This is a genomic window from Pseudomonas sp. PDM18, assembly GCF_014852585.1.
Taxonomy (GTDB): Bacteria; Pseudomonadota; Gammaproteobacteria; order Pseudomonadales; family Pseudomonadaceae; genus Pseudomonas.
In genome coordinates this window covers 57,178-282,884 of sequence record NZ_JACVBX010000002.1, presented here as the reverse complement: position 1 = coordinate 282,884, position 225,707 = coordinate 57,178, and the positions used below count along the sequence as shown (strand labels likewise).

The 225,707-nt window shown below is 65.1% G+C and carries 211 protein-coding genes, 1 tRNA gene, 6 pseudogenes and 1 riboswitch (2 of these 219 only partly in view); of the genes and pseudogenes, 124 read left to right on the top strand and 94 right to left on the bottom strand.

The features are described from left to right. The 6 genes from IB274_RS06165 to IB274_RS06140 form a co-directional block, all read left to right on the top strand. Nucleotides 1-751: the 3' portion of a helix-turn-helix domain-containing protein gene (locus IB274_RS06165; RefSeq protein WP_225614702.1), read on the top strand. 281 nt of this gene lie to the left of the window's left edge; only the last 751 of its 1,032 coding nucleotides appear in the window; its start codon lies off the left edge, out of view; its stop codon occupies nt 749-751. Between the two features lie 141 nt (nt 752-892). Continuing rightward, the gene (locus IB274_RS06160; protein ID WP_192431140.1) at nt 893-1,240 is read left to right on the top strand and encodes a metalloregulator ArsR/SmtB family transcription factor; all 348 of its coding nucleotides are present in this window, start codon (nt 893-895) and stop codon (nt 1,238-1,240) included. A gap of 20 nt (nt 1,241-1,260) precedes the next feature. Then, nucleotides 1,261-2,544: an arsenic transporter gene (locus IB274_RS06155; protein WP_192431139.1), complete on the top strand. Its 1,284-nt coding sequence runs from the start codon at nt 1,261-1,263 to the stop codon at nt 2,542-2,544. Between the two features lie 27 nt (nt 2,545-2,571). Then, nucleotides 2,572-3,042 carry an arsenate reductase ArsC gene (locus IB274_RS06150; protein ID WP_192431138.1) on the top strand — a complete coding sequence of 157 codons (471 nt, stop codon included), beginning with the start codon at nt 2,572-2,574 and terminating at the stop codon, nt 3,040-3,042. Nucleotides 3,043-3,054: 12 nt separating this feature from the next. Then, a complete protein-coding gene (arsH, locus tag IB274_RS06145) occupies nt 3,055-3,756 on the top strand; it encodes an arsenical resistance protein ArsH (RefSeq protein ID WP_192431137.1) in 702 nt (233 codons plus the stop codon). Nucleotides 3,757-3,763: 7 nt separating this feature from the next. Further along, nucleotides 3,764-4,309, top strand: coding sequence for an arsinothricin resistance N-acetyltransferase ArsN1 family B (locus IB274_RS06140; RefSeq protein ID WP_192431136.1), 546 nt, complete (start codon nt 3,764-3,766; stop codon nt 4,307-4,309). Between the two features lie 180 nt (nt 4,310-4,489). Here the strand turns inward: IB274_RS06140 and IB274_RS29810 are convergent, their stop codons facing one another. Both IB274_RS29810 and IB274_RS06135 read right to left on the bottom strand, forming a co-directional pair. Beyond that, nucleotides 4,490-4,618, bottom strand: a complete 129-nt coding sequence (locus tag IB274_RS29810; RefSeq protein WP_263866332.1) for a hypothetical protein — start codon at nt 4,616-4,618, stop codon at nt 4,490-4,492. Further along, nucleotides 4,615-4,893 (bottom strand): annotated as a pseudogene (locus IB274_RS06135) (terminase); the annotation flags it as partial. The pseudogene IB274_RS06135 and the gene IB274_RS29810, both read right to left, overlap by 4 nt. Here IB274_RS06135 and IB274_RS29920 point away from each other — a divergent pair. The 9 genes and pseudogenes from IB274_RS29920 to IB274_RS06090 all read left to right on the top strand — a co-directional run. Then, nucleotides 4,893-4,955 (top strand): annotated as a pseudogene (locus IB274_RS29920) (hypothetical protein); the annotation flags it as partial. The pseudogenes IB274_RS06135 and IB274_RS29920 overlap by 1 nt on opposite strands. 60 nt (nt 4,956-5,015) lie before the next feature. Continuing rightward, a pseudogene (locus IB274_RS06125) lies at nt 5,016-5,453 on the top strand (phage major tail tube protein); the annotation flags it as partial. A gap of 74 nt (nt 5,454-5,527) precedes the next feature. Then, nucleotides 5,528-5,854 (top strand): phage tail assembly protein, encoded by a 327-nt coding sequence (locus IB274_RS06120; protein WP_192431134.1) that lies wholly within the window; start codon nt 5,528-5,530, stop codon nt 5,852-5,854. A gap of 8 nt (nt 5,855-5,862) precedes the next feature. Beyond that, a complete protein-coding gene (locus IB274_RS06115; protein WP_192431133.1) occupies nt 5,863-5,985 on the top strand; it encodes a GpE family phage tail protein in 123 nt (40 codons plus the stop codon). Further along, complete coding sequence (locus IB274_RS06110; RefSeq protein WP_192431132.1) at nt 5,975-8,560, top strand: phage tail tape measure protein; 2,586 nt, start codon at nt 5,975-5,977, stop codon at nt 8,558-8,560. Before IB274_RS06115 ends, IB274_RS06110 begins: the two co-directional genes overlap by 11 nt. Nucleotides 8,561-8,564: 4 nt before the next feature. Then, nucleotides 8,565-9,008, top strand: coding sequence for a phage tail protein (locus IB274_RS06105; protein WP_192431131.1), 444 nt, complete (start codon nt 8,565-8,567; stop codon nt 9,006-9,008). After that, entirely contained in the window at nt 9,005-10,258 is a 1,254-nt protein-coding gene (locus IB274_RS06100; protein WP_192431130.1) for a phage late control D family protein, read from the top strand. Before IB274_RS06105 ends, IB274_RS06100 begins: the two co-directional genes overlap by 4 nt. 72 nt (nt 10,259-10,330) lie before the next feature. Further along, nucleotides 10,331-11,101 carry a hypothetical protein gene (locus tag IB274_RS06095; RefSeq protein ID WP_192431129.1) on the top strand — a complete coding sequence of 257 codons (771 nt, stop codon included), beginning with the start codon at nt 10,331-10,333 and terminating at the stop codon, nt 11,099-11,101. A gap of 172 nt (nt 11,102-11,273) precedes the next feature. Further along, a complete protein-coding gene (locus IB274_RS06090; RefSeq protein ID WP_192431128.1) occupies nt 11,274-11,825 on the top strand; it encodes a hypothetical protein in 552 nt (183 codons plus the stop codon). Between the two features lie 391 nt (nt 11,826-12,216). On the opposite strand, the gene IB274_RS06085 is transcribed toward IB274_RS06090, so the two are convergent. Genes IB274_RS06085 through IB274_RS06075 form a run of 3 tightly spaced genes read right to left on the bottom strand, consistent with a single transcriptional unit; the run spans nt 12,217 to nt 13,631 of the window. Further along, on the bottom strand, nt 12,217-12,774 hold the full coding sequence (locus IB274_RS06085; RefSeq protein WP_192431127.1) for a PH domain-containing protein: 558 nt from the start codon (nt 12,772-12,774) through the stop codon (nt 12,217-12,219). Between the two features lie 4 nt (nt 12,775-12,778). Continuing rightward, nucleotides 12,779-13,273, bottom strand: a complete 495-nt coding sequence (locus tag IB274_RS06080; RefSeq protein WP_192431126.1) for a hypothetical protein — start codon at nt 13,271-13,273, stop codon at nt 12,779-12,781. A 25-nt stretch (nt 13,274-13,298) separates the two neighbouring features. Further along, complete coding sequence (locus IB274_RS06075) at nt 13,299-13,631, bottom strand: helix-turn-helix domain-containing protein (protein WP_192431125.1); 333 nt, start codon at nt 13,629-13,631, stop codon at nt 13,299-13,301. Nucleotides 13,632-13,715: 84 nt separating this feature from the next. Here IB274_RS06075 and IB274_RS06070 point away from each other — a divergent pair, with 84 nt between their 5' ends. From IB274_RS06070 to IB274_RS06060, 3 genes are all read left to right on the top strand, one after another. Further along, a complete protein-coding gene (locus IB274_RS06070; RefSeq protein WP_192431124.1) occupies nt 13,716-13,928 on the top strand; it encodes a DNA-binding protein in 213 nt (70 codons plus the stop codon). A gap of 29 nt (nt 13,929-13,957) precedes the next feature. After that, complete coding sequence (locus tag IB274_RS06065) at nt 13,958-14,443, top strand: YmfL family putative regulatory protein (protein WP_192431123.1); 486 nt, start codon at nt 13,958-13,960, stop codon at nt 14,441-14,443. A gap of 62 nt (nt 14,444-14,505) precedes the next feature. Next, nucleotides 14,506-14,784 (top strand): ogr/Delta-like zinc finger family protein, encoded by a 279-nt coding sequence (locus tag IB274_RS06060; protein ID WP_192431122.1) that lies wholly within the window; start codon nt 14,506-14,508, stop codon nt 14,782-14,784. 46 nt (nt 14,785-14,830) lie between these two features. On the opposite strand, the pseudogene IB274_RS06055 reads toward IB274_RS06060, so the two are convergent. The 3 genes and pseudogenes from IB274_RS06055 to IB274_RS06045 all read right to left on the bottom strand — a co-directional run. Further along, nucleotides 14,831-15,280, bottom strand: a pseudogene (locus IB274_RS06055) (integrase); the annotation flags it as partial. Nucleotides 15,281-15,323: 43 nt separating this feature from the next. Then, nucleotides 15,324-15,614 (bottom strand): DUF4224 domain-containing protein, encoded by a 291-nt coding sequence (locus IB274_RS06050; protein WP_225614700.1) that lies wholly within the window; start codon nt 15,612-15,614, stop codon nt 15,324-15,326. 59 nt (nt 15,615-15,673) lie between these two features. After that, a complete protein-coding gene (locus IB274_RS06045; RefSeq protein WP_192431490.1) occupies nt 15,674-15,988 on the bottom strand; it encodes a hypothetical protein in 315 nt (104 codons plus the stop codon). On the opposite strand from IB274_RS06045, the pseudogene IB274_RS06040 reads away from it, so the two are divergent. Beyond that, nucleotides 15,951-16,289, top strand: a pseudogene (locus tag IB274_RS06040) (integrase); the annotation flags it as partial. The gene IB274_RS06045 and the pseudogene IB274_RS06040 sit on opposite strands and share 38 nt — an antisense overlap. A 120-nt stretch (nt 16,290-16,409) precedes the next feature. Here IB274_RS06040 and IB274_RS06035 read toward each other — a convergent pair. Beyond that, nucleotides 16,410-16,497, bottom strand: a tRNA-Ser gene (locus IB274_RS06035). Between the two features lie 134 nt (nt 16,498-16,631). On the opposite strand from IB274_RS06035, the gene IB274_RS06030 reads away from it, so the two are divergent. From IB274_RS06030 to IB274_RS06000, 7 genes are all read left to right on the top strand, one after another. After that, nucleotides 16,632-17,297, top strand: coding sequence for a Bax inhibitor-1/YccA family protein (locus IB274_RS06030; RefSeq protein WP_192431121.1), 666 nt, complete (start codon nt 16,632-16,634; stop codon nt 17,295-17,297). Between the two features lie 131 nt (nt 17,298-17,428). Then, nucleotides 17,429-17,821 (top strand): sulfurtransferase complex subunit TusD, encoded by a 393-nt coding sequence (gene tusD, locus IB274_RS06025; RefSeq protein WP_192431120.1) that lies wholly within the window; start codon nt 17,429-17,431, stop codon nt 17,819-17,821. Then, nucleotides 17,821-18,180: a sulfurtransferase complex subunit TusC gene (gene tusC, locus IB274_RS06020; protein ID WP_192431119.1), complete on the top strand. Its 360-nt coding sequence runs from the start codon at nt 17,821-17,823 to the stop codon at nt 18,178-18,180. The genes tusD and tusC overlap by 1 nt, the downstream gene beginning before the upstream one ends. After that, nucleotides 18,180-18,482 carry a sulfurtransferase complex subunit TusB gene (gene tusB / locus IB274_RS06015; protein WP_192431118.1) on the top strand — a complete coding sequence of 101 codons (303 nt, stop codon included), beginning with the start codon at nt 18,180-18,182 and terminating at the stop codon, nt 18,480-18,482. Before tusC ends, tusB begins: the two co-directional genes overlap by 1 nt. Next, on the top strand, nt 18,479-18,814 hold the full coding sequence (locus IB274_RS06010) for a TusE/DsrC/DsvC family sulfur relay protein (protein WP_192431117.1): 336 nt from the start codon (nt 18,479-18,481) through the stop codon (nt 18,812-18,814). Before tusB ends, IB274_RS06010 begins: the two co-directional genes overlap by 4 nt. Further along, nucleotides 18,811-19,809, top strand: coding sequence for a glycosyl transferase family protein (locus tag IB274_RS06005; RefSeq protein WP_192431116.1), 999 nt, complete (start codon nt 18,811-18,813; stop codon nt 19,807-19,809). The genes IB274_RS06010 and IB274_RS06005 overlap by 4 nt, the downstream gene beginning before the upstream one ends. Before the next feature lie 88 nt (nt 19,810-19,897). Beyond that, nucleotides 19,898-20,899 carry a glutathione S-transferase family protein gene (locus IB274_RS06000; RefSeq protein WP_192431115.1) on the top strand — a complete coding sequence of 334 codons (1,002 nt, stop codon included), beginning with the start codon at nt 19,898-19,900 and terminating at the stop codon, nt 20,897-20,899. A 76-nt stretch (nt 20,900-20,975) separates the two neighbouring features. On the opposite strand, the gene IB274_RS05995 is transcribed toward IB274_RS06000, so the two are convergent. From IB274_RS05995 to ftsK, 6 genes are read right to left on the bottom strand one after another with little or no spacing between them, the layout of a single operon-like run. Further along, nucleotides 20,976-21,323 (bottom strand): lysozyme inhibitor LprI family protein, encoded by a 348-nt coding sequence (locus IB274_RS05995; protein WP_192431114.1) that lies wholly within the window; start codon nt 21,321-21,323, stop codon nt 20,976-20,978. Beyond that, nucleotides 21,320-22,705: a siroheme synthase CysG gene (gene cysG, locus IB274_RS05990; protein ID WP_192431113.1), complete on the bottom strand. Its 1,386-nt coding sequence runs from the start codon at nt 22,703-22,705 to the stop codon at nt 21,320-21,322. Before cysG ends, IB274_RS05995 begins: the two co-directional genes overlap by 4 nt. 1 nt (nt 22,706) lies before the next feature. Beyond that, entirely contained in the window at nt 22,707-23,987 is a 1,281-nt protein-coding gene (serS, locus tag IB274_RS05985; protein WP_081520469.1) for a serine--tRNA ligase, read from the bottom strand. A gap of 46 nt (nt 23,988-24,033) precedes the next feature. Next, nucleotides 24,034-25,359, bottom strand: coding sequence for a replication-associated recombination protein A (locus IB274_RS05980; RefSeq protein WP_192431112.1), 1,326 nt, complete (start codon nt 25,357-25,359; stop codon nt 24,034-24,036). 38 nt (nt 25,360-25,397) lie between these two features. Continuing rightward, nucleotides 25,398-26,021: an outer membrane lipoprotein chaperone LolA gene (gene lolA, locus IB274_RS05975; RefSeq protein WP_192431111.1), complete on the bottom strand. Its 624-nt coding sequence runs from the start codon at nt 26,019-26,021 to the stop codon at nt 25,398-25,400. Nucleotides 26,022-26,040: 19 nt separating this feature from the next. Continuing rightward, nucleotides 26,041-28,452, bottom strand: a complete 2,412-nt coding sequence (ftsK, locus tag IB274_RS05970; RefSeq protein ID WP_192431110.1) for a DNA translocase FtsK — start codon at nt 28,450-28,452, stop codon at nt 26,041-26,043. Between the two features lie 221 nt (nt 28,453-28,673). Here ftsK and trxB point away from each other — a divergent pair, with 221 nt between their 5' ends. The 4 genes from trxB to infA all read left to right on the top strand — a co-directional run bounded on the left by trxB (nt 28,674) and on the right by infA (nt 31,428). Continuing rightward, entirely contained in the window at nt 28,674-29,624 is a 951-nt protein-coding gene (gene trxB / locus IB274_RS05965) for a thioredoxin-disulfide reductase (RefSeq protein ID WP_081520473.1), read from the top strand. Nucleotides 29,625-29,660: 36 nt separating this feature from the next. Continuing rightward, nucleotides 29,661-30,365: a leucyl/phenylalanyl-tRNA--protein transferase gene (aat, locus tag IB274_RS05960; RefSeq protein ID WP_192431109.1), complete on the top strand. Its 705-nt coding sequence runs from the start codon at nt 29,661-29,663 to the stop codon at nt 30,363-30,365. 31 nt (nt 30,366-30,396) lie between these two features. Continuing rightward, nucleotides 30,397-31,104 carry an arginyltransferase gene (locus IB274_RS05955; RefSeq protein WP_192431108.1) on the top strand — a complete coding sequence of 236 codons (708 nt, stop codon included), beginning with the start codon at nt 30,397-30,399 and terminating at the stop codon, nt 31,102-31,104. Nucleotides 31,105-31,209: 105 nt separating this feature from the next. Continuing rightward, nucleotides 31,210-31,428, top strand: a complete 219-nt coding sequence (gene infA, locus IB274_RS05950; protein ID WP_002553999.1) for a translation initiation factor IF-1 — start codon at nt 31,210-31,212, stop codon at nt 31,426-31,428. Between the two features lie 85 nt (nt 31,429-31,513). On the opposite strand, the gene clpA is transcribed toward infA, so the two are convergent. Both clpA and clpS read right to left on the bottom strand, forming a co-directional pair. After that, entirely contained in the window at nt 31,514-33,787 is a 2,274-nt protein-coding gene (gene clpA / locus IB274_RS05945) for an ATP-dependent Clp protease ATP-binding subunit ClpA (RefSeq protein WP_192431107.1), read from the bottom strand. 28 nt (nt 33,788-33,815) lie between these two features. Beyond that, nucleotides 33,816-34,178, bottom strand: a complete 363-nt coding sequence (gene clpS, locus IB274_RS05940; protein ID WP_026078807.1) for an ATP-dependent Clp protease adapter ClpS — start codon at nt 34,176-34,178, stop codon at nt 33,816-33,818. A 229-nt stretch (nt 34,179-34,407) separates the two neighbouring features. Here clpS and cspD point away from each other — a divergent pair, with 229 nt between their 5' ends. After that, on the top strand, nt 34,408-34,683 hold the full coding sequence (gene cspD, locus IB274_RS05935; RefSeq protein WP_192431106.1) for a cold shock domain-containing protein CspD: 276 nt from the start codon (nt 34,408-34,410) through the stop codon (nt 34,681-34,683). A gap of 73 nt (nt 34,684-34,756) precedes the next feature. On the opposite strand, the gene icd is transcribed toward cspD, so the two are convergent. Then, nucleotides 34,757-36,010 (bottom strand): NADP-dependent isocitrate dehydrogenase, encoded by a 1,254-nt coding sequence (icd, locus tag IB274_RS05930; protein WP_192431105.1) that lies wholly within the window; start codon nt 36,008-36,010, stop codon nt 34,757-34,759. 357 nt (nt 36,011-36,367) lie between these two features. Between icd and IB274_RS05925 the strand changes: the two genes are divergently transcribed. The 24 genes from IB274_RS05925 to nuoN all read left to right on the top strand — a co-directional run bounded on the left by IB274_RS05925 (nt 36,368) and on the right by nuoN (nt 63,658). Continuing rightward, nucleotides 36,368-38,590 (top strand): NADP-dependent isocitrate dehydrogenase, encoded by a 2,223-nt coding sequence (locus tag IB274_RS05925; RefSeq protein ID WP_192431104.1) that lies wholly within the window; start codon nt 36,368-36,370, stop codon nt 38,588-38,590. Nucleotides 38,591-38,694: 104 nt separating this feature from the next. Continuing rightward, a complete protein-coding gene (locus IB274_RS05920) occupies nt 38,695-39,138 on the top strand; it encodes an NUDIX hydrolase (protein WP_192431103.1) in 444 nt (147 codons plus the stop codon). An 83-nt stretch (nt 39,139-39,221) separates the two neighbouring features. Then, nucleotides 39,222-40,349, top strand: coding sequence for a tRNA 2-thiouridine(34) synthase MnmA (gene mnmA / locus IB274_RS05915; RefSeq protein ID WP_192431102.1), 1,128 nt, complete (start codon nt 39,222-39,224; stop codon nt 40,347-40,349). Next, nucleotides 40,346-40,966 carry a high frequency lysogenization protein HflD gene (hflD, locus tag IB274_RS05910; RefSeq protein WP_192431101.1) on the top strand — a complete coding sequence of 207 codons (621 nt, stop codon included), beginning with the start codon at nt 40,346-40,348 and terminating at the stop codon, nt 40,964-40,966. Before mnmA ends, hflD begins: the two co-directional genes overlap by 4 nt. A gap of 95 nt (nt 40,967-41,061) precedes the next feature. Further along, the gene (gene purB / locus IB274_RS05905) at nt 41,062-42,432 is read left to right on the top strand and encodes an adenylosuccinate lyase (RefSeq protein ID WP_192431100.1); all 1,371 of its coding nucleotides are present in this window, start codon (nt 41,062-41,064) and stop codon (nt 42,430-42,432) included. A gap of 60 nt (nt 42,433-42,492) precedes the next feature. Then, nucleotides 42,493-43,668 carry a cupin domain-containing protein gene (locus IB274_RS05900; RefSeq protein ID WP_192431099.1) on the top strand — a complete coding sequence of 392 codons (1,176 nt, stop codon included), beginning with the start codon at nt 42,493-42,495 and terminating at the stop codon, nt 43,666-43,668. Beyond that, on the top strand, nt 43,661-44,089 hold the full coding sequence (locus IB274_RS05895) for a GNAT family N-acetyltransferase (RefSeq protein WP_017517103.1): 429 nt from the start codon (nt 43,661-43,663) through the stop codon (nt 44,087-44,089). Before IB274_RS05900 ends, IB274_RS05895 begins: the two co-directional genes overlap by 8 nt. A gap of 21 nt (nt 44,090-44,110) precedes the next feature. Further along, nucleotides 44,111-44,737, top strand: coding sequence for a histone acetyltransferase HPA2 (locus IB274_RS05890; protein WP_192431098.1), 627 nt, complete (start codon nt 44,111-44,113; stop codon nt 44,735-44,737). A gap of 20 nt (nt 44,738-44,757) precedes the next feature. Next, nucleotides 44,758-45,549: a secretin N-terminal domain-containing protein gene (locus IB274_RS05885; RefSeq protein WP_192431474.1), complete on the top strand. Its 792-nt coding sequence runs from the start codon at nt 44,758-44,760 to the stop codon at nt 45,547-45,549. 511 nt (nt 45,550-46,060) lie between these two features. Continuing rightward, nucleotides 46,061-47,656 (top strand): isocitrate lyase, encoded by a 1,596-nt coding sequence (locus IB274_RS05880; protein WP_192431097.1) that lies wholly within the window; start codon nt 46,061-46,063, stop codon nt 47,654-47,656. Between the two features lie 188 nt (nt 47,657-47,844). Next, entirely contained in the window at nt 47,845-48,345 is a 501-nt protein-coding gene (locus IB274_RS05875; RefSeq protein WP_192431096.1) for a DUF4442 domain-containing protein, read from the top strand. Between the two features lie 440 nt (nt 48,346-48,785). Further along, complete coding sequence (locus tag IB274_RS05870) at nt 48,786-49,199, top strand: NADH-quinone oxidoreductase subunit A (protein ID WP_017517108.1); 414 nt, start codon at nt 48,786-48,788, stop codon at nt 49,197-49,199. Nucleotides 49,200-49,209: 10 nt separating this feature from the next. Further along, entirely contained in the window at nt 49,210-49,887 is a 678-nt protein-coding gene (locus IB274_RS05865; protein WP_045214755.1) for a NuoB/complex I 20 kDa subunit family protein, read from the top strand. Between the two features lie 59 nt (nt 49,888-49,946). Continuing rightward, on the top strand, nt 49,947-51,728 hold the full coding sequence (gene nuoC / locus IB274_RS05860) for an NADH-quinone oxidoreductase subunit C/D (RefSeq protein WP_081520488.1): 1,782 nt from the start codon (nt 49,947-49,949) through the stop codon (nt 51,726-51,728). After that, on the top strand, nt 51,725-52,225 hold the full coding sequence (nuoE, locus tag IB274_RS05855) for an NADH-quinone oxidoreductase subunit NuoE (RefSeq protein WP_169887231.1): 501 nt from the start codon (nt 51,725-51,727) through the stop codon (nt 52,223-52,225). The genes nuoC and nuoE overlap by 4 nt, the downstream gene beginning before the upstream one ends. Further along, on the top strand, nt 52,222-53,571 hold the full coding sequence (nuoF, locus tag IB274_RS05850; RefSeq protein WP_192431095.1) for an NADH-quinone oxidoreductase subunit NuoF: 1,350 nt from the start codon (nt 52,222-52,224) through the stop codon (nt 53,569-53,571). The genes nuoE and nuoF overlap by 4 nt, the downstream gene beginning before the upstream one ends. Before the next feature lie 128 nt (nt 53,572-53,699). Next, nucleotides 53,700-56,414 (top strand): NADH-quinone oxidoreductase subunit NuoG, encoded by a 2,715-nt coding sequence (gene nuoG / locus IB274_RS05845; protein WP_192431094.1) that lies wholly within the window; start codon nt 53,700-53,702, stop codon nt 56,412-56,414. Then, complete coding sequence (nuoH, locus tag IB274_RS05840; RefSeq protein WP_192431093.1) at nt 56,411-57,400, top strand: NADH-quinone oxidoreductase subunit NuoH; 990 nt, start codon at nt 56,411-56,413, stop codon at nt 57,398-57,400. Before nuoG ends, nuoH begins: the two co-directional genes overlap by 4 nt. 11 nt (nt 57,401-57,411) lie before the next feature. Continuing rightward, nucleotides 57,412-57,960, top strand: coding sequence for an NADH-quinone oxidoreductase subunit NuoI (nuoI, locus tag IB274_RS05835; protein ID WP_015477483.1), 549 nt, complete (start codon nt 57,412-57,414; stop codon nt 57,958-57,960). An 11-nt stretch (nt 57,961-57,971) separates the two neighbouring features. After that, nucleotides 57,972-58,472 carry an NADH-quinone oxidoreductase subunit J gene (gene nuoJ / locus IB274_RS05830; RefSeq protein ID WP_192431092.1) on the top strand — a complete coding sequence of 167 codons (501 nt, stop codon included), beginning with the start codon at nt 57,972-57,974 and terminating at the stop codon, nt 58,470-58,472. A 4-nt stretch (nt 58,473-58,476) separates the two neighbouring features. Then, a complete protein-coding gene (nuoK, locus tag IB274_RS05825; RefSeq protein ID WP_017517116.1) occupies nt 58,477-58,785 on the top strand; it encodes an NADH-quinone oxidoreductase subunit NuoK in 309 nt (102 codons plus the stop codon). Further along, a complete protein-coding gene (nuoL, locus tag IB274_RS05820) occupies nt 58,782-60,629 on the top strand; it encodes an NADH-quinone oxidoreductase subunit L (protein ID WP_192431091.1) in 1,848 nt (615 codons plus the stop codon). The genes nuoK and nuoL overlap by 4 nt, the downstream gene beginning before the upstream one ends. A 28-nt stretch (nt 60,630-60,657) precedes the next feature. Further along, a complete protein-coding gene (gene nuoM / locus IB274_RS05815; protein WP_081520494.1) occupies nt 60,658-62,187 on the top strand; it encodes an NADH-quinone oxidoreductase subunit M in 1,530 nt (509 codons plus the stop codon). A gap of 7 nt (nt 62,188-62,194) precedes the next feature. Further along, nucleotides 62,195-63,658 carry an NADH-quinone oxidoreductase subunit NuoN gene (gene nuoN / locus IB274_RS05810; RefSeq protein WP_192431090.1) on the top strand — a complete coding sequence of 488 codons (1,464 nt, stop codon included), beginning with the start codon at nt 62,195-62,197 and terminating at the stop codon, nt 63,656-63,658. A 161-nt stretch (nt 63,659-63,819) separates the two neighbouring features. On the opposite strand, the gene IB274_RS05805 is transcribed toward nuoN, so the two are convergent. Together IB274_RS05805 and IB274_RS05800 are read right to left on the bottom strand one after the other, a co-directional pair. Next, nucleotides 63,820-64,887: an AI-2E family transporter gene (locus IB274_RS05805; protein ID WP_192431089.1), complete on the bottom strand. Its 1,068-nt coding sequence runs from the start codon at nt 64,885-64,887 to the stop codon at nt 63,820-63,822. Nucleotides 64,888-64,980: 93 nt separating this feature from the next. Then, complete coding sequence (locus IB274_RS05800; protein WP_192431088.1) at nt 64,981-66,300, bottom strand: Na+/H+ antiporter family protein; 1,320 nt, start codon at nt 66,298-66,300, stop codon at nt 64,981-64,983. A gap of 293 nt (nt 66,301-66,593) precedes the next feature. Between IB274_RS05800 and IB274_RS30075 the strand changes: the two are divergent. Further along, nucleotides 66,594-67,880, top strand: a pseudogene (locus IB274_RS30075) (HAMP domain-containing protein); the annotation flags it as partial. A gap of 102 nt (nt 67,881-67,982) precedes the next feature. Next, nucleotides 67,983-68,738: a methyl-accepting chemotaxis protein gene (locus IB274_RS30070; RefSeq protein ID WP_412548412.1), complete on the top strand. Its 756-nt coding sequence runs from the start codon at nt 67,983-67,985 to the stop codon at nt 68,736-68,738. 281 nt (nt 68,739-69,019) lie between these two features. Here IB274_RS30070 and IB274_RS05790 read toward each other — a convergent pair whose 3' ends face one another. From IB274_RS05790 to IB274_RS05775, 4 genes are read right to left on the bottom strand one after another with little or no spacing between them, the layout of a single operon-like run. Beyond that, nucleotides 69,020-70,339, bottom strand: coding sequence for a sensor histidine kinase (locus IB274_RS05790; RefSeq protein WP_192431086.1), 1,320 nt, complete (start codon nt 70,337-70,339; stop codon nt 69,020-69,022). Then, the gene (locus tag IB274_RS05785; RefSeq protein ID WP_192431085.1) at nt 70,336-71,010 is read right to left on the bottom strand and encodes a response regulator transcription factor; all 675 of its coding nucleotides are present in this window, start codon (nt 71,008-71,010) and stop codon (nt 70,336-70,338) included. Before IB274_RS05785 ends, IB274_RS05790 begins: the two co-directional genes overlap by 4 nt. Further along, a complete protein-coding gene (locus IB274_RS05780; RefSeq protein WP_081520499.1) occupies nt 71,010-71,324 on the bottom strand; it encodes a PepSY domain-containing protein in 315 nt (104 codons plus the stop codon). Before IB274_RS05780 ends, IB274_RS05785 begins: the two co-directional genes overlap by 1 nt. Further along, complete coding sequence (locus IB274_RS05775) at nt 71,324-71,632, bottom strand: PepSY domain-containing protein (RefSeq protein WP_192431084.1); 309 nt, start codon at nt 71,630-71,632, stop codon at nt 71,324-71,326. Before IB274_RS05775 ends, IB274_RS05780 begins: the two co-directional genes overlap by 1 nt. Nucleotides 71,633-71,779: 147 nt before the next feature. Between IB274_RS05775 and IB274_RS05770 the strand changes: the two genes are divergently transcribed. Both IB274_RS05770 and IB274_RS05765 read left to right on the top strand, forming a co-directional pair. Beyond that, complete coding sequence (locus tag IB274_RS05770) at nt 71,780-72,862, top strand: patatin-like phospholipase family protein (RefSeq protein ID WP_192431083.1); 1,083 nt, start codon at nt 71,780-71,782, stop codon at nt 72,860-72,862. A 33-nt stretch (nt 72,863-72,895) separates the two neighbouring features. Continuing rightward, nucleotides 72,896-73,267, top strand: coding sequence for a DUF5329 domain-containing protein (locus IB274_RS05765; RefSeq protein ID WP_192431082.1), 372 nt, complete (start codon nt 72,896-72,898; stop codon nt 73,265-73,267). 145 nt (nt 73,268-73,412) lie between these two features. Here IB274_RS05765 and IB274_RS05760 read toward each other — a convergent pair whose 3' ends face one another. Genes IB274_RS05760 through hmpA form a run of 3 tightly spaced genes read right to left on the bottom strand, consistent with a single transcriptional unit; the run spans nt 73,413 to nt 76,079 of the window. After that, entirely contained in the window at nt 73,413-74,603 is a 1,191-nt protein-coding gene (locus IB274_RS05760; protein WP_192431081.1) for an NnrS family protein, read from the bottom strand. Beyond that, nucleotides 74,590-74,847, bottom strand: a complete 258-nt coding sequence (locus tag IB274_RS05755; protein WP_138214299.1) for a transmembrane sensor/regulator PpyR — start codon at nt 74,845-74,847, stop codon at nt 74,590-74,592. Before IB274_RS05755 ends, IB274_RS05760 begins: the two co-directional genes overlap by 14 nt. Nucleotides 74,848-74,897: 50 nt before the next feature. Then, a complete protein-coding gene (gene hmpA / locus IB274_RS05750; protein WP_192431080.1) occupies nt 74,898-76,079 on the bottom strand; it encodes an NO-inducible flavohemoprotein in 1,182 nt (393 codons plus the stop codon). 169 nt (nt 76,080-76,248) lie between these two features. Between hmpA and norR the strand changes: the two genes are divergently transcribed. Both norR and queD read left to right on the top strand, forming a co-directional pair. Then, entirely contained in the window at nt 76,249-77,808 is a 1,560-nt protein-coding gene (norR, locus tag IB274_RS05745) for a nitric oxide reductase transcriptional regulator NorR (protein WP_192431079.1), read from the top strand. A 106-nt stretch (nt 77,809-77,914) separates the two neighbouring features. After that, entirely contained in the window at nt 77,915-78,271 is a 357-nt protein-coding gene (gene queD, locus IB274_RS05740; protein ID WP_017516521.1) for a 6-carboxytetrahydropterin synthase QueD, read from the top strand. A 58-nt stretch (nt 78,272-78,329) separates the two neighbouring features. Here the strand turns inward: queD and IB274_RS05735 are convergent, their stop codons facing one another. Then, entirely contained in the window at nt 78,330-80,690 is a 2,361-nt protein-coding gene (locus IB274_RS05735) for a DNA polymerase II (RefSeq protein WP_192431078.1), read from the bottom strand. A gap of 151 nt (nt 80,691-80,841) precedes the next feature. On the opposite strand from IB274_RS05735, the gene IB274_RS05730 reads away from it, so the two are divergent. Both IB274_RS05730 and IB274_RS05725 read left to right on the top strand, forming a co-directional pair. Then, a complete protein-coding gene (locus IB274_RS05730) occupies nt 80,842-81,993 on the top strand; it encodes a murein transglycosylase A (protein WP_192431077.1) in 1,152 nt (383 codons plus the stop codon). Nucleotides 81,994-82,134: 141 nt separating this feature from the next. Beyond that, nucleotides 82,135-82,371: a hypothetical protein gene (locus tag IB274_RS05725; protein ID WP_192431076.1), complete on the top strand. Its 237-nt coding sequence runs from the start codon at nt 82,135-82,137 to the stop codon at nt 82,369-82,371. Nucleotides 82,372-82,376: 5 nt separating this feature from the next. Here IB274_RS05725 and IB274_RS05720 read toward each other — a convergent pair whose 3' ends face one another. Next, nucleotides 82,377-83,333, bottom strand: coding sequence for an AraC family transcriptional regulator (locus IB274_RS05720; protein WP_192431075.1), 957 nt, complete (start codon nt 83,331-83,333; stop codon nt 82,377-82,379). 190 nt (nt 83,334-83,523) lie between these two features. On the opposite strand from IB274_RS05720, the gene IB274_RS05715 reads away from it, so the two are divergent. The 15 genes from IB274_RS05715 (at nt 83,524) to IB274_RS05645 (ending at nt 97,244) form a co-directional block, all read left to right on the top strand. Further along, nucleotides 83,524-84,435 (top strand): bile acid:sodium symporter family protein, encoded by a 912-nt coding sequence (locus IB274_RS05715; RefSeq protein WP_192431074.1) that lies wholly within the window; start codon nt 83,524-83,526, stop codon nt 84,433-84,435. Next, nucleotides 84,432-85,175: a sulfite exporter TauE/SafE family protein gene (locus IB274_RS05710; protein WP_081520512.1), complete on the top strand. Its 744-nt coding sequence runs from the start codon at nt 84,432-84,434 to the stop codon at nt 85,173-85,175. The genes IB274_RS05715 and IB274_RS05710 overlap by 4 nt, the downstream gene beginning before the upstream one ends. Further along, nucleotides 85,172-86,965 carry an N-acyl-D-amino-acid deacylase family protein gene (locus tag IB274_RS05705; RefSeq protein ID WP_192431073.1) on the top strand — a complete coding sequence of 598 codons (1,794 nt, stop codon included), beginning with the start codon at nt 85,172-85,174 and terminating at the stop codon, nt 86,963-86,965. Before IB274_RS05710 ends, IB274_RS05705 begins: the two co-directional genes overlap by 4 nt. A 159-nt stretch (nt 86,966-87,124) precedes the next feature. Beyond that, nucleotides 87,125-87,265 carry a hypothetical protein gene (locus tag IB274_RS05700; protein WP_192223627.1) on the top strand — a complete coding sequence of 47 codons (141 nt, stop codon included), beginning with the start codon at nt 87,125-87,127 and terminating at the stop codon, nt 87,263-87,265. 123 nt (nt 87,266-87,388) lie between these two features. Next, nucleotides 87,389-88,558, top strand: coding sequence for an MFS transporter (locus IB274_RS05695; RefSeq protein ID WP_192431072.1), 1,170 nt, complete (start codon nt 87,389-87,391; stop codon nt 88,556-88,558). Nucleotides 88,559-88,781: 223 nt separating this feature from the next. Beyond that, nucleotides 88,782-88,886: riboswitch (guanidine-I (ykkC/yxkD leader) on the top strand. Between the two features lie 44 nt (nt 88,887-88,930). Further along, the gene (locus tag IB274_RS05690; RefSeq protein WP_225614699.1) at nt 88,931-89,938 is read left to right on the top strand and encodes an ABC transporter substrate-binding protein; all 1,008 of its coding nucleotides are present in this window, start codon (nt 88,931-88,933) and stop codon (nt 89,936-89,938) included. A 54-nt stretch (nt 89,939-89,992) separates the two neighbouring features. After that, nucleotides 89,993-91,015 (top strand): fatty acid desaturase family protein, encoded by a 1,023-nt coding sequence (locus tag IB274_RS05685; protein ID WP_192431071.1) that lies wholly within the window; start codon nt 89,993-89,995, stop codon nt 91,013-91,015. A gap of 2 nt (nt 91,016-91,017) precedes the next feature. Beyond that, a complete protein-coding gene (locus IB274_RS05680; protein ID WP_192431070.1) occupies nt 91,018-91,791 on the top strand; it encodes an SDR family NAD(P)-dependent oxidoreductase in 774 nt (257 codons plus the stop codon). Beyond that, on the top strand, nt 91,791-92,540 hold the full coding sequence (locus IB274_RS05675) for an SDR family NAD(P)-dependent oxidoreductase (RefSeq protein ID WP_192431069.1): 750 nt from the start codon (nt 91,791-91,793) through the stop codon (nt 92,538-92,540). The genes IB274_RS05680 and IB274_RS05675 overlap by 1 nt, the downstream gene beginning before the upstream one ends. Continuing rightward, nucleotides 92,540-93,415 carry a DMT family transporter gene (locus IB274_RS05670; RefSeq protein WP_192431068.1) on the top strand — a complete coding sequence of 292 codons (876 nt, stop codon included), beginning with the start codon at nt 92,540-92,542 and terminating at the stop codon, nt 93,413-93,415. The genes IB274_RS05675 and IB274_RS05670 overlap by 1 nt, the downstream gene beginning before the upstream one ends. Further along, on the top strand, nt 93,412-94,176 hold the full coding sequence (locus IB274_RS05665; RefSeq protein ID WP_192431067.1) for a creatininase: 765 nt from the start codon (nt 93,412-93,414) through the stop codon (nt 94,174-94,176). Before IB274_RS05670 ends, IB274_RS05665 begins: the two co-directional genes overlap by 4 nt. Beyond that, on the top strand, nt 94,173-94,811 hold the full coding sequence (locus IB274_RS05660; RefSeq protein ID WP_318652852.1) for an isochorismatase family cysteine hydrolase: 639 nt from the start codon (nt 94,173-94,175) through the stop codon (nt 94,809-94,811). The genes IB274_RS05665 and IB274_RS05660 overlap by 4 nt, the downstream gene beginning before the upstream one ends. Next, the gene (locus IB274_RS05655; protein ID WP_192431066.1) at nt 94,799-95,566 is read left to right on the top strand and encodes a hypothetical protein; all 768 of its coding nucleotides are present in this window, start codon (nt 94,799-94,801) and stop codon (nt 95,564-95,566) included. Before IB274_RS05660 ends, IB274_RS05655 begins: the two co-directional genes overlap by 13 nt. Continuing rightward, nucleotides 95,563-96,393, top strand: a complete 831-nt coding sequence (locus IB274_RS05650) for an ABC transporter permease (protein ID WP_192431065.1) — start codon at nt 95,563-95,565, stop codon at nt 96,391-96,393. The genes IB274_RS05655 and IB274_RS05650 overlap by 4 nt, the downstream gene beginning before the upstream one ends. Nucleotides 96,394-96,398: 5 nt before the next feature. Next, complete coding sequence (locus IB274_RS05645) at nt 96,399-97,244, top strand: ABC transporter ATP-binding protein (RefSeq protein WP_192431064.1); 846 nt, start codon at nt 96,399-96,401, stop codon at nt 97,242-97,244. A 198-nt stretch (nt 97,245-97,442) separates the two neighbouring features. On the opposite strand, the gene putA is transcribed toward IB274_RS05645, so the two are convergent. From putA to IB274_RS05620, 5 genes are all read right to left on the bottom strand, one after another. Then, entirely contained in the window at nt 97,443-101,381 is a 3,939-nt protein-coding gene (gene putA, locus IB274_RS05640; protein ID WP_192431063.1) for a trifunctional transcriptional regulator/proline dehydrogenase/L-glutamate gamma-semialdehyde dehydrogenase, read from the bottom strand. A 286-nt stretch (nt 101,382-101,667) separates the two neighbouring features. Continuing rightward, on the bottom strand, nt 101,668-102,831 hold the full coding sequence (locus tag IB274_RS05635; protein ID WP_192431062.1) for a hybrid sensor histidine kinase/response regulator: 1,164 nt from the start codon (nt 102,829-102,831) through the stop codon (nt 101,668-101,670). Continuing rightward, entirely contained in the window at nt 102,821-103,408 is a 588-nt protein-coding gene (locus IB274_RS05630; RefSeq protein WP_192431061.1) for a chemotaxis protein CheB, read from the bottom strand. Before IB274_RS05630 ends, IB274_RS05635 begins: the two co-directional genes overlap by 11 nt. Beyond that, nucleotides 103,405-104,223, bottom strand: a complete 819-nt coding sequence (locus IB274_RS05625; protein ID WP_054910236.1) for a CheR family methyltransferase — start codon at nt 104,221-104,223, stop codon at nt 103,405-103,407. Before IB274_RS05625 ends, IB274_RS05630 begins: the two co-directional genes overlap by 4 nt. A gap of 1 nt (nt 104,224) precedes the next feature. Then, nucleotides 104,225-107,701, bottom strand: a complete 3,477-nt coding sequence (locus IB274_RS05620; protein ID WP_192431060.1) for a response regulator — start codon at nt 107,699-107,701, stop codon at nt 104,225-104,227. Between the two features lie 290 nt (nt 107,702-107,991). Here IB274_RS05620 and IB274_RS05615 point away from each other — a divergent pair, with 290 nt between their 5' ends. Continuing rightward, nucleotides 107,992-110,517: an ATP-binding protein gene (locus IB274_RS05615; RefSeq protein WP_192431059.1), complete on the top strand. Its 2,526-nt coding sequence runs from the start codon at nt 107,992-107,994 to the stop codon at nt 110,515-110,517. A gap of 10 nt (nt 110,518-110,527) precedes the next feature. Here IB274_RS05615 and IB274_RS05610 read toward each other — a convergent pair whose 3' ends face one another. From IB274_RS05610 to pqqA, 8 genes are all read right to left on the bottom strand, one after another. Beyond that, nucleotides 110,528-112,222 (bottom strand): NahK/ErcS family hybrid sensor histidine kinase/response regulator, encoded by a 1,695-nt coding sequence (locus tag IB274_RS05610; protein WP_192431058.1) that lies wholly within the window; start codon nt 112,220-112,222, stop codon nt 110,528-110,530. Beyond that, the gene (gene ercA, locus IB274_RS05605; RefSeq protein ID WP_192431057.1) at nt 112,206-113,369 is read right to left on the bottom strand and encodes an alcohol dehydrogenase-like regulatory protein ErcA; all 1,164 of its coding nucleotides are present in this window, start codon (nt 113,367-113,369) and stop codon (nt 112,206-112,208) included. The genes IB274_RS05610 and ercA overlap by 17 nt, the downstream gene beginning before the upstream one ends. Nucleotides 113,370-113,491: 122 nt before the next feature. Then, on the bottom strand, nt 113,492-115,285 hold the full coding sequence (locus IB274_RS05600; protein ID WP_192431056.1) for an alpha/beta hydrolase family protein: 1,794 nt from the start codon (nt 115,283-115,285) through the stop codon (nt 113,492-113,494). A gap of 2 nt (nt 115,286-115,287) precedes the next feature. Next, entirely contained in the window at nt 115,288-116,436 is a 1,149-nt protein-coding gene (pqqE, locus tag IB274_RS05595; protein WP_192431055.1) for a pyrroloquinoline quinone biosynthesis protein PqqE, read from the bottom strand. Beyond that, nucleotides 116,408-116,686 carry a pyrroloquinoline quinone biosynthesis peptide chaperone PqqD gene (gene pqqD, locus IB274_RS05590; RefSeq protein ID WP_192431054.1) on the bottom strand — a complete coding sequence of 93 codons (279 nt, stop codon included), beginning with the start codon at nt 116,684-116,686 and terminating at the stop codon, nt 116,408-116,410. Before pqqD ends, pqqE begins: the two co-directional genes overlap by 29 nt. After that, nucleotides 116,686-117,435, bottom strand: a complete 750-nt coding sequence (pqqC, locus tag IB274_RS05585; protein WP_192431053.1) for a pyrroloquinoline-quinone synthase PqqC — start codon at nt 117,433-117,435, stop codon at nt 116,686-116,688. The genes pqqD and pqqC overlap by 1 nt, the downstream gene beginning before the upstream one ends. Before the next feature lie 25 nt (nt 117,436-117,460). Then, complete coding sequence (pqqB, locus tag IB274_RS05580) at nt 117,461-118,375, bottom strand: pyrroloquinoline quinone biosynthesis protein PqqB (protein WP_192431052.1); 915 nt, start codon at nt 118,373-118,375, stop codon at nt 117,461-117,463. A gap of 47 nt (nt 118,376-118,422) precedes the next feature. After that, nucleotides 118,423-118,494 (bottom strand): pyrroloquinoline quinone precursor peptide PqqA, encoded by a 72-nt coding sequence (gene pqqA / locus IB274_RS05575; RefSeq protein WP_003106462.1) that lies wholly within the window; start codon nt 118,492-118,494, stop codon nt 118,423-118,425. 380 nt (nt 118,495-118,874) lie between these two features. On the opposite strand from pqqA, the gene IB274_RS05570 reads away from it, so the two are divergent. Further along, a complete protein-coding gene (locus tag IB274_RS05570; RefSeq protein WP_192431051.1) occupies nt 118,875-120,809 on the top strand; it encodes a sigma-54-dependent Fis family transcriptional regulator in 1,935 nt (644 codons plus the stop codon). A 232-nt stretch (nt 120,810-121,041) separates the two neighbouring features. On the opposite strand, the gene aldA is transcribed toward IB274_RS05570, so the two are convergent. The 6 genes from aldA to pedF all read right to left on the bottom strand — a co-directional run bounded on the left by aldA (nt 121,042) and on the right by pedF (nt 127,973). After that, entirely contained in the window at nt 121,042-122,478 is a 1,437-nt protein-coding gene (gene aldA / locus IB274_RS05565; RefSeq protein WP_192431050.1) for an aldehyde dehydrogenase, read from the bottom strand. Nucleotides 122,479-122,500: 22 nt separating this feature from the next. Further along, complete coding sequence (locus IB274_RS05560; RefSeq protein WP_192431049.1) at nt 122,501-124,684, bottom strand: PQQ-dependent dehydrogenase, methanol/ethanol family; 2,184 nt, start codon at nt 124,682-124,684, stop codon at nt 122,501-122,503. 230 nt (nt 124,685-124,914) lie between these two features. Further along, nucleotides 124,915-125,844: a quinoprotein relay system zinc metallohydrolase 1 gene (locus IB274_RS05555; RefSeq protein ID WP_192431048.1), complete on the bottom strand. Its 930-nt coding sequence runs from the start codon at nt 125,842-125,844 to the stop codon at nt 124,915-124,917. Nucleotides 125,845-125,870: 26 nt separating this feature from the next. Then, the gene (locus tag IB274_RS05550) at nt 125,871-126,623 is read right to left on the bottom strand and encodes a quinoprotein dehydrogenase-associated SoxYZ-like carrier (protein ID WP_412548410.1); all 753 of its coding nucleotides are present in this window, start codon (nt 126,621-126,623) and stop codon (nt 125,871-125,873) included. A 7-nt stretch (nt 126,624-126,630) separates the two neighbouring features. Next, on the bottom strand, nt 126,631-127,530 hold the full coding sequence (locus tag IB274_RS05545; protein WP_192431046.1) for a transporter substrate-binding domain-containing protein: 900 nt from the start codon (nt 127,528-127,530) through the stop codon (nt 126,631-126,633). A gap of 5 nt (nt 127,531-127,535) precedes the next feature. Continuing rightward, the gene (pedF, locus tag IB274_RS05540) at nt 127,536-127,973 is read right to left on the bottom strand and encodes a cytochrome c-550 PedF (protein ID WP_192431045.1); all 438 of its coding nucleotides are present in this window, start codon (nt 127,971-127,973) and stop codon (nt 127,536-127,538) included. A gap of 307 nt (nt 127,974-128,280) precedes the next feature. Between pedF and exaA the strand changes: the two genes are divergently transcribed. From exaA to IB274_RS05525, 3 genes are all read left to right on the top strand, one after another. Next, the gene (gene exaA / locus IB274_RS05535; RefSeq protein WP_192431044.1) at nt 128,281-130,152 is read left to right on the top strand and encodes a quinoprotein ethanol dehydrogenase; all 1,872 of its coding nucleotides are present in this window, start codon (nt 128,281-128,283) and stop codon (nt 130,150-130,152) included. A gap of 57 nt (nt 130,153-130,209) precedes the next feature. Continuing rightward, a complete protein-coding gene (locus IB274_RS05530; RefSeq protein ID WP_192431043.1) occupies nt 130,210-130,872 on the top strand; it encodes a pentapeptide repeat-containing protein in 663 nt (220 codons plus the stop codon). 131 nt (nt 130,873-131,003) lie between these two features. After that, nucleotides 131,004-131,438, top strand: a complete 435-nt coding sequence (locus IB274_RS05525) for a carboxymuconolactone decarboxylase family protein (protein ID WP_192431042.1) — start codon at nt 131,004-131,006, stop codon at nt 131,436-131,438. A gap of 276 nt (nt 131,439-131,714) precedes the next feature. On the opposite strand, the gene codA is transcribed toward IB274_RS05525, so the two are convergent. From codA to codB, 3 genes are read right to left on the bottom strand one after another with little or no spacing between them, the layout of a single operon-like run. Next, entirely contained in the window at nt 131,715-132,956 is a 1,242-nt protein-coding gene (codA, locus tag IB274_RS05520) for a cytosine deaminase (protein WP_192431041.1), read from the bottom strand. Between the two features lie 22 nt (nt 132,957-132,978). Then, nucleotides 132,979-134,199, bottom strand: coding sequence for a PucR family transcriptional regulator (locus tag IB274_RS05515; RefSeq protein WP_192431040.1), 1,221 nt, complete (start codon nt 134,197-134,199; stop codon nt 132,979-132,981). Then, entirely contained in the window at nt 134,196-135,455 is a 1,260-nt protein-coding gene (codB, locus tag IB274_RS05510) for a cytosine permease (protein ID WP_192431039.1), read from the bottom strand. Before codB ends, IB274_RS05515 begins: the two co-directional genes overlap by 4 nt. Before the next feature lie 461 nt (nt 135,456-135,916). Between codB and IB274_RS05505 the strand changes: the two genes are divergently transcribed. Genes IB274_RS05505 through IB274_RS05485 form a run of 5 tightly spaced genes read left to right on the top strand, consistent with a single transcriptional unit; the run spans nt 135,917 to nt 139,345 of the window. Beyond that, nucleotides 135,917-137,062, top strand: coding sequence for an amine dehydrogenase large subunit (locus tag IB274_RS05505; RefSeq protein WP_192431038.1), 1,146 nt, complete (start codon nt 135,917-135,919; stop codon nt 137,060-137,062). Nucleotides 137,063-137,084: 22 nt separating this feature from the next. Further along, nucleotides 137,085-137,624: a MauE/DoxX family redox-associated membrane protein gene (locus IB274_RS05500; protein ID WP_192431037.1), complete on the top strand. Its 540-nt coding sequence runs from the start codon at nt 137,085-137,087 to the stop codon at nt 137,622-137,624. Between the two features lie 4 nt (nt 137,625-137,628). Further along, entirely contained in the window at nt 137,629-138,261 is a 633-nt protein-coding gene (mauD, locus tag IB274_RS05495) for a methylamine dehydrogenase accessory protein MauD (protein WP_192296068.1), read from the top strand. Nucleotides 138,262-138,278: 17 nt separating this feature from the next. Further along, entirely contained in the window at nt 138,279-138,800 is a 522-nt protein-coding gene (locus tag IB274_RS05490; RefSeq protein WP_017518360.1) for a methylamine dehydrogenase light chain, read from the top strand. A gap of 17 nt (nt 138,801-138,817) precedes the next feature. Continuing rightward, nucleotides 138,818-139,345 carry a c-type cytochrome gene (locus IB274_RS05485; RefSeq protein ID WP_192431036.1) on the top strand — a complete coding sequence of 176 codons (528 nt, stop codon included), beginning with the start codon at nt 138,818-138,820 and terminating at the stop codon, nt 139,343-139,345. Nucleotides 139,346-139,651: 306 nt separating this feature from the next. Here IB274_RS05485 and IB274_RS05480 read toward each other — a convergent pair whose 3' ends face one another. Continuing rightward, entirely contained in the window at nt 139,652-140,695 is a 1,044-nt protein-coding gene (locus IB274_RS05480; RefSeq protein ID WP_192431035.1) for a LacI family DNA-binding transcriptional regulator, read from the bottom strand. A 217-nt stretch (nt 140,696-140,912) separates the two neighbouring features. Here IB274_RS05480 and IB274_RS05475 point away from each other — a divergent pair, with 217 nt between their 5' ends. The 7 genes from IB274_RS05475 (at nt 140,913) to IB274_RS05445 (ending at nt 148,833) form a co-directional block, all read left to right on the top strand. Then, on the top strand, nt 140,913-141,434 hold the full coding sequence (locus IB274_RS05475) for a gluconokinase (RefSeq protein WP_192431034.1): 522 nt from the start codon (nt 140,913-140,915) through the stop codon (nt 141,432-141,434). 93 nt (nt 141,435-141,527) lie between these two features. After that, nucleotides 141,528-142,880, top strand: a complete 1,353-nt coding sequence (locus IB274_RS05470) for a GntP family permease (RefSeq protein ID WP_192431033.1) — start codon at nt 141,528-141,530, stop codon at nt 142,878-142,880. A 143-nt stretch (nt 142,881-143,023) separates the two neighbouring features. After that, entirely contained in the window at nt 143,024-143,161 is a 138-nt protein-coding gene (locus IB274_RS05465) for a hypothetical protein (protein WP_192431032.1), read from the top strand. Nucleotides 143,162-143,371: 210 nt separating this feature from the next. Then, nucleotides 143,372-144,997, top strand: coding sequence for an NADP-dependent glyceraldehyde-3-phosphate dehydrogenase (locus IB274_RS05460; protein WP_192431031.1), 1,626 nt, complete (start codon nt 143,372-143,374; stop codon nt 144,995-144,997). Nucleotides 144,998-145,447: 450 nt separating this feature from the next. After that, on the top strand, nt 145,448-146,719 hold the full coding sequence (locus IB274_RS05455) for a RidA family protein (RefSeq protein ID WP_192431030.1): 1,272 nt from the start codon (nt 145,448-145,450) through the stop codon (nt 146,717-146,719). Between the two features lie 475 nt (nt 146,720-147,194). Continuing rightward, nucleotides 147,195-148,232, top strand: a complete 1,038-nt coding sequence (locus tag IB274_RS05450) for a sterol desaturase family protein (protein ID WP_192431029.1) — start codon at nt 147,195-147,197, stop codon at nt 148,230-148,232. Between the two features lie 79 nt (nt 148,233-148,311). After that, nucleotides 148,312-148,833, top strand: a complete 522-nt coding sequence (locus IB274_RS05445) for a hypothetical protein (protein WP_192431028.1) — start codon at nt 148,312-148,314, stop codon at nt 148,831-148,833. A 47-nt stretch (nt 148,834-148,880) separates the two neighbouring features. Here IB274_RS05445 and IB274_RS05440 read toward each other — a convergent pair whose 3' ends face one another. Genes IB274_RS05440 through IB274_RS05430 form a run of 3 tightly spaced genes read right to left on the bottom strand, consistent with a single transcriptional unit; the run spans nt 148,881 to nt 150,726 of the window. Continuing rightward, nucleotides 148,881-149,123: a DUF2790 domain-containing protein gene (locus tag IB274_RS05440; RefSeq protein WP_192431027.1), complete on the bottom strand. Its 243-nt coding sequence runs from the start codon at nt 149,121-149,123 to the stop codon at nt 148,881-148,883. Next, a complete protein-coding gene (locus IB274_RS05435; protein WP_192431026.1) occupies nt 149,120-149,680 on the bottom strand; it encodes a cytochrome b in 561 nt (186 codons plus the stop codon). The genes IB274_RS05440 and IB274_RS05435 overlap by 4 nt, the downstream gene beginning before the upstream one ends. After that, nucleotides 149,680-150,726: a catalase family peroxidase gene (locus tag IB274_RS05430; RefSeq protein ID WP_192431025.1), complete on the bottom strand. Its 1,047-nt coding sequence runs from the start codon at nt 150,724-150,726 to the stop codon at nt 149,680-149,682. Before IB274_RS05430 ends, IB274_RS05435 begins: the two co-directional genes overlap by 1 nt. Nucleotides 150,727-150,887: 161 nt before the next feature. Between IB274_RS05430 and IB274_RS05425 the strand changes: the two genes are divergently transcribed. Further along, the gene (locus tag IB274_RS05425; protein ID WP_192431024.1) at nt 150,888-151,397 is read left to right on the top strand and encodes a sigma-70 family RNA polymerase sigma factor; all 510 of its coding nucleotides are present in this window, start codon (nt 150,888-150,890) and stop codon (nt 151,395-151,397) included. Next, nucleotides 151,394-152,152: an anti-sigma factor family protein gene (locus tag IB274_RS05420; protein ID WP_192431023.1), complete on the top strand. Its 759-nt coding sequence runs from the start codon at nt 151,394-151,396 to the stop codon at nt 152,150-152,152. Before IB274_RS05425 ends, IB274_RS05420 begins: the two co-directional genes overlap by 4 nt. Nucleotides 152,153-152,355: 203 nt before the next feature. Here the strand turns inward: IB274_RS05420 and IB274_RS05415 are convergent, their stop codons facing one another. The 3 genes from IB274_RS05415 to IB274_RS05405 form a co-directional block, all read right to left on the bottom strand. Then, nucleotides 152,356-154,194, bottom strand: a complete 1,839-nt coding sequence (locus tag IB274_RS05415) for an amidohydrolase (protein WP_192431022.1) — start codon at nt 154,192-154,194, stop codon at nt 152,356-152,358. Nucleotides 154,195-154,213: 19 nt separating this feature from the next. Further along, a complete protein-coding gene (locus IB274_RS05410) occupies nt 154,214-154,768 on the bottom strand; it encodes an antibiotic biosynthesis monooxygenase (RefSeq protein ID WP_192431021.1) in 555 nt (184 codons plus the stop codon). A 69-nt stretch (nt 154,769-154,837) separates the two neighbouring features. Then, nucleotides 154,838-155,854, bottom strand: a complete 1,017-nt coding sequence (locus tag IB274_RS05405) for an alpha/beta hydrolase (RefSeq protein ID WP_192431020.1) — start codon at nt 155,852-155,854, stop codon at nt 154,838-154,840. A 378-nt stretch (nt 155,855-156,232) separates the two neighbouring features. Here IB274_RS05405 and IB274_RS05400 point away from each other — a divergent pair, with 378 nt between their 5' ends. Beyond that, nucleotides 156,233-158,236, top strand: a complete 2,004-nt coding sequence (locus IB274_RS05400) for a peptidase U32 family protein (RefSeq protein WP_192431019.1) — start codon at nt 156,233-156,235, stop codon at nt 158,234-158,236. A gap of 293 nt (nt 158,237-158,529) precedes the next feature. Next, nucleotides 158,530-158,931, top strand: a complete 402-nt coding sequence (locus IB274_RS05395) for a hypothetical protein (RefSeq protein ID WP_192431018.1) — start codon at nt 158,530-158,532, stop codon at nt 158,929-158,931. Here IB274_RS05395 and IB274_RS05390 read toward each other — a convergent pair whose 3' ends face one another. From IB274_RS05390 to IB274_RS05380, 3 genes are all read right to left on the bottom strand, one after another. Beyond that, a complete protein-coding gene (locus tag IB274_RS05390) occupies nt 158,932-160,263 on the bottom strand; it encodes an OprD family porin (RefSeq protein ID WP_318652851.1) in 1,332 nt (443 codons plus the stop codon). It lies immediately after the preceding gene. After that, a complete protein-coding gene (locus IB274_RS05385) occupies nt 160,260-161,438 on the bottom strand; it encodes a DUF1624 domain-containing protein (protein WP_192431017.1) in 1,179 nt (392 codons plus the stop codon). The genes IB274_RS05390 and IB274_RS05385 overlap by 4 nt, the downstream gene beginning before the upstream one ends. 110 nt (nt 161,439-161,548) lie before the next feature. Continuing rightward, nucleotides 161,549-162,169, bottom strand: coding sequence for an FMN-binding negative transcriptional regulator (locus IB274_RS05380; RefSeq protein WP_192431016.1), 621 nt, complete (start codon nt 162,167-162,169; stop codon nt 161,549-161,551). 214 nt (nt 162,170-162,383) lie between these two features. On the opposite strand from IB274_RS05380, the gene IB274_RS05375 reads away from it, so the two are divergent. From IB274_RS05375 to IB274_RS05365, 3 genes are all read left to right on the top strand, one after another. Further along, complete coding sequence (locus IB274_RS05375) at nt 162,384-163,580, top strand: GGDEF domain-containing protein (protein WP_192431015.1); 1,197 nt, start codon at nt 162,384-162,386, stop codon at nt 163,578-163,580. A gap of 108 nt (nt 163,581-163,688) precedes the next feature. Beyond that, nucleotides 163,689-165,212 carry a diguanylate cyclase gene (locus tag IB274_RS05370; protein ID WP_192431014.1) on the top strand — a complete coding sequence of 508 codons (1,524 nt, stop codon included), beginning with the start codon at nt 163,689-163,691 and terminating at the stop codon, nt 165,210-165,212. Beyond that, nucleotides 165,209-165,967, top strand: coding sequence for an SIR2 family NAD-dependent protein deacylase (locus IB274_RS05365; protein WP_225614697.1), 759 nt, complete (start codon nt 165,209-165,211; stop codon nt 165,965-165,967). The genes IB274_RS05370 and IB274_RS05365 overlap by 4 nt, the downstream gene beginning before the upstream one ends. Before the next feature lie 81 nt (nt 165,968-166,048). Here IB274_RS05365 and IB274_RS05360 read toward each other — a convergent pair whose 3' ends face one another. From IB274_RS05360 to IB274_RS05345, 4 genes are read right to left on the bottom strand one after another with little or no spacing between them, the layout of a single operon-like run. Further along, a complete protein-coding gene (locus IB274_RS05360) occupies nt 166,049-167,152 on the bottom strand; it encodes an agmatine deiminase family protein (protein ID WP_192431013.1) in 1,104 nt (367 codons plus the stop codon). A 10-nt stretch (nt 167,153-167,162) separates the two neighbouring features. Further along, complete coding sequence (locus tag IB274_RS05355; protein ID WP_192431012.1) at nt 167,163-168,260, bottom strand: extracellular solute-binding protein; 1,098 nt, start codon at nt 168,258-168,260, stop codon at nt 167,163-167,165. A gap of 2 nt (nt 168,261-168,262) precedes the next feature. Next, nucleotides 168,263-169,165, bottom strand: coding sequence for an N-carbamoylputrescine amidase (aguB, locus tag IB274_RS05350; protein WP_192431011.1), 903 nt, complete (start codon nt 169,163-169,165; stop codon nt 168,263-168,265). Next, complete coding sequence (locus tag IB274_RS05345) at nt 169,165-170,220, bottom strand: agmatine/peptidylarginine deiminase (RefSeq protein WP_192431010.1); 1,056 nt, start codon at nt 170,218-170,220, stop codon at nt 169,165-169,167. Before IB274_RS05345 ends, aguB begins: the two co-directional genes overlap by 1 nt. A 133-nt stretch (nt 170,221-170,353) precedes the next feature. Between IB274_RS05345 and IB274_RS05340 the strand changes: the two genes are divergently transcribed. Continuing rightward, nucleotides 170,354-171,217, top strand: a complete 864-nt coding sequence (locus tag IB274_RS05340) for a LysR substrate-binding domain-containing protein (RefSeq protein WP_192431009.1) — start codon at nt 170,354-170,356, stop codon at nt 171,215-171,217. A 156-nt stretch (nt 171,218-171,373) separates the two neighbouring features. Here IB274_RS05340 and IB274_RS05335 read toward each other — a convergent pair whose 3' ends face one another. Then, nucleotides 171,374-171,805: a helix-turn-helix domain-containing protein gene (locus IB274_RS05335; protein WP_192431008.1), complete on the bottom strand. Its 432-nt coding sequence runs from the start codon at nt 171,803-171,805 to the stop codon at nt 171,374-171,376. Nucleotides 171,806-171,913: 108 nt separating this feature from the next. Between IB274_RS05335 and IB274_RS05330 the strand changes: the two genes are divergently transcribed. Continuing rightward, nucleotides 171,914-172,504 (top strand): flavodoxin family protein, encoded by a 591-nt coding sequence (locus tag IB274_RS05330; RefSeq protein ID WP_151186946.1) that lies wholly within the window; start codon nt 171,914-171,916, stop codon nt 172,502-172,504. After that, on the top strand, nt 172,501-172,725 hold the full coding sequence (locus tag IB274_RS05325) for a DUF2798 domain-containing protein (protein ID WP_192431007.1): 225 nt from the start codon (nt 172,501-172,503) through the stop codon (nt 172,723-172,725). Before IB274_RS05330 ends, IB274_RS05325 begins: the two co-directional genes overlap by 4 nt. A gap of 179 nt (nt 172,726-172,904) precedes the next feature. Here the strand turns inward: IB274_RS05325 and IB274_RS05320 are convergent, their stop codons facing one another. The 8 genes from IB274_RS05320 to IB274_RS05285 all read right to left on the bottom strand — a co-directional run bounded on the left by IB274_RS05320 (nt 172,905) and on the right by IB274_RS05285 (nt 181,615). After that, nucleotides 172,905-173,306: a hypothetical protein gene (locus tag IB274_RS05320; protein ID WP_081520563.1), complete on the bottom strand. Its 402-nt coding sequence runs from the start codon at nt 173,304-173,306 to the stop codon at nt 172,905-172,907. 291 nt (nt 173,307-173,597) lie between these two features. Continuing rightward, the gene (locus IB274_RS05315) at nt 173,598-174,848 is read right to left on the bottom strand and encodes an OprD family porin (protein ID WP_192431006.1); all 1,251 of its coding nucleotides are present in this window, start codon (nt 174,846-174,848) and stop codon (nt 173,598-173,600) included. Nucleotides 174,849-174,928: 80 nt separating this feature from the next. Beyond that, nucleotides 174,929-175,858 (bottom strand): electron transfer flavoprotein subunit alpha/FixB family protein, encoded by a 930-nt coding sequence (locus IB274_RS05310; RefSeq protein WP_192431005.1) that lies wholly within the window; start codon nt 175,856-175,858, stop codon nt 174,929-174,931. Further along, a complete protein-coding gene (locus IB274_RS05305; RefSeq protein ID WP_192431004.1) occupies nt 175,858-176,607 on the bottom strand; it encodes an electron transfer flavoprotein subunit beta/FixA family protein in 750 nt (249 codons plus the stop codon). Before IB274_RS05305 ends, IB274_RS05310 begins: the two co-directional genes overlap by 1 nt. A gap of 193 nt (nt 176,608-176,800) precedes the next feature. Further along, nucleotides 176,801-178,039 (bottom strand): CaiB/BaiF CoA transferase family protein, encoded by a 1,239-nt coding sequence (locus IB274_RS05300; RefSeq protein WP_151186941.1) that lies wholly within the window; start codon nt 178,037-178,039, stop codon nt 176,801-176,803. A 22-nt stretch (nt 178,040-178,061) separates the two neighbouring features. Continuing rightward, nucleotides 178,062-179,264: a 3-oxoadipyl-CoA thiolase gene (locus IB274_RS05295; protein WP_192431003.1), complete on the bottom strand. Its 1,203-nt coding sequence runs from the start codon at nt 179,262-179,264 to the stop codon at nt 178,062-178,064. 33 nt (nt 179,265-179,297) lie between these two features. Continuing rightward, nucleotides 179,298-180,842 carry a 3-hydroxyacyl-CoA dehydrogenase gene (locus IB274_RS05290; protein WP_192431002.1) on the bottom strand — a complete coding sequence of 515 codons (1,545 nt, stop codon included), beginning with the start codon at nt 180,840-180,842 and terminating at the stop codon, nt 179,298-179,300. Further along, nucleotides 180,839-181,615: an enoyl-CoA hydratase gene (locus IB274_RS05285; RefSeq protein WP_192223303.1), complete on the bottom strand. Its 777-nt coding sequence runs from the start codon at nt 181,613-181,615 to the stop codon at nt 180,839-180,841. Before IB274_RS05285 ends, IB274_RS05290 begins: the two co-directional genes overlap by 4 nt. A 243-nt stretch (nt 181,616-181,858) precedes the next feature. Between IB274_RS05285 and IB274_RS05280 the strand changes: the two genes are divergently transcribed. The 3 genes from IB274_RS05280 (at nt 181,859) to IB274_RS05270 (ending at nt 185,348) form a co-directional block, all read left to right on the top strand. Continuing rightward, nucleotides 181,859-182,725 carry an IclR family transcriptional regulator gene (locus IB274_RS05280; protein ID WP_081520824.1) on the top strand — a complete coding sequence of 289 codons (867 nt, stop codon included), beginning with the start codon at nt 181,859-181,861 and terminating at the stop codon, nt 182,723-182,725. Between the two features lie 59 nt (nt 182,726-182,784). Next, a complete protein-coding gene (locus tag IB274_RS05275) occupies nt 182,785-183,939 on the top strand; it encodes an acyl-CoA dehydrogenase family protein (RefSeq protein ID WP_138216691.1) in 1,155 nt (384 codons plus the stop codon). A gap of 131 nt (nt 183,940-184,070) precedes the next feature. Next, nucleotides 184,071-185,348 carry an MFS transporter gene (locus tag IB274_RS05270; RefSeq protein ID WP_192431001.1) on the top strand — a complete coding sequence of 426 codons (1,278 nt, stop codon included), beginning with the start codon at nt 184,071-184,073 and terminating at the stop codon, nt 185,346-185,348. 144 nt (nt 185,349-185,492) lie between these two features. Here the strand turns inward: IB274_RS05270 and IB274_RS05265 are convergent, their stop codons facing one another. Beyond that, nucleotides 185,493-185,702, bottom strand: coding sequence for a cold-shock protein (locus IB274_RS05265; RefSeq protein WP_017518411.1), 210 nt, complete (start codon nt 185,700-185,702; stop codon nt 185,493-185,495). A gap of 290 nt (nt 185,703-185,992) precedes the next feature. On the opposite strand from IB274_RS05265, the gene IB274_RS05260 reads away from it, so the two are divergent. Beyond that, nucleotides 185,993-186,160 (top strand): hypothetical protein, encoded by a 168-nt coding sequence (locus IB274_RS05260; RefSeq protein ID WP_184596138.1) that lies wholly within the window; start codon nt 185,993-185,995, stop codon nt 186,158-186,160. Nucleotides 186,161-186,207: 47 nt separating this feature from the next. On the opposite strand, the gene otsA is transcribed toward IB274_RS05260, so the two are convergent. From otsA to otsB, 3 genes are read right to left on the bottom strand one after another with little or no spacing between them, the layout of a single operon-like run. Continuing rightward, on the bottom strand, nt 186,208-187,617 hold the full coding sequence (otsA, locus tag IB274_RS05255) for an alpha,alpha-trehalose-phosphate synthase (UDP-forming) (RefSeq protein ID WP_192431000.1): 1,410 nt from the start codon (nt 187,615-187,617) through the stop codon (nt 186,208-186,210). Next, nucleotides 187,599-189,398 carry a glycoside hydrolase family 15 protein gene (locus tag IB274_RS05250; RefSeq protein ID WP_192430999.1) on the bottom strand — a complete coding sequence of 600 codons (1,800 nt, stop codon included), beginning with the start codon at nt 189,396-189,398 and terminating at the stop codon, nt 187,599-187,601. The genes otsA and IB274_RS05250 overlap by 19 nt, the downstream gene beginning before the upstream one ends. Continuing rightward, on the bottom strand, nt 189,395-190,210 hold the full coding sequence (gene otsB / locus IB274_RS05245) for a trehalose-phosphatase (RefSeq protein WP_225614696.1): 816 nt from the start codon (nt 190,208-190,210) through the stop codon (nt 189,395-189,397). The genes IB274_RS05250 and otsB overlap by 4 nt, the downstream gene beginning before the upstream one ends. A gap of 285 nt (nt 190,211-190,495) precedes the next feature. Between otsB and IB274_RS05240 the strand changes: the two genes are divergently transcribed. Together IB274_RS05240 and IB274_RS05235 are read left to right on the top strand one after the other, a co-directional pair. After that, nucleotides 190,496-191,722, top strand: coding sequence for an EAL domain-containing protein (locus IB274_RS05240; RefSeq protein ID WP_192430998.1), 1,227 nt, complete (start codon nt 190,496-190,498; stop codon nt 191,720-191,722). A 388-nt stretch (nt 191,723-192,110) separates the two neighbouring features. Further along, nucleotides 192,111-192,983, top strand: coding sequence for a hypothetical protein (locus tag IB274_RS05235; RefSeq protein WP_192430997.1), 873 nt, complete (start codon nt 192,111-192,113; stop codon nt 192,981-192,983). Here the strand turns inward: IB274_RS05235 and IB274_RS05230 are convergent. Next, the gene (locus tag IB274_RS05230) at nt 192,967-193,920 is read right to left on the bottom strand and encodes a LysR family transcriptional regulator (RefSeq protein WP_192430996.1); all 954 of its coding nucleotides are present in this window, start codon (nt 193,918-193,920) and stop codon (nt 192,967-192,969) included. The two genes, IB274_RS05235 and IB274_RS05230, sit on opposite strands and share 17 nt — an antisense overlap. 105 nt (nt 193,921-194,025) lie before the next feature. Here IB274_RS05230 and IB274_RS05225 point away from each other — a divergent pair, with 105 nt between their 5' ends. Continuing rightward, the gene (locus tag IB274_RS05225; protein ID WP_192430995.1) at nt 194,026-195,027 is read left to right on the top strand and encodes a zinc-dependent alcohol dehydrogenase family protein; all 1,002 of its coding nucleotides are present in this window, start codon (nt 194,026-194,028) and stop codon (nt 195,025-195,027) included. 130 nt (nt 195,028-195,157) lie between these two features. Here the strand turns inward: IB274_RS05225 and IB274_RS05220 are convergent, their stop codons facing one another. Together IB274_RS05220 and IB274_RS05215 are read right to left on the bottom strand one after the other, a co-directional pair. Continuing rightward, nucleotides 195,158-196,201 (bottom strand): NAD(P)-dependent alcohol dehydrogenase, encoded by a 1,044-nt coding sequence (locus tag IB274_RS05220; RefSeq protein WP_192430994.1) that lies wholly within the window; start codon nt 196,199-196,201, stop codon nt 195,158-195,160. 462 nt (nt 196,202-196,663) lie between these two features. Beyond that, nucleotides 196,664-196,903, bottom strand: a complete 240-nt coding sequence (locus IB274_RS05215) for a cytoplasmic protein (RefSeq protein ID WP_192430993.1) — start codon at nt 196,901-196,903, stop codon at nt 196,664-196,666. A gap of 130 nt (nt 196,904-197,033) precedes the next feature. Between IB274_RS05215 and IB274_RS05210 the strand changes: the two genes are divergently transcribed. Then, on the top strand, nt 197,034-197,732 hold the full coding sequence (locus IB274_RS05210; protein ID WP_192430992.1) for an MOSC domain-containing protein: 699 nt from the start codon (nt 197,034-197,036) through the stop codon (nt 197,730-197,732). Between the two features lies 1 nt (nt 197,733). Here IB274_RS05210 and IB274_RS05205 read toward each other — a convergent pair whose 3' ends face one another. Beyond that, entirely contained in the window at nt 197,734-198,684 is a 951-nt protein-coding gene (locus IB274_RS05205) for a DMT family transporter (RefSeq protein WP_192430991.1), read from the bottom strand. 108 nt (nt 198,685-198,792) lie between these two features. Between IB274_RS05205 and IB274_RS05200 the strand changes: the two genes are divergently transcribed. Continuing rightward, nucleotides 198,793-199,737: a LysR substrate-binding domain-containing protein gene (locus IB274_RS05200; RefSeq protein ID WP_225614695.1), complete on the top strand. Its 945-nt coding sequence runs from the start codon at nt 198,793-198,795 to the stop codon at nt 199,735-199,737. Here the strand turns inward: IB274_RS05200 and IB274_RS05195 are convergent. From IB274_RS05195 to IB274_RS05180, 4 genes are all read right to left on the bottom strand, one after another. Continuing rightward, nucleotides 199,708-200,199, bottom strand: coding sequence for an HIT family protein (locus IB274_RS05195; protein WP_192430990.1), 492 nt, complete (start codon nt 200,197-200,199; stop codon nt 199,708-199,710). The two genes, IB274_RS05200 and IB274_RS05195, sit on opposite strands and share 30 nt — an antisense overlap. Nucleotides 200,200-200,248: 49 nt before the next feature. Further along, nucleotides 200,249-200,938 (bottom strand): class I SAM-dependent methyltransferase, encoded by a 690-nt coding sequence (locus IB274_RS05190; RefSeq protein WP_192430989.1) that lies wholly within the window; start codon nt 200,936-200,938, stop codon nt 200,249-200,251. Between the two features lie 16 nt (nt 200,939-200,954). Beyond that, on the bottom strand, nt 200,955-201,341 hold the full coding sequence (locus IB274_RS05185) for a DUF1360 domain-containing protein (RefSeq protein ID WP_151186924.1): 387 nt from the start codon (nt 201,339-201,341) through the stop codon (nt 200,955-200,957). 104 nt (nt 201,342-201,445) lie between these two features. Next, on the bottom strand, nt 201,446-201,877 hold the full coding sequence (locus IB274_RS05180) for an Rrf2 family transcriptional regulator (protein ID WP_192430988.1): 432 nt from the start codon (nt 201,875-201,877) through the stop codon (nt 201,446-201,448). 142 nt (nt 201,878-202,019) lie between these two features. Between IB274_RS05180 and IB274_RS05175 the strand changes: the two genes are divergently transcribed. From IB274_RS05175 to IB274_RS05165, 3 genes are all read left to right on the top strand, one after another. Then, the gene (locus IB274_RS05175; RefSeq protein ID WP_192430987.1) at nt 202,020-202,523 is read left to right on the top strand and encodes a GNAT family N-acetyltransferase; all 504 of its coding nucleotides are present in this window, start codon (nt 202,020-202,022) and stop codon (nt 202,521-202,523) included. Between the two features lie 109 nt (nt 202,524-202,632). Beyond that, nucleotides 202,633-203,076, top strand: coding sequence for a nuclear transport factor 2 family protein (locus tag IB274_RS05170; protein WP_192430986.1), 444 nt, complete (start codon nt 202,633-202,635; stop codon nt 203,074-203,076). A 57-nt stretch (nt 203,077-203,133) separates the two neighbouring features. Continuing rightward, a complete protein-coding gene (locus tag IB274_RS05165) occupies nt 203,134-203,646 on the top strand; it encodes a thioredoxin family protein (protein ID WP_192430985.1) in 513 nt (170 codons plus the stop codon). 293 nt (nt 203,647-203,939) lie between these two features. On the opposite strand, the gene IB274_RS05160 is transcribed toward IB274_RS05165, so the two are convergent. Together IB274_RS05160 and IB274_RS05155 are read right to left on the bottom strand one after the other, a co-directional pair. Beyond that, on the bottom strand, nt 203,940-206,345 hold the full coding sequence (locus IB274_RS05160) for a TonB-dependent siderophore receptor (RefSeq protein ID WP_192430984.1): 2,406 nt from the start codon (nt 206,343-206,345) through the stop codon (nt 203,940-203,942). 181 nt (nt 206,346-206,526) lie between these two features. Continuing rightward, entirely contained in the window at nt 206,527-207,444 is a 918-nt protein-coding gene (locus IB274_RS05155) for a LysR family transcriptional regulator (RefSeq protein ID WP_192430983.1), read from the bottom strand. 132 nt (nt 207,445-207,576) lie between these two features. Here IB274_RS05155 and IB274_RS05150 point away from each other — a divergent pair, with 132 nt between their 5' ends. The 7 genes from IB274_RS05150 (at nt 207,577) to IB274_RS05120 (ending at nt 217,100) form a co-directional block, all read left to right on the top strand. Next, nucleotides 207,577-208,311 carry an SDR family NAD(P)-dependent oxidoreductase gene (locus IB274_RS05150; protein WP_192430982.1) on the top strand — a complete coding sequence of 245 codons (735 nt, stop codon included), beginning with the start codon at nt 207,577-207,579 and terminating at the stop codon, nt 208,309-208,311. Between the two features lie 32 nt (nt 208,312-208,343). Next, complete coding sequence (locus IB274_RS05145) at nt 208,344-208,559, top strand: tautomerase family protein (protein WP_192430981.1); 216 nt, start codon at nt 208,344-208,346, stop codon at nt 208,557-208,559. Between the two features lie 110 nt (nt 208,560-208,669). After that, on the top strand, nt 208,670-209,866 hold the full coding sequence (locus tag IB274_RS05140) for an MFS transporter (protein WP_192430980.1): 1,197 nt from the start codon (nt 208,670-208,672) through the stop codon (nt 209,864-209,866). A 58-nt stretch (nt 209,867-209,924) separates the two neighbouring features. After that, nucleotides 209,925-210,425 (top strand): DUF2938 domain-containing protein, encoded by a 501-nt coding sequence (locus IB274_RS05135; RefSeq protein ID WP_192430979.1) that lies wholly within the window; start codon nt 209,925-209,927, stop codon nt 210,423-210,425. Nucleotides 210,426-210,481: 56 nt separating this feature from the next. Continuing rightward, complete coding sequence (locus IB274_RS05130) at nt 210,482-212,179, top strand: response regulator (RefSeq protein ID WP_192430978.1); 1,698 nt, start codon at nt 210,482-210,484, stop codon at nt 212,177-212,179. Nucleotides 212,180-212,274: 95 nt separating this feature from the next. Further along, on the top strand, nt 212,275-216,825 hold the full coding sequence (locus IB274_RS05125) for an autotransporter outer membrane beta-barrel domain-containing protein (RefSeq protein ID WP_192430977.1): 4,551 nt from the start codon (nt 212,275-212,277) through the stop codon (nt 216,823-216,825). Nucleotides 216,826-216,893: 68 nt separating this feature from the next. Further along, the gene (locus IB274_RS05120; protein WP_192430976.1) at nt 216,894-217,100 is read left to right on the top strand and encodes a hypothetical protein; all 207 of its coding nucleotides are present in this window, start codon (nt 216,894-216,896) and stop codon (nt 217,098-217,100) included. 106 nt (nt 217,101-217,206) lie between these two features. On the opposite strand, the gene IB274_RS05115 is transcribed toward IB274_RS05120, so the two are convergent. The 6 genes from IB274_RS05115 to IB274_RS05090 form a co-directional block, all read right to left on the bottom strand. Continuing rightward, nucleotides 217,207-218,652 carry a SulP family inorganic anion transporter gene (locus IB274_RS05115; RefSeq protein WP_192430975.1) on the bottom strand — a complete coding sequence of 482 codons (1,446 nt, stop codon included), beginning with the start codon at nt 218,650-218,652 and terminating at the stop codon, nt 217,207-217,209. 228 nt (nt 218,653-218,880) lie between these two features. Continuing rightward, nucleotides 218,881-219,834 carry a hypothetical protein gene (locus IB274_RS05110; RefSeq protein WP_192430974.1) on the bottom strand — a complete coding sequence of 318 codons (954 nt, stop codon included), beginning with the start codon at nt 219,832-219,834 and terminating at the stop codon, nt 218,881-218,883. Continuing rightward, nucleotides 219,825-222,527: a toxin VasX gene (locus IB274_RS05105; RefSeq protein WP_192430973.1), complete on the bottom strand. Its 2,703-nt coding sequence runs from the start codon at nt 222,525-222,527 to the stop codon at nt 219,825-219,827. The genes IB274_RS05110 and IB274_RS05105 overlap by 10 nt, the downstream gene beginning before the upstream one ends. A 5-nt stretch (nt 222,528-222,532) precedes the next feature. Next, nucleotides 222,533-223,093: a DUF4123 domain-containing protein gene (locus tag IB274_RS05100; protein ID WP_192430972.1), complete on the bottom strand. Its 561-nt coding sequence runs from the start codon at nt 223,091-223,093 to the stop codon at nt 222,533-222,535. Then, entirely contained in the window at nt 223,090-225,531 is a 2,442-nt protein-coding gene (locus IB274_RS05095) for a type VI secretion system Vgr family protein (protein WP_192430971.1), read from the bottom strand. The genes IB274_RS05100 and IB274_RS05095 overlap by 4 nt, the downstream gene beginning before the upstream one ends. Nucleotides 225,532-225,694: 163 nt before the next feature. Further along, nucleotides 225,695-225,707, bottom strand: the 3' end of a protein-coding gene (locus IB274_RS05090) for a TetR/AcrR family transcriptional regulator (RefSeq protein ID WP_192430970.1). The gene runs 545 nt beyond the window's last position; the window shows 13 of its 558 coding nt (coding positions 546-558); the start codon falls outside the window, past its right edge; it ends in the stop codon at nt 225,695-225,697.

The window sequence follows — 225,707 nt, the reverse complement described above, 5'->3', positions numbered from 1 at the left end:
AGACAAGTACTTCGCCGTGTTGATGCTCGAAGGCAGCGAGTGCCTTGAGCAAGGCGACAGCCGGGCGAAGATCGAGCCCGGCGAGCTTTCGATCTACGACGCCACCCGCCCCCACCACCTCAGTTTCGACAGTGACTGGCGGCAGATCATCGTCAGCGTCCCGCGGGCCAGCCTCAATCAACTGGTGGTGGACATGGAGAGCCGGACGGCTACACGCGTCTCGCTCGACAACCCGACGGGGCGAGTGCTTCGCTCCTTCCTCGAAACGCTGAGCACGCAGATTGGAGAGTTCACACCGCAGGAGATGGCCAGACTGTCGGAGTCGGCCACCCACCTCATCGCCCTGACACTGGGCAACCTGCAGAACCTCGCCCCCGATCACTCTCGCTCACAGATGCTGACGCTCACGCGAGTGAAGATCTTCATCAGCGACAACCTCCGGGACCCCGCACTGAGCGCGCAGCAGATCGCCTGTGCGACCGGCCTCTCCGCTCGTTATATCGGCAAGTTGTTCGAACGCGAGGGAAGCTCCCTGATGCGATACGTCCTGCGTCGTCGCCTGGAACGCTGCGGAGCCGAGCTGCGGAGTCCGCTCTGCTCAACACTGCGCATCTCTGAAGTCGCCTTTCGGTGGGGCTTCAATGACATGTCACATTTCAGTCGGGTTTTCCGCGACTTTTATGGTTGTAGCCCCAAGGAATGGCGCGCAGTACAGCTGCCATCGTTCGCAGCGAATACACTCTCTAGATAGGCCAAAGAAGCGTCGAGCGATGCACCTTTGTTTGCCAAGCTCCGCGAGCTCTGGGTCAGAGGCGGCCGCTCAAGTTCAACTGGGCTTGCGTCTTACATATGGAAATTCGTATATTCGCTTTTCCATATGTAAGGTGACGCCATGATCACTCCACCCGAAGTCTTCAAGAGCCTGGCCGACGAGACCCGCGCTCGCGCCACCCTGCTCATCGCCAGTCTGGGCGAGCTCTGCGTCTGCGAGCTGATGTGCGCGCTGGACGACAGCCAGCCGAAGATCAGCCGCCACCTGGCGCAGTTGCGCAGCAGCGGCCTGCTGCTGGATCGCCGCCAGGGCCAGTGGGTGTATTACCGCCTCAACCCCGAGCTGCCTGGCTGGGTGCACGAGATGCTGCAGGTCACCCTGCTGGCCAACGCGCAATGGTTGGCCGACAACACCCTCCGCCTGCAGAACATGGACGGCCGCCCCGTCCGTGATGCCGCTTGCTGCTGATCCCTTCGAGCGAGTCCTCCATGCTGGTCGCCGTTGCTGTCTTCGTCTTCACCCTCGTTCTGGTCATCTGGCAACCCAAGGGCCTTGGCGTGGGTTGGAGCGCCGCGTTGGGAACGATCATCGCCCTGGCCGCCGGCGCGGTTTCACTGCACGACATCCCGACCGTGTGGGCCATCGTCTGGAACGCCACGGCCACTTTCATCGCCGTCATCATCATCAGCCTGTTGCTGGATGAGGCCGGGTTCTTCGAGTGGGCCGCGTTGCACGTGGCGCGTTGGGCGAATGGCAGCGGCAACCGACTGTTTGCCTTCTGCATACTGCTCGGCGCTGCTGTCTCGGCGCTGTTCGCCAACGATGGCGCGGCGCTGGTTCTCACCCCCATCGTCATGTCGATGCTGCTCGCGCTGCGCTTCTCTCCCGCCACGACCCTGGCCTTCGTCATGGCTGCCGGCTTCATCGCCGATACCGCCAGCCTGCCGCTGGTGGTCTCCAACCTGGTGAACATCGTCTCGGCTGACTACTTCGGCCTGGGCTTCGCCGAGTACGCCTCGGTGATGGTGCCGGTGAACCTTGCGAGTATCGCCGCCACCCTGCTGGTGCTGTTCCTGTTCTACCGTCGCGACATCCCGAGGCAGTACGCGCTCGATGCGCTGAAGGAGCCAAAGGCGGCGATCCACGATCGCGCTACCTTCATCGTCGGCTGGTGGATGTTGCTGGTGCTGCTGGTCGGCCTGTTCGCCCTGGAGCCGCTGGGCATCCCGGTCAGTGCCGTGGCCGCCGTCTGCGCGGCCATCCTGTTTGCCGTCGCCGCTCGCGGGCACCGCATCTCTACCCGTCGCGTACTGCGCGATGCGCCCTGGCAGGTGGTGATCTTCTCCCTCGGCATGTACCTGGTGGTGTACGGCTTGAAGAACGCCGGCCTCACGGACTTTCTCACCCACTTGTTCGACCGTCTCGCCGAACAGGGGTTGTGGAGCGCCGCCATCGGCACCGGCCTGCTCTCGGCGCTGCTTTCGTCGGTGATGAACAACATGCCCAGCGTGCTGGTCGGCGCCCTGTCGATCCAGGGCAGCAGCGCGGAAGGCCTGGTGCGCGAGGCGATGATCTACGCCAACGTCATCGGCTGCGACCTCGGCCCGAAGATCACCCCTATCGGCAGCCTCGCCACGCTGCTCTGGCTGCATGTGCTGGAGCGCAAGGGCATGCGCATCACCTGGGGTTACTACTTCAAGGTCGGCGTCCTGCTGACCCTGCCCGTCCTGCTGATCACCCTTTCGGCCCTGGCGCTGCGCCTGAGCCTCTGAAGTCCGCGTCAAGCGGAGGAGACCTCCATGCGAGTCCTGTTCATGTGCACGGCCAACAGTTGCCGCAGCATCCTCTCCGAAGCGCTATTCAACCACCTGGCGCCGGAAGGCTTCGAGGCGGTCAGCTCCGGCAGTTTCCCCAAGGGCCAGGTGCTGCCGCGCAGCCTCACCACCCTGCAGCAGGCCGGTATCTCCATCGAGGGCCTGAGCAGCAAGGGTAACGACGCCTTCGAAGGCAATCCGCCGGACATCGTCATCACTGTCTGCGACAAGGCCGCCGGCGACGCCTGCCCGGTGTACTTCGGCCCGGCGTTGAAGTCCCACTGGGGGCTGGAAGACCCGTCCGATGTGGTGGGTGATGAACCCGCCATCGACGCTGCCTTCCGTGCCACGCTGGCCCGCATCGAGCTGCGCTGCCGTGCCTTCTTCGCCCTTCCTTTCGCCACCCTCGGTCGCGACGAACTCAAGCGTAAGCTGGATCGCATCGGCGCTCTCTGAGCAGGAGGAAACATGTCCGAGCAACTGCCCAATCTCGACCCTTCTCTATTCGACCTGCCGCCAGCGACAGTCCGCACCAGTGAGCACAAGCCACGCATCTTGCTACTGTACGGATCGACCCGCGAACGCTCCTTCAGCCGCCTGCTGGTGGAGGAAGCCGCGCGCCTGCTGCAGCACTTCGGCGCCGAGACGCGCATTTTCAATCCCTCCGGCCTGCCGCTACCTGACGATGTGCCGGTGGAGCATCACAAGGTGCAGGAGCTACGCGATCTGGTGTTTTGGTCGGAAGGCCAGGTGTGGTGCTCGCCGGAGCGCCACGGAGCGCTTTCGGCCGTGTTCAAGGCGCAGATCGACTGGATTCCCCTGGCGCTCGGCGCCGTGCGCCCCACCCAGGGCAAGACGCTGGCGGTGATGCAGGTCTGCGGCGGCTCGCAGTCGTTCAACGTGGTCAACCAGCTGCGCGTACTCGGCCGCTGGATGCGCATGTTCACCATCCCCAACCAGTCTTCGGTACCCAAGGCCTACCTGGAGTTCGACGACGCCGGCCGGATGAAGCCGTCGGCCTACTACGATCGCGTGGTGGACGTCATGGAGGAACTGGTGAAGTTCACCCTGCTGCTGCGCGACCGCCAGGAGTACCTGGTGGATCGTTATTCCGAGCGCAAGGAAAGCGCCGAGCAGCTTTCCGCCCGCGTGAATCAGCGCTCGATCTGAGGTCGCCATGGCAATCGAAATCAGAGAAGCCCGCCCCGAGGACGCTGCAGCCATCCAGGCGATCTACGCCCCTATCGTGGCCGGCACGGCTATCTCCTTTGAGGAAGTACCGTCGACCGTCGAGGAGATGCGACAGAGCATCGTCACAACCCTGGAGACCTACCCGTACCTTGTCGCGGAGCGCGATGGGCGCCTGGTTGGTTACGCCTATGCCAGCCAGCATCGGGCGCGTGCAGCATACCGCTGGGCGGTGGATGTCACTGTCTATATCGCGGGCGGCGAGCGCCGCTCCGGGGTTGGCCGCAGCCTCTATGCCAAGCTGCTCCCTATCCTCGCCAGGCAGGGATTCAACGCGGCCTACGCCGGCATCGCGCTCCCCAACGCTGGAAGCGTCGGCTTGCACGAGCGGCTGGGCTTCCGGCACATCGGCACTTTCCCTCAGGTCGGTTTCAAGCTGGGCCAGTGGCACGACGTGGGTTACTGGCGCTTGGAGCTAGGTGCGCCGGTTAGCTCGCCTGCAACCCCTCGTCGCTATCCGGAGATAGCCGGCTGAGCGTCAGCTACCGACCTAGGCTGTGTGAAAACGTCGAAGTGCTTACACCAGAACCGAATTTGGGATTAGCCCTCGAAAGTGCGCGCGGCTAAAGCGATTACCGGCCGTTATCCAATGACTGAGTCTCCTGAAGCGGTAGATGGCTGTTTGAGGTGAGGAGCCGCAGGAAAATGACCGACCTCAGGCCCGCAGTGCCGCCATCGCACCGGTGACGCCGAAGATGCTCATCAGCCGTTTGAGGTTGTAGGCCAGCACATGCAAGCTCATTTCCGTGCTTACGTGGTTGCGGCGGTCGCGTCTCTTGCTCATGAGAAAATCTCCATGATGCCGGTATTGGCCGTGGTCTGGCCCTCAAGCGGCTCGTTGTGCAGTGCGTGGAATAGCGCCCATGCCAGGTCGGCGTGGCCGGTGTTGTCGTTGCGGCCGGCGGTGTAGGTGAACTGACGCCCGCCCGGGGTGACGGTCTTGCGGATGGCCATGAGCGACTGGGCGACGTCGGTCCAGCCCGCGTCGAACTCCAGCCGGCCCTTGCTCACCACGTCCCACGCCTTCATCACCAGGCGCGTCTTGACCTCGGGGCTGTATCCAGCATTCCAACTCCTTCCTCAAGAAGATCAACATCATCGAGGTCGACGAGGCCGAAGGCGAAGCCATCCTGCTGGGCGTCAATGGTCCGACCGCCAGCCGCACCAACACCGCGGGCGGCACCCCGCCCAAGCTCGCCCGCAAGATGGAGCAATTCCGCGCCGGCGGCATGGATGGCCCGGTAAAGGTCGACATGGGCCACAGCGATGACGGCCTGCAACTGGAGTGGACCCTTGGCGGCTACGGCCTGATCGCCCTGCGCCAGTTCGGCGCCGTGCGCGCTGATGGCGTGATGCTGCGCTTTGCCGGCTCTGTCCAGGACGACAGCACCGGCAACGTAAGCGCCGTCGAAATCGTCACCCGTGGCCGGCATGAAGAAATCGACTTCGGCGAGGCCACCCCGGGCGAGGACACCGAGCACAAGATCACCACCGCGCTGACCTACTACAAGCTCACCGTGGACGGCGACACCATCACCGAAATCGACCTGCTCAACATGATCTTCATCGTGGACGGCGAGGACCTGCTCGCGGCCCACCGCAAGGCCATCGGCCTCTGACCCCTTCCCAGAAAGCGGCGGTACCGGAGCCCAGCTCGCAGCCCGCCGAACCTATCCAACCAAGGAGCCGCACCATGGAAAGCACCGAAGAAATCACCCAAGCCGCCAACCCCAACGAGGCGGTCGTCACCCTCGACAAGCCGTTCACCCGCGGCACCAACACCATCGACTCCCTGACCCTGCGCAAGCCGGCCAGCGGCGAGCTGCGCGGCGTCTCCCTGCTCGATCTCATGCAGATGGACGTGCAGGCGCTCAGCAAGGTGCTGCCGCGCATCACCAGCCCCAGCCTGACCACCCAGGAGGTCAGCGCGATGGACCCGGCCGACCTGCTCGCCTGCGGCGTCGCGGTATCCGGTTTTTTGCTGCAGAGGTCGGCGAAGGAGGCATCCCTCGCTGCGTAGAGGACGCCATGGCGGATATCGCCCTGGTATTCCACTGGACCCCAGCGGACATGGACCCGCTGGACCTCTCTGAACTGAACGAATGGCGGGAGCGGGCCAGAACGCGCTGGGAGCAAGGCAATGGCCAATAACCTGAAGCTCGAAGTCATCCTTCAGGCCATCGACCGCGCCACGGCCCCCATCCGCGCCGTCACCAACAGCAGCACCGGGCTGGGCCGCGCTCTCAAGGAGTCGCGCGACCAGCTCAAGGCCCTGCAGGCGCAGCAGAAGGACATCAGCAGCCTGCGCACCCAGCGCGAGGCCGTCCGCCAGACCTCCGAGAAGCTCGCCGGCGCCCAGCAGCGCCTACGCGGGCTGCGCGAGGAACTCCAGGGGATGGACGCCCCGTCGGCGCGGTTCCAGAAGTCGTTCGCCGCGGCAGCCGCCCAGGTCGACAAGCTCAAGGCCAAGCATGGCGAGCAGCGCGCAGAATTGCAGCGCCTGGTGGGGCAGATGGGCAAGGCCGGAGTCAGCACCAACAACCTCGGCCAGCGCGAGAACGAGCTGCGTCAGCGCATCGCCCAGGCCAACCAGGCCATCGGCACCCAGGAAGCCAAGCTCAAGCGCCTGGCCGTGCAACAGCGGCGCGCGGCCGCAGCCAAAGAGACCTTCGAGAAGTCCCAGGCACTGGCCGGCAGCATGGCCGCCAATGGCGCCGGCGCAGCGGCTGCCGGCACAGCAATGGGCGCCCCGGTCCTGAGCACTGTCAACAGCTACATCGACTTCGAGGACGCCATGCTTGGCGTGGCCAAGCAGGTGGACGGCGCGCGCGACGACAACGGCAAACTCACCTCGACCTATTACGAGATGGGGAGCGCCATCAAGGCCATGGCCGAGCGAATCCCCATGGCCACCACTGAGATTGCGGCGCTGGTCGAAGGCGGCGCGCGCATGGGCATCCAGGGCAAGGACAACCTGCTCATTTTCGCCGAAACCGCGGCCAATGCCGCGACCGCGTTCGAGCTGCCGGCCGACGAGATCGGCGAGAACCTAGCGCGCATCGCCAACCTGTACAAGCTGCCCATCAAGAACGTGGGCGAGCTGGGCGACGCCATCAACTACCTGGACGACAACGCGCAGTCCAAGGGCAACGACATCATCGACGTGCTCCAGCGCACCGCCGGCATCACTACCTCTGTCGGCATGAGCTTCAAGGACGCGGCCGCACTCGGCTCCACGTTCCTGAGCCTGGGCTCGTCCGCCGAGGTTGCCGCCACCGCGACCAATGCCATGATTCGCGAGCTGGCCATCGCCAATGAGCAGCCGAAGCGCTTTCAGAAAGGTCTGAAGGCCCTCGGTCTTGAGGCTGACGCCATCCAGCAGGGCATGGCAAAGAACTCCACCGCCACCCTGCAGATGGTGCTGGCGACCATCAAGAAACTGCCCAAGGCCGAGCAGCTCAGCGTCACCACCCAGCTCTTCGGCAAGGAGTTCGGCGACGACGCCGCGAAGCTGGCCAACAACCTGGGCGAGTACCGCCGGCAGCTGCAGTTGGCCAACTCCGAAGCCGGCAAGGGCTCCATGCAGCGCGAGGCGGACATCCGCGCCGAAGCCCTGTCCGCACGTCTGCAGATGGCGAAGAACCGCACTTTCAACCTCGCCGCGAGCATGGGCGAGACCTTGCGGCCCACCATCATCAGCCTTGTCGAGAGCTTCAATCGGGTGCTCGGCAAGGTCGCCGCCTGGGTCCAGACCAACCCCGAACTCACCGGCCAGATTCTGCGCATCGTGGCCGGAGTCGCCGCGCTGGCTGCTGGCTTCGGCGCCGTCACCCTGGCCATGGCCAGCTTCCTGGGGCCGTTCGCCATGGTGCGCTACGGCCTGACGCTGTTCGGGCTCAAAGGCGCCGGGCTGATCGGCACGCTATTAAACCTCGGGCGCAATGCGCTGCCCCTGGTGCTGCGCGGCGTGCTGCTGATCGGCCGCGCGCTGATGCTCAACCCCATCGGCCTGGCAGTGATGGCCATCGCTACCGCCGCCTATCTCATCTACACGTACTGGGAGCCCATCAAGGCGTTCTTCCTGGGCCTGTGGGAGGAAGTGAAGGCAGGCTTCAACGGCGGGCTCACCGGGATCGCCAAACTGATCATCGACTTCAGCCCCATCGGTCTGTTCTACCGTGCCTTCGCAGCGGTGATGAGCTACTTCGGCGTCGAGCTGCCGAGCAAGTTCTCCGACTTCGGCAGCATGCTCCTGGACGGCCTGGTGACTGGCATCCGCAACAAGCTGGGCGACGTGAAAACCGCCATCAGCGAGGTGGGTGACAGCACCGTCGGTTGGTTCAAGGAAAAGCTGGGGATCCACTCGCCGTCGCGCGTCTTCGCCGAGCTGGGCGGCTTCACCATGGCCGGCCTGGAGCAGGGCCTGACGGATGGCCAGAAAGGGCCGCTGTCGGCGGTGCTCGATCTGGCCAAGCAACTGACCACCGCCGGCGCGCTGACCATCGGCGCCGCCGGCACGGCGATGGCGCTGGATACCCGGCCGCCACTGGCACCTGCAGGGGCGCCTGCAACCGCAGCGGCGCAGCCGGCGCCAATCATCATCCAGGTGCAGGCCGCGCCCGGCATGAACGAGCAGCAGCTCGCGCGGCTGGTCGCCGCCGAGGTGGCCAGGCTCGACAGCCGCCGCCAGGTCAACGCCCGCAGCCGCATCACCGATCAGGATTGAACCCATGGCATTAATGGCATTCGGCATGTTCGTGTTCGGCCTGGAGACAGCCGCCTATCAGGACTTCCAGCGCCAGACTGAATGGCGCCACGGCAGCACCAGCCGCATCGGCACCAACCCCGCCCGCCAGTACCTCGGCCGCGGCGACGAAACCATCACGCTGCAGGGCGTGCTGCTGCCGGCCCTGGCCGGTACCGTGCTCAGCCTGGACACGCTGCGCACCATGGCCGACACAGGCAAGGCTTACCCGCTGATCGAGGGCACCGGCCGTATTTACGGCGTCTGGGTCATCGAGAGCCTGAGCGAGGGGCGCACCCTCTTTTTCGCTGACGGGGCCGCACGCCGTATCGAGTTCAGCCTATCGCTCAAGCGTATCGACGACGGCCGCGTCGACCTGCTCGGCAGCGCCATCAGCAGTGCCGGGAACATCCTGAGGCAAATCCTGTGAGCCTGCTCGACCTGGCCAACGAATACCTCGGCAGCGCAGCCGCGAGCTTTCGCGAGGCGAACAGCTATCCGCGCCCCATCTGCCGAGTCCTGGTGAACGGCGAGGACATCACCGCCGCGGTGGTGCAACGCCTGGTCAGCATCGACCTCACTGACAACCGCGGCATCGAGGCGGACCAGCTGGAAATCACGCTCAGCGACCATGACGGGCTGCTCGCCATTCCTTCGCGCGGGGCCACGGTGCAGCTGTCGCTGGGCTGGAGCGACACCGGGCTCGTCGAGAAAGGCAGCTACACCGTGGACGAGACCGAGCACAGCGGCGCGCCGGACGTGCTCAGCATCCGCGGGCGAAGCGTTGACCTGCGCGGCGAGCTGAAGAAGAAGCGCGAACGCAGCTGGGACACCACCACCCTGGGCGCCGTGGTGCAGGCCATCGCTTCCGCGCACGGCCTCACCGCCGTCATCAGCGCCGCCCTGGGCGCCGTCGAGCTGCTGCACCTGGACCAGGCCAACGAGTCCGACGCCAACTTGCTCGCCCGTCTGGGCGGCGAGCATGACGCCATCGCCACGGTGAAGGCCGGCCGACTGCTGTTCATGCCCACCGGCAAGAGCACCACCGCCAGCGGCCTGGCCCTGCCGCATGTCGTCCTGACCCGCCAGGATGGCGACCAGCACCGCTACCTGGAAGCCGACCGCGACGCCTATACCGGAGTGAAGGCGTACTACTACGAGGTCAACAGCGCCGAGAAGAAAGAGGCCATTGCCGGGGGCGGCGAGAACATCAAGGAGCTGCGCCACACCTACGCCGACCAGGAGAGCGCCATTCGCGCCGCGCGCGCCGAGTGGAAGCGCCTGCAGCGCGGCACCGCGACTCTGTCTTACACGCTCGCCAAAGGCCGCCCGGAGCTACTCCCGGACCAGACCTATACCCTTGCCGGCATCAAGGCGGAAATCGCTGCCATCGTCTGGCTTGGCGGCAACCTGCGGCACTCGTTCACGCCGGAGAGCTTCACCACCAGTCTCGACCTTGAATCGAAGCTGCCCGATGGCGACGACGTCGCTGAGCTGGCCGAAGAGTCTGCGAACTACACCGGCATCCTCGCCTGGTACCGCGACGAGAAGACCGGCAAACAACACACGATCACCGCTGGCGACCAGACCCGGCCGCGGCGCCTGCACCACCTCTACGCTAGCAAGGCGACAGCGAAGCGCGCTGTGGATCGTGAGTGGAAGCGGCTGCAGGCACGGTAAAGCCTCCTTCGCTGGAGACTGGGCAGGACTGGTGGCACACTGCCGGAAAGAGCCACAGGAAAGGACATCCCCATGCTTCAAGAGGTTCTAGCCGCTTTAAATAGCAGCCAAGCCATATCGGCCATCGCAATCGGTGTCGTCGTGTTTTTGATTAGAGGCCTAGCCATGATTGGCAAGGTATTCGACTTCCATGACAAACACTTCGTTGAAAAGCGTCATCGTCGATTGCAATCTCTCCGAGAGAGCATTAAGGGAGAGGATGCATTTGCTCGATACCTGGACCAAGCCATTAAACTCGAAGCATTTCGAATCGCTTCCGGGGTTCGGGCCAGTACGCTGAAGGCCGAGGCACTTATCACTCTCGTCACTTTAGGATACTGGGACATGGCACAAATTCGCCGCATTGCCCGATACCTACATACCTCCCCAGAGGAAACAGAACCAAAAATAAAATTTGACCTTGGCGACAAAATAAGTGCTTGGTACGGGCTTATCTCAGGCGGAGCCCTTTTTATAATTGGGTTGCTTCTTGCCATCACCCTATGGGTAAAGCCCTCTCCTATCAACTTCCTGGCAGGGTCCGTGATGTTAGCAGTGATGACACTTTCAGGATTAGTGCTTGCCAACGACTTCGCGCGATATCGTTTAGCTCAACGCATCCAACTATATTTAGCCAAACATCCAAATACCTTTTTCTCTTCTGAATCTACAGCCACGGAAATAAATCCAGGAGAAGTAGACTCTACGGATACCAAGAGCCCGCAGCTGAATACGAGCGAGACGTTTTGCAAGGAATTACTACCAGAAGACAATCTCTACCTTGCACATCAACCATCCCGGTAACCAAGCCTTGCTTCGGCGGCAAGCTGATAACTTAACCAGCTCAGCACTAGTAAGCCAATATGGAAACCGACCATGGACGAGCCTCAAACCAATTTTGAACGTGACGAGAAATATAAAGCAGCACTAGCAGATTTAGGGCTGGACGTAAACAGACTGCAAAAGCATATTTACGATGCAAGACTCAATTTCCGCAGTACTGAAGGGACACCTTTTCTGCGAAGAATTACTCGATCAAATAATCATTGCACACTGCCGAGACCCGTTACCTCTCCAAAAGATACAACTTCAGTTCAACGCGAAGCTTAAAATTGCAAGCGCGATATATGGGAATCACTTGCCCGACATAAAACTTCCTGACAATAAAATATGGGACGCCATCGACCGTCTTAATAAGCTAAGAAACGAGTTAGCCCACAAAATTGAAGGGAAAGAGGTAATCAACAAAGCTCGAGAGATGATTATCTCAGCAAACAGGCTTGACAAAGGAAACAAGATTAGCACGAAGGATATCTGCAGCGCAGACGAGGCAATAGTAGAGATAAAACGTGCCATATCCAAAATCATCGGATATCTAGATGCAATGAAAGCAGTATCACTCCTAAACAAACCGGATAGCTCAGAGCGAAGAATATTGATAGCCATGGCATTAAACATCGACCCGAGCCAAGTAGCTCGGGCCCTCTCAGTACTGGTTTTGCCTGAGAAAAAAGAGATCAGCGAATAATCTGTGCGATCACCTCCCCGACTGCGCGAACGCCTCCATAAACCTCTTCAGGTCCTGTTGCTGTTGCTCATTGAGACGGCGCAGCAGGTCCACGAAGAATTGTTCGGCCTGGGTAAGTTTTTCCATCGTAGGTACTCCATTTCCATGTGACGGGCGCCTGGTGCGTTATGCACCGCCCACTGCGCCCGGGAGTCCCCCATTCTCTGCACGTTTCCGCGTGCCACCAGCCTCCCTTAGCAAAAGACGGCGAGTTTCCGAGATCGCCTCCTACGGGCGGCCACTCCCGAAACTACGCACGTTTCTCAAAGCGCAAGCTCTGATTCGTCCTATTTTCAGGCACAAAAAAACCCAGGCTTGCCTGGGCTTTTTGCCTATATGTCGGATCATGCTTTCACACAGTGTCCAGAATCTTCGCCTTCTGCTGGGCAAACTCTTCCGGAGTTAACACACCCTTGTCGCGCAGTGCTGCAAGGCGCTCAAGCTTGCTAATCATGTCGTCTTCGGCTGCCGGCGCAATTACAGCAGCTGGCTGTTTCTTGGCGTGCATAGCGTCCCGTACCTTATTGGTGAAGGCCGTGACCGTTTTCTTCCAGACGTTGCTGATTTTCCGCTCGCTACCACCATCCTGGATCATGATGTCGCCGAACAGGAGGCCGGTCTTGCCGGATACGGCATTGATCTTGTCGAGCTCGATGGCGGCTTGCTTGAGTCCATAAAGCATGCCCTTATCTAGAAAGATCACCCGGCGATCAGTCAGAGTGATCAGCCAAGTATTGCCATCCATCATGCCGGAAGTGAACGCCAACACCTGCTCGCCGGCCGCCAGCACCTCGGGTAGATGTTTCAGCTCTTTCTTGGTGAAGAACTGGTCGTCGCCAATCTCAGCCGCAATGCGGTCGTACTCAGCCTTCAGGGCGTCCGGCGATGCATTCTTGTAGTCGAAAGCCATTTCGTTACTCCTTTTCCTCAATGCAGTGCTCAACCATCTCGTATTCCGTGCCCCACTCCCGCTCACAGGCTTTGCGGGTGGCGCCCGAGTAGTTGCGCTCGATGTTGCCCTTTGCGGCTCTGCGCTCCTTCGCGCAGTGCTCCTGCATATCGTATTCGCTCGGCCATTCACGCGCACAGCGTGCGGAAATTTCATCATTTGGCGCACTGGCGACTACCGCTTGGGAGGCGTTCTGCTCCTTTGTACAGTGCAAAGCCATCTGAAAATCCGGGAGCCACTCGCCTTCACAGCGCTGGCGATTCGGACCACTGAGTTTGGCTAGAGCTTTCATCGCCTGGCGCTGTTCGCTGACGCAAAAGGTGCGCATCTCGACATCGTTCGGCCACTCGTTTTGGCAGTGAACCTGCAGGGCAGACTCGTCGGCCAGTGCGGCCACAGGAGCCAGGGGAAGGAACAACAGAAGGGCGAGGTACAGCAAGCTGGTAGCGGGTGTGCGCACTGAAACAATCCTTGTTCAGGTTGGCTTATTGGGGCGACGACTTCGTGAGCGACAACGCCGAGGTCAGACGACTGACAGCCGCCCGATCCTGATCGGGTAACGACCTGTACTGCTCAAGGACTAGTCCCTCTTCCGGGGTCAGCGAGGATGACGGGAGCGGCGTGCGCGTACCTGTAACGACGTACAGCACATCGACACCCACAGCAGCGACGGCCGCGAGGTAGGCAGCATCAGGGCAGCGCTCGCCCTTTTCGTAGTTGTACTGGGAGTTTTTTGAGGCCCCAGCCAAAGCTGCGAAGTCCGTCTGGATATAGCCCAAACGCTCGCGCTCTTCTTTCAGGCGTTCGCCTATTCCCACAAATGTCTCCATTGCGGATTGACATTCCCACGAACAAGGGAAATACTCCGCCTGTCATCACACGAAATCACACGAACGTGAACTATGCCGAACGCCTACCCCACGGAGCAAGCCTGCGCGGCTGCCCGCAAACGCATCACCAAGCAGGGCCTGACTGTCCGGGAATGGGCCGAGAGGCATGACCTGGACGAGAGCACCGTCTACGCGGTCATCAACAGGCAGAAGAAGTGCCTACGCGGCAAAGCCCACCGGGCCGCCGTTCTGCTCGGCATCAAGGAAGGCACGGTCGAACAGTAGTTCGGTCGACGCAAGGGGAAAACGAGAACATGAAACGCCAGATTCTTGATAGCCGCCGCAAGGCCGTGATGGCCGCAGTAGGAGCCTTCCCAGGCGGCCGCGAGTGCGCAGCGACGCACCTGGGCCTGGAGGCGAAGCGCTTCGACAACCAGCTCTATGAGAACCCGGGCCATCGCCCGCTGACCGACGAGCAAGTCCGCCAGCTGGAGCGCATCAGCGGCACATCCTTCCTCGTCGACTACATCGCCCGCCTCTATGACGGCGTGTTCGTGCTGATGCCCGAAGACGGCCCCCTCGACAACCTCGACCTCTATGCGCGCTCGCTCCCCACCGACGTGGCCGAGGGCGCTGTCGACAAGATCATTGCCAAAGCGCTGGAAGACGGACGCCTGACCGAGGCGGAGATCGCCAAGATCGTCAAAGCCCACCGCATCCACATCGCCGCCAGACACGCAGAGGTCGGCGCCGTTATCACCTCGCACCGGGAAACCCCGGGAGGGAAGGAACAGCAGTAAGCGCACGACGCGCCGTTTCTTGGCTACGGCCAGCGCCGCGATGCGGCTCGGGGAGAGTAAGGATGAGCAGCTACAAACTGGTTTGCCCGCACTGCGCGTCGAGGATGCGCATTCGCACCAGCGATGGAAAACACATCTTCTTGCGGGTGGCCTACCTGCAATGCACCAACGAGGCCTGCGGCTGGGCGGTGCGCGCTGAGTTCGAAATGACTCACGAAATGAGCCCATCCGGCATGCCCAATTCTTCGGTACGCCTGCCGGCGGCGCCCACAGCCCTGCGCCGTGAAGCCATGCGTCGGCAGGGCGACAACCAGCTCGATCTTCTGGAGGCCACCGCATGAACATCGTGCCGTTCAACCAGCAGCAAGCCAACGACTATCGCGCCTTCCTGCGCACGCCCTTTACGGGGTTCTCTGTCGTGGTGATGCCCCATTCGCGGGCGATGTTGTAAATATGGCTGAACAGGGCGAGTTCCCGGTTCGCGCGAACCTTGGCCGACCGTTTGTCGCGGTACTGGGCCAGCACCTGGGAGGTGACGGCTGCAATCGGCGCATCGGTGAATACCTTGCGCAGCTGTGTAAGGGACAGCAGGTTGTCCTTTTGGGTGCGCGGGGCCTTGGTGGGAATGATTTCGCGTTCATATCTATCGAACACTTCCCCCCAGAGTCGGCAGGATTTGGGCGCAGGTTTTGCGTCTAGCCGCGCCCATTCGTGCTTCGCTATGTCAAAGTCAGTGCCAAGCGGGATCTCCATCCGCTTTCCCTGCTCATTGCGCCCGTCGTAGTAATAGCCAATCCAAAGCTTGCCGCTTTTGAGCGTCCGCACGCGGCGAATCATCCGTGGGGGCAAATCCTTGTTGCGCGGTTTTCTCGGCTGCACGTCAATTCACCTTCGAGAGGTCGAGGCTCCAGGCAGACTGGTCCGCCGTCGTCGTTTGAAGCCTTAGTCCTGCAAGCTTGCAACGGGCATAGAGCCGGCCAACAATCGGTTTGCGTGCCGCATTGAGTTCGAATTTCCAACCGCTTTCCATGAGCCACTCAATTTGCTTTCGGGTGGACTTTGCGCCTATCAGTGCCTCTAGTTCAGCGTTGGTTAGAAATTCGGGCAGGGGCTCTATTACACCCCCTGTGATAGCCTGCGCTGCGCTGACCTTGGGTTGACACACTTGCATGGTGCTTCTCCTTGGGGTTGGTCTGGCCCTGGTGGGTTGCCGCCCACCGGGGCCTTCTTTTATGCGGCGACGTAGCCGCCTGGGGTCTTGGTCTTGTGCAGCACGCCAATTTCGGCGGCCTGCTGTAGGAGCTTGGTGGCCTTGCTGCTGCCGATCCGCAGTTCCTTCGCCACTTGCCTTACCGCAACCTTGGCGCCGCTCTCTGTTCCGGCGATGAGCTGCTGCAGCAGAGTCGGCAGGCCTTCATCTGCGGCCGTTTCCGGCCCTGTTACCGAGTGTTCCTCGGTGCGTTCTTCGTGCTGTTTCCGTTTCTCGGTTACTGCTACTCCCACCGCCTTGGGCTTGCTGGTGGAACGCCTCTGCGAGCAACGCAAGGCCCGCGGCATCCTAGGCCCGTACCTGATCACCACCGAAGACGGCCGCCGGCTGACAGGGCGCATGATTCGCCTGCGCTTTGACGAAGCCCGGACACGGGCGGCGGCGAAGGCCTTGGAAGTGCAAGACGAGCAACTCGCAACTGCCGTACGGCAATTCCAGTTCCGTGACATACGTCCCAAGGCGGCATCGGAAATTGCCGACATTCGAGAAGCGTCCGCCTTACTTGGCCACTCGGATAAACGCATTACCGAAACGGTATACCGCCGCGTCGGCGAAGTCGTGAAACCAACTCGCTGACGAAACTGATGCGGAAACGATTGAAAAGATGCGGAAACGATAGGGAGGCAATCAGGGTGGAAGTTACCACCCCCAGAAACGCGAAAGCCCCGCAGTGCGGGGCTTTCAACGTTGTAATAGTGGCGGAAGCGTAGAGATTCGAACTCTAGGACAGTTGCCCGTCGACGGTTTTCAAGACCGTTGCCTTAAACCACTCGGCCACGCTTCCACATGAGCGGGCGGCAATATTACCGGATCGCAACACACTGTCAAACTCTGATGATTCAGCACGCTTTTCCCTCTGTTATGATGAGCACCACTACGGTCATGGATCCGTATCCCGCTTAACAGGAGTGTCTCGACATGCAAGAACGGCAATATCTCGACTCCGCAGCTGTGGAGCAGAAAGAGGTCAGCGGCGTCCTGCGCAATACCTATGGCCTGCTGGCCCTGACCCTGGCCTTCAGCGGCCTGGTGGCCTTCGCCTCGCAGCAGATGCGTCTGCCCTACCCCAGCTTCTTCGTGGTGCTGCTGGGCTTCTACGGCTTGTTCTTCCTCACCATGAAGCTGCGCAACAGCGCCTGGGGCCTGGTCAGCACCTTCGCCCTCACCGGCTTCATGGGCTACACCCTCGGCCCGATCCTGAACATGTACCTCGGCATGGCCAACGGTGCGAGCATCATCTCCTCGGCCTTCTTCATGACCGCCCTGGTGTTCTTCGGCCTGTCCGCCTACGTACTGACCACCCGAAAGGACATGAGCTTCCTGTCCGGCTTCATCACTGCGGGCTTCTTCGTGCTGCTGGGCGCCGTCCTGGTCTCGCTCTTCTTCCAGATCAGCGGCCTGCAACTGGCCATCAGCGCCGGCTTCGTGCTGTTCTCCTCGGCGATGATCCTGTTCCAGACCAGCGCGATCATTCACGGTGGTGAGCGCAACTACATCATGGCCACCATCAGCCTGTACGTGTCGATCTACAACCTGTTCATCAGTCTGTTGCAGATCTTCGGCATCATGGGCAGCGACGACTGATTCTCAAGCCGCCCAGGAAAAAGCCCGTTTCGACGGGCTTTTTTCATTTCCAGCAGGGCAAAAAATATGCGTTGCCGTATCATTCGGCGATACATCGCTGCAGTCAGTCCGAGCATGAAATCAGTCCGAGCATGAAATTCGTCATCGCCCTCTTCTCCCCCCCGCACTCGCCGGCAGCCCGACGCGCCCTGCGCTTCGCCGAGGCTGCATTGGCCGGCGGCCACGAAATCACCCGACTGTTCTTCTATCAGGGCGGCGTGCACAGCGCCTCGGCAAACAACGTCTTCAGCCAGGACGAACTGGACGTCGCCGCCGCCTGGACGCGCTTCGTCGCCGACCACCAGCTGGATGGAGTGGTCTGCATTGCCGCCGCGCTGCGCCGGGGTGTGCTCAATACGGAAGAAGCCAACCGCTACTCCCGCCCCGCGGCGAACCTGCAAGCGCCTTGGGAGCTTTCCGGCCTCGGCCAACTACATGAAGCAGCGCAACTGGCGGACCGCCTGGTCTGCTTCGGAGGCAACTGATGGCCAAGTCCCTGCTGATCATCAGCCGCCAGGCGCCCTGGGCCGGCCCAGCCGCCCGCGAGGCGCTGGATATCGCCCTCGCCGGCGGCGCCTTCGACCTGCCGATCTCGATGCTCTTTCTCGATGACGGAGCCTTCCAGCTCGCGCCCGACCAGCGTCCCGCAACGGTCGAGCAGAAGGACCTGCAGGCCAACCTGCAAGCTCTACCACTGTTCGGCGTGGAAGCGCTCTACACCAGTAGCCGCAGCCTCGCAGAGCGCGGACTGGACGGCACCTGCCTGATGCTGCCCGCCCAGGCGCTGGACGATGACGCCCTGCGCAACCTGCTGCAATCCCACGACCAGGTGATTACGATCTGATGGCAACTCTCCACCTGCTCTCGCACTCTCCGTTCAATGACGGCCGATTCGACAGTTGCCTGCTCCTGCTGGGGACAGACGACGGCATCCTGCTGAGCGGCGACGCCGTCTACGCGCTGCGACCCGGCAGCAAACCTGCACAGGCGCTCCAGGCGCTCCCCGCTGGCAACGCATTATTCGCCCTGCAGGAAGACCTGCAGGCCCGCGGCATGAATGGTGTGCCCTCCCGAGTCGTTGCCGTGGGTTACCCCGGTTTCGTCGAACTCTGCACCCGCTTCGACAAGGTGAACGCCTGGCTATGAGCACCCTACTGGTCAACGGCCGCTCCCTGCCGCTGGACAAGGATGGCTACCTCGTCGACCTGAACGACTGGAGCGATGCAGCCGCCGAGGCCCTAGCGCAGAACGAAGGCATCTACCTGACGCCCGAGCACTGGGAAATTCTCCTGCTGCTGCGCGAGTTCTACGGCGAGTTCCAGCTCTCGCCGGCCAACCGTCCACTTATCAAGTACGTAGCCCAGAAGCTGGGCGCGGAAAAGGGCAGCAGTCTGCACCTAAACCTCCTATTCAAGGGCACCCCGGCCAAGCTTGCCGCCAAGCTCGCCGGCCTGCCGAAGCCGACCAATTGCCTATGACCGCCGCCCCGCTCGCCCTGCAGACACCCGCCGAACACCCCTTCGCCCAGTTCGTCCGCATCCTGGGCAAAGGCAAGCGCGGCGCGCGTGGCCTGACCCGCGAGGAAGCCCGCGAAGCCCTCGGCATGATCCTTGACGACAAGGTCGAGGAAGCCCAGCTGGGCGCTTTCCTCATGCTGCTGCGGCACAAGGAGGAAAGCGCCGAGGAACTCGCCGGCTTCACCGAAGCCGTGCGCTCCCGCCTACAGGCGCCGAAGATCGCCGTAGACCTCGACTGGCCCAGCTACGCCGGCAAGAAGCGTCACCTGCCCTGGTACCTGCTGGCCGCCAAGTGCCTGGGAGGCAGCGGCACCCGTATCCTGCTGCACGGCGGCGGCGCGCATACCGCCGGCCGGGTCTACAGCGAACAGCTTCTAGAGCAGCTCGGCCTGCCGCTGTGCCGTGACTGGAGTTCCGTCAGCGCAGCACTGGACGCCAAAGGCATCGCCTTCGCCCCTCTGGTTGACTGGATGCCACGCCTGCAGCACATGATCGATCTGCGCAACACCCTGGGCCTGCGCTCCCCCATGCACTCCGCCGTACGCCTGCTCAACCCGCTGGGCGCTACCTGCGTCCTGCAGAGCATCTTCCACCCCGGCTATCAGGAAGTGCACCGCGAGGGCAGCCGTCTGCTCGGCGACTACGCCATCGTCATCAAGGGCGAAGGCGGCGAGATCGAGATGAACCCCGACGCTACCTCCCACCTCTATGGTTGCCGCGACGGTGAAGCCTGGGACGAGGAGTGGCCGGCGCTCTCGCCGCTGCGCCACGTCAAGCCGGAAACACTGGAACCGGCACATCTGGTGGCCTTCTGGCGTGGCGAAGCTGAGGACGCATACGGCGAACTGGCCGTCCGCGCGACCATGGCACTCGCTCTGCGCGCCCTGGGATTGCAGCGCGACAAAGCCTTCGCGGAAGCCGATAGGCGCTGGGCTGCGCGGGACAAATCGATTTAGTCGATACTTGGAATCCTGTTTTTGCGCTAAACAATCGAGCCACAGCCGATAGACTGGTCCCATCTCCCCCGTTTTCTGGAGCAATCAGATGGGACAGTTGATCGATGGCCGCTGGCATGACCAGTGGTATGACACCAGCAAGGACGGCCGCTTCCAGCGCGAGAACGCGCAGCGCCGCAACTGGGTTACCGCCGACGGCCAGCCCGGCCCCACCGGCGAAGGCGGCTTCCGCGCCGAAGCCGGCCGCTATCACCTCTACGTTTCACTGGCCTGCCCCTGGGCCCACCGCACGCTGATCTACCGCCAGCTCAAGGGCCTGGAATCGCTGATCGACGTTTCCGTCGTCAGTTGGCTGATGCTGGAAAACGGCTGGACCTTCGACAATGCCCTCGGCTCCAGCGGCGACAAGCTGGACGGTCTGACCTTCCTCCACCAGCGCTATACCAAAGATGACCCGCACTACACCGGCCGCGTGACCGTGCCGCTGCTGTGGGACAAGCACGAGCAACGCATCGTCAGCAACGAGTCGGCGGAGATCATCCGTATGTTCAACAGCGCCTTCGACGGCATCACCGGCAACACGCTGGACCTCTACCCCGAGCCGCTGCGCGCGCAGATCGATGAGCTGAACGAGCGCATCTACCCGGCAGTGAACAACGGCGTGTACCGCGCCGGCTTCGCGACGACGCAAGACGCCTACGAAGAGGCCTTCAAGACCCTGTTCAACGAACTGGATTGGCTGGAAGAGCGCCTTGACAAGCAGCGCTATCTGGCCGGCGAATTCCTGACCGAAGCCGACGTGCGCCTGTTCACCACGCTGATCCGCTTCGACGCGGTCTACCACGGCCACTTCAAATGCAACCTGCGGCGCCTGGCGGATTACCCGAACCTGTCCGGCTGGCTGCGCGAGCTGTATCAACTGGAGGGCGTTGCCGGAACGGTGGATTTCCAGCACATCAAGAACCACTACTACGCCAGCCATCGCACCATCAACCCGACCGGCGTCGTGCCGCTCGGCCCTCTGCAGGACTTCACCGGGCCGCACGGACGGGACCACCTGCCGGGTAAAGGGATAGCGCGCAAGGGCTGACCAGCGGCACCGCTCCTCTAGCAGTGGGCCACAACCGCGATTCGCGGGCAAGGTCCGCGCCTGCAGGAGTGCCGAGTCAGATCGGCTTGTCGATACCGTCGTAGACCTTCTGCAGCGCGTCCAGGCGTTCCTGGTAGCGCTGCTTGAGGCAGGCCTTGTTGACGCCACAGGCGCGGCGCTGCTCCAGCCAGGCGAGCTGGGAGTCCCCCAGGTTACCGCGCATGCCCATGGCAAATAGGCCACGCAGCAGGCGGTAGGTCGTCGCCACCTGCACATCCATTTCGGAAAGCTGGCGATCCGCGCAGATGGCCTTCTCGTCTGCCTGCCTGGCCTTTTTGCAGTCGAAGCTGGCCGCATGGGCCGGTAAGGCGAAGCAACCTAGGGCACACGCGGCCCCCAGGATTGCGACGCGCAGGGTTCTCACCGCTGCCCCTCGAACCACGCGAGCTTCTCGCGCAGCTGCACCACTTCCCCGACGATTACCAGGGTTGGCGCATGCACTTCATGCTCGGCCACCAGCGCCGGCAGATTGCCCAGGGTGCCGGTGAAAACCCGCTGATGCAGCGTGGTGCCCTGTTGGATGAGCGCGGCAGGCGTATCGGCGGAGCGACCGTGGCGCACCAGTTGCTCGCAGATGACCGGCAACCCCACCAGGCCCATGTAGAACACCAGCGTCTGCCCGGGAGCGACCAGATCGTTCCACGGCAGGTCGGTGCTGCCATCTTTCAGGTGCCCCGTCACGAAACGCACGGACTGCGCGTAATCGCGGTGAGTCAGCGGAATACCGGCGTAAGCCGCGCAACCGCTGGCCGCCGTGATACCCGGCACGACTTGGAACGGGATGCCATTGGCCGCCAGTTCGTCGATCTCCTCGCCTCCCCGACCGAAGATGAACGGATCACCGCCCTTCAAGCGCAGCACGCGCTTGCCCTGCTGAGCCAGTTCGACCAGCTTGCGATTGATCTCGTCCTGCGGCACGGCGTGGTCCGCACGGCGCTTGCCGACGTAGAGTCGGTCCGCGTCACGCCGACACAACTCGAGGATGGCCGGCGCAACGAGGCGATCGTAGAGCACCACGTCGGCCTGCTGCATCAGTCGCAGCGCGCGGAAGGTCAGCAGGTCGGGATCACCCGGACCGGCGCCAACCAGATAGACCTCACCACTAGACTCGGCCTGCGGCGCTTCCAGCTTGTCCGCCAGCAGGCGCTCGGCCTTGCTCGGCTGGCCGGCGAGCATGCGCTCGGCGATCGGGCCCTGGAAGACGTCTTCCCAGAATTTCCGGCGCTGCTGAAGATCCGGCAGGCGCTGCTTCACGCGCTCGCGGAAGCGGCTGGCAAGACCGGCCAGCTGGCCGTAGGTCGCGGGAATCCAGGTTTCCAGCTTGGCGCGCAGCAGGCGCGCCAATACCGGCGCATCGCCACCGCTGGAAACCGCCACCACCAGTGGCGAGCGGTCGACAATGGCCGGGAAAATCACACTGCACAGGGCCGGCGCATCGACGACATTGACCGGAACGCCACGCTCGTTGGCATCGCGGGAAACCTGCGCATTGAGCGGTTCATCGTCCGTGGCGGCGATGACCAGCACGCAATCCTGCAAGTCTCCCTGGGCGTAGGGACGCAGGAGCAACTCCCCCGCACCCTCCTCGATCAGCTCACGCAGCTCCGAATGCACTTCCGGAGCCACGACTCGCAGCACTGCGCCGGCATCGCTCAGCAGGCGCGCCTTGCGCAGTGCGACATCACCGCCGCCGACCAGTAGCGCGCGACGTCCGCGCAGGATGTGGAACAGCGGCAGGAAGTCCATCTCAGCCGATTACCTCGATGCCCGCCATGTACGGCTTGAGCACTTCCGGCACACGGATCGAGCCGTCGGCCTGCTGGTAGTTCTCCAGCACGGCGACCAGGGTGCGGCCCACGGCCAGGCCCGAGCCGTTGAGGGTGTGCACCAGCTCCGGCTTGCCAGTTTCCGGGTTGCGGTAGCGCGCCTGCATGCGGCGGGCCTGGAAGTCGCCGCAGTTGGAGCAGGAGGAAATCTCGCGGTACTTGTCCTGGCTCGGCACCCAGACTTCGAGGTCATAGGTCTTGGCCGCGCCGAAGCCCATGTCGCCGGTACACAGCGCCAGGGCGCGGTACGGCAGCTCCAGGGCCTGGAGGACCTTCTCGGCATTGCCGACCAGGCTTTCCAGGGCCTCCCAGGACTTAGACGGCTCGACGATCTGCACCATCTCGACCTTGTCGAACTGGTGCTGGCGGATCATGCCGCGGGTATCGCGGCCCGACGCACCGGCTTCGCTGCGGAAGCAGGGCGTGTGAGCGACGAACTTCAGCGGCAGCTCCTTCGCATCGAGGATCTGGCCGGCAACGATGTTGGTCAGCGAGACTTCGGCGGTCGGGATCAGGTACAGGTCCGCTTCGTCTTCGCGCTGGATCTTGAACAGGTCTTCCTCGAACTTCGGCAACTGGCCGGTGCCTTGCAGCGCCGGAGCCTGCACCAGGTACGGGGTGTAGGCCTCTTCGTAGCCGTGTTCGCGGGTGTGCAGGTCGATCATGAACTGCGCCAGGGCGCGGTGCAGGCGGGCGATCGGGCCGCGCATCAGCGCAAAGCGGGCACCGGACAGGCGGGCGGCGGTCTCGAAGTCCAGCCAGCCATGTTGCTCGCCCAGGGCGACGTGGTCCTTGATGTCGAAATCGAAGGTACGCGGGGTGCCCCAGCGACGGACTTCGACGTTCTCCTCCTCGTCAGCGCCCACCGGCACCGACTCGTGGGGCAGGTTGGGGATGTTCAGCAGCAGGCTGTCCAGCTCGGCCTGGATGGCGTCCAGCTCGCGCTTGCCGGATTCCAGCTCCTCGGCCATGCGGTTGACCTCGGCCTTCAGCGGCGCGACGTCTTCACCATTCTTCATGGCCTGGCCAATGGCCTTGGAGCGCGAGTTACGCTCGGCCTGCAGGGTCTCGGTACGGGTTTGCACGGACTTGCGCTGGCTCTCAAGCGCTTCGATACGCGCCACATCCAGGGTGAAGCCACGGGTGGCCAGGCGTTCGGCCACTTCCTGCGGCTGGGTACGAACCAGTTTGGAATCGAGCATGGTGTCTTCTCGTGTCTAGTGTCAGGCGGCGCTCGCGGGCGCCACTTCAGGATTTTCTGCGACGGCGGGAACTGGCCTTGTCGAGGCTGGCCAGGTGGCGCAGCTTTTCGCCAATCTTCAGTTCGAGCCCGCGCGGCACGGGTTGGTAATACTGGCGCGGTTCCATGGCCTCGGGGAAGTAGTCTTCTCCAGCCGCATAGGCATCCGGCTCATCATGGGCATAGCGGTACTCGTCGCCATAGCCCAGGTTCTTCATCAGCTTTGTCGGTGCATTGCGCAGATGCAGCGGCACCTCCAGCGAGCCACTCTCCGCCACGTCACGGCGCGCCGTGTTATAGGCGTTGTAGACAGCATTGCTCTTCGGCGCGCAGGCCAGGTACACGATAGCCTGCGCAATCGCCAGCTCACCTTCAGGACTGCCAAGGCGCTCCTGCACATCCCAGGCATGAAGGCACAGGGTCAGGGCCCGCGGATCAGCATTGCCGATGTCCTCGCTGGCCATGCGCACCACGCGGCGGGCGATATAGAGCGGGTCGCAGCCGCCATCGAGCATACGTGAATACCAGTACAGCGCGCCGTCAGGGCTGGAACCGCGCACCGACTTGTGCAGCGCGCTGATCTGGTCGTAGAAGGCCTCGCCACCCTTGTCAAAGCGCCGGCGCGAGTCGCCCAGCAGGTTCTGCAGCAGCTCGGCGCTGATTTCGCCGTTGTCCTCGGCGAGGTCGGAGGCGTTCTCCAGCAGGTTGAGCAGGCGCCGCCCATCACCATCAGCGGCAGCCATGAGGATGGCGAAGCTGTCGTCAGGCAGGCTCAGGTTGCGCTTGCCCAGCCCCTTCTCCTCGGTCAGCGCGCGCTCGACCAGTCGTCGCAGGGCTGCTTCGTCCAGGCTTTTCAGCACATAGACGCGGGCGCGGGAGAGCAGCGCGTTATTCAGCTCGAAAGACGGGTTCTCGGTGGTAGCGCCAATGAAGATCAGCGTGCCGTCTTCCACATAGGGCAGGAAGGCATCCTGCTGGCTCTTGTTGAAGCGATGCACTTCGTCGACGAAGAGGATGGTGCGGCGGCCGTACTGCGCCGCGTGCTGCTTGGCCACTTCCACTGACTGGCGGATTTCCTTCACACCCGAGAGCACCGCGGAGATGGTCTCGAAATGCGCGTCGGTGACCTGGGCCAGCAGCTTCGCCAGGGTGGTCTTGCCCACTCCGGGCGGGCCCCAGAAGATCATTGAGTGCAGCGCACCCTGCTCCAGTGCCTCGCGCAGCGGCTTGCCGCGGGCGAGCAGGTGCTCCTGGCCGACGTACTCGTCCAGGCTGGTCGCGCGCAGGCGCGCGGCCAGGGGCTGGGAAACGGGGGCGGAGCGGAACAGATCCACTGTCTTACCTATTACTTAAAGCAGGCGCCGGGCGCCGATCATTCCTGGATGACGTCGACGCCCTTGGGCACGTCGAAGACGAATTGCTTGGCGTCCATCGTCTCGTTCATCTTCACGTCGAAGAACAGGATATTGGTGCGCTGCCCCACGCTGTCGATCAGCTGCATGTCATTCACCACGCCGCTGCGGAAGGAAATCCGCAGGCTGTCGAACAGGGTGTCCTTGGACTTCGGCTTGAGGGTGAAGTCGACCACGTTACCGCCATCTTTGGCGGTGATGTCGAAGCTCTGGCCGATCTTCGACACGTCGCCGGAGAGCAGCAGCGCCGGGGTCTGGGTCAGGCGCTGATCAAGCTTCTGGATGGTCACCTGCTCCAGGTCCGGGTCGTACAGCCAGATCTTCTCCCCATTGGAGATCAGCAGCTGCTCGTTCGGCGCATCGGTGTGCCAACGGAACAGGCCGGGGCGTTTCAGGCCCAGGGTGCCGGCGGTTTCCTGAAGGCGGGTGCCGCTGCCGTCCAGGGTCAGCTGGGAAAAGCGCGCGGTCATTGTCTGGGCCTTGGTAAGCATCCCGCTCAGGCGCTGCGCAGCAGCCTCGTCGGCATGGGCCTGGACGCCGGCAACAGCAAGCGCAGCAACGAACAACAGGCGGATCAGACGCATCGAAATCCTCGAAGTCGAATCAATCACGGATCGGGGCCGGCGCCATTACTTCGCGCGAGCCATTGGTATTCATCGGAGTGACCACACCGGCCATTTCCATCGCTTCGATCATCCGCGCGGCGCGGTTGTAGCCGATCTTCAGCTTGCGCTGTACGGCGGAGATCGAAGCCCGGCGGCTTTCGGTCACGAAGCGCACTGCCTCGTCGTAGAGCGGATCGTCCTCGCTGCCCTCGCCACCTTCGCCGCCACCGCCACCTTCGAACGAACCGCCACCGCCCTCATCGGCGCCGGCGAGGATGTCCTCGATGTAGTTCGGCGCGCCACGTAGTTTCCACGCCTCGACGACGCGGTGCACCTCATCGTCGGAGACGAAGGCGCCATGGACGCGGATCGGCAGGCCGGTGCCCGGCGGCAGGTAGAGCATGTCGCCATGACCCAGCAGTTGCTCGGCGCCGCCCTGGTCAAGGATGGTGCGCGAGTCGATCTTGCTGGAGACCTGGAAAGCGATACGGGTCGGGATGTTCGCCTTGATCAGGCCTGTGATCACGTCCACCGACGGACGCTGGGTCGCCAGGATCAGGTGGATTCCCGCCGCACGCGCCTTCTGGGCGATACGCGCGATCAACTCTTCCACCTTCTTGCCGACGATCATCATCATGTCGGCGAATTCGTCGACCACCACCACGATGGTCGGCAGGGTCTGCAGCAGCGGCGCTTCGTCTTCCATGCTCTCGCGGCGGTACAGCGGGTCGGTCAGCGGGGCGCCGGCCTCCTCCGCGTCCTTCACCTTGCGGTTGAAGCCGGCGAGGTTACGCACGCCCATGGCCGCCATCAGCTTGTAGCGGCGCTCCATCTCGGCGACGCTCCAGCGCAGCGCGTTGGCAGCCTCCTTCATGTCGGTGACGACCGGGCAGAGCAGGTGCGGAATGCCTTCGTAGATCGACAATTCCAGCATCTTCGGGTCGATCATGATCAGCCGCGCCTCTTCCGGCGTGGACTTGAACAGGATCGACAGCAGCATGGCGTTCACGCCCACCGACTTACCGGAACCGGTGGTACCGGCCACCAGCAGGTGCGGCATCTTTGCCAGGTCGGTGATGACCGGGTTGCCGCCGATGTCGTGGCCCAGGGCCAGCGGCACGGTGGACTTGTGTTCGTCGTATTCCGGCGTCATCAGCACTTCGGAGAAGCGCACCATCTGCCGGTCTTCGTTGGGAATCTCGATGCCGACGGTGGTCTTGCCGGGGATGACTTCCACCACGCGCACGCTGATGACGGCCAGCGAGCGCGCCAGGTCCTTGGCCAGGTTGGAGATGCGGCTGACCTTCACACCGGCGGCCGGCTGGATTTCGAAACGGGTGATCACCGGGCCCGGATGCACGGACTCGACGATGACCTCGACGCCGAACTCCTTGAGTTTGATCTCCAGCAGGCGCGACATGGCCTCCAGGGACTCGGGCGAGTAGCTCTGTTTCTTTTCCGACGCCGGGTCGAGGATCGACAGCGGCGGCAGCGTGCCTTCCACGGCAGTATCGACGAACAGCGGCGCCTGCTTCTCTTTCAGCACGCGCTTGCTCGGCTCGGCCGGCTTGGTGGGCGGCGGCGGGACGTCGATCTTCGGCGCCACGCGCTTCTCGCGCTCCTGCACGCTCTTGACCAGCGCTTCCTCGCGCTCGATCAGGCGCTCCTTGACCTTGGCCTGCTCGCGGCGGTCCGCCACGATGGGCGCGGCGACTTCGGCCACACGCTCGTCGACCTCACGCAACTGGGCGACGAGCTGCTTGTGCTCGCTGCGGGCGCTCCACCAGCGGTTGGTGGCGTTATGAATGAGTTCGAACAGATCGAGGGTGATCTTGCCAGTGACGTCCATCACCTTGAACCAGGACAGGTCGGCGAACACCGTCATGCCGAACAGGAACAGCGCCAGGAACAGCAGCGTGCTGCCCTGCACGTTCAGCGCATTGATGCCCAGTTGGCCCAGGCTCTCGCCCAGAGCCCCGCCAGCCGTGGCCGGCATATGGGCACCGCTGGTGTGGAAATGGATGTAAGCCAGTGCGGAGCCGGACAGGACCAGGAACACCAGGCCGATCAGACGCCAGGAGAACAGCCAGCCGCTCCACTCCCAGGGCATGTGGCGCTTACGGAAGACCTGGTAGGTCTTCACCGCCAGCAGCAGCGGGAACAGGTAGGCGAAATAGCCCAACACCATGAACAGGATGTCCGCGCTCAGCGCGCCCAAGCGTCCGGCCGCGTTCTGCACCTGCTCGACGTGGCTGGAGTGGCTCCAGCCCGGATCGGAGGAATCGTAGGTGAGCAGCGCCATCCACAGGTAAAGGCAGAGCGCACCGAGCGCGATCAGAGCCCCTTCCTTAAGACGGTAGTGCAGTTGCTGGCGCCAGGCGGCGGCATGGCTTGCTGTGGTGTCCTTCAAAACGCTTCTATTCCTGCGCTATACGCGCGTCCGAGAGTCGTTGGGCCGCGAAATGGGCCTATTGTACGGCTTTGGCCGGCCGATGCCAGCGAACCCGGGCGTGTCCGATTGCGCTTTTGCCGGCTTTCCGGGGTTCGGTGTAGCATAGCCCAACACCGCTTTTCGGCTGCTCAATTGGAGCATGCATTCTCTTACGTGACAAAGGCTTATGGAGTCTTTTTATGAGTGAAGTCAAGCATTCGCGCCTGATCATCCTGGGCTCCGGCCCCGCGGGCTACACCGCGGCCGTGTACGCTGCGCGCGCCAACCTCAAGCCTGTTGTCATCACCGGAATCCAGCCCGGCGGCCAGCTGACCACCACCACCGAGGTCGACAACTGGCCCGGCGACGTCGAGGGTCTGACCGGTCCGGCCCTGATGCAGCGCATGGAGCAGCACGCCAAGCGATTCGATACCGAGATCGTCTACGACCACATCCACACCGCCGAGTTGCAGCAGAAGCCCTTCACCCTCAAGGGCGACAGCGGCACCTACACTTGCGACGCGCTGATCATCGCCACCGGCGCCTCGGCCCAGTACCTGGGCATGTCCTCGGAAGAAGCCTTCATGGGCAAGGGCGTTTCCGCCTGCGCTACCTGTGACGGTTTCTTCTACCGCAACCAGGTCGTCTGCGTGGTCGGAGGCGGCAACACCGCCGTGGAAGAGGCGTTGTACCTGTCCAACATCGCCAAGGAAGTCCACCTGATCCACCGCCGCGACAAGCTGCGCTCGGAGAAGATTCTGCAGGACAAGCTGTTCGAGAAAGCCAAGAACGGCAACGTACGCCTGCACTGGAATACCACCCTGGACGAAGTCCTGGGCGACAACATGGGCGTGATCGGCGTTCGCCTGAAGGACGCTGAAAGCGGCGAAACTCGCCAACTGGACCTGTCCGGCGTGTTCATCGCCATCGGCCACAAGCCCAACACCGACCTGTTCAAGGGTCAGCTGGAGATGCACGACGGCTACCTGAAGATCAAAGGCGGCGCCGAAGGCAACGCGACCCTGACCAGCATCGACGGCGTGTTCGCCGCCGGCGATGTGGCCGACCACGTTTACCGCCAGGCGATCACTTCCGCCGGTGCCGGCTGCATGGCCGCGCTGGACGCCGAAAAGTTCCTCGACGACAACTGATCGGCGCCAGGGGAGGCTCGCCCTCCCCTCCTCCCTATGATCAAGTGGCTTTCCCGCAGCAATTTCGACTTTCCGCCCCTCGATAAGGCCCTGCATGAGCCCAACGGACTGCTTGCGGCCGGCGGAGACCTCAACCCGCAGCGCCTGATCCAGGCCTACCGCCATGGCTGCTTCCCCTGGTATCAGGACGGCCAGCCGATTCTCTGGTGGTCGCCCGACCCGCGCACCGTTCTGCTTCCCGAAGAACTGCACGTCTCCCGCAGCCTCGCCAAGGTCATCCGCCAGCAGCAGTACCAGGTCACCATCGACCGGGCCTTCGAGCAAGTCATCCACGGCTGCGCGGGCCCGCGCGATTATGCGGACGGCACGTGGATCACCACGCCGATGCAGGACGCCTATTGCGAGCTTCACCGCCTGGGTATCGCTCACTCGGCAGAAGCTTGGCGCGGCAGCGAACTGGTCGGCGGACTTTACGGGCTGGCCATCGGTCGCCTGTTCTTCGGCGAATCCATGTTCAGCCACGCCGACAATGCCTCCAAGGTCGCCTTCGTCACCCTGGTGCAACGCCTGCAGGCCGCTGGTTTCGTGATGATCGACTGCCAGATGCCGACCCAACACCTGCACAGTTTCGGCGCCCGCCCTATTTCCCGCTGCGAATTCGCCAGCTACCTGCTGCGTCATCTCGACGAAACGCCATCGCAGGACTGGACTTCGCAGGCGGACCCGCTCAGCCTGTCTTAAACTTGCTTGAGGGACCTCGCAGGGGTTGAAGATGACCGAGCTCGCCCGCCTGAAGTTTTACGCCACGCAACCGCATCCATGCAGCTATCTGCCCGAGGAACAGGCCACCACCCTGTTCCTCGATCCCAGCCAGCCCATGGACGCGCAGCTGTATGCCTCGCTGTCTGAGGTCGGCTTCCGGCGCAGCGGTGAGCACCTCTATCGGCCACACTGCCAGCATTGCACCGCGTGCATCCCCGCGCGCATTCCAACCGCCGGTTTTCAACCGAGCCGCCAACAGAAGCGCATCATCAAGCGCAACGCCGATCTGGAAGTCATCCGCAAGCGCCCCGCCTTCACCGAGGAGTACTACGCCCTCTATATGCGCTACATCGAGCAGCGCCATGCCGACGGGGACATGTATCCGCCCAGTCGCGACCAGTTCGCCACCTTCCTGGTGCGCGACCTGCCGTTCAGCTGCTTCTTCGAATTCCGCCTGCACGGCAGATTGCTCGCCGTAGCAGTGACCGATGTCCTGCCCAACGGCCTCTCCGCGGTCTACACCTTCTACGACCCGGACGAGGAGCGGCGAAGTCTCGGCCGATTCGCCATCCTCTGGCAGGTGGCCGAAACCGAACGCCTGAACCTGCACGCCGTCTACCTCGGCTACTGGATCAAGAACTGCCGGAAGATGAACTACAAGACCCAGTACCGCCCGATCGAGCTTTTCGTGAACCAGCGCTGGGTGGCGTTGAACTGAAGCGAAAAACAGCCATTGGCGTTGCGAGGCGATTTCAGGCACAATGTGTGCCTTTTTTAATGCCCTGAAACTTCAGGCAACCATAGATACCGAGGGTTCTACTGCATGTCGAAAGAAGACAGCTTCGAAATGGAAGGCACTGTCGTCGACACCCTGCCCAACACCATGTTTCGCGTGGAGTTGGAGAACGGGCACGTCGTTACCGCGCACATCTCCGGGAAGATGCGCAAGAATTACATCCGCATCCTGACCGGCGATAAAGTTCGCGTTGAACTGACGCCCTACGACCTGTCCAAGGGTCGCATCACCTACCGCGCTCGCTGACAGACGGTAGGCGCCGGCAAGAAACCGGCACACAGAAAAACGCCCGGCATTGCCGGGCGTTTTCGTTTGGCCTGACGAAAGCGCGTCAGGCTGGCTCTGCTGCGATCACCTCGAACTCGAAGGCCAGCTCGCCATCCTTCAGGTCCACATGAGCCACGCCGCCGTGCTCAGCCAACTCGCCGAACAGGATCTCCTCAGCCAACGGCCGCTTGATCTTGTCCTGGATGAGCCGCGCCATCGGGCGAGCGCCCATTTGCGGGTCGTACCCCTTATCCGCCAACCAAGCACGCGCCGAATCGCTGACCTCGATTTGCACGTGCTTATCCTCCAGCTGCGCCTGCAGCTCGGTGAGGAACTTGTCGACGATGCTCTTGATGGTCTCGTGACTCAGGCGGCCGAACTGGATGATGGTGTCCAGGCGGTTGCGGAACTCCGGCGTGAAGCTCTTCTTGATCACTTCCATGGCATCGGTGGAGTGGTCCTGCTGCGTGAAGCCAATAGAGGCCCGCGCCGCGGTTTCCGCGCCTGCGTTGGTGGTCATGATCAGGATGACGTTGCGGAAGTCCGCCTTGCGCCCGTTGTTGTCGGTCAGGGTGCCGTGGTCCATCACCTGCAGCAGCAGGTTGAAGACTTCCGGGTGCGCCTTCTCGATCTCGTCCAGTAGCAGCACGCAGTGCGGCGTCTTGGTGATCGCCTCGGTCAGCAGACCGCCCTGGTCGAAACCGACGTAGCCCGGAGGCGCACCGATCAGACGGGACACGGTATGCCGCTCCATGTACTCGGACATGTCGAAGCGCACCAGTTCCACGCCCAGCGCCTTGGCCAGCTGGCGAGCCACCTCGGTCTTACCCACACCGGTCGGACCGGAGAACAGGAAGGAACCGACCGGCTTGTCCGGCGACTTGAGGCCGGCACGCGACAGCTTGATCGCGGTGGACAGCGACTCGATGGCTGCAGCCTGGCCGAACACGGTCAGCTTGAGATCGCGCTCAAGGTTACGCAGCAGCTCTTTATCGGAGCTGGACACGTGCTTGGGCGGAATCCTCGCAATTTTCGCGACGATATCCTCGACCTGCGGCACTTCGATGCGCTTCACGCGCTTCTCTTCCGGCTGCAGTCGCTGGTAGGCACCCGCCTCGTCGATCACATCGATGGCCTTGTCCGGCATGTGGCGGTCATTGATGTAGCGGGCGGCCAGTTCAGCGGCGGCACGCAGCGCCTCATCGCTGTACTCGATGTGATGGTGCTGCTCGAAGCGTGGCTTCAGGCCTTTCAGAATACCGAAGGTATCCTCGACGGACGGCTCGGTGACATCGACCTTCTGGAAGCGACGAGCCAGCGCGCGATCCTTCTCGAAGATGCCGCGGAACTCCTGGAAAGTGGTCGAGCCAATGCAGCGAATCTCACCGGACGAAAGCAGCGGCTTCAGCAGGTTGGACGCATCCATCACCCCACCCGATGCTGCACCGGCGCCGATGATGGTGTGGATTTCGTCGATGAACAGCACAGCGTGCGGACGTTTGCGCAACTCGTTGAGCAGCGCCTTGAAGCGCTTCTCGAAGTCGCCGCGGTACTTGGTGCCCGCCAGCAATGCGCCCAAGTCCAGGGAATAGACGACGCTATCGGACAGCAGGTCCGGCACCTGGCCGTCGACGATACGCTTGGCCAGACCTTCGGCGATGGCGGTCTTGCCGACGCCAGCCTCACCCACCAGCAGCGGGTTGTTCTTACGGCGACGAGCGAGGATCTGCGCGACGCGCTCAACTTCCGATTCACGACCAACCAGCGGGTCAATGCGACCTTGGCGCGCCAAATCGTTCAGGTTGCTGGCATAGGCATCCAGCGGATGACTGGAAGTGGAAGACTCGCCGCCCTCCTCGTCCTGCATCTCCTGCTCGCTGTCCTGATGCTCGGCATGGCCCGGCACCTTGGAGATGCCATGGGCAATGTAGTTGACCACGTCGATCCGCGCGACGCTCTGCTGCTTGAGCAGGAACACCGCCTGGCTCTCCTGCTCGCTGAAGATGGCGACCAGCACATTAGCGCCGGTAACTTCGCGCTTGCCGGAACTCTGCACGTGGAATACGGCACGCTGCAGAACGCGCTGGAAGCCCAGGGTCGGCTGGGTTTCGCGATCCTCGTCGTGCTGGGGGATCAGCGGCGTGGTGGAATCAATGAACTCCTGCAGGTCTCGCCGCAGTTTGTCCAGATTCGCACCGCACGCCTTCAGAACCGTTGCGGCAGCCTCATTATCAAGAAGCGCCAACAGCAAGTGCTCAACGGTCATGAACTCATGCCGCTTCGCCCGCGCCTCCTTGAAGGCGAGATTGAGGGTGACTTCGAGCTCTCGATTCAACATGACTTCACCTCGCTCCCAAACATCCGCATCAACCTTCTATCTCAATTTCGCACAACAGTGGATGTTGGCTCTCCCTCGCATATTGATTGACCTGCATGGCTTTGGTTTCCGCGACATCACGGGTAAAGGTCCCGCAGTGCGCCTTGCCCTGGGTATGCACAGTCAACATGACCTTGGTTGCCTGCTCGCGGTTCATGTTGAAGTACAGCTCGAGCACCTCAACCACGAAATCCATCGGGGTGTAATCATCGTTGAACATGATGACCCGATACATCGATGGTGCCTTCAGGGCAGGCTTGGCTTCTTCAACCGCCAGCCCCGCCCCGTCGTCTTCCAATGGATCCGGGCGGTCCTGATTGAATGTTAGTCGAATCTGGCTACTTGCATGCATGCTGGAATAAAAGCTTTGCGAGTGGGTGAATGAGTGGGCCGACCGGAGTTTGAAACACCTCCCAGGCCCAGACGACGCCGCCTTGACTAACGGCAAAAGGGTGTTACAACCAAAGGATACCCCCCGGAGGGTATCAGGAGTTCCGGACGCCAGTCTTCAGGAAAAAGGCATAGCGGAATAGTAGTGGATGATACTCCAGCGATGGAGTCCTTTGCAGAGGGATATCAGCATGCTCAGCGGTAAGGTCAAGTGGTTCAACAACGCCAAGGGCTACGGTTTCATCCTGGCTGATGGCCGAGATGAGGACCTGTTTGCTCACTACTCGGCAATCCAGATGGATGGCTACAAGACTCTCAAGGCCGGCCAACCCGTCAGTTTCGAGATCCTGCAAGGTCCGAAGGGGTTGCACGCGGTGAACATCCAGCCCGTCAACGCCAATGCATCCACCCCGTCCGCACAAGCTGCCCCGAGCAGCGAGGTAGAGAACCTCACGGCGGAAGCCTGATTCGTCACGGATCAGACGAAACGAAAAAGGCCGGCAGCAAGCCGGCCTTTTTCATGGGCGAAGCATCACCCGGTTACATCTTGGCGATGATCGCGTCGCCGAATTCGGAGCACGACAGCAGCTTGGCACCGTCCATCAGTCGCTCAAAGTCGTAGGTCACGGTCTTGGCGGCGATGGCACCATTCACACCGTCGATGATCAGGTCGGCCGCTTCCGGCCAACCCATGTGGCGCAGCATCATCTCGGCCGAAAGAATCACCGAGCCCGGATTGACCTTGTCAAGACCGGCGTACTTGGGCGCAGTACCGTGGGTCGCCTCAAACATGGCCACCGAATCAGAGAGATTGGCGCCCGGCGCGATACCGATGCCACCCACCTCCGCCGCCAGGGCGTCGGACAGGTAGTCGCCGTTCAGGTTGAGGGTGGCAATGACGTCGTACTCGGCCGGGCGCAGCAGGATCTGCTGCAGCATGGCGTCGGCGATCACGTCCTTCACCACGATATTCTTGCCGGTAGTGGGATTCTTGAACTGCATCCACGGGCCGCCATCGAGCAACTGGGCGCCAAACTCGTCACGAGCCAGCTCATAGCCCCAGTCCTTGAAGGCACCCTCAGTGAATTTCATGATATTGCCCTTGTGAACGATGGTGACCGAACTACGGTCGTTGTCCACGGCGTATTGCAGAGCCTTGCGCACGAGGCGCTTGGTGCCTTCCTGGGAAACCGGCTTGATGCCGATACCGCAGTTTTCGGTGAAGCGGATTTTCTTGACACCCATTTCCTCGGTCAGGAACTTGATGACCTTCTGCGCCTCCGGAGTGCCGGCCTTCCATTCGACCCCGGCATAGATGTCTTCGGAGTTCTCGCGGAAAATCACCATGTCCACGTCACCGGGCTTTTTCACCGGGCTCGGCACGCCTTCGAACCAGCGCACCGGACGCAGGCAGACATACAGGTCGAGCTGCTGGCGCAGTGCCACGTTCAGCGAGCGAATACCACCACCCACCGGGGTGGTCAGTGGGCCTTTGATCGAAACGACGTAATCGCGAACGGCATCCAGGGTTTCCTGGGGCAGCCAGGTGTCCTGGTCGTAGACTTGGGTGGCTTTCTCGCCCGCGTAGACTTCCATCCACGCGATCTTGCGGTCGCCCTTGTAGGCTTTCTCGACGGCAGCGTCGACGACCTTGATCATGACCGGGCTGATATCGACGCCAATGCCATCACCCTCGATGTAGGGGATGATCGGGTTCTTCGGTACATTCAAGGACATATCGGCGTTGACGGTGATTTTGTCACCGGCCGGCACCTGGATCTTTTGGTATCCCATGCTGAACTCCGCTTTTTGATTGAAACCCTCTTGCAGCCACTGAGGGTAGCTCACAAGTCGGTAATCGAACTACATCATTCCTTAGTCTAAAAAAGGGACACGCTTCACCCTGCCTTTAGGGTGGTATACTGGCCGGCATGACTTAATGGTCATCGAGGTCCGAGCAGTCTGGGACCAGACTCTCTCCTCGCAGCGGCGCACGTCCCCACCAGGATCCCGCCGTACAACGCTCTACTGGCGCCCCAATATCCCCGCGGCAAATCTCGAAGGTCGGTCAACCACTTCGTTGAACGCAAGCGTGTACCAACGCGATTCGAGACTCTGTGCGCGCCCAGCAAAGAAGAGAGTTAGAACGAGATGTCCATCCGCTCGAAGATCACCTACACCTTCACCGACGAAGCACCCGCCCTCGCGACCTATTCGCTTCTTCCCATCGTAAAAGCCTTTGCCGCCTCCGCCGGCATCGACGTCGAGACCCGCGACATCTCTCTTTCGGGCCGTATCCTGGCCTCCTTCGCTGACAAGCTCGGCGACAAGGCGATCGAAGACGATCTGGCCTATCTGGCCCAACTGGCCACCGACGCCAAAGCCAACATCATCAAGCTGCCGAACATCTCCGCTTCGGTACCGCAGCTCAAGGGCGCCATCGCCGAGCTGCAGAAGCTGGGCTACGCCGTTCCGGACTTCCCCGAAGACCCGCAGACCGACGAAGAGAAAGACACCCGCGCCCGCTACGCCAAGGTCCTGGGCAGCGCCGTGAACCCGGTCCTGCGTGAGGGCAACTCCGACCGCCGCGCCCCGGCCGCCGTAAAAGCTTACGCGCGCAAACACCCGCACAGCATGGGCAAGTGGAGCATGGCTTCGCGCTCCCACGCCGACTACATGCGTGGCGGCGACTTCTTCTCCAGCGAGCAATCGGTCACCATTCCGAAAGCCGGTGAAGTCCGCATCGAGTTCGTCGGCAAGGACGGCAAGGTCGAAACCAAGAAGACCCTGAAGATGCAGGACGGGGAAGTCCTCGACAGCATGTTCATGAGCTGCAGCAAACTGCGCGCCTTCTTCGAGAAGACCCTGCAGGACTGCAAGGAAACCGGCGTCATGTGGTCCCTGCACGTCAAGGCCACCATGATGAAGATCTCCCACCCGATCGTCTTCGGCCACGCCGTCACCGTCTACTACAAGGACGTGTTCGAGAAGTACGGCCAGCTGTTCGAAGAGCTGGGCGTGAACCCGAACAACGGCATCTCCAGCGTCTACGACAAGATCAAGTCGCTGCCGGCCTCCCAGCAGGAAGAAATCCTGCACGACATCCACGAGGTGTACAGCCACCGTCCGGAAATGGCGATGGTTGATTCGGTCAAGGGCATCACCAACCTGCACATCCCCAGCGACGTGATCGTCGACGCCTCCATGCCGGCCATGATCCGCAACTCGGGTCAGATGTGGGGCAAGGACGGCAAGCAGAAAGACACCAAGGCGGTAATGCCGGAAAGCACCTACGCCCGCATCTACCAGGAAATGATCAACTTCTGCAAAACCAACGGCGCATTCGACCCGACCACCATGGGCAGCGTACCGAACGTCGGCCTGATGGCGCAGAAGGCCGAGGAATACGGCTCCCACGACAAGACCTTCGAACTGGAAGCTGACGGCGTGATGCGCGTTGTCGATGCCGACGGCAAGGTCCTGATGCAGCACGAAGTGCAGGCCGGCGACATCTGGCGCGCCTGCCAGACCAAGGACGCCCCGATCCGCGACTGGGTCAAGCTGGCCGTTACCCGTGCCCGCGCCTCCAACACCCCGGCCATCTTCTGGCTGGACCCGGAACGCGCCCACGACAACGAGCTGCGCAAGAAGGTCGAGCTGTACCTGAAAGACCACGACCTGACCGGCCTGGACATCAGCATCAAAGGCTACAACGAAGCCATCCGCACCAGCATGGAACGCCAGATGCGCGGCCTGGACACCATCTCGGTGACCGGCAACGTCCTGCGCGACTACCTGACCGACTTGTTCCCGATCATGGAACTGGGCACCTCGGCCAAGATGCTGTCCATCGTTCCGCTGATGGCGGGCGGCGGCATGTACGAAACCGGCGCCGGCGGCTCGGCTCCGAAACACGTACAGCAGCTGGTCGAAGAGAACTACCTGCGCTGGGATTCACTGGGCGAGTTCCTGGCCCTGGCGGTCTCCTTCGAGGAAGAAGGCATCAAGACCGACAACGCCAAGGCCAAGATTCTGGGCAAGACCCTGGACATCGCCACCGGCAAGCTGCTCGACAACAACAAGTCGCCGTCGCGCAAGATCGGTGAGATCGACAACCGCGGCAGCCACTTCTACCTGGCCATGTACTGGGCACAGGCCCTGGCCGAGCAGAACGACGACGCCGAGCTGAAAGCCCACTTCGCCGACCTGGCCAAGACCCTGACCGAGAAGGAAGCGGCCATCGTCGCCGAACTCAACGGTGTACAGGGCAAGCCGGCGGAAATCGGTGGCTACTACCGTTCCGACGCGGAGCTGACCAGCAAGGTCATGCGCCCGAGTGCGACCTTCAACGCCGCGATCGACGCACTGGCGTAAGCCGCTTCGTGTGACACCAGAACCCCCGGACCTTCCCGGGGGTTCTGCTTTCTGCACCCCGCCACGTTAAACTCGCACCTTTTCGCCCCAACGAGATCATGACCATGCGCTGGCTAGCACACGTCACCGTCGCCACCATCGTCGAAGACCAGGGCCGCTTCCTGCTGGTGGAGGAAATGTCCGCTGACAAAAAGCAGGTCTTCAACCAGCCCGCCGGCCACCTGGAAGCCAACGAGACCCTGCTCGAGGCCGCCATGCGCGAAACCCTCGAGGAAACCGGCTGGGACGTGGAGCTGACCGCCGTCACCGGCATCTACCTGTACACCGCGCCGAGCAACGGCGTGACCTACCAGCGAGTCTGCTTCGCCGCGCGCCCCTTGCGCCATCATCCCGAGCGCGAGCTCGACGACGGCATCCTCGGCGCCCGCTGGATGACTCGCGAAGAATTGGCCGCACAGCCCGAGCGCTGGCGCAGCCATCTGGTGTTGCGCTGCATCGACGACTACCTGGAAGGCGAACGCTTCCCGCTGGCCCTGATCCGCGACTGAGCCAAGCCCAAATCGGCAGCCGAGCCTCTACCGCTCGGCTCTGGTAGAATCGCCCTCTTTACCTGCGTTCGTGACCCGCTGCCATGTCTGACTCACTCAAAGCCCCCCAGAACACCCGCGTCATCGTCGGCATGTCCGGCGGCGTGGATTCTTCCGTCTCCGCCCTCCTCCTCAAGGAACAGGGCTACCAGGTGGAAGGTTTGTTCATGAAGAACTGGGAAGAGGACGATGGCACCGAGTACTGCACCGCCATGACCGACCTCGCAGACGCCCAGGCTGTCTGCGACCGTATCGGCATCAAGCTGCATACCGCCAACTTCGCCGCGGAATACTGGGACAACGTCTTCGAGCACTTCCTTGAGGAATACAAGGCCGGTCGCACACCGAACCCGGACATCCTCTGCAACCGCGAAATCAAGTTCAAAGCCTTCCTCGACTACGCCGTTGCCCTGGGCGCCGACCTGATCGCCACCGGGCACTACGTGCGCCGCCGCGACATAGACCGCCGCAGCGAGCTGCTCAAGGGCCTGGACCCGAACAAGGACCAGAGCTACTTCCTCCACGCCGTGGGTGGCGAGCAGATCGGCAAGACCCTGTTCCCGGTCGGCGAACTGGAGAAGCCCGAGGTTCGCGCCATCGCCGAGAAATACGGCCTGGCCACTGCGAAGAAGAAGGACTCCACCGGCATCTGCTTCATCGGTGAGCGCCGTTTCAGCGACTTCCTCAAGCAGTACCTGCCGGCCCAGCCGGGGAACATCGAGACCACCGACGGCACCATCATCGGCAAGCACGTCGGCCTGATGTACCACACCATCGGCCAGCGCCAGGGCCTGGGCATCGGCGGCCTGAAGAATGCCGACGACAGCCCCTGGTACGTACTGGAGAAGGACCTGGTGCGCAACGTCCTGGTCGTCGGCCAGGGCAACGACCACCCATGGCTGTTCTCCCGCGCCCTGCACGCCTCGCACATCTATTGGGTCAACCCCATCGACCTGGACCAGCCCAAGCCCCTGCGCGCCAAGGTGCGCTACCGCCAGGCCGACCAGGACTGTGTGCTGGAACGCACCGAGAACGGTTACCGCGCCGTCTTCGACGAGCCGCAGCGCGCCGTCACCCCCGGCCAGTCCGTCGTCTTCTATGACGGCGAAGTCTGCCTTGGTGGCGGCGTCATCGAATCCGCTGAACCCGCGTTCGCTAAGGACCGTAAATGAGCGATCTGCACGACCAGATCATCGCCCTCTCCGGCATCTTCGAAGCCGCCTCCCTGGTAGACCGCCTCGCCCGCACAGGACAGATTCCCGAGGCGCCGCTGGGCTGCATGCTCGGCAGCTTGCTGGTGCGCGACCCGAAGACCACCCTCGACGTCTACGGCGGCGACACCGCCAACCTGCGCGAGGGCTTCCGCGCGCTGGTCAGCGCCCTCGAGCGCGACCCCAACAGCCTGCAGCGCGAGCCGCTGCGCTACGCACTGTCGCTGATCGGCCTGGAGCGCCAGCTCAACAAGCGTCCCGACATGCTCGACATCATGGGCACCCGCCTGGACCAGGTTCAGCAGCAAGTGCAGCACTTCGGCCTGGTCCACGAGAACGTCATCGCCTCCTGCGCCGGCCTCTACCAGGACACCCTGAGCACCTTCCGCCAGCGCATCCAGGTACATGGCGACATGCGCCACCTGCAGATCAACGCCAATGCCGCGCGCATCCGCGCCCTGCTGTTGGCGGGCATCCGCTCCGCGCGCCTGTGGCGACAGCTCGGCGGCAACCGCTGGCAGATGCTGTTCAGCCGGAAGAAAATGCTGAACGAACTGCGCCCCCTGCTTCGCGGCTGAAACACGCCCTTCCGGTCGTCGCAAGGGCGACCGGTTCGCGCCATTCATGTATGATGTGCGCCCTTTTCGTTGACCGACAGCTACGAGAACGCCCCATGCAGCTTTCCTCCCTTACCGCGGTATCCCCCGTTGACGGCCGTTACGGCAGCAAGACCAGCGCCCTGCGTCCGATTTTCAGCGAATACGGCCTGATCCGTTTCCGCGTCCTGGTGGAGGTTCGCTGGCTCCAGCGTCTCGCCGCCCACGCCGGCGTCCCTGAAGTCGCGCCTTTCTCCGCCGAAGCCAACGCCCTGCTGAACCAGCTGGCCGACGACTTCCAGCTGGAGCACGCGCAGCGCATCAAGGACATCGAGCGCACCACCAACCACGACGTCAAGGCCGTGGAATACCTGCTCAAGGAACAAGCCGCCAAGCTGCCGGAACTGGCCAAGGTCAGCGAGTTCATCCACTTCGCCTGCACCTCCGAGGACATCAACAACCTGTCCCACGCCCTGATGCTGCGCGAAGGCCGTGACACCGTGCTGCTGCCGCTGATGCGCCAGATCGCCGACTCCATCCGCGAACTCGCGGTGAAGTTCGCCGACGTGCCGATGCTCTCGCGCACCCACGGCCAGCCGGCCTCGCCAACCACCCTGGGCAAGGAACTGGCCAACGTCGTCTACCGCCTGGAGCGCCAGATCAAGCAGGTCGCCTCGGTCGAGCTGCTCGGCAAGATCAACGGCGCCGTGGGCAACTACAACGCCCACCTGTCGGCCTATCCGCAAGTGGACTGGGAAGCCAACGCCCGCGAATTCATCGAAGGCGACCTGGGCCTGAACTGGAACCCCTACACCACCCAGATCGAGCCGCACGACTACATCGCCGAGCTGTTCGACGCCGTGGCGCGCTTCAACACCATCCTCATCGATTTCGACCGCGACATCTGGGGCTACATCTCTCTGGGCTACTTCAAGCAGAAGACCGTCGCCGGCGAGATCGGCTCCTCGACCATGCCGCACAAGGTCAACCCGATCGACTTCGAGAACTCCGAAGGCAACCTGGGTATCGCCAACGCCCTGCTCCAGCACCTGGCCAGCAAGCTGCCGATTTCCCGCTGGCAGCGCGATCTGACCGACTCCACCGTGCTGCGCAACCTGGGCGTAGGTTTCGCCCACAGCGTCATCGCCTACGAAGCCAGCCTGAAAGGCATCGGCAAGCTGGAACTGAACGCCGCGCGCATCGCCGACGACCTGGACGCCTGCTGGGAAGTCCTGGCCGAGCCGGTACAGACCGTCATGCGCCGCTACGGCATCGAGAACCCCTACGAGAAGCTCAAGGAACTGACCCGCGGCAAAGGCATCAGCGCCGAAGCCCTGCAGGTGTTCATCGAAGGCCTCGACATGCCGGCAGAAGCCAAGGCCGAGCTGAAGAAACTGACCCCCGCGAACTACATCGGTAACGCTATCGCCCAGGCCAAGCGCATCTGAGATTCGCCCTGACTTTGCACGCCCGGCTGTGCCGGGCGTTTTTGTTTCAAGGACTTAACCATGAATCCTGCTATTCCTCTTCAGCTTTTGGGCGGCATCAGCGCCGAAGAATTCCTCCGCGATTACTGGCAGAAAAAGCCCCTGCTGGTGCGCCAGGCCATCCCCGATTTCAAGAGCCCGCTGGACCCTGACGAGCTGGCCGGCCTTGCCCTGGAAGAGATGATCGAATCGCGCATCGTCCTCGAACACGGCGACAGCCCGTGGGAGCTGCGCCGCGGCCCGTTCCAGGAAGACACCTTCAGCCGGATGCCCGAGCGCGACTGGACCCTGCTAGTGCAAGCCGTCGACCAGTTCATCCCGGAAGTTGCCGAACTACTGGAACACTTCAAGTTCCTGCCCAGCTGGCGGATCGATGACGTGATGATCAGCTACGCCGCACCGGGCGGCGGCGTCGGCCCGCACTTCGACAACTACGACGTGTTCCTGCTGCAGGGCCACGGCCGCCGCCGCTGGAAAGTCGGCCAGACCTGCGACGCCAGCAGCCCGATGCTGCCCCATGCCGACCTGCGCATCCTCGCCGAATTCGAAGAAAGCGCCGACTGGGTGCTGGAGCCCGGCGATATGCTCTACCTGCCGCCGCGCATTGCCCACTACGGCATCGCCGAAGACGACTGCATGACCTACTCGGTCGGCTTCCGCGCACCCAGTGCCGCCGAAGTGCTGACCCATTTCACCGACTTCCTCGCCCAGTTCCTCTCCGACGAAGAGCGCTACAGCGACGCCGGCATGGCGGCGATGAAAGGTGACTTCGACCAGCACCAGATCCAGCGCGACGCCCTCGACCGCCTGAAAAACCTGCTGCAAGAGCACATGAGCGATGAACGCCTGCTGCTCACCTGGTTCGGCCAGTTCATGACCGAGCCGCGCTACCCGGAACTGGTGGCTGGCGAGGAGATCGAGGAAGACGACCTGACCACCGCCATCAAGGACGGCGAAGTGCTGATCCGCAACCCCAGCGCCCGCATGGCCTGGAGCGAAGTGGACGTCGGCCTGCTGCTGTTCGCCAGCGGCCAGACCGTGGTCCTGCCGGAAAAACTGCGCGACCTGCTCAAGCTGGTGTGCTCGGCCCAGTCGCTGCATGAAGGGAATCTCGGCCAATGGCTGGCCGACGACGATGGGCGTAAGCTCATCGGAGAACTGATCAAACAGGGCAGTCTGGAGTTTGCCGATGAGTAGCAAGATCAGGGTTCGCGTCGCGGACTGGCAGAAGGATAATGCCGATCTGCGGCGCATTCGCGAGGCGGTGTTCATCGCCGAGCAATCGGTCCCGCCGGAACTCGAATGGGACGCCGAGGATGTCGAAGCCGTGCACTTCCTGGCCTTCGAAGGCGATTACGCCATCGGCACCGCCCGCCTCCTGCCGGACGGGCACATCGGCCGGGTGTCGGTCCTCAAGGACTGGCGCGGCCTGAAGGTAGGCGACCTGCTGATGCGCGCCGCCATCGAGCAGGCAGAAAGCCAGGGCCTGCAGCGCCAGTTGCTGACGGCCCAGGTCTACGCCATTCCCTTCTACGAACGGCTAGGCTTTCAGGTAGCCAGCGGCGAATTCCTCGACGCCGGCCTCCCCCACGTGGACATGGTGCGCGAGAGCGCCTGAGCAGCGACTCAAAGGAGCGACATGGAAAACGCCCCGGACCAAGACGATCTCCCGGTAGAACTGCCGGACATCGAGTTCCAGTCACCGGGGCGTTTTGCCGTCCACAACCCGCCCAGCGAAGCGCTGCCGCCCGAAGCCTTGGAGCCTGCGCCTTTCCGCCTCGGCGAGGGTGACCAGCTGCACCGTTTCAGCAAGCCGGATGACGCCCGCGCCCATGCGCTGGCACTGATCCAGCAGGCGCGCCGCACGCTCTACCTCTATACCCCCGACCTGGAGCCGTGGCTGTATCACCACAGCAGCATCCAGGAAGCCTGCACCCAGCTACTACTGGGCAATCCGCGCAATCGCCTGATGATTCTGGTGCGCGACAGTAGCCGCGCGGTGAAGGAAGGCCATCGTCTGCTGAACCTCAGCCGTCGGCTGTCCAGCTACTGCCAGATCCACCGGATCAATCCCGACTACCCGAGCGAGGAGCATGCCTTTCTGCTCGCTGACGACTGCGGCCTGCTGCTGCGCCCGGAGCCAGGCGAGTACGCCGGTTACGCGCACTACAACAACGCTGGCCGCGTCCGCCAACTGATCGCGCAATTCGAACAGACCTGGAACACCAGCGTCCTCGACCCGAACCTGCGGAGTTTCCTGATTTGAGCCAACACACCCTCGCCCTGATGCTCGTCTGCGCGATCAGCTTCGCCGCCACCGCAGCGCCGCGCACCGAGATCATCCCGCTCAACTACCGCACCGCCGAAGACGTGCTGCCGGTGGCGCAGCAGGTCCTGGGCAATGAAGGCCGGGTTAGCGCCTACGGCAACCAGCTAGTGGTGAACGCCGAGCTGGCGAAGATCCGCGAACTGCAGCAGGTGCTCGAACAACTGGATACGCGCCCGCATCAGCTGCTGATCAGCGTCGATACACTCGATGGCAGCCAGGGCAGCCAGAGCGGCTACTCGGTAAACGGCTCGGTGAGCGCCGGCAATGTGGAAATCCAGGCGGGTCGCGGCGAAGTCAACGGCCGCGACCAGGTGCGCATTATCAATCGATCCACCAACAGTCGCGGAGGCGGCACCCAGCAGGTGCGCACCACCGAGGGTTCGCCCGCCTTCATCCAGGTCGGCCAGAGTCAGCCGGTGACCAACGCCGGCATCGGCCCCTACGGCCAGGTCTACAGCCAGACCGAATACCGCGACGCCAACCAGGGCATGTACGTGACCGCCAGCCTCACGGGCAACCTGGTACACATCACCCTGAGTACCCGCAACGACCGCTTCAACGGCAATTACCAGGGCTCGATGAACACCAGTTCGGCGGACACCACCGTCAGCGGCCCCATTGGCCAGTGGATCGACGTAGGCGGCGTCAGCCAGAGCAACCAGAGCACGCAAAGCGGCTACACCCGCCAGTACAGCACCCAGGGGCGCAGCGACAGTACCCTCCGGGTGAAGGTCGAAGTGCTCGACTAATCCTTCCGTAGGTGACTTGCCAGTCCTCGTTAGACCTTCGTGTAGTAGTCCAAAAAAAACACTACAAAACGTTTGACGAACGCTCGTTTGAAAGTGCATGATGGCTTCGCTCCCGCTAACCAGAGGGTCTCAAAGCCCTCCGGACCGAGCCTGTGGCCCACCCGCCGCGCTGGTCCGTGTTGTTAAGCCCACAAGGCGGATCGACGAGGTTGCGACTGGCAAGAGGTTGTCCTGAGGGACGGGGAAGCAAGCCTTAGCAACAGTACGAAGTGACGGATTCAGCCGTCCACCATTGCCCAACGGCTGCCACGAGCCGGCAAGCGATTCTGGATGTCACCGCTGCAGTCACCCGTCTGTACGCCGCTCTACCCCCACTCCTCCAGCGTCACTCCTTCTTTTCGGTCGTACCTTCGCCATCCCGCGGCGAGCAACCCGCAGTCAATTCCGTGCAGATACGGGTTTTGAGTGGGTAGTCGGTGCTCAACCACACACATACTTTGAAGGATTGACCATGTCCGCTTATCAAAACGACATCAAGGCCGTTGCCGCTCTGAAAGAGAAAACCGGTAACAGCTGGAGCGCTATCAACCCCGAGTCGGTTGCCCGCATGCGCGCTCAGAACCGCTTCAAGACTGGTCTGGACATCGCCAAGTACACTGCGGCCATCATGCGCAAAGACATGGCCGAGTATGACGCCGACAACTCCGTCTACACCCAGTCCCTGGGCTGCTGGCACGGCTTCATCGGCCAGCAGAAGCTGATCTCGATCAAGAAGCATCTGAAGACCACCAACAAGCGCTACCTCTACCTGTCCGGCTGGATGGTTGCCGCGCTGCGTTCCGACTTCGGCCCGCTGCCCGACCAGTCCATGCACGAGAAGACTGCCGTTTCCGGCCTGATCGAAGAGCTGTACACCTTCCTGCGCCAGGCTGACGCTCGCGAACTGGATCTGCTCTTCACCGCCCTGGACAGCGCTCGCGCTGCCGGCGACAAGGCCAAGCAGGACGAAATCCAGGCTCAGATCGACGGCTACGAAACCCACGTAGTACCGATCATCGCCGACATCGACGCCGGCTTCGGCAACCCGGAAGCGACCTACCTGCTGGCCAAGAAAATGATCGAAGCCGGTGCCTGCTGCATCCAGATCGAGAACCAGGTTTCCGACGAGAAGCAGTGCGGCCACCAGGACGGCAAAGTGACCGTTCCGCACGAAGACTTCCTCGCCAAGATCAACGCCGTTCGCTACGCGTTCCTCGAGCTCGGCGTTGACGATGGCGTGATCGTTGCCCGTACCGACTCCCTGGGCGCCGGCCTGACCAAGCAGATCGCCGTGACCAAAGAGCCGGGCGACCTGGGCGACCAGTACAACTCCTTCCTGGACTGCGAAGAAGTTTCCGCTGCCGAACTGCAGAACGGCGACGTGGTGATCAACCGCGGCGGCAAGCTGCTGCGTCCCAAGCGCCTGGCTTCCAACCTGTTCCAGTTCCGCAAGGGCACCGGCGAAGACCGCTGCGTCCTGGACTGCATCACCTCGCTGCAGAACGGCGCCGACCTGCTGTGGATCGAAACCGAGAAGCCGCACGTTGGCCAGATCAAAGGCATGGTTGACCGCATCCGTCAGGTCATCCCGAACGCCAAGCTGGTTTACAACAACAGCCCGTCGTTCAACTGGACCCTGAATTTCCGCCAGCAGGTGTTCGATGCATTCGTCGCCGAAGGCAAGGACGTTTCCGCCTACGACCGCGCCAAGCTGATGAGCGTCGAGTACGACGAAACCGAACTGGCTCAGGTTGCCGACGAGAAGATCCGTACCTTCCAGCGTGACGGTTCCGCCCACGCCGGCATTTTCCACCACCTGATCACCCTGCCGACCTACCACACCGCCGCGCTGTCCACCGACAACCTGGCCAAGGGTTACTTCGCCGACCAGGGCATGCTGGCCTACGTGAAGGGCGTTCAGCGTCAGGAACTGCGTCAGGGTATCGCCTGCGTGAAGCACCAGAACATGGCCGGCTCGGACATCGGCGACAACCACAAAGAGTACTTCGCTGGCGAAGCCGCTCTGAAAGCCTCGGGTAAAGACAACACCATGAACCAGTTCCACTAAGAACTGGCTCAACCAGCCCCTCGGGGCTGGGAGACTCCGCAAGACCCCGGCCCCGGCCGGGGTCTTGCTTTTTGTGTCTGGCCGAATTGCGCTTGGCCGAACCGCCAGCAACCCCTTCCCCGCCCGCCAAGGGCAGAACCGCTTCGACGTGCCAGCCTCGGGCTTCCTTTATATGAACGGAACGCCCCATGAGCAATAAACCCAAGCGCAACCGCCTCGCCCTCGCCGCCCACCTCATCCAGCGCCTGCCAAGCCGCCTCCACGAGCCGCTGCTGAGTCGCCTGTTCTGCTCTCAGGTGCGCTTTGCCGGAACCGCCGGCGTACGCATCCAGTGGCTCTCCAATGATGAAGTGAGAATGAGCCTGGCCAACCATCGCCGCGCCCGCAATCACATCGGCGGCTTACATGCCGCAGCCATGGCGCTGCTGGCCGAGTCCGCCAGCGGCTGCATGGTCGGCATGAACCTGCCCGATCACAAGCTGCCGCTGATCAAGACCCTCAAGGTCGACTACCTGCTTCGGGCCAGCGGCGGCCTGCGCGCCATCGCCACGCTGACGCCGGAACAGCGCCGCGCAATGCGGGACGATGATCGCGGCGAGGCGCTGGTGAAGGTGACCCTTCTGGACGAATCGGGGGCCGAACCGGTGCGCTGCGAGATGCGCTGGGCGTGGATTCGGAAGGGAAATTGAACCACCCGGATGCGGGGGCGACCAACGAGTTCACAGAGGGATAATTCGAAGTCACATACCAGGCGAAATAAAAGCCGCGCCGCTTATATGTAGTAAAGTTACGGATATACGACACCGCAAATGATAATTCTTATCATTTATGGGTGCCGATTTATTGCGGATAAATACCTCGAAAGTACTATTCGACCAAAGCCGAAGTGCCGTCACACTAGGCATCCAGAGCCGCGCAAACAGGGCGCTACGGGAAATGCAAAAGGCTTTTGCCCGAAATAGAAGCATCTGTTTGTGTTGGAAAAATTTACTTGCTGAAGGCTTTGGGCATAAAATTGGAAAGATCACCTGAACCCTTAGCTCACTATCCTTGAGTTGTCGGGTTCGCAGTACTCGGGCGTTGCGCCCGAAACCCAAGACAATCGCTTTTTGTAGGAAGGAGTATCGGCATGCCCAATCCAGCTGAACTTGCAGCTCAACACTGGGGACTCGCCGCCTTCCTTTTAGGAGTGCTGGGCCTGCTCGCCTTCATGCTAGGGGTTTCCAGCCTTCTTGGCAGTAAGGCATTTGGTCGCAGCAAGAACGAACCGTTCGAATCGGGGATCGTTCCTACCGGCAGCGCCCGCCTGCGCCTGTCCGCAAAATTCTATCTGGTCGCGATGCTCTTCGTGATCTTCGACGTCGAAGCCCTCTTCCTCTTCGCCTGGTCCGTGTCCGTCCGTGAAAGCGGTTGGGCCGGTCTGATCGAGGCAACCATTTTCATAGCAATTCTGTTGGCAGGTCTTGTCTACCTGTGGCGTATCGGCGCGCTCGATTGGGCGCCGGCGGCACGTCGCGCACGGCAGGCGAAGCTAAAACAATGAGGCTTTGGCGATGCAATACAAACTTACCCGGATCGATCCGGATGCGCCCAATGATCAATACCCGATCGGCGAACGCGAAACGGTAGAAGACCCGCTCATCGAAGGGCAGGTCCACAAGAACATCTTCATGGGCAAGCTCGAGGATGTTCTCAACGGTGCGGTGAACTGGGGTCGCAAAAACTCCCTGTGGCCGTACAACTTCGGGCTGTCCTGCTGCTACGTGGAGATGACCACGGCGTTCACCGCGCCGCACGACATCGCCCGTTTCGGCGCCGAAGTGATCCGTGCATCGCCGCGCCAGGCTGACTTCATGGTCATCGCCGGCACCTGCTTCATCAAGATGGCTCCGGTCATCCAGCGCCTGTACGAGCAGATGCTGGAACCCAAGTGGGTGATCTCGATGGGGTCGTGCGCCAACTCCGGCGGCATGTACGACATCTACTCGGTCGTTCAGGGGGTCGACAAGTTCCTCCCCGTGGACGTGTACATCCCCGGCTGCCCGCCCCGTCCGGAGGCGTTCCTGCAAGGCCTGATGCTGCTACAGGAATCCATCGGCCAGGAGCGTCGCCCGTTGTCCTGGGTTGTAGGCGATCAAGGCGTCTATCGCGCCGACATGCCTGCCCAGAAGGATCTCAAGCGCGAACAGCGCATTGCGGTCACCAACCTGCGCAGCCCCGACGAAGTGTGATCCGGCCCTCCACGAGAGGCCCGTTTTCACTCCACCGTTGACCGAGTGACTTAAAGACTATGAATGCAGACTCCGCTCTGTACATCCCGCCTTACAAGGCAGACGACCAAGATATCGTCGTCGAACTGAATTCCCGCTTTGGCGCCGAGACCTTCACCGTCCAGGCCACCCGCACCGGCATGCCGGTGCTCTGGGTTGCCCGTGAGCGCCTGATCGACGTCCTTACCTTCCTGCGCAACGTGCCCAAGCCTTACGTCATGCTCTATGACCTGCACGGTGTCGACGAGCGCCTGCGCACGCATCGTCGCGGCCTGCCGGGCGCAGACTTTAGCGTGTTCTACCACCTGATGTCGCTCGAACGTAATAGTGACGTGATGATCAAGGTGGCTTTATCCGAAGGCGACCTCAATGTGCCCACCGCCACACGTATCTGGCCGAACGCCAACTGGTACGAGCGTGAGGTCTGGGACATGTACGGGATCACCTTCAATGGTCACCCGCACCTGACCCGCATGCTGATGCCGCCCACCTGGGAAGGTCACCCGCTGCGCAAGGACTACCCGGCGCGCGCCACCGAGTTCGACCCTTACGCGCTGTCCGCCGCCAAGCAGGACCTCGAGCAGGAAGCCCTACGCTTCAAGCCCGAAGACTGGGGCATGAAGCGCCACGGCGAGAACGAGGACTTCATGTTCCTCAACCTCGGCCCTAACCACCCGTCCGCGCACGGTGCGTTCCGCATCATCCTGCAACTGGATGGTGAAGAGATCCTCGACTGCGTTCCGGAGATCGGCTACCACCACCGTGGCGCCGAGAAGATGGCCGAGCGCCAGTCCTGGCACAGCTTCATTCCGTACACCGACCGTATCGACTACCTCGGCGGCGTGATGAACAACCTGCCGTACGTGCTCTCGGTCGAGAAGCTCGCCGGCATCAAGGTACCGCAGCGCGTCGACGTCATCCGCATCATGATGTCGGAGTTCTTCCGCATCCTGAACCACCTCCTCTATCTGGGTACCTACATCCAGGACGTGGGCGCGATGACCCCCGTGTTCTTCACCTTCACCGACCGCCAGCGTGCCTACAAGGTCGTCGAAGCCATCACCGGCTTCCGCCTGCACCCGGCCTGGTACCGCATCGGCGGCGTCGCCCACGACCTGCCGCGCGGCTGGGACAAGCTGGTCCGCGAGTTCCTCGACTGGATGCCCAAGCGCCTGGACGAGTACGAAACCGCCGCCCTGAAGAACAGCATCCTGCGTGGTCGTACCATCGGCGTTGCCGCGTACAACACCAAGGAAGCGCTGGAATGGGGTACCACCGGCGCCGGCCTGCGCGCCACCGGCTGTGATTTCGACCTGCGTAAAGCCCGCCCCTACTCCGGCTACGAGAACTTCGAGTTCGAAGTACCGCTGGCGGCCAATGGCGACGCCTACGACCGCTGCATGGTCAAGATGGGTGAGATGCGCCAGAGCCTGCGCATCATCGAGCAGTGCCTGAAGAACATGCCCGAAGGCCCGTACAAGGCCGACCACCCGCTGACCACGCCGCCACCCAAAGAGCGCACGCTGCAGCACATCGAAACCCTGATCACCCACTTCCTGCAGGTTTCCTGGGGCCCGGTCATGCCGGCCAACGAAGCCTTCCAGATGGTGGAAGCGACCAAGGGCATCAACAGCTACTACCTGACGAGCGATGGCAGCACCATGAGCTACCGGACCCGCATCCGGACGCCCAGCTTCCCGCACCTGCAGCAGATTCCGTCGGTGATCAACGGCAGCATGATCGCTGACCTGATCGCCTATCTGGGCAGTATCGACTTCGTTATGGCCGACGTGGACCGCTGATCATGAGTACCCTTATCCAGACAGATCGTTTCGAACTCAGCGAAACCGAGCGCTCGGCCATCGAGCACGAAATGCATCACTACGAGGACTCCCGCGCGGCGTCCATCGAAGCCCTGAAGATCGTCCAGAAGCAGCGCGGCTGGGTGCCGGACGGCGCCATTCCGGCCATCGCCGACATCCTCGGCATTCCGGACAGCGACGTCGAAGGCGTGGCGACCTTCTATAGCCAGATTTTCCGCCAGCCGGTCGGCCGCCACATCATCCGCGTCTGCGACAGCATGGTCTGCTACATCGGCGGCCACGAGTCCGTAGTCGGCGAGATCCAGAAGCAGCTGGGCATCGGCCTCGGCCAGACCACCGCCGACGGCCGCTTCACACTGCTGCCGGTGTGCTGCCTGGGCAACTGCGACAAGGCCCCGGCGATGATGATCGATGACGACACCTTCGGTGACCTGCGTCCCGACGGCGTCGCCAAACTGCTGGAGGCCTACGCATGAGTCGCCTCACCTCCTATGGCACGCCCAACCGCACCGCGCGCGCGCCTGAAACCCATCCGCTGACCTGGCGCCTGCGTGACGACGGCGCCCCGGTCTGGCTGGAGGAGTACCAGTCGAAGAACGGCTACGCCGCCGCGCGCAAGGCGCTGGCACAGATGGCCACCGACGACATCGTCCAGACCGTCAAGGACTCCGGCCTCAAGGGCCGCGGCGGTGCGGGCTTCCCCACCGGCGTGAAGTGGGGCCTGATGCCCAAGGACGAATCCCTCAACATCCGCTACCTGCTGTGCAACGCGGACGAGATGGAGCCCAATACCTGGAAGGACCGCATGCTCATGGAGCAGCTGCCGCACCTGCTGGTGGAAGGCATGCTGATCTCCGCGCGCGCCCTCAAGGCCTACCGCGGCTACATCTTCCTGCGCGGCGAGTACGTCGACGCCGCCCGCAACCTGAACCGCGCCCTCGATGAAGCCAAGGCCGCCGGCCTGCTGGGCAAGAACATCCTCGGCAGCGGCTTCGATTTCGAGCTGTTCGTGCACACCGGCGCCGGCCGCTACATCTGTGGCGAAGAGACCGCGCTGATCAACTCGCTGGAAGGCCGCCGCGCCAACCCGCGCTCCAAGCCGCCCTTCCCCGCCGCCGTTGGCGTCTGGGGCAAGCCGACCTGCGTGAACAACGTCGAGACCCTGTGCAACGTGCCAGCGATCGTCGAGCACGGCGTCGACTGGTACAAGGGCCTCGCCCGCCCAGGCAGCGAAGACATGGGCACCAAGCTCATGGGTTTCTCCGGCAAGGTGAAGAACCCCGGCATCTGGGAGCTGCCCTTCGGCCTTCCGGCGCGCGAGCTGTTCGAGGACTACGCTGGCGGCATGCGCGACGGCTACAAGCTCAAGGCCTGGCAGCCGGGCGGCGCCGGTACCGGCTTCCTCCTGCCGGAACACCTGGACGCGCTGTTCTACGCTGGCGGCGTCGCCAAGGTCGGTACTCGTATGGGTACCGGTCTGGCCATGGCGGTGGACGACAGCGTCAACATGGTTTCCCTGCTGCGCAACATGGAAGAGTTCTTCGCCCGCGAGTCCTGCGGCTGGTGCACTCCGTGCCGCGACGGCCTGCCGTGGAGCGTGAAGGTCCTGCGCGCGCTGGAGAAAGGCGAAGGCGCCCAGGGCGACCTGGAGACCCTCGAGCAGCTCGTCAACTTCCTCGGCCCAGGCAAGACTTTCTGTGCTCACGCACCGGGTGCCGTCGAGCCGCTGGGCAGCGCACTGAAGTATTTCCGTCCCGAGTTCGAAGCGGGCATTTCCCGCCAGGCTCAGGCCGTACAAGCTCCGCAGACCGTCGGCGCTTGATGCTTTGATCGCCGGGCGCTGCGCCCGGCGTTGTTTCGTTGTAGTGCCGCGGCGTGCCGCCGGCCCGATGAAACCGTGATTTCTATTAGCCACGCCCGCTGACAACGGGCCAACGAAGACTTAGACCCATGGCCACGATCCACGTAGACGGCAAGACGTTAGAAGTCGACGGAGCGGACAACCTGTTGCAGGCCTGCCTCTCCCTCGGTCTCGACATCCCCTACTTCTGCTGGCACCCGGCGCTCGGCAGCGTCGGCGCCTGCCGCCAGTGCGCGGTCAAGCAGTACACCGACGAGAACGACACCCGCGGTCGCATCGTCATGTCCTGCATGACTCCCGCCACCGACAACACCTGGATTTCCATCGAAGACGAAGAATCCAAAGCATTCCGTGCCAGCGTCGTCGAATGGCTGATGACCAACCACCCGCACGACTGCCCGGTCTGCGAGGAAGGCGGTCACTGCCATCTGCAGGACATGACGGTGATGACCGGCCACAACCAGCGCCGGTACCGCTTCACCAAGCGCACCCACCAGAACCAGGAGCTCGGCCCGTTCATCGCCCACGAGATGAACCGCTGCATCGCCTGCTACCGCTGCGTCCGTTACTACAAGGACTACGCTGGCGGCACCGACCTGGGCGTCTATGGCGCGCACGACAACGTCTACTTCGGCCGGATCGAGGACGGTGTACTGGAGAGCGAATTCTCCGGGAACCTGACCGAGGTCTGCCCGACCGGCGTGTTCACCGACAAAACCCACTCCGAGCGCTACAACCGCAAGTGGGACATGCAGTTCGCCCCGAGCATCTGCCATGGCTGCTCCAGCGGCTGCAACATCAGCCCTGGCGAACGTTACGGTGAAATCCGCCGCATCGAGAACCGCTACAACGGCTCGGTGAACCACTACTTCCTGTGCGACCGCGGTCGCTTCGGCTACGGCTACGTCAACCGCGAAGACCGCCCGCGTCAGCCGCAGCTGATGCTGAGCAAGCAGAAGCTCTCGCTGGACGGCGCCCTGGACCAAACCGCAGCGTTGCTCAAGGGCCGCAAGGTCATCGGCATCGGTTCGCCGCGCGCGAGCCTGGAAAGCAACTACGCCCTGTCCGCACTGGTCGGCGCGCAGAACTTCTACAGCGGCATTTCCGCTGACGAACTACAGCGTCTGAAACTGGTCCTGAAAGTCATGCAGGACGGCCCGCTGCCGGCGCCGACCATCCGTGACATCGAAGACCACGATGCGGTATTCGTGCTCGGCGAAGACCTGACCCAGACCGCTGCCCGTATCGCCCTGGCCCTGCGCCAGTCGGTGAAGGGCAAGGGCGAGGACATGGCCGCCGCGATGAAGATCCAGCCGTGGCTCGACGCCGCGGTGAAAACCATCGCCCAGCACGAGATGAACCCGCTGTTCATCGCCAGCCTGGATGAAACCCGCCTGGACGACGTCGCCGCCGAGTGCGTGCACGCCGCTACCGAAGACCTGGCTCGCCTGGGCTTCGCCGTGGCCCATGCCATCGATGCGAGCGCCCCGGCCGTGGCCGGCCTCGACGCCGAAGCCGCCGCCCTCGCCCAGCGCATCGCCGATGCCCTGGTTGCCGCCAAGCGTCCGCTGGTCATCTCCGGCACCTCGCTGGGCAGCAATGCCCTGATCGAAGCCGCGGCCAACATCGCCAGCGCGCTGAAGAACCGCGAGAAGAACGGATCCCTGAGCCTGGTCGTCCCGGAAGCCAACAGCCTGGGCCTGGCCCTCTTCGGTGGTGAATCCGTCGAAGCCGCTCTCGAGCAGTTGACCTCCGGCGCCGCCGATGCCGTGGTGATCCTGGAGAACGACCTGTACCGCCGCGCCGACGCTGCTGCCGTCGATGCCGCCCTGGCCGCCGCGAAGATCGTCGTCGTCGCCGATCACCAGCAGACCGCCACCACTGCCAAGGCCACCGTGCTGCTGCCGGCCGCCAGCTTCGCCGAAGGCGATGGCACCCTGGTCAGCCAGGAAGGCCGCGCCCAGCGCTTCTTCCAGGTCTTCGATCCGACCTACTACAACGCCGACAACCTGGTTCGCGAAGGCTGGCGCTGGCTGCACGCCCTGCACAGCACCCTCGAAGGCAAGCGCGTCGACTGGACCCAACTGGACCACGTGATCGACGCCGTCGTCGCTGCCAAGCCGCAACTGGCCGGCATCCGCGAAGCCGCACCGAACGCCGCGTTCCGCATCAAGGGTCTGAAGCTGGCGCGCGAGCCGCACCGCTACTCCGGCCGTACTGCCATGCGCGCCAACATCAATGTCAGCGAGCCGCGTCAGCCGCAGGACATCGACTCCGCGTTCGCGTTCTCCATGGAAGGCTACGCCGGCAGCGCCGAACCGCGTCAGCAGATTCCGTTCGCCTGGTCCCCGGGCTGGAACTCCCCGCAAGCCTGGAACAAGTTCCAGGACGAAGTCGGTGGTCACCTGCGCGCCGGCGATCCGGGCGTGCGCCTGATCGAGGCCAAGGGCGATGCCCTGTGGTTCAGCGAAATTCCTGCGCCGTTCCACACCGCCGCCAGCCAGTTCAAGGTGGTACCCTTCTATCACCTGTTCGGCAGCGAGGAGAACTCCTCGAAAGCCGCCCCGGTGCAGGAGCGCATCCCGCAGACCTACGTCACCCTGGCCAAGGCCGAGGCTGACCGTCTGGGCGTGAACGAAGGCGCGATCATCCGCCTGACCGTCAAGGGCCAGGAACTGCGCCTGCCGCTGCGCGTGAGCGAAGAGCTCGGCGCCGGCCTGGTTGCCCTGCCGATCGGTCTGCAAGGCATTCCTGCCGGTGTCATCGGCGCTGTCGCTGAAGGTCTGCAGGAGGCTGCGCAATGAGTTGGCTGACACCTGCCATCGTCGACATCCTGATCGAGGTCATCAAGGCCATCGTCATCCTGCTCGCCGTGGTCGTCTGCGGCGCGCTGCTCAGCTGGGTCGAGCGTCGTCTACTCGGCCTCTGGCAGGATCGTTACGGTCCGAACCGGGTTGGCCCATTCGGTGCCTTCCAGCTCGGCGCCGACATGCTGAAGATGTTCTTCAAGGAAGACTGGACCCCGCCGTTCGCCGACAAGATGATCTTCACCCTCGCCCCCATGATCGCCATGGGTGCGCTGCTGGTGGCGTTCGCGGTCATCCCGATCACCCCGAACTGGGGCGTGGCGGACCTGAACATCGGCATCCTGTTCTTCTTCGCCATGGCTGGCCTGACCGTGTACGCGGTGCTGTTCGCCGGCTGGTCGAGCAACAACAAGTTCGCCCTCCTCGGCAGCCTGCGCGCCTCGGCCCAGACCATCTCCTACGAGGTGTTCCTGGCCCTGTCGCTGATGGGTATCGTCGCCCAGGTCGGTTCGTTCAGCCTGCGCGACATCGTCGAATACCAGGCCCAGCACGTGTGGTTCATCATTCCGCAGTTCTTCGGCTTCATGACCTTCTTCGTCGCCGGCGTCGCCGTGACTCACCGTCACCCGTTCGACCAGCCCGAAGCCGAGCAGGAACTGGCCGACGGTTACCACATCGAGTACGCCGGCATGAAATGGGGCATGTTCTTCGTCGGCGAGTACATCGGCATCGTGCTGGTGTCCGCGCTGCTGGCGACCCTGTTCTTCGGCGGCTGGCACGGTCCCTTCGGCATCCTGCCGCAGATCCCGTTCATCTGGTTCGCCCTGAAAACCGGCTTCTTCATCATGATGTTCATTTTGCTGCGGGCCTCCATCCCACGCCCGCGCTATGACCAGGTGATGGCCTTCAGCTGGAAGTTCTGCCTCCCGCTGACCCTGATCAACCTGCTGGTGACCGGCGCTGTCGTGCTGGCCAGCCAGTAAGGAGTAGGACCATGATCAAGTACATTTTCGACGTGGTGCACGGCACCTACACCCAGCTGCGCAGCCTGGTGATGATCTTCGGTCACGCCTTCCGCAAGCGTGACACCCTGCAGTACCCGGAAGAGCCCGTGTACCTGCCGCCGCGCTACCGTGGCCGCATCGTGCTCACCCGCGACCCCGACGGCGAGGAGCGCTGCGTTGCGTGCAACCTGTGCGCCGTGGCCTGCCCGGTCGGCTGCATCTCCCTGCAGAAGGCCGAGACCGACGACGGTCGCTGGTACCCCGAGTTCTTCCGCATCAACTTCTCCCGCTGCATCTTCTGCGGCCTGTGCGAAGAAGCCTGCCCGACCACCGCGATCCAGCTGACGCCGGATTTCGAGATGGGCGAGTTCAAGCGCCAGGACCTGGTCTACGAGAAGGAAGACCTGCTGATCTCCGGCCCCGGCAAGAACCCGGACTACAACTTCTACCGCGTTGCCGGCATGGCCATCGCCGGCAAGCCGAAAGGCGCCGCTCAGAACGAAGCCGAACCGATCAACGTCAAGAGCTTGCTGCCGTAAGGAGACGTCGCGTGGAATTCGCTTTCTACTTCGCCGCCGGCGTCGCCGTGCTGGCAACCTTCCGGGTCATCACCAACAGCAATCCGGTGCATGCCCTGCTCTACCTCATCATTTCGCTGCTCGCAGTTTCGATGACCTTCTTCAGCCTCGGCGCCCCGTTCGCCGGTGCCCTGGAAATCATCGTCTACGCCGGCGCGATCATGGTGCTGTTCGTCTTCGTGGTCATGATGCTCAACCTCGGCCCGGCGATTGCCGAGCAGGAGCGCAAGTGGCTCAAGCCCGGCGTCTGGTTCGGCCCCGGCGCCCTGGCTGCCGTGCTGCTGGTTGAACTGCTGTGGATGCTCTCGCGCACTCCGAGCGGCATCGGCATTGGCCACACCACCGTGGACGCCAAGGCCGTGGGCATCAGCCTGTTCGGCCCGTACCTGCTGGTCGTCGAACTGGCCTCGATGCTGCTGCTGGCGGCACTGGTCGCCGCCTACCACCTCGGCCGCCACGAAGCGAAGGACTAACACCATGAATGCAATCCCTCTCGAACACGGACTGGCGCTCGCCGGTGTGCTGTTCTGCTTCGGCCTGGTGGGCCTGATGGTACGACGCAACATCCTGTTCGTACTGATGAGCCTGGAAGTGATGATGAACGCCGCCGCTCTGGCCTTCGTGGTCGGTGGCGCCCGCTGGGGCCAGCCTGACGGCCAGGTGATGTTCATCCTGGTGCTCAGCCTGGCTGCGGCCGAGGCCAGCATCGGCCTGGCGATCCTGCTCCAGCTGTATCGCCGCTTCCATACCCTCGATATCGACGCTGCCAGCGAGATGCGCGGATGAACCTGCTGCCCCTTACTTTCCTGTTCCCCCTGGTCGGCTTCCTGCTGCTCTCGTTCTCCCGTGGCAAGTGGTCGGAAAATCTCTCGGCACTGGTGGGTGTCGGCTCCGTGGGCCTGGCGGCCCTCTCCGCCTTCTGGGCGATCTGGAGCTTCCACAGCAACCCGCCCGAAGGTGGCGCCTACAGCCTGGTGCTGTGGCAATGGATGAGCGTTGGCGACTTCAAGACCAACTTCACCCTGTACCTGGACGGCCTGTCGGTCACCATGCTCGGCGTGGTCACCGGCGTCGGCTTCCTGATCCACCTGTTCGCCTCTTGGTACATGCGCGGTGAAACCGGTTACTCGCGTTTCTTCGCCTACACCAACCTGTTCATCGCCAGCATGCTGTTCCTGGTGCTGGGCGATAACCTGCTGTTCATGTACTTCGGCTGGGAAGGCGTGGGTCTCTGCTCCTACCTGCTGATCGGTTTCTATTACAACCACGTACCCAACGGCAACGCAGCGCTGAAGGCCTTCATCGTGACCCGCGTGGGTGACGTGTTCTTCGCCATCGGCATGTTCATCCTGTTCCAGCACCTGGGCACGCTGAACATCCAGGAACTGCTGGGCCTGGCCCCGCAGCACTTCGCCAAGGGCGACCTGTGGATCAACCTGGCGACCCTGATGCTGCTCGGCGGCGCCGTCGGCAAGTCCGCCCAGCTGCCGTTACAGACCTGGCTGGCCGACGCGATGGCAGGCCCGACTCCGGTCTCCGCGCTGATCCACGCCGCCACCATGGTGACCGCGGGCGTCTACCTGATCGCCCGTTGCCATGGCCTGTTCGAGCTCGCTCCGAACGTCCTGGAGCTGGTCGGCATCATTGGCGCCGTGACCCTGGTCCTGGCCGGCTTCGCCGCCCTGGTGCAGACCGACATCAAGCGTATCCTCGCCTACTCGACCATGAGCCAGATCGGCTACATGTTCCTGGCCCTGGGCGTTGGCGCCTGGGGTGGCGCGATCTTCCACCTGATGACCCACGCCTTCTTCAAGGCCCTGCTGTTCCTTGCTTCGGGTGCGGTGATCGTCGCCTGCCACCACGAGCAGAACATCTTCAAGATGGGTGGTCTGTGGAAGAAGCTGCCGCTGGCCTACGCAAGCTTCGTGGTCGGTGGTGCTGCGCTGTCCGCCCTGCCCTTCCTGACCGCCGGCTTCTACTCCAAGGACGAGATCCTCTGGGAAGCCTTCGCCAGCGGTCACCCGAACCTGCTGATCGCAGGGCTCGTCGGTGCGTTCATGACCTCGCTGTACACCTTCCGCCTGATCTTCATCGCCTTCCACGGCGAAGCGAAGACCGAAGCGCACGCCGGCCATGGCATCAGCCACTGGCTGCCGCTGGGTGTCCTGATCGTGCTCTCCACCTTCATCGGCGCGCTGATCACGCCGCCGCTGGCCGGCGTCCTGCCGGAAAGCGCCGGTCACGCCGGTGGTGAAGCCAAGCACAGCCTGGAAATCGCCTCGGGCGCCATCGCCATCGCCGGTATCCTGCTGGCAGGCCTGCTGTTCCTCGGCAAGCGCCGCTTCGTCACCGCCGTCGCCCAGAGCGCACCGGGCCGCTTCTTCGGCACCTGGTGGCTGCACGCCTGGGGCTTCGACTGGCTGTACGACAAGCTGTTCGTGAAACCCTATCTGCTGATCTGCCGCCTGCTGGCCGCGGACCCGATCGACAAGACCCTGGTCCTGGTCCCGCTCACCGCCCGCGGTGGTCACAAACTCCTCAGCCTCACCGAGAACGGCCGCCTGCGTTGGTACGCCGCTTCCTTGGTGGGTGGCGCCGCGCTGCTCCTCGGCGCGCTGCTGCTGGCTTAATGAATTCACGAAAGAGATTGAGCCCGACATGATTCTGCCCTGGCTAATCCTGATCCCCTTCATCGGCGGCTTCCTTTGCTGGATCGCCGAGTACACCAGCAAGACCCTGCCCCGCTGGGTCGCCCTGGGATCGATGGTCCTCACCCTGGCCCTGAGCCTGTGGGTGTGGCACACCGGTGACTTCCAGCTGGCCCCGGCGCCGGGTGGCGAGCCGCAGTGGACCCTGCAGTTCCAGGTACCCTGGATCGAGCGCTTCGGCATCAGCGTGCACCTGGCAATGGACGGCCTGTCCCTGCTGATGGTCGCGCTGACCGGCCTGCTCGGCGTGCTATCCGTCCTCTGCTCGTGGAACGAGATTCAGCGTCGCATCGGCTTCTTCCACCTGAACCTGCTGTGGATTCTGGGCGGTGTGATCGGCGTGTTCCTGGCCGTCGACCTGTTCCTGTTCTTCTTCTTCTGGGAAATGATGCTGGTGCCGATGTACTTCCTCATCGCGCTCTGGGGTCATAGCTCGGACGACGGCAAGAAGACCCGCATCTACGCCGCCACCAAGTTCTTCATCTTCACCCAGGCCAGCGGCCTGGTGATGCTGGTGGCGATCCTGGGCCTGGTGTTCGTGCACTACAACAGCACCGGCGTGCTGACCTTCAACTACGCCGACCTGCTGAAGACCCAGCTGCCGCCACACACCGAATGGCTGCTGATGCTCGGCTTCTTCGTCGCCTTCGCGGTGAAGATGCCGGTGGTGCCGGTGCATTCCTGGCTGCCGGACGCCCACGCCCAGGCGCCGACCGCCGGTTCCGTGGACCTGGCCGGCATCCTGCTGAAGACCGCCGCCTACGGCCTGATCCGCTTCGCCCTGCCGCTGTTCCCCAACGCCTCGGCCGAGTTCGCCCCGATTGCCATGACCCTGGGTCTGATCGGCATCTTCTACGGCGCCTTCCTGTCGTTCGCACAGACCGACATCAAGCGCCTGGTGGCGTACTCCTCCGTGTCGCACATGGGCTTCGTGATGATCGGCATCTACTCCGGCAGCCCCCAGGCACTGCAAGGTGTCGTCGTGCAGATGATCGCCCACGGCCTCTCCGCCGCCGCGCTGTTCATCCTGTGTGGCCAGCTGTACGAGCGCCTGCACACCCGTGACATGCGCAAGATGGGCGGCCTGTGGTCGCGCATCCCGTACCTGCCGGCCGTGGCCCTGTTCTTCGCCACCGCCTCGCTGGGTCTGCCGGGCACCGGTAACTTCGTCGGCGAATTCCTGATCCTGCTGGGCAGCTTCAAGGTCGTTCCGGTGATCACCGTGATCGCCACCTTCGGCCTGGTATTCGGCTCGGTCTACTCGTTGATCATGATCCACCGCGCCTACTTCGGCCCGGCCAAGTCCGACACCGCCATCGCCGGTCTGAACTTCCGCGAGCTCTCCATGGTGCTCGGCCTGGCGGTGCTGCTGATCGTGCTCGGCGTCTACCCGCAGCCGGTCCTCGACACCTCCGCGGCAACCATGCACGGCGTCCAGCAATGGCTGGGTGCCGCCCTCTCCACTCTGGCAGCACGGTAAGCGCGAAATGACCTTCACGATTCAACACTTCATCGCGCTCCTGCCACTGCTCATCACCAGCGCCACCCTGGTGGTGGTGATGCTCGCGGTAGCCTGGAAGCGTAACCACTCGATGGCCGCCACCCTCTCGGTGATCGGTCTGAACCTGGCCCTGCTGTCGATCATCCCGGTGCTGAAAGTCACCCCGATCGAAGTCACCCCGCTCATGGTGGTCGACAACTTCGCCTGCTTCTACATGGCCCTGATCCTGATCGGCGCCCTGGCCTGCACCACCCTCGCCCACGCCTACATGGAAAGCTTCCCGGGCAACCGCGAGGAACTGTACCTGCTGCTCCTGCTCTCCACCGCAGGTGGCCTGGTACTGGTCAGCGCGCAGAACCTGGCCGGCCTGTTCATCGGTCTGGAGCTGCTGTCGGTTCCGGTCTACGGCATGGTGGCCTACGCCTTCTTCAACAAGCGCACCCTGGAAGCGGGCATCAAGTACACCGTACTGTCCGCCGCCGGCTCCGCGTTCCTGCTGTTCGGCATGGCCCTGCTCTACGCCGAGTCCGGCAACTTGGGCTTCTCCGCCATCGGTGCCTCGCTGGCCGAAGGCACCAGCCACGGTCCGCTGCTGGCCATCGGCGTCGGCATGATGGTCGTCGGCCTGGGCTTCAAGCTGTCCCTGGCGCCGTTCCACCTGTGGACCCCGGACGTCTACGAAGGCGCCCCGGCCCCGGTCGCCACCTTCCTGGCCACCACCGCCAAGGTCGCCGTGTTCGCCGTGCTGCTGCGCCTTTTCCAGATCGCTCCGGCGGCCCTGAACAACGGCCTCCTGCATGACGCCATCGCGGTCATCGCCATCGCCTCGATCCTGATCGGCAACCTGCTGGCGCTGACCCAGAGCAACATCAAGCGCCTGCTGGGCTACTCGTCCATCGCCCACTTCGGCTACCTGCTGATCGCCCTGGTGGCGAGCAAGGGCCTGGCCGTGGAAGCAGTCGGCGTCTACCTGACCACCTACGTCGTCACCACCCTGGGCGCCTTCGGCGTGGTCACCCTGATGTCCACCCCGTACAGCGGCCGCGACGCCGACGCGCTGTTCGAGTACCGCGGCCTGTTCTGGCGCCGTCCGGTGCTGACCGCCGTGATGACCGTGATGATGCTGTCCCTGGCCGGCATCCCGCTGACCGCCGGCTTCATCGGCAAGTTCTACATCGTCGCCACCGGCGTCGAGTCCCAGCACTGGTGGCTGGTCGGCTCCCTGGTACTGGGCAGCGCCATCGGCCTGTTCTACTACCTGCGCGTCATGGTCACCATGTTCCTGGTCGAGCCGAACATGAAGCGCCACGACGCTCCCCTGGACTGGGCCCAGCGCGCCGGCGGCATCATGCTGGTAGCCATCGCCCTGCTCGCCTTCTTCCTCGGCGTCTACCCGCAACCGCTGCTGGACATCCTCCAGCACAGCGGCCTGGTAGCCATCGCCGGCTAAGGTCGACAGGCAACAAAAAACCCCGCTTAGGCGGGGTTTTTTATTGGGCGGGATTCCTGTCGTGAGGCTTTGCGGCTTCTCGTAGGAGCGAGCTTGCTCGCGAACAGACCCCGCTGTGAGGCAAGTTTCGCGAGCAAGCTCGCTCCTACAGGTGCTCCGCCCTACTCTGCCGGCTTGGCTACTTCGCCTTCGCGGCCGGTGAACAGGTCCCATGAGGCCATGAACAGCGCGGCGATCAGCGGGCCGATGACAAAGCCGTTGAGGCCGAACAGCGACATGCCGCCGAGGGTGGAGATCAGCACCACGTAGTCGGGCATCTTGGTGTCCTTGCCCACCAGAATCGGGCGCAGGATGTTGTCAACCAGGCCGATCACCACCACGCAGAACAGCGTCAGCACCACGCCCTGCCAGATCGCTCCGGTGAGCAGGAAATAAGCCGCCACCGGCACCCAGATCAGCCCCGCTCCAATCGCCGGCAGCAGCGAGAGGAAGGCCATCAGCGTGCCCCAGAGCAGCGAGCCCTGGATGCCGAGGAACCAGAAGATCAGCCCTCCCAACGCGCCCTGTGTCGCGGCGACGGCGATGTTGCCCTTCACCGTGGCGCGGATCACCGTGGTGAACTTGGCGAACAGATGCTGCTTGTGCTCCACGCTCAGCGGTACCGCCTGCTTGATGCGACGCCCCAGCGTGGGGCCATCGCGCAGGAGGAAGAACAGCAGGTACAGCATGATGCCGAAGCTGATGACGAACTCGAAGGTGTTCTGGCCGATGCTGAAGGCCTTGGTGGCGACCAGTTGGCTCGCCTGCATCGCCCCCGCCGAGAGCTTTTCCTGCAGGCTGGACAGGTCCGCCAGGTCGAAGCGCTCCAGCAACTGGTGCGCCCAGCCCGGCAGCGCGGCAACCGCCTGCTGATAGTAGACGATGAAGTTCAGCTCACCGGATTTCAGTCGCTGGTAGACGGTGGCGCCCTCCTGCACCAACGCCCCGGCGATGAAGGTCACCGGCAGGATCACTATCAGGAAGCACACGGCGAGGGATAGCAGCGCGGCGAGGTTATTGCGGCCGTTGAGCTTTACCCGCAGGCGGCGCTGCAGGGGCGCGAAGATGATCGCCAGGATGGTGCCCCAGAAGACCGCTCCGTAAAACGGCAGCAGGATCCAGCCGAAGGCAAGCGTCACCACCAGCAGCAGGGCGAGGAACGTCCGGTATTCCAGTTTCGATTCGAACATGAGCGGGTCCATGGATGGATAAAACCTGCTCATTAGTCAGCAGTTGCCCAGCCAAGTGCAACTTTCAGTGTGCGTAACGTGCGCGCGAGCGCTCTAGAGCACCATTGCGGCCACCCAGCCGAATGCCAGCAGCGGCAGGTTGTAATGCAGGAAGGTGGGCACCACGGTGTCCCAGATGTGATTGTGCTGGCCGTCCACGTTCAGGCCGGAGGTCGGCCCGAGAGTGGAGTCCGACGCCGGCGAGCCCGCGTCGCCCAGCGCCCCTGCAGTCCCCACGATGCTGACAATAGCCAGCGGGCTGAAGCCCAGATGCACCGCCAACGGCACGAAGATCGCGGCGATGATCGGCACCGTGGAGAACGACGAGCCGATACCCATGGTCACCAGCAGGCCCACCAGCAGCATCATGAAGGCCCCCAAGGCCTTGCTGCTGCCGATCCAGCCGGCAGCGCTGTCCACCAGACTGGCAACCTGCCCGGTGGCGGTCATCACCGCGGCAAAGCCCTGGGCGGCAATCATGATGAAGCCGATCATGGCCATCATCTTCATGCCTTCGGTGAACAGGTCGTCCGCTTCCTTCCAGCGCACCACCCCGGACAGCGAAAACACCAGAAAACCCACCAGCGCGCCGAGGATCATCGAGTCCAGCAGCAGTTGCACAGCAAAGGCCGCCGCGACCGCGACGCCCGCTACCACCAGGCTCATCCTGCTGTACGGGGTATCGACCCGCTCGGCCTGCTCGATACGTTCAAGGTCGTAGTCACGCTTACGCCGGTAGCTGAAGAGCACCGCGATCAGCAGGCCGCAGACCATGCCCAGCGCCGGGATCAGCATGGCGTGGGTGACATCGACGCCCTGCACATCGACGCCCGCGCGGGCCACGTTGGCCAGCAGGATCTGGTTCAGGAAAATGTTGCCGAAACCCACCGGCAGGAACATGTACGGAGTGATCAGACCGAAGGTGATAACGCAGGCAATCAGCCGGCGGTCGATCTGCAGGCGCGTCAGCACATAGAGCAGCGGCGGCACCAGCAGCGGGATGAAGGCAATATGGATCGGCAGGATGTTCTGCGAGGAGATCGCCACCACCAGCAGTAGGCCGACCATCATCCACTTGAAGCCATTGGAGCCGTTCGCGTCGTGTCGGCTGAGCATCGCCAGGGCGCGATCGGCGAGCGCATGCGCCATTCCGGAGCGTGCAATGGCTACAGCAAAGGCGCCAAGCATGGCATAGGACAGCGCCACCGTCGCACCAGCGCCCAGCCCCTCGTTGAACGCCTTGAGCGTGCCGTCCATGCCCAGGCCGCCAAGCAAACCACCGGCCACCGCGCCAGTGATCAGTGCGACCACCACGTGCACGCGACACAGGCTCAGCATCAGCATCAGGCCAATGGCGATCAGCACCGCATTCATCTTCACCACTCCTCTCAAGGGTTGCCACGGCCGGACGTGGGCAAAAGGCGCGCACTCTGCCAAACCCCATGTTGGGTGTCAAAATCTGTGTCGAATCAAGACGTTTCTGAAATCGGCTGACGGCATTTTCACCGCGCTGCGCACGCTTTTTGCCTGGCTTTCTGCCGCCTGTCGTAACGGCACGCCAGAATCGCCTGTTTTCTGGCGTTCTGCCCCGTCACGGGTCAAGAAGATACGGGAAAGGCCGATATATCGGGCATCCCAGGGCTTAGTTCAAACAAGGATTCCCCTCCATGCTGCTGCGCCGTCTCTCCATCCAGTGGAAGATCACGTTGCTTGCCGGGCTGTGCCTGCTCGGCGTCGTCTCGCTGCTCTCCGGCCTGTCCGTCTACCGCACGCAAACCAGCACCGCGCTGGTCAAGCAATCGAGCACCGAAATGCTCGATGAAGCGGCCAAGGCCCGCCTGCAATCGCGCGGTGAAGTCCAGGCCATGCGTATCCAGCGCTACATCATGGATGCCTACCAGTACGGCAAGGGTTTCTCGCGGCAAGTGCTGTTCCTGCGCGATCAGGCCCAGAAGCGTTTCCTCGACGCTTACGACCTGCGCGAAGACCTGACCCGCCAAGTGAAGACCGCGCTGGAGGGTAACTCGGAACTGCTGGGCCTCTACGTCGCCTTCGAGCCCGACGCGCTGGATGGCAAGGACAAACTCTTCGCCGGCCAGGGCGAACTGGGCAGCAACGACACCGGTCGCTTCTCCATCTACTGGTCGCAGGCCACCCCGGGCCACCTGGAATCCGAAGCCATGGCCGAGTCGCTGCTGCAGGACACCAGCCCCGGACCGAGCGGCAGCGCCTACAACGCCTGGTTCACCTGCCCCAAGACCACCGGCCAGCCCTGCGTGCTCGACCCGTACTTCGACGAAGTGGGCAAGAAGAAGATGCTGATGACCAGCATCGCCTTCCCGCTGGAGCTGGACGGCAAGGTCATCGGCGTCATGGGCCTGGACATCAGCATGGAGAAGCTCCAGGAAATCGCCGTCGAAGGTAGCCGGGAACTGTACGACGGCCAGGGCCGCGTCAGCATCGTCAGCGCCGCCGGCCTGCTCGCCGGGCACAGCGCCGATGCCTCCAGGCTGAGCAAGAACCTCAAGGAGGTCTATCCCGACCAGGGCGCCGAACTGCTGCAGGCAATTGCCAGCAACCATGAGCAGGTTTTCCGCCAGGATGACCAACTGCGCGTGGTTGAGCCGCTGCAACCGATCCCCGGTTCCAAGCCCTGGGGCGTTCTGCTGGAAGTTCCTCAAAACGTGCTGCTTGGTCCGGCCATCGAACTGCAGAACGAGCTGGATGACCAACGAGTGCAAGGCACTGTCTCGCAACTCGGCTTCGGCCTGATCGCCATCCTGATCGGCCTGTTCGCCATGTGGCTCACCGCCCGCGGCGTGACCCGGCCGATCCTCAACGTCGCCGCCATGCTGCGCAACATTGCCAGCGGCGAAGGCGACCTGACCAAACGCCTGGACTACAGCGGCAAGGACGAGCTGGGTGAACTGGCCGGCTGGTTCAACCGTTTCCTCGACAAGCTGCAGCCGATCATCCGCGACGTGAAGTCCTCGGTGCAGGACGCCCGCGCCACTGCCGACCAGTCCTCGGAAATCGCCAGCCAGACCAGTGCCGGCATGCAGCAGCAGTTCCGCGAGGTCGACCAGGTCGCCACCGCTTCTCAGGAGATGAGCGCCACCGCCCACGACGTCGCCAACAGCGCCGCCATGGCTGCCGATGCTGCACGCGGCGCCGACGGTGCGACCCGCGATGGCCTCAGCGTGATCGACAACACCACCCGCCTGATCGACGAACTGGCCAGCGACATGAGCAGCGCCATGAGCCAGGTGGAAGGGTTAGCACAGAGCAGCGAGCAGATCGGCTCAGTGCTGGAAGTGATCCGCGGCATCGCCGAGCAGACCAACCTGCTGGCGCTCAACGCCGCCATCGAGGCGGCCCGCGCTGGTGAGGCCGGTCGCGGCTTCGCGGTGGTCGCCGACGAGGTACGCAACCTCGCCCGGCGCACCCAGGACTCGGTGGAGGAAATCCGCCAGGTCATCGAAGGCCTGCAGAACGGCACCCGCGACGTGGTCGGCGCGATGAGCAACAGCCATCGCCAGGCGCAGGACAGCGTGAGTCAGGTCGAGCAGGCCGTGGCCGCGCTGAAGCGCATCGGTGACGCGGTGGGCGTGATCACCGACATGAACCTGCAGATCGCCAGCGCCGCCGAGGAACAGAGCGCGGTGGCCGAGGAGATCAACCGTAACGTCGCCGGCATCCGCGACGTCACCGAATCGCTGTCCAGCCAGGCACAGGAATCGGCGCAGGTCAGCCAGTCGCTGAACAAGCTGGCGAATCATCAGCAGGGGTTGATGGATCAGTTCCGGGTCTGAAATCCGGCAACCGTCGAAAGCCCCTCTCCCTGAAGGGAGAGGGGCCGGTTCGGAGTCGCCGGGAAGTCAGGCGCTCTTCCTGCTCCGATCGTTGTCCGCCTGACGCTGTGCTTTCCCCTCGCACCATATGGCTCCCTCTACCTTCAGGGCGAGGGCTCGGGAGAGGGCCGCCCAGACGCAGAATCCCCCCTGTAGGAGCGGAGCCTCCCCGCGAAATCCCGGCGCCAGCCGGTCACGCGGCGCTCAGACGGGTTCGCGTGCACCTACTTCCAGGAGCTGGATCAAGCCGCCCGACGCGGCAGCTCCACCACCACCCGCAATCCACCCAGCTCGCTGCTTTCCAGCTTCAGCCGTCCGCCACAGGCCGCCGCGATATCCCGCGCGATGCCCAGGCCCAGGCCATGCCCGGCCACCTGCTCATCCAGCCGCGTGCCACGCTCGAGCACGCTGTCACGCTGATTCTCGGCAATGCCGGGGCCGTCGTCGTTCACGCTCAGACGGTAGGCGTCAGCGCCCTTCTCCACCGTCAGCCGCACCTGGGCATCAGCCCATTTGCAGGCGTTGTCCAGCAGATTGCCGAGCATCTCCAGCAGGTCCTCCCGGTCATATGGCAGGCGCGTAGCGGGCGGCGCCTGCCAGTCGATCGCGAGGTGGTCGCCGTGAATGAGCTTGAGCATGTCGCACAGGCTCGGCAGCTCCGCATCGCAATCGAAGTGCGCACCGGGCAATGCTTCGCCCACCAGCCGTGCGCGCCCCAACTCGCGGGCCAGGCGCTGTTCGATCTGCTCAAGTTGCTCCTGTAACACGCGCCGTAGCTCGGGGTGCTCGCGTAGTTCCTCGCGATCGGCAAGGCTGATCAGCACGGCCAGCGGCGTCTTCAAGGCATGGCCGAGATTGCCCAGCGCATTGCGTGAGCGGCGCAAGGTGTCCTCGGTGTGCTGCAACAGATGGTTGGTCTGCTCCACCAGCGGCTCCAGCTCGCGCGGCACCTGGCGGTCCAGCTGGCTGCGCTGGCCTTCCTGCAACTGCGCGATCTGCTGGCGTACCCGCTCCAGCGGGCGCAGGGAGCGGCGGACGATAAAACCCTGAAACACCAACACCAGCAACAGGGCCAGCGCACCGGCGCCCAGGCCGATATTGCGCAAACGATTGAAACTCTTGAGGACAGGCGTGTAGTCCTGCGCGACGACGATGCTCAGGTGCTTGCCATAACGCTTGTAGTCGCCGCGAAAGACCAGCAGGCGCTGGCCCTCGGGGCCCTTTTCCAGCTTGCTGGCCAACCCCTTGTGCGAGGGTTGCTTCAGCTCGTTGTCCCACAGCGAACGCGAACGCCAGGTCTGGTCATCGAAGCGGATCACGAAATAGCGGCCGGAGAACAGCCGCTCATAGGCCGCATCGACCCGTTGGCCGTCCAGCTGCAATCCGGCCGGCCCACGGGTGATGCCCACCAGCAGGCTTTCCGCCTCGTCCTGCAGGCCGTTCACCAGGTAGCGGCGCAAGCCCTGGTCGAACAGCCAGAGACCCGCCTGGGCCAGCACCAGGCCGACCACCACAAGCACCACGCCAAGCCCGAGTCCGAGCCGGCGCTGGATCGACATCAACGGCCGACACCGTTGCCGGTGAAGCGGTAACCCTGGCCACGGCGGGTCTCGATGATCTCGCGGCCGAGCTTGCGGCGCAGGTGGTTGATATGCACCTCGATGACGTTGGAATCGCGCTCGCTCTCGCCGTCGTACAGGTGCTCGGCCAGGTGCGATTTCGACAGCAGCTGGCCGGGGTGCAGCATGAAGTAGCGCAGCAAGCGGAACTCGGCGGACGTCAGGTCGACCTCCTTGCCGCCCTGCTGCACGCACTGGCGCGACTCGTCCAGGCTCAGGCCGGCGACTTCCAGCTGGCTCTGGTTGGCCAGCCCGCGGGCACGGCGCAACAGCGCCTGGATGCGCAGCAACAGTTCTTCGGGATGGAAAGGCTTGGTCAGGTAATCGTCGGCGCCGGCCTTCAGGCCGTCGATGCGCTCGGCCCAGGAACCACGCGCGGTGAGGATCAGAACCGGTATCGAGAGCCCCATGCCGCGCCACTCCTGGAGCACTTCCAGGCCGGGACGACCCGGCAGGCCGAGATCGAGGATCACCAGGTCGTAGGGCTCGCTGGCACCCTGCACGGCGGCGTCGCGGCCGTCGGCCAGCCAGTCAACGGCATAGCCCTGGCGGGTCAGGGTCGCCAGCAGCTCATCGGCCAGGGGTACGTTGTCTTCCACCAGCAGCAGGCGCATCAGTCGTCTTCCTTATCCTTGAGGATGCGGCCGTCGCGGGCATCCAGTTCCAGTTCGCGCACCACGCCTTCGGTGGTCAGCAGTTCCACCTCGTAGATATAGGTGTCGTGCTCCTTCTCCAGCTCGGCTTCGAGCAGGCGCGAGCCGGGGTAGCGACTCAGCGCGGCGGGGAGGATTTCCTCGAAGGGGCGGATCACCCCTTCCTTGCTCAGGCGCAGGGCTTCGTCCTGGCTCAGGTCATGGGCCTGCGCAACGCCAGCAATGGCGGCAAGCGCCAGGCCGAGCAGCGCCACGCGCGGCAGAACGGTCTTCATCAGTCATCCTGGTGATCGGTGAGGACTTCGCCGGTGACCGCATCCAGCTCGACATCCCACTTCACGCCCTGGGCGTCCTTGAGGTCGACCTTGTAGAGATAGCGGCCATGTTCCAGCTCGAGCTCGCTATCGTACACCGAACCGCCGGCATGCTTGGCCAGCGCGGTGCGGTTGAGCTCCTCGAAGTTGCGGATGGTGCCGGCATCGCGCAGGCGCAGCGCCTCGTCCGGGCCGATGTCGTGGGCCGTGGCAACGCCTGCGCCCAGCAGCAGGGCGGAGAGCGCGATCAGGATCAGCAGCCATTTCATGAGCGTACCTCGTCAGAATCTTCTTACCTTCAGATTAAGGTGAAGGACTTAATTCAAGCTGAATCGGCAAGGATCATTCACCCCGTGAAGTATCCTTGCTGCCTGCGTACAGGCTCTATAATCGCGGCCTGCCAAAGCGAGGCCCGCATGACCGCCATCCAGATCAAGACCCCCGCCCTCACCCTCAAGGCCGGAAGCCGCGCGCTCCAGCGCATCCGCGAACAGGGGCTGGCCCCCGCCGACGTTGGCATCATCCCCGGCGCCGCTGGCGGCCCGAAGGCGCTGGGCATCCAGGGCCTGGACCTCGCCCTGTTCGGTGAATGGCTGCCGCGCGCACCGCGCGAACGCTCGCTGATCGGCGCCTCCATCGGGTCCTGGCGCTTCGCCAGCGCCTGCCTGCCCGACCCGGCCGCCGGCATCCGCCGCCTCGGCGAGCTCTACACCCAGCAGCGTTTCGCCCGCAACGCGAGCATCAGCGACGTATCGAAAAGCTGCGCGAAGATGCTCGACGACCTGCTCGATGGCCACGATGCCAGCGTGCTGGACAACCCCTGGTACCGCCTCAACGTCGTAGTGGTGAAGAGCCACGGCCGCCTCGCGCAGGACGGCAAGGCCAACCTGGGCCTGGGCCTGGGCGCGGTGATCCGCGACAACCTCGTCGGCCGCCGCCACCTGCACCGGCACTTCGAGCGGCTGATCATCCACGACGCCCGCCGCGCACCGCCGCTGGAGGCGCTGTCGGACTTCCCGTCGCGCTACCTGCACCTGGACCTGGCCAACCTGCGCCACGCCCTGCTCGCCTCCGGATCCATCCCCATGGTCATGGAAGGCGTGCGCGACATCCCCGGCGCCGGCCCCGGCACCTACCGCGACGGCGGGCTGCTGGACTACCACCTGGACCTGCCCTATCAGCCCGAGGGCGTGGTGCTCTACCCGCACTTCACCGACAAGGTCATCCCCGGCTGGTTCGACAAGGGCCTGCCCTGGCGACGTGGCGATGCCGGCCGCCTGCAGGACGTGCTGCTGCTTGCACCGTCGAAGGACTACCTCGCACTCCTGCCACACAGCAAGCTGCCGGACCGCAAGGACTTCCACCGCTACCTCGGCGACGACGCCGGCCGCGAGCGTTACTGGCGCAAGGCGATGGACGAAAGCCGGCGGATGGGCGACGAGTTCCTTGAACTGGTAGACAGCGGCCGTCTCGGCGAACGCCTGCAGCCGCTGACATAATCGGCGGCTTCACGCCTACGGCAAGGAATCGCTATGTCTCACTCCCGAAAGCTTCGCTCGCTTCTGGTCATTCTCCTGCTTGTCGGCACGAGCGCGCAGGCAGCCATGGACGCCAAGGCGCAGCAGGAGATCAGCCAGTTGCTGGACTTCGTCGAGCACAGCGGCTGCCAGTTCATCCGTAACGGCAGCGAGTACCCGGCCGCTGAGGCGCGCGCGCACCTGCTGAAGAAGCTGGACTACCTGGAAAACAAGGACATGGTGAGCAGCGCGGAAGACTTCATCGAGCGCGCCGCGACCAAGAGCAGCATGAGCGGCCAGCGCTATCAGGTGGATTGCCCGGCGGGCAAGCAGGACGCCAGTGCCTGGCTGGGCGACGAGCTCAAGCGGCTGCGTCAGCCCCACTAAGGCTTTCCCGCAAATTCGTAAGAGGAACGTAGGGCGCATAACCCGGAACGGGGTATCCGCCGATTGCCTCATGGCGGATAACGCTGGCGCGTTATCCGCCCTACGATCCAAGCCGGTGCGTTTGGGAGCTTGCTCGCGAACCACCCTACCCCGGCTGCCCATCCAGCCGCGGCTTCCAAAACATCGGGCCGTAGTACCAGGCGAACAACAGGAAAGCCACCACCCAGCACGCCGCCGCGATGCTCAGGCCCTCCAGTGGCCACCACATCACCAGCAGCACCCGCGCGACGACACCCAGGTTAAGCAGCGCGAAGGCCCAGGACATCGCCTTCGGCGGCTGCAGCGGCCGGCCGGTGTGGCCCAGGCTGACCCGCGCGACCATCGCCAGGATCAGCCCGCCGACGCCACCCACGGTGAGCGCGTGGATCGCCAGGCTCACGTTGAAGGTCGGCGAGAAATTCCACAGCGCCATGCCCGCCGGGGCGAGCATCATCCACAGATAGGCCAGGTGCAGCGACCAGAGCAGCGGCACGCCCCAGTAGTCCTTGTCGTACCAGCGCCACAGACGGACCAGGTGCCCCACCGCCAGCGCGGCGAACAGCAGGCCCACCAGCGGGTGCGGCGTCAGGCCGATGCCGACAGCGCTCAGCACCGCCACCAGCAATGTGCCGCCCAGCAGCGAATGGTCCAGCCAATTCCAGGCCGGCACCTGGGCAGCACGGCCCAACCCGCGCTGGGTAAAGAACGGAATTACCCGCCCGCCGATCAGGCCCATCAGCGCCGCAACCAGCCACAGCGCCCCCAGCGCGCCACCGCGCTGCCAGGCATCGTTGCCGGTCCAGACACCGGCCATCACCAGCGCATCGGCGAGTGTCAGCAGGCTCAGCACGGCGATGATCGGGTAGTTACGCTTCTGCCGGACCTGCCACAGACTGCGGCCGATGAAGAAGGCCAGCGCCGGCATGAACGCCAGCTCCAGCACGGTGACCAGCCACAGCGGAGCACCCACGAGCCAGCCTCCCCGCGCCGCGAGCCAGACCAGCGACAGCACCATCAGCGGCTTGCCGCTGACGCCGGGGCGGCCGGTCCAGGTCTGCACCGCGGTCAGCAGGAAGCCGGCGATGATCGCCGCCGCGAAGCCGAAGAGCATTTCATGGCGGTGCCAGGCCAGCCAGCCGCCCAGTGGTTGCCAGGCCGGCAGCATGCCGAGCAGCACCGCCGCCCACGCCGCAATGGCGATCAGCGCGAAGACCGCGCCGCCGAGGAAGAACGGGCGAAAACCCAGGCGCCACAGGGGCGGTATGGTCAGCAGAGCCTTTCGATCAACCAGTAACACAACAAGCCTCCCAGCCTTCCTTGCGCATCTGATGTTGGGCCACCAGCCGCAGCACGTAGCCCAGCTTCAATAGTGTCGGGCCGAGGATGGTGAAGGCATGCGCTGCGACAATGCTTTGCAGGTTCAGATGGCCATCGACGAAATAGGCTCCCACGACTCCCAGCAGCAGTAGTACGAGCCCGCCGGTCAGCAGTGACCAGGACATCGACAGATTGCGTTGCGGGCAGGCGAACAGACTTTCCATCACACACCTCCTCGGGTTGCGCCGGCCCGCCATCGGGCCGGCGCTCAGGTTCAGGCCTCCAGCGCGCTGGCCGGGCCGAAGAACTCGTAGTGGGACTGTTTCTCGGGCACACCGATCTCGCGCAGGTAACGCTTCACCTGCGCCATGAACGGCTTGGGACCGAGGAAGTAGGCGTCCAGGTCGCGGTCTTCCGGCAGCCAGTCCGCCAGCAGCTCGCGATTGAGGAAGCCTTCGACGTGGGACGCGTCCTGCGCGCGCGGCTCGCTGTAGCAGAAGTAATGCTTGAGCTGCGGATGCGCGTCGGACTGCGCCTCGACCCACTCGCGGAACGCATGGACACCACCGTGGCGAGCGCAGTGGATGAAGTGAACTTCCCGACCGGACTCAAGAGCCGGCTTGAGCATGGCCAGTGCCGGGGTGATGCCGACACCGGCAGTGATAAGCGCCAGCGGCTTGTCGCCACCGCGCAGGACGAAATCGCCCGCCGGCGGGAACAGGTCCAACTCGTCGCCCACGTTCAGGCGATCGTGCAGGTAGTTGGATGCCTTGCCTTCGGGTTCACGCTTCACGCTGATGCGGTACTCACGGCCGTTGGGCGCGTCGGACAGCGAGTAGGTGCGACGCATTTCCTCGCCATCGATCTCCAGGGACAGGCCGATGTACTGGCCGGGCTGGAAGTCCAGCAGCGGCTCGCCATCCAGCGCCTGGAAGTAGAAGGAGGTGATTTCCTCGCTCTCGGCCTCCTTGCGGGCAATGCGGAAGCGCCGCGCGCCACGCCAGCCGCCGTGTTGCTCGGCGTTCTGCTGGTACACCGACTCCTCGGCGCCGATCAGGATGTCGGCCAGTTGGCCGTAGGCGGCAGCCCAGGCGTCGAGCACTGCCTGGGTGGCGATCTCCTCGCCAAGGACCTCGCGGATCGCCCGCAGCAGGCAGCTGCCGACGATCGGGTAGTGTTCCGGCTGGATCTGCAGGGCAACGTGCTTGTTGACGATCCTCGCCACCAGCGGGCCGAGCTGCTCCAGTTCATCGATATGGCGGGCGTACATCAGCACGCCATTGGCCAGCGCCCGGGGCTGGTCGCCGGAGGCCTGGTGCGCCTGGTTGAACAGCGGACGAACTTCCGGGTACTCGCTGAGCATCATCTTGTAGAAGTGCTGGGTCAGCGTCTCTCCGCCGGTCTCCAGCAGCGGAACGGTGGCCTTGACCAGGGTACGGTGTTCGTTGGACAGCATGGGGTTCTCCTCGCGTGGGCCAGGCAGTGAGTGGGCGCCTGCGCCTTCTGCGAGAGACATTTCAGGAAGCGTGCCAAGCGAACAGCCCTGTAATCACGGGCACGCCAGCCGCACATGAGTCATAATGACCGCATGCCAACCGAGTCATAACGACTCCCAAGAGGTCAATATGACTCGAAACCCTCTACTCGCCACCCTCCTCCCGCTGGTCGCCGACCTGTCCCGCGAGCTGCCGGAAAGCGAACGTTATCGCCGCCTGCTGGAAGCCCTGCGCGGCCTGCTGCCCTGCGATGCCACCGCCCTGCTGCGCCTGGAAGGCGACCAACTGGTGCCGCTGGCCGTCGATGGCCTGAGCCAGGACACCCTCGGGCGCCGCTTCAAGATCAGCGAGCATCCCCGCCTGCGTGCCCTCATCGAGCATCCCGGCCCGACGCATTTCGCCGCCGACTGTGGCCTTCCGGACCCCTATGACGGGCTGGTGGAAGGCCTGCACGGCCATCTGGAGGTCCACGACTGCCTGGGCTGCCCGCTGCTGGTGGACGAGCAGCCCTGGGGCCTGCTGACCCTGGACGCACTGGACCCCGAACGCTTCTCCACCGCCGACCTGGACAACCTGCAAGCCTTCGCTAGCCTCGCCTCCGCCACGGTAAAGGCCAATCAGCGCATGACCGACCTGACCCAGCGCGCCGACCACGAGCAGCAGCGCGCCGACGCCTACCAGCGCGCGTCCGGCGACCAGCCCAGGGAGCTGATCGGCCAGAGCAAGCCGCATCAGGCGCTGATGAATGAAATCCAGGTGGTGGCCGGCAGTGACCTGAGCGTGCTGATCACCGGGGAAACCGGGGTCGGCAAGGAGCTGGTGGCGCAGTCGATCCACGCCAATTCGCTGCGCCGCACCCAGCCGCTGATCAGCCTGAATTGCGCAGCCCTGCCGGAAACCCTGGTGGAAAGCGAGCTCTTCGGCCACGTTCGTGGCGCCTTCTCTGGCGCGGTGGGCGAAAGGCGCGGCAAGTTCGAACTGGCCGATAGCGGCACCCTGTTCCTCGACGAAGTGGGCGAGCTGCCGCTGGCGATCCAGGCCAAGCTGCTGCGCGTACTGCAGAGCGGCCAGCTGCAGCGCCTGGGTTCGGATCGCGAACACCGTGTGGACGTGCGCCTGATCGCCGCTACCAACCGCGACCTCGCCGAGGAGGTCCGCGCTGGCCGTTTCCGCGCCGACCTCTACCACCGCCTGAGCGTCTACCCGCTGCGCGTGCCGCCCCTGCGCGAGCGCGGCAACGATGTGTTGCTGCTGGCCGGCTACTTCCTCGAACAGAACCGCCCGCGCCTGGGCCTGCGCAGTCTGCGCCTGACCCGCGAAGCCCAGGCTGCGCTGGTCGATTACTCCTGGCCGGGCAACGTGCGCGAGCTGGAGCACCTGATCGGTCGCGCCTCCCTCAAGGCCCTGGCGAATCACTCGCAGCGCTCGCGCATCCTCAGCCTGGGCGTCGACGACCTCTCATTGAATGCCCTGCACAAGAGCAAGGCAGAGGCTTCCAGCAGCGCCGAACGGGCTCCCGAGGACTCCGAACCGGTGGGTGAACTTCGCACGGCGACGGACGCCTTCCAGCGCCGCGTGATCAGCCAGAGCCTGGAACGGCACGAAGGCAACTGGGCGGCCGTGGCCCGCGAGATGGGCCTGGACCGCGCCAACCTCAATCGCCTCGCGAAGCGCCTGGCGATCAAGTGAGCCGCTGGCCGGATCGGCCGGCTCGGCAGGTGCGATGGTGATAGACTATGCGCCCATTTTCCGGCCGGCCCGTTCCAGGGCCGGCGATCGTCACAGAGCGCACCACGTGGAATTGTTCAAAGAGTTCACCTTCGAGTCCGCCCACCGCCTGCCCCATGTTCCCGCCGGGCACCAGTGCGGACGCCTGCATGGCCACTCCTTCCGGGCCGCCATCTACATCGAGGGCGAGGTCGATCCGCATACCGGCTGGATTCGCGATTTCGCCGAGATCAAGCAGATCTTCAAGCCGATCTACGACCAGCTCGACCACAACTACCTGAACGACATCCCCGGCCTGGAAAACCCCACCAGCGAGAACCTCTGCCGCTGGATCTGGCAACAGCTCAAGCCGCTGCTGCCGGAGCTGTCCAAGGTCCGCGTGCACGAGACCTGCACCAGCGGTTGCGAGTACCGCGGCGACTGATGCGCTGCAAGCCATGAAAAAGCCGGCGATTGCCGGCTTTTTCATGCCGGCGTCAGGCTCAGAACAACCCCATCTGCTTATCGACCAGCGCACTGAAGTCATCGTCCACGAAGGGCAGGATGGCGTCGGCGATGGGCCGTAGTTGCCGGCTGACGTAATGGTCGTAGTCGATGGGTGAGCTGAGCGTTTCGAGCGGCTCCGGGCCGTTGACCGTAATCACGTAGCTGATCCAGCCACCGCGCTGGTACTGACGCGGGCGGCCCTGGCGCTCGTTGTAGTCGTCGGCGATGCGCGCGGCGCGGACGTGGGGCGGCACGTTGCGTTCGTAGTCGCCGAGCTGGCGGCGCAGGCGCTTGCGGAAGATCAGCAGGTCGTCCTGTTCGCCGGCCACCGTGCGGTTCACGTAGTCGCGCACGTAGTCCCGGTATGGCTGGCGCTGGAAGATACGCAGGTAAAGCTCCTGCTGGAACTGCTGGGCCAATGGCGACCAGTCGGTGCGTACGGTTTCCAGGCCCTTGAAGACCATCTCGTCGCTGCCATCATCACGCCGCACCAGGCCGGCGTAGCGCTTCTTGCTGCCCTCTTCGGCGCCACGGATGGTTGGCATCAGGAAACGCCGGAAGTGCCGCTCGAACTGGATTTCCAGCGCGCTCTCCAGCCCGTACTCCTCGCGCAGGTGGTCACCCCACCACTGGTTGACGTGACGCACCAGCGCGTGGCCGATCTCGGCGGCAGCTTCCTCGTCATGGGCGCGGCCGAGCCAGACGAAGGTGGAGTCGGTGTCGCCGTAGATCACCCGGTGCCCCTGCCCTTCGATCAACTCGCGGGTGCGGCGCATGATTTCGTGGCCACGCATGGTGATAGAGGATGCCAGGCGCGGGTCGAAGAAGCGGCAGCCGCTAGAGCCGAGCACGCCGTAGAAGGCGTTCATGATGATCTTCAGGGCCTGGGACAGCGGCGCATTGCCGTCACGCTTGGCGGCGTCACGACCCTGCCAGACGCGCTCGACAATGGCCGGCAGACAGTGCTGCGTGCGCGAGAAGCGCCCGCCACGGAAACCGGGAATCGACGCCTCGTCCGTCGGGTCGCTCAGGCCCTCCACCAACCCCACCGGGTCAATCAGGAAAGTGCGGATGATCGACGGGTACAGGCTCTTGTAGTCCAGCACCAGCACCGACTCGTAGAGCCCCGGTCGCGAATCCATGACGAAGCCGCCGGGGCTGGCTTCCGGTGCCTTGCCGCCGAGGTTTGGTGCGACATAGCCCAGCCGGTGCATCGGCGGCAGGTACAGGTGGGTGAAGGCTGCCACCGAGCCGCCGCTGCGGTCCGCCGGCAGCCCGGTGACGCTGGCGCGCTCGAGCAGGAAGTCGAGGATGCGGGTCTTCTCGAAGATACGTGTGACCAGCTCGCAGTCCTTGAGGTTGTATTTCGCCAGTGCCGGCTTGTCCTCGGCGAAGCGGCGGTCGATCTCGGCCATGCGGTCGTAGGGGTTGTCGATGGACTTGCCCTCGCCCAGAAGCTGCTGCGAGACGCTCTCCAGGCTGAACGACGGGAAGCTCCAGAACGCCGAGCGCAGCGCCTCGATGCCGTCGATGATCAGCCGCCCCGCCGCCGCAGCGAAGTAGTGGTTGCTGGAGGCGTGCTGCCGCCAGCCCATCTCGTCGCCACCGCGCCCCAGGCGCAGGGGAATCTCCAGGCGCTTGGCGTGCTCCTGCAGCACCCGCAGGTCGAACTGCACCAGGTTCCAGCCGATGATCGCATCGGGGTCGTGCTCCGCCAGCCACTGGTTCAGGCGCTCCAGCAGCTGCGCGCGGCTGTCGCAGTACTCCAGCTCGAAATCGCGCTCGCCATCGACGCCATTGGCCGGGCCGAGCATGTACACCTGGCGCTGGCCGCAGCCTTCCACGGCGATGGAATAGAGGTCGCCACGGATGTTGGTTTCGATGTCCAGCGAGGCCAGCTTCAGCTTTGGCCGGTACTCCGGCGCCGGCCGCAGTTGCGCGGTGACGGTGCTGCCGCCCTCGCCCGGCTCGCCGCTGAAGGTGACCGGGGCGGTGATGAAGCGCTCCATCAGGTAGCGCTCCGGCGGGCGGATGTCCGCTTCGAACACCTCGACGCCAGCCTCGCGCAGGCGCTTTTCCAGGTTCATCAGCTGGCGATGCTGCTGGCAGTAGAGACCCAGTACCGGGCGTTGCTGGAAGTCGCGCAGACCCAGCGGGCGCAGTTCGGCGCCGCGCTCACCGGCCAGCAGCTTCTCGGCGCGGGCGCGCTGTTCTGCGGGCACGAAGGCCACCGAAGTCTGCGGTGGCAGCAGCACATGCCGGGGCCCTTCATCGGTAGCCAGCCAGAAGCCCACCTCGGTGCCTTCGGGCGTATCCCGCCAATGTCGCGTCAGGACGAAACCCTGCCTTGCCTCCACGCTCTAACCACCCGTCTGTCGATTCATGCCGACATTCTACCGGTCCGCCCGCGGATTCGTTGCAAGGCGTGTAAATCCGACCGATGCGTTTGACGCACGCCCCGCGTCTGCCCAAGCTAGCGGGCTTTCGTTTGCCTGCCAGGACTCGCCCGTGACCGATTTGTCCCGCCACTGGACCCGCCCTCTCCTCGCCACCCTGTGCTTCACCACGCTGCTATCCGGCTGCGGCCTGTTCGGCAAAAAGCCCGAAGAAGCCCAGGCGCCCACCTATTCCAAGGCCGACTGGTCGGACCTGCCGCAGACCGCCGACACCGATGTGCTGCAAGGCTTCAGCGCCTGGCGCTCGGCCTGCGCAGTGCGCCTGAAAAAGGATGATATCTGGGCCACGACCTGCGCCGACGCCGCCAGCGTGCCAGCCTCCGCCCCGGCGATCCGCCAGTTCATGCTGGCCCATCTGCAGCCCTACCAGCTGCGCTCGGGCGAAGGCAGCAAGAATGGCCTGATCACCGGCTACTACGAGCCCGTCTACCGCGGCAGCCAGCAGCGCGATGCCAAGCACACCGTGCCGGTCTACGGCGTACCGAAGGACCTGATAACCGTGGCGCTGGACAGCGTCTACCCGGAACTCAAGGGCAAGCGCCTGCGCGGCAAACTCGAAGGCAACACTCTGGTCCCCTACGCCGACGCCGCCGGCATCCGCCGCGATGGGGTCAATGCCCCCGTCCTCGCCTGGCTACCCGACCCGATGGACCTGCAGTTCCTGCAGATCCAGGGCTCCGGCCGTGTGGAGCTCGCCTCCGGTCGACAGTTGCGCCTGGGCTATGCCGAGCAGAATGGCCGCCCATACAAGCCGGTGGGCCGCTGGCTGGTGGAACAGGGTGAACTGAGCAAGGAAGAAGTCAGCATGGCGCGCATCCGCGACTGGGCCCGCGCCCACCCGCAGCGCGTAGACGAGTTGCTGGCGAGCAACCCCAGCTACGTGTTCTTCAGCCAGCGCCCGGACAGTAACGAAGGCCCGCGCGGCTCGCTGAACGTTCCGCTGACACCGGGCTACAGCGTGGCCATCGACCGCAAGGTGATCCCGCTGGGCAGCCTGATGTGGCTTTCCACCACTCGCCCGGACGGCGCGCCAGTCGTGCGCCCGGTAGCTGCCCAGGACACCGGCGGCGCCATCGTCGGCGAAGTGCGTGCGGACCTGTTCTGGGGCACTGGCGACGCTGCCGGCGAGCTGGCCGGGCACATGAAACAGGACGGCCAGCTGTGGCTGCTGTGGCCGAAGGACAAGACACTGCCAGGGGTGTAAGCGTCACGTAGGAAAGTAGAGGCAATTCCTACACGCCCTACAGAGCTCCCTGAATCATCGGCATCACCGCTGCTCGGACAATGGTCAGCGAATCCAGGCCCTCTGGCTTCGCTGACCCTCAACCCGAACGCGGTGACCGCCATGAAGAACAACCAGCCTCCCCTTCGCTCCCAGCGCCAGCACCGCGGCTGGCCGCCGGACTACGACGTGCTCTGCTGGATCGGCGCCATCGCCCTGATCCTGCTGTTCTTCGGTGTCGATCAATTCTTCGTGTCGAAACTACCGGGCACTGGCGTCATCGAACATCGCGGCGTTCCCCAGCGCGTCGACCTGGCGGCCACCCAGGCGCTGGCAGCGGTGAACCACAACCGCCAGTAAGCGATTCAATGGCCCTGGCGGAACTGCCTAGGCGTCATCCCGCTCCAACGGCGGAAAGCCTTGGCGAAGGCGCTCTCATCCGAGAAGCCCAAACGCTCGGCCACCTCGCCCAGCCGTGATGGTTCGCGCAGCATCTGCTCGGCCATACCATGCAACACTTGCTCACGCAGCAGCTTGAAGCTGGTGCCCTCGTCGGCCAGCTTGCGGTTGAGATGGCGCCCGCTGAGTTCCAGTTGATCGGCCACCTTCTCCTTGCCCCAGCGCGGGTTCTGCCGCAGCAGTTGCTGCACGCGCGCGGCGAGGCTCTGCGCCCCCAGGCGCTCCAACTGCGCATCGGCCAGCGCACGCAAATGCTCACGCATCAGCGCATTGGCCTGGATCAGCGGAACATCGAGATCGGCTACGGCAAAGCTCAGCGAGTTCTCGGCGCAGGCGAAATCCACCGGGCACGCCAGCAACTCAACGTAACGTGAAGGCTCACCCCGTGCGGCATGGCTCAACGCCAGGCGTTGCGGCCCGACACGGTCCCCGGTGATCCAGCGGGTCAGGTGCACCAGGCTCGCCAGCGCAGCCTCCACACGCTCCTCGCGACGCACGACATAGCTCGGCCGATAGACCAGCCGCACTTGCATCGCGTCCTGCTCGCGCTGGAACTCGCTGCCCTCGGCAATGATCGGGTAGTACTCGAGCAAGGCGTCCAGCGCCTCGCCGTAATGCTCGCAGCTCATCAGGAGCGCGCCGACCATGTCCAGGTGCCCGACCTGCAGGGCGCTGCCCAGTCGCAGGCCCAGCAGCGGATCGCCCGAAGTGGCGCATAGGGCTTCCCAGAAAGCGTCCTGGCGCTGCAGGGGGATACGCGGTTCGAGGCTGGCGGCGTGCAGATCGGCAGGCACCGGCAGCCCCAGGCGCTGGGCTGCCTGCAGGATGCCCTGGGCGTAATGAACGGTAATGGTGTGCGGCATGGTCCCGAATTAACCGGCAAAGGTCCCGATTGAGCCGTTACCGGGCGGTAACGCTCCCCTATGCTTGCCAATTACAACGATAAATACAAACAAGAGTCGCCTTGCATGCTGATTGAAACCGAAGCCGCGCCCATGCCGCCGGCTCCCGCCCGCCCGCCATTCCCCGCCCTTCCGCTGCGGGAGAACGGCGATGCCTGAAGTCCATCTCGAATTCTCCGGCGCTTCGATGATCGCGCTGAATGCCATCATCGCCCTGATGATGTTCGGCGTGTCGCTGGAACTGCGCCGCGACGACTTCACCCGCATCCTGCGCCAGCCCAAGGCCCCGGTGATCGGCATGCTGGTGCAGTTCCTGCTGCTGCCCGCCGCCACCTGCCTGCTGACCATCGTCCTGCCCATCGACCCGGAACTGGCACTCGGGATGATCCTGGTGGCCACCTGCCCCAGTGGCACCTTCTCCAACATCATGACCTGGATGGCCCGTGGCAACGTCGCGGTCTCGGCCAGCGTCACCGCCGTCTCCGGCTTGAGCGCGGGCATCTTCACGCCACTGAACTTCGCCCTCTATGCCGGATTGAACCCGGCGACCCGCGACCGCCTCACGCAGATCCACATCGATCCACTGGAACTGGTGGGCGTAGTGGTGCTGGTGCTGATCCTGCCGATGCTGCTGGGCATGGCGCTGGGCCGGCACAAGCCGCAGCTCGCGCAGCGCCTGGAGAAGCCGCTGCGGCAGTTGTCGCTGCTGGTGATGCTCGGCTTCGTCGGCATGGCCTTCGCCAAGAACTTCCAGCAGTTCATGGCCTACTTCCATCTGTTCTTCTGGCTGGTGCTGCTGCTCAACGGCACGGCGCTGCTGCTGGGCTACACCTGCGCGCGGCTGTGGAAGCTGCCGGACGCAGACGTGCGGGCGGTGACCCTGGAGAGCGGCATCCACAACTCCGCGCTGGGCATGGCGCTGATCCTCACATTCTTCCCGCAGGCCGGCGGCATGCTGCTGATCGCGGCATTCTGGGGCTGCTGGCAGCTGTTTTCCGGGCTGGTGCTGGCGCAACTCTGGGCGCGTCGCGCACCCCGCGCCACCGCGGTGACCGCGTCGTGAACGCGCCCGCCCTCGCCCTCGGCGGCTTCATCCTGCTGGCCTACACCCTGGAAGCCATCACCGGCTTCGGCAGTGTGGTGATCGCCCTGTCACTCGGCGCGCTGCTGATGCCCATCGAGACGCTGCTGCCGATCCTCGTGCCGCTGAACATCGGCATGACCGGCTACCTGTGCTGGCGCCACCGCCGCCTGATCGACACGCGCCTGCTGCTGCGCACCGTGCTGCCGGGGATGCTCATCGGCATGCTGATCGGCTACCTGCTGTTGCCGCACCTGGACCCGCAACCGCTCAAGCGCGGCCTTGGCGTGCTGATCCTCTGGTTCGCCGGCCGTGAGTTGTGGCGCCTGCGCGCCAGTGCCCCGGAGCGCGGCAGAACGCCCAACTGGGTGGTGCGCCTGGCCACCGGCGCCGCCGGGGTCTGCCATGGCCTGTTCGCTTCCGGCGGGCCACTGCTGGTCTACGCGCTCTCGACCCGCCCGCTGGACAAGACCCGCCTGCGCGCCACCCTGGTCTGCGTCTGGTTCACCCTCAACGGCCTGCTGACCCTTGCCTTCCTCCTCGACGGCCGCCTGCGCCCGGCGCTGCCCCAGGTGCTCGCCTACGCGCCCCTGCTGCTGCTCGGCGTATGGCTGGGCGAACGCCTGCACCACCGCTTCGAGGAACACCACTTCCGCCTCGCCATCCACTGCCTGCTGCTGGTCAGCGGCGTCCTGCTGCTGTCGCCCTGGAGCCTCCTGTGAGCTACGACATCATCATCAAGAACGGCCTGTACTTCGACGGCAGCGATGCCCCCGGCAGCCTGCGCCACGTCGGCATCAAGGATGGCCGCATCGACACCCTGAGCGTCAGTCCGCTGGACGAAAGCGGCTGCACGCAGATCATCGACGCCGCCGGCAAGTGGGTCACTCCCGGCTTCCTGGAAATCCACTCGCACTACGATGCCGAAGCCATCGCGGCGCCGGCACTGAAGGAGTCGGTGCGCCATGGCGTGACCACCGTGTCGGTGGGCTCCTGCTCCATCAGCATGGTGCTGGGCGAGGCCGAGGACTGTTCGGACCTGTTCACCCGTGTCGAAGCCGTGCCACGCGAGCAGGTGCTGCCGATCCTGCGTGACAAGCGCACCTGGAAGGACGCCAAAGGCTACCGCGCCTTCTACGACCAGCAGCCGCTGGGGCCCAACCTCTGCTCCTTCCTCGGCCACTCGGAGCTGCGCGTCACGGTAATGGGCCTGGAGCGCGCCATCAGCGGCGCCAAGCCCACGGAAGCCGAGCTGCAACGCATGGAGGAACTGCTGGAACAGGCGCTGGACGCCGGCTGCTTCGGTCTCTCGGTGATGACCACGCGGCTGGACAAGATGGACGGCGACCGTGCCTGGTCCAGCCCGCTGCCCTCCACCTTTGCCAGCTGGAAGGAATTCTCCCGCCTGTTCGCGGTGTTGCGCCGGCGCAACGCGCTGATGCAGGGCGCACCCAACGCGGTCACCAAGATCAACGTGTTCGCCTTCCTCTACCAGGCTCACGGCTGGTTCCGCCGCCCGCTCAAGTGCTCGATGCTCACTGCGCTGGACTTGAAATCCCAGCCCTTCATGCACCGCATCACCCGCGCCTCCGGTTGGGTCGCCAACCGCCTGCTGCGCGGCCGCTACCGCTGGCAGACCCTGCCCGCGCCCTTCGTGGTGCGCATCGAGGGGCTGAACATGAACGGCTTCGAGGAGTTCGGCGCCGGCGAGGTGCTGCGCGACATCAAGGACCCGGAAGAGCTCTACACGCGCATCCAGGACCCGGCCTTCCGCGAACGCTTCAAGAAAGACATCAAGGCCACCCTCAGCCTCGGCCTGTGGCACCGCAACCTGTCCGACTGCTGGGTGCGCGAATGCCCGGATGCCTCAATGGTCGGGCGCAACTTCGAGGACATCGGCCGCGAGCGCGGTCTGGACCCGGTGGACGCCTTCTTCGAGCTGGCCGGCCAGTACCGCAACGAGCTCAAGTGGACCACCTGCTACGGCAACCACCGCCCGGACATCATGGGCAAGCTGCTGGCCAGCCCCTGGACCCAGCCGGGCTTCGCCGACTCCGGCGCGCACCTGGCTTCCCACGCGCAGTACAACTTCCCGCTGCGCATGCTCAAGTACGTGCGCGATGCCGAACTGGCCGGACAGAGCTTCATGGACACCGGCCGCGCCATCCACCGCCTGACCGGCGAGCTGGCGGATTTCGCCGGGATCGACGCCGGCTACATCCGCGTCGGCGACCGCGCCGATCTGGTGGTGGTCAACCCGGCCGGCCTGACCGATGAGCTGGATGACGTCTGCGAAGCGCCCATGGAGATCATCGGCCTGACGCGGCTGGTGAAGCGCAACGACGATGCGGTGGAGGCCACGCTGATCAACGGGCGCGTGGCCTATCGGCGCGAGAGCGGCTTCCCGGAGGCACTGGGCAAGGAGCGTGGGTTCGGGCGCTTCCTGCCGGGGCGCGATGTGCTGAGCCGCCCGCAGGAAGTGCCGGCCGGGGAACCGGCCTTCGGCCGGTAGTTGCGGCGCACTCGATGGGCGCTGACGATGCCGGCGATCCGCAAGCAGGGCTTACGGTGCCGACGCTTGCCGCGATACCGTGCGGCTGGCCGAGATTGACGCCCTGCCGCGCACTCACTAGAGTGCGCGGTTTCCTACATCCCCCGTAATACCTGCACCATGACCCCGTTCTACCGCTTCGCCGACCCGAGCCTCGCCCTGCTGCGAGAGCCTCCGCGCGTACGCAAGATTGATACGGTGCTGCGCCGTCGCCGCAGCGTGCTGTTCGCCTTCACCTTCTCTCCGCCCTCCGGCTGCTGAGCCGGAAGCCGCGCGTTCGCGCCGGCATTTCCGCATTCCGATTCCGCCCTCCGGTAAGCGCCGGCGGGCTCGTTCGCATGTGTTCGCCCTACGGCCTGAGCGCCGGGGCAAGAGAAGGTTTCCATGAATACCCCAAGCCCCCTCAACAAACCGCTTCTCGCGGTGCTGCTGTTCGCCGTCTCCATCGTCGGCCTGAGCCTGGGCGCGACTTTGCCGCTGGTAGCGCTGCGCCTGCTGGACAACGGCGCCAGCGCGCTGCAGATCGGCGTCCTGTCGGCGGTGCCAGCGGCCGGCATGATCCTCGCCGCCACCCTGGTGGACCGCGCCTGCCAGCTGATGAGCCGGCGCCGCCTGTACCTGCTGTGCTTCGTGCTGTGTACCGCGAGCACCGCAGCCATCGAATTCAGCAGCCACTCCCTCTGGCTGCTGGCGGCGGCACGCCTGGCACTGGGCGTCGGCATGGGCATCGCGATCATCCTCGGCGAAGCCTGGGTCAACGAGCTGTGCGGCGAGAAGAACCGCGGCACCATCGTGGCCCTCTATGCCACCAGCTTCACCGCCTTCCAGCTGCTCGGCCCGACACTGGTGGCGCTGCTCGGCGCGCAGACGCCCTGGGTGGTGCTGCTGGTCAGCGCAGGGCACCTGATCGCCCTGGCCACCGTGGCCTTCGCCATGCCCGAGGAAGGCATTCACGAACACGTCGAGGAGCCACGCAGCTTCTCCCTGGCCGGTTTCCTGCGGGTGGCTCCTGCGCTGTGCATGGGCGTGCTGTTCTTCTCTTTCTTCGACAGCGTGGTGCTCTCGCTCTTCCCCGTTTACGCCTCCAGTCACGGCTACGCGGTGGGCATCGCTGCGTTCATGGCCACGGTGATCCTGCTCGGCGACATGCTCTGCCAGCTGCCGCTGGGCTGGCTGTCCGACCGCTTCGACCGGCCCACCCTGCACCTCGTCTGCGGCGTCGCAGCGATGGTGATCGGTCTCGCCCTGCCCTGGCTGATCAGCCAGCCATCGCTGCTGTGGCCGGCACTGATGCTGCTGGGCGCGGTGGCCGGAGGTGTCTATACCCTGGCACTGGTGCTGATCGGCCAGCGCTTCCGTGGCCGCGACCTGGTCACCGCCAACGCCGCCGCCGGCATGCTCTGGGGCGTCGGCAGCCTGCTCGGGCCGCTGCTCAGCGGCAGCCTGATGGACCTTGGCCCGCAGGGTGTGCCGGTGGCACTGGCGCTCGCCGCCGGGCTGTTCGTGGCCAGCGCGGCCGCCTCGCTGCGCCGCACTGCCCTGCGCACCGCCTGATGCATCAATAGAAGGCAAGGCGCATCGACTTGGTGCCGGCACGTTAAAGCCTGGCCCTCGCCCTGAACCGGGGATTTCAGCTAAGCGGTTGAAATTCCCAGTGGTTTTTCCGCCCTACGAAAACTGGCATTTCAATTGCTCTGCCCCCTGCAACGGGATGCATCACCCACGGCAAGGTAGCCACCGGGTGGGCGAACGCTGCAAGGCACACAGTGGAGTTGCACCACAGGCGAACTAGGGTTCCGGTCCTTTGCGAGAAGGGCGTCTGGTCCGAGAGTTTTCCGGCCCTAGGGACAGGGCTACACGGCGGGAGAAAAGCCCGGGAGACGTGATGTCATCCCGTGCCGATTTCCAACCGTTAGGAGCAATGCCATGACCATGCCGCTTTCCCTGCGTTCCCTGCGCAAGACCCTGCTCAGTGCCTGTCTGCTTGCTGCCGCCGGGGTCGTGCCGCTGACGCTCCAGGCCGCCGAGAAGCTCAAGATCGGCACCGTCGTCTGGGCCGGTTACGCGCCCTTCTACGTCGCCGACAAACTCGATCTCTACAAGCCCCACGGCCTGAAGGTCGAGTTGCAGTTCTTCAACGACCCAGCGCTGATTCCCACTGCCATGACCGGCGGCGCCCTCGACGGCGGCATGCTCACCTACGACCAGGTGGTCGGCGGTGTCGCCAAGGGCCAGCCGTACCGGGTGGTGATGCCCATCGACTTCTCCAACGGCGGGGACGCCATCGTGGCCGACAAGTCGATCCAGTCGGTCGCCGACTTCAAGGGCAAGAAGATCGGCTTCAACCCGCTCTCGCCGTCCGATTTCCTCCTCGCCTACGCGCTCAAGAGCCACGGCCTGAGCGACAAGGACATCAGCCCGGTGAACATGACGCCCGAGGGCATCCCCGGCGCCATGGCCTCGGGCAGCCTGCCGGTGGGCGTGACCTACGAACCCAACGTCTCGCAGATCCTCGGCATGCCCGGCGACAAGTTCCACGTCGTGTATTCCTCCAAGGACGCGCCGGGGCTGATCACTGACGTGCTGGTGTTCAACCAGGAAGTCATCGGCAAACGCCAGAAAGCGATCAGAGCGATGATCCAGGGCTACGCCGACGGCCTGGCCTACATGAAGGCGCACCCGGACGAGTCCGCCGAGATCATCGGCAAGGTGCTGGGCGTCAGCGCCGCCGAGGCCAAGGAGCAGATGGCCGGGGTCTACAACATCCCGCTGGCGGAAATGAACAAAAACTTCGAAAAGTCCGACGCCACCAGCTCGTTCTTCGGCAGCGGCGCGGTGATCGCCCAGCTGCTCAAGGATAACAGCCAGATCCCGGCGATACCCGACCTCGCCCAGACCTTCGACGCGCAGTTCGTCCAGGCCCTCGCCCAGTAAGGCGCCCATCCACCGCTCCTGCCAGGAGGGCGGGAGCGCTTACGGAGGTTCTTCATGTCCGCGTACCTGTACCGCTACGCCGATGGCCGGCTGCCCAACAGCCTCGCCCTGGCCTATGCCTTCGGTGGCTACGCTGCCGGCTTCGCCCTGCTGTTCGCCGATAGCTGGCTGCTCAATGCCGCCGGCACCCTGCTGCTGGGCCACGCGATGATCGTCGCGGCGTACCTGATCCACGAATTCGCCCATGGCACCATCTTTGCCAGGCCCGAGCACAACACCTGGGCCGGCGAGGCCTGCAGCTGGCTGTGCGGCAGCTGCTACGCGGGCTTCCAGGACCTGCGCCGCAAGCACATGCGCCACCACGTCGACCGCGCCGACGTGATCACCTTCGACACCAAGGTCTTCCTCGCCCGCAGTCCGCGCTGGGTGCGCAACCTGGTACTTGCGGCCGAATGGGCCTACGTGCCGGCCATCGAGCTGATCATGCATTACTACGTGATCCTGCTGCCCTTCATCACCGATAACCCGCGCCACCGCGCCAACCGCCGCCGCGTGGCGCTGACCCTGCTGGTGCGCGGCGCGCTGTTCGGCCTGGTGGCGGCGGTGTCGCTCAAGGCGCTGCTGCTCTACTTCGTCGCGTGGACGCTGATGATCATCGTGCTGCGGTTCACCGACGCCTACCAGCACACCTACGACGCCTTCGCGGTACTGGAGGACGGCGGCAAGATTCCCGACGACAAGGCCCGCGACCGCACCTACGAGCAGATGAACACCTACTCCAACGTGGTCTCGGTGCGCTGGCCGGTGCTCGACCTGCTGCTGCTCAACTTCGCCTACCACAACGCGCACCACGAGAAACCCGTGGCGCCCTGGTACCGCCTGCGCAAGCTGCACCACGAACTGTACGGCGAGGGCTACGCCCAGGTGCTGCCGATGCACCTGCTGTTCAAGGGCTTCCACCAGCACCGCCTGCGCCGCGTTGTGGACGACCACTACGGCGAGGTCGCGCCGGCGGGCAAGGACCGCGCCGACGGCTTCTACGGCGCCGTGGGCGTCTCCTTCCTGACGGCGGTCTGAGCATGATCGACTACCGGGGCAAACGCGTCCTCATCAGCGGCGCCGCCAGCGGCATCGGCAAGGGCCTGGCGCGGGCGTTCGCCGAACAGGGCGCGGCGCTGGAGCTAATCGACCGCAACGCCGAGGCGCTGCAAGGCGTGACGGACGAGCTGGCGGCCCTGTGCGACGTGCACAGCACCACCCTCGACCTGGGCGACAGCGATGCCATCGCCGCCTTCGCCGACAGCCGCCAGGGCGCTGCGCTGGACGTGCTGATCAACAACGCCGGCGTCGAGTACGCCACGCCGCTGGAAGGCGGCAACGCCGAGACCGACCAGCGCTGGCAGGCGCTGCTGGACAACAACGTCGCCTCGATGCTGCGCCTCACCCGCGCCCTGCTGCCGCAACTGCACGCCGGCAGCAGCGTGATCAACCAGGCGTCGATCTGGGGCCTGAAGGGCGTGCCGGGCTTCTCCGCCTATGTCGCCAGCAAGCACGCGGTGATCGGCCTGACCCGCTCGCTGGCGTGGGAGCTGGGACCACGGCGCATCCGCGTCAATGCCGTGTGCCCCGGCTGGATCGCTACCGAAGCGGCCATGCGCTCGCTGCGGGTAATGGCGCAAGCCAACGGCCGCAGCGAGGACGACGAACTGGCTCAGATCCTCGCCGCCCAGGCGGTGCCGGAGCTGCTCACGCCGGCCGATCTCGCTGGCACCTTCCTGTTCCTCGGCAGCCCGCTGGCCGCCGCCATGACCGGCCAGGCATTGTCGGTCAGCCACGGCGAGGTGATGCACTGATGAAACCGCTCGCAGGACAGACCGCTCTGGTCACCGGCGCCACCCAGGGCATTGGCCGGGCCATCGCCCTGGCGCTGGCGGAGGCCGGCGCGCAGGTGTGGATCAACCACCTCGATCAACCGGAAGCGGCCACCGCGTTGGTGGCACGCATTGCTTCCAGCGGGGGCCGCGCCTATGCCGTGCAGGCCGACGTCGCGGAGCCGGAACAGGTCGCCGACATGTTCGCCCGCGTGCTCGCCGAAGGCGAGTTGGACATCCTGGTGAACAACGCCGGGATCATCCTGGAAAAGCCCTTCCTCGACACCAGCGAGGACGACTGGGTGAAGCTGCTGGGCGTCGACCTGCACGCCGTCTACCGCTGCTGTCGCCATGCCCTGACGCACATGCAGGCGCGCGGCAGCGGCAGCATCGTCAACATCGCCTCGGAGCTGGGCCAGCTCGGCCGCGAACGCTATGCCGCGTACTGCACCGCCAAGGCCGGAGTGATCGGCCTGACCAAGGCGCTGGCGCGGGAGTTCGCCCCGCACATCCGCATCAACGGCGTGGCGCCGGGCCCGGTTGAGACGCCGATGGTCTCGGTGGAGCACATGAGCGAGGCGATGATCGCCCGCGAAACCGCCATCCCCGCCGGCCGCCTCGGCCAGCCGGAGGAGATCGCCGCAGCGGTTCTGTTCCTCGTCTCGCCCGGCGCGAGCTTCTTCCATGGGCAAGTGCTCGGCGCCAATGGCGGCGCCTGGATGGGCGCCTGATGCGCGCGGAAATCGTCCTGCTGCTGGGCGCCGCCATCTGGGGCCTGGGCTGGATGCCCCTGGCGCACTTCGCCGGCCAGGGCCTGGCCGGCATGCCGCTGGTGCTCTGCACCTACGGGCTGCTCTGCGCGCTGGCCGTGCCGCTGGTGCTGAGCCAGCGGCGGCAATGGTGGTCGCAGCGCGGCGCCCTGCTGGCAATCGGCGTATTCGGCGGCTGGGCCACGGCCGGGCTGGTGGCGGCGCTGTCCGAAGGCGACGTGGTGCGCGCCATGCTGCTGTTCTACCTGGCGCCGGTCTGGGGCCTGCTCGGCGGCCGGCTGCTGTTCGGCGAACGCCTGACGCCTGCACGGCTCGGCGCCCTGGCGCTGGCCATGCTCGGCATCGCCCTGACCCTTGGCATCAGCCTCGACACCTTCCGCCCGCTGGCCGCCAGCGACTGGCTGGCGCTCTCCGCCGGCTTCGCCTTCGCCCTCAACAACCTCGCCACCCGCGCCGCTGAAGCGGTGCCGCTGGCGAGCAAGGCGGTGGTCGGCTTCATCGGCAGCGCCACGCTGGGCGGCCTGTTCTGCCTGCTGCAAGGCACACCGCTGCCCGCCCTCGACGCCCACCAATGGCTACAACTGGCCGGCTTCGGCCTGTTCTGGCTGGCCGCCATGGGCGCTGCGCAATACGGCTTCAGCCACGTCGAGGCGAGCCGCGCCGCGGTGCTGGTGGTGATCGAACTGCTGGTCGCCGTGCTCACCGCCGCCTGGTTCGGCGACCGCGAGCTAGGCCTGCGCGAATGGCTCGGCGGCTCTCTGGTTCTGGCAGCGGCGCTGATCGCCGCGCGCCCTACTCCTGACCTTTCCCCCACTCTCTGCGAGGCCGAATCATGACTGTCCGCATGGACCAGCTCAGCTGGGTCGAATACGCGCGCCGGGTGCGCGAGCAATCCCCCGTGGTCTTCCTGCCCTGCGGCGCCACCGAGCAGCACGGCCCGCACCTGCCGCTGGGCACCGATGCGCTGCTGGCCAGTGCGCTGTGCGAAGACGTCGCCCGCCAGATCGACGGCCTGGTGGCGCCCGCACTCTCCTACGGCTACAAGTCCCAACCCAAGTGCGGTGGCGGCCAGCACTTCTGCGGCACCACCAGTCTCGACGGGCAGACCCTGATCGCCCTGGTGCGCGACGCCGTACGCGAGTTCGCCCGCCACGGAGTCACCCGTCTGGTGCTGGTGGACGGGCACTACGAGAACCAGTGGTTCGTCACCGAGGGCATCCAGCTCGCGCTGCGTGAGCTGGGGTCTTCCAGCCCGCTGGAGGTGATGCGTCTGGAGCACTGGGACTTCTGCAGCGAAGCCACGCTGAACGACGTATTCCCCGACGGCTTCCCCGGCTTCGCCCTGGAACACGCGGCAGTGATCGAAACCTCGCTGATGCTGCACTACCTACCCAGCCTGGTACGCCTGGACCTGATCCCCGACGACGGCCCGGCCGACTTCCCGCCCTACGACATGTACCCCAGCCGCACCGAGTGGGTGCCGCCTTCGGGCGTGCTGTCCTCAGCGCGCGGTTCCAGCGCCGACAAGGGCCTGCGCATGGCGAAGGACATCGTAAAAGGCATCGCCGCTGCGGTACGCAAGGAGTTCGAGCTGTGAGCGTCGCCCTGATCGTCATCGACATGCAGCGCGACTTCTGTGCCCCCGGCGGCTATGCCGACCAGGCCGGGCTGGAGATCGGCCGCCTGCGCGCGCCGATCCCGGCCATCTCGCGCCTGCTGGACAGCGCCCGTGCCCTGGGCCTGCTGGTAGTGCATACCCGCGAAGGGCACCGCCCCGACCTGACCGACCTGCACGAGAGCAAGCGTCGCCGTGCCGAACAGGCCGGCGCGCCCATCGGCGCACGCGGCCCGCTGGGGCGATTGCTGGTGCGCGGCGAGTATGGCCACGACCTGATCGACGAACTGCGCCCGCTGGCCGACGAGCCGGTGATCGACAAACCGGGCTACAGCGCCTTCGCTTACACCGACCTGGACCTGCTGCTGCGTCGGCGCGGCATCGGCCACCTGGTGCTCTGCGGGGTGACCACCGAAGTGTGCGTTTCTTCCACCCAGCGCGCGGCGGTGGAGCTGGGCTACGCCTGCACCCTGGTCAGCGATGCCTGCGGTTCGCCGAGCGCCGAGCTGCACGCCGCCGCCCTGGCCATGGTGGAAGTGGAAGGTGGGTTGTTCGGCCGCGTACTGGAAAGCCGTTCCGTGCTCGCCGAATGGGAGGAAAACGCATGCCTGGCCTGAACACTTCCGCTGTACCGCCCGCCTACCTCGGTGTCTGGCAGCGCACCCTGCTGACCACCACCGGCGGAACGCATGACACCAGCACCCGCGTGTACTGGCTACAGACCGAGCGTCTGTTTGCCGACCTGCGCATTCCGCTGCCGGCCCCCGATAAGCCGGAAGCACTGGCCGCCCAGGCCGGATTTGCCGGTCTCACCGAGATCACTGGCGATATCTGCCAGTGGCACCGCGCAATCGACTTCCAGCCGCCCAATGGCGGCGAGGACATCGGCCGCATGCACTTCGTCGACAGCGAAAAGGTGCTGGAAGACGGCCTGGACGGCAGCTACCACGAAGTCTGGGAGCGCCTGCCCGAATCCCTCGGGCGCAACCGTGGCACCTGGCTGCTGGGCGCCGACGGCCGCCAGGGTTGCCTGCTGCTGGCCGGCGACTGCTTCCTCTTCGCCGCCGGGCGGCGCCTGCCGCTGCCGCGCGCGCCATCGCTTGTCGCATTGTTCGATAGCGACAACCTCGAGCTGCTGGATTTCGAACTGAGCTTCGGCCGTCATCAGGGCGGTGTTACGCCCTGGCGCATCGAACTGAGCACCCTGCCCGCGCGCATCGGCGCACGACTGCTGCCCGCCAAAGCCGATCCCGACCACCCCGGGTTGCTGCACGACGCCCACTGGCTCAACAGCCTGGGCGCCACGCCGCCCACCGATGGCTGGCAAGCCTGCGAGCTGCCCCTGTTCCCCGCTGAGGAGGTGACGCCATGACCGCCCACCAGCCCCTGCCCCGCCCTGCCGCGCAGCCCGCCCGCCAGCGCTGGTGGGTGATCCGTGGCGAGCTGCCGCGCAGCGCCGTCTGGGCCCTGGCCGCCGCCGGCCTGCTGCTGCCATTGCTGCTCTGGTGGGCCTACAGCGCCGCCGGATTGGCCAACCCGATGTTCTTCCCCGGCCCGGACGCCGTGCTCAAACGCATCGGCCACTGGTGGACCGACGAAGGGCTGGTGGGCGACATCGCCATCAGCGTCTACCGGGTCATGACCGGCTTCCTCGCCTCGGCGGTGATCGCCCTGCCGCTGGGCCTGTACATCGGTACCTACCGCCCGGTGCAGGCCTTGCTCGAACCGCTCACCGACTTCATCCGCTACATGCCGGCGGTGGCCTTCATCCCGCTGGTGATGCTCTGGGTCGGCATCGACGAAGGCTCCAAGGTGCTGATCATCTTCATCGGCACCTTTTTCCAGATGGTGCTGATGGTCGCCGAGGACGTGCGCCGCGTGCCCATGGCGCAGATCGAGGCGGCGCAGACCATGGGCGCCAGCCGCGCAGAGACCATCCGTCTGGTGGTGCTGCCCTCGGCGCGCCCGGCGCTGCTGGACACCCTGCGCATCACCTGCGGCTGGGCCTGGACCTACCTGGTGGTGGCCGAACTGGTCGCCGCCAACTCCGGCCTGGGCTACGCCATCCTGCGCGCCCAGCGCTACATGCAGACCGACAAAATCTTCGCTGGCATCCTGCTGATCGGCGTCATCGGCCTGCTCACCGACCAGGCATTCCGCTGGCTCGGCCGGGTCGCCTTCCCCTGGATGAAGAGGTAAGCCTGATGAGCCAGAACAAGATCGCCATCCGCCACGTCGACAAGGTCTTCAGCAGCCAGGGTCGGCACGTACAGGCTCTGCAGGATGTGAACCTGGAGATTCGCGCCAATGAGTTCGTCACCTTCGTCGGCGCCTCGGGTTGCGGCAAGTCCACCCTGTTGCGCAGCATCGGCGGGCTGGAGCGCCACAGCGGCGGCGACATCCTCGTCGATGGCCGTGCCGTGGACGGCCCCGGCATCGACCGCGCCATGGTCTTCCAGCACTACAGTCTCTACCCCTGGCTGCGGGTGATGGAGAACATCAAGTTCTGCCGCCGGCTCAAGGTGGTGTCCGACACCGTGCGCGGCGACGCCGACGTGGAAGTCGCCAGCGGCCGCGCCGATGCGCTACTCAACCTGATGGGCCTGTCGGCTTTCGCCCAGGCCTACCCCAGCCAGCTTTCCGGCGGCATGCAGCAACGCGTGGCGATCGCCCGCGCGCTGATGCCCAAGCCGCAGATCCTGCTGATGGACGAACCCTTCGGCGCGCTGGACGCGCAGACCCGCGAGGTGATGCACGACCTGATCCGCCACGTGCACCGCCTGGAGAACAGCACCATCCTGTTCGTCACCCACGATGTCGACGAGGCGATCTACCTGGGCGGCCGCGTGGTGTTGATGGCGCCGCGCCCCGGACGCATCGACAGCGTCTACGAAGTGCCGCTGCCGGCCGAGCGCAATCAGGACATGAAGATGGCCCCGGAATTCATCGCCCTGAAGAAGGAAATCCTCGCACGCATCCGCGAGACCTCGGGCATGAGCACCGACCTGGAGTTGCTGGAGCAGCTGACCCGCACTGCGGCGCCGGTCTGAACCAGAGAAAAGGGAATCGGCGGAGCGGATAGCCCCGCCGTTGTACCGGGCGTGGCCCGAGACGGATTGCGCAGGAAGCGCGAGGGAAACGACCTGCCGGGAGCGGGTAGCTCCGCCCGGGGGCTGGCAGGCCGGTGGTCGCGGTGGCGGCCTTGAAGCTGGCCGGAAGCGCCCGGTGAGGCGCTTCCGGCATCGTCGTCAGCCGATGGTCATCAGGCTGGCGTTGCCGCCGGCAGCGGCGGTGTTGACGCTCAGCGCGCGCTCGATCAGCAGGCGTTCCAGCGGGATGTCGGTTTCCCCGCGGTTCAGCCCGGTGACGCCGACGATGGCGCCCTTGCGCTGGCTCGCCTGTTCGCAGACTGCGCGCAGCTGGTCCGAATCGCCGTGGTGCAGGATCGCGTCGAACACCTTGTCGGTCGCGCTCCAGTCGGCGACCAGCTCGATGCGCTGGGCGACTTCCTTCGGCAGTTCCTTGACCACGGCGGCGTTGGACTCGGCCACCAGCGGGCGGCTGCCAACGCTGAGCACCGCAGCCAGCTGCGCCAGCAGGTCGGCGCGGTCTTCCGCCAGGCACAGCACGTGCTCGCGCGGCAGCAGGGTGTAGGTGTTGCGCTCGCCGGTCGGGCCAGTCAGCACCTGCTGGGTGAAGCTCTGCGCGAGTTCGCCGTAGCCGCCGAGCAGAGTGGCCAGGGCGGCGTCTTTCTGCCCTGCCCACTTGGTCAGCGCGTCCACGGCCTGCTGGGCATCCTTCGGACGCGGCAGCGCCTGGGCACCGTCGCCCTTGAGCTGGCTGGCCACCGCATCCTGCGGGCGGGTCGACAGCAGGCGGTACAGGTACAGCGGGCCGCCGGCCTTCGGACCGGTGCCGGACAGGCCCTCGCCACCGAAGGGCTGCACGCCGACCACCGCGCCAACCACGTTGCGGTTGACGTAGAGGTTGCCGACATGGGCGGTGCCGACGACCTGGGCGATGGTCTCATCGATGCGGGTATGCACGCCCAGGGTCAGGCCGTAGCCGGATTCGTTGATCTGCGCGAGCAGCTGGTCCAGTTCAGAGCGCTGGTAGCGCACCACGTGCAGCACCGGGCCGAAGATTTCGCGCTTGAGTTCGCTGAAGCTGTCCAGCTCGATCAGGGTCGGCACAACGAAGGTGCCGCGCTTGATTTCCTCGGCATCCAGTCGGGCGCTCTGGAACACCTTGCGGCCTTTGTCGCGCATGGTCTGGATGTGCTTGTCGATGTTGGCCTTGGCTTCCTCGTCGATCACCGGACCGATGTCGGTGTGCAGGCGCTCCGGCGCACCGACGCGGTACTCGGCCATGGCACCCTTGAGCATCTGCACCACGCGGTCGGCGGCATCTTCCTGCACGCACAGCACGCGCAGCGCGGAGCAGCGCTGGCCGGCGCTGTCGAAGGCGGAGTTGACCACGTCGACCACCACCTGCTCGGCCAGGGCCGAGGAGTCGACGATCATCGCGTTGAGACCGCCGGTTTCGGCGATCAGCGGGATGGTACGGCCCTGGGCGTCGAGGCGGCCGGCGATGTTGCGCTGGAGGATGCCGGCCACTTCAGTGGAACCGGTGAACATCACGCCACGCACGCGTTCGTCGCCTACCAGGCGGGCGCCGACGGTTTCACCACGGCCCGGCAGCAGTTGCACGGCGCCAGCGGGCACGCCGGCTTCCAGCAGGATGCGCACGGCTTGCGCGGCGATCAGCGGAGTTTGCTCGGCGGGCTTGGCCAGCACGGTGTTGCCGGCGGCCAGCGCAGCGGCTACCTGGCCGCTGAAGATCGCCAGCGGGAAGTTCCACGGGCTGATGCAGACCACCGGGCCCAGCGGGCGGTGGCTGTCGTTGGCGAAGTGGGTGCTGGCCTGGGCGCCGTAGTAGCGCAGGAAGTCCACCGCCTCGCGCACTTCGGCGATGGCGTTGGCGAAAGTCTTGCCCGATTCACGCACCAGCACGCCCATCAGCGACTGGATCTCGGCTTCCATCAGGTCGGCGGCGCGCTGCAGGATCGCGCCGCGCTCGGCCGGCTGGGTCGACTGCCAGATCTGCGCGCTGGACAGCGCGCCAAGGATGGCGTTGTTCACGTCGGCTTCGCTGGCTTCACGCACATGACCTACCACGTCGCGGTGGTCAGCCGGGTTGCGCACCGGCTGCGGCTCGCCCGGCGCGGCGTCGGCCAGGCCCAGCATCGGCTCGGCGACGTAGGCGTGGTTGGTGCTCGACAGCAGCGCCGAGGACAGCGAACCCAGGCGGTGTTCGTTGGCCAGGTCGATGCCGGCGGAGTTAAGGCGACTGTCGCCATAGAGGTCGCGCGGCAGCGGGATGCGCGGGTGCGGCAGGCCCAGGGTGCCTTCCTGCGCGGCCATCTGCTCGACCTGCAGCACCGGGTCGAGCACCAGGTCCTGGAGGGAGATGCTGTGGTCGGCGATGCGGTTGACGAAGGAGGTGTTGGCGCCGTTTTCCAGCAGGCGGCGAACGAGATACGCCAGCAGGGTTTCATGACTGCCCACCGGGGCGTAGATGCGGCACGGACGGTTGAACTTGCCGTCGGCGACCTTGCCCACCACCTGCTCGTACAGCGGCTCGCCCATGCCGTGCAGGCACTGGAACTCGTACTGGCCCGGGTAGTAGTTCTGCCCGGCCAGCTGGTAGATGGCCGACAGCGAGTGGGCGTTGTGGGTGGCGAACTGCGGGTAGATGGATTCCGGCACCGCCAGCAGCTTGCGCGCACAGGCCAGGTAGGAAACATCGGTGTACGGTTTGCGGGTGTAGACCGGGTAGCCTTCCAGGCCGTTGACCTGGGCCAGCTTGATCTCGCTGTCCCAGTAGGCGCCCTTCACCAGGCGGATCATCAGGCGGTGACGGCTGCGCTTGGCCAGGTCGATCACGTAATCGATCACGTAAGGGCAGCGCTTCTGGTAGGCCTGGATGACGAAGCCGATGCCGTTCCAGCCGGCCAGCGACGGCTCGAAGCACAGGCGCTCGAGCAGGTCGAGGGAGATTTCCAGGCGGTCGGCTTCCTCGGCGTCGATGTTGATGCCGATGTCATAGTCACGGGCCATCTTCACCAGGCCGAGCACGGTCGGGTACAGCTCGTCCATCACGCGGTCGTACTGCGCGCGGCTGTAGCGCGGGTGCAGCGCGGAAAGCTTGATCGAGATGCCCGGGCCTTCGTAGATGCCACGACCATGGGAAGCCTTGCCGATGGCATGGATCGCCTGCTCGTAGGAGGCCAGGTAGCGCTTGGCGTCCTCCTCGGTCAGCGCGGCTTCGCCGAGCATGTCGTAGGAGTAGCGGAAGCCGCGGGATTCCATGTTCGCCGCATTGGCCAGGGCCTCGGCAATGGTTTCGCCGGTGACGAACTGCTCGCCCATCAGGCGCATGGCCATGTCCACGCCCTTGCGGATCAGCGGCTCGCCGGACTTGCCGATGATGCGGTTGAGCGACGAGGACATGCCGGCTTCGGTGTGGGTCGCCACCAGCTTGCCGGTGATCAGCAGGCCCCAGGAGGCCGCGTTGACGAACATCGACGGGCTTTGGCCCAGGTGCTGGCTCCAGTTGCCGTTGCTGATCTTGTCGCGGATCAGCGCGTCACGGGTGGCCTTGTCCGGGATGCGCAGCAGCGCCTCAGCCAGGCACATCAGCGCCACGCCTTCCTGAGACGACAGGGAGAACTCCTGCAGCAGGCCCTGCACCAGGCCCTGGCGGCCACCGGCGTTCTTCTGGTTGCGCAGCTTTTCGGCGATGCCCAGCGCCATCTTGCTGGCCGCGGCGGCCTGCTCTTTCGGCAGGCGGGCCAGGTCCAGCAGCATCGGCAGCGCCTCGGTTTCCGGGCGGCGGTAGGCGGCGGTGATGGCCGCGCGCAGCACGGACTGCGGCAGGATGCTTTCGGCGAAATCGAGGAAGACCTGCAACCCTTGTTCGTTCAGCGCATCCAGCGACTCTTCGCCCGCTGCGGCCGCCAGGCCGGATTGCTCGGCCGGGGTCAGACCGCCTTCCACCTGCTCCAGGTAGGAGAAGATGGCCTGCTTGATCAGCCAGTGCGGGGTACGGTCGAGTTGCTGGGCAGCCAGCTTGAGGCGCTCGCGGGTGGCGTCGTCGAGCTTCACGCCAAGGGTGGTGGTGGCCATGGGGCTTCCTGTTGTTAGAAGGTGTGCCTGAAAACGGCGCAAGGTTATACCGCCGAATCGCAAGGTGCAACCAGGTGCAACCCAATAAAAACAAGCCTTTGGTCGTACGCGCAAAACCGGTGCAACCGGTGACATTTCCCACACACGGCGCTACCAAACGGAGCACGGCCACGGGCGCGCCCGGCTGCAACCCATACGGGTCGGCCGGACGGCAGGAAGAAAGCAGTGTTCGTGCCAGAGGTGGAAAAGGTGCAACCCGGATTCTGCCGGAGTCGCTCGGCAGGAGTCAGTCCAGCGGCAGATAAAGACTGAACGCCGCGCCTTGCCCCGGCTGGCTACGCACCTCGATACTGCCGCCGTGGGCCTGGACGATCTGCTCGGAGATGTACAGGCCCAAGCCCAGTCCGGCGACGCGAGCCGCGCCGGCCCCACGCTCGAACTGCTGGAAGATGCGCCGCTGCTCCTCAACACTGATGCCGTCACCATGGTCGCGCACGCAGAGTTTGGCGCGGCCATCCGCCACCGCGACGGTGACTTCCACGGGCCGGCCGGGGCCGTAACGCAGGGCGTTACTGACCAGGTTGCTGATCACCTGCTCCAGGCGATAGGCATCCCACACACCCTCCACCACTTCGGGCGCCTCCAGGCTCAATTCGCAGCCAGCCGCCTGGGCCTGCACGGCGAAGTTGCTCAATACGCGGCGGGCGATATCGGCCAGGTTGGCCGGCTCCGGGCGGATCGACAGCTTGCCGGTGCGGATGCGCGAGACGTCGAGCATGTCCTCGATCAACCGATTCAAACCGGTGAGCTGGCGTTCGTCGCGCTCGAACAGCACGCCCAGGCGGGCCTGAGTGAAGTGTTCCAGCTTGCCCTTGGACAGGTGCAGCCGGCGCAACTGGGTATCCAGCATCAGGCCATTGAGCGGCGTGCGCAGTTCGTGGGAGACGATGGACATGAAGTCGTCGCGCATCTTCACCGCGCGCTGCAACTCGACCTGGGTCTCGCGCAGCTCGGCGAGCAGCGCGTCCTGCTCGGCGCGCGCCTGTTCCAACACCTTGCGCTGACGGTAGAGGTCGACGAAGACATTCACCTTGCTGCGCACCGCGTGGTTGTCCAGCGGCTTGTAGAGGAAGTCCACCGCGCCGCTCTCGTAGCCCTTGAAGGCATAGTTCAGCTCGCGCCCGGCGGCTGTCACGAAGACGATGGGGATGTTCCTGGTGCGCTCGGTGCCGCGCATCAGCTCGGCCAGGGCGAAACCGTCCATGCCCGGCATCTGCACGTCCAGCAGCGCCAGGGCGAATTCGTGCTCCAGCAGTAGCGACAGCGCCTCGTCCGCCGAGGACGCCTTGAACACCTCGCGCCCTTCGCCCTTGATCAACGCCTCCAGCGCCAGCAGGTTCTCCGGCAGGTCGTCGACGATCAGCAGTTTGCTTCCCTGGTTACGCAGCATGTTGGGTACCCATTCGGGTCAGGAGCGCGTGAATCTCACGCAGCGGAAGAATGTAGTCCGGGGCGTGCAGCGCAATAGCCGCCTCCGGCATGGTGGACACGGCGGCTTCGGCCGGGTCCTGGACGATACTCAGCCCGCCCCGGCGGTGGATGCGCGCCAGCCCCTCGGCGCCGTCCTGGTTGGCGCCCGTGAGCAGGATGCCCGCCAGCCCCTCGCGGTAGGCGTCGGACGCCGAGTCGAAAAGGATATCGATCGACGGCCGGGAGAAATTCCGTGGTGCCTCGCGGCTAAGGGCGAAGGTGCGCTCCTGCTCGATGGACAGGTGGTAACCGGCAGCGGCGAAATACAGCCTGCCCGCCTCCACCGGCGCCTTGTCGCGGGCCTCCTCCACGGGGATCGCCAGGCGCCGGGCGAACAGGTCGACCAACTGGCTCTCGTGGTTTTCCGGCAGGTGCAGCACCGCCACCATGGGCAAAGCGAAGTCCGCCGGCAATCCGCCGAACAGCTGGAACAGCGCGTCCACGCCGCCCGCGGAGGCGCCGATGACCACGGCCTGGACCTTCCGTTGCGCGCTCATCGTTTGCGGAACACTCGTTCACGGCGATTCACCACCTCGAACTCCGAGGCGAAGTCGGTGAAGTCCAGGCTTTCCTTGCTGCCCAGACCAAGGAAGCCCCGGTGGCACAGCGACTCGTGAAACAGACCGATGGCACGGTTCTGCAGCTGGCGGTTGAAGTAGATGAGCACGTTGCGGCAGGAGATCAGGTGCGTCTCGGAGAACACGCTGTCGGTAGCCAGACTGTGGTCGGCGAAGGTCACATTGGCGCGCAGCATCTTGTCGAACAGCGCCCCGTCGTAGGCCGCCGTGTAGTAGTCCGAAAGCGAACCCTTGCCGCCGGCGGCACGGTAGTTCTCGCTGGCCTGGGCCAGGTCGTCCACCGCATAGATGCCGCGCCGCGCCTGCTCCAGCGAGCGCGGATTGATGTCGGTAGCGTAGATCAGCGTGCGTTCGAGCAGGCCTTCTTCATGCAACAGGATGGCCAGCGAATGCACTTCTTCGCCGGTACTGCAGCCAGCCACCCACAGGCGCAGCGACGGATAGGTGCGCAGAACCGGCACCACTTCCTGGCGCAACGCGAGGAAGTAGCTGGGGTCGCGGAACAGCTCGCTCACCGAGATGGTGAGGTACTGCAGCAGCTCATGGAAGGCGTGCGGATCGTGCAGGATTCGCTCCTGCAGGGCCGAGATGCTGCGGCACTCGAACAGCTTGGTGGCATGCAGCACGCGGCGCTTGAGCGAAGTGCCGGAGTAGTCGCGGAAGTCGTAGCTGTACTTCAGGTAGATCGCCTCGATCAGGAGGCGCAGCTCGATGTCCTGGCTGCGATCAGGCATGTCAGATGCGCTCCAGCTTGGGTAGCCATACACGGATCAGGGAGAACAGGCGGTCGAGGTCGATGGGCTTGGCCAGGTAGTCGTTTGCGCCGGCGCGCAGGCACAGCTCGTGGTCGTCCTTCATCGCCTTGGCGGTCACCGCGAGGATCGGCAGCTTCTTCCAGCGCGCGTCCTGGCGGATCAGGCGGGTCGCCTCGTAGCCGTCCATCTCCGGCATCATCACGTCCATCAGCACCAGGTCGATATCGCCGACCTCGTCGAGCTTCTCCAGGGCTTCGCGGCCGTTACGCGCGACTTCCACTCGGGCGCCCTTGTGTTCCAGGGCGCTGGTGAGGGCGAAGATGTTGCGCACGTCGTCGTCCACCAGCAGGATGCGCCGTTCCTCGAAAGCCCGGTCGCGGTTGCGCGAGGTGCGCAGCATGCGCTGGCGTTCGCTGGAGAGCTGCGACTCGACCTTGTGCAGGAACAGCGTCACCTCGTCGAGCAGACGCTCGGGCGAGCGCGCGCCCTTGATGATGATCGAGCGCGAGTACTTGAGCAGCTCGGCTTCTTCGTCGCGGGTGAGGTTGCGGCCGGTGTAGACGATCACCGGCGGGAACGAGCAGATATCCTCCTCGCCCATGCGCCGCAGCAGTTCGTTGCCCTGCATGTCCGGCAGCTTGAGGTCGATGATCATGCAGTCGTAGATGTTCTGCCGCAGCAGTTCCAGGGCCTGTTCGCCCTGCTCCACGGCGGTGATCTCAACGTCATCGTCACCGATCAGGCGCGCTACGCTGTCGCGCTGCAGCGGGTCATCCTCGACCAGCAGGATGCGCTTGACCTCCTGGGTCAGCTTGGCTTCGAGCTTGCCGAACACCTCGCGCAGCTGCTCGCGGGTGGTGGGTTTCAAGGCATAGCCGATGGCACCCAGGTGCAGGGCCGCTTCGCTGCGATCCTCCACGGAGACCACGTGCACCGGCACATGGCGGGTGCGCGGATTGGCCTTCAGGCGCTCCAGGACGGCAAGGCCGGATTCGTCGGGCAGGTGCATGTCCAGCAGGATGGCGTCCGGACCGTGCTCGTCGGCCAGGCGCAGGCCTTCCTCGGCCCCCATGGCCACCAGGCAGCGGTAACCCAGCTCGCGGGCCAGGTCATAGAGGATGCGAGCGAACTTCGGCTCGTCTTCCACCACCAGCACGCAGCGTTGGCCGACGTTGAGCTGTTCGCGGTCATCGGCGAAAGCCGCGGCAGCCGGCGCACGCACCACCGGGGGTTCAGCGGCGGCCGGGGCAATCGCAACAATCGGCGCGGGCGCGCTGACCACCTGGTCCTCCGCGGGCGCCTGGTAGTTCAGCGGTAGCAGCAAACTGAACACGCTGCCCTTGCCCGGCTCGCTGCTGACGATAATGCTGCCGCCCAGCAGGTGCGCGAGGTCGCGGGAAATCGACAGACCCAGGCCGGTGCCGCCGTAGCGGCGGTTGGTGGCACCATCGGCCTGCTGGAAGGCTTCGAAGATGCGCTGCAGCTGGTCTTCGGCGATACCAATGCCGCTGTCGCGAACATCGAAGCGCAGTCCCTCGGGCGCGGCGCTCACGCGCAGGGTGACTTCCCCGCTGTCGGTGAACTTGAAGGCGTTGGACAGCAGGTTCTTGAGGATCTGCTCGACCCGCTGGCGGTCGCTGAACAGCAGCGCGGGGGCGTCCTCGGCGACTTCGGCGACGAAGCGCAGGCCCTTATTGTCGGCCTGCGGGCGGAACAGTCCTTCCACCGCTTCCACCAGGCGACGTACGCTGGCGTTCTCCGGGCGCACTTCCAGCTTTCCGGCCTCGACCTTGGAGATGTCGAGGATGTCGTTGATCAGGTTGAGCAGGTCGTTGCCGGCGCCGTAGATCGACTCGGCGAACTTGACCTGCTCGTCATCGAGATTGCCCTGCTCGTTGTCCGCCAGCAGGCGCGCGAGGATCAGCGAGCTGTTGAGCGGCGTGCGCAGCTCGTGGGACATGTTGGCGAGGAACTCGGACTTGTAGCGGCTGGCCCGCTGCAGCTCGTCAGCGCGTCCCTGCAGGTCCAGGCGCGCCTGGTTCAGCTCGGTGTTCTTGCCGTCGAGATCGTCGCGCTGGGCGGCCAGTTCCTGGGCCTGCTCGGCGAGGCGCTCGTTGGTCTGCTCCAGTTCCGCCTGCTGGGCCTCGAGATGCGCCTGGGACTCCTTGAGTACCCGCGACTGCTCCTCCAGCTCCTCGTTGGCGGTCTTCAGCTCCTCCTGCTGCACCTGCAGTTCTTCGTTGAGCTGCTGGGTCTCCGCCAGCAGGTCCTGTTGGCGCTGGCGGTACTGGGCGGCGGCAATCGCGCTGCCGAGCGTTTCGGCGACATTCTGCAGGAAGGCCTGGTCGCGTTCCTCCAGCTGGCGCAGAAAGCCCAGCTCCAGCACGCCTACCACGCCGCCATCGTTGAGCAGCGGCAGCAGCGCCACGCTCACCGGCTGGCCGTTGCCCAGCGCCGAGTTGACCTTCAGGTAATCCGGCGGCAGGCCGTCGACCACGCGCAGCTTGCGCTGACGGGCAGCCTGGGCGGTGAGGCTTTCATCCGGGGCGAAGTAGTCCTCGCCCAGCGCACTGGCGGCGAAGCCGAAGGTGCCGGATAGGCGCAGGCCGCCCCGATCATCGCGCACATAAAGCGCGCCCACCGGGGAAGCAACGAACGCACCGAGGAATTCCATCAGGCTGCGCCCCAGAGCCGACAGCGATTGCTGGCCGATCAACTGCTCGCCAAGGCGGCTCTGGCCATCGCGCAACCAGGCCTGGCGCGCCAGCGTTTCGTTATGCTGCTCCTGACGACGCAGGGATTCGGCATAGGACTCGGACAGGCTGACCAATTGCCGGCGGCCGAAATACGCGAGCAGCGTACCGACCACGATGCTGAAGACCAGATAGAGGACGATCACCCCCACGGACAAGCTGGAGGCGAACTGGTTTCGGTCATGGCGCAACTGCTGCTCAGTGTTGATCAGCGAGGAGTACTGGCCCCGGATGGCATCCATCATGCTCTTGCCGCGCCCGGCCTTTATGGCGTCGGAGGTGTCCTGGCCCTGACGACGCTGCTCGATCATCTGCTGGGCGAAGGTCATCCACTCGTCCTGCATCGAGGTCAGGCGGCCCACGCGCTCGACCTGCGGAGGGTTGTCCGCTACCAGCTCGGAGAGACTCTTGAGTCCGGAGTTGATGCGCGGGCGCGCCTGCTCCAGCGGTTCGAGGAAGCGCGGATCGCCGGTGATCAGGAAGCCACGCAGGCCGCTTTCCTGGTCCACGCTCAGGCGCTGCATCTCGTTGGCGCTGGAGATCACCCGATCGGTGTGCTCAACCCAGCCCAGCACGTCAAGCATGTACAGGATCAGGCCGATGAACAGCACCGCACCCAACAGGCAGATGCCCAGCGGCAGCGCCATGTTGCGCGCGAGGATGCGGCGGAAGGCGCTTTCGTCGGCGATGGCTTTCTGGTTCATCTACGGATTCCCTGATGGTCTTTCTTCCCTGGAGGCCCCCCGCCGGAATGACGGAGATCGCGACAGAAGCCAGGTAAGTATTTGAAGTTATTGTAAGAACGTTCTTAAAACGGCAGAAATAATACCGCCAAGCGTTGTAGGCTACACACCGACTGGCGAATTGACAGCCACTCTTGTGGGACGTTCGAACTTTTCACGGCCTGGGCCGGAGAAAAGTGGAATTATCTGTCGGCGCGCCTTTCCAACGTTCGACAAGACATAAAAGACCGATCGGTCGCAGGGTTTGCTCGATGCCAAGCTCCCCAGGGGATACCTCCCTTTCACCAGTGCAGGGCCAGGGCGACTTCCTCAACAGCAGTAGCGCCATGGCGCCGCTGATCCGCCAGTACGACTGGGCGACCACCTCGCTCGGCCCGATAGAGCAATGGCCGGTCACACTCAAGGGCATCCTCGAAGTTGGCCTCAACTCGCGCCTGCCGGTTTGCATCTACTGGGGCCCGGAGTTCATCCTGCTGTACAACGACGCCTGGAGCGTCATTCCCGGCGACAAGCATCCAGCCTGCCTGGGCCAGCCGGCACACATCGCCTGGTCGGAGATCTGGTCGATTCTCGACCCCATGTACAACGGCATCCTGCAGACCGGCGTGGCCGCCCACGAGGAAGACCGCCTGCTGCCCATGGTGCGCTTCGGCTACGTCGAGGAAGCCTACTTCACCTACAACGTCAGCCCGATCTTCGGCCAGGACGGCAAGCCCATCGGCCTGTTCAACACCGCCGTGGAGACCACCGGCAACGTCATCCAGCAACGCCGCCAGCACCTGCTGACACGCATGGCGGAACGCCTCGGGCAGGCTGACGACAGCGCGCAAATCTGCGCCCAGGCCTTCGCCCTGCTCGCCGAAGCCAGCCACGACGTGCCCTTCTGCCTGCTCTACCACGCCGGCATCCTGCTCGGCGCCTGTGGTACCGATGCCAGCGACCGCTTTGCGCCGGCGCAGCTGAGCGCGGACGATGACCCGTTGCACCTGTTCAACGGTCTCAAGAAAGCCCACCAGTCCCCTCTGGGCAGCCAGTACATGCGCGCCTTCGCGCCCTGGCCGGAGGTGCTCGACAGCACGTACGCCACCCCGCTGGAAGGCCATGCCGACAGCCTGGCAGTATTCGGCATCAGCCCGCGCCGACGCCTGGACGAGAATTACGCGACCTTTTTCAACGAACTGGCCACCTTGCTCGGCCATGCCCTGGCCTCCGCCAGCCTTCGCACACAGGAGCGCCAGCTTAAAGAGGCTGTGCAGGAAGAAGCCCGCCAGCGCACCCTGGAGCGCGACCGCGTCTGGGCGGTCAGCCAGGACCTGCTTTGCGTGCTCGATCACCGGGGCGTGCTGCGCAGCTTCAACCCGGCCTGGGGCAACCTGCTGGGCTGGAGCGAGGAACAGCTCAGCGGCCGCAACAGCGAAGAGCTGGTGCACCCGGACGACCTGAGGCCGAGCATCGACACCCGTGCCACCCTCGCCCGCGGCGAGCGCCTGCAGCACTTCGAAAACCGCATGCGCCACGCCGACGGCAGCTATCGCTGGATTTCCTGGCACGCCACCGAGGAGAACGGCTTGATCTACGGTTGCGGCCGCGATATCAGCGAACAGAAGCGCGCCGCCGAGCTATTGGAGCAGGCGCAGTCCGCCCTCGCCAATGCCCAGCGCATGGAAGCCGTCGGCCAGCTCACCGGCGGCATCGCCCACGACTTCAACAACCTGCTGGCGAGCATCCGCTTCAGCCTCGACCTGATCACCCGCCGCGCACCGGCCAACGCCCAGCCAGAGCTGAGCCATATCCTCCAGGCCGCCACCCAGGCCACCGAGCGCGCCGCCGAGCTGACCCACAACCTGCTCGCCTTCGCCCGGCGCCAGGCGCTGGCCATGCACCCGGTGGACCTTGCCCAGCAATTGCGCGACTGGCACGACGAGCTGGCCGAACGCGCCGGCCCGGACGTCGCCGTGACGCTTGCCCTGGACGACGCGCAGAGCGTACTGACCGACCGCGACCAGTTGCACAAGGCCATACTTCACCTAGTAGAAAACGCCCGCGACGCCATGCCCGGCGGCGGCCGCCTGGAGATCAGGCTGCAGCACCAGGAGATCGTCAGCAGCGAGCGTGACCTGCCGGCCGGCGACTACCTCGCTCTCTCTCTGCAGGACAACGGCCAGGGCATGAGCGAGACCACCCTGACCCACGTCTTCGACCCCTTCTTCACCACCAAGGGCATCGGCCCCAACAGCGGGCTGGGCCTGTCGATGGTCTACGGCTTCATCAAACAATCCGGCGGGCACATCCGCCTGCGCAGCGAGCCCGGCCAGGGCACTTGCGTCACACTCTATTTCCCGAGAGGCAACTCAGTGGTCAGCATTCCCGACACCCCTACCCCCCCCAACCAACCCGCCAGGCAGCAACTGTGCGTCCTTGTCGTCGAGGACAACGACCTGGTGCGCATGCTCACCGTGGAAGTGCTGGAGGAGATCGGCTACCAGGTGCTGCAAGCCGAGGACGCGGAGGAGGCTCTGCCGATCCTGCAGGGAGACACCACGATCCATCTGCTGCTCACCGATGTCGGCCTGCCGGGTATGAACGGCGAGGAACTGGCAGTGGCCGCCAGGGAAGCCCGGCCGGAACTGCCGATCCTGTTCGCCACTGGCTTCGCCGAAATCGTCCGTATCGATGGCAGCGAGCTGGCCACGCGCATGTCGATGATCGCCAAGCCCTTCTCCATCGACGCGCTGCGCGACAAGGTCAACGGCATGCTCGGGCGCAAGGACGACTGACCGCTCCCCCTCAATGGGTCAGCAGCACACTCAGCGCCGCGCGCAGCTTGCCCGGCTTCACCGGTTTGTTCAGCAGCGGCATCCCCAGCCGCTGCAGGGCGCGACGGCAGTCGTCGCTGCGGTCGGCAGTGATCATCAGCGCCGGCAGCTCGCGGCGGAAATACTCGCGCAGCCCGCGAACCGCCTCGCAACCCGTGCGACCAAGGTCGAGGTGGTAGTCGGCCAGGATCACCTCCGGCGCCTTGCCGTCCAGCGCCTGCAGCGCTTCCTCATAGCTGGTCGCCACCAGTACCTCGCAGCCCCATTGCCCAAGTAGCGCCGCCATGCTGGCAAGGATCGCTTCCTCGTTGTCGATCACCAACAGGCGCCGGCCCGGCAGCGGGTCGCCGGTCACCGGGCGCGGGCCGTTTTCCGCCAACGCTTGCTGCGGCAGGTCGCGCACCAGCGGCACCTCGAGGGAAAACACAGAACCACGCCCCGGCGCCGAGCGCACCTGCACCCGGCAACCGAGGATTCCGGCGATGCGGTCGACGATCGCCAGCCCCAGCCCGACGCCCCGGCGATTGGACGCGCGGCCGGCGTCGAGCTGGTTGAACTCGAGGAAGATGGCTTCCAGCTGGTCCGCCGGAATCCCGCGCCCGGTGTCCCAGACTTCCAGCCTGACGTTCTCGCCGCGCCGGCGCGCACCAAGCATCACGCTGCCGCGCTCGGTGTAGCGGCAGGCATTGCTGAGGAAGTTGCGCAGGATGCGTGACAGCAGGCGGTGATCGGTGCGCACTGCCAGTGAGGGAATCCGTGAGCGCAGGCGAAGCCCGGCGGCGCGGGCCACTTCGTCGAACTCCGAGACCAGCGGGCCGAGCAGTTCGTCCAGCGGGTACACCTCCAGGTCCGGGCGGATTGCGCTCTGGTCCAGGCGAGCGATTTCCAGCAGGTCGGTGAGCAGGTCCTCGGCGCCCTCCAGCGCCTGGTGCGTGCGCTCCACCAGCACCTGCTCGGCATTCGGCAGCTTGCGCTCACGCAGGGTAGAAACCAGCAGGCGCGCGGCATTCAGCGGTTGCAGCAAGTCGTGACTGGCGGCCGCCAGGTACTTGTCCTTGCTGTTGTTGGCGGCCTCGGCGGCGTCGCGGGCCTCGCGCAGTTGCTGGTTCAACCCTTCCAGCTCGCGGGTACGTTCGGCGACGCGCTGCTCCAGTTCTTCGTTCAGGCTCTGCAGGCGCTGCTGGGCCTGAACGCGTTCGGTGATGTCGGCGACGAAGCCTTCCACCAGGCCTTCTTCATCAGGCTTGATCAGCAGGTTCATGAGGACGATGACGTGACTGCCATCGCGGCGGCGCAGGCGCGTCTCGTAGCCGAACAGGCCGTCGCGCTCGCGCAGCAACGCGCGGATGCGGCGCATCTCCGCCTCGCCGCCGACGAACAGCTGGCTGGCCATGTCCTGCAGGTTCCACAACACCTGTTGCGGATCGTCGTAGCCGAGCATCCGCGCCAGCGCCGGATTCGCGGCGCGCAGGCCCTGGCTCAGGCTGGCCTGGAAGATGCCGTGGACGGCGTGCTCGAACAGCCATTTGTAGCGGTTGCGCTCGGCTTCCAGCTCGTCCAGACGCGCCACCAGCTCGGGGTAGTGGCTCTTGCGCGCGGAATGGCTGCCCAGCCCGAGCAGCCCGGCCAGGGCCTGTTGCTGCTGCTCGTCAGAGGGCCTCGCCATATACCACCTCGACGTCGCGCTGGCTGGACTCGCGAGGGTTGGTGAGGATGCACGGGTCCTGCATCGCGTGGCGCGAGAGGAATGGAATGTCGGAACTGCCCACGCCATGCAAGCCGAGGCTTTCGTGGAAGCCCACGGCGTTCTTCAGGGCAATCAGGTGTTCCACCAGGCGCTGGCGGATCTGCGCATGGTTCATGCCACGGCAGTCGATGCCGAAGGTCTCGGCGATCACCTTGAAGCGCTCGGGTGCCGCGCTGTAGTTGAAGGCCACCACGTGCTCCACCAACACGGCGTTGCACAGCCCGTGCGGCAGGTCGAGGTAGCCGCCCAGGCTGTGGGACATGGCATGCACCGCGCCAAGGATCGCGTTGGAGAAGGCCAGCCCGGCCTGCATGCTGCCCAGCATGATCTTCTCGCGCAGGGCGATGTCCGCCGGATTGGCGATCATCTGCACCAGGTTGCCGTTGATCAGCCGCATGGCCTCCAGCGCGTGAGGGTCGGTGAGAGGGCCGTGGCCGGTGGAAACGAAGGCCTCGATGGCGTGCACCAGCGCGTCGATGCCGGTGCAGGCGGAAAGGAACGGGTCCATGGTCAGGGTGGTTTCCGGGTCGATCAGCGACACGTCGGGAACCACCGCCTTGCTGACGATGGAGAACTTCATCCGTTCGTCCTGGTTGGAGATGATCACGAACTGCGAGACGTCGGCCGAGGTGCCGGCGGTGGTGGGGATCAGGATCAGCGGCGGACTGGGCACGCGCAGGGTGTCCACGCCCTCGAACTCGAGGATATTGCGGCCGTGGGCGGCGACGATGCCAATGCCCTTGGCGCAGTCCATCGGACTGCCGCCGCCGACCGCGACTATCACGTTGCAGCCTTCGCTGCGGTAGACGTCGGCGCCGCGCATGACTTCTTCCACGCGCGGGTTGGGCGACACATCGGTGTAACGGCAGAAGGAAATGTCCTGGGCGGCCAGGCTGGCCTCGATATCGGCAACCCAGCCGGCGGCTACTACACCGGGATCAGACACGACCAGGACCTTGCGGGCGCCGAAGGTTTTCACGTAATTGGCGACATTGTGCCGGCATCCGGCACCGAAAATGATCTCTGGCGAGACGAATTTGCGCAGCTGGCTGAGCTCGTGGGACATCGGGGGCTCTGTCGTTATTGTTATGGGATATTTCCGGCAGCCTACTGCATCCGTCAGGTATTGCAATGCGACCTTGGCAGACGGTTCTGGCAGCCTGCTCTGACAGCTAATTCTGATAAAAATCAGTCCGCCAGAAGTGCCTGATAGAAGCGCCACTCGGCCTCAAGCGCGTGGGCCAGGTTGGCAGCCTGGCGGAAGCCGTGGCGCTCCCCGGCGTAGCGGTGCACTTCAACCGGCACGCCGCGCTGGCGCAGGCTGTCGACCATGACATCGGTCTGTGCCGGCACCACCACCGCATCCAGTTCGCCCTGGAAGAAAATCACCGGCGCGTGAATGTGTTCGGCCTGCTGCACAGGCGTGCGCTCGCGGTAGCGCTCGGCGTCCTGTTGCGGATCGCCGATCAGCCAGTCCAGATAATCCGCCTCGAACTTGTGGGTGACCCGCGCCAACGCCAGCGGGTCGCTGACACCATAGAGGCTGGCGCCGCCGCGCAGGCCCGGCAACCGTGCCAATGCCATCAGCGCGCTGTAGCCGCCAGCACTGGCGCCGCGCACGAACACCCGCTGGCGGTCGATGCGCCCGGACTTGCCCAGGAAGTCCAGCGCCGCGCCGATGTCCTCCACTTCTACCTGCCCCCAGCCAAGGTGCAGGCGCTCGCGGTAGGCGCGGCCATAGCCACTGCTGCCGCGATAGTTGATATCGGCGACGGCGAAGCCCCGGCGCGTCCAGAACTGGATGCGCCCGTCGAACACCGGGTAACTGGCCGAGGTCGGCCCGCCATGCAGGAACACCACCAGCGGCGGAGCCCCGTCCGAGGCGTAGGGGGGATAGAAGAATCCGTGGCCACATTCGTCCTCGCCCACCGGATAGTGGAAGGCTTCGCCACGGGACAGTTCGACCTCCGGCAACGGTCTTTCGCCACCGGCCAGCACCTGAGTGGAGTAGTCTACCCGGCGGATCGCCAGCAGCGTCGGCAGGCGGTCCGGCGCAGCGGCGATGCAATAAAAGTGGTGCTCGTCAGCCGCCAGCGAGCGAAAACGGCTGTACTCCAGAGCGAGCCGGTGCTCGCCGCCATCCCCGTCATACAGCACCAGCACGCCGCGCCCCTCTTCATAGCGGGTCGCCAGCAGTTCGCCACGCGGCAACGGCAGGAAGGTGCGCCCACCCAGCTGCCAAGGCGCGCTGGCGTGGTCGGTGGCAGTACAGGGCAAGGCACCGACGATTTCATGGTACAGCTGCCAGTAGCCGTCACGGTCGCTCAGCCAGTGCAACCGACCGTCCTCGGCGAAGCGCGGTTGCTGGATGGATTCGTGCCGAGCCTGTCCCGCCAGGCAGCGCTCTTCCCCGGCGAAGGACTCGCACAGGCGGGTTCGCGTCCAGGGCTGGTGCGGCCGATCCCACTCCACCCAAGCGATGCGCTCGGCGCTGCTGTCCGCGATCGGGGATGCATAGAAATCCGCACCGGCGGCGATTATCCGACGACGGCCATCGGCGTCCAGGCGGACGATGCGGTGGACCGCCCCGCCACTGCCGTTTTCCTCCTCCACCGCCAGCAACGCGTTCCAGGCCGCCACGTAATGCAGGTCGCCGTAGCGGCACTCGTCGCGGTGGGTGATCGGCCGGGGCGCACCGCCCAGGCGCAGCCAATGCACCTGCTGGTCGCCCTCTTCCACCCAGGCCACGCCGTCGGCGGTGGCGCAGCAGGAGCCACCGCCGTATTCGTAGACGCGGCTGCGCACCGAGGCGCCCGGTGGGGTCAGCTCGACACTCTGCCCTTCACGGCTCAGGAACAGCCGACAGCGCGAGCTGGCGGGATCGAACGCGGCCCATAGCAGACCGCCGTGGGCCACGTGCAGCTCGGCAAAGTCCCCCGCGGCGGCTACCGCGCGCTCGGCGCTCCAGTCGTTGCGCTGCATCCTCAGGCCTTGCAGATAAGTTTCGAAACGCGCTCGTTGCGCAGGGTCAGCGCGCTGAGCGGCGCGGCGGCCGTTTCCGCCTCGCGACGGGCGTCGAGGATGATCCCGTGTTGGGCTGACTTGGCGCACACCGGGTCGGTTGCCTCGGCATCGCCGGTGAGCATGAAGGCCTGGCAGCGGCAGCCACCGAAGTCGCGTTCCTTCTCATCGCAGGAGCGGCACGGCTCGGGCATCCACGCGTCGCCGCGGAAGCGGTTGAAGCCGAACGACTCGTACCAGATGTGCTGCAGGCTGTGCTCGCGCACGTTGGGGAACTTCACCGGCAGCTGCCGCGCACTGTGGCACGGCAGCGCGGTGCCGTCCGGGGTGACGTCGAGGAACACGCTGCCCCAACCGCCCATGCAGGCCTTGGGGCGTTCCTCGTAGTAATCGGGCACCACGAAGATCAGCTTGCATGGGTTGCCTTCGGCCGCCAGGCGCTCACGGTACTGCGCAGTGATGCGTTCGGCGCGCTGCAACTGCTCGCGAGTCGGCAGCAGGCCGGCACGGTTGAGCTCGGCCCAGCCATAGAACTGGCAGGTGGCGAGTTCGACGAAATCCGCCTCCAGTTCGATGCACAGTTCGATGATGCGATCGATGCTGTCGATGTTGTGCCGGTGGGTGACGAAGTTCAGCACCATCGGGTAGCCGTGGGCCTTCACCGCACGAGCCATGGCGAGCTTCTGGGCGAAGGCCTTGCGCGAACCGGCGAGCAGGTTGTTCACCTCCTCGTCAGCGGCCTGGAAGCTGATCTGGATATGGTCGAGACCTGCATCGGCGAACTCTTTCAGGCGCGTCTCGTTGAGCCCGATGCCAGAGGTGATGAGGTTGGTGTAGAAGCCCAGCCCGCGCGCCGCGGCGATCAGCTCGGCGAGGTCCTGGCGCACCAGCGGCTCGCCACCAGAGAACCCCAGTTGCGCCGCGCCCATCTCCCGCGCCTGACGGAACACCTCGATCCATTGCGCGGTGCTCAGTTCCTCGCCGCCCTTGGCGAAATCCAGCGGGTTGGAACAGTACGGGCATTGCAGCGGGCAGCGATAGGTCAGCTCGGCCAGCAACCAGAGCGGTGGGCCAACCGGCGCCTCAGCGCAGCTCGATCCAGAATTGCGCATGGGCCACCTCGAGGAATGCCAGGATGTCTTCGTCGATGCCCGGCACACCGGGGAAATCGGCACGCAGGTCATCGATGATGCCGGCGACGTCGGCCTGCCCGTCGACACGGCCGAGGATCGCCCCGGCACTGTCGTTGAGCTTCACCATCCCCTCGGGATAGAGCAGCACGTGGCAGCCCTGGGCCGGTTCGAATTGCAGGCGGAACCCCCGGCGCAGCGCCGGTACGCTGTCCAGCGAAGGCAGACTCATCACAGTAACCCCCTGTGCCACATGCGCTCGGCCGTTACCGTGTGGTACGGCGGGCGCTCCAGTTCATAGGCCATGCTCATCGCGTCGAGCATGCTCCACAGCACGTCGAGCTTGAATTGCAGGATTTCCAGCATGCGCTCCTGGGCCTCACGGGTTCGGTAGTGCTCCAGGGTGATACGCAGGCCATGCTCGACGTCGCGGCGCGCCTGCGACAGGCGCTTGCGGAAGTAGTCGTAGCCGCTGGCGTCGATCCACGGGTAATGCTGCGGCCAGCTGTCCAGGCGCGACTGGTGGATCTGCGGGGCAAACAGCTCGGTCAGCGAGCTGCTGGCCGCTTCCTGCCAACTGGCGCGGCGGGCAAAGTTGACGTAGGCGTCCACCGCGAAGCGCACGCCGGGCAGTACCAACTCCTGGGACAGTACCTGCTCGCGGTCCAGCCCGACGGATTCGGCCAGGCGCAGCCAGGCCTCGATGCCGCCCTGCTCGCCGGGCGCGCCGTCGTGGTCGAGGATGCGCTGCAGCCATTCGCGGCGCACGTCGCGGTCCGGGCAATTGGCGAGGATCGCGGCGTCCTTCAGTGGGATGTTCAACTGGTAGTAGAAGCGGTTCGCCACCCAGCCCTGGATCTGCTCGCGGGTCGCGCGGCCCTCGTACATGGCCACGTGGTACGGGTGGAAGATGTGGTAGCAGGCGCCCTTGGCGCGCAGTGCCTGCTCGAATTCGGCTGGGCTCATGGCTTCGCGGATCATCGCGACGCTCCTTCTGCAAGGGCCGTCAAAGGAAGATACCCATGCCATCGAACGCTACTTCGATGCCGCGCGCGTCCAGTTCGGCGCGTTCGGGCGAGGCGATGTCGAGGATGGGATTGGTGTTGTTGATGTGGATGAGCACCTTGCGCGGCCCGTGAATGCCGTCGAGCACCTCGATCATGCCGCCGGGGCCGCTCTGGGCCAGGTGGCCCATCTCGCTGCCGAGCTTCTCGCCCACTTCGCAGACGCGCATTTCGTCATCGCGCCAGAGCGTGCCGTCCACCAGCAGGCAGTCGGCGCGGCGCATCCACGCCAGCAACTCGTCGTCCACCTGGCCCAGGCCGGGCGCGTAGAACAGCTTGCCGCCGGTGGACAGGTCCTCGATGAACAGGCCGATGTTGTCGCCCGGATGCGGGTTGCCCCGGTGCGGCGAATACGGCGGCGCACTGCTGCGCAGGGCGATGGCGGTGAGGCGCAGGCCCGGGCAGGCCGGGATGCTGAAGGGCTCGGCATCCAGCGCGATGAGCCGGTGCTTCAACCCGCCGTTCCAATGCGACAGCATGGGGAACAGAGGGAAACCGGTAGACAGGTCCTGGTGGACCATCTCCGTGCACCAGACTTCGTGCGGGCAACCTTCGCGCAAGCTGAGCAGGCCGGTGGTGTGATCGATCTGGCTGTCCAGCAGAACGATGGCGGCAATCGCCGAATCGCGCAGGCGCCGTGCCGGTTGAAGCGCCGGAAAGGACGCCAGCTGGGCGCGGATGTCGGGCGAGGCGTTGCAGAGAATCCAGTTCTCGCCGTCGTCGGACAGCGCGATGGACGATTGGGTGCGTGGCTGCGCGATCACGCTGCCGTCGCGCACGCCGCGACAGTTGCGGCAATTGCAGTTCCACTGGGGAAAGCCGCCGCCGGCGGCTGACCCGAGAATTCGGATGTGCATGACAGTGCCCCGTGGGCAGGGGCCCCGGCGGACCGGGGCCGAGTGGATCAGCGGTTGGCGAAGTACAGGGTCACTTCGAAGCCAAGGCGCAGGTCGGTGAAGCTAGGCTTGGTCCACATGGGTCTGTCCTCTTGTTGTCGGCCGGTTGAGCCCGGCTGATTGAGTTAAACACCAGGGTCAGGCACTCCGAATGATACTTTCGAAGGAGATTCCCCCCTGATTTGGTAGCGGGCACGCGACAGCTGTCGCGCCCCGCCGCTACAACTGTCCCATCGCTGCGACAGCCGTTGCCCGGTTGCGCCCGCGCCCTCTGGCGGCGAGCGCTCTGGCGCGAGGCTCGGCGCCCCGCGCGAAGTGTTTCGGCACAGGCCTTGCTCGGGCTCTCGTCGCCCGTGACCCACCGGTCTAGACTAGCCAATCCTAGGAACGGTCCTACACGGAGCCGGTCCCATACAAAAACAATGCGCCGCAGTCCGACTGACGGCCGCCGGGAGTGACCATGCAACCGCAATCCCTGGAAAACTGCCCGAACGACCTTGCCGCCTTCATCGCCGATCACTTCGGCGAGCGTGACATCCAGCCCGAGGGCGCCATTGCGCGCTCCTGGTACCGCAGCGTGATGGAGCACCATCTCGACCCACGCGCGCGGGCGGAAAAACACATCCTCACCGCCGGGGAAATCCGCGAGCACCAGGGCCTGCATCAGGACTACCTGGCGATTGCCAGCCAGGGCGTCACCGGCCTTGCCCGGCGCGTACTGCCGGCCGGCTTCGCGGTGCTGCTCAGCGACGAGCGCGGCATCACCCTCGATGCGCGCCTGCCCAGCGAGCGCGACCGCTACACCCAGGCCGGGCTGATCGTCGGCGCGCGCTGGGACGAATCCATCGCCGGCACCAACGGTATCGGCACCGCGCTGGCCGCCGGCGAGGCGCTGACCATCCACCGCCAGGAGCACTTCCTGGTGAGCAACTTCCGCCTGAGCTGCTCGGTGGCGCCGATCTTCGACGCCCAGCACCGGTTGCGCGGCTGCCTGAACGCCACCTGCCTGTACAACGACGGCCCCAAGGATGCGCAGTACCTGACCCTGCAGCTGGTGATCCTGTACGCGCGGCTGATTGAGAATGCCAGCTTCCGCCAGCGCTACCGCGACCGCCTGACCCTGTCGGTAAAGGCCCGCGACGAGGTGTCTGACCTGGCCAACGAACAGCTCATCGCCCTCGACGAGCAGGGCCGGGTGATCGGTGGCAACCACGCCGCCTTCACCGCCTGCCGCGGTGAGCTGCTGGGCAGCCGCATCGAACAGTTGCTGGAAGCGGACGTCGACCAGTTGCTCGACCTGAGCAAGGGCGGCGCGCGGGGCATCCGCCTGCGCACCCTGGCCGACCATGCCCTTGTAGACGTCGGCCTGCGCACGCCAGCCAGCCCGCCGCGCCGCAGTGCGCCAGCCGCTGGCGCAACGAAGAGCCCGGAGCACCCGGACCTCACTCGCCTCGCTGGCGCCGACTCGCGCCTGCAGGACGGCGTGCGCAAGCTGCGCAAGGTGCTCGACAAGGGCATCTCCATCCTCGTCACCGGCGAGACCGGCACCGGCAAGGAAGCCTTCGCCCGCGCCATCCACCAGGCCAGCGCACGCCATGCCGGGCCCTTCGTCGCGCTGAACTGCGCGGCGATCCCGGAAAGCCTGATCGAGAGCGAGCTCTTCGGCTATCGCGGCGGCAGCTTCACTGGCGCCAGCAAGAAAGGCATGAAGGGCAAGCTGGAACTGGCCAACGGCGGCACGCTGTTCCTTGACGAGATCGGCGACATGCCGGCGCATCTGCAGACCCGCCTGCTGCGCGTGCTGGCGGAGCGGGAAATCCTCCCGCTGGGCGCCGAAGCGCCGGTGGCGCTGGACGTTCAGGTGGTCTCCGCGACCCACCAGAACCTGGCCGAGATGATCCGCGCCAAGGGCTTCCGCGAGGACCTGTTCTACCGCCTCGCCGGCATGACCCTGCAACTGCCGGCGCTGCGCGAACGCACTGACCGCGAGGCGCTGATCGACAGCCTGCTGGCGGGCCTGGGCGGCAACCTGCACCTCGATGGCGCGGTGCGCGAGCGGCTGCGCGGCCATCCCTGGCCGGGCAACATCCGCCAATTGCTGAACTGCCTGCGCTACGCCGCCGCCCTCGCCGAGGACGGCCGCATCGACCTGGACTGCCTGCCGATGGAGTTGCATCAGGGCGCCCCCATTGTCATTGCCGAAGCACCGCCAACAGCCACCACGACCGCCCTCGCCGCCCGCCTGGACGACGACGAGGCGCGCCACCTGCTGGCGGCGCTGCGCGAGCGGCAGTGGAACATCAGTGCGGTGGCGGAACAGTTCGGCATTGCCCGGTCGACCCTGTATCGGAAGATGAAGAAGCACGGCATCGTGCAGCCCAACGCGCTGTATTGATCCTGTCCCTTTTCCCTGCGTCCGCGAATCACCCGCTTCGGGCGCAGGGAAAAAGGAGCGAGCCTCACCTGGCAAGGAAGGCCCGCCCAAGCAGAACGGTGATGTGTTTACGGGTGCGGCATTCCCTCTCCCAGGGAACTCCGTGCACGCCTTAACACCCTTTCCCCCAGCCCTCTCCCTGAAGGGAGAGGGTTAGAGAGAGGGTCTAAGCCCAGGCACGAACTGGCCCGGCTCACTCCTGCGCATAAACCACATGCGTATGCGTGTACTCATACAACCCATGCTTGCCATCCGCGCCGCCGATACCGGACTTGCGGGTGCCGGCATGGAAACCCTGCATGGCCTCGAAGTTCTCGCGGTTGATGTAGGTCTCGCCGAAGTCCAGCTCGCGGCTGGCCTTGAGCGCGGCGCTGAGGTTGCGGGTGTAGATCGACGAGGTCAGGCCGTAATCGCTGTCATTGGCCAGGGCGATCGCTTCGTCGAGGTCGTCCACCACCTGGATCGGCAGCACCGGACCGAAGATTTCCTTGCGCATGATCTCCATGTCGCCCTTGCAGCCGGCGAGCACGGTGGGCTGGTAGTGGAAGCCCTTACCGAGGTCGGCGACGGCGCCACCGGTGATGATCTGGGCGCCCTGCCCGGTCGCCGTACGAACCATTTGCGCGACCTTGTCCAGACCAATGCGATTGACCAGCGGGCCCATGTCCAGGTCCGCCTGCACGTTCGGGTCGCCGAAGCGGGTGGCGGCCATGGCGGCGGCGATCTTCTCGATGAACTGGTCGGCCACCTGGCGCTGCACGTAGACGCGCTCGGCGCAGTTGCACACCTGCCCGGTATTGATCACCCGCGAGGCCTTGATGGCGTTTACCGCCAGCTCCAGGTCGGCGTCGGCGAGGACGATGGCCGGCGCCTTGCCACCCAACTCCAGGTTCAGCTTGGTGATGTTCGGCGCGGCCGCCGCCATGATCCGCGAGCCGGTAGCGACACTGCCGGTGAAGCTGATCAGGTCCACCCCGGCGTGGCTGGTCAGTGAGCTGCCGGCGCTGGCCCCGGTGCCGCCGACGACGTTGAAAACACCGGTGGGCAGGTCGGTTTCCGCCACCAGACGGGCGAATTCGAAGCAGTTGATCGGGGTTTCTTCACTGGGCTTGATGACGATGGTGTTGCCGGTCAGCAGCGCCGGCGCCATCTTCCGGGCGATGAGGAAGAACGGGAAGTTCCACGGCAGGATGCCCGCCACCACGCCCAGCGGTTTGCGCAGCAGGAAGATGTGCTCGCCGGCACGGTCGCTGGTCAGCACTTCGCCTTCCAGGCGGCGCGCCCACTCGGCCATGTAGTCGAGGTAGTCGGCGGTGAAGTTCACTTCCACTTCCGCCAGCGCCGGCACCTTGCCTTGCTCGGCGGTGATGATCTTCGCCAGGCGCGGCGCGTTGGCACGGACCTTCTCGGCGATCTTGCGCAGGTAGCCGGCGCGCTCGATGGCAGGCTTGGCCGCCCAGCCCTTCTGCGCCGCGCGGGCGGCGCCGATGGCGCTGTCCACCTGGGCCGCGCTGGCCTCGGGGATGCGCGCCAGCAGCTCGCCGTTGGCCGGGTTGTGCACCTCGATCAGCGGCTCGCCGGCGACGAAGCGGTTGTCGATGTAGTGCTGGTAGGTTGTCACGTCAGTCATGGGTTGCTCTCCGGTTTGACGGTCACTTGGCGGCAGTCTTCTGCGCGCCGGCCAGTTGTTCCTTGAGGTCGTAGGCGCGCTTGATCAGGTACTGGTGCACGGCCTCGGCCTGCTGCAGGTCGAGGTGGCCCTGGAACGACGGCATGCCGTCGGGGATGCGGCCGCCGTAGATGATGCCGAGGAAGCGCTGGTGGTTTTCCGCGCTGAGGGTGCGCAGGTCGGGCACCACGCCGCCGCTGATGGCGTTGATGCCGTGGCACTGCGAGCAACTGGAGTTGAACAGCTCGCGACCCTGGTCGATCTGCGCGGTGGTGCCGGTCAGCGCCGGCGGCTCGGGCTTGCGGTCGGCCCACTTGTAGTTGATGTCCGGCAGCTTGGCGGTGCCGCCGAGCTTGTAGGTCAGCACCTGGGCGTTGGGCTTGACCCCGGCGCGCAGCGACAAGGCGCCGGCGAAGGTGGAGAAGGCGCCGCCCCAGCCAGCCATGAAGGTCACGTACTGCTCGCCGTCCACCTCATAGGTGATCGGCGCAGCCATCACGCCGGTGTTGGCCGGGGATTCCCAGAGCTTCTTGCCGGTCTCGGCGGCATAGGCCACCACGCGACCGTCAGCGGTGCCTTCGAACACCAGGTTGCCGGCGGTGCTGAGGGTGCCGCCGTTGAAGATGGTGCTGTAGGGGACTTCCCAGCGCTTCTCCTGCTTCACCGGGTCCCAGGCGATCAGCTTGCCGGTCCAGGTGTCGGCGATCTTGCGCAGGCCTTCGGGGTCCTCGGGCATCATCCCGGTGTTGACGTCGAGCTGGTAGATGCTCTTGAACTTGGAGCGCGGCGGCGCGCCGTCGACGTCCTGGTACATCGCCGACATGATGTGCGCGGGGATGTACACCAGGCCGGTGTTGGGGTTGTACGACATGGGCTGCCAGTCGTGGGCGCCCCAGAAGGCCGGCTGGATCAGGCGCGCCTTCTTCTCCGGGTCCTTCCAGTAGTCGGAGACCTTCTCGTTGCGGATCGGCCGACCGGTCTTCATGTCGATGCCGGTGGCCCAGTTGATCGGGATGAAGTTCTTCGCCGAGAGCAGCTCGCCGGTGGCGCGGTCGATGACATAGAAGAAGCCGTTCTTCGGCGCCTGCATCAGTACCTTGCGCTGTTTGCCGTCGATCTCCAGGTCCACCAGCATGATGTGCTGGGTGGCGGTGTAGTCCCAGGCGTCGCCGGGTGTGGTCTGGTAGTGCCAGACGTACTCGCCGTTGTCGGGATTGATCGCGACGATGGACGAGAGGAACAGGTTGTCGCCCTTGCCTTCGCTGCGGATACGCGGATTCCACGAGGAGCCGTTGCCGACGCCGATGTACAGCAGGTTCAGCTCCGGGTCGTAGGACATGGAGTCCCACACGGTGCCGCCACCGCCCTGCTTGTGGTAGTTGTCGCCGAACCAGGTCTTGGCGGCGATTTCCATGCCCTTGCCCTTGGGCATTTCCTTGGGGTCGCCGGGCACGGTGAAGAAGCGCCAGTCCTGCTTGCCGGTCTCGGCGTCGTAGGCGGTGATGTACCCGCGCACACCGAACTCGGCGCCGCCGTTGCCGATGATCACCTTGCCCTTCACGATGCGCGGCGCGCCGGTGATGGTGATGCTGCGCGACGGATCGCTGCGGGTATCGACGCTCCACACGCGCTTGCCGGTCTTGGCGTCGATGGCCTCCAGGCGTCCATCGAGTACGCCGACGTAGACCTTGCCCTTCCACACCGCCACGCCACGGTTCACTGCGTCACAACAGGCTTCGCCGGCGCGGCTGCGGTCGGACTGCGGGTCGTACTTCCACAGTTGCTCGCCGGTGCGGGCGTCCAGCGCGTAGACGATGGAGAAAGGCCCAGTGGTGTACATCACGCCATCGACTACGATGGGCGTGGCTTCCACGCCACGGTCGATGTCCAGCTTGTGGCTCCAGGCCAGGCCCAGGTTACCGACGTTGCTCTGGTCAATCTTCTTCAGCGGGCTGAAGCGCTGCTCGTCGTAGGTGCGGCCGGTGGACATCCAGTTGCCCGGTTCGCTGTTGGCGGCGGCAATGCGCTTGCCATCGACGTTGGCCGGGACTTCAGCAGCCTGGAGATTGGGGGACAGGCCGGCCATCAGCAGCGAAGCGGTCAGCAGGGAATGACGCAGGGCGGGTTGCAGGCGAACGGAAGGCACGTGCGGGCCAATCGATCTCATGGAGGTTCTCCGATTCTTGTTGGTGCCGCGGATCGTTCGCCGCGGCTTGCAAGGCTCAAAGCAACCGTTGTGCCAGGGTTTTCGAGTTGGGCTGGAGGGCTCGCCGTTCGGGGCCTCTGGCGTTTCCTGCTGACGAAGATGCCGGTATTGCAAGCGCTACAGGTGTTGCGCGGAACCGCGGCAGGTGTTGCGCAACCGGGGCGCCAAGCAAGCTTTGCAGGACGGCGCAGTCACTGCTGGTCGACGCGCGGCAGCGCCTTCTGCTCGTAGCGCGGATAGAGGTGACTGACGCTGCGGATCAGTTCGTAACGCGTCAGGCTGACGCCGGCGAAGCGCTCGGGGATGGGCGTGCGCAGGAGGTCGTTCATGTCCGCGCCCTGGGCGATGCCATCGCGCATCACGCTGTCGAGCCAGCCGAGGTAATCACGCATCTGCGCAAAGGGTGCGGCATCGGTGGCGATTGGGCCGTGGCCGGGGACGATGAGTTTCCACGGCAGTTTCTGCAGCGTGTCGAGATCGCCCAGCCAGACGTCCAGCCCCGGGCTGTTCGGCGTGGTCAGCGCACGCTGGTAGAACACGATGTCGCCGGCGAACAGCACGCCAGTGGTTTCGTCAAGGATCGCCAGGTCGGCGCCGGTATGTCCGCGCAAGCCGACCAGGCGGAATCGGTGGCTGCCCATCTGCAGCTCACCCGGCACCACCGTCTCGCTGGGCAGTACCACTTCCGTGCCGCGCATCCAGTCGCCGACCAGGCGATACATGTTCTCCGCCATGGCGTTGCCCTGCTCCTTCAGCAGCTTGCTGGTGCCGGCCAGCGCACCGTTGGGCACGTCGGTGAAGGCCTGGTTGCCCAGCACGTGATCGGGGTGGTGATGGGACAGCAGCACGCGCTTCACCGGCTTGCCGGTAGTCTGCTGGATCAGCGCACGCAGGGCTTCGCCGTAGCGCTTCGACGGACCGGTATCGATCACCAGCACACCGTCGCCGGTGTCGATAAAAGCGACGTTGACGATGGCGCCGCCATTATCCTTGGCGAAGTTGTCGGTGCCGCCTTCCACCAGCCAGGTGCCTTCGGCGATCTTCCGGGGTTCGAGGTGGTACTGCAGGTCGGCCAGTGCCGGCAGGCACAGGCAGGCCAGGGCGATCAGGAGGAAACGCATGGGCACCTCGTCAGCACAGGGCGGCGTCAGCGCAGAGCGGCCTGGAATTCGTTGCCATTGTTGTCGTGCAGCCAGAGTTCGGTGCGGGGATGGCCGCGTACCTCGAAGGTGAAGGTCGGGTTCTCGCTGACCGCCGGGAACAGGTCCAGCCGGGCTAAGACTTCCCCATCCGGCCCGCGCAGCTGGGCGTGGTCGAGGTAGAACTCGGGGATGCCGCCAACCAGTCCGTTGTCCATCGGGTGCGACACCGACAGGCGCACCCGGCTGTACTCGCCCCTGGGGTAGGAGCCGCCGTGTACCTGGCCGAGGCGGTCCTCCCAACCCGGTTGCGCGCGCACCACACTGGGCGCGGTACAGCCGCCACCAGCGGCGTCGATCCAAGCCGAGCCGACGTGCCAGACGCCCTTCTCGTCGCGCAGCGCGGCGCGGATCGGCGTGGCCTGCTCGATGCGGATGCGCACCGCCAGCAACGGCTCCAGATGCTCGCCCGGATAGAGCGTCAGCACATGGGGAATCGGGTTCAGCTCGGCCCACAGCAGCAGCCGGTCGAAGCGCCCCGGCAAGGCACGGGCATCCACTTCCACCGGGACCTGGCGGGAGTCCTCGGCGAACGGCGGCACGCCCAGCTTCACCCGCTCGTCGAAGACGTAGGGTTCGCCATTCAGCAGGCGCTTGTGGTGGTACTCCCACATCACCGAGGGCATCGGGTCGCCCTCCACCGCCGCTGCCAGCAGCGGCAGTGCGCAGATCCCGAGCAGCAGTTCGCGCCTGTGCATCATTTATCCCTCACTGCACGTCCTGATAGAGCCCCGGCAGTTCGTAGCGCACGCCGTAGGCCGCGTAGAGCTTTTGCATCTCGCCGCTGCGCACCAGTTCCTCCAGCTCGCCATCCAGGGCATTGGAGAGCTGGCGGTTGCTTTCATGCACCGCCATGCCGATGTCCCACTCGGGCTGGCCGAGATTGGGATAGGTGTTCTCGGCGTTCTTCAGGTGCTGGTCAGCGGCTTGCGCGCGCATCCAGTCCAACTCGCCGCGCAGGGCCATCACCGCGTCCACCTTGCCCGCGCGCATGCCGTCGAAGGCGGCCTGGGTGCTGGGGAAATGCACGGTCATGCGGCTGAGCTGGCCGCCCAGCACGGAGGTCAGGTAGAAGGACGGCACGCTGTCCAGCTCGACCCCGATGGGGTGTTCGCGGAAGGCGGCAATGGTGTCCACCTCGGACAGCCGGCGGTCATCGCTGACCACCTGCCAGCGTTCGCGCTGGTAGGGGCCGAACATGACTACCTGCTCGTTGGCGAACTCGCCGACATCGTTGCGCCGGTTGGCGTACTGACGGTCGTACGGCACGCGCAGCATCACGTCGGCGACCACGCCCGGGCGCAGGTAATGGCCCTTCCAGATGAAGTTGCGAAGGTCGTCATCCAGGCGTTCGCCGGGCGTGACCCAGAGGAACTCCGCGCGCAGGCCCAGGCCGCTGGCCAGGCGCTGGGCGAGATCGATGTCGACCCCGCGCGGCTGCCCGCCCTGCATGAAGCTGTAGGGCGGGAAGTTCTCGTACACGGCCACCCGCAGCACGCCGCTGGAAACCATGTCCTCGTAGGGACGAACCCCTGCCTGCGCCTGCCCCAGCAGCAAGCACATGGCCAGGCCCAGTAGCGCGCCGATCAGCAGATGGGGCTGGCGCATGGCGGTCACTCTTCCACGTGCACGCTGTCCAGGTAGGTGCGGATCGCCCAGAGGCCTTCCTGGCTGATGAAGTCGGCCATCTTCGGCATGTACACCGCACCATCACGCACCGCGCCGTTGATCACACGCTCCTTGAACCACTCGTCACCCTCGGCGCCGGCGTCGAGCATGCGCAGGTCGGGGGCGATGCCGCCGGACTTGGCTTCCAGGCCGTGACAGCGTGCGCAGTTCTGGTTGTAGGCCGACGCGCCGATCTCCACCGCCTTGGCGTGGTTGGCGTAGGGCTCGCGGTAGGGGTTGGTGTCGCGCCATTCCTTGCCCAGCGGTTCCAGCCCCGTGGTATCCACTGCCTGGGGCGTCACATTGCCGTGGGACAGGGCCAGACCCGAAACACCCAGGCCGGCCACTAACAGCAGGCCACACAGCACGTTCTTGTTGTTCATCACTTCATCCTCTCATCGAGATGCTTGGCAAGGCACGGCGCCCGGAAAGACGCCAGTGATGACGATGGTAAGAACGCAGGGCCGGCGGCCGAATCCTGCTTTGGATGCTCCCGCCTACTCCCTTCGTACTAGAACGGCGGTCGGCCCCCGCCAGCGCTTTTGCAGCAAGCCCAAGTCATGCCCGGACCGGGAAATTATCCCGGCATCGCCGGGAGCTTTTCCGTTCCCCGTCACCACGCCCTCCTCCCAACATGGATTCGCCGCGGCACGTGCAGCGGCCTGCCGCCATCCATCACGGGAAACCACCATGAGAACAACAACAGCTCCCCAGCGCCTCGCCCCCCTGCACCTCGTCTTCAGCGGTCTCGCTTGTGCCATCGCCCTCACCGCTGGCGGCTCCGCCCTGGCGAAAGACGTGACCTGGGACGACATCGCCAACGACCACAAGACCACCGGCGACGTGCTGCAGTACGGCATGGGCACCAACGCCCAGCGCTGGAGCCCGCTCAAGCAGGTCAATGCCGACAACGTGTTCAAGCTGACGCCGGCCTGGTCCTACTCCTTCGGCGACGAGAAGCAGCGCGGCCAGGAGTCCCAGGCCATCGTCAGCGACGGCGTGGTCTACGTCACCGCGTCCTACTCGCGGCTGTTCGCCCTCGACGCGAGGACCGGCAAGCGCCTGTGGACCTATAACCACCGTTTGCCCGACGACATCCGCCCGTGCTGCGACGTGGTCAACCGCGGCGCCGCCATCTATGGCGACAAGATCTACTTCGGCACCCTCGACGCCGCCGTCGTGGCGCTGAACAAGAAGACTGGCAAGGTGGTCTGGAAGAAGAAGTTCGGCGACCACGGCGCGGGCTACACCATGACCGGCGCGCCGACCATCGTGAAGGACGGCAAGACCGGCAAGGTACTGCTGATCCACGGCAGCTCCGGCGACGAGTTCGGCGTAGTCGGCCGCCTGTTCGCCCGCGACCCGGACACCGGCGAAGAGGTGTGGATGCGGCCCTTCGTCGAAGGCCACATGGGCCGCCTGAACGGCAAGGACAGCACCGTCACTGGCGACGTCAAAGCACCGTCCTGGCCGGAAGACAAAAACTCGCCCACCGGCAAGGTGGAAGCCTGGAGCCACGGCGGCGGCGCCCCGTGGCAGAGCGCGAGCTTCGATGCCGAGACCAACACCATCATCGTCGGCGCCGGCAACCCCGGTCCGTGGAACACCTGGGCGCGCACCGCCAAGGGCGGCAACCCGCACGACTACGACAGCCTCTATACCTCAGGGCAGGTCGGCGTCGACCCGAGCACCGGCGAGGTGAAGTGGTTCTACCAGCACACGCCCAACGACGCCTGGGACTTCTCCGGCAACAACGAACTGGTGCTGTTCGACTACAAGGCCAAGGACGGCAAGATCGTCAAGGCCACCGCCCACGCCGACCGTAACGGCTTCTTCTACGTGGTCGACCGGAACAATGGAAAGCTGCAGAACGCCTTCCCCTTCGTCGACAACATCACCTGGGCCAGCCACATCGATCTGAAGACTGGCCGCCCGGTGGAGAACGAAGGCCAGCGCCCACCGCTGCCGGAACCGGGGCAGAAACAAGGCAAGGCCGTGGAAGTCTCGCCGCCCTTCCTCGGCGGCAAGAATTGGAACCCCATGGCCTACAGTCAGGACACCGGGCTGTTCTACGTCCCCGCCAACCACTGGAAGGAGGACTACTGGACCGAGGAGGTGAACTACGCCAAGGGCAGCGCCTACCTGGGCATGGGCTTCCGCATCAAGCGCATGTATGACGACCACGTCGGTACCCTGCGCGCCATGAACCCCACCACCGGCAAGGTCGAGTGGGAATACAAGGATCACCTGCCGCTCTGGGCCGGTGTGCTGGCAACCGCCGGCAACCTGGTGTTCACCGGTACCGGCGAAGGCTTCCTCAAGGCCTTCGACGCGAAGACCGGCAAGGAGCTTTGGCAGTTCCAGACCGGCAGCGGCATCGTCTCCCCGCCCATCACCTGGGAGCAGGACGGCGAGCAGTACATCGGCGTGACCGTCGGCTATGGCGGTGCGGTACCGCTGTGGGGCGGCGACATGGCCGAGCTGACCAAGCCGGTGGCCCAGGGCGGTTCGTTCTGGGTATTCAAGCTGCCCAGCTGGGACAACAAGACCGCCAGTCGCTGATGCACAGGCCCGCGCCGAAACCGGTGCGGGCCTTTCTCATTTACCCAGGAGATCGCCATGCGCCTGCTCGTCTGCCTGCTCTTCCCCCTCTCCACCCTCGCCTTCGCCACCAGCCAATCCGCGCCGGAGGTGGATGACGAGGCGGCCACCGTCATCGCCGGCTGCCGCATCGAACCCGACAGTCAGTGTCCCAATGCTGACCTGCGCGGCGCCGACTTGCGCAACCAGGACCTGACGCGCATGAACCTGTCCGGCGCCGATCTCTCCGGAGCCGACCTTCGCCACGCCAAACTGGACCTGGCCAATCTGCAACAGGCCCGCCTGAACGGCGCCGACCTCACCCGCGCCAGCCTGCAGCAGACCAACCTGCGCGGCGCCGACCTGAGCGGCTCCCGGCTGGTGGCCATCCAGGCCTGGGGTTTGTTCGCCCAGGGTGCGCAATGGCAAGGCGCGGATCTGACCGCCGCCTACCTGGAGTTCGCCCGCCTGAGCGGCGGCAAGCTTCACCAGGCCACGCTGCGCGCGGCGGACCTGGAGATGACCTGGCTGTCCCGCGCCGACCTCAAGGGCGCCGACCTGCGCGACGCCAACCTGCAGGAAGCGAAGCTGGCCGAGGCCAATCTTGAAGACGCCGACCTGCGCGGCAGCCGCCAGCGCTTCGGCAACTTCCAGGGCAGCAACATGGCGGGATGCAAGGGTTGCCCCGGCGGTTGGGACTGATACCCGGCCCGGTGCCGGGATTGACTCCATTGGTCTGCCGGTATTGTCGGGAATTGGCTCTTCGAAGGTGACGGCGCGAGCGGTAACTTAGCCCCATTCCCGCACTACGGCGGGCCCCACTGGAGATCACCATGAGCGCACGTATCGAATGGGCCAAGGCCGCCCCCGACGCCTACAAGGCCATGCTCGGCCTGGAGCAGGCCCTGGCCAAATCCGGGCTGGAAACCTCGCTGCTGGAGCTGATCCGCTTGCGCGCATCGCAGATCAACGGCTGCGCCTACTGCGTGAACATGCACGCCAATGATGCGCGCAAGGCCGGCGAGACAGAGGCACGACTGCAGACCCTGAGCGTCTGGGAGGAAACCCGCTTCTTCACCGAGCGCGAGCGCGCTGCGCTGGCCTGGGTGGAAAGCCTCACCCGCCTGCCGGAAAAGCACGCCCCGCAGGACCAGTTCGACGCCTTGCGCGAGTATTTCAGCGACGCCGAGATCGCCAACCTGACCCTGGCGATTGCCACCATCAATGCCTGGAACCGCTTCGGCGTTGGGATGGCGATGGTGCCCTGATTGGCGCTCGCCGCCCGCGGCGTTGTGCGCTCCTCAACCTATCCCGCTTGCAGGATAGGTTGAGGGGCGCCTACTTTTGTAGGAGCGGACTCCGCCCGCGATGTTTCCCGGCACGCTTCGAACCCATCGCGGACAGAATCCGCTCTTAAGTAGCTGGAACGAACGGCGCCGTGTCATGCAGCCAGACTCTTGATCTCGTAGGAGCGAGCTTGCTCGCGAACCCAGGCCTCGATGCGGGGCTGTTCGCGAGCAGCTCGGTCCCACAAGTGAAACCAGTCAGACTTCGACCAGCTCCACCTTCTCCGGCTCGCGTTTCATCAGCACGCAGCCATTGCGGATCGAGTACAGCGCCTTGGTCTGCTGGCGCACCGCTTCGTAGTCACTCGCCACCCCCAGAACCAGCAGGTTGGCCGGACGCCCGGCGGCGATGCCGTAGCGCGCACCCAGGTTCAGCGCACGGGCGCTGTTGTCAGTAACCAGGTCCAGAGCACGCTGCAGGTCGTCGAAGCCCATCATGTGGCAGATGTGCAGGCCGGCGTCCAGCACGCGCAGGATGTTGCCGTTGCCCAGCGGGTACCACGGGTCCTTGATCGAGTCCTGGCCGAAGCAGACGTTCATGCCGGCGCGGTCGATCTCGGCCACGCGGGTCACGCCACGGCGTTTCGGGAAGGTGTCGAAGCGTCCCTGCAGGTGGATGCTCTCGGTCGGGCAGGAGACGAAGTTGATGCCCGAGCGCTTGAGCAGGCGGAACAGCTTCGAGCAGTAGGCGTTGTCGTAGGAACCCATAGCCGTGGTGTGGCTGGCGGTGACGCGACCGCCCATGCCGCGCACGCGGGCTTCTTCGGCGAGCACTTCGAGGAAGCGCGAGTTCGGGTCGTCGGTCTCGTCGCAGTGCACGTCCACCAGACAGCCGGTGCGTTCGGCCAGGTCCATCAGGAACTTGATCGAGCTGACGCCCTGCTCGCGGGTGTTCTCGAAGTGCGGGATGCCACCAACCACGTCCGCGCCCAGGCGGATCGCCTCTTCCATCAGCTCGCGGCCGCCCTCGTAGGACTCGATGCCCTCCTGCGGGAAGGCGACGATCTGCAGGTCCACCAGGTGCCGCGCTTCTTCACGGACTTCCACCATGGCCTTTAATGCCGCCAGGGTCGGATCGGTCACGTCAACGTGGGTGCGCACGTGCTGGATACCGTGGGCGGCCAGCATGCGGATGGTGGTGTGGGCGCGGGACTTGGTGTCCTCGTGCGTAATGGTTTCCTTGCGCTGGGCCCAGCGCTCGATGCCCTCGAACAGCGTGCCGCTCATGTTCCATTCCGGCTCGCCGGCGGTCAGGGTGGCGTCGAGGTGGATATGCGGTTCCACCAGCGGAGCGATGGCTAGGTTGCCACGGGCGTCGATGTCGTCGCCGCTGGCGGCTACGCTGCCGGCTTGCTGCACGACCTCGGCGATGACGTCGCCTTCGCAGCGGATGGTAAACAGGCCGGTCTGCTTGCGCAGCGAGGCGTTGATGATTTTCATGGGATCAAAGGTCCTCTTCAGGCTATTCGTGGCGCGGCGCATTGGACATGCGCCAGATGAGCAGCGCCACGGAGGTATTCAGGCGGAACTGCGCGTCGTCCAGGGACTGGCCGCTGAGGGCCTCAATCCGCGCGATCCGCTGGTTCAGGGTATTGCGGTGGATGCCCAGGCGCTGTGCCGCCCTGAGCGCATTGCCGCCCTCCTGGACGAGCGCGTCGAGCGTCTCGATCAGCAGGTGCGGCTGTTTGCGGCCCGGATCGTTGAGCGGGCCGAGGGTGTCCTTGACGAACTGCTCAACCACCGCGCGATCCGGGATCGCCCGCAGCAGGCGCAACACGCCCAGCTCACGGTAGTCGCAGAAGCCGGCCGGCGCCTGCATGCCTTCGGCGACGTCCAACGCCTGGCGAGCTTCGAGCAGCGCGCGGGGGAATTCGGCGCAGGAATCGGCGCGGGCAGACAAACCGAGATAGGCACGCAACGGCGCGAGTTCCTGCTGCAACCCGATGGACAAGGCGCGTAGTTCGGCGCGCTCGGCACTCCCGGAATCGCCCAGCAGCAGGACGAACAGGTCACCCTGGATCACCACAGGCAGGCGCTCTGGACGCTCCTGCTGCCAGTTCTCCAGATGATCGAGCAGGCGCTGGCGAGTCAGTTGCAGCGAGCGTTCAGCCTCCTCCGGCTCCTGTCGCTGGAACAGCGTGTCGACGCCGGAGAGCCGCAGCGCCACCAGGCGACGTGGCGTCTCCACTGGCAGTTCCAGGTGCTGTGCGCGACGGCGGACAATCTCCAGGCTCGGGTAATCGCCGCTGAGCAACTGGCCGAGGATGTCGCGACGGGAGGTCTTCACCTGGGTCATCTGCACCAGCGCCGTGCCGATCAGGTGGGTGACGATGACCATCTTCAGCGCGTAGGGCTGCTCGATCAACGGCAGACCTTCCGTCTCGGCCAGATGAACCACGGACGCAGGGATGCGCTGGATGAACTCGTCGCCGGTGAGGATGACGATGCCGGCGATGCCGCTGGCGACGCCTTCGCGCACCAGCTGCAGCAGGTTGGCCTCGTCACGGCTGTGGTTGATGCCGGTGACGAACACCAGTTCGCCGCCCATCACCCAGTCGGCGATGCCGACGTTCTCCGCCACATAGGACCAGCGCACGCTGCGATGCACGTTGCGCGCGCCGGCCCGCAGCGCAAGGCTTTCCAGCCCCGGCAGACGGAGGATTTCCTCGACGCTCAGGCTCAAGCGCGCGGCTCGGCCACCGGCGCACGGGCGCGGGTGACTTCGGTGAGAACGATATAGCAGATCGCCGAAGCGGCGATGCCCACCAGCGGAGCGATCCACGGCGAGGCGTAGGCCAGGCCGGCGCCAACTGCGTAGGACACCAGGCCGGTAACGTTGAACGCCGGGATGTGGTTGCCCACCAGCGCCGGGTATTCACCGCGGTTGCGGTACCAGTAGTCGGCCATGATCACGCCACCCAGCGGCGGGATGATCGAACCCAGCAGCACCAGGAACGGGATCAGCCATTCGTACATGCCGCCGATGGCGAGGATGATGCCGATGCCGGCGGCCAGCAGGGTCATGGTGCGGCGACGCTCGCTGCGCACCAGGTGGCAGGCGGCGGCGGAGACGTTGTAGATGGTCGGGCCCTGGATGGTCCACAGATTCAGGCAGAGCATGATCACCGCGGCGAAGGACAGGCCCTGCAGCACCATCACTTCGACGATGTCGGCGTTCTGGTAGACGATGGCGCACCAGGCGCCGGCGACGATCATCAGGCCGTTGCCGATGAGGAAGGCAACGACACTGGCGATCACCGCGATGCGCCCATTGCGGGCCATGCGAGTCCAGTTGGTGGCTTGGGTCGCGCCGCTGGCGAAGGTGCCAAAGACCATGGTCACGGCCGCAGAGAAGGTCAGGGTCTGGCTCGGTTCCTTCGCCAGCAGGCCGCTCCAGCCGCCAGCGTGCGTGGTCGCGATGACCATCGATGCCACCAGCAGGATGAACATCAGCGGTACTGACACGCGGGACATGATGTCCAGGCCCTTGAAGCCGATGATCGCGGTAATCGAGAACAGCAGGCCGAAGACCACCATCAGCGGGATGTTCAGCCACTCCGGCAGCGACAGCATCTTCACCAGCACGATGGCCACGGTGGCGGTGCCCCAGGCGTACCAGCCCAGTTCCGCGAAGCCGAGGAGAAAGTCGGACAGCTTGCTGCCGCGCTCGCCGAAGCAGAAGCGGCCCATCAAGACGGTGTTCAGGCCGCTGCGCGAGGCAATCAGGCCTAGAGAGGCAGCGTAGATGGCGAGCAGCACGTTACCGATGAAGGCGACCCAAAGCATGTCGACGAAGTCGAAGGCCATGCCGATCTTGCCGCCGGCGAACATGGTGCCGGTGAAGAAGGTGAAGCTGAACAGGACCATGGCGATGGGCAGCAGGCCTTTGCGCCCTTCCCTGGGCGTCGCGCTCAGGGGAAATTCACTGGGGGAACTCATTCAGGGGGATCTCCGCGAGGATTGGTTGAGGACTCCCGGCACAACGCAAATAGCGGGCCGGAAAAGCCAATCAGGAACGACGCGGAAATTTTGAGCATGTCGAACATTGTGAACTGTTCACAATGCACACTTCCGGTGGGTGTAACGGCGTTTCAAGATAGCTCAAATGTGCATTGTGCGGATTTCCGGGGCACGATGCAGCTTTTTCGCACCAAAAAAGACGAAACGCCTGACATGAATCACTGCCGTTCGGCAGAATTCCCGCCACGTGCGCCGCTTGCGGGCTGCACTTTCTCCCTGCGACACGCTGTCACCCCCAGACAAGGAAATGGCACGGACAACAAGTCCGCTGCAAACCGACGCAGGCAGACTCTCCTCAATGTTCCGTTCGCCGTCCGCCCTTGGCAGACGGCCTGATAACAACAGATAGCCCGCCAACAAGAAAAAGGGAGTACCCGCCAATGAGCGTCGCCAGGTTCCTCGCTCCATCGGTCCTCGCGCTGAGCACGTGCCTCGCGATGGGCGCAGCCCACGCCGAGCTGCCGACCGAGAGCATCGGTGAGACAGTCTTGCCGTTCCCGCCCTCGCCGCACCGCGCCTACATCGTCGACGTGGAGTTCGAGAACTTCATCGCCGGCCGCGTCACCGTGGTCGACCCCGAGCAGAAGAAGATGCTCGGCATGGTCAGCACCGGCTTCGTCGCTCCGTCCACCCTGAGCCACGATGCGAAGACCCTGTACTCCGCGGACACTTTCTACTCCCGCGGCACTCGCGGCGTGCGCACCGACGTGCTGACCGCCTGGGACACCTCGAACCTGCGTCCGAAGTGGGAAGTGGAAATCCCGGCCAAGCGCGCTTCGATCCTGACCCAGAAGTACGCTCTGGGCGCGAGCTCGGACGATCGCTTCGTCTACATCTACAACTTCACCCCGTCCACCTCGGTCACCGTGGTCGACACCCAGGAGAAGAAGGTCGCCAGCGAAATCGCCATCAGCGGCTGCGTCCTCAACTACCCGGTAGGCAAGCGCGCCTTCGCCTCGCTGTGCGGTGACGGCCAACTGCAGATCACCAAGATCGGTGACGACGGCAAGGAAACCGGCCGCAGCCAGACTCCGTTCTTCGATCCGAACAAGGAAAAGCTCAACGAACGCGGCCTGGCCGTGGGCGAGACCTACTTCTTCGTGACCACCGACGGCATGGTCAAGCCGGTGGACGTCTCCGGCGACAAGCCGAAGATGCTGCCGAGCTGGTCGCTGACCACCGACGAAGAGCGCAAGAAAGGCTGGGGCACCGGCGGCTGGCAGCTGATGGCCGTAGCGCCCAAGCTGAACCGCATGTACGTGCTGATGCATGAAGAGCACAGCGCCGGCAAATGGGAAGACCCGAGCCCGTTCATCTGGGTCTACGACCTGAAGACGCAGAAGAAGATCGGCACCCTGGAAGCGCCCAAGCCGGTGTGGAGCCTGCACGCCACCACCGACGACAAGCCGCTGCTGCTGGGCACCGACGTCGAAGGCGGGCTGCAGATCTTCGACCTGAAGACCGGCAAGTACAACGGCGCCATGGACAAGATCGCCAAGACGCCGATCCTGGTCCTGAGCCACTAAAACCACCTCGAGAGGTACGGATATGTTTTCCGATCCGATCCTGATCATCGCCAGTGCGGTGGCCGTTGCGGTGCTGCTCGCCAGCGCCGCCAGCCACAAGCTGCGCGCGCCGATGCGCTTCGCCCGCCAGGTCGAAGACTACGGCCTGCTGCCGGCCTCGCTGGTCGGCCCGGCGGCCCGCGTGCTGCCGGTGGTCGAAGGCGTTGTCGCCTTCGCCCTGCTGGTGCCGGCGAGCCGCCACGGCGCGGCCCTGGCCGCCACGGCGCTGATCCTGTTCTATGCCGGCGCCATCGGCATCAACCTCTGGCGCGGGCGCCGCGACATCGACTGCGGCTGCTCCGGCCCTGGCCAGATGCAACCGCTGCGCCCGGTACTGCTGCTGCGCAACGCGATCATCGCCGCGCTCGCCCTGATCGCCTCCTGCGCTCCGCAGGCCCGCGAGATGGGCGTGTTCGACGCCTTCGTGATCCTCGCCGCCAGCGCTGTCGCCCTGCTCCTGTATGCCGCGGCCGATGGCCTGCTGGCCAATCATCCCCGCCTGCTCAAACTCATCGGAAGGTGAACAAATGGAAGGTCTGATCGTTTCCAACATTCTTCTCTGGGTGCTGCTCATCGCCCTCGCCTTCACCGTCATGGCGCTGGTGCGGCAGATCGGCGTCCTCCACGGCCGCATCGCGCCGGCCGGCGCGCTGATGGTCGACAAGGGCGTGGCCGTCAACGAGCCCGCGCCGAAAGTCACCGCCGCCGACCGCCACGGTCGTCCGGTCAACTTCGGCTATGAAGGCGAGCGCGGCCAGCTGCTGTTCTTCCTCTCACCGACCTGCCCGATCTGCAAATCGCTGCTGCCGGCGATCAAGTCCATCGCCAAGGACAAGGCCGGCGAGCTGGAAGTGATCTACGTCAGCGACGGCGACATGGCCGCCCAGCAGGCGCTGATCGCCGAGCACGGCCTGGAGAAATCCGCCTACGTGGTCGGTCCGGAAGTCGGCATGACCTACCAGATCGGCAAGCTGCCCTACGCCGCGCTGATCGACAGCAAGGGCGTGCTGCGCGCCAAGGGCCTGGTGAATTCCCGCGAGCACCTGGACAGCCTGTTCGAGGTCGAGCACCTGGGCAGCGCCACCCTGCAGCAGTACATGAATGGCCACAGCCACAACGGCGTGCACACCCACGACGCCAGCCACGGCCACAGCCACTGATCACGGAGAGAACAAGAATGAAATTCCTCGACAACCTGTTCGAGCGCTCCTCCCGCCAGGTGGCCAACGTCACTTCGCGGCGCAAGCTGCTGGGCCGCTTCGGATCGCTGCTGGTGGCCGGCGCCGCCCTGCCGATCATCCTGCCGATCGACCGCACCTCCAAGGCCCTGGCCGCCGAGGCGCCCAAAGCTGGCGATCCGGGTGACCCGAATAGCTGCGACTACTGGCGCTACTGCTCCATCGACGGCTTCCTCTGCTCCTGCTGCGGCGGCACCACCACCTCCTGCCCGCCCGGCACCGATGCCTCGCAAGTGACCTGGATCGGCACCTGCCGCAACCCGGCGGACGGCAAGGACTACATCATTTCCTACAACGACTGCTGCGGTAAGCACAGCTGCTCCCAGTGCGCCTGTACCCGCAACGAGAGCGAGGAACCGCTGTACCGTCCGTTCAACAACAACGACGTCAACTGGTGCCTGGGCGCGGAATCGCGCATCTACAACTGCACCGTCACCATCATCCGCGGCGTCGCGGTCTGAAGTCGGGAGAAAAGCCCATGCGCAGTCTCGTTGTCGGCGCCCTGCTCTGCAGTCTGGTCGCCCCCATCGCTCAGGCCCGTGCGATCCCCGATCCGCACCAGCGGCCGGCGCCCGGCAACGAGGAGGTGCAGAAGCCGATCTCCCAGCAGAGCTACAGCCCGGCCACCAACTACCAGCTGCAATGCGCCGGCTGCCATCTCACCGAAGGCAGCGGCAGCAAGGCCAACGACACACCGCGCCTGCACGGCTTCGTCGGCAACTTTCTGAAGGTGGAGGGTGGGCGGCAATTCCTCGTGCGCGTGCCGGGCATGTCCCAGTCCGCGCTGAACGACGCGCAACTGGCCGACCTGCTCAACTGGCTGCTGCGCAAGGAGGGCATGGCTGGCGCCAGCATGCCCGCCGAGTTCAAGCCCTACACCGCCGAGGAAGTCAAAGCCACGCGCTACCAGGCCCTGCTCAACCTGCCGGGCACCCGCGCCGGTTTGATCCAGGAAATGCGCAAGCAGGGCATCACCATCACCGATGGGATGAGCGATGCGTACTGAGTGATTGCTTCGGCGGCTTGCCCGCCGGAGCGAAGATTTGCCTCCGCACTAAAGCCCGCAGCTCCTGCGGGCTTTTTTATGTGCAAAGGGTTTGCAGGGAGCGCTTGTGTAGGATGGGGCCCCGGCGACTCGGTGCAACCTGCAGGAGCGCGCCATGCGCGCGATCGCGGGCATGGCACGCTCCTACAGGGGAATGCCGGAGCCCCGCCCCGTAGGGCGCATAACCTGAAACAGGTTATCCGCCGCTTACCTCCAACGGCGGATAACGCTGGCGCGTTATCCGCCCTACCAGAGGAGCGGCGTGCGTCAGCTGCTCTCGCGCACCATCAATTCGAACCCCAGGTCCATCACCGGTGCATTGACCGGCTTGTCGTTGATCAGGTCCAGCAACCGTTCCGCCGCATGCGTGCCGATGGCCTTGCGCGGGGTGCGGATGCTGGAGAGGCGCGGGACCATGAATTCCGAGCTAGGCAGGTCGTTGAAGCCCAGCACCGCCACCTGTTCGGGGATGCGGATGCCGTGGCGCATGGCCTCCAGCAAGGCACCGTGGGCCAGGTCGTCGTTGCCGAAGAAAATACCCTCCACCTGCGGATGGCTGGCCAGCAACTGGCGGAACAGCTCGCCGCCGAGGCCGACCGAAGACGGGCGCGGCGTGAGGATTTCCAGCACCGGGTCATAGCAGCCAGCCTGCTGCAGCGCGCGGCGGTAACCCTCGCCGCGCAGCAGGGTGCGCTGGTCCAGTTGCGCGCCGATGTACGCAAGGCGCTTGCGCCCGCTCTTGAGCAGGTGCCTGGCTGCCGCCTCCCCCGCACGAATCTGCGAGAAGCCCACGCAATGCAGCCCCGCGCCGGGGTCCAGGTCCATCATGTAGACCGCCGGCACGCCGCTGCCCTCGATCATCCGCCGGGTGCTCTCGGTGCGGTCGAAGCCGGTCAGCAGCAGGCCGCGCGGCTGGTACGCGAGGTAGTTGCGCAGCAGGTTCTCTTCTTCGTCGCGGGAGTAGTGGTAGTTGCCGATCAGCACTTCCAGACCGCGCGGGTGCATCACGGCATGGATGGCTTCGAGGGTTTCGATGAACAACTGGTTCGACAGCGAAGGCACCAGCACCACGATGTTATGGCTCTGCTTGGAAGCCAGCGCGCGGGCGGCGGGGTTGGCCACGTAGCCCAGGTCGGCGGCGGCCTGGCGGACCTTTTCCGCCAGCTCCTCGGCCACCGTGCTCACGCCGCGCAGGGCGCGCGAGGCCGTGATGGGGCTGACGCCAGCACTGCGTGCCACGTCGTTGAGGGTGGGTTTGCCGGTGGTGCGAGAGCTTCTGTCGTTTTTCTTATCGTTCTTCTGAGCGGTCATCGGGCGGCTTGCCAAACAAAAATCGAGGCACTAAGGTAGCGCTGTCTCGCAGCCAGGGCAATTGCCTGAGGCGGCTCCCGCCGCCCCTCGCCCGCCGGTGAAGCATACTCACCGAGAGCACCGGGACACACCGACTAGAATGACAAGAATACGGAGGCAGCCGATGCTTTTCGTTACGCCCGCCAAAGATAGCGCTGTCTCAACACCGAGGCCCTGCATGCTCCCCGCCATTGATGCCGTGCTCATCATGGGTGTCGCCGGATGCGGCAAGTCCAGCGTCAGCGAGGCCCTGTGCCTGCGCAGCGGCGCGTTCGCCATCGAAGGCGACTCCTTCCACCCTGAAGCCAACATCCAGAAGATGAGCGCCGGCATCCCGCTGACCGACGAGGACCGCGCCGGCTGGCTCGATACCCTCGCCGCCCAGCTGCAGCAGGCCATCGCCGCCGGCCAGCGTCCGGTGCTCACCTGCTCCGCGCTCAAGCTGATCTACCGCGAACGCCTGCGCCGCGCCGTGCCCGGCCTGGGCGTGGTGTTCCTGGAACTCACCCCGGAAACCGCCGCCCAGCGCGTCGCCACCCGCCCCGGACACTTCATGCCGGCCAGCCTGATCGACAGCCAATTCGCCGCCCTCGAAGTGCCGACCAGCGAACCGCTAACCCTGCGCCTGGACGCCACCCGCCCGCTCGATGAACTGGCGGAAGCCGCACACCTCTGGTGGCGACAGCACTCCAACGACTGACCCGCTGGCGCCTGCCCCAGAAAGATAGCGCTATCTCGACTAATCCAAGAAAGAAGAGCCGCTCCGGCACAAAGACAACAACAGGAGAGACCCATGCTCGGCATGTCCCACGACACCTATCTGCTGCTGGACGCGGTGGTCACCATCATCGGCCTGATCCTGCTGATCACCCGTTTCAAGATCCACCCCTTCGTTGCCCTGATCATCGCCGCGGGCTTCCTCGGCCTGACCTCCGGCATGCCCGTGGCGACCATCGTCAAATCCTTCCAGGACGGCTTCGGCGGCGTGCTCGGCTTCGTCGGCATCATCCTTGCGCTGGGCACCATGCTCGGCAAGATGATGGCCGAGTCCGGCGGCGCCGATCAGATCGCCCGCACCCTGATCCGCGCCTTCGGCAAGGAACGCGTGCACTGGGCCATGATGCTCGCCGCCTTCCTGGTCGGCATCCCGCTGTTCTTCGAGATCGGCTTCATCCTGCTGGTGCCGCTGGTGTTCATCGTCGCCCGCCGCAGCGGCGTCTCGCTGATCAAGATCGGCATCCCGCTGCTCGCCGGCCTCTCCGCCGTTCACGGTCTGGTGCCGCCGCACCCGGGCCCGCTGCTGGCCATCGGCGTATTCGGCGCGGACATCGGCAAGACCATCTTCTACGGCCTGCTGGTCGCCCTGCCCACCGCCGCCATCGCCGGTCCGATCTTCGGCAAGTTCATCGCCAAATACATTCCCGGCCAGCCCAATGAAGAGTTGGTAGCGCAGATCGCCCACGAACCGGACACCAGCAACCTGCCCAGCTTCGGCGTCACCCTGCTGACCGTGCTGCTGCCGGTGTTCCTGATGCTGCTCAAGACCTTCGCCGACGTCATGCTCGCCGACGGCCACATCGTTCGCGCCTGGCTGGACATGATCGGTCACCCGATCACCGCCCTGCTGCTGGCCCTGCTGCTGTCGCTCTACACCTTCGGCCACGCCCGCGGCTTCGATTCGAAGAAGATCCTCAAGCTGCTCGACCAGAGCCTCGCGCCCACCGCCGCCATCGTGATGATCATCGGCGCCGGCGGCGGTTTCAAACAAATGCTGGTCGCCAGCGGCGTGGGCGACGTGATCGGCCACATGGCGGTGCAGGCGCAGATCTCGCCGATCCTCCTGGCCTGGCTGGTGGCTGCGGTAATCCGCATCGCCACCGGTTCCGCCACCGTAGCCACCATCACCGGCGCGGGCATCGTGGTGCCGGTCATCGACCTGATCCCCGGCGTCAACCGCGAACTGCTGGTCCTCGCCACCGGCGCGGGCTCGCTGATCCTGTCCCACGTCAACGACGCCGGTTTCTGGCTGGTGAAGCAGTACTTCAACATGAGCGTGCTGGAGACCTTCAAGACCTGGACGGCGATGGAAACCATTCTCTCGGTGGTCGGCCTGCTGTTCATCCTGCTGCTGTCGCTGTTCGTCTGATGCATTGATCGATGGGTATCGCTGCACTCCTCCCCTGGGAGCTCCCCGTAGGATGGCGTGGAGCGCAGCGATACCCATCACGCCCAGCACCCGGCGAGCACCACCAACCGCCCGCCCCGGATTCCTGCAACGAGGTATCGCCCGTGACTTCCTCCGCAACTCCGAAAGCCCCCACCCAGCCCACCTGGCCCCGCGATTTCGACATCCGCGCCCGCTACGCCGAGCAGCAGGAAATCCTGCAGCCCGCGCCCACGCCACAGCCAACCCCCTCGCACCCGTAGGGCGCATAACCCGGAACGGGTTATGCGCCGCAGCCCCGCACACCGTGAACCCGGCGGATAACCGCAAGCGGTTATCCGCCCGTTCAGCAGCGTTGCTGAATCGATTTACCTGAGCCAAGCTAGGCTCCAGGACATTCCGTACGGCGCATGACCGCAATCGGTCACGCGTCCTGAACAGACCAGTCGCCCACCTTCTCCGAGGGATGAGTCATGCCCGACAACAACAAGCTCGACCACCTGTTCCCCCGCCTCACCCACATCCCCGACGTCTGGCGCCCCGACGCGCCCGTCGAGCAGCGCGAGTACCTGGTTAACGGCGAATTGCGCCGCTGGGACGGCCCGCTGGCGCCGGTGCGCAGTCCGATCTTCCTCGCTACCGACGAAGGCGATGAACAGGTCATCCTCGGCAGCACGCCATTGCTGGATGCCGACGCGGCCCTCGCCGCGCTGGACGCCGCCGTGGCCGCCTACGACAACGGCCAGGGCGCGTGGCCGAACCTGCGCGTGGCCGAGCGCATCGCCCACGTCGAGCGCTTCCTCTCCCGCATGCGCGAACAGCGCACGGCCGTGGTCAAGCTGCTGATGTGGGAGATCGGCAAGAATCTCAAGGACTCGGAAAAAGAGTTCGACCGGACCTGCGACTACATCGTCGACACCATCCAGGCGCTCAAGGAATTGGACCGCCGCTCCAGCCGCTTCGAACTGGAACAGGGCACCCTCGGGCAGATTCGCCGCGTGCCGCTGGGCGTCGCGCTGTGCATGGGCCCGTACAACTACCCGCTGAACGAAACCTTCACCACCCTCATCCCGGCGCTGATCATGGGCAACACCGTGGTCTTCAAGCCCGCCAAGTTCGGCGTGCTGCTGATCCGCCCGCTGCTCGAAGCCTTCCGCGACAGCTTCCCGCCGGGCGTCATCAACGTCATCTACGGGCGCGGCCGCGAGACCGTCAGCGCGCTCATGGCCAGCGGCAAGGTCGACGTCTTCGCCTTCATCGGCACCCACTCCGGCGCCGCCGACCTGAAGAAGCTCCACCCACGCCCACACCGCCTGCGCGCCGCCCTCGGGCTGGACGCCAAGAACCCCGGCATCGTCCTGCCCAGCGTCGACCTCGACAACGCCGTCAGCGAAGCCATCACCGGCGCCCTCTCCTTCAACGGCCAGCGCTGCACCGCGCTGAAGATCCTCTTCGTCCACGAAGACGTGCTGGACAGCTTCCTCGCCAAGTTCAGTGCCAAGCTCGCCGAACTCAAACCCGGCATGCCCTGGGAGTCCGGCGTGGCGCTAACGCCGCTGCCCGAGCCGGGCAAGGTCGACTACCTCAACGGCCTGCTGCAGGACGCCCTGGCCAAGGGTGCCAAGGTCATCAACCCCGGCGGCGGCGAGAGCCGTGAAAGCTTCTTCTATCCCGCACTGCTCAGCCCGGTGCGCGCGGACATGCGCCTGTACAACGAGGAACAGTTCGGCCCGCTGGTGCCGGTGGTGCCGTACCGCGAGCTGGACGAGGTGATCGATTACGTCCTGCAGTCCGACTACGGCCAGCAGCTCAGCCTGTTCGGCGACGATCCCGAGCAGATCGGCCCGCTGGTGGATGCCTTCGTCAACCAGGTCGGCCGCATCAACATCAACGCTCAGTGCCAGCGCGGCCCGGACAGCTACCCCTTCAACGGCCGCAAGAACTCCGCCGAAGGCACCCTCTCGGTCCACGACGCCCTGCGCACCTTCTCCATCCGCACGCTGGTGGCCACGCGCTTCACCGACGCCAACAAGGCGCTGATCAGCCAGATCATCCGCGACCGCGATTCGAGCTTCCTGACCACTGACTACATCTTCTGACCCTAGGCAGCCGCCAGGAGCCCCTCTCCCTAACCCTGGCTGCGCGCCCCGCTCCTCAGGCGGGAGAGGGGACCGTTCGGCGCAAAGAGAACCAGCAGCATCAGCCGGCACGGTCTGCCCCTTCTCCCTTCGGAGCGGGGCGCGCAGCCAGGGCGGGGGAGAGGGAACCCTCTGCGCCGCGCCTCCATGAGAAGCACCCACCCTGCTTTCAGAAGTCCCTTTCGCAATATCGCGACCAATCCCCATCGCCAATTGAAACAACCCGGTAAGAAGACCCCACTACGCTTGCCTTAAGTCAAAGGGGTCACCCCTCAAGACTCGATAGTCTGCGCGCCTCTCGACGAGCTTGATATCCGTCGTCTGAACCGATAGTGGCAACGACCGATATCGCAATGGACGAAGCGTTTGCCACCCAATCCACGGATTCCCAGCGAACCAGGGAGCACCTACATGAGTGGCTACAACGCAGTTCTGGCACGTAATACCGACAAGGCCCCGCAAAACCTCGGCCCCTACGCCCAAACCGTCGCTTTCTCCCACTACAACAACCTTTCCGCCCAGTTGCCCGTCGACCCGAGCAGCGGCAAGCTGGTGGCCGGCGGCGCCAAGGAACAGGCCGAACAGTGCTACAGGAACCTCAAGGCCGTCGTCGAAAGCATCGGTCACAACCTGAACGACACTGTCCGCATCTCCATCTTCCTGACCAACATCGCTGACGCCGAAGCCGTCGCCAAGGTGCACGCGGCCTTCTTCCCCGACTACCTGCCGACGCTCACCACCGTCGGCGTGACCGCCCTGCCGCTGGGCGCCCAGGTACAGGTCGAGGCGCTCATCACCTGCGGCGAAGGCACCATCCCCAACGCCCCGCAGGCCGGCGACCTGATCAAGGTCGAACGCAACACCGAGAGCGCGCCGCTGAGCACGCTGTCCACCCAGACCGTCGCCTTCTCCCACTACAACAACCTCAGCGCCCAGCTGCCCATCGACCCGCGCACCGGGAAGCTGGTCGCCGGCGGCGTCGAGGAACAGACCCAGCAGTGCCTGCGCAACATCAAGACCATCCTCGAAAGCATCGACGTGCCCTTCGATGACATCGTGCGCATCACTGTCTTCGTCAAGAACCTCGCTGACATGCAGGCAGTGAACAAGGTCTACACCACCTTCTTCCCCGACTCGGCCATCGCCCGCGCCGTCGGCTACGTCCCGGCGCGCACCGTGGTACAGGCGCAAGCCCTGCCAATGGACGCCCTGGTGCAAGTCGAAGCCGTGGTCTCCCACGGCGACGGCACGCCCCCGCAAGCCGTCGAAGACCGCCACGGCATCGTCATCAAGGCCCACAACACCGACGCCGCGCCCAAATGCCCCTACTCCACCCAGACCGTTGCCTTCTCCCACTACAACCACATCTCCGCCCAGTTGCCGCTGGACGTGAAGACCGGTGAACTGGTGGCAGGCGGCATCAAGGAACAGGCCGGCCAGTGCTTCAAGCACCTCAAGGCCATCGTCGAAAGCATCGACCACGCACTGGCCGATGTAGTGAAGGTCAACCTCTACCTGAAGAACATCGACGACATCGCCGCCGTCGATGAGGTGTACGCCAGCTACTTCCCTGGCGGCGTCCCCGCCCGCCGGACAGTAGCCATAGGCGCATTGCCCAAGGGCGCGCTGATCCAGATCGACGCTGTGGTGGCCAACGCAGAAGGCACCCCGCCGACTGCCTGATTGGCGATCAAAGAGTCATGCCCTGTCCGACTAACATCAGGGCATGACTCACATCGAACGGTCCTCTCTCCCGCCGGGGCGGAGTGCGCAGCCAGGACTGGGGAAATGGCAAAGCCCAACTGGGGAATCCCCAGTCGCCTGCTATTGCAGGAGCGAGCTCGCTCGCGAACCCACACCCAACCAACAATCACTCCCTCCCTCCGCCACCATCTCCCGCGCCATCCCTCAGCCATCGGCATTTCGGCGCTGCTCCCGCGTCGGGCCGCTCAGGACCTCCTGTCGCCAGTATCTGCCCCTGCGATCTCAAGCTTTGACAGCAAGAGCCACCCCGTCCCATCCTGATCGACACGCGTGACAGCGTTCGAAACGCTCCGCCTTGTCACGTCAACAAGAACAAGCGCCTCCACGGGCCGCCCATCTGATTGCGGGCTTCAAGGCCGCGACACCTTACCGACACGATCAACGCCCGACGCCCATGCCCGACCTCTCGCACCTCCACCGTCATCTCACCGAGTGGATGATCACCCCGGTCACCAACCAGGTCGCCGGCCTCTTCGACCTGAGCGGCCGCGTCGGCGTGTTGTTTTTGCTGTGCTCCTACGCCATCGCCTACGTGCTGTTCCGCTTCCGCCGACAGCGCGGGCTGACGCAGACGGCGTCGTTCTGGCAGTTCATTGGCGGCAGCCGGGTGAATCTGCATCGCTCGGCGCTGCTGGATTACCGCTACTACCTGATGCGCGGCATCCTCAATGTGGCGTTGCTGGTGCCCATCATCGGGTTGGTCGATCCGTATATCCTGCGCTCGGGCGACTACATCACCTTCTTCACCAATCTGTGGGGCGCGCGACCGCAGGCGGGGACGAATCTCGGCCTGTCGCTGCTCTACGGACTGGGCGTGTTCCTGGTCAGCGACTTCAAGAACTACTGGGTGCACCGCGCCTTCCATTCGCGCTGGCTGTGGGCGTTCCACAAGGTCCATCACTCGGCGGCGGTGCTGACGCCCATCACCGCGAGCCGCGTACACTTCGTGGAGAAACTGGCGGCGAAGCTGGCCGGCGCCTTCGCCCTGGGCGCCTATGCAGGCATCTTCTGGTACATCTGCGGCGGGGAAATCAGCGCCTATACGCTGTTCGGCGTGACCTACATGATCCTGCTGTTCAACGTGCTGGCGACAAACCTGCGCCACAGCCATGTGTGGCTGTCGTTCGGGCCGGTGATCGAACACGTGGTGAACAGCCCCGCCCAACACCAGATCCACCACAGCGACGCGCCCCGTCACTTCAACAAGAACTTTGGCATCAACCTGTCGCTGTGGGACTGGATGTTCGGCACGCTCTACGTCACCCAGCGCGCGCCAGAGCCGATCCGGTTCGGCGCCGGGGAGCAGGATGACGAGAAGTATTCTTCGCTGTGGAGCCTGATCGTTACGCCGTTTGTGGAGACAGGCCGCAAAGTGCGGATGGCGAGAAGCCAGAGGACGCCGACTTCCGCTCGCACGGCCCGGAGCCGCTGAATCTGCGCCCTGTTCCAACACAACGGAAGTAATCTACTCCCCCGCCTGCAATTACCCGTTCAAACGCCAAGGATTCGGCATGCCTATTGGAAGAATCGGTTTCCTACTGCTCCTCGCAAACTTCGTAGTTGTTTCAGTGGTCTCTCTGCTGCCAGTGGGCGATGGCGCAATCTTCAGCGTTGCAACTGGACTGCTGTCGATCAGCTGCAACGCTGATTACTGGCTGGATAGTTCGCGCGTGATGATCCCCGCCGTGGGTATTCCGCTCATCACAGCGGGGATCGCATGTTTCCTGCTGTTGGGCACATACAGCACGAAGGAGCTGATGAGAACGCGCAATGGCGCAAGCGTATCGGCCGCATGTTGGTTGACGGCTTCGGCTGCCACTCTGCTGAGCTATTCGTTTTTCCCGTGCGGCTCGTTCTACCTTGGCTTTTCCGAAGCCGGCGGCTCATCGGCACATCGCAACGGCCATTTGCTGTTGCGTCTGCTGACGGAGAATCAGCCAGTGTTCAATCTGCTCTACGCATTCATGTTCTGCGGCATTTCGTATTGCGTTGCCTTGGGCCTGAAGCTTTTCAGAAGTAGCTTGGCTGCCTGAGCGGATCAATCAGGCAGCGCACTTCCAGCTGGCCCTGTGTCTCAGGGTCAGTTCTCATTCCCACACCCCTGCCCCCAAACCGGATACCGCAGCGAATGCCGCTGCCCGGCGCTGTCCTCGTAGGTCATCTCAACCTCGCGGATTCCGCAGAACCCAAGGTCCGGCTGTTGCACCACGCGCTTGATGTCGAGTTTCTGGCCATAGTGGTAGTCCTGCTCGGGTGGAACGCCCTGCGCGGCGAGGGCCGCGCAGGAGGTGAGGAGGCAGGCGGCAGCGAGCAAGCGCTTCATGGCCGTTCTCCGCTGGAGCTGCGCGGCATGGATGCTCCGGTCATGCTCGGGAGGACTTCGTCGCGGCGGATGAGCCCGTGGAACAGCGCGGCGGCGAGGTGCAGGAGGATGGTTGCCAGTAGCGCGTAGGCGATGAAGGAGTGGGCGCTACGCAGGATGGTATGCAGTTGCACCGACGGCGAGACCAGCGCGGGCAGTTCGAAGCCGCCCCAGAGCACGACAGGGTAGCCGCCCGCGGATTGCATGGTCCAACCCACCAGCGGCTGGGCCAGCAGCAGGCCGTAGAGCGCCAGGTGCGAGAGGTGCGCGGCGCTGCGTTGCCAGCCGGGCATGTCGCTGGGCAGTGCGGGGATGCGACTGGTCAGGCGCACCAGGATGCGTAGCAGCACGAGCACCAGCAGCGCGGCGCCCAGGGGTTTGTGGATGGCGACCAGCGCAGCATGGCGCGGCGAGACGCTGGCGACCATCCCCAGGCCGATCAGCAGCATGGCGAGCACCAGCACGGCCATCAGCCAGTGCAGCACGCGCAGGGAGAGCGGGAAGTAGATCGGTTTCATCAGTGGGTCTCCTGGGCCTGCTCACGGGTACGACGGTTGAAGGACTCCGAGTAGGCGGCCGAGCGAGCGCTGAGCAGCGGGTCATCGGAGGCGCGGATGCCGTCGGGGAGGATCAGCGGGTCGTAGTTGATGTCGCGGCAGTCGCCGCCGATTTCCGGCTGTAGGCGTTCAATCACCAGTTCGCCGGCATCCACGGTGCGGCGGCTGTCGGGCCAGGCCTGGGTGGGGTCGACGGTGCTGTCGCCGGGTTCGCCGAGGGTGAACTGCAGGCGCCAGCGCAACGGGCCGGCGGCGATTCGCTGGGCCAGTTCGGCGGCGAGGAAGTCGGCGTCACCGCGCTTCTCGGCGGCCAGCGGCTCGACCGGCGCTTCGGGCTGCACGGACCAGCGCACCGGCTGTTCCTTGCCGTCCTTGTTCACCAGGTAGAAGGCGTTGAGGCTGTAGTAGGCGCTGTTGGCGTAGCTGGAGGACGGTGTCGAGGTCTTGGCCCACTTGAGGAAGGCCTGCGTCTCGGGGTGCGACTTGAAGAAGGCGCCGGCCTTTTCCGGGTCGGGCTTGCCGGTGCCCGGCTGCGGCGCGGTGGCCTGCTGCAGCGCGTAGAAGCTGGCGACGTCGCGGACGACGAAGACCGGCATGGCGTTCATGCCGGTGCGCCATTCCTGGCCATCAGCCGGCTGGAAGCGCAACGCCAGGCTGCGGATCGGCGCGGCGCCGTCGCTGGCCTTGGGGTTGCCGCCGGGAATGGCGAGGCGCCCTACCACCGGCACGCGACCGACGGAGAACAGGCTGGCGCGGGACAGATTGGCCGCGCCGCCATTGCTGTCGAAGTGGCCGATGACGCACAGGCCCTTGGCGTGGTTGCGCCGGTAGCCGGGGTAGACGCCACCGTTGTGCTCCAGGGTGTTGATCACGCTGGCCGGGGTGAGCCGCTGCGGATCGAGCCAGCCGGCGACGTAGGCGAAGACGGCGGCCACGCCGAGCACCACGGCGCCGATGGCGGCCAGGCGCAGGGGCACGTTGGGTGCGGTGGGCGGTGTTTCTGTCATTTCCAGCTCCTCAGGCTTAGGCTGAATGCGTTGAGCCGGTACGACGCACCGTGCGACGGGTTATTCCCGCCGATGGCGAATAAATTATTTTTCCCGCGACGGGAATAGATCGCCGCTGCGTTCGTCTTTCTCGCTCGAACCCACCCATTCCTGGCGCCCCGATGCACTCACTGGACGACCATTCACTGCGCGAACTGCTGCCCCGGCTGCGGCGCTTCGCGCTGTCGCTGACCCGCAGCACGAGCAGCGCCGACGACCTGGTCCAGGCGACCCTGGAGAAGGCTCTGTCGGCCTGGACCGGCCGCCGCGACGACGGCGACCTGCGCGCCTGGCTGTTCTCGATCCTCTACCGGCACTTCATCGACGGGCAGCGTCGGGCGAAACGCTATGCGCGCCTGCTCAGCCTGTTCGGTGCGGACAGCGCGGTGAGCGCATCGCCGGAAGACATCGTCAGTGCGCGCTCGACGCTGGAGGCCTTCGAACGCTTGCCCGCCGAGCAGCGCGCGCTGCTGACGCTGGTCAGCGTCGAAGGCCTGAGCTACCGCGAGGTGGCCGAGACTCTGGATATTCCCATGGGCACCGTCATGTCCCGCCTGTCGCGCGCGCGCACGGCGCTGCGCGCGCTGAGCGAAGGACAGGCGGCGACTCCTTCTTTGCGGGTACTGAAATGAACGAACGCATTCCCGACGGCACTCCCCAGGAACAGGATCTGCACGCTTACATTGACGATCAGCTGGACCCGACGCGCCGCCAGTGGGTGGAAGCCTGGCTCGCCGCCCACCCGGACGACGCCCGTCGCGTGGAAGGCTGGCGCCAGGATGCCCAGCAACTGCGCGCGGCCTTTGCCGGGCAGGCCCGTGGTGCGCTGCCCGAGCAGCTCGATCCGGCGCGTATTCGCCGGCAGCTCCAGCAGCGGCGGCGCTCGCGCCTTGCCACCGCGGCGGCCCTGCTGATTGCGCTGGGCGTTGGCGGCATGGGCGGCTGGCAGATGCGCGGTGACGCGATGATGCGCGGCATGGTGCCGATGCAGGACGCGGTGCAGGCCTATCGACTATTTGCCGATGCCGGCCAGACGGGGTTGGACCTGCGCGACGGTGGCGATTTGCGCGGCTGGCTGTCGCACTACCTGAAGGATGCCGCCCCGCCGCCCGCGCTGGAGCAGGTCGGCTTGAAGACAGTGGGCGCGCGCCTGCTCGCCACCGAACAGGGCGCGGCGGCACTGGTGATCTACGAGGATAGCCAGGGGCGGCGGTTGACCTTCTTCATCCGCCCGCCGGGCCCGCGCCACGAGATGTTGCCACAGGGGCAGCGCACGGATGGCGACCTGTTGGCGCGCTACTGGAGCCAGGGCGGCTACAACTACGCCCTGGTGAGCCGCAGCGACGACCCGCAGGCGCAGGCCGTGGGGCAGTTGGTGGGGTTCTAGCGGGAACGACCCGGTCAGGGTGGGCTTTGGTGATTCGCGAACAGGGAGCAGGCTCTCCCGTCGCTAATCCGCGAGGAGCGCACCGATTCTCCCTGTAGCAGCGAGCTTGCTCACGAAATGCCCTTCGCCCGATCGATCCGGCGTTAAGCGGGTTCGCAAGTAAGCTCGCTCCTACAGAAGAGCTCCAGGTCGCTGCGCGAGCTTCAGAAGGCGAAGCAGGAACAGCCGAAGGCGCCCCAGAAGCCCTGGAAGTCACTCACCGGCACGCTCGACTGGCGGGCGCGTTCGTGGCTGTGGCCATGCACGCCGCAGGAACCGACGCATTGGTGCACGGCATTCTGCAGCGGAGCCTGCGGACGCCAGTGGCCGGGGACCTTTGCCACCGGGGACCAGTCCGGCAGCACCGGGATAGCGCTCGGCGCTTGGCGCTCGAAGTCGCCGCTGCCGAACACAACACGGCCGTCCACCACGGTCAGCACCGATTCGATGGCCTTGATCTCTTCCTCCGGCACGTTGAAGTAGTCCGCCGAGAGCACCGCCAGGTCGGCCATCTGCCCGACCTTGATCATTCCCTTTTTGCCCTGTTCGCTGGAGAACCAGGCGCTGCCGTGGGTGTACAGCTCCAGCGCGGTGCTGCGAGGCAGCCCTTCCGGGTACAGCTCCATCCCGCCGACGGTCTTGCCGCTGACCATCCAGTACAGCGAGGTCCAGGGGTTGTAGCTGGAGACGCGAGTGGCATCGGTGCCGGCGCCCACCGGCACGCCTTCGGCCAGCATGCGCTTGATCGGCGGCGTGGCCTCGGCGGCCTGCTTGCCGTAGCGATCGACGAAGTACTCGCCCTGGAACGCCATGCGGTCCTGGATGGCGATACCGCCGCCCAGCGCCCTCACCCGCTCGATGTTCTTCGGCGAGATGGTTTCGCAGTGGTCGAAGAACCAGTGCAGGCCGTTGAACGGGATGTCCAGGTTGACCTTCTCGAACACATCGAGCATGCGCGAAATGGACTCGTCATAGGTCGCGTGCAGGCGGAACGGCCAGCGCTGCTCGACCAGGTGGCGCACCACCGGCTCCAGTTCGGCCTCCATGGTGCCGGGCAGGTCGGGGCGGGGCTCAAGGAAGTCCTCGAAGTCGGCCGCCGAGAACACCAGCATCTCACCGGCGCCGTTGTGCCGCAGGAAGTCGCTGCCCTGGCCGTACTGGACGCTGCTGGTCCAGTTCTTGAAATCGGCCAGTTCTTCCTTGGGTTTCTGGGTGAACAGGTTGTAGGCGATGCGCACGGTGAGCTGGTTGTCTTTCTCCAGCTGCTCGATCACCTGGTAGTCGTCCGGGTAGTTCTGGAAGCCGCCGCCGGCGTCGATGGCGCTGGTGACGCCCAGGCGATTCAGCTCGCGCATGAACTGGCGGGTGGAGTTGACCTGGTAGTCGAACGGCAGCTTCGGCCCCTTGGCCAGGGTCGCGTAGAGGATCATCGCGTTGGGCCGCGCCACCAGCATGCCGGTGGGCTCACCCTTGCTGTCGCGGACGATCTCGCCGCCGGGTGGGTTCGGGGTGTCTTTCGTGTAGCCGACGACCCGCAGCGCCGCACGGTTGAGCAGCGCGCGGTCATACAGGTGCAGGACGAACACCGGGGTGTCCGGCGCGGCCTGGTTCAGCTCCTCGATGGTCGGCATGCGCTTCTCGGCGAACTGGAATTCGTTCCAGCCACCCACCACGCGCACCCATTGCGGCGACGGCGTGCGCAGGGCCTGCTCTTTCAGCAGGCGCAGGGCGTCGGCCAGGGACGGCACGCCTTCCCAGCGCAGTTCGAGGTTGTAGTTCAGCCCGCCGCGGATCAGGTGCAGGTGCGAGTCGTTGAGGCCGGGGATCGCCGTGCGCCCCTTGAGGTCGATGACGCGGGTGGCGCCGGCGCGGAAGGCCATGGCCTCGGCTTCGGTGCCGACGGCGATGAACTTGCCGTCGGCGATGGCCACCGCGGTGGCCTCGGGTTTCTCGCGGTCGATGGTGTGGAAGCGGCCGTTGGTCAGGATCAGGTCGGCGTACATGGCGAAGTTCCTCTTTCGATCAGCGGGCATTGAGCCAGGCGGAGAACAGGCGCGTGGCCCGTGGCATGAAAACGTAGACCACCAGCAGGACGATGGTCGCGACGATGAGCATGTTGGCGGGCACGAAGCTGCCCAGCAGCGGGACCTGCGCGAACAGCGGGCGCCACAGCTGCGGCACCAGCATCACCAGCGGCAGGATCACCAGGTAGGAAATGGCCGCCTGCTTCCAGCGCGGCGGCTGCTTCTGCGGGTTGTCCGGGGTGGTGAACCAGAATTCATGGGCGGTGTGCAATTCCTTCTGTTCGACGTCGAGCAGGTGCGGGTTGGCGCGCTCAATCAGCTCGTGACGCTGCGGCGAGTCGAGCCAGGCCTGCAGTTCGTTGGCGCTGGCGAAGCGCAGGACCGAGGTGAAGTGGTCGCCCTGGCGCATCACGTCCACACCCAGGTGACCGGGGAACTCGCTGGCGGCACGGGTCAGTTCGCGCAGGATGATTTCATAGGCGGCGACGCTCTCGGGGCGCGCGCGGTGGCGGATGATCAGGGTGACGGATTCTTGCTGCGTGGGCTGGCTCATCGGGATTCTCTCCAAAAAGGCCTTCAGAGAAGTGACCTCCCCCGCCCCGTGGCGAGGGAGGTAAGCGGCTTACTGCAGGTGAGCCTTCAGCTCTTCACCGGCCTGGCGCATGGCGGCCTGTACCGCCGGCACCTTGCTCACCACGTTGAGCAGACCGTAGTCGTGGATCATTCCGTTGTAGCGCACGGAAGTGACAGCCACACCGGCGGCGTCAAGTTTGCGACCGTAGGCTTCGCCCTCATCACGCAGCACATCGGATTCGGCGGTCTGGATCAGGGTCGGCGGCAGGCCCTTGAGCTGGTCGGTGGTGGCACGCAGGGGCGAGGCGTAGATCTCGGCGCGCTGTTTCGGGTCGGTGGTGTAACTGTCCCAGAACCACTGCATCATCGGCTTGGAGAGGAAGTGCCCCTGGGCGAACTGGTTGTACGAGCCGGTCTCGAAGCTGGCATCGGTCACCGGCCACAGCAGGGCCTGGAAGCGCAGCTTGGGCGTGCCTTTGTCCTTAGCCATCAGCGCGACCACTGCCGCCATGTTGCCGCCGACGCTGTTGCCGGCCACGGCCAGGCGCTTGCCGTCGACGTTGATCTCCTTGCCGTGCTCGGCAACCCATTTGGTGGCGGCGTAGGCCTGGTTGATCGCCACCGGGTAATGCGCCTCGGGGGACGGCGTGTAGTCGACGTAGACAGCGACCGCGCCGGAGTTCACCACCAGATCGTGGATCAGGCGGGCGTGGGTCGGGTAGTCACCCAGCACCCAGCCGCCGCCGTGGAAGAACATGAACACCGGCAGCGTGCCCTTCACGCCGGCCGGGCGGACGATGGTCAGCTTCACCGGGCCGACGTCGGTCTGCACGGTCTTCTCGCTGACCTGGGTGCCGGAGAGGTCGACCTTCACCGACGCCTGGGCGCCAGTCAGCACCGCACGGGCGTCTTTCGGCGAAAGGGTTTCCAGCGGCTGGCCCTTGCCGGCTTCCAGGGCTTCGAGGAAGGCCTGGGTATTGTGTTCGACGGTGGGGTTGCCGGCGGCGAAAACGTTGCCGATGGCCAGGGCGAGGGAGGCGGCGAGCAGGGATTGCTTGGCGTTCATGATTCGGTTCCTTGAAAGTGGGGGAGGTGTTCCGAAAGGACGAACGAATCTTGATCCATGCCCGCAAAGCGCGGAATAGACAGGGTTGCAGGGTCACTTTGCAGTTCTGCAAGGGCGTTCAAAACGGCGTTGCAGAAGTGCCGGAGGTGGCGGTGCGACCTGCAGGAGCGCCCGATGGGCGCGATCGCGCGCCCATCGCACGTCTAAAGAGCCGCCCGCCCCTACAGGTTTGGCGAGGAGCTGGTGGACTGGCGACCAACCGTGCCACCGCCCGGCATGCCGCGGATGCCGGCGCGGCGTTTGCCCGGTACAATGCGCGATTGCCCGTGCCGCACCTGATAAGCACACCTGACCAGCACGCCTGATAAAGAAGAAACCATGTCCTTGCCCAAACACCATCTGGAACTGCTCAGCCCTGCCCGCGATGTGTCCATCGCCCGCGAGGCCATCCTGCATGGCGCCGACGCCGTCTACATCGGCGGCCCGAGCTTCGGCGCGCGGCACAATGCCTGCAACGAGGTGAGCGATATCGCCCAGCTGGTGGAGTTCGCCCACCGCTACCACGCGCGGGTGTTCACCACGATCAACACCATCCTCCACGACAACGAGCTGGAGCCGGCGCGCGCGCTGATCCACCAGCTCTACGACGCCGGCGTCGATGCGCTGATCGTGCAGGACCTGGGCATCATGGAGCTGGACATTCCGCCGATCGAGCTGCACGCCAGCACCCAGACCGACATCCGTACCCTGGAGCGGGCGAAGTTCCTCGATCAGGCAGGTTTCTCCCAGCTGGTGCTGGCCCGCGAGCTGAACCTTGCGGAAATCCGCGCCATCGCCGATGAGACCGATGCCGCCATCGAGTTCTTTATCCACGGCGCGCTGTGCGTTGCCTTCTCCGGCCAGTGCAACATCTCCCACGCCCAGACTGGCCGCAGCGCCAACCGCGGCGACTGCTCCCAGGCCTGCCGCCTGCCTTACACCCTGAAGGATGACCAGGGTCGCGTGGTGGCCTTCGAGAAGCACCTGCTGTCGATGAAGGACAACAACCAGAGCGCCAACCTCAGCGCCCTGGTGGACGCCGGCGTGCGCTCCTTCAAGATCGAAGGCCGCTACAAGGACATGGGCTACGTGAAGAACATCACTGCCTATTACCGCCAGCGACTGGACGGCATCCTCGCCGAGCGCCCGGACCTGGCCCACGCCTCCAGCGGCCGCACTGACCACTTCTTCGTGCCGGACCCGGACAAGACCTTCCACCGCGGCAGCACCGACTACTTTGTCAGCGACCGCAAGATCGACATCGGGGCGTTCGACTCGCCGACCTTCACCGGCCTGCCGGTGGGCAGCGTGGAAAAGGTCGGCAAGCGCGACATGCTGGTGGTGACCAAGGACCCGCTGTCCAACGGCGACGGCCTCAACGTGCTGGTGAAGCGCGAAGTGGTCGGTTTCCGCGCCAACATCGCCGAGCCGAAAGGTGAGTTCGAAGAGGACGGCGAGAAGCGCTACCGCTACCGCGTCGAGCCCAACGAGATGCCCGAGGGCCTCTACCGCCTGCGCCCGAACCACCCGCTGTCGCGCAACCTCGACCACAACTGGCAGCAGGCGCTGCAGAAGACCTCCGCCGAGCGCCGCGTCGGCCTGTCGTGGGTCGCCAAACTGCGCGAAGAGCGCCTGGACTTGACCGCCACCAGCGAGGAAGGTGTCAGCGTCAGCGTCTCCCTGGACGGCCCGTTCGGCGCCGCCAACAAACCGGAGCAGGCGCTGGACCAGTTGCACGATCTGCTCGGCCAGCTGGGCACCACCCAGTACCACGCCGACCGGATCGAGCTGGATGCCCCGCAGGCGTTCTTCATCCCCAACTCCCAGCTCAAGTCGCTGCGCCGTGAGGCCATCGAAGCGCTGACCGAAGCCCGCGTGCAGGCCCACCCGCGCGGCGGCCGCAAGGCCGAGACCAACCCACCGCCGGTGTACCCGGAGTCGCACCTGTCGTTCCTGTACAACGTGTACAACGAGAAGGCCCGCGCGTTCTACCACCGCCACGGCGTGCAGCTGATCGACGCGGCCTACGAGGCCCACGAGGAAACCGGCGAAGTGCCGGTGATGATCACCAAGCACTGCCTGCGCTTCTCCTTCAACCTGTGCCCGAAACAGGCCAAGGGCGTCACCGGCGTACGCACCAAGGTGCAGCCGATGCAACTGATCCACGGCGACGAAGTGCTGACCCTGAAGTTCGACTGCAAGCCGTGCGAGATGCACGTCATCGGCAAGATCAAGGGCCACATCCTCGGTCTGCCGCAGCCGGGCAGCGAAGGCGTGAGCAACATCGTCGGGCAGATCAGCCCGGAAGACCTGCTCAAGACCATCCGCAAGCCGGCGCACTGAGGATGTCGGCTTCGGCTTCGGCGCCAAGCTTGAAACCCCTCACCCCAGCCCTCTCCCCAGGGGAGAGGGAGCCGTCCGAGCCGGCCGTGACGCTCTGAGTCAGCCGGTTGCACCGTGCCAAGCGCCCGCACCGAAACAGTCCCCTCTCCCTCCGGGAGAGGGTCAGGGTGAGGGGGCCGCAGGCCACCTACAGCCAACCGCCAAGACCTGACCCGAACTGTAGGAGCAAGCTCGCTCCTACTAAAACAAGACCGCCCCTGCGCAAACTCCCGATCCCCCGCTATGATCGGGACATGACCGCCACTCTCCCGCTCCGCCAGCAATGCCCGCCCGGCGCCTGCAACTGCGACCGGGAGCGCCTGCTGCAAACCCCCAACGCCGACCTGCGCATCCTGCTGCTCACCCGGCACGAAGAGCAGCGCCTGCTGGATCGCCTGGAGAACATCAGGGACCTGGCGGACCTGCAACGCATGCAGCACAAGCTCTTCGAGCAACTGGGCATCCGCCTGCACATTGCTCCCGGCTTCAACGAAGTGCGCACGATGCGCGGCATCGAGTTCGACTTCGACGAGCAGCCCGGCCTCTGCCGCAAGACCCGTCAGGCCATTCCCGCTGCGATTCGCCGGGGAATGGACCGGAACCCGGAAATCGCCTGGCGCCTGCTCGACTCTCACGACCTGCTCGGCGGGCTCTGATCAGAAGCCGCAGTCCAGCGGGTACTCCACGGCCACCCGCAGCTGATCGGTATTGAGCTCCGTCTGCGCGGCGTTGGCGCGATGACTGTTGTGCATCAGCACCAGCCGCAAGCCCTTGGCCCGGCCTTCCGGCACCCGGTATTGCAGCATCAGGTCACGCTCCCAGTGCTTGCCGCCCTCGCCGTAGCCCAGGTACGCGTAGCCGCCGCGCGGATCGACATGGCTGCCATCGATGTCCGTGCCACGCACATACGCCGCCGCCATCGACAATCCCGGTGCGCCGAAGGAGGCCAGGTCCAGGTCGTAGCGCAACTGCCAGGAGCGCTCATTGGGCGCATTGAAGTCCGACAGCTGTACTGCATTGGTGAGGAAGATCGCCCCGCGCGTCACATAGTCGAACGGCGTATCGCCATCGACCTGCTGGTAACCGACGCTCAACCGGTGCGCACCGACGCCGTATCCTCCGAGCAGGCTCCAGGTGGTGTTGTCGATACGCCCGGAGAACGCCTGCCCGGTGTCGCGGGTGCGGTAGAGATTGACATACAGCGACAGGTCCTGCCCCGAGCCCAGCGGCTGGCTGACGGTGCCGCCCAGGTAGTCCTGGCGCCAGCTGTCTTCGTAGCGCGAGGTAAACAGGCTCAGGCTCGCCGACTTGGCCGGCGCATAGATGAAGCCCGCGAGGTCGAAGGCATTGCCCTGGCGGGCATTGGAGTAGTTCACCACGAAGCCGCGATCATGGCTGGAGGCATTGCGGTCGGTGCTTTCGGTGAAGTGCCCGCCCACCAGCCGCAGCCCGGAGAACTCCTCGCTGGAGAGGAAGAAGCCGGTCGCCGTTTCCGGCAGCAGGCGGCTGTCGGACGAGCTGAACACCGGCGTCTTCACCCGCTGCTCGCCCCACCACAGGGTCGTCGAGGACACCCGCGTCTTCAGCGCGGCGCCGCCTCGGGCGAAGCTGTCCTTGGGATGGCCGTCGTTATCCAGGCCGACCAGTCGCGCCTTGCCGGCGCGCCCACCGCCACTGTCCAGCAGCAAGCCCTGGTAAAGGTGCGCGTCCAACCCCAGGCCGACGCTGCCCTGAGTGAAGCCTGACTGCAGGCTGCCCATCAACCCGTAGGCCCACTCCTCCGCATAGCCGTTGCGCTCGCTGCGCGGTTTGTAGGCATTGCGCGCGCCACTGTTGCGGTCGCCGTGGCGGTACTCGCGCTGGTCGAACACGGTGCGGTTGAGCAGATTCCAGCGGCTGTCCTCGATGAAGCCGCCGGACTCTTCCTGCGCCGCGCCGAACGCCGGCGCGGACAGCGCCAGCAGCACTGCGGAACTGCACAGCTTCACAGGTACTTCAGCCAGGCGATATCGCGACGACGGGCCTTGAGCCCGGCGAACCAGTGCACCGGCGGGTAAAGGGCGACGATCAGCAGCAGCGCACCAACCCAGACCGCCCACACCGAATCGAAGCCGAAGTACTGCCCGTGGTTCAGCCCGAAAACAGCCACGGCAGCCAGGTAGAGCAGCTTCAGCACGTACAGGTGCAGAAGGTAGAAGAACATCGGCGCTGCACCGAACACCGCCAGCCAGCGCGCCAGTGCACCCTGCCCGCGGCGCTCGAAGAACACCAGCAGGAGCAGGCCGAGGCCCATGGTCAGCGCCAGGAACAGCAACGACGGCGGGTACTTGGTAATGTTGAAGAAGCTCATCAGCAGTTGCAGGTCGGTATCACCATCGCCCCAGGGCTTCTGGCCGTAACCGTTGTTCAGGCGCAGGACGATGAAACCGCCCAGCGCGATGGCCGCCGCCAGCAGCAGGTTGCGTGTGCGCCGAGCAGCATCGGCCCCGCGACCGAACCAGGGCCCTGCCGCATAGCCGAGCGCGATCACACCGATCCACGGCAGCAACGGATAGGACGTGCGCAGGCGCAGCGCATCACCCACCTCGATCCAGCCGCGATCATGCAGCACCGCCCAGGGCACATGGGCCCAGTGGCCGGCGGCGAAGTGCACGCCATCCAGCAGGTTGTGCCCGGCCACCAGCGCCACGCCCATCACCACCAGCGCCACGCGCGGCAGCCAGACCAGCGCGGAGAGCGCCAGCATGCTCAGGCCGATGGCCCAGATCACCTGCAGGTAGATGACCGAAGGCGGGAACTGGAAGGTCCAGGCGAAGTTCACCAGGGTGACTTCCAGCAGCACGAGGAACAGCCCGCGCTTGAACAGGAAGGCCGAGACCGCCGCGCGGCCCTCGTGCTTCTCGCCATAGAGGAAGGCGGAAAGCCCGGTGAGGAAGACGAATACCGGCGCGCACAGGTGCGCCAGGGTGCGGCTGATGAACAGCGCCGGGTCGGTCTGGGTCACGTCCATCGGGTCGCTCACCTGCAGATGCAGGTAGAACGTCTCGCGGACGTGGTCCAGCAGCATGAAGAGGATCACCAGCCCGCGCAGGGCATCGATGGAGTGGAGTCGGGTGGCGGCCTTGGCGATTGAAGGGATTGCGGGGCTCGGTGCAGAGGTCATGGGCGGGATCGATTGAGAGTGAATTGTAATATTATTACATTCCACGCAACCGATCCGCCAACCCTTTGAAACATGCGGACATGTCTGGAACAGGCCTCACCGGCCCGGGCTCAGTCCACCGCGCGCTTCATCACCGCGGAAAGTTCGCTACTGCCGAGTTGTTCCAGCCGCTCGGCGGCGCCCAGCCGATCACGTTCTTCCTTGTTCTGGCTGAGCTTGGACTTGCCGATGATCTCGCCGATCTCCACCTCGATGCCGACGATGTTCGCCAGCATGCCGCTGATGAATCCCGGGGTGGAGTCGCTCATCTTCCACGGCTTGTCCTCGCCGGCTTCATGGGTGCGGGTCAGGCGGCCGACCACGCCGCGCACGAAGCGCTCCTCGTCCATCACCTTGAGGCGGCCGCGCACGTGCACCACCTGGTAGTTCCAGGTCGGCACCTGGCGGTGCTCCTCGTGCTTGCTCGGGTACCAGTTGGGCGAGACGTAGGCGTGCTCGCCACGGAAGATAACCAGTGCCTCCTCGCCGTCAGCCTCCTGCCAGACCGGGTTGTTGCGGGCGACGTGGGCGCGCAGCAGCGGTTGCTCGCCGGAAAGTTCCAGCTCGAACGGCAGGTGGTTGGCGTCCAGCAGGCCGTCATGGCCGGTCACCAGGATGCCCAGGGGATAGTCGCGGATCAGCCGGTGCAGCTCGTCCGGGCGGGTTTCCTCGAAATGCGCAGGTACGTACATGTAAAGCCTCGACAGCAGGTGAATACGGTCATAATGCCGCCGCATTGGCACCCTATAAAGATCCATTAGTGACCCTCGTGGCAGAGCCAATATGCAGGGACCGAAGTTTTGGTACAGCCTATGCATCGCCCTGCTGGACGCCGATGGTGCCGCACCCTACTCTAGCCTTTGGCCAGCATTCGCCCTGGATGGCAGACACAGGCTCCCACTCTCGATGACCGCACCCGAGTTCCCCGCCGCTCCTCCCCGGCAGCAGTACCAGGGGAGAATTCCGCCGCGCCTGCAGGATGCCTACAAGGCGTACGTGGTGCAGCATTACCGGCGCTTCCTGCTGGCGATCAACTTCATCGCCATGGCCGCCTACGACTCCTACGTTCTGGCGGACGCGCTGCTGATCCCGGACATGGCCAAGGAATCGCTGTTCCTGCGTACTGCCCTGAGCCTGGTCGGGCTGCTCAATATCTTCCTGGTGTTCCGCTTCAGCCGCAGCGTGCTGGTGATGGACCTGCTGATGCCGGTACACGACATCATCTCCACCATCGCCTGGTTTGAACTGCTCAAGCGCAGCGCCTCGCCGGACGTGCCCTTCTTCCTCTACGCCTCGGTGGTGTTCGTCCTATTGGGCAACCTCGGCGTACGCTATTCCTTCAAGGGTATCGCGCTGGTCTCGGCGATCATCACGGCGATCATTCTCTACAACGTCTGGCTGATCCACGACGGCGCCGCCAAGCCGCTGCTGATCTTCACCCTGGTCTACCTGCCCATCGCGCTGTTCAGCCTTTTCATCAGCTGGACCAACATCAAGGGCGTGCGCCAGGCCTTTCTCGCCGACCTTGAGGAAAAACGCCAGCGCACCGAGCTCGCCGCGCTGAACCTGCGCCTGCAGGAGCTAGCTGCCACCGACGGCCTCACTGGCGTAGGCAACCGCCGTGCACTGGATCTGCAGCTCAACGAGAGCTGGCATGGCATGCGCGCCCACGGCCGGCCCTTTGCCCTGCTCATGGCCGACATCGACTACTTCAAGCCCTACAACGACCATTACGGCCACCAGGCCGGTGACCGCTGCCTGTGCCAGGTGGCCGAGAGCCTGGTCGGCACCCTGCGCGGCGGCCGCGCCAACGTCTATCGTTATGGCGGCGAGGAGTTCGCCATCCTGTTGGAGGCGACCAGCGCCGAAGACTTGCGCTGTGTCGCCGAGCGGCTGCGCGAGCAGGTGACGAGCCTGGGCATCGAACATCTGTACCGGCCCGACAGCCTGCGCTTCCTGACCATCAGCCTCGGTGCGGCGATGGCCAACGAGGGCGGCCTGAGCGAGCCACGCGAGTTGCTCGCCCGCTGCGACCGACATCTGTACGTCGCAAAGCAGAAAGGCCGCAACCGTGTGCAACTCAGCGGCATGCCCGGCGTCTGACGAACGACACGTAACCCGGCGCATGCGGGAGGCGTCTCCCTGCTCTCCAGCCGGGCAATGCCCGCCGCGCACGGCAACCGCCACAGGGACCGACCCAACGAGGCCTGAGTGAAACGCGACATCCGCCTAGCCATCCTCCTGCTGTCGATCATCAGCCTCGCCGTGGCCGCCGCCACCGCCTGGGAACTGTGGTCGGCGCGCGAGCGTACGCTGGCGGAAACCACCACGCACAACCTCAACCTCACGCAGGCGCTGGACACCTACGTCGAAGGCATCGTCACCCAGAGTTCCATGCTGCTGCTCGGCCTGGCCGAACGCCTGGAGCACGAGGGACGTGGCGCGCCCCAACTGCAGCGACTGAACGACCTGGTGCGCAACCAGCAGCACCTGCTCGCGCAGCTCAACGGCATCGGCATCTACGATGCCCAGGGCAACTGGCTGATGACCTCCAACGGCCCCTTCCCGCCTGGCGCCAACAGCGCCGACCGTGGCTATTTCATCCACCACCGCGACAATCCCTCGCTGGACGCCTATATCGGCGAGCCGATCCGCAGCCGCGCCACCGGCGTCTGGGTAATTACCGTCAGCCGCCGCTACAACGACGCCCAGGGCAACTTCGCCGGGGTGATAGTCGCTGCTCTGGGTGTACAGGACTTCCTGCGGCTGTTCGGCAAGATCGACATTGGCAAGACCGGTGCCATCGGCGTGGCCATCAGCAACGGCCAGGTGCTGGTGCGCTATCCGTTCCGCGAGAGCGACATGGGGCGCGTGCTTTCGCGCTCACCGATCTTCACCCAGTACCTGCAGAGCAATAACGTCGGCAGCGCCACCTTCGCTTCCTCGCTGGACGGCACCGAACGCATCTACGCCTTCCGCAAGAACGATCGCTACCCGCTGGTGACCTCGGTCGCCCTGGGCAAGGACGAAGCCCTGGCCGCCTGGCGCTCGGACGCCCTGCGAACGGTGGCCATCGCCTTCGGCCTGCTGATGATCATCGTGGTCATCGGCAGCCTGCTGATCCTCGCCATCCAGCGCCGCATTGGCACCGAGCGCCTGCTACGCGACGCCCGCGAAGACCTGCTCAAGGCGAACCGCCAACTGGAAGTACTCGCCTCGCGCGACCCGCTCACCGGCCTTGAGAACCGCCGCAGCTTCGACGACCACCTGATCGCAGAACTGCGCCGCGCCCATCGCGAACGCTCGCCGCTGGGGCTGCTGCTGATCGATGTGGACCACTTCAAGCGCTTCAACGACACCTACGGCCATCCGGCCGGCGACGACTGCCTGCGGCGCATTGGCCGCGTCCTCGCTGACAGCGTGCGACGCCCCGCCGATCTCGCCGCGCGCTATGGCGGCGAGGAGCTGGCGGTGATCCTGCCCAATACCGGCCCTGACGGCGCCCTGGCCGTGGCCGAGCAGTTCATGCAGCGCCTGCAAGGCGCCAACCTCACCCATGCCGGCAGCCCGCTGGGCCGCATCACCGCGAGCATTGGCATAGCCACCCTGCCCGCCGGCGGCGACAGCAGCCCGCAGGCCCTTATCGAAGCCGCCGACCGCGCGCTCTACCGCGCCAAGGCCGCCGGGCGCAATCGACTGGAAAGCGCTCCGACGCCGCAGGAAGCCCCTCAATGATCCTCGACTCCGCGCTCGTCGATGCGCTACGCAAAGCCCGCCATGTCGTGGTATTCGCTGGCGCAGGGGTTTCTGCCGAAAGCGGAATCGCCACCTTCCGCGACCGCCTCACCGGGCTGTGGGAGCGTTTCGACGCCGCCTCCCTGGCCACCGCCGAAGCATTCCGCGCGGATCCGGCGCTGGTCTGGGGCTGGTATGAATGGCGCCGCAGCGTCGTCCACCGCGCCCTGCCCAATCCCGCACACCTGGCCATCTCCGCCCTGGCGGGCAAGGTGCCCAAGCTCACGCTGATCACCCAGAACGTCGACGACCTCCACGAGCGCGCCGGCAGCCGCAACGTCACCCACCTGCATGGCCAGCTGGAGCGCCCGCGCTGCTTCCAGTGCCAGCGCGAGCCGGATGCGCCGCTGCCGGTACCGAACGAACCCGAGGCCGGCCGCCGTGTACAACCGCCGGCCTGCGCCCATTGCGGCGGCACGCTTCGCCCCGGCGTGGTGTGGTTCGGCGAAAGCCTTCCGATGGACGCAATCACCCACGCCTTCCAGGCCGCTGAACAGTGCGACCTGCTGATCTCCGTCGGTACGTCCGGCGTGGTCTACCCGGCGGCGGAAATCCCCGAGATCGCCCGGCGCCTTCGCGCGACCGTCCTCCACGTCAATCCCGCCCCCCGCCCGCTGCTCGGCGAACGCGACTTCGCCCTGGCCAGCGCCGCCGGCGTTGCCCTCCCAGCGCTGATCGATGCGGCGTTTCCCTAACGCAGCACCACCAGGACAACCTATCCAGCGGACTGCGTCCGTGATGCTGCTCCGCATGATGTGTCGCCGGCAGGGCCGGCGTCACACCGCCGGCATCTGCAACGTCACGCAGTGAATGCCACCGCCCCCGGCGGCAATCGGGTCGATGTTCAGCTGGACGATCTCGCGATCCGGGTACAGCTCGCTGAGCAAGGCATGGCAATGCTCATCGGCCGCCGCATCGCCGAACTTCGGCGCAATCACCCCGCCATTCACCGGCAGGTAATTGATGTAACCGGCAGCGAAGTCCGGGTTGTCGCGGTTGAACGCGCTCGGCTTGGGCTTCATCGGCGGCGGTAACGTATGCACCTTCAACGAGCGGCCGTCGGCATCGGTGGCGTTCTTCAGGATCTCCAGGTGGCGGCGGGTAACTTCGTGGTCGTAGGAACGCTTGTCGTTGTCCAGGTTGACCACTACCACGCCCGGTTCGACGAAGCGCGCATAGAAGTCCACATGGGCATCGGTGATGTCCTTGCCGCGAATGCCCGGCAGCCAGATCACCTTGCGCAGCCCCAGCATGCGCTTGAGCTCCGCTTCGATACGCGGCCGCGTCCAGCTCGGGTTGCGGTTGTCGTTGAGCCAGCAGCTCTCGGTGAAGATGGCCGTGCCGTGGCCGTCCACCTCGATGCCGCCTCCCTCCCCGCACAGTTCGCTGACGATGGCTTGCGCCTCCACGTCCTCGGCCAGGGCCGCCGACACTTCACGGTCGCGCTCGGCGTGCTGCTTGCCGCCCCAGCCGTTGAAATTGAAATCGGCCAGCGCAAGGCCGCCCGGCGCATCGTTGACCAGGAAGCAGCCGCCGTAGTCGCGCACCCAGATGTCATCCACCGGCACCGGCAGGAAGTCGACGTTCTGGCCGCCGCACGCGCGCTTGGCCTCGGCCTGCTGCTCCGGCCGGCAGAGCACCGTCACCGGCTGGAACTCGGCGATCGCGCGGGCCAGCCGCGCCACCGTGGCATTGACGTCCGGAGCGATGTCTTCCCAGACGTCAGGGCTCGCCGCGTAAGCGACGAACACCCGCTCCTGCTTGCGGTGCTCGTCGGGCATGTACCAGGGTTTCGCCGCCAGGGCGACCCGGCCCAGGCCGAGCCCGAGGCCCGTCGCCAGCGTCATGCCGGCGCCGAGCAGATTCCTGCGTGTCATCATCCTCGCCTCCTCAGCCACTGGTGCCGGTCTTGAAGCTGGTCCAGGTGCGCATCCGCGCCCGCATGTCGCGCTGCGGGATGTCCTTGCCGGGGAACAGCCGCGCGTAGGCCTTCTCATCAAGATAGATGTCCGGGTTGTCACGCATGCTCGCCTCGACCATCGGCCGGGCCTTGGCATTGGACGTCGGGTAGCCGGTGGCGTTGCTGATCGCCGCCATCACGTCCGGGCGCATCAGGTAGTTGATCAGCGCGTAAGCGTACTCGGGGTGCGGCGCATCGGCGGGGATGGCCATGGTGTCCATCCACACCGAAGTGCCTTCGCGCGGCACGCGGTACTCGAAGCGCTCGGGCTTCTTCGCCTCGTCGGCGGCGCGTTGCGACTGGATCACGTCGCCGCTGTAGCCCAGCGACAGGCACAGGTCGCCATTCACCAGCTGGGTCACCGGCTGCGACTGGAACTTGCGGATGTACGGACGGATGCCATTGAGCACCGCCAGCGCATCGCTCAGGTCCTGCGGCTTGCCGCTGCGCGGGTCGCGGCCGAGATAGTTGAGCACCACGGCGAGTACTTCGTCCGGCGAATCGATCATCGAGATGCCGCAGTCGGCGAAGTGCTTGGCCAGCTCCGGCTTGAACAGCAGATCGAGGCTGTTCACCGGCGCGCCGGGCAGGCGCTGCTCGATCTTCGCCTGGTTGTAGGTCAGGCCGATGCTGCCCCAGGTGTAGGGCACCACGGCGTGCCGCGAGTATGGGTACTTGGTCTGCAGGCTCTGCAGGCCCGGCTCGATATCGCCCAGGTGCTGCAGCTTGCTGTCGTCGAGCTTCTGCAACGCACCGGCACGCATCAGGCGCTCGGCGACGGTATCGCCGGGGAAGATCAGGTCGTAGCCGCTGTGCCCGGCCATCATCTTGGCCTCCAGCGTCTCGCTGCTGTCCATCACGTCGTAGATGACGCGGATGCCGGTCTCCTTGGTGAAATTGGCCAGCGTGTCGGGGGCGAAATAGTCCGCCCAGTTGAATAGGCGCAGGACCTTCTCTTCGGCCGAGGCCAGTTGCAGGGTGCACGCCAGGGACAACCCCAGCGCGCCGATCAGCAGGTGCTTGTTCATGGTCAGACTCCTTGCCAGCGCGGGTGCAGGTGGCGGCCGTCGAGGCCGAGCAGCGGGCCGTACATTTCCGGGCGACGATCGCGGTAGACGCCCCAGGTCAGGCGCTCCTCGCGGGCCAGGTCGAGGTCCAGCTCGCGCACCAGCACGGCGGCCTCGTTGCGCCCGGCCTCGGCCAGCAGCGCGCCCTTGTGGTCGGTGATGAAGGACGAACCGTAGAAGCGCATGCGCAGCGCGTCATCGCTGGGCGCCACTTCCTCGCCGATGCGGTTGGCCGCCAGCACCGGCAGCAGGTTGGCGGCGGCGTGGCCGCGCTGGGCGGTCTGCCAGTGGTCGCGGGAATCCAGCTGTTCGGCGCCTGGCTCGGAGCCGATGGCGGTGGGGAATAGCAGCATCTCCGCGCCTTGCAGCGCCAGGCAGCGGGCGGTCTCGGGGAACCACTGGTCCCAGCAGATGCCCACGCCGATGCGGCCCACGGCGGTGTCCCAGACGCGGAAACCGGTGTCGCCGGGGCTGAAGTATTCCTTCTCCTGGTAGCCGATGGCGTTGGGGATGTGCGTCTTGCGGTACATCCCGAGCAGGCTGCCGTCGGCGTCGGCCACGGTCACCGAGTTGAAGTAGGCGTTGCCGGCGCGCTCGAACCAGCTGATCGGCAGCACCACATTCAGCTCCGCCGCCAGCCGCGCGAAGCGCTGCAGCAGCGGGCTGTCGTCATACGGCTGGGCCAGCGCCAGGTGGCGATGGTCCTGTTCGATGCAGAAGTACGGCGTGGCGAACAGCTCGGGCAGGAGGATCAGCTTCGCCCCGGCCGCCGCCGCCGCGCGCACGTGGCGCTCGGCTTCGGCGAGGTTGCGCGGCAGGTCCCAGCTGCAGGAGAACTGCAGGACCGCGACGGTCAGCTTACTCATCACAGGCCTCCCAGCGGCCAGGCCGGCTGCTGCTGGGTAATGCAATGCACGCCGCCACCACCATGGGCCAGATTGTTGATGCGCACCGGCACCACTTCGCGGCCGGGGAAGGCGTGGGCCAGCACCGCCGCGGCCTCGTCGTCGGCGGCGATGCCGTAAGCCGGCATGATCACCGCGCCATTGGCGAGGTAGAAGTTGGTGTAGGACGCACAGAAGACTTCTGCTTCCGGGTCCACCGCCGCGCTGGCTTCGAACAGCTCGATCAGTTCGAACGAACGGCCCTTGGCATCGGTGGCCAGCTCCAGTGCACGACGGTTTTCGCGCGCCACTTCGGCGTAGGTGCTGGAATCATCGTGGGTCGCATCCACCAGCAGCACGCCGGGGCGAGCGAAGGCGCACACGCCATCGACGTGGCCGTCGGTCATGTCACCAGTGACATACTGCGGGTCGCCCGGCAGCCAGATGGTCTTGGTCACGCCGAGCAGACGGCTGAAGATTTCCTCCATCTCGCGCTTGCTGACGCCGGGGTTGCGGTTGGGGTTGAGCAGCACCGACTCGGTGGTGATCAGCGTGCCCTCGCCATCCACGTGGATTGCCCCGCCTTCGTTGGCCAGCGGCGTACCGAAGCAATCGAGCCCGAGGTGGTTGAGGATGCGGCGGCCCAGGCCTTCGTCCAGGGTGTGTTCGGACTTGCCGCCCCAGGCGTTAAAGCGCCAGCTCACACCGGCAACGCCGTGCTGCGGATGGCAGATGAAGGTCGGCCCGGAATCGCGGCACCAGCTGTCGTCGATGGGCAGCGGCACCAGCTCGACGTTGGCCCCGCACAGCTCGGCGGCGCGGGCCATGGCGGACGGGTCCACCACCAGTTTCACCGGCTCGAAGCGGGCGATGGCGTTGGCAACGCGGGCAAAGTCTTCCTGCACCTGCTCCAGGGTCACGTGCCAGCCGCCCTCCCAGAGCGGACGGTTATGCGGGAATGCCATCCAGGTCGCCGCGTGGTTGACCCATTCAGCAGGCATGCGCCAGCCGTTCTGCCTATCGTCGTTGCGATGCATACTCAAGCCTTTGGTAAGTAATTTTTATCGGAAGGAAAAGGTTCAGCGGCGCCTGACGACCATGCTAAGCCTGTAAAAATGTCAGAACAAACGATAGATTTTGCGCAAATCTGATTAGGCAGACTTATCGATCATGCTCAAACACTGGCCACCCCTGAATGCCCTGCGCGGCTTCGAAGCCGCCGCGCGCCTGGGCAGCTTCCACAAGGCCGCCGAGGAACTGCACCTCACCCAATCGGCCATCAGCCAGCAGATCCGCAGCCTGGAAAGCTTCGTCGAACAGCCGCTGTTCTATCGTTCCGGGCGCAAGGTGGCGCTGACCGACGCTGGCGCCGACCTGCTCAGCACCACGCAATCCATGCTGCAGCAACTGGCCGTAGGCATCCGCCGCCTGGACCAGTACCGCAAGCCCAACCAGTTGGTGGTCAACACCACCCCGGCCTTCGCCCGCCACTGGCTGGTGCCGCGCCTGGGCGACTTCCACGCCCGCCACCCGCAGATCGACCTCTGGCTGCTGACCACCGACGAAACCCCGGACATGGCCACACAGACCATCGACATCGCCGTGCGCGACGACCTCACCGCCCAGGCCGAGTGCCGCTTCCGCGTGCTGCTGGAGGATCGCCTCTACCCGGCCTGCCATCCTTCATTGCTGGCGCAGCCGGAACCGACGCGCACCACCCTGCACGGCGAACGGGAAATGGACTGGGCGCACTGGCAACTGCAGGGCGGCGCCGACGTCGGCCAGCGCAGCGAGGGCCTGAACTTCTCCGATCCCGGCCTGCTGCTGGACGCCGCGAGCCAGGGCCTGGGCGTTGCCCTGGTGAGCCAGCTGCTGGCCGGCGATGCGCGAGAGAATGGCCTGCTGGCCCCGCTCAGCGAGCAGACCGTGCGCGGGCCGAACTGGTCGCTGCTGGTGCATCAGCAGAGCGAGCGCAATGCCCAGGCGGTAGGGTTCTGCGAGTGGCTGTCCGCCGCGCTGGGCGTCTCCCTGTAGGGCGCAAAACGCCTAAAGCGTTATCCGCCAAGCCGGCGGATTACCCGTTCCGGGTTGTTCGCCCTACGGGCAGAGCGTTCCTCTGTAGGAGCGAGCTTGCTCGCTCCTATGAAGAGCCCCTCAACCCGGTAGAGGGCACGCCCCGCTCCAGATCCATCACACAGCCCCCTTCCTCAACCGCCCCCGCTCCTTCTTCCCCTCCAGCGCACTCTCCCCCGCCGCCTTGACCAGTTTCTGGAAAGTGGGGCACTGCGCATGACTGGGCGCCGGGCACGCCGCCGCATGGCGCAGCCCCCGGCTCATCGCCCGCAGGCGTCGGATCGTGGCATCCAGCTCATCCGCCTTGGCCGCCAGCATCTGCCGGTCGATGTTGGTTCCGCCATCGCCGGCGAACATCGAGCGGATTTCCTCCAGGCTGAACCCCGCCGATTGCCCGAGGGTGATCAACGCCAACTGGTCGAGAATCTGTGGCGCAAACTGACGCCGAGCGCCGGGTTTGGCGAGCGAGACGATCAGCCCCTTCTCCTCGTAGAAACGCAGGGTCGATGCTGGCACGCCGGAGCGCCTGGCCACGTCAGCGATATCCATGCAACACCTCTTGACCTCAAGTTCGCTTGAACTTGTAGGTTCACGCCAAAGGCCGCCGAGGTCAATCCAAGCGCGGCCTTTCCCTTGCGTGCAACCTGCGGAGAAAGCATGAAAACCATCGCCATCGTCTACCACAGCGCCAGCGGCCGTACCGAGCGCATCGCCCAGACCATCGCCAGCGGCGCTCGCAGTGTGCCCGGCTGCGAAGTGCATCTGCTCAAGGCGCAGGAGTTGATCGAGCAGCCGCAAGCGCTGCTCGCCTATCACGGCCTGATCCTGGGATCACCAACCTACCTGGGCGGCGTCTCGGCGCCGCTGAAAGCCCTGATGGACGCCACCGGGCCGCTCTGGCGCCAGCAGAAGTTGCGCGGCCGCCTCGCCGCCGGCTTCACCGTGTCGGCGCTGCCCGCGGGCGACAAGCAGTCCACATTGATCTCGCTGTTCACCTTCTGCATGCAGCACGGGATGCTCTGGGCCGGCAACGCGATCCTCCCCGAGCAGCACCTGGGCGTGCCCGTCGAGGAAGCCGCCAACCGCCTCGGCTCCTGGTCCGGGCTGATGGCCCAGGCGGACAAGACCGCCGCGGACTTCTGCCCCGGCGACCTGAAGACCGCCCGGCTGTTCGGCCAGTACTTCGCCGAAACCCTCGGCCGCCTGCACCAGCCGCAGGTCGAGCACGCGCAGGAGGCCCACGCATGATCGCCCGCCGCTACGGCCCGCTGCTGTTCGCGCTGATCCTGTCCTGCGTGATGACCTTGCTGGTCTCCGGGCTCTCCACCTGGCGCGCCGTCGGCCTGGCCCCGGCCTTCGCCCAGCTCTGGCTGGATGCGTGGCTCACCAGCTGGAGCATCGGCTTCCCGCTGGTGCTGGTCGTCGCCCCACTGACACGCCGCCTCGTGGAAAGGCTGGTCCGCGCTTAGGCCCAGTAATCTCAGGGAACCTCGAACGTAGGATGGCGTGGAGCGCAGCGATACTCATCGCCTCGTACCACGCCACAGCATGCTCCATCCATCCTACAAACCAAGCTCCCTGCAGGAGCGGGCCATGCCCGCGATCGCGCGCATGGCGCGCATGGCGCGCTCCTGCACGAGGCTACCGATTACTGGCGAATCCCATCGGTAAACCGGCAGAAGCCGTCACGCACCGCGCCCTCGGTGGTGTACATGCCGCCCAGGGTGACGAAGACATAGCTTACCTTTGAGCCGGAGCCCGACTTTTCCACCACAACGTTCAACGGTGCGTTGCGGCTGCTCAGGATCACGCCCTGGTAGGCGGAGATGGTGCCGCTCTTCTCGTCGGCGTTCTGGATGGTGAAGCCTTCCTTCACCAGCGTCTTCTGCGCCCGGTCGAAGACCTTGGCCACCGGCATGTCCAACTGGACGTTGGACGTGAAGGTCTTGCCGGCAATGAAGCCACCTTCGGTGTTGAAGTTGTCTTCGCACTGGTTGCCGGTCTTCTGGTGCGCACAGCCCTGCAACAGGGCGGCAGCGAGCAGAATCATCGTCACTCGTCGCATCATCGTTCCTTGATCTCGTGGGGCCGCCATCCCTGCGGGTCTACAGCGGCGAAGGGGTTTTATAAGCCGAGGACACGAGCCCTGACCAGACTTTTCCTCGCCTTATGAGACCGCCAGCACGTAGGAAATATCCCCTCACTCGCTCAAGTACGGGCTTTCACGCCGTTCGTCTCGGAATCTCGCCGGGGTACGTTCCGGGCCTGCCTACGCAGCGCCCGGAAACTCATGAGGCGGAACCTCCCCCAATCGTCAAGACCGGGAGGCTCCAAGCCGCACTTACCAGATCGGCAAGGTGTAGCTGACGATGAAGCGGGTTTCGTCCATGTCGTTGCCGAAGCTGCTGCGGAAGGTGCTGTTGCGCAGCTTGAAGCCGACGTTCTTCAGCGGGCCGCTCTGCACCAGGTAACCGACGTCGGTGTCGCGCTCCCACTCCTTGCCGTTGCCCTGCCCGTTCAGCAGGTCGATGTTGTCGCCGCGCAGGTAGCGGGTCATCAGGCTCAGGCCGGGCAGCCCGTAGGAGGCGAAGTTGAAGTCGTAGCGCAGTTGCCAGGAGCGTTCGTCCTTGTTGGCGAAGTCGCCGATCTGCACGTAATTGACCAGGTACGGGTCGGTACCGGACAGGTAGGCGAAGCCGGTGTCGCCGGACATGCGCTGCAGGCCGAGGCCGAACGCCTGGTTGCCCAGTTTGTAGGTGAACATGGCGTTGAGCGCGCGGTTGTCGACGTTGCTGCCGCCATCGTCGGTGGAGCGTGCCCAGCGGATGTCGGACTTCAGCGACTGACCCTCGGCGATCGGCAGCGTGTGCACCAGGCTCACGTAGTGCTGGCGATAGAGGTCTTCGAGGTTGGCGTAGTGGTAGCTGGTGCTGAGCTGGTTGCTCCAGCGGTAGGTCCCGCCAGCGAGATTGAAACGGTCGCTGGTGAGGTGGCTGCCAGCAACAATGTTGCGCTTGTTACCGCGGGTCATCGACAGGTCTTCGTCGTTGGACGAATCGCGCTGCTTCACCTCGCGAAGCTGGCCGAGTTGCAGGTCGAGGTCATCGAGTTCCTTCGACTCCACCAGCGCGCCCTGGAAAGTCTGCGGCAGCAGGCGGGTGTCGTTGTACTGCACCACCGGCAGCTTGGGCAGCAGCGTGCCGACCCTCAGGGTGCTCTTGGAGACGCGTAGCTTGGCGGTCAGGCCGAGGTCGCTGTAGTCATCGGCGGCGCGCTTGTCGCTGGCGGAGTACGGCAGCAGGCCGGAGCCGGAGCGATCCGGGCTGGAGTCGAGCTTCAGGCCCAGCAGGCCGAGGGCATCGACGCCGACGCCAACGGTACCGTCGGTGTAGCCCGACTCGTAGCGCAGCAGGAAGCCCTGCGCCCACTCCTCGGATTTAGACTGGGCGGCGCCGCTCTGGCGGTAGTCGCGGTTGAAGTAGAAGTTGCGAGTTTCGATGCTGGCCTTGCTGTCGGCGAGGAAATCGGCGTGGACGAACGGGGGCAGCAGCGCCAGTCCGGAGACCAGCACGGGGAGTCGACGAGTATTCATTGTTCTTGTTTCTTTCTACTTGAGGTGTTGGCAAAACGCCGGGCCGATGACGGCTGGCCCGGCCAGGGGAATGAGCGGGATCAGATAGTCCGTTCCAGCTCCGGTACGGCTTCGAACAGATCGGCGACCAGGCCGTAGTCGGCAACCTGGAAGATCGGCGCCTCTTCGTCCTTGTTGATCGCCACGATCACTTTCGAATCCTTCATGCCCGCCAGGTGCTGGATGGCGCCGGAGATGCCGACGGCCACGTACAGCTGCGGAGCGACGATCTTGCCGGTCTGGCCGACCTGCATGTCGTTCGGCACGAAGCCGGCGTCAACGGCAGCGCGGGAAGCGCCGACGGCAGCGCCCAGCTTGTCGGCCAGGGAGTAGAGGATGCTGAAGTTGTCGCCATTGCCCATGCCACGGCCGCCGGAAACGACGATCCTGGCAGCGGTCAGTTCCGGACGGTCGGACTTGGCCAGTTCTTCGCCCACGAAGGCGGACTTGCCGGCGTCGGCCGGGCCGGAAACGGCTTCAACAGCGGCGGAGCCACCTTCGGCAGCGACGGCGTCGAAGCCGGTGCCACGCACGGTGATGACCTTGACGGCAGCCGAGGACTGCACGGTAGCGATGGCGTTACCGGCATAGATCGGACGCTTGAAGGTGTCGGCGCTGACCACTTCGGTGATCTCGGAGATCTGGTCGACGTCCAGCAGGGCGGCAACGCGCGGCAGGAAGTTCTTGCCGTTGGTGGTGGCCGGCGCCAGCACGTGGCCGAAATCGCGGGCGATGGACGCTATCAGCGGAGCCACATTCTCCGGCAGCTGGTGAGCGTAGGCGGCGTTGTCGGCGACCAGCACCTTGGCAACACCGGCGATCCTGGCAGCGGCTTCAGCCACGCCACCGACGTTCTGGCCAGCGACCTGCACGCTGATTTCGCCGCCAATCTTCTGCGCAGCGGCAACGGTGTTCAGCGTCGCCGAGCCCAGCGCGCCATTCGAATGCTCTGCAACAACCAGGACAGCCATCAGATCACCTTCGCTTCGTTCTTCAGTTTCTCGACCAGTTCGGCCACCGATTTCACCTTGATGCCGGCGCTGCGCGCGGCGGGCGCTTCCACCTTGAGTGTCTTCACGGTCGAGGCCGTGGAAATGCCCAGCGCTTCGGGCGTAACGGTTTCCAGCGGCTTTTTCTTCGCCTTCATGATGTTGGGCAGCGAGGCGTAGCGCGGCTCGTTCAGGCGCAGGTCGGTGGTGACGATTGCCGGCAGGTTCAGGGCAACGGTCTGCAGGCCGCCGTCGATTTCACGGGTGACGTTGACCTTGTCGCCAGCGACTTCGACCTTGGAGGCAAAGGTGCCCTGGGCATAGCCGGTCAGCGCCGCCAGCATCTGGCCGGTCTGGTTGTTGTCGCTGTCGATGGCCTGCTTGCCGAGGATGACCAGCTGCGGCTGCTCCTTGTCGACAATGGCTTTCAGGGCCTTGGCCACGGCGAGCGAGTTCAGCTCGTCATTGCTCTCGACCAGCACTGCGCGGTCTGCGCCGAGGGCCATCGCGGTACGCAGTTGCTCCTGGGCAGCGGTCGGGCCGACGGAGACCGCAACGATCTCGGTGACGACGCCTTTCTCTTTCAGGCGGACGGCCTCTTCCACGGCGATTTCGCAGAAGGGGTTCATGGACATCTTCACATTGGCCAGATCGACGCCGAAGTGGTCCGCCTTGACGCGGACCTTGACGTTGTAATCGACCACGCGTTTTACCGCGACCAGTACTTTCATTCGGTTGTTTCCTTGGCTTGCGCCGTCATGGATCGACGCTGCGGTTGGGATGGGTTCGCGAGCAGGCTCCCCCCCTACGAAGAGCAATGGGGAACACCCGCAGGAGCGAGCCTGCTCGCGAACGGACTCAACGAACGTAGGGCGGATAACGCTGGCGCGTTATGCGCCCTACTCTCTTGCGAGCATTGAAGCGTCAGGGTTTGCCCAGCTGCTCGATCACACCCTCGGCCTTGAGCGCCGCCAGGCGCGCGTCATCGAGCCCCAGGCGGCGCTTGAGCACCTCGTCGGTGTGTTCGCCGAGCATCGGCGCCGGGCGCTGGTATTCCACCGGGGTGTCGGACAGTTTCAGCGGGCTGCCGACCATGCGGAACGCGGGGTTCTGCGCGTGGGGAATCTCCACCAGCATGTCCCGGGCGACCACCTGCGGCTCGTCCAGCGCGCGGCCGATATCGTTGATCACGCCGACCGGCACCTTCATCGCGTGGATGCGGCGCACCCAGTTGTCGGCGGTGTCGCCCTGGAAGTGCTCGGCCAGCTTGCCGACGATCACGTCGCGGTTGCGCACGCGGTCGGCGTTACGGGTGAAACGCGGGTCCTTCGGCAGTTCGGGCAGGCCGATGGCGTCGCACAGCGAGACGAACTGGCTGTCGTTGCCGCAGGCGATGATGAAATCCATGTCCTGCGCGCTGAACACCTGGTACGGCACGATGTTGACGTGGGCGTTGCCCTGGCGGCCCGGCGAGCGGCCGGTGGCGAGGTAGTTCTGGCTCTGGTTGCCGAGCATGGCGACCTGCACGTCGAGCAGCGCCATGTCGCAGTGCTGGCCGCGGCCGGTCTTCTCCCGCGCCAGCAGCGCGGCCTGGATGGCGACCACCGAGTAGAGGCCGGTCATTACGTCGGACACGGCGACACCGACCTTCTGCGGGCTGGCGCCGGGCACGCCGTCCTTCTCGCCGGTGATGCTCATCAGCCCGCCCATGCCCTGGATGATGAAGTCGTAGCCGGGCTCCTCGGCGCGCGGGCCGGTCTGGCCGAAGCCGGTGATGGAGCAGTAGACCAGGCGCGGATTGACCTTGGACAGGCTGTCGTAATCCAGCCCGTACTTGGCCAGCGAGCCGGCCTTGTAGTTCTCGATCAGCACGTCGCACTCGCAGGCCAGGGCGCGCACCAGCGCCTGGCCTTCTTCTGTCGCCAGGTTCAGCGCCACCGACAGCTTGTTGCGGTTGGTCGACTGGTAGTACGCCGCCTCGGAGCTGTCCGAGCCGTCGGCAGCCTTCATGTAAGGCGGGCCCCAGCCGCGGGTGTCGTCACCCACGCCGGGACGTTCGATCTTGATCACTTCCGCGCCCAGGTCGGCCAGCACCTGGCCGCACCAGGGGCCGGCCAGCACGCGGCTGAGATCGAGTACGCGGTATCCGCTCAAAGCACCCATCTTCAATTCCTCGCAGGCGCGCTTACGCGCGCTCGATAACCATGGCGAGCCCCTGGCCCACACCGATGCACAGGCTGATCACCGCATAGCGTTGACCCGTGCGCTGCAGTTGTCGCGCCACGCTCAGCGCCAGCCGCGCGCCGGAAGCGCCCAGCGGGTGGCCGACGGCGATGGCGCCGCCATTGGGGTTGACCCGCGCATCGTCGAAGTCCACGCCCAGGCCGTGCAGGCAGCCGAGCACCTGGGAGGCGAAGGCCTCGTTGATCTCGATGATGTCCATGTCGGCCAGGGTCAATTCGGCGCGCGCAAGCGCCTTGTTGATCGCCTCCACCGGGCCGACGCCCATGATGCGCGGCTCCACGCCGACAGCCGCGGCCGAGAGAATCCGCGCCAGCGGCTTGAGGCCGTAGCGCTCTCCCGCCGCGGCAGAGCCGATCAGCAGCGCAGCCGCACCATCGTTGACACCGGAAGCGTTGCCGGCAGTGACCACGCCGCCTTCCGACAGCGGCTTCAGGCGCGCCAGTGCGGCTTCGTCGGAAGACGGACGCGGATGTTCATCCTGCTCGACCAGGTTCGGCGGCGTCTTGCGTCCGGTAGGCACGCTGACCGGGAGGATTTCCCCGGCGAAGAAACCAGCCTCGCGGGCGGCGTCATAGTTAGCCTGGGAACGGGCGGCGAAGCGGTCGGCCTGTTCGCGGCTGATGCCGAACTCGCGGGCCACGTTGTCGCCGGTCTCCGGCATGCTGTCGTTGCCGAACCCGGCGATGATCTTCGGGTTGGGGAAGCGCGCGCCGATGGTGCTGTCGAACACCGTCAGGTCGCGGCTGTAGGCGGCCTCGGCCTTGGCCATGACAAAGGGCGCGCGGGACATGCTTTCCACGCCGCCAGCGACGAACAGTTCGCCTTCGCCACAGGTCACGGCACGCGCCGCGTCAATGACGGCCGCCAAGCCGCTGGCGCACAGGCGGTTCACCGTCTGCCCCGGCACGGTCACCGGCAGGCCGGCGAGCAGCGCGGCATGGCGGGCGACGTTGCGGCTGTCTTCACCGGCCTGGTTAGTGTTGCCGAGGATCACGTCCTCGATGGCCTCGCCGGGCACACTGGTGCGGGCCAGCAGTTCGCGGATCACCTGGGCAATCAGGTCGTCCGGGCGCACCGGAGCCAGGGCACCGCCATGGCGCCCGAACGGGGTGCGCAGGCCGGCGTAGATAAAGGCATTGAGCATGGAAGTCTCCTTGAAAGAGGTGGACGCCGGGCCTCAGCCCAGCGCAGGCTCGGCATGGCGCAGCGACAACCCCAGCGCGGCGCGGCGGCGCAGCCAGGGGCCGGGGCGGTAGCGGGCGTCACCGGTCAGGCCGGTCATGCGTTCGAGAATGGTCAGCAGGCGCGCCGGGCCGACGCTGTCGCCCCAGGCCAGCGGGCCTTGCGGGTAACCCAGGCCACGGCGCACGCCTTCGTCGAGGTCATCGACGCTGGCAATGCGCTGCTGGACGATGTCGCCGGCCAGGTTGACGATCAGCGCCAGCACGCGCTGGGCGACGAAGCCGACGCTGTCATTGATGACGGTGACGCCCACGCCGTCAGCCGCCAGCAGCGCATGGGCGGCATCACGCATGGCCGGGGCGGTCGCGGGGTTCTGCATAAGGCAGCGGTGGCGCTGCAGGTCCAGCAGCAGGTCGATACACAGGGTGCGCGCCGGGTCGGTACTGAAGTTCTGGCACGCCGTGGTGGCGTCAACGCCATAGGGAGCCAGCAGGCACAGCGCCTCGCTGCTTGGCTGGGCGCCCTGCTCCAGGGTCGCGCCAAGCTTCTTCAGCAGTTCGCCGAGCAGTTCGCGATCCTGGTCGTTCTCCGCACCGATCCACACCGGCGGCAGGGCGGCCACGTTCGGCACCGGTTGCGGAGCGGGCGCATCGATCATCTCGCCGTCGGCATAGCGATAGAATCCTCGCCCGACCTTGCGCCCGACGAAACCGGCCTCGAGCATCTGCCGGGTCAGCGCCGCCGGGCGATAGCGTGGCTCCTGGTAGAACTGGTTGTAGATGGACTCGATCACCGGGTGCGAGACGTCCAGCGCGGTGAGGTCGAACAGCTCCAGCGGCCCCATGCGGAAACCCAGGCCTTCGCGCAGGATGCGGTCGATGTCGGCGGGCTCGGCAATGGCTTCCTTGAGCATCTGCAGCGCTTCGGTGCTATAGGCGCGGCCGGCGTGGTTGATGATGAAGCCGGGGGTGTCCTTGGCGCGGATGCCGCGATGGCCCATGCGCGCGGCCAGCGCCACCAGGCGGTCGCCGACCTGCGGGTCGCTGGCCAGGCCGTCGATAACCTCGACCACCTTCATCAGCGGCACCGGGTTGAAGAAGTGGAAGCCCGCCACCCGCTGCGGGTGCTGGCAGCCACGGGCGATGCTGGTGACCGACAGCGACGAGGTATTGGTCGCGAGAATGCAGTCGGCGCTGACCACGGCTTCCAGCTCGGCCAGCAGCGATTGCTTGGCATCCAGGCGCTCGATGATCGCCTCGATCACCAGATCGGAATCCGCCAGCTCGCTCAGCGAGCCGGCGACCAGCAGGCGCGCCAGGGTGGCGTCGGCCTCGGCAGCGCTGATCTTGCCCTTCTCCGCCAGCTTGGCCAGCGTCCGCCCGAGGTTGTCGCGGGCGCTTTGCGCGGCGCCGTCGCGAGCGTCGAAGAGTTTCACCTGGATGCCGGCCTGGGCAGCGATCTGGGCGATGCCACTGCCCATGACACCGGTGCCGACGATGGCCATGCGCTCGATGCGCTCGAAAGAAAGGGTCATGCTCATTCCCCCAGGAAACTGGCTTTGCGTTTTTCCAGGAAGGCGGCGGCGCCCTCCTTCTGGTCCTGCGAATCGAACAGCAGCTGGAAGGCCTTGCGCTCCAGGGTCAGGGCGCTTTCCAGCGGCAGGTCGGCGCCGGCGAGCATCACTTCCTTGATCTGCGCCACGGCCAGCGGCGGCAGCGCGGCGATCTCGGCGGCCAGCTCCAGCGCTCGGGGCAGCGTGCGTGCATCTTCCACCACCTCGCTGAGCATGCCGATGGCCAGGGCTTCCGGCGCCTTGATCAGGCAGCCGGTCAGGGCAATGCGCATCGCCTGGAACTTGCCCACGGCGCGGATCAGCCGCTGGGTGCCACCCGCGCCGGGCATCAGTCCGAGCTTCACTTCCGGCTGGCCGAAGCGTGCCGACTCACCGGCGACGATGATGTCGCAGTGCATCGCCAGCTCGCAGCCGCCGCCCAGGGCGAAGCCATTCACGGCGGCGATCACCGGCTTCGGGCAGCGCGAGATGGCTTCCCACAGCAGCTCGGTATGGCGGCGGTACATCTCGATGGGGCTGGCCTGGGCGAATTCGCGGATGTCCGCCCCGGCGACGAAGCACTCCTCTCCCCCGGTCAGCACCACCGCGCGAACGTCGCGGTTTTCGCTCAGGGCACGGAAGTGCTCGGCCAGCTGCTGGCGCACGGCAGCATTCAAGGCGTTCTTGGCTTCCGGTCGGTCGATGCGGACGACCGCCACACCATCGGCCTGGATATCGAGATGAACCACGCTGGTATTCATTGGAGCTCTGACCTCTTATATGTTTCGCCTGCCGAAACTACATTCCGTATTTCGATTTCATCATAGTGACACCCAATCCAGCCTGTAAACGGTGAAGATCGACACACCCTCTCAAGGCCTTTAAATACGAGGCTTTTAATATTTTTAAGGGTGCACCTGTACTATCGTTCCCAGACCTATTACAATTTCGTCTGACGAAACTGCATTTTATTTTATTGATTTTCCGTGAATAGGGGTTCTACCATGCGCCGCAACAAGACGGAGATGGATTCGGCTGCGCCGACGAAAAACGAAGGTGAGATCGGCCTGCTGGAACGGGGACTGTATGACCCCGCCACGGCACTGAGCGAAGAGGAAAACAGCGGCCAGTTCGTGACGGCCCTGGCTCGCGGCCTGGAGATCCTGCGTTGCTTCACGCCACGGGAAAACGTGCTGAGCAACCAGGACCTGGCGCGCAAGACCGACCTGCCCAAGCCGACCGTGACACGCCTGACCAACACCCTGATGCGCCTGGGTTGCCTCAAGCGCGAGGTGCATTCGGGCAAGTACCAGTTGGACGTCGGTGTGCTGGGTTTCGGCTACGCGATGCTGTCGAACCTGTCGATCCGCGCGGTGGCCCATCCGCTGATGGAAGAACTGGCCAACCACGCCCAGGCGGCGGTAGCCATGGCTGCCCGCGACCGCCTGCAGATGGTCTATGTGGACGTCGTGCAGGGCCAGGGAAACATGACGATGCGCCGGCAGATAGGCAGTTACCTGCCGCTGGCGGCGAGTTCGGTGGGCCGCGCGTGCCTCGCGGCGATGCCGGAGAACGAGCGGGAATTCCTGCTCGACCACGTTCGCCAGCGCGAACCGGAAAACTGGCCGGCCATCCGCAAGGGTCTGGACCGCGCCTTCAGGGACTTCACCGATTACGGCTACTGCCTGTCGATCGGCGAATGGCACCGCGACGTCAACTCCGTCGCCGTGCCCTTGGTACATCCGCAGTACGGGCTCCTGGCCTTCAACTGCGGCGGCCCGAGCTTCCAGCTGACACGCGAGAAGCTCGAGGACGACATCGGGCCCCGCCTGATCAACATGGTCAACAACATAGGTGCCGCCGCTCGCTGAATCTCGGGTGACGGTGCCTCGGAAGACAGGCCTGCTCGCGGGCCTTTTGAGGAGTGCACATGATCCGAGACCCAGAAACGCTGCAGATACTTCTGGACTCCATCCACCAGTTCGTCGGCGAAGTGCTGATCCCGCGGGAGAACGAGGTCGCCGAGACCGACGCAATCCCGCAGGACATCGTCCAGCAGATGCGCGAGATGGGCCTGTTCGGCCTGACCATCCCCGAAGAGTTCGGCGGCCTGGGCGTGACCATGGAAGAAGAGGTGAACATCACCTTCGAACTCGGCCGCACCTCCCCCGCCTTCCGTTCCTACATCGGCACCAACAACGGCATCGGCTCCATCGGCATCCTGATCGACGGCACGCCGGAACAGAAAGCCCACTACCTGCCCAAGCTCGCCAGCGGCGAACTGCTCAGCGCCTTCTGCCTGACCGAGCCGGACTCGGGTTCCGACGCCGCTTCGCTGAAAACCACCGCCGTGCGCGATGGCGACTTCTATGTGCTCAACGGCACCAAGCGCTTCATCACCAACGCCCCGCATGCCGGCATCTATACGGTGATGGCCCGCACCAACCCGGCGATCAAGGGTTCCGCCGGCATCAGCGCGTTCATCGTCGAGCGCGGCACGCCGGGTATTTCCCTGGGCAAGCCGGACCACAAGATGGGCCAGAAAGGCGCGCACACCAGCGACGTGATCTTCGACAACGTGCGCATCCCCGCCAGCCAACTGATCGGCGGCGTCGAGGGCGTGGGCTTCAAGACCGCCATGAAGGTACTCGACAAGGGCCGCCTGCACATCGCCGCGCTGAGTGTCGGCGCCGCCGAGCGCATGCTCGCCGACGCGCTGCAATACGCCCTGGAGCGCAAGCAGTTCGGCCAGCCGATCGCCGAGTTCCAGCTGATCCAGGCAATGCTGGCCGACAGCAAGGCCGAGATCTACGCCGCCCGCTGCATGGTGCTGGACGCCGCGCGCAAGCGCGATGAGGGCCGGAACGTCAGCACCGAAGCCTCCTGCGCGAAGATGTTCGCCACCGAGATGTGCGGCCGCGTGGCCGACCGCTGCGTACAGATCCACGGCGGCGCCGGCTACGTCAGCGAGTACGCCATCGAGCGCTTCTACCGCGACGTCCGCCTGTTCCGACTCTACGAGGGCACCACCCAGATCCAGCAGGTGATCATCGCCCGCAACATGATCCGCGAAGCCCAGTCCTGACAAACAGGCACTGAGGCACCCAATTCGGCAGCGCGTGGCCACGCACCACGCGCCTGCCGGCAGGATTCGCACGCACGCTTACCGAGGGTCGGCCAACCGCCCCGCCAACAACTACAACAGGTAATTCGTTCATGGAAAACACTGCTTCCGCAACGGCTGCAACCGCTGCCACTCAGAGCAAGACCTGGGTCCTGGTCTTCGCCTTCTGCTTCATCGGCCTGCTGATCGATGGCGCAGACCTGATGCTCCTCTCCTACAGTCTCACCAGCCTCAAGGCCGAGTTCGGCCTGAGCAACCTCCAGGCCGGCAGCCTGGGCAGCGTCACCCTGGCCGGCATGGCCTTCGGTGGCATCTACGGCGGCTGGGCCTGCGACCGCTTCGGCCGGGTCAGGACGGTGGTCTGGACCATCGTGCTGTTCTCCGTCGGCACCGCAGTGCTCGGACTGACCCACAACTACTGGCAGTTCGCCGCAGCGCGCTTCGTCGCCTCGCTGGGCCTCGGCGCCCTGTACGTGGCCTGCAACACGCTGATGGCCGAGTACGTGCCGACCAAGTACCGCACCACCGTGCTCGGCACCCTGCAGGCCGGCTGGTCGGTCGGCTACATCGTCGCCACCCTGCTGGCCGGCTGGATCCTGCCGGACCACGGCTGGCGCTACCTGTTCTACATCGCCATCATTCCGGTGGTGCTGGCCGTGGCGATGCGCAAGCTGATCCCCGAACCCGCCGCCTGGGTCCAGGCGCAGGCCGAACGCCGGCAGCGCAAGTCCGCCGGCCCGTCGAGCCAGCCCGTCGCGCCGCGGCAGAATGCCTTCCGCCAGATCTTCAGCGATCCGAAGGCCAGCCGCATGTTCCTGTTCTGGGCACTGACCGCCGGCTTCCTGCAGTTCGGCTACTACGGCGTGAACAACTGGATGCCGTCGTACCTGGAAACCGAGATGGGCATGAACTTCAAGGCGATGACCTCCTACCTGGTGGGCACCTACGCCGCGATGATCCTCGGCAAGGTGCTGGCCGGCGTCGCCGCCGACTGGTTCGGCCGCCGCACCGTATTCTCCTTCGGCGCCCTGGGCACTGCGGTGTTCCTGCCGGTGATCGTGCTGTTCCACAGCCCCGAGAACATTCTCTGGATGCTGGTGGTGTTCGGCTTCCTCTATGGCATCCCGTACGGTGTGAACGCGACCTACATGACCGAGAGCTTCGCCGCCGCCTTCCGTGGCACGGCAGTCGGTGGTGCGTACAACATCGGCCGCATCGGCGCAGCCATCGCCCCGGCGGTGATTGGCTTCCTCGCCACGCAGATGTCCATTGGCGTGGGCTTCCTTGTGATGGGCGCGGCGTACTTCATCTGCGGCGTCATCCCCGCCCTGCTGATCCGCGACAAGCAGTTCGACCCGCAACAGGAATGACCTGGGCGCTCAGCGCCCAGCCACGAAAAACGCCCGGCGCACTGCACCGGGCGTTTTTATTTGCGCGCCCGAAAGAGTCATCGGGACAAATCGCAGGTAAAAAAAAGCCCCGCCGAAGCGGGGCTCTTTCGTCAGCGATGTCGATTAGACAGCGCGAACTTGTTCAGCTTGCGGGCCTTTCTGGCCGGCAGTCACAACGAAGCTGACCTTCTGGCCTTCGTCGAGGGACTTGTAGCCGTTGCCTTCGATCTGACGGAAGTGAACGAATACGTCCGGGCCGCTTTCCGGGGTGATGAAGCCGAAGCCCTTCTCAGCGTTGAACCACTTGACGATGCCGTTTTGACGATCGGACATGATGTTGTCTCCTAAAAGAATGCTAAAGGCCGGCCGAAAGCCGACCGGCGATGAGCTGAATGCGTAGTGAAGAGGTGCCGAGGAGATGGAGCATCTTGTAGAAGAACATCAAGTCGCGGAACTCGTTACTGGGCAGGCAGCCCATGCAGAATACAAGGTTTGGCGCTAATTCATAGCTTTTTTTCACGACCAGTGGTGATTTTGACAAATGGTCGAGCTATCCCGGCCAAATTCACAAAAGACGTGTAGGCTGACCGGGCCGGTTTGGCGCCCAACGCAAAGGTGACTTCATGACTGATTCACAGCTGATTCGCGAACGTTCGGAGCTCGATGAAAAGATTGCCGCTTTCCTTTCCCAGGGCGGCGAAATCCAGGAAATCCCCGTTGGCCAACTGGCAGTGAAGGTCGAGCGAAAGTCGCAGTGGGCGAAGTCCGAGGGCAAGAAGCCGGCGCCCTGAGCATTTTGAATGCATGAAGAAAACCCCGCACGGCGGGGTTTTGCGTATCAGTGGCCCAGGTAATGGTTCGACAGCCAGTTCAGCGCCCTGCCCGGCCGCGTCAGCGCGTCGATGAAACTCGGCCCCCAGAAACGGATGTCGTTGGCCTCCAGCACCGCATACATGTCGCGGTGGCGTGCCTGGCGCTCCCTGAGGGGCATGCGCAGGGCCTTGAGCATGGCGTCGGCCAGGGCGTCGCGGTCATGGGGGTTGATGATCAGCGCGCCGCCCAGCTCGGCGGCGGCGCCCGCGAACTGGGAGAGGATCAGCACGCCGGGATCGTCCGGGTCCTGGGCAGCGACGAATTCCTTGGCCACCAGGTTCATCCCATCCCGCAGCGGCGTCACCAAGCCGATCCGTGCATGGCGCATGACCATCGCGATGTCCGCGCGCTGGTGATTGCGCGCCACATAACGCAGCGGCACCCAGGACACGGCGCCGAAACGCCCATTGATATGCCCTACCCGCGCACTCACGGCGGCATCGATGTCGACGTACTCGGGAATGTCCTGGCGGCTGCCAGGCGATATCTGCAGGCAGGTGACGCGGTTGTGCCAGTCCGGGTTGCGCTCGAGGAAGCGCTCGTAGCCGTCCAGCCGGTTGACGATGCCCTTGGAGTAGTCGAGACGGTCCACCCCCACCATCAGCGAGCGGCCGCCCAGGCTTTCGCGCAGGTCCTCGGCCGCCTGGCTCTGCGCGGCCTCCTCTGCCAGCCGGCGGAAACCTGCAGCGTCGACGCCCACCGGGAAGACACCGACGCGAAAATGCTGGTCCTCCAGGTGATAACGCCGCCCATCTGGCGTTGCCGCTCCGACCACGCGAGTCAAGTAGCGGGCAAAGTTGCTGGCGTCATTCTCGGTCTGGAAGCCGATCAGGTTGTACTGGGTCAGCGCGCGGATCAGTTCGTCGTGGTGCGGCAGCGCGGTGATGAGGTCGGCCGGCGGCATCGGGATGTGCAGGAAGAAGCCGATACGGTTGCCGTGCCCGCGCTGCCTCAAGGCGGCAGCCAGGGGGATCAGGTGGTAGTCGTGGACCCAGAGGACGTCGTCCTCCTCCAGCAACGGGCTCAGGCGCTCGGCGAAGAACTCGTTGACCCGCTGGTAACCGCCGAACTCGGCTTCGTTGAATTCGGCCAGGTCGACCCGGTAATGCAGGATCGGCCAGAGCACGCGATTGGCGAAGCCGTTGTAGTACTCATCGAAGTCCTGCGGGTGCAGGTCGGTGAGTATGTACTGCAGGTTGTCGCGCTGGACCATGGTCGGCGGGCCTGGCTCCTCGGCCTTCTCGCCGCTCCAGCCGAACCAGATGCCCTCGCGGTTGCGCATGGCGGCGTCCACCGCCACGGCCAGACCGCCCGGCGCCGGGCCGTTTTCATCGGGGATCGCGACCCGATTGGAAATCACCACGAGGCGCGGCATAGGCCTTCCTCCCAACCAATGGAAAGACGCATGGCGGAGTTGATCAGACCGGCCATGGAGTAGGTCTGCGGAATGTTCCCCCAGAGTTCGCCGGTCTCCGGGTGGAGGTCCTCGGAGAGCAGTCCGTAGCGGTTGCGCGCGGCGATCAGTTGCTCGAACAGCTGGCGCGCCTCATCGATGCGGCCGATGGCCGCCAGCGCGTCGAGGTACCAGAACTTCACCACCAGGAAGGCAGTTTCCGGCACGCCGAAATCATCCGCGGCGGCGTAGCGCAGCATCTGCCCGTTGACGTTGAGTTCGCGGCCGATGCACTCGACTGTGGCGATGAAGCGCGGGTCGTCGGCCTCGATGATGCCCAGCTCGTTCATCAGCAGCACACTGGCATCGAGGTCGTCGTGGCCAAAGGCGCCAGTGAAGCACTGCATCTTCTCGCTCCAGGCCTCGGCGAGGATGCGTTCGCGCAGGTTGGCGGCCTTGTCCATCCAACCGCCAGCTTCCTCGTCGCGCCCCAGGCGTTTGGCGATGCGCCCGACGCGGTCGCAGGCAACCCAGCAGAGCAGCGCGGAATGGGTGTGGATGCGCTGGCGACCACGGTATTCCCAGATGCCGGCATCGGGCTCGAAAGCCGCGTGCACGGCCTTGGCGGCGAGGTTCTCCAGCAGTTGCAGCATGCCGTCGCTGCTGGGGTTGGGCAGGCGCTCATCGACGAAGCTCTGCAACACCGCCAGCGCTACCGAGCCGAACACATCGTGCTGGTTCTGCTCCACGGCCTGGTTGCCGACGCGCACCGGCGCGTGGTTGAGGAAGCCGGCGAGCTCCGGCTCGATGCGTTCGGTGAGGACCTGGTTGGGGATGATCCCATACAGCGGCTTGAGTTCGGCATTTCCGCTGGCCACGGTAGTGATGAAGTCGATGTAGCCCTCCATGGTCCGCGTGGCGCCCAGGCGGTTCAGGGCGAGGATCACGAAGTAGGCGTCGCGCAGCCAGCAGTAGCGGTAGTCCCAGTTGCGCTGCGAGTCCGGCGCCTCCGGCACGGAGGTGGTGGCCGCGGCGATGATCGCCCCGGTGTCTTCGAAATTGCACAGCTTCAGGGTAATAGCCGAACGGATCACCACCTGCTGCCATTCGAAGCAGATGGCCAGCCCACGCACCCAGTCGTGCCAGTGGTTCTGGGTGCGTTTGAGGTAATCGCGGACTACTTCGCCGGGAGCGTTGTCGAGCGGTTCGTCGAAGCCGATCACCAGGCTTAACGGGTGGCGCAGGGCGAACGGCGTTTCGTGCTGGATGTAGGCCAGCGGCGCATCGGTGGTCAGGCGCAACGGCTCGTCGCCCTCCATGTAGCGGATATGGCTGGAGCCGCTGGTGCCCCGGCTGGGCTTGCCGTAGCCATGGGTCGGGCGCACGCGAAGGGTGATCTTCGGCACGCCCTCGATGGGCTCGATCAGCCGGCATAGCTGCGCCGGCCGGTAGAGGTGGCCGTGTTGCAGGAAGCGCGGAGCGAAGTCGGTGATGCGCACCGCGCCGCCGTTGTCGTCGCGCAGCACGGTGGTGATGATCGCCGTATTGCGCTGATAGTCGGACGTGCTGCTGATCTGGTTCTCCAGCACCACGTCGGCAAAGCCTTTCTCGTCATCGCCGGCCAATAGCCGGGAGAAAGCCGGATCGCTGTCGAAGTTCGGGTAGCACCACCAGACCAGCCGTGCCTGCGGGTTGACCAGGGCGGCCACCCGGCAGTTGCCGATCAGGCCCAGTTCCAGAGCACCTTCGTGCCGGTTCGTCATCGGTGATTTCCTCCTGCGGCTTGCATGAGTGCTTCACGGACTTGCTCCGCGTCGCTGAACACCGCGCTGGCACCGGGCAAGGCACGTCCGACCGAAAGGCCGAGGCCGCCCAGGGCCGGCATCAGCGCGATGGCGGGTTCGTCGGTGACGTCGTCGCCGATGTACAGCGGCAGGCGCCCGGCAAAGCCCGGCGTGCCCAGCAGTCGCTGGATAGCCTGGGCCTTGTCGACGCCTTCGGGGACGACTTCGTAGACCTGTTTGCCGTTGAGCAAGCGCAGCCCTGCGCCTTCCGGCGCCCGCAGCAATGCCTGCAACCCGGCACGCAAGTCGGCGGCCAGCGCGGGGGCGTTGCGGTAGTGCAGCGCGTAGCTGCTGCCCTTGTCCTCGGCATGGATTCCGACATGCCGGTTCGCCAGGGCGTTCAACTGCACTCGCACGCTGGCGGGCAGGTTCCTGGTGGTGCGGCGAATCGGGCTGTCGCCGCTTTCGCGCCAGTGAGCGCCGTGGCCGCCGCTGGCGGCGAGGCGCAAGGGTTGCATGAGCAGGTCGAGCTCTTCGACCGGCCGGCCGCTGATCAGGGCCAGCGCACCGTCGAGTCGGCGATGCAAGTGCGTGAGGACATCGAGCAGCCCAGGCGGTACGACGACCGCGCCGGGTGATTCGGCGATGTCCAGGAGGGTTCCGTCGACATCCAGGAACAGTGCGGTCTGCTGAGGTCGGCTGAGCCAGAGGTTCAGCAGCGCAGTGGCTGAGGCCTCGCTATGCGGGACCATGGCGGTGTCGACAGGTCCCCTTGATACGGGACGTGACATGAGCCATTTCTCCTTGTTCAGGGCGTGCCGCGCGGCCGTGGGTAGCCGCTGCGGACGTGAAAGGGAGCCCAAGGACCCTAACATGTGGGACCACGAGGGTCGACCTTGGGTTTCACTGCCTTTTCCAACCGAGAAGGCGCAGGCCAGAGCAGCCGGGAGAGACAGGCAAGTTCTCCGCACCAACGTCGATGGGATTTTCCTGACAGAAGAACTGGAATCATCCGCCTCACAGCGCGGAAGGCATTTCCGAGAATGCGTCGGACCAGTCTCACATGAGAAAACCCCATGCTTCCGCTTTCTGCCCTGGTTCTCCAGGCTTCCGGCCTGCACCGTTCCACCGCTGTCACTGCGTTGCAGCACCTGGGCTACAGCTTCCTGTCGGCAGTCTCCAGCAATGCTTTCGCGCTGGATCGGCTGCGCAGCCAGGGCGGCGTCCACCTGTTGATCTGCGATGTGCGCATCGATCCGGTCTCGCGCCTGGATCTGCTCCAGACCGTGGCCCGCGAGCGCCTCGCTCATGGCGTGGTGGTCAGCGGGGAGATGGCGCCAGGCACCTGGAGCGCCCTCTCCCACCTGTTGCAATTGCAAGGCTTGATGGTGTTCTGGCTGGGCAACGAAGCCGCGACTCTGGAGCGCTTGCGCACACTGCTCGCCGACTTCCAACCCAGGGAAGCACGGCTTGGCCTGCCGCTGAATGAAGCCGCCGCGGATGAAGTAGGCGAAGCCGCCAATCTGCCCCCACGTGGACGTCTGCGCGCGCACCTGCAGCCCAAGGTATCCGTGGCGACCGCGCAGGTTTATGGGTTCGAGGTGCTGGCGCGCTGGCAGTTGGAGGACGGAAACTTTCTGCTCCCCGGAGAGTTCCTCCCGGGGCTGCGGCGGGCCGGCAAGCTCGACGGCATGCTCTTCGAACTGATGACGCAGGCTGTCGAGGCCCTTCGCCCCCTGGGCAACAAAGAGCTGAAGCTGTCCTTCAACCTGGAAGCCGAACAGATCGCCCAGACCGACTTTGCCGCCACGGTGGAGCGCAATCTGCGACGACTGGACATCGACCCTGGACGCATCACCTTCGAGCTGACCGAGACCTCGCCACTGCGCGCGCCGCCGCTGAGCCTGGAGAACGTGCTGCGTCTGCGCCTGCTGGGCTGTGGCCTGGCCATCGACGATTTCGGCTGTGGCCACTCCACCCTGCAGCGCTTGATGGAGCTGCCGTTCACCGAGATGAAGCTCGACCGCCACCTGGTAGCGGACGCGAACAATGGCGACCCGCGCCGCCTCATCGTGCTGCGCAACGCCCTGGCGCTCGGCCGCGAACTGGGCCTCAGGGTGATTGCCGAGGGTGTGGAGAACCCCGCGCAACTTCGCCAGTTGCAGCAGCTGGAATGCGATTGCGCGCAGGGGTATCTATTCGGCAAGCCGATGGATGCCAGCCAGATCGGCACGTTCCTGCGCGGCGCGCCGCCACTGCTGAAGAAGCTGGACGCAGTTCAGGCGCTACGCCCGGCGCAGTGAGACGCGGAAAAGAAAACGGCTGTTGCGGACTTCCTGTCCGCAATAGCCGTCTGGATTGTCCTCAGCAAAGGACGCGGGAATTGTAGGCCAATGGCCATCAGCGAGTCTTCCCAATTCTCCCGCATGGACCACAAACGCGGCAAACAGCCGCTAGTTCACCGGGCGATGCCTACCCATTCCCTGCACATTCGTCCCAATATGGTCGGCTATACAACGATTGCCCCGGCGTGGCCGCACTGCGCGGCGTGACATTTGTCATGACGTTTTAGCCTAGCCCGCCGATGAACTGTCTGGTTACCATGACCTGCTGCACGCTGGATGCCAGGAAGGCATAAATCCAAAAGGATCGCCCCAGCGTTGCCCACCCTCAGCTTTTGGCAGCCGATACATGCCCCAGACTTCCGTGCGTTCGCCCCGTCGCTCGCTGATTCGCCTTGCCCTGACCGTCACTGGCACCAGTGCCTTGGCCGCCCTTGGCTTCTTCGCCTGGCAGGATTTCTACCCGGTGCAGGCCGGCAATGGCTGGTCCGTCGCGGTCCTGCACAAGAACGTGCAGAAGGCCGCGTCGCTGGTGCCGCTGCCCGACGGCGGACTGCTGGTCAGCCAGGAGCTGAAGAAGGACAAGGGCAACATCCTGCGCATTGCCGCCGACGGAGAGCGCCGGGTCATGGTCGACGGACTGTCCAAGCCTGACGGTATGATCGCTGCCCAGGGCGGCTGGGTGTTCAGCCAGGAATCCGAAGGCAAGCCGGTTCAGCTGCTCAAGGACGGCAAGGTCACTGACCTGTTCATGGGGCAGTCCGTACAGGGCCTGTGGAACGACGGTGAGAACCTCTATGCCATCGAAGACCGCCGCGACGACGGCCGCCTGCTTCGCTACCGATGGAGCGATGGCGAGCTGACCGTGCTGCGGGACAAACTGCAGGAAACCGAATCCGTTACCCGCTGCACCGACGGCAAGTTGCTCTACACCGAGAAGAAGAAAGGCCTGGTGCACCAGTTCAGCGACGACGGCAAGGACCCGGTCCTGCTCTCCGGCCTTAACCAGCCCACCTTCCTGATGTGCGACGCCCGCGGACTGTGGATCAGCGAAGACTCCACCCATCGCGCCCGTCTGCTGCTGTGGGACGGCAAGGGCGAGCCGCGCACCATCCTGTCGTTCCTCAAGGCGCCGCAGTCCATCGTGCCCGACGGCAAGGGTAACTACCTGCTCGCCGAAGGCGGTCGCGATCGCGTGCTACAACTCACTCCGGCCGAGTGACGCCCCCGGCGGCGCCCAGGCCGCCCTGCTCCTGCGCCGGCGTCTCCAGGCCGGGTATCACTTCGACCAGCGCATCGATTGCCAGCCGCACCTTGCGCGGCAACTGGGTGGTCTGCAACCAGGTCGCATGGACGTCGTAGAGGAAGCCCGGCTGCCACCGCAGCAACTCCTCCAGCGCCCCGCCGTCGATGACTTCGCGTACCAGCCAGTAAGGCAACCAAGCGAGCCCCATACCGCGCACCGTCGCGTCGGCAAGGGCTGCGAGGTCGTCGAAACGCAGCCGGGAGCTCGGCGCGAACTCCGCGGGTGGCTGCCCTTCTCGGGGGAACAGCCAGGGGTTGATTCGTCCGGCGCGGTGGTAGACCAGGACCCGATGGTCGGCCAGTTCTTCGATGCTCTCCGGGCGCCCGTGCTCCTCCAGGTACGCCGGCGCCGCGCACACCACCATGCGTTGCCGGCCGATGCGCCGCGCGATGATGCCGTCCCTGGGTTGGGGCTCTCCGGTGCGAATGGCCAGGTCGATCTGCTCTTCCGCCAGATCCGTCAGGCGGTCGCTGAAGCGCAGGTCCAGTTCCAGTCGCGGATAGCGCTCCGCCAGCTCAAGCAGAACCGGCGCCACACAGCGCCTGCCAAAATGCACCGGCATCGCCACCCGCAGCCGGCCGCGCGGCTCGGCCACTTCGCCAGCGACCAGGATGTCCGCCGCCTCCGCATCGGCCAGCAGCGCGCGACAGCGCTCGTAGTAGATCCGCCCCGCCTCGGTCAGGCTCTGTCGGCGGGTGCTGCGTATCAGCAGCTGGGCGCCCAGGCGCTCTTCGAGAGAGCGAACGTGCTTGCCCACCATGGGCGCGGACATTTCCAGAGCGTCTGCCGCCGCCGCGAATGACCCAAGATCCACCGCGCGGACGAAGACGTCCATGCTGGTCAGACGATCCATTCGAAACTCCTGATTACGACTCGATGTGTCTATACGCCATTTATCCACGAATTCCCATCGCGGATAGTGCGTTTACTTCAAATAACTTTCGTATCGGAGCATCAAATGGAAAGAGTCACCAGCCGTGCCGTCCGCTTCCACCAGATCGGCGGCCCCCAAGTCCTGCGTCTCGAGCCCGTGGAAGTGCGTCAACCTGGCGCGGATGAAGTAAGTATCCGGGTCAAGGCGCTCGGGCTGAACCGCGCCGAGGTTCTGCTGCGCACCGACCGCTATATCGAAAGCCCGCAATTCCCCTCCAGCCTCGGGCTGGAAGCCACAGGGGTGATCGAGGACGTGGGCAGCGAGGTGCGCGGGTATGCCGTGGGCGACGCGGTGAGCGTGCTGCCCGCGAGATCGATGGGGCAGCATCCGACTCACGCCGAGCGCCTGGTCGTACCGCAGACGCGCCTGGTGAAGAACCCGCCGGGGCAACCCTGGGCCGAGGCCGCCGCGACCTGGATGCAATACCTCACCGCCTATGGCGCGCTGGTTCAAGTAGCCGGGCTGCGTGAGGGGGATTATGTGGTCATCACTGCAGCTTCCAGCAGCGTCGGTCTCGCGGCCATTCAGATCGCCCGCCGCGTGGGCGCGGTGCCCATTGCGGTGACCCGCACCTCGGCCAAGCGTGAAGCACTGTTCGCGGCAGGAGCCGCCGAAGTCATCGCCAGCGAGGAGGAGGACCTGCATTCGCGCCTGGTGGAAGTCACCGGCAAGCTCGGCGCGCGAGTGGTATTCGACCCCGTGGGCGGCCCGATCTTCGAGCCGCTGACCGCCGCCATGGCCGAAGGCGGCATCCTCATCGAATACGGCGGCCTGTGCCCTGAGCCCACGCCCTTCCCGCTGTTCGCAGTGTTGAGCCGCTCGCTGATCCTACGTGGCTACCGGGTCTATGACGTGCTGGAAGACCCGGCTCGCCAGCAGCAGGCCAAGGACTTCATCTTCGACGGGCTGGCGGACGGAGCCTTGCTCCCGGTGATTGCTCGCAGCTTCGCCTTCGACGAGATAGTTGAGGCCTATCGCTACCTGGAATCGAACCAGCAGTTCGGCAAAGTCGTGGTCACCCTGTAACCATCGGACACTCTCTGCACCGAACGGCGCACGTTGGAACCGCTACAAAGTCAGGCCTGCGCGGAGGCATCGCGCAGGCCTTTGGCCGAACATCCGGCGCACCAGCACCGAGCACAACCGGCCTGCTGCTTCAAGCCAATGTCGCCAGATCGATGACGAAGCGATAGCGCACGTCGGAGCGCTCCATGCGCTCGTAGGCATGGTTGATCTCATCCATGCGGATCATCTCGCACTCCGGCAGGATGTTCTTCTTGCCGCAGAAATCGAGCATCTCCTGGGTCTCGGCGATACCGCCGATGGGCGAGCCGGCGATTCGCCGACGGCCCAGTAGCAGCGGGATGCTACTGATCTCGTCGATCGGTCCGACCTGCCCGACCATCACCAGGGTGCCGTCGATATCCAGCAGCGGCATATAGGGTTTCAGATCATGCTTCACCGGCACCGTGTCGATGATCAGGTCAAAGCTGTTGGCCGCCGCCTTCATCGCTTGCGCATCGGACGACACCAGCAGCGCATCAGCACCCAGCTCCTTGGCATCGCTGCGCTTGTCCGCCGTGCGGCTGAGCACCGTGACGGTCGCTCCCAGCCCGATGGCGAGCTTCACCGCCATGTGGCCCAGCCCGCCGAGACCGACCACACCCACGCGGCTTCCCGGCCCGACGTTCCAGGTACGCAGCGGCGAATAGGTGGTGATGCCGGCGCACAGCAGCGGCGCCGCCTTGCTCAGGTCCAGGCCGTCCGGCACGCGCAGGACGAACTCCTCGCGCACCACCAGTTGCTTGGAATAACCACCCTGGGTCGCTTCGCGGGTCACGCGATCAACGCCGTTGTAAGTCTGGGTATTGCCCTGCCGGCACAACTGCTCCTCGCCCTTGCGGCACTGATCGCATTCCTGGCAGGAGTCCACCATGCATCCCACCGCCACGGCGTCGCCGATCTTGTAGCGGGTCACCTTCGGGCCAACGGCAGTGACCCGGCCCACGATCTCGTGGCCCGGCACCATCGGATAACGGCTGAAGCCCCAGTCATTGCGGGCCTGGTGCAGGTCGGAGTGGCAGACGCCGCAGTAGAGGACGTCCATCGCCACGTCGTTGTCGCGCAGCGAGCGGCGCTCGAAGGTGAAGGGGCCGAGCGGGTCCTGCGGGTTCTGCGCGGCGTAACCAAGGGTCTTCATCGGTGTTGCTCCTGACGCTTCGGATGGATGAATTTCAACGACGGGCCGTCAGCCCTTCAATCGCGACGAAAATCCTTGAGTAAAGCCCATGTCAGACGTTTCGCCGGGAGTTCCCGCCCTTCCCGGACGTGGATTGCGCGCCAGGGTCCATCACATGCTCAACTGCAAAAGCGAGCTTGCAGGGTGAATTCCCGTCGATGGTGACTGGCAAGGCAACCTCTGGCCGCGCTGGCGTGATGCCGCCGGCCTGTTAGAAAGCCAGTTGCGCGCCTGACGTCGGGCCGGCCCTGCGGGCCCGAGGGGCGACCAGCCCTTGCTCCTACCCAAGACACGCCCTGCCTGCTTTTGGGCGCGTGACGCGCCAGCGTTATCTGCCCTACAGCCTGATACTGGAATCACCCTGCAGGGGCGCCCTATGAACAAGACCGCACCCCTATCTCATCTCTAGCGAGCGGCTTGCTCCTACAGGGTGTCCAGCGGCATCGGACGGAACAAGGGCTCGCTGGCCAGCACCTTGATGCCGGCCGGCGAACTTTCCAGCAGACGCCGCTCGCTGTCGGCCACCTGCAACACCAGGTCGAAACCCTGCCCGCCCAGGCTCTCTGCGATGGCGCGAACGGCGTCGCGGGCCCAGGGCAGGTCGGAATCGAAATGGCCGAGCAACTGGCCGTGGCGCTGGATAGTCAGGCGGTACTGGTGCATGGCGGACTCTCGTGAAGATGAAACAGGGAGTTATTGGTATCGAATCGAAACCTTGACAGAGCCTACCGTTCTGGCGGATTTTGTCCAGGTAGTTTTTGGTCGACACCATTTCCAGCCCGAGAATCCCGTCATGAGCCTCCCCGCCGTTTCCCTCGACGCCCTCCTCACCGGCCAAGCCGTGCCCTTCACCCGGCCCGGTTCGCGCAGCGCCATCGCCAAGCAACCGCGCCAGGCCATTCTGGCAGTGACCACGTTGGGGCTGGAGAGCGACGAGCAGGGCGACCTGCGCGTCCACGGCGGCATCGAAAAGGCTATCCACCACTACCCCCGCGAGCACTACGCAGACTGGGCCGCCGAGTTGGGCGCGCACCCGCTGCTGGGCCAGCCCGGCGCGTTCGGGGAGAACTTCAGCACCACCGGCTGGACCGAAGCGGACCTCTGCCTGGGCGACCGCATCCGCGCCGGCACGGCGCTGCTGGCGGTGTCCCAGGGGCGCATGCCGTGCTGGAAACTCAACGACCGCTTCGACGTGGCGCAGATGGCCCTGCGCGTGCAGGAATCGGGGCGTACCGGCTGGTACTACCGGGTGCTGGAGGAAGGCTCGGTGGCCGCCGGAGCGACGATCGAACTGATCGAACGACCCTATGCCGAATGGTCGCTGCAACGGCTCTCCGCCGTGCTGTTCGACAAGCGCGTGGACGCCGACGTGCTGCGCGAATGCCTGGAACTGCCATTACCACCGAACTGGCGCCGCACCCTGTCGCGGCGCCTGGAGAATGGTGCGGTGGAAGACTGGAGCCCGCGCCTGGAAGGCAGCCCGAAGGCCTGACTCAGGACTCCACGGCGCGCGCCGGGACCTCAGCCGGCGCACGGTGCAGGCCGATGGCCCAGAGCACGCCGACAGTCAGCAGGACGATCGCCAGCGCCTCCACCGGACCGGGCAGCCGCTGCTCGTTGATGTAGGCATAGGCGCAGGCGAACAGCGTTTCGAAGACGATCAACTGGCCACCGAGGCTCATCGGCAGGCGGCGCGTCGCGGCGTTCCACAAGCCGTTAGCAACCCACGAGCCGAAGATGGCGAGGAACAGCGAGACCCAGAGGAACACCATCCAGCGCTCCGAGGAAATACCGGTCGGCACCGCCTGCGGCGCGATCAACACGCCCACGCCTGCCAGCACCACAGCCATGACGCCGGTGACCACGCCGGTCAGGGTCGACCATTCGTGGCTGTTGAAGTGGCTGGCCTTCAGGTAGCGAGCGTTCGCGGTGGCGAACCAGGACCAGCAGACCACCGCCGAGAAGCCGCAGACGATGCCGAGGATGCGCTCGCCCGGTGTACTGCCGGCAGCCATCAGCGCCGATGGATCAAGGTTGATGCAGAGGATGCCCAGCGCCACCAGCGCCAGCGGCATCTTCATCCGCGCCAGCGGCAGCGAGTCCTGCTCGGAACGGCTGCGGTAGCTGATCGCCAGCGGCATGATGCCGTTGATCAGGGAGGCCGCCGCCACCCCGGCAAACTGCACCGCCGCCGACAGCAGCGCGAAGTACAGCAGGTTGCCGGCCAGGGACAGGCGAATCAGCATCGACAGGTCCTCGCGGCTGACCCGGCGCAGCAGGCCGAGCGCCACCGGCAAGGCGATCAGCAACGAGATGACGCCATACAGCGCGAAACGCACAGAGCTGATCAGCAGCGGGTTGAATTCCGGCACCAGCGACGGCGCGAGGATCACCCCGCCCCAGATTGCCCCTGCCATGCCTGCGTAGACCACCCCGCGCTTCATCCCCAACAACCTCGATACTTCAGTGAATGCCCATAAAGAGCCGCCACGGTAGCGGTTGTGGTAGGTTCTGACCAAGGATAAATCCGCACCGAGACATTCCCACAAGGAATGCCTCAAGCCTTTCACCGGAGAGCCGTCATCAGCCGTTACCTGCGCACCCTGCCGCCCCTGGAAACTCTCATTACCTTCGAGGCCGTGGGCCGCTATGGCAGCTTCACCCAGGCCGCCACGGAGCTGTTCCTCACCCAGAGCGCGGTGAGCAAGCAGATGCGCGCGCTGGAAGACAGCCTCAAGGTGCCGCTGTTCGAGCGCAAACCACGCGGTGTCACCCTGACCGCCGCTGGCGCGGAGCTGCTAACCACTGTCGACATGCTGCTCGATCGCCTACAACACAGCGTGCGGCGCATCCGTAATGTGCACCAGAGCAACGCCGTGTCGGTGCTGGCGACCCATGCACTGGCGCAGTTCTGGCTGTTTCCCAAGCTGATCGAATTCAACAAGGCCCACCCCGGCATCGCCGTGCACGTGCACGCAATCAACGAGATCGACGAAGCCAGCCTGGTGGATTTCGACCTGGGCATCCTCTACGGCGCCGGCGACTGGACCACGCTGAACAGCCGCTTCGTGCTGCCGGAGGTGGTCTACCCGGTGGCCCGGCCGGACTTCGACGCATCCCGCATCACCACCCTCGACCAGCTCGCCGCAGCCCCCCTGGTGCAGCTGGATACCTCGGCCTGGAGCTGCCTGGACTGGCACGACTGGTTCGGCCACTTCGGCAAGGACTACCAGCCGGCGGAGAGCGACCCGGTGTTCAACCAGCTCACCCTCGCCTACCGCGCCGTCCAGCAGGGCATGGGCATCGGCCTGGCCTGGGGCTTCATGGCCGACGAGGCGGTGGCCAATGGCGAGATGCAGCGGGTGACGGACCTTGCCATGGTCACGGAGCGCGGCGAGTACCTGGTATCCCTGCGCCACCGCCAGCTGTCGCCGGCGGCGCAGCTGTTCCATGACTGGTTGCTGGGATCACTGGGGTTGGACGAAACGCTCGCGTAGCAACTCGATCACCTGCTGGATCGATGGCCCCTGCACCACCGGCGGTATCGGCGCTTCGCCAAATTCACGCCAGACGAACAGGGTCAGTTCGGCGCCGTCGGTCTGGGTGGCCGCGTCCTCGATATGCGCAAACTCGCCGAGCAACCGATAACGCTCATCGGCCCAGAACGCTTCCTCGACCCAGGCGTAAACCGGGATGAAATGGAAGTGGATCGGCAAGCCCGGCGAATGGCCGAAACGGCCGATGTACAGCCACTTGGGATGCAGTGTTGTTTCGAGGACGCGTTGCACCTTCGCCATCAGCACGCCCATTTCCGCCAGCGCGGCTTCCGGCAGGTCAGCCAGGGAATCCACCGACTGCTTCGAACCGAGCATCAGGTAGCCCGGCAAGGCGGACGCCAGATGATGGTTGAGCAGCCAGTGCTCGGCCTGGTGGATGACGTGGGTGGCAGGAATCTGCATCGACTGGCGTCCAGCGCAAAACGGGATGCCAGCCTAGCAGAGGTCAGCTTCAGGCGAGCGCGACCCAGCCACGGAAGGCGAAGCCGACGTAGAAGGTTTCGATGCGGCCGAAGCCGGCCTCCCAGAGCAGCGCTTCGTCCTGCTCGGGCGTGAGGATGTTCAGGTGCGCATCCACGGCGCTGCGAGCCTGCTGCGCGCTGGCGGGTTCCATCCCCGCGCTGACGGCGAACTCGGCATAGCGCGACAGCCAGCGGGCCCGCTCGCCAGCGCCTTGCGGCGCGCAGAGATGCGCCATGACGAAGGCAGCGCCGGGACTCAATCGGGCGTGGATCTCGCGCAGCACGCGCAGGCGCTCCACCTCGGGCAGGAAGTGCAGAGTCAGCAGGCAGGCGCCGCCATCGAACGGCCCCGGCGGTGCGTCGTCAATGTAGCCCTGCTGCAGGTCAGCGCGCCCAGCGTTCGGCCCGAGCATCTGTGCCGCCACCGCGAGCATCTCGGCAGATGGGTCGACGCCGGTGAAGCGCCAGGCCGCCTGGGCTTCGGCAAAGGCGCGCAACTCCATGCCGCCGCCCGCGCCGAGTACCAGCAGGTGGCCGTCGTGCGGCGCCTGCTCGGCCAGCAGGATGGCTGCCATGCGATGCAGGTCGAACAGGCCGGGGACGAAGCGCGGCGGGTTTTCCGCGTAGCGCGCGGCGGCGGCGGGGTCGTGGAACGGGGCCAACAGTTCGGAGGGGGTCATGCAGAGTCCTTTCTGGTCACTCGCTGGCGAACAGCTTCTTCAGCTCCCGCTCGCTGACGGCCTTGGCCATGGCGGTGAGGAACACCTTGAACAGCAGCCCGCAGAACATTGCGGTGAGGGCGATGGTGAAGAAGGTCGCCACCAGCCAATCGACCGGCGCCCAGCCACTGGCGATCACTACCGGACGGTAGACCAGCGTGCCGGCGATCACCACCCAGTGGCTGAAGCAGTAGAAGCACTGGAACAGGTGGCCGACCTGCGGGTGGACCTTCCAGGCCAGTGCGCGCAGGGGTGCGAAGAGTTCGGTCTGGGTGACGGTCATGGACAGCGCGGAGGCGGCGATGGCCAGGGCAAGGCAGGTCCACAGCGCGCCGGCCAGCGGCGAGTTCAAGAGATCGATCATGGGAGGTTCCTGGTGGGCTTGGTATCTTTCGTTACTTTTAAAGTAACTTGATTGAGCGCACAGGGTCAACGCCGGTCATCGACCGGCATTTCAGCCAGGAATCATCAGTGGTCTTTCGGGTAAAGCGCCGTGAAGCGTTCGGCCAGATCAGCCAGGGACACGGCGCCCAGGCGCTCCAGGAGGATGGCGGTGGCCTGCTCCATGGCGTCCTGAAGGGCGGCGTTGACCACCTTTTCCACCAGGCAGTCCGGGTGCACGTTGTCGAAGCCCATGGCGAACAGGCGCTCGCTGCCCACCGCGCGGTAGACATCCAGCAGCGTCACCTGCGCCAGGTCGCAGTCCAGCGTCCAGCCGCCGCCGTGGCCCTTCTCCGAGCGCACGTAGCCGGCCTCGCGCAGGCCACCCATGGTCCGCCGCACCACGGCCGGGTTGGTGCCGAGCATCTGGGCGATGCGCTCGGAGGTCACGGGCTGGTCGTCGCGGGCCATGTGCAGCAGCACGTGGAGCATGCGCGAGAGGCGGCTGTCGGTTCGCACGATGGGTCTCGAAGGTGAAGGCGCGTGCATCATCGCACCCCGCCGCGGCGCGGTTCAAACCCGTCTGCCACTGGCATTGCCACGGGAATGGGCGACAATGGCGATCACCCGCCCTCTTCCGCCTCCCCGCGAGCCCTCGACCATGAACGATCTTTCCATCCAGCTGGTGCAGGCCGGCCCTGAGCACCAGGACCAGATCCGCAACCTCTACCAGTATTACGCTTACGAGTCGTCGGACTGGGAAGACGAGGACGTCGAGGTCGACGGCCGCTTCTACATCCACGAGGAGCACCTGGCGCGCTACTGGAGCGAGCCGGAGTGGAGCGCCAACCTGATCCTCGCCGACGGCTTCATTGCCGGCTTCCTGCTGGTGGAAGGCAGCGAGCTGCCGGGCATCGACGCGCTGGAGCTGTCGGACCTGTTCGTGCTGAAGAAGTACCGGCGCCTGGGAATCGGCCGCGCGCTGGCCAACCAGATGCTGCTGGGCAATCCCGGCCCCTGGCTGGTGCGTTTCTATTCCCAGGACGAGGTGGCGGCAGCCTTCTGGAAAGCCGTGTTTGCCGACCTGCCGCGTCCGGTGCAGAGCATCGAGCCGGGGGACGACCCGCAGCTGGTGAGCTACCTGATCAGCCCGGCCACGCACTGAAGGCGCTGTGCGCCAGGATCAGTCTTCTGTCATTTCCGATCATTGAGCGACCTGCCGGGCCGGCCGTATCGTCCTGAGTGAACAACAAGAACTCTCAGGAGGTATTCCCGTGACCGCACTGAACCTGCATCCCCAGGCCGCCGCTTCGCTGGCCAGCTGGCACCAGATGGTGGCTGCCCAGAACCTGTCCAACCTGCCGCAGCTGCTGGCGCCCAACGCGGTGTTCCGCTCGCCCATGGCGCACTCGCCCTACCCCGGCGCGCCGGTGGTCTCGACCATCCTCAACACCGTGCTGCAGGTGTTCGAGAACTTCACCTACCACCGCGAGCTGGCCACCGGAGACGGCCTCAACGTGGTGCTGGAGTTCAGCGCCACGGTGAACGGCAAGGACCTCAAGGGTATCGACATGGTCCGCTTCGACGAGAACGGCAAGATCGTCGAGTTCGAAGTGATGGTCCGTCCGCTCAGCGGCCTGCAGGCCCTGGGCGAGGAAATGGGCCGCCGCCTGGCGCCCTACCTGGCGGCAGCCAAGGCGCAGACCGCCAAGAGCTGATTGCCCGCCGCGGGGATTTCTGCTGGGATGGGCCATTACCCGTTCAAGGAAATCCCCATGGCCTCCTTCGAGGAACTCTTCTCCATCGGCGAGGGCTTCGACGCCTTCGTCGCCCACGGCCTGCCCGACGAGATCGCCGGCGTGCGCAAGGTCCAGCAGCAGTTGGCCGAGCCCGGCACGATCAGCGCCGATACCCTGCGCCGCATCCAGGCCGTCGAAGGCCGCTACCACCTGCTGATCGCTGGCGAGATGTGGTGTCCGGACTGTCAGATCAACATCACCGTGATGGACCACCTGCAACGCCTGCAACCACGCGTGGAGCTGGCGGTGATCACCAAGGGCCGCGCCGAGGACGACCTGCGCGAACGCAGGACGCTGGAGCGCATCCTGATTCCGGTGGCGCTGGTGCTCGATGGTGATTTCCAGCCGGTGGGCCGCTTCATCGAACGGCCGCTGAAGGTGGTGACAGGCGGTGAGGCACTCAAGCCTGCCTACCGTGCCGGCGAGTACCTGGAAAGCACGCTGACGGACCTGCTGGCGCTGTTCGAGAAGGCTGAAGGTCGGGCGTAAGCGCGCCTTGCCGGCGCGTTCGCGGGCATGGCCCTCCTACAGGTCCGTCATCTGCAGGAGTGTAGGGTGCATAACCTGGAACAGGCTATCCGCGGCGGATAACGCTGGCGCGTTGTGGGCCCTACGGCCCTGACGACCGCACGTGCCCCCCCTGTAGAAGCGAGCTTGCTCGCGAACCGCCCCCTACCGGAGCCGCCGGAGGATTGTTCGCCAGCAAGAACTAGGCGTCCCCCTCGGTCCTACGAAAAACAAAAGCCCCGCGATGCGGGGCTTTTTCGTTCAGGCCAGGCGGATCACATCGAGTACTTCACCGTGAACATCAGGTTGCGCGGCTCACCATAGTTCAGGTTGCCGAAGCTGATGCCGCTGTAATAGTACTTGTCGAAGATGTTGTTGAAGTTCACCCGGGTGTCGATGTTCTCGTTGACCTTGTAGCCGAGCATGGCGTTGGTCACCGTGTAGCCGCCCTGCTGGAAGCCGGTGGTGGTGTCCTCGGTCTGGCTCTGGGTTACCAGGTTGCCGCCCACGCGCCACTGGTGCAGCTCGCCCGGCAGGGTGTAGCTGGTGGCGAGCTTGAACAGGTGGCGCGGCTTGCTCGGGTCGAACGGCTTGCCGACGTTGTCCTCGTTGCTGTCGTGCTTGTACTTGGCGTCGACGTAGGTGTAGCCGGCCATGGCCTGCCAGTTCTCGGTGATGGCACCGCTGACTTCCATGTCCACGCCCTGGCTGCGCACCTTGCCCGAAGCCCGCGAGCAGTAGATCGAGGTCGGCGAGCTGGGGCACGGCGAGGGACCGCTGGTGTCGTCCGTGGCGCGGTTTTCCTGATCGATCTGGAACAGCGCGAGCTGGGTGTTCAGCGTGCCGCCGAAGTGTTCGCCCTTCAGGCCTATCTCGTAGTTCTTGCCGGTGATCGGGTCGAGAAGGCTGCCGCTGGAATCGAAGTTGCTCTGCGGCTTGAAGATGTCGGTGTAGCTGGCATAGACCGAATAGACGTCGTTCAGGTCGTAGACCACGCCGGCATAGCGGGTGACGTTGCGGGTGACCTTCTGGGTGCCGGTGTCGTTGTGCGGGTCGGCCTCGTACCAATCCAGGCGGCCGCCGAGGATGACCTTGAGCGGGTCGGCGACGTTCAGGCGGGTGGTGACGTAGGCGCCCTTCTGCGCCTGGTCGAGCTTCATGTTCCAGAGGCTCATGTCGATGTTTGGCTTCTGCACCGAACTGGGGTCCCACTTCGTCGGGTCGAACGGGGTCACCGGCGAGCCGTCGTTGTAGGTCAGGTCGCCCCAGCCGCCGTGGCCGTCGAAGCGCTCTTCGCGGTAGCTGCCGCCGAATACCAGTTCGTGCTCACGGCCGAAGGCCTGGAACGGGCCGTTGGCGAAGGCGTCGTAGCTCTGGTGGTCGTCGGTGTAGGCGTACTTGCCCGGCCCCTGGATCATGGTCGGGCAGCCTTCGGTGTAGTAGCAGCTGTTGTACAGGCCGAGCATGTCGATGCGCGCCCAGAGCTTGTCGGCGGCGACCTTCATCTGCCAGCCGTTGTCGAAACGGTGCACCACGTCGCCGAACAGGTGGGTGGTGGTGGTATCCCAGTAGGACCAGTCGGCACCGTAGTAGTCGGAGCGCTTGAGGTCCAGGTGACGACCACCCAGCGGCGCTGGCAGGCCTACCCAGTTGTCGTTCTTGTTGTCGTTCTGGTAGGACGCACCCAGGGTCAGGGTGGTGTCCGGGTTCAGGTCGGCCTCGGTGATGCCGTAGAGCACGCCACGCTCACCGCTGACCACGTCCTGGAAGCTATCGCGGGTCTCGTAGGCGGCCACCGCACGGCCGCGCAGGGTGCCTTCGCTGTTCAGCGGGCCGGACACGTCGACCTGGCTGCGGTAGCGGTCCCAGGTGCCGGCGCTGCCTTCCAGGCTCATGTGGAAGTCCTGGGTCGGGCGCTTGCGCACCATGTTGACGGCGGCGGCCGGGTTGCCCGCGCCCTGCATCAGGCCGGTGGCGCCGCGCACCACTTCGACGCGGTCGAACATCGCCAGGTCTGCGGCGGAAATCACGTCCTGGGTGTAGGTGGAAATGCTGGTGGCGAGGCCGTCGTACATGATGTTGTCGACATCGAAGCCACGCGCGGCGTAGCTCACTCGCGCCGGCCCGTACTGCTGGACAGTCATGCCGGTGACGCCGCGGATCGCGTCGTCCAGGTCCTGCATGTTCTGGTCTTCCATCTGCTGCCGGGTGACCACGCTCACCGACTGCGGCGTCTCGCGGACAGTCATGTTCAGCTTGGTGGAAGTCTGCATCACGCCGGTGGTGTAGGAGCCGGTGCCTTCGGTGGTGCCCGGCGCCACAGGGGCGGCGCCGACGACCTCGGTGGCACCCAGGTCGACGCGGTCATTGCCCGATGCGCCACCGCGCACGGCACCGCTGACCTGTGCGCTGTTGCCGTTGACCGTGCCCTGCAGGCCGCTGTCCGCCAGCAGACGATCGAGTGCCTCGCCCGGCTCCATGTTGCCCTTGAGTGCCGGCGCGCCAATCTTGGCGATCTGGGCACGGTCATAGGAAATCCGCATTCCGGTTGCGGACTGCAATTGCTCCAGGGAAGCGGCCAGGGGCTGCTTGGGCAGGTCGATGGCCACGGGGGCGGCGACCGCGGAGAGAGCAAGGGTGGAGAGACTGAGCAGGAGCGCGCCCGAGGCCACGTCTTTCATCTGCTGGAGGGGTCCTTTGGGGTTCGAGGCTTTTGCGCTCTGTTGGCGCAATGACTCGGGTTGGCGAAGGCCTGCGTGGGACGCCGGCGGGGCCCAAAGTGTATGCAGATGTAAATTCTTTGTAAATGCGAAGCTTTCGTATTTTATTTATCAACAGGACCGAGAGAAAAACTGGACGCTCCTACGCACCGTTTGGCATCGTCTCCAGCATGAAGTCGATGAATGCCCTCACCCGCGACGGCACATGTCGGGCATGCGGGTAGATCAGCCAGAATGGCCGCGTGGTCTGGCCGCAGTCCTCAAGCACTTCGACCAGCTCGCCGCGCTCCAGCTCCTCCTGCACGGTGAAGCGGTACGCCTGCATCAACCCGCCGCCGCACTTGGCCAGGGTCGCGGTGGCAAGGTAGTCCTCCAGCACCGTGAGGCTGCCGGACGTCTCGATCTCCACCACCTTGCCATTCACCCGGAACGTCCAGGGCACGCGGCGGCCGGTGCTGGGCAGCTCGAACTGGATGCACTCGTGCCCGGCTAGATCCTCCAGCGTCAGCGGCGTACCGGCACGCGCAAGGTACTCGGGCGTGGCAACCACCACGTTCTCCGCTTCCTCGAGGCGCCGCGCCACCAGGCTGGAATCCGCCGGGTCGCGGCCACGGATCGCCAGGTCGTAACCCTCATTGGCGAAGTCGATATTGCGGTTGCTGACATGCACCTCCACCTGCACCTGCGGATAACGCCGGCGGAACTCCGGCAGCCGAGGGAACAAGCGGTAATGCGCGTAGGGCGTTGGCACACTGATGCGCAGGCGCCCGGAGGCGATGCTCTGGCCGCCGCTGACCGCACGTTCGGCATCCACCAGCTGAGTCAGCGCCTGCCGGCATTGTTCGAAGTAGTTGCGGCCGTCTTCGGTCAGACGCATCTGCCGCGTGGTGCGGACGAACAGGCGCACGCCCAGGCGCTCTTCCAGCCGCGCCACCGAGCGGCTCACCGCAGCGGGCGTGATGCCGGCCCCGTTGGCGGCGGCGGTGAAGCTGCCGGTCTCCGCCGCCAGGCAGAACAGCTCGATGCTGCCCAGTTGCAGGTCGTCGAAATGGCGGGGCATGGTGCGGCTCGATTGATTACACAAGGTATCAATTCAAATGTCTTCGGCCTCATTTTTCAATCCTTGATTGCAGCCTAGATTGGCCTCCAAGACGCGGGCACACCGCCCCGCCCCACTCTCGGAGAAACCACCATGAGCAAGACCGTCATCGTCACCGGCGCCTCGAGCGGCCTCGGCTTCGCCATTGCCCGCGCCTACCTGGAGCGCGGCTACAACGTGGTCGGCAACGCCCGCACCCAGGCGCGTCTGGAGGAAGCGGCGGCCAAACTGGGCAACCCGCACAACTTCCTCGCCGTGGCCGGCGACATCGCCCAACCGGATACCGCCAGGCGCCTGTTCGCCCAGGCCATCGAGGCCTTCGGCCAGGTGGACATTCTGATCAACAATGCCGGCATCTTCATCGCCAAGCCGGTGGAGGACTACACCGAGGAAGAACTCGAAGCCATCGTCGATACCAACCTCAAGGGCTTCTTCTACCCATCGCAAGCCGCCGCGAAGCACATGGCCGCCAACCGCTCGGGTCACATCATCAGCATCACCGCCTCCATTGCCATGCAACCCAACGTGAAGGTGCCGGCGCTGCTGCCGGTGCTGATCAAGGGCGGCCTGAACAGCGCGGTGCGCGGCCTGGCCCTGGAGCTGGCGGCGTCCCACGTGCAGGTCAACGCGGTCGCACCGGGGATCATCGAAACTCCGTTGCATCCCGACGACGAAGGCACCCGAGCCTTCCTGCGCGGCCTCGCCCCCAGTGGCGAGATCGGCAGCCCGCAGGATATCGTCGACGCAGTGCTCTACCTGACCGACTCGACCTTCGTCAGCGGAACCATCCTCAACGTCGACGGTGGCTCCACCACCGGCGTCTGGTAAGCCAACCTTCACAACAACAACGGAGATCCTCCATGCCCTACGTAAACATCCAGGTCACCGACGAAGGCGTCACTGCCGACGAGCGCCGCCAGCTCATCGAAGGCGTCACCGAACTGCTGGAGCGCGTGCTGCGCAAGCCGCCGTCCACCACCTACGTGGTGATCCAGGAAATCGCCACCGACGCCTGGGGCGTGGGTGGCAAGACCGTTGCCGAGCTGAAGGCCCAGGGCAAGCACGGCAAAAGCTGACCCAGCGGGCACGCCGAGGGCTCGCCAGAGCCTTCGGCGCTTGCCATGCACCAAGTCGGTGCTGATAGGATCGGGAGCCCAACCGTTCCCACCGACAGCCGAGGCATGGAATGCTCGCCGCGCTCAAGCGTTACCCGCTACAGGTCAACCTGCTGCTGTGCGGCACCTTCCTCCTCACCATGGGCCGCGCCATCACCCTGCCCTATCTGGTGATCTACCTCTCGACCCGCTTCGGCCTGGGCGTCGACCGCATCGGCCTGATCATGGGTGGCGCGCTGTTCGGCGGCTCGCTGCTCAGCCTCTACGGCGGTTTCCTGATCGACCGGATGCCCGGCTTCCGCCTGATCCTCGGCTTCGGCAGCTGCTTCGTCGCCGCCTTCGCCGGCATGCTGCTGACCAGCCAGCTGTGGCTGTTCTTCCTGTTCCTGCTGGGTTTCAACTTCGCCTACTCGGTCACCGACGTGGTGGTGAAGACCATCTTCGGCCGCCTGCTGCCGGCCGGTGAGCAGGGCCGCGCGTTCTCCATCCGCTACACGCTGATCAACCTCGCGTACGCCATCGGCCCCTTCATCGGCGCGGCCCTGGCGCACTGGAGCCAGCACCTGCCGTTCGTGCTCTCGGCGCTTCTGGGCACCCTCTTCCTGCTCGCTTTCCTGCGCTATGGCGACCGCGGCATGCGCCCGGCCGAAGGCGTGGCGCCGCCCTCGTTCATCGCGGTGCTGGGCGTGCTGACGAAGGACCATCGGCTGATGTACTTCACCATCGGCGGCGTGCTCACCGCCGTGGTGTTCGGCCAGTTCTCCGCCTACCTGTCGCAGTACCTGGTGGCTACCGGCACGGCAGAATACGCCTACCAGGTAATCCAGACGCTGCTGGGAGTCAACGCCGTCACGGTGATCGCCCTGCAGTACCTGCTGGGCAAGCGCATCGGCAACGAGCACCTGCAACGCTGGCTGATCGTCGGCCTGGGGCTGTTCGTGCTGGGCATCGTCGGCTTCGGCCTGTCCCACAGCCTGTGGCACTGGGGGCTGGCGATGGTGGTGTTCACCCTGGGCGAGATCATCGTGATTCCCGCCGAGTACATGTTCATCGACCGCATCGCCCCGCAGCACCTGCGCGGCGTGTACTACGGCACGCAGAATCTGGCGAACCTGGGCGGTGCCTTCGGACCGATCCTGGTGGGGCTCTTCCTCTCGCTGTTTGCGCCGCACTGGGTCTTCGTCATGCTCGGTGCCTTTATCGTCGGCGGCGGGGTGTTCTATGTGCTGGGCTCCAACCTGAGCCGACGCATCGCCAGCGGGGCTTGACCTCAAGTCCACTTGAACCGGGATGCTGGTTCCATCGACTCACTCGAAGGAATCAGCCATGCCCCTCTCGACCTTCCTCACCACTATCGCCATCGGCATTGGCGCCACCCTGCTGATGGACGGCTGGACCGTCCTGCGCCGGCGCGTGCTCGGCGTGCCCTCTCTGGACTACGCCCTGGTCGGCCGCTGGATCGGCCACATGCCGCGCGGTCAGTTCCGCCACACCGCCATCGGCAAAGCCTCACCGGTAACCGGCGAACGGCCGCTGGGCTGGGCCATCCACTACCTGACCGGGATTGTCTTCGCCGTCGTGCTGGTCGCGCTGACCGGCAGCGCCTGGCTGTGCCGGCCGACCCTGCTGCCGGCGCTGCTTTTCGGCGTGGTCACCGTGGCCATGCCCTTCTTGCTGATGCAACCGGCGCTGGGCCTGGGCATCGCCGCCAGTAAGACTGCGAATCCGACCAAGGCCCGCCTGCACAGCCTGATCACCCACACGGTGTTCGGCCTGGGGCTGTACCTGAGTGCCCTCGCCCTGCGCCCGCTGGTCTGCCTCGTCTGATCAGGCGCAAGCTGGACTACCCTTGCTGCACGACCAATCCGCGCAGGAAGCCCAGGATGAGCCGCATCGTCATCGCCGACCCGCAACCCTTCGTTCGCGCCGCCCTGCGCCAGCGCCTGAACGCCGCCGGGCACGAGGTCATCGGCGAAGCCATGGACGGCCGTCATGCACACGAACTGGTGCGCCGCCTGCATCCCGACCTGCTGCTACTCGACCTCGACCTGCCGCGCCTGAGCGGGCTGGAACTGCTGCAACGCCTGCACCATGAAGTGCCCAGGCAGAAATCACTGGTGTTCACGCAACTGGCCGGCGCGCACTACCAGAGCCTGGCGTTGCGCGCGGGAGCCCGTGGCTTCGTGCACAAGAGCGACCGCCCCGAGGAGCTGGATGAGGCTGTAAGACTGGTGCTCGGCGGCCGCCAGGTGTTCCCCGCACGCCTGCCGGACGGCCTGGGCGGCGCGCCCGGATCGGACAGCCTGGGCGAACACATCACCCCACGCGAGCTCACCGTGCTGCAGTACCTGGCCCAGGGCTACCGGGTCAAGGACATCGCCGAGGCACTGGCCATCAGCGATCGCACGGTCAGTACCTACAAGACCCGCCTGCTGGAGAAGACCCAGACCGACTCGCTGATCGACCTGGTGGACGCCGCCAAGGTACGCGGGCTGCTCAGTGACGGCGTGATCGGCCACCTTTCCCATGCATCCACGCCCCCTCCCAGCAGCACCGACGAGCTCAGGCAACTGCTGGAAGTCCTGCCCAACCCGGTCAGCCTGTGGAGCACCGCAGGTACGCTGCTGTCCTGCAACCAGAGCTTTGCCGAGGTCTACCAGAAACGCCCGGACGAACTACTCGGTGCACGCGTGTTCGAGCTCGGCAAGGTCGAGCCGGCGCAGATACCCCAGGCGCAGCAGGAATTCCTCAAGGGTGCCGCAGGCGGCAAAACGTTTTCGCTGATCGTCGGCATGCGCGCGCTGGGCGAGAGTCGCACCGTGCGACTGATCGGCGTGCCATTGAAGGAAGAGTCCGGCGAGGTGATCGGTGTCCTCGCCTCTTACGTGGACATCACCGAGAACGAGCGCTACGTCGAGCGACTGCAGGAGTCCAAGGCGTACCTGGAATCGCTGTACGCCAGCCGCACTGAATTTCTCCTGAGCTCAGGCCAGGACCTGCTCGCGGAGACCGACAGCCTGGGCCACCTGCTCGCCCAAGCGCAAACCCGCCACCCCGAGGACGACGCGCTGGCCGCCGCTCACCCGCACCTGGCAACCTTGCGCGACAAGCTCGAAATCCTTCAGGAACTGATCCAGCTGGAACGCGGCACCGTGCTGGCGATCCCGCAATCCGAGGAACTCAACCGCCTGACCGAGCAGGCCCTGCGGATTACCCACCCGCAGTTGCGCTTCGAGGCCAACCCGGAGGATGTCTGGGGCTGGATCGATCCCAATCGCTACCAGCGCCTGATCAGCGTCCTGCTGCGCTGTTTCGACAAGGCCGGGATCCACCCGCTGGAGCTCACGGCCAGCGGCGCTCCCCTGCTGCATGGCGAAGTGGAATGGCGCCTAACGTTCCATGCTCCAGCCGCCGGCGATATCCGCGCCCAGCTCAGCGGCCTGGGCAGCCAGGCGCGCATTCACCTCGCCCATCGGCTGTGCCGCCTGCTGGGCGGCGAACTGGAGGTCGGCAGCCCGACCCGGGCACAGGTCGCCGCCTTGATCCAGCTCAAGCTTCCCAAGGGTAGCCCGCGCTTCTAGTGCTCCCACTACACCGCTTTCAGGCGCCCATGATGGGGACCCCAGCGGCCTGATCCGATGCTTGCGCCATAGCCCTCTCGCTATGGAGCCGCATCATGAAAAGCCGTAGAAAAACCTCTTTGTGCACCACGCCCCTCGCCCACCTGCGCCGCTCACGCCTGGCCCAGGCTATCAGCCTGGTGCTGGCCAGCCTGTTCAGCCTGCGGATGATCGAGGCCGAAGCCGAGGACAGTGTCGTCGAGGCCGACACCGAGGATCTCAACCAGCCCTCCGAGGCCGGCGCGGTGTTCGACCCGCCCGCCCCCTCCTACCTGGACCTGGCGCTGCAGGCAGCCCATGAGGCGCCGGCGGTGTTCGCCAGCCGTGCCTTGCTCGGCGCTCTGCCATCCATGGTGAACGTGGCTGCCGCCGGCGCCGTCGGGATCGTGGATGGCACCCATGACAATGTCACCGTGAAGCTCGCCGCCGCGTCCACCACAGGTCTGAAGGTCGAAGGCGGCGACAGCCTGGTGTTCGGCAACGGCAGCATCGTGAGCAGCGCCAACACCGCCCCGAACGCACTGGGTCAGGCCGGTGCGCAGGTCGGCGACAACAGCTCCCTGTCGATCGCCTCCAGCAGCATCCTGCTCGACCCGAAGACCACCACGGGTGCGGCCATTACCGCCAGCAACCTGACCGGCCTGCGCGTCGGCACCAATGGCGATGCGCGGTTGAGCAACGTCGACGTGCTGGTGGGCGGCGGCGCCAAGGGCAACAACAACCTCGGCATCGCGGTCGATGGCGGATCGCTGGCGATGGCCGGCGGCTCGATCACCACCCAGTCCTGGGGCGCCCGGGGCCTCTCGCTGGACAACAACGCCCGCGCCACGCTCGACACTGTAGCCATCGCCACCTCCGGTGCACGCAGCACCACCACTGGCGGCGCCCACGGCGTGACCCTGGGCGCGGGAAGCCATCTTGACGCCCAGGGCGCCACGATCACCACCAGCGGCGGCTCCGCGTATGGCGTGCGGGCGGACGGCGACTCCAGCGCCAAGCTGAGCCACAGTGCCATCAGCACCTCCGGGGGCAACGGCCACGCCGTGGTGGCCGACGGCGCAGGCACCCGCATCGATTTCCACGAAGGCTCGCTCGATACCACGGGCAAAGGCTCGGTAGGCATCTGGGCGCGCAATGCAGCCCAGGTGCACCTCGATAGCGACACCAGCGTCAGCACCAGCGGCGCAGCAGTGTCCTCGGCGGCGCCGGTGGATGGCGAAAAACCCTTGAGCCTCAGCCATGGTCTGCTCGCCAGCGGCAACGGTACGAGCATCGAGGCGCAGCAAGCCACGGTGCGCACCAGCGCCGGCAGCGCCAGCGCGGCGCGCGCCGAAGACGGCGCCAGGATCACGCTCGACCGCAGCGCTATCCAGGCCAGCGGCGGCGCCACGACCACCACGACAACGGCGGCCTTGCATGCCCTGGGCGGCGGCCAGATCGAAGCGACGAGCAGCGTTCTCACCGTTTCCGGAAACAACGTCGGTGGCGTGCGCGCCGAAGGACCGGGCAGCAGTGTGCTGCTCAAGGACAGCCGTGCGACGGTGCAGGGGGCCGGCGGTGTTGCCAACCCTGCCGCTGGCGCGCGGGCCATGGCAGGCGGCAGCGTGACGGTGGAGAACTCCGTGCTGGACGTGCATGGGCTGACCTACGGCCATGGCGTCTCCATCGAAGGCGCGGGCTCCACGGGCACTGTCGCGCGCTCGGACATCAAGGTAGACGGCAATCGCTCCATCGGCGTGAACATCAGCGGCGGCGGCATTGCAGCCGTCAGCAACAGCCGCATCTCGGTGGACGCCCAGCCAGGGGCTGCCGGCCCGTGGTCCCCCGGAGTGATGGTAGAAGGCGCCGGCTCCGTCCTGAAGATGACCGCGAGCGACGTCACCACCACCCCCAAAACCAGCTACGGTGTCCAGGTGCGCGAAGGTGCCGACGTCGAGATTAAGCAGGGCAGCATCACCACCTCAGGCAATTACTCCACCGCGCTGGGGGCCGGCAGTTCCTCCCTCGTCGCCCCCGGCTCAACCCTGACCGTCAGCGACGTCACCGTCAGCACTCACGGCAACGACAACGCCATGGGTATCATCGCCGACCTGGGCGCCACCGTGACCGTCCACGGCGGCTCGGTGACCACCACCGGCAACGGCTCGCCGGTCGCCAGCAACCTGACCTTCCCCCACGCCCTGACGGCACGCAATCCCGGCGCCCTGCTGGTGGCCGACGGCACCAGCGTGCTGACCCAGGGCTCGCAGGCCTACGGCGCAGCGGTGGACGATGGCGGCAGCATGCAGCTGAGCAACCTCAGCGTGAAGACCGAAGGCCAATACTCGGTCGGCCTGTACGCCGGGATCGGCTCAGCCAAACCGGGAGCCGTAAGCCTCAACGCCGATCACGTCACCGTGCAGACCCTCGGAGATCATGCGGGCGGTGCACTGGTCAGCCGGCAGCACAAGGACGAAACCGCCACGCTGAACCTGAGCAACAGCAGCATCGCCACCCAGGGCATCCAGTCCCACGGTCTGCGCGCGGAATCCGGCGCTCTGCTCGACGCCGCCAACAGTACCGTGAGCACCAGCGGCAGCCAGGCGCTGGGCGTCATGGCCAGCAACAAGGCCGAGGTGCAACTTGACGGCGTCAGCGTCGACACGCGCGGCGATCTCGGCCACGGCGTGGTAGCCAAGCAAGGCGGCCACGTCGACGCGAGCTCGGTGGTGGTCGCCGCCCACGGCCAACAATCTGCCGCCCTCTACGCCCAAGGTACCGAGGCGTTGCCCGGCCAGGTACAGATGGATCGCGCCACATTGAGCAACCGCGATGGCGCCACCATCGCGACTGCCGGCTCGGCCGACATCGCCCTCTCCCGCACCCTGGCCGGCGGCAGCGGGCAATGGCTGCACGTGGACAGCTCGGTGGCCAGCGACGGCAGCGCCATTCCCGACATGGGCACCGGCCAATGGCAAGGCGTCGGCAAGAGCGAGGATGCCGCCGGCAATGCACGCATCGACCTGTCCAGCTCGATCGTCGTCGGCTCGGCACAAACAGCCACCGGCAGTCACTCCGACGTCATCCTGCGCGACACCAGCCTGTGGCAGCTCACCGGCGACTCCAACCTGAGCAGCCTGACCAACGCCGACAGCCTGATCGACTTCAGCGCAGACGGCGGCTACAAGAAACTCACCACCAACGACTACCACGGCGCCAATGGCACCCTGACCCTGAACACCTACCTGTACAAGGACGACTCGCCTTCCGACCAGTTGGTGATCGACGGCGGCCAGGCCACCGGCGAGAGCAACCTGCGCATCAAGAATGCCGGCGGCCCCGGCGCTCTCACTGAAGGCAACGGCATCAAGGTGGTCGACGCGGTCAACGGCGGCACCACCGAGGCCGACGCCTTCCGCCTGCTCAACCGGGTCAAGGCCGGTCCCTATGAATACACCTTGCATCGCGCCAGCCTCGACGACAGCAACGCCCAGGCGTGGTACCTGCGCTCGACCCAGGACGCACCGCCAGTGGACCCTGTCGACCCTGTCGATCCCGTGGAACCGGTCATCCCCGGCGAACCGACCGACCCGCTGCCGGTCGATCCGCGCACACCCGACCCGGTACCGCAGAAGCCCAACTACCGCGCCGAGACCTCGCTCTACAGCGCCCTCCCCGCCATGGCGCTGAACTACAGCCGCGCGCTGGTCGATACTCTGCACGAGCGCGTCGGCGAGGAGCGCCGCAACGTCAACGAGCCGCTGCCCGCTGAAGCGGTCGAGGACTACGGTCCGTCACTGGGCTGGGGCCGACTGATCTACCAGAAAGGCAAGGACAGCCTGGGCAACGGCGCGGACTACGACTACCGCATCCAGGCCTTCCAGGTCGGCGCCGACCTCTATCGCCACGAAGACACCGACGGCAGCACCGATCAGGCTGGCCTGTCTCTGCAGGCCGGGCGCATCAACGGCAGTGTCGATCACAGCAACGGCCAGGACGCCGGCGACGATACGTTGCGCTCCTACGGCATCGGCGGTTACTGGACGCACTTCGGGCCCAAGGGCTGGTATCTGGACGGTGTGCTGCAACTAAACCGCTTCGACCTCAAGGCCAGCGGCAACGAAAGCAACTCGCTCAAGACCCGTGGCCATGGCGTCACCGCCTCCCTGGAAGCTGGCTACCCACTCAAGCTCGATTCGGACAAGACCCTGCACGTGGAACCACAGGCTCAACTGATCGTCAGCAAACTCAAACTCGATAACAGCCATGACGACGCCGCCGACGTGCGCTTCGATGACGTGGACTCCCTCACCGGGCGCCTGGGTGTACGCATCGACAAGGACTGGTTCCGCGAGGACGACAAGGGCAAGCAGCAACGCACCAGCGTCTGGGTTCGTCCGAGCGTCTGGCACGAGTTCAAGGGCAAGGCCAAGACCGAGTTTTCCTCGGCGGACGGCTACATCCCCTTCGGCGCCGAGATGGACGGCAGCTGGGGCGAGCTCAACCTGGGCGTGGACTACCAGCTCAATGATCGGACCAGCGTCACCGGTTCGCTCGGATATCAGAAATCCTTCGATGGCGAAGGCCGCAGCTACGAGGGCATCCTCGGTATCAAGGTGAAATTCTGAAATTTTGAATCCTCGACCGCGCAGCCGCGCTGCGCTTTCTTTCTCATTCCCCAGTACAGGAAATCGTCATGCAAAACCCTGACTTTCTCGCCCTGCGCACGGTTCGCTCCACCGCCTACAACAACGAAGTGGCCGCGGAGCTGCTGCGCGAACTGGCACCCTTCATCGCCAATGCCGAACTCAACCGCCGCCTGCGTTGCGCCACCCGCCAGCTGCTGCGCGATGCCGATGCGCTGGAAGGGGCGTATCAGCAGATGGCTGCGCCGGGGCATTGAGCCCAACCCACGCAGGCCCGCTCCTACAAATGAAAAAGCCTCGCTGACGCGGGGCTTTTGTAGGAGCGAGCTTGCTCGCGAACAGATGTCCAGACAGCTCCTGCGCTCAGGCGTGCTGCGCGCCCGCCCGCTTGAGCAGTTGCTTGCAACGCTCGGACAGATGCACCACGCGCAGGTGCTTGCCGGCCTTGGCGTAGCGCTCGCGCAGGGTCATCAGCGCGGCGATGGCCGAGTAATCGACAAAGCTCAGATGCGCGCAGTCCAGGGTAACCATCTGCGGATCGCCTGCCGGGTCGAACTGGTTCAGGAAAGGCGTGGTGGACGCGAAGAACAGCGTGCCGTGGACGCGGTACAGCTTGCTGCCGTCAGCGTCTTCATGGACGTCCGCATACAGTTCGCGGGCGTGCTTCCAGGCAAAGTCCAGCGCCGCCAGGATGATCCCGCAGAACACCGCTGTCGCCAGGTCGGTGGCGACGGTGATGGCAGTCACCGCGATGATCACCAGCACGTCGCTCAACGGCACCTTGTTCAACACTCGCAGCGAAGCCCAGGCGAAGGTCTGCTGAGACACCACGAACATCACGCCCACCAGCGCCGCCAGCGGAATCCGCTCGATCAGCGGCGAGAGGAACAGCACGAAGAGCAGGATCATCACCCCCGCCACCACGCCGGAAAGCCGGCCGCGGCCGCCGGAGCTGAGGTTGATCACCGTCTGCCCGATCATCGCGCAACCGCCCATGCCGCCGAAGGCACCGGAGACCATGTTGGCCGCGCCCAGAGCCATACACTCGCGGTCCGGGAAGCCGCGGGTCTCGGTGATTTCGTCGGTCAGGTTCAGCGTCAGCAGGGTTTCCAGGATGCCGACCATCGCCATGAGGAAGGCGTAGGGCGCGATGATGCGCAGCGTCTCCAGGTTCCACGGAATATCGGGCAACGCGAACTGCGGCAGGCCGCCGGCGATGTGCGCCATGTCGCCCAGGGTGCGGGTCGGCAGGCCGAGCAGGTAGACCGCCAGCCCGACGCCGAGGATCGCCACCAGCGCCGGCGGCACCGCGCGTGTCAGCTTCGGCAGCAGATAGACCACCGCCATGGTCAGCGCTACCAGGGCCAGCATCACGTACAGCGGGTTACCGCTGAGCCAATGCTCGCCGTCCTTGAAGTGCTCCAGCTGCGCCAGGGCGATGACGATGGCCAGGCCGTTGACGAAGCCCAGCATCACCGGGTGCGGCACCATGCGCACCAGCTTGCCCAGGCGCAGCAGGCCGAACAGCATCATCACCACCCCGCCCAGCAGCACCGTGGCCAGCAGGTACTGCACGCCGTGTTGCACCACCAGCGCGACTATCACCACCGCCATCGAGCCGGCGGCGCCGGTGACCATGCCGGGGCGGCCGCCGAACAGCGCCGTCAAGGTGCAGAGGATAAAGGCGCCATACAGGCCCATCAGCGGGTTGAGGTGGGCGACCAGGGCGAAGGCGATGCACTCGGGCACCAGCGCGAAGGACGTGGTGAGTCCGGCCAGGACATCGGCACGCAGGCGGGCGGGTTTCATTTTCTACTCGGAACGGGGACTGCGAAGGGGCCGCCATGGTACGGAAAACCGCCCTGCCCGGCCACTCGCGCTTCCCGCACGGCAACTGTGCTCCCCTCACGGCATACAGGCACTGAGCCGCGCTTTTTAGTCAGTTGCCCCGGAGCGCATTTTATCGGCAGGTCTCGTTGAGGCGGATGACAGCTAATGGTGCGCACCGTGTTATTCGCCCTGCGGGTGCCGCCATGGTCAGACGTTCAGCCCCTGTTCGCGCTCCAGGTCGATCAGCCGCGTGGTGGGGCCGTCGGCGCGCAGGCGCTCCGTGACCAGTGGCGGCCAGTTGCCTCGGGAGCGGCGTTTGGCGGCGGCATAGGTAAGGTCCTGAATCTTGAAAATCGGAAACAGCATCAGGGATAAAACAAGCATCACGAAGTCGGTGAGGCGAGGCTTCTTACTGATGCCATTGGATTCCTGGCCCCGGATAATCCGCCAATAACGTGCGGCGCTATCGGACAGACGGAACTTCCCAATCTCCACCGCTTCTTTGACGTGGGCATCTGACTCGCTGTGCTGGCCGTTCTCATCAAACCAAGGGCCGTTGTCCATATACGCCTGCAACCAGGCCCACAGCCCCTGCTGCATTTCCAGTCTCCGGCCCATGGGGGGAACCAGGGATATGAACAGCGCCTGCTCGGCATCGCCATAGCGCCGCACCACGGTTTCCAGGGTAGCGTTATCCATGCCACCACTGTGCGGCCCCACGGTCATGAACTGACAGGCCACGGCCTGTGCCTCGTCCCAGGGCATGTGGTACAGCTCGCCATCGTGGTCGTAATAGATTTCGCGGGTGCGGCGGTTGAACAGAATGGGCAAGGGTAGCGGTTGACTGATTTCCCAGAGAAAGGCGGGGACAACCAGCGCCAGACTAAAAGTCAGCATCATCCCCGCGCTCTGCCAATCGCTATCCAAGGCGAATAGCACTGTAAAGAACGACATACCCAGCGCGATAAACCCCATCACGCCCGTAGGCATCCCTCGGTAAGTCTCCCCCCCCGCCTTCAGTGCCAAGTAGTGCTCGGTATGTTCCTCGGTAACGAACATTTCCCACGGCTGCTGCCCGGTGGGCTCATTGGCCTTGAGGATGACGCCGGGAGTATTGCCGTGGCGCAGCAAGGCCTGCTGCATCAATGCATTCAGATCCACAGACGTTCCTCCACATCCAACGGGGGCAGTACCAGGCCCGGTTGCGGGCTGTAGTGCAATACGCCCGTGAGCGCCGCCAGGGTGCGTTTGCCCTCCGGGTGGTAGACGCGCCGATACAGCGGTTTGTAGGCCTTCCAGTTCAGCTCGCTATTGATGACGGCATCGAAGTCGCGCAGCGTCCAGATCACCGGCCGGGACTGCGAGTCGACGCCCGGCAGGTATTCCCAGCCTTCCATTCCGGAAAATTCCACTTGGGCGTCGTCGGGCAGGAAGGCGCCGCCGGTGTACAGCAGCAGGTAGACGGAAGAAATGGTGTCTCCGCTGTAGGGATGGGTTTCATTGAGGCGGTGCAGGCTGAGGCCGATCGGGAACAGGATGCTGTAGAGCCTGTCCAGGGTCGCCGGGCCGTTCGCCGCCCAGTCGGCCGGGTTGCGGCCAAAGCGGTTCTGCTTGAGCCAGGCTTCCAGCGGGGTGTGCTGCACGTACCTGTCGAGGAACACACCGCCAACTACCATCAGGGTCAGCGCCAGGCCCTTGGCGGCCAGGTGCGGGGCGACGCGCAGGCCGGCCTCCAACGCTCGTACTTCACCCAGCAGCACCGCCGCCCGGGCGGCGCGCAATTCACGGTACAGCTGCATGCTGTTGCGCACCAGCAAGCCCGAAGCCGCCGACTGTCCGCTCCGGATGCCGCCACTGGCATAGTCGCCGGCCAGGTAGGCCTCCAGGGCATCCATACCGTAGAGCAGTACATCGAAGGCAGCAGTGGCAGCTTGTAGAAAAGCAGTTAACGCGCCAGCCCCTAGGGCGGTGGCAAGCGTTTCCTTGGCAGACTTGGACGTCGCACCGCTGCTTGTTACCGCCTGCTCCCAACTACTTTCCGCCAGTTTCTGGAACACGGCGGAAGTAGCAGTGACTACACCTGTAAAGCCACCCGCAGCAGCGACTCCACTTTTCATATCGCGTTTTTTATAAAGCTGAATTCCAGATACGGCAAAATTCACCCCCGCCGCCCCCACCAGCACAATCTTCAACTGCGCCGCCTTGAGATTGTCGAGGTTGAGCAGCCGGCTCAGCGGTTGGCCGCCGCCCAATGGCGGGGGCACAGGCGGCAGGTTTTTCGCCGCGCTGGCTGCCAGGGGATAGACAAAGGGCAAGCCCGTGGGGCGAGGTGGCGTGACGCCCATGCGGCCGGGCGCATGGGCCTTGGCGGCGGGCATGCGGGTGCCCAGGGTATGGCTGAGCCATTCGCCGTATTGCTCGGCGCTGACGCTGGCCACGGCCAGGCGCTGGCCGCCACGCGCCAGGGCGGCGCTGAAATAACGCTGGGCGGCGCGGCTTTCCGCGCTGGCGGCCTGGCTGGCGCGCGGCGCGCCGGCAGCGAAGACGGTCGCCAGGGCATTGAACAACGTCTGGCCGGCGGCGCCGAGCCTGTCGCCGCTATGCGGCAAAAGATTGTCGGCGGCACGGTTGAGGCCCAGAGCCCAGCGCTGCAAGGCCGCCAGCAACTCGGGGCCGTCACCGATACCGCCATCGAGCAGGCCCAACAGGTTGTTGATCTCGCCAATGCCCAAGCGTCGGGTTACCCCCAGCACAGCCCAGAGCAGCCAGGGCTTGTGCTCGCCATGTTCGCGGCCCAGTTCCTCGGTGATGGCCTTGAGCCCCAGGCTGGTGGAGGCCGGCCCAAGGCACGCGGCGGCGAAGTGGGCCTGCAGGTCTTCGCGGGCCTCCTCCCGGGTGATATCGAAGTGCCCACAGGCCGAATCGAGGCTCTGCGGGCCCTGCCCGGCAAGGGTGGCGAACCCGTCTGCCCAGATCTGGCCAAGCTGGCGCAGGGCCTGTTCGTGGCGCTCCTCGGCCTGTTGCTGTTCGGCCCAGGTACGCTCCAGGCGTGGATAGTCGGTCATCGCCGGCAGGTCGCGGGCCGTCTTCGGATCATGCTCGGCGAGGGAGCGGATCAGTCCGGCGATGTGCCAGTCCTCTCCGCGAATCTGACGGATATCCTGGGCGGCTTGTTGGCTCAGGCGCATCAGTTTGGCCAGGTCGAGCTGTACTCCCCAGGGATCATCGATGATGACGTAGGCCTGTTGCTCGCATTCACGCATGTTCCTGAGCAGTTTGAGCCTGTCGGGCACGTAGTGTTCTGGGTCCGTCCAGTCGTAGTACTCCGGCTCGTGGTAGTCGGCGATGTTCTCCTTGAAGCCGGCAACCTGGCCGCCATAGGGCGCGGCGCCGGGCGTGATGTCACGCATGATGCGCTGACGCACCTCGGGCCTTTCCCGCGCGCTGAGAAACTGCGCGTCACTCCATTGGACTGGCGACCAGACCAGGCTGGCGGGCTCCCCGGCGAAGCAGATCAGGTAAGGCTTGGTGCGGGTGTCGATGGCTCGTCCACCACGGTCGGTCTGGCCCAGTTGCGCACGTTCGACGCGGTATTCGGCCAGGGCGTTCTTGTGCCATAGGTAAAGCCAGCCATCGCGCAGCAGGCGTGCGGTGTAGTTGAGGTTGCGGCCCTCCTCCGTGAGCGGCTTCACGCGGGGGCCAAGGTCTGGAAATCTGCCCTGCAGCTGCGGCAGGTTGTAGGCACTGACATCCAGGGGCTGCTCACTCGGCCCGATGGCGTAACGCAGGGGCAGGATGGCGGTCAGCAAGGGGCAGGCAGCTACGTTCAGGTCAGTTGGTGCTTGTTGGTGCACAGCGCTTACTCCGGGAGAACAGGGTTGGCGCCCAGGGCACGCAGCAATGGCCAATCGAGGGTGATCTGGGCGCTCAGGCCCGTTGTCTTCGGGGCAGCATCCAGATCGGGAGTTGGGTTGTGCCATAGGCACACGGGCTGCTGCTCATGCAGGGCCCATACGCGGGAAACCTGGTGCCAGAACCCTTCCGGCCATAGGGCTCCGGCCTGCCAGGCATGGCGCAGCGGCAAGGCATCACCCAGGCGCAACCAGAGCTCTCGTCCATCCGGTGCTGACACGCGTAAACGACGCTGCAGGTGTTGCCACAGGTCTTCCACGGCAGCAGTGGTTTCCAGCCAAAGTGCATCGGGGAAATCGCTGCCCTGTTTCCAGGCCTCGTGCACCCTTTCGCCCACTGGCGCCGCCAGGAGAATGGGCCCCGTGTCGGCGATGGCGTCATAGCTGGTTTCGTAGAACAACGGATAAGCCTTGTGCATGGCCCAATGGCGCTTCAGCCAGGCAAAGACATCTGGATAGCGTGCTCCGTCGAAGAGCAGGCAGCCGCTTTCGTTCGGGAGAGTATTCATGCGTCACCCTTCTGACGCTTGCGCGCGGCCTCGCAGACTTCACACACACCAGCGCGTGTACTGCGGAACAGATCGGCCTGTTTGAGCAGGGCTGGGGGCGCCATATCGGCTTGACGCGCTGGAAGAGTGACGAATTCCGCTGGCAACTTCGCAGGCCCAAGCAGCGAGAAATGCGCCGCCTTGATGTTGAAATCCCCCTTGGTGCCCAGCTCGATGCGGTGCGGGTCGAGGGTGATGTAGGTACCGCCAGCGTTAAAGGTGACCTTCTTTCTAGCGGTGATATGGACTTCGTCTTCGGTGCTGACGATGTCCAGCCCCTGGCGGGCTAGCAGTTCCATGCGGTCGTTCTGTGCCTGGATGCTGACCGGTCCCTGGTTGGCGAAGAACTTCATGCCCAGTTTGCGCACGAAGACGCTGATGTTCTGGCCGACGGCGGCGGTAAGGCGCTTGACCACGCTGACGTCCATGCCGCCACCTGCGTTGGCGATCAGGTTCTGTTGTGCGGCCAGCTGCAGGTGATTGCCGCTGGTGAGGGCGATGCCTTGCGGAGCGCTAAGCAAGGCGACGGCGCCTTCGATCTGGTCGAGTTGTTCGTTCATGAACGCGATCTGCGCAAGCACGTTGGCCGGATCGACCTTGACGGTCTCGGCATCGCTGGAGAGCTTCTGCATCTCGTCGCCGGCCTGCTCCAGGCGGGCGATAGCTTCCTGCATGGCCAATACCGGACCCTGCGCGCCGGGCTGCACGTCGGCACTGATGAACACGCCCTTGCCGGCGCGCACTGCGCCCCAGTCATCGGTGTGCAGTTCGAAGCCTTCGCCGCGCTGCTGCCGTTGCGCATCGACCAGATGCCCGAGATTCAGCTGGCTCTTGCCACTGTGTTCGGTGGACAGCTTGATGTGCTCTTTTCCGCGCGAATCGTCCATGCGCAGCTTGTTGTTAGCCGGTGTGCGCAGGACGTTGCGCTTGTAGTTCTTCAGGGTGACGTGGTCGGGGTGCTGGCTGTCGTGGATGGCGTGGGCGATGTAGGGGCGGTCGGGATCGCCGTTTTCGAAGGCGATGCGCACTTCGGTGCCTTGGACCAATGGGAAGTGCATCCCATATGTGTCGCCACTATAGGGGCGCGCCAGGCGGAGCCAGAGTGATTCGCGTCCGGCAGGCCACGTATCTCTGTCGAACAGGAAGTGGCACTTGTAGCGGCCTTGCATGTCGATGTGACCGTACAGGTCGTTCGGCTCGGGGCTGGTGACGCGGGCCGGAAGGGTGCCGGCGATCACCGGTTTGGCCGGCACTTCGGGGCGGAAGCAAACCTGCTCGTCGTAGGGGATGGCCTCGAACTGCACCTCGAAGCTGCGGTCGCGGGCGGCGCTGCTGTGCATGTGGATAATGACCGCGCCCGGCGCGAAGTGTTTGCCTACGCCGTCGAGTTTCACTATCTGTCCGGGAAGGAGTGTAGGACTGCTGGTGAAACCGGTCAGGCGCGTGCGCGCATTGAGGTAGCGTTCGTGGGCAAGGCGCGCGTAGAAGTAGCCGCTCTCGCTTTCCAGATCTTCATCCTGGGCGTAGGCATCGCCCAGCGTCTGATGCGGCTCGCCGTAGAGGTAGGCCTCGCCGTAGGTGGTTTTCGGCGATTTGAGCAGGTCGACGCTGGCGTCCAGTTGAGCGCCAGCGTCACGGTAGTCGTAGGCACGATTGCTGACTCGTTGCATGACCAGTCCATGGCCGCTCTGCAGGCTCCAGACGGCGTCCCGGCCGCTGGATTCCAGCGACGATAGCGGGCGCAATGGCAAGGGCGACGCGGGCAGGTAATGACGCTGGTCGTCGTGGAACTCCACCGTCTCGATGCGTAGCTCCGGGTTCATCGAGAAGCGATACCAGATGCCCACTTCGGCCGTCAGGCGCTGGATGAAGGCGAGATCATCCTCGCCGTACTGCATCACCTGCTCGCGTTGCGGATACTCGCGGGTCAGTTCGAAGAGGAAATCCTGCCCTTCGAAGTCGTTACGGCGCAGCACCTGCTCGACGATCTCCGGCACGCTCTGGTTCTGGTAAATGCGGTACTGGCGGGCGAGGCCCAGCAGCGTCAGGCGGGGTACGAAAGTCACCTCATAGCGGGATTCGTCCCTTGACATGGACAGCAGGGAAAAGCGGCTGATCGTGCCGTACAGCGTGCGCAAGGGCGGAGCGATTGGCGGCGTATAGCCGGGGATGCCCAATTGCTCGGGCGGCGCGCGCAGGCTGAAGCTGGCGTCCTTGCAAAGGAAGGTGTCGGCAGGCAGATCGCGGTGGGTACTGGTGAATTCGATGCGGTAGGTGAAGGGCTGGCTGAGGGCTTCATCGCCGCTGAAGGCCAGGATATCGAGCGGCGCATCGACGTCCCTGACCTTGAGGGTATGACGGCTGTGATCGAAGAAGTGGTGGGCGGCGTTGATGAGCATGGCGGACGTCCGTTCCAGGGGAACGGTCATCCCACCAGTTAGGCGGCAGCCTTGTCAGTCGGACCGGTCCGTAAAGGGCGTCTGATCGGTCGCGTGTCATGCCCAAGCCAGAATCCCTCCGTCCGGCCTGTTCACGAGCGATTCAGCGAAGTCTGCGCACAGCTCAGCCGCCCGCC

What these genes read in the sequence shown, in the direction of transcription:
- IB274_RS06160 (WP_192431140.1), top strand. Translation starts at nt 893, where the DNA reads ATGATCACTCCACCCGAAGTCTTCAAGAGCCTGGCCGACGAGACCCGC.
- IB274_RS06155 (WP_192431139.1), top strand. Translation starts at nt 1,261, where the DNA reads ATGCTGGTCGCCGTTGCTGTCTTCGTCTTCACCCTCGTTCTGGTCATC.
- IB274_RS06150 (WP_192431138.1), top strand. Translation starts at nt 2,572, where the DNA reads ATGCGAGTCCTGTTCATGTGCACGGCCAACAGTTGCCGCAGCATCCTC.
- arsH (WP_192431137.1), top strand. Translation starts at nt 3,055, where the DNA reads ATGTCCGAGCAACTGCCCAATCTCGACCCTTCTCTATTCGACCTGCCG.
- IB274_RS06140 (WP_192431136.1), top strand. Translation starts at nt 3,764, where the DNA reads ATGGCAATCGAAATCAGAGAAGCCCGCCCCGAGGACGCTGCAGCCATC.
- IB274_RS29810 (WP_263866332.1), bottom strand. Translation starts at nt 4,618, where the DNA reads ATGAGCAAGAGACGCGACCGCCGCAACCACGTAAGCACGGAAATGAGC.
- IB274_RS06120 (WP_192431134.1), top strand. Translation starts at nt 5,528, where the DNA reads ATGGAAAGCACCGAAGAAATCACCCAAGCCGCCAACCCCAACGAGGCG.
- IB274_RS06115 (WP_192431133.1), top strand. Translation starts at nt 5,863, where the DNA reads ATGGCGGATATCGCCCTGGTATTCCACTGGACCCCAGCGGACATGGAC.
- IB274_RS06110 (WP_192431132.1), top strand. Translation starts at nt 5,975, where the DNA reads ATGGCCAATAACCTGAAGCTCGAAGTCATCCTTCAGGCCATCGACCGC.
- IB274_RS06105 (WP_192431131.1), top strand. Translation starts at nt 8,565, where the DNA reads ATGGCATTAATGGCATTCGGCATGTTCGTGTTCGGCCTGGAGACAGCC.
- IB274_RS06095 (WP_192431129.1), top strand. Translation starts at nt 10,331, where the DNA reads ATGCTTCAAGAGGTTCTAGCCGCTTTAAATAGCAGCCAAGCCATATCG.
- IB274_RS06090 (WP_192431128.1), top strand. Translation starts at nt 11,274, where the DNA reads ATGCAAGACTCAATTTCCGCAGTACTGAAGGGACACCTTTTCTGCGAA.
- IB274_RS06085 (WP_192431127.1), bottom strand. Translation starts at nt 12,774, where the DNA reads ATGGCTTTCGACTACAAGAATGCATCGCCGGACGCCCTGAAGGCTGAG.
- IB274_RS06070 (WP_192431124.1), top strand. Translation starts at nt 13,716, where the DNA reads ATGCCGAACGCCTACCCCACGGAGCAAGCCTGCGCGGCTGCCCGCAAA.
- IB274_RS06065 (WP_192431123.1), top strand. Translation starts at nt 13,958, where the DNA reads ATGAAACGCCAGATTCTTGATAGCCGCCGCAAGGCCGTGATGGCCGCA.
- IB274_RS06060 (WP_192431122.1), top strand. Translation starts at nt 14,506, where the DNA reads ATGAGCAGCTACAAACTGGTTTGCCCGCACTGCGCGTCGAGGATGCGC.
- IB274_RS06050 (WP_225614700.1), bottom strand. Translation starts at nt 15,614, where the DNA reads ATGCAAGTGTGTCAACCCAAGGTCAGCGCAGCGCAGGCTATCACAGGG.
- IB274_RS06030 (WP_192431121.1), top strand. Translation starts at nt 16,632, where the DNA reads ATGCAAGAACGGCAATATCTCGACTCCGCAGCTGTGGAGCAGAAAGAG.
- tusD (WP_192431120.1), top strand. Translation starts at nt 17,429, where the DNA reads ATGAAATTCGTCATCGCCCTCTTCTCCCCCCCGCACTCGCCGGCAGCC.
- tusC (WP_192431119.1), top strand. Translation starts at nt 17,821, where the DNA reads ATGGCCAAGTCCCTGCTGATCATCAGCCGCCAGGCGCCCTGGGCCGGC.
- tusB (WP_192431118.1), top strand. Translation starts at nt 18,180, where the DNA reads ATGGCAACTCTCCACCTGCTCTCGCACTCTCCGTTCAATGACGGCCGA.
- IB274_RS06010 (WP_192431117.1), top strand. Translation starts at nt 18,479, where the DNA reads ATGAGCACCCTACTGGTCAACGGCCGCTCCCTGCCGCTGGACAAGGAT.
- IB274_RS06005 (WP_192431116.1), top strand. Translation starts at nt 18,811, where the DNA reads ATGACCGCCGCCCCGCTCGCCCTGCAGACACCCGCCGAACACCCCTTC.
- IB274_RS06000 (WP_192431115.1), top strand. Translation starts at nt 19,898, where the DNA reads ATGGGACAGTTGATCGATGGCCGCTGGCATGACCAGTGGTATGACACC.
- cysG (WP_192431113.1), bottom strand. Translation starts at nt 22,705, where the DNA reads ATGGACTTCCTGCCGCTGTTCCACATCCTGCGCGGACGTCGCGCGCTA.
- serS (WP_081520469.1), bottom strand. Translation starts at nt 23,987, where the DNA reads ATGCTCGATTCCAAACTGGTTCGTACCCAGCCGCAGGAAGTGGCCGAA.
- lolA (WP_192431111.1), bottom strand. Translation starts at nt 26,021, where the DNA reads ATGCGTCTGATCCGCCTGTTGTTCGTTGCTGCGCTTGCTGTTGCCGGC.
- trxB (WP_081520473.1), top strand. Translation starts at nt 28,674, where the DNA reads ATGAGTGAAGTCAAGCATTCGCGCCTGATCATCCTGGGCTCCGGCCCC.
- aat (WP_192431109.1), top strand. Translation starts at nt 29,661, where the DNA reads ATGATCAAGTGGCTTTCCCGCAGCAATTTCGACTTTCCGCCCCTCGAT.
- IB274_RS05955 (WP_192431108.1), top strand. Translation starts at nt 30,397, where the DNA reads ATGACCGAGCTCGCCCGCCTGAAGTTTTACGCCACGCAACCGCATCCA.
- infA (WP_002553999.1), top strand. Translation starts at nt 31,210, where the DNA reads ATGTCGAAAGAAGACAGCTTCGAAATGGAAGGCACTGTCGTCGACACC.
- clpA (WP_192431107.1), bottom strand. Translation starts at nt 33,787, where the DNA reads ATGTTGAATCGAGAGCTCGAAGTCACCCTCAATCTCGCCTTCAAGGAG.
- clpS (WP_026078807.1), bottom strand. Translation starts at nt 34,178, where the DNA reads ATGCATGCAAGTAGCCAGATTCGACTAACATTCAATCAGGACCGCCCG.
- cspD (WP_192431106.1), top strand. Translation starts at nt 34,408, where the DNA reads ATGCTCAGCGGTAAGGTCAAGTGGTTCAACAACGCCAAGGGCTACGGT.
- icd (WP_192431105.1), bottom strand. Translation starts at nt 36,010, where the DNA reads ATGGGATACCAAAAGATCCAGGTGCCGGCCGGTGACAAAATCACCGTC.
- IB274_RS05925 (WP_192431104.1), top strand. Translation starts at nt 36,368, where the DNA reads ATGTCCATCCGCTCGAAGATCACCTACACCTTCACCGACGAAGCACCC.
- IB274_RS05920 (WP_192431103.1), top strand. Translation starts at nt 38,695, where the DNA reads ATGCGCTGGCTAGCACACGTCACCGTCGCCACCATCGTCGAAGACCAG.
- mnmA (WP_192431102.1), top strand. Translation starts at nt 39,222, where the DNA reads ATGTCTGACTCACTCAAAGCCCCCCAGAACACCCGCGTCATCGTCGGC.
- hflD (WP_192431101.1), top strand. Translation starts at nt 40,346, where the DNA reads ATGAGCGATCTGCACGACCAGATCATCGCCCTCTCCGGCATCTTCGAA.
- purB (WP_192431100.1), top strand. Translation starts at nt 41,062, where the DNA reads ATGCAGCTTTCCTCCCTTACCGCGGTATCCCCCGTTGACGGCCGTTAC.
- IB274_RS05900 (WP_192431099.1), top strand. Translation starts at nt 42,493, where the DNA reads ATGAATCCTGCTATTCCTCTTCAGCTTTTGGGCGGCATCAGCGCCGAA.
- IB274_RS05895 (WP_017517103.1), top strand. Translation starts at nt 43,661, where the DNA reads ATGAGTAGCAAGATCAGGGTTCGCGTCGCGGACTGGCAGAAGGATAAT.
- IB274_RS05890 (WP_192431098.1), top strand. Translation starts at nt 44,111, where the DNA reads ATGGAAAACGCCCCGGACCAAGACGATCTCCCGGTAGAACTGCCGGAC.
- IB274_RS05885 (WP_192431474.1), top strand. Translation starts at nt 44,758, where the DNA reads ATGCTCGTCTGCGCGATCAGCTTCGCCGCCACCGCAGCGCCGCGCACC.
- IB274_RS05880 (WP_192431097.1), top strand. Translation starts at nt 46,061, where the DNA reads ATGTCCGCTTATCAAAACGACATCAAGGCCGTTGCCGCTCTGAAAGAG.
- IB274_RS05875 (WP_192431096.1), top strand. Translation starts at nt 47,845, where the DNA reads ATGAGCAATAAACCCAAGCGCAACCGCCTCGCCCTCGCCGCCCACCTC.
- IB274_RS05870 (WP_017517108.1), top strand. Translation starts at nt 48,786, where the DNA reads ATGCCCAATCCAGCTGAACTTGCAGCTCAACACTGGGGACTCGCCGCC.
- IB274_RS05865 (WP_045214755.1), top strand. Translation starts at nt 49,210, where the DNA reads ATGCAATACAAACTTACCCGGATCGATCCGGATGCGCCCAATGATCAA.
- nuoC (WP_081520488.1), top strand. Translation starts at nt 49,947, where the DNA reads ATGAATGCAGACTCCGCTCTGTACATCCCGCCTTACAAGGCAGACGAC.
- nuoF (WP_192431095.1), top strand. Translation starts at nt 52,222, where the DNA reads ATGAGTCGCCTCACCTCCTATGGCACGCCCAACCGCACCGCGCGCGCG.
- nuoG (WP_192431094.1), top strand. Translation starts at nt 53,700, where the DNA reads ATGGCCACGATCCACGTAGACGGCAAGACGTTAGAAGTCGACGGAGCG.
- nuoH (WP_192431093.1), top strand. Translation starts at nt 56,411, where the DNA reads ATGAGTTGGCTGACACCTGCCATCGTCGACATCCTGATCGAGGTCATC.
- nuoI (WP_015477483.1), top strand. Translation starts at nt 57,412, where the DNA reads ATGATCAAGTACATTTTCGACGTGGTGCACGGCACCTACACCCAGCTG.
- nuoK (WP_017517116.1), top strand. Translation starts at nt 58,477, where the DNA reads ATGAATGCAATCCCTCTCGAACACGGACTGGCGCTCGCCGGTGTGCTG.
- nuoL (WP_192431091.1), top strand. Translation starts at nt 58,782, where the DNA reads ATGAACCTGCTGCCCCTTACTTTCCTGTTCCCCCTGGTCGGCTTCCTG.
- nuoM (WP_081520494.1), top strand. Translation starts at nt 60,658, where the DNA reads ATGATTCTGCCCTGGCTAATCCTGATCCCCTTCATCGGCGGCTTCCTT.
- nuoN (WP_192431090.1), top strand. Translation starts at nt 62,195, where the DNA reads ATGACCTTCACGATTCAACACTTCATCGCGCTCCTGCCACTGCTCATC.
- IB274_RS05805 (WP_192431089.1), bottom strand. Translation starts at nt 64,887, where the DNA reads ATGTTCGAATCGAAACTGGAATACCGGACGTTCCTCGCCCTGCTGCTG.
- IB274_RS05800 (WP_192431088.1), bottom strand. Translation starts at nt 66,300, where the DNA reads ATGAATGCGGTGCTGATCGCCATTGGCCTGATGCTGATGCTGAGCCTG.
- IB274_RS30070 (WP_412548412.1), top strand. Translation starts at nt 67,983, where the DNA reads ATGCAGCAGCAGTTCCGCGAGGTCGACCAGGTCGCCACCGCTTCTCAG.
- IB274_RS05785 (WP_192431085.1), bottom strand. Translation starts at nt 71,010, where the DNA reads ATGCGCCTGCTGCTGGTGGAAGACAACGTACCCCTGGCCGATGAGCTG.
- IB274_RS05780 (WP_081520499.1), bottom strand. Translation starts at nt 71,324, where the DNA reads ATGAAGACCGTTCTGCCGCGCGTGGCGCTGCTCGGCCTGGCGCTTGCC.
- IB274_RS05775 (WP_192431084.1), bottom strand. Translation starts at nt 71,632, where the DNA reads ATGAAATGGCTGCTGATCCTGATCGCGCTCTCCGCCCTGCTGCTGGGC.
- IB274_RS05770 (WP_192431083.1), top strand. Translation starts at nt 71,780, where the DNA reads ATGACCGCCATCCAGATCAAGACCCCCGCCCTCACCCTCAAGGCCGGA.
- IB274_RS05765 (WP_192431082.1), top strand. Translation starts at nt 72,896, where the DNA reads ATGTCTCACTCCCGAAAGCTTCGCTCGCTTCTGGTCATTCTCCTGCTT.
- IB274_RS05755 (WP_138214299.1), bottom strand. Translation starts at nt 74,847, where the DNA reads ATGGAAAGTCTGTTCGCCTGCCCGCAACGCAATCTGTCGATGTCCTGG.
- hmpA (WP_192431080.1), bottom strand. Translation starts at nt 76,079, where the DNA reads ATGCTGTCCAACGAACACCGTACCCTGGTCAAGGCCACCGTTCCGCTG.
- norR (WP_192431079.1), top strand. Translation starts at nt 76,249, where the DNA reads ATGACTCGAAACCCTCTACTCGCCACCCTCCTCCCGCTGGTCGCCGAC.
- IB274_RS05725 (WP_192431076.1), top strand. Translation starts at nt 82,135, where the DNA reads ATGAAGAACAACCAGCCTCCCCTTCGCTCCCAGCGCCAGCACCGCGGC.
- IB274_RS05720 (WP_192431075.1), bottom strand. Translation starts at nt 83,333, where the DNA reads ATGCCGCACACCATTACCGTTCATTACGCCCAGGGCATCCTGCAGGCA.
- IB274_RS05715 (WP_192431074.1), top strand. Translation starts at nt 83,524, where the DNA reads ATGCCTGAAGTCCATCTCGAATTCTCCGGCGCTTCGATGATCGCGCTG.
- IB274_RS05700 (WP_192223627.1), top strand. Translation starts at nt 87,125, where the DNA reads ATGACCCCGTTCTACCGCTTCGCCGACCCGAGCCTCGCCCTGCTGCGA.
- IB274_RS05695 (WP_192431072.1), top strand. Translation starts at nt 87,389, where the DNA reads ATGAATACCCCAAGCCCCCTCAACAAACCGCTTCTCGCGGTGCTGCTG.
- IB274_RS05690 (WP_225614699.1), top strand. Translation starts at nt 88,931, where the DNA reads ATGACCATGCCGCTTTCCCTGCGTTCCCTGCGCAAGACCCTGCTCAGT.
- IB274_RS05685 (WP_192431071.1), top strand. Translation starts at nt 89,993, where the DNA reads ATGTCCGCGTACCTGTACCGCTACGCCGATGGCCGGCTGCCCAACAGC.
- IB274_RS05680 (WP_192431070.1), top strand. Translation starts at nt 91,018, where the DNA reads ATGATCGACTACCGGGGCAAACGCGTCCTCATCAGCGGCGCCGCCAGC.
- IB274_RS05675 (WP_192431069.1), top strand. Translation starts at nt 91,791, where the DNA reads ATGAAACCGCTCGCAGGACAGACCGCTCTGGTCACCGGCGCCACCCAG.
- IB274_RS05670 (WP_192431068.1), top strand. Translation starts at nt 92,540, where the DNA reads ATGCGCGCGGAAATCGTCCTGCTGCTGGGCGCCGCCATCTGGGGCCTG.
- IB274_RS05665 (WP_192431067.1), top strand. Translation starts at nt 93,412, where the DNA reads ATGACTGTCCGCATGGACCAGCTCAGCTGGGTCGAATACGCGCGCCGG.
- IB274_RS05655 (WP_192431066.1), top strand. Translation starts at nt 94,799, where the DNA reads ATGCCTGGCCTGAACACTTCCGCTGTACCGCCCGCCTACCTCGGTGTC.
- IB274_RS05650 (WP_192431065.1), top strand. Translation starts at nt 95,563, where the DNA reads ATGACCGCCCACCAGCCCCTGCCCCGCCCTGCCGCGCAGCCCGCCCGC.
- IB274_RS05645 (WP_192431064.1), top strand. Translation starts at nt 96,399, where the DNA reads ATGAGCCAGAACAAGATCGCCATCCGCCACGTCGACAAGGTCTTCAGC.
- putA (WP_192431063.1), bottom strand. Translation starts at nt 101,381, where the DNA reads ATGGCCACCACCACCCTTGGCGTGAAGCTCGACGACGCCACCCGCGAG.
- IB274_RS05635 (WP_192431062.1), bottom strand. Translation starts at nt 102,831, where the DNA reads ATGCTGCGTAACCAGGGAAGCAAACTGCTGATCGTCGACGACCTGCCG.
- IB274_RS05630 (WP_192431061.1), bottom strand. Translation starts at nt 103,408, where the DNA reads ATGAGCGCGCAACGGAAGGTCCAGGCCGTGGTCATCGGCGCCTCCGCG.
- IB274_RS05625 (WP_054910236.1), bottom strand. Translation starts at nt 104,223, where the DNA reads ATGCCTGATCGCAGCCAGGACATCGAGCTGCGCCTCCTGATCGAGGCG.
- IB274_RS05620 (WP_192431060.1), bottom strand. Translation starts at nt 107,701, where the DNA reads ATGAACCAGAAAGCCATCGCCGACGAAAGCGCCTTCCGCCGCATCCTC.
- IB274_RS05615 (WP_192431059.1), top strand. Translation starts at nt 107,992, where the DNA reads ATGCCAAGCTCCCCAGGGGATACCTCCCTTTCACCAGTGCAGGGCCAG.
- IB274_RS05610 (WP_192431058.1), bottom strand. Translation starts at nt 112,222, where the DNA reads ATGGCGAGGCCCTCTGACGAGCAGCAGCAACAGGCCCTGGCCGGGCTG.
- ercA (WP_192431057.1), bottom strand. Translation starts at nt 113,369, where the DNA reads ATGTCCCACGAGCTCAGCCAGCTGCGCAAATTCGTCTCGCCAGAGATC.
- IB274_RS05600 (WP_192431056.1), bottom strand. Translation starts at nt 115,285, where the DNA reads ATGCAGCGCAACGACTGGAGCGCCGAGCGCGCGGTAGCCGCCGCGGGG.
- pqqE (WP_192431055.1), bottom strand. Translation starts at nt 116,436, where the DNA reads ATGCGCAATTCTGGATCGAGCTGCGCTGAGGCGCCGGTTGGCCCACCG.
- pqqD (WP_192431054.1), bottom strand. Translation starts at nt 116,686, where the DNA reads ATGAGTCTGCCTTCGCTGGACAGCGTACCGGCGCTGCGCCGGGGGTTC.
- pqqC (WP_192431053.1), bottom strand. Translation starts at nt 117,435, where the DNA reads ATGATCCGCGAAGCCATGAGCCCAGCCGAATTCGAGCAGGCACTGCGC.
- pqqB (WP_192431052.1), bottom strand. Translation starts at nt 118,375, where the DNA reads ATGCACATCCGAATTCTCGGGTCAGCCGCCGGCGGCGGCTTTCCCCAG.
- IB274_RS05570 (WP_192431051.1), top strand. Translation starts at nt 118,875, where the DNA reads ATGCAACCGCAATCCCTGGAAAACTGCCCGAACGACCTTGCCGCCTTC.
- aldA (WP_192431050.1), bottom strand. Translation starts at nt 122,478, where the DNA reads ATGACTGACGTGACAACCTACCAGCACTACATCGACAACCGCTTCGTC.
- IB274_RS05560 (WP_192431049.1), bottom strand. Translation starts at nt 124,684, where the DNA reads ATGAGATCGATTGGCCCGCACGTGCCTTCCGTTCGCCTGCAACCCGCC.
- IB274_RS05555 (WP_192431048.1), bottom strand. Translation starts at nt 125,844, where the DNA reads ATGCGTTTCCTCCTGATCGCCCTGGCCTGCCTGTGCCTGCCGGCACTG.
- IB274_RS05550 (WP_412548410.1), bottom strand. Translation starts at nt 126,623, where the DNA reads ATGATGCACAGGCGCGAACTGCTGCTCGGGATCTGCGCACTGCCGCTG.
- IB274_RS05545 (WP_192431046.1), bottom strand. Translation starts at nt 127,530, where the DNA reads ATGCGCCAGCCCCATCTGCTGATCGGCGCGCTACTGGGCCTGGCCATG.
- pedF (WP_192431045.1), bottom strand. Translation starts at nt 127,973, where the DNA reads ATGAACAACAAGAACGTGCTGTGTGGCCTGCTGTTAGTGGCCGGCCTG.
- exaA (WP_192431044.1), top strand. Translation starts at nt 128,281, where the DNA reads ATGAGAACAACAACAGCTCCCCAGCGCCTCGCCCCCCTGCACCTCGTC.
- IB274_RS05530 (WP_192431043.1), top strand. Translation starts at nt 130,210, where the DNA reads ATGCGCCTGCTCGTCTGCCTGCTCTTCCCCCTCTCCACCCTCGCCTTC.
- IB274_RS05525 (WP_192431042.1), top strand. Translation starts at nt 131,004, where the DNA reads ATGAGCGCACGTATCGAATGGGCCAAGGCCGCCCCCGACGCCTACAAG.
- codA (WP_192431041.1), bottom strand. Translation starts at nt 132,956, where the DNA reads ATGAAAATCATCAACGCCTCGCTGCGCAAGCAGACCGGCCTGTTTACC.
- codB (WP_192431039.1), bottom strand. Translation starts at nt 135,455, where the DNA reads ATGAGTTCCCCCAGTGAATTTCCCCTGAGCGCGACGCCCAGGGAAGGG.
- IB274_RS05505 (WP_192431038.1), top strand. Translation starts at nt 135,917, where the DNA reads ATGAGCGTCGCCAGGTTCCTCGCTCCATCGGTCCTCGCGCTGAGCACG.
- IB274_RS05500 (WP_192431037.1), top strand. Translation starts at nt 137,085, where the DNA reads ATGTTTTCCGATCCGATCCTGATCATCGCCAGTGCGGTGGCCGTTGCG.
- mauD (WP_192296068.1), top strand. Translation starts at nt 137,629, where the DNA reads ATGGAAGGTCTGATCGTTTCCAACATTCTTCTCTGGGTGCTGCTCATC.
- IB274_RS05490 (WP_017518360.1), top strand. Translation starts at nt 138,279, where the DNA reads ATGAAATTCCTCGACAACCTGTTCGAGCGCTCCTCCCGCCAGGTGGCC.
- IB274_RS05485 (WP_192431036.1), top strand. Translation starts at nt 138,818, where the DNA reads ATGCGCAGTCTCGTTGTCGGCGCCCTGCTCTGCAGTCTGGTCGCCCCC.
- IB274_RS05480 (WP_192431035.1), bottom strand. Translation starts at nt 140,695, where the DNA reads ATGACCGCTCAGAAGAACGATAAGAAAAACGACAGAAGCTCTCGCACC.
- IB274_RS05475 (WP_192431034.1), top strand. Translation starts at nt 140,913, where the DNA reads ATGCTCCCCGCCATTGATGCCGTGCTCATCATGGGTGTCGCCGGATGC.
- IB274_RS05470 (WP_192431033.1), top strand. Translation starts at nt 141,528, where the DNA reads ATGCTCGGCATGTCCCACGACACCTATCTGCTGCTGGACGCGGTGGTC.
- IB274_RS05460 (WP_192431031.1), top strand. Translation starts at nt 143,372, where the DNA reads ATGCCCGACAACAACAAGCTCGACCACCTGTTCCCCCGCCTCACCCAC.
- IB274_RS05455 (WP_192431030.1), top strand. Translation starts at nt 145,448, where the DNA reads ATGAGTGGCTACAACGCAGTTCTGGCACGTAATACCGACAAGGCCCCG.
- IB274_RS05450 (WP_192431029.1), top strand. Translation starts at nt 147,195, where the DNA reads ATGCCCGACCTCTCGCACCTCCACCGTCATCTCACCGAGTGGATGATC.
- IB274_RS05445 (WP_192431028.1), top strand. Translation starts at nt 148,312, where the DNA reads ATGCCTATTGGAAGAATCGGTTTCCTACTGCTCCTCGCAAACTTCGTA.
- IB274_RS05440 (WP_192431027.1), bottom strand. Translation starts at nt 149,123, where the DNA reads ATGAAGCGCTTGCTCGCTGCCGCCTGCCTCCTCACCTCCTGCGCGGCC.
- IB274_RS05435 (WP_192431026.1), bottom strand. Translation starts at nt 149,680, where the DNA reads ATGAAACCGATCTACTTCCCGCTCTCCCTGCGCGTGCTGCACTGGCTG.
- IB274_RS05430 (WP_192431025.1), bottom strand. Translation starts at nt 150,726, where the DNA reads ATGACAGAAACACCGCCCACCGCACCCAACGTGCCCCTGCGCCTGGCC.
- IB274_RS05425 (WP_192431024.1), top strand. Translation starts at nt 150,888, where the DNA reads ATGCACTCACTGGACGACCATTCACTGCGCGAACTGCTGCCCCGGCTG.
- IB274_RS05420 (WP_192431023.1), top strand. Translation starts at nt 151,394, where the DNA reads ATGAACGAACGCATTCCCGACGGCACTCCCCAGGAACAGGATCTGCAC.
- IB274_RS05415 (WP_192431022.1), bottom strand. Translation starts at nt 154,194, where the DNA reads ATGTACGCCGACCTGATCCTGACCAACGGCCGCTTCCACACCATCGAC.
- IB274_RS05410 (WP_192431021.1), bottom strand. Translation starts at nt 154,768, where the DNA reads ATGAGCCAGCCCACGCAGCAAGAATCCGTCACCCTGATCATCCGCCAC.
- IB274_RS05405 (WP_192431020.1), bottom strand. Translation starts at nt 155,854, where the DNA reads ATGAACGCCAAGCAATCCCTGCTCGCCGCCTCCCTCGCCCTGGCCATC.
- IB274_RS05400 (WP_192431019.1), top strand. Translation starts at nt 156,233, where the DNA reads ATGTCCTTGCCCAAACACCATCTGGAACTGCTCAGCCCTGCCCGCGAT.
- IB274_RS05395 (WP_192431018.1), top strand. Translation starts at nt 158,530, where the DNA reads ATGACCGCCACTCTCCCGCTCCGCCAGCAATGCCCGCCCGGCGCCTGC.
- IB274_RS05385 (WP_192431017.1), bottom strand. Translation starts at nt 161,438, where the DNA reads ATGACCTCTGCACCGAGCCCCGCAATCCCTTCAATCGCCAAGGCCGCC.
- IB274_RS05380 (WP_192431016.1), bottom strand. Translation starts at nt 162,169, where the DNA reads ATGTACGTACCTGCGCATTTCGAGGAAACCCGCCCGGACGAGCTGCAC.
- IB274_RS05375 (WP_192431015.1), top strand. Translation starts at nt 162,384, where the DNA reads ATGACCGCACCCGAGTTCCCCGCCGCTCCTCCCCGGCAGCAGTACCAG.
- IB274_RS05365 (WP_225614697.1), top strand. Translation starts at nt 165,209, where the DNA reads ATGATCCTCGACTCCGCGCTCGTCGATGCGCTACGCAAAGCCCGCCAT.
- IB274_RS05360 (WP_192431013.1), bottom strand. Translation starts at nt 167,152, where the DNA reads ATGATGACACGCAGGAATCTGCTCGGCGCCGGCATGACGCTGGCGACG.
- IB274_RS05355 (WP_192431012.1), bottom strand. Translation starts at nt 168,260, where the DNA reads ATGAACAAGCACCTGCTGATCGGCGCGCTGGGGTTGTCCCTGGCGTGC.
- aguB (WP_192431011.1), bottom strand. Translation starts at nt 169,165, where the DNA reads ATGAGTAAGCTGACCGTCGCGGTCCTGCAGTTCTCCTGCAGCTGGGAC.
- IB274_RS05345 (WP_192431010.1), bottom strand. Translation starts at nt 170,220, where the DNA reads ATGCATCGCAACGACGATAGGCAGAACGGCTGGCGCATGCCTGCTGAA.
- IB274_RS05340 (WP_192431009.1), top strand. Translation starts at nt 170,354, where the DNA reads ATGCTCAAACACTGGCCACCCCTGAATGCCCTGCGCGGCTTCGAAGCC.
- IB274_RS05335 (WP_192431008.1), bottom strand. Translation starts at nt 171,805, where the DNA reads ATGGATATCGCTGACGTGGCCAGGCGCTCCGGCGTGCCAGCATCGACC.
- IB274_RS05330 (WP_151186946.1), top strand. Translation starts at nt 171,914, where the DNA reads ATGAAAACCATCGCCATCGTCTACCACAGCGCCAGCGGCCGTACCGAG.
- IB274_RS05325 (WP_192431007.1), top strand. Translation starts at nt 172,501, where the DNA reads ATGATCGCCCGCCGCTACGGCCCGCTGCTGTTCGCGCTGATCCTGTCC.
- IB274_RS05320 (WP_081520563.1), bottom strand. Translation starts at nt 173,306, where the DNA reads ATGATTCTGCTCGCTGCCGCCCTGTTGCAGGGCTGTGCGCACCAGAAG.
- IB274_RS05315 (WP_192431006.1), bottom strand. Translation starts at nt 174,848, where the DNA reads ATGAATACTCGTCGACTCCCCGTGCTGGTCTCCGGACTGGCGCTGCTG.
- IB274_RS05310 (WP_192431005.1), bottom strand. Translation starts at nt 175,858, where the DNA reads ATGGCTGTCCTGGTTGTTGCAGAGCATTCGAATGGCGCGCTGGGCTCG.
- IB274_RS05305 (WP_192431004.1), bottom strand. Translation starts at nt 176,607, where the DNA reads ATGAAAGTACTGGTCGCGGTAAAACGCGTGGTCGATTACAACGTCAAG.
- IB274_RS05300 (WP_151186941.1), bottom strand. Translation starts at nt 178,039, where the DNA reads ATGGGTGCTTTGAGCGGATACCGCGTACTCGATCTCAGCCGCGTGCTG.
- IB274_RS05295 (WP_192431003.1), bottom strand. Translation starts at nt 179,264, where the DNA reads ATGCTCAATGCCTTTATCTACGCCGGCCTGCGCACCCCGTTCGGGCGC.
- IB274_RS05290 (WP_192431002.1), bottom strand. Translation starts at nt 180,842, where the DNA reads ATGAGCATGACCCTTTCTTTCGAGCGCATCGAGCGCATGGCCATCGTC.
- IB274_RS05285 (WP_192223303.1), bottom strand. Translation starts at nt 181,615, where the DNA reads ATGAATACCAGCGTGGTTCATCTCGATATCCAGGCCGATGGTGTGGCG.
- IB274_RS05280 (WP_081520824.1), top strand. Translation starts at nt 181,859, where the DNA reads ATGCGCCGCAACAAGACGGAGATGGATTCGGCTGCGCCGACGAAAAAC.
- IB274_RS05275 (WP_138216691.1), top strand. Translation starts at nt 182,785, where the DNA reads ATGATCCGAGACCCAGAAACGCTGCAGATACTTCTGGACTCCATCCAC.
- IB274_RS05270 (WP_192431001.1), top strand. Translation starts at nt 184,071, where the DNA reads ATGGAAAACACTGCTTCCGCAACGGCTGCAACCGCTGCCACTCAGAGC.
- IB274_RS05265 (WP_017518411.1), bottom strand. Translation starts at nt 185,702, where the DNA reads ATGTCCGATCGTCAAAACGGCATCGTCAAGTGGTTCAACGCTGAGAAG.
- IB274_RS05260 (WP_184596138.1), top strand. Translation starts at nt 185,993, where the DNA reads ATGACTGATTCACAGCTGATTCGCGAACGTTCGGAGCTCGATGAAAAG.
- otsA (WP_192431000.1), bottom strand. Translation starts at nt 187,617, where the DNA reads ATGCCGCGCCTCGTGGTGATTTCCAATCGGGTCGCGATCCCCGATGAA.
- IB274_RS05250 (WP_192430999.1), bottom strand. Translation starts at nt 189,398, where the DNA reads ATGACGAACCGGCACGAAGGTGCTCTGGAACTGGGCCTGATCGGCAAC.
- otsB (WP_225614696.1), bottom strand. Translation starts at nt 190,210, where the DNA reads ATGTCACGTCCCGTATCAAGGGGACCTGTCGACACCGCCATGGTCCCG.
- IB274_RS05240 (WP_192430998.1), top strand. Translation starts at nt 190,496, where the DNA reads ATGCTTCCGCTTTCTGCCCTGGTTCTCCAGGCTTCCGGCCTGCACCGT.
- IB274_RS05235 (WP_192430997.1), top strand. Translation starts at nt 192,111, where the DNA reads ATGCCCCAGACTTCCGTGCGTTCGCCCCGTCGCTCGCTGATTCGCCTT.
- IB274_RS05230 (WP_192430996.1), bottom strand. Translation starts at nt 193,920, where the DNA reads ATGGATCGTCTGACCAGCATGGACGTCTTCGTCCGCGCGGTGGATCTT.
- IB274_RS05225 (WP_192430995.1), top strand. Translation starts at nt 194,026, where the DNA reads ATGGAAAGAGTCACCAGCCGTGCCGTCCGCTTCCACCAGATCGGCGGC.
- IB274_RS05220 (WP_192430994.1), bottom strand. Translation starts at nt 196,201, where the DNA reads ATGAAGACCCTTGGTTACGCCGCGCAGAACCCGCAGGACCCGCTCGGC.
- IB274_RS05215 (WP_192430993.1), bottom strand. Translation starts at nt 196,903, where the DNA reads ATGCACCAGTACCGCCTGACTATCCAGCGCCACGGCCAGTTGCTCGGC.
- IB274_RS05210 (WP_192430992.1), top strand. Translation starts at nt 197,034, where the DNA reads ATGAGCCTCCCCGCCGTTTCCCTCGACGCCCTCCTCACCGGCCAAGCC.
- IB274_RS05205 (WP_192430991.1), bottom strand. Translation starts at nt 198,684, where the DNA reads ATGAAGCGCGGGGTGGTCTACGCAGGCATGGCAGGGGCAATCTGGGGC.
- IB274_RS05200 (WP_225614695.1), top strand. Translation starts at nt 198,793, where the DNA reads ATGCCTCAAGCCTTTCACCGGAGAGCCGTCATCAGCCGTTACCTGCGC.
- IB274_RS05195 (WP_192430990.1), bottom strand. Translation starts at nt 200,199, where the DNA reads ATGCAGATTCCTGCCACCCACGTCATCCACCAGGCCGAGCACTGGCTG.
- IB274_RS05190 (WP_192430989.1), bottom strand. Translation starts at nt 200,938, where the DNA reads ATGACCCCCTCCGAACTGTTGGCCCCGTTCCACGACCCCGCCGCCGCC.
- IB274_RS05185 (WP_151186924.1), bottom strand. Translation starts at nt 201,341, where the DNA reads ATGATCGATCTCTTGAACTCGCCGCTGGCCGGCGCGCTGTGGACCTGC.
- IB274_RS05175 (WP_192430987.1), top strand. Translation starts at nt 202,020, where the DNA reads ATGAACGATCTTTCCATCCAGCTGGTGCAGGCCGGCCCTGAGCACCAG.
- IB274_RS05165 (WP_192430985.1), top strand. Translation starts at nt 203,134, where the DNA reads ATGGCCTCCTTCGAGGAACTCTTCTCCATCGGCGAGGGCTTCGACGCC.
- IB274_RS05160 (WP_192430984.1), bottom strand. Translation starts at nt 206,345, where the DNA reads ATGAAAGACGTGGCCTCGGGCGCGCTCCTGCTCAGTCTCTCCACCCTT.
- IB274_RS05155 (WP_192430983.1), bottom strand. Translation starts at nt 207,444, where the DNA reads ATGCCCCGCCATTTCGACGACCTGCAACTGGGCAGCATCGAGCTGTTC.
- IB274_RS05150 (WP_192430982.1), top strand. Translation starts at nt 207,577, where the DNA reads ATGAGCAAGACCGTCATCGTCACCGGCGCCTCGAGCGGCCTCGGCTTC.
- IB274_RS05145 (WP_192430981.1), top strand. Translation starts at nt 208,344, where the DNA reads ATGCCCTACGTAAACATCCAGGTCACCGACGAAGGCGTCACTGCCGAC.
- IB274_RS05140 (WP_192430980.1), top strand. Translation starts at nt 208,670, where the DNA reads ATGCTCGCCGCGCTCAAGCGTTACCCGCTACAGGTCAACCTGCTGCTG.
- IB274_RS05135 (WP_192430979.1), top strand. Translation starts at nt 209,925, where the DNA reads ATGCCCCTCTCGACCTTCCTCACCACTATCGCCATCGGCATTGGCGCC.
- IB274_RS05130 (WP_192430978.1), top strand. Translation starts at nt 210,482, where the DNA reads ATGAGCCGCATCGTCATCGCCGACCCGCAACCCTTCGTTCGCGCCGCC.
- IB274_RS05125 (WP_192430977.1), top strand. Translation starts at nt 212,275, where the DNA reads ATGAAAAGCCGTAGAAAAACCTCTTTGTGCACCACGCCCCTCGCCCAC.
- IB274_RS05120 (WP_192430976.1), top strand. Translation starts at nt 216,894, where the DNA reads ATGCAAAACCCTGACTTTCTCGCCCTGCGCACGGTTCGCTCCACCGCC.
- IB274_RS05115 (WP_192430975.1), bottom strand. Translation starts at nt 218,652, where the DNA reads ATGAAACCCGCCCGCCTGCGTGCCGATGTCCTGGCCGGACTCACCACG.
- IB274_RS05100 (WP_192430972.1), bottom strand. Translation starts at nt 223,093, where the DNA reads ATGAATACTCTCCCGAACGAAAGCGGCTGCCTGCTCTTCGACGGAGCA.
- IB274_RS05095 (WP_192430971.1), bottom strand. Translation starts at nt 225,531, where the DNA reads ATGCTCATCAACGCCGCCCACCACTTCTTCGATCACAGCCGTCATACC.